This is a genomic window from Bacteroides caecimuris (assembly GCF_001688725.2).
Taxonomy (GTDB): Bacteria; Bacteroidota; Bacteroidia; order Bacteroidales; family Bacteroidaceae; genus Bacteroides; species Bacteroides caecimuris.
Genome location: NZ_CP015401.2, coordinates 461,371 through 692,056 on the forward strand (window position 1 = coordinate 461,371; position 230,686 = coordinate 692,056).

Annotated in this window: 156 protein-coding genes, 2 tRNA genes and 8 pseudogenes (2 of these 166 running past the window's edge); 80 read left to right on the forward strand and 86 right to left on the reverse strand. The window is 42.5% G+C overall.

Translation table 11 applies throughout. The features are described 5' to 3' along the window. The 4 genes in view from A4V03_RS01735 to A4V03_RS01750 are tightly spaced (at most 54 nt apart) and all read left to right on the forward strand, a layout consistent with a single transcriptional unit that may run on beyond the window. Window positions 1-82, forward strand: the final stretch of a protein-coding gene (locus A4V03_RS01735) for a GH92 family glycosyl hydrolase (protein WP_065537716.1). The gene continues 2,261 nt to the left of window position 1, outside the view; the window shows 82 of its 2,343 coding nt (coding positions 2,262-2,343); the start codon falls outside the window, past its left edge; it ends in the stop codon at window positions 80-82. Between the two features lie 13 nt (window positions 83-95). Beyond that, window positions 96-890 carry a basic secretory family protein gene (locus tag A4V03_RS01740; protein ID WP_004313054.1) on the forward strand — a complete coding sequence of 265 codons (795 nt, stop codon included), beginning with the start codon at window positions 96-98 and terminating at the stop codon, window positions 888-890. A 10-nt stretch (window positions 891-900) separates the two neighbouring features. Beyond that, on the forward strand, window positions 901-4,158 hold the full coding sequence (locus A4V03_RS01745) for a GH92 family glycosyl hydrolase (protein ID WP_084081194.1): 3,258 nt from the start codon (window positions 901-903) through the stop codon (window positions 4,156-4,158). Window positions 4,159-4,212: 54 nt separating this feature from the next. Continuing rightward, entirely contained in the window at window positions 4,213-6,159 is a 1,947-nt protein-coding gene (locus A4V03_RS01750) for a glycoside hydrolase family 97 protein (protein ID WP_065537717.1), read from the forward strand. Window positions 6,160-6,691: 532 nt separating this feature from the next. On the opposite strand, the gene A4V03_RS01755 is transcribed toward A4V03_RS01750, so the two are convergent. The 3 genes from A4V03_RS01755 to A4V03_RS01765 form a co-directional block, all read right to left on the reverse strand. Beyond that, the gene (locus tag A4V03_RS01755; protein ID WP_024986865.1) at window positions 6,692-7,210 is read right to left on the reverse strand and encodes an NUDIX hydrolase; all 519 of its coding nucleotides are present in this window, start codon (window positions 7,208-7,210) and stop codon (window positions 6,692-6,694) included. A 54-nt stretch (window positions 7,211-7,264) separates the two neighbouring features. Continuing rightward, on the reverse strand, window positions 7,265-8,485 hold the full coding sequence (locus A4V03_RS01760; protein ID WP_065537718.1) for an S-adenosylmethionine:tRNA ribosyltransferase-isomerase: 1,221 nt from the start codon (window positions 8,483-8,485) through the stop codon (window positions 7,265-7,267). Window positions 8,486-8,541: 56 nt separating this feature from the next. Further along, window positions 8,542-8,616 (reverse strand) — tRNA-Pro (locus tag A4V03_RS01765). 521 nt (window positions 8,617-9,137) lie between these two features. Between A4V03_RS01765 and A4V03_RS01770 the strand changes: the two genes are divergently transcribed. The 6 genes from A4V03_RS01770 (at window position 9,138) to A4V03_RS01795 (ending at window position 14,845) form a co-directional block, all read left to right on the forward strand. After that, on the forward strand, window positions 9,138-10,382 hold the full coding sequence (locus tag A4V03_RS01770; RefSeq protein WP_008764213.1) for a site-specific integrase: 1,245 nt from the start codon (window positions 9,138-9,140) through the stop codon (window positions 10,380-10,382). 2 nt (window positions 10,383-10,384) lie between these two features. Then, window positions 10,385-11,176, forward strand: coding sequence for a helix-turn-helix domain-containing protein (locus A4V03_RS01775; RefSeq protein ID WP_065537719.1), 792 nt, complete (start codon window positions 10,385-10,387; stop codon window positions 11,174-11,176). 52 nt (window positions 11,177-11,228) lie between these two features. After that, entirely contained in the window at window positions 11,229-12,224 is a 996-nt protein-coding gene (locus tag A4V03_RS01780) for a phage/plasmid replication domain-containing protein (protein WP_065537720.1), read from the forward strand. An 884-nt stretch (window positions 12,225-13,108) separates the two neighbouring features. Continuing rightward, entirely contained in the window at window positions 13,109-13,558 is a 450-nt protein-coding gene (locus A4V03_RS01785; RefSeq protein ID WP_069108753.1) for a hypothetical protein, read from the forward strand. A gap of 640 nt (window positions 13,559-14,198) precedes the next feature. Next, window positions 14,199-14,519, forward strand: coding sequence for a type II toxin-antitoxin system RelE/ParE family toxin (locus A4V03_RS01790; protein ID WP_065537722.1), 321 nt, complete (start codon window positions 14,199-14,201; stop codon window positions 14,517-14,519). Between the two features lie 5 nt (window positions 14,520-14,524). Further along, window positions 14,525-14,845 (forward strand): HigA family addiction module antitoxin, encoded by a 321-nt coding sequence (locus tag A4V03_RS01795; protein WP_009131819.1) that lies wholly within the window; start codon window positions 14,525-14,527, stop codon window positions 14,843-14,845. 202 nt (window positions 14,846-15,047) lie between these two features. On the opposite strand, the gene aroB is transcribed toward A4V03_RS01795, so the two are convergent. After that, complete coding sequence (gene aroB / locus A4V03_RS01800; protein WP_065537723.1) at window positions 15,048-16,109, reverse strand: 3-dehydroquinate synthase; 1,062 nt, start codon at window positions 16,107-16,109, stop codon at window positions 15,048-15,050. An 81-nt stretch (window positions 16,110-16,190) separates the two neighbouring features. Between aroB and A4V03_RS01805 the strand changes: the two genes are divergently transcribed. From A4V03_RS01805 to cls, 3 genes are all read left to right on the forward strand, one after another. After that, window positions 16,191-16,595 carry a hypothetical protein gene (locus tag A4V03_RS01805; protein ID WP_065537724.1) on the forward strand — a complete coding sequence of 135 codons (405 nt, stop codon included), beginning with the start codon at window positions 16,191-16,193 and terminating at the stop codon, window positions 16,593-16,595. Between the two features lie 83 nt (window positions 16,596-16,678). After that, window positions 16,679-19,492 carry a TonB-dependent receptor gene (locus A4V03_RS01810; protein WP_065537725.1) on the forward strand — a complete coding sequence of 938 codons (2,814 nt, stop codon included), beginning with the start codon at window positions 16,679-16,681 and terminating at the stop codon, window positions 19,490-19,492. 130 nt (window positions 19,493-19,622) lie between these two features. Then, window positions 19,623-21,062 (forward strand): cardiolipin synthase, encoded by a 1,440-nt coding sequence (cls, locus tag A4V03_RS01815; protein WP_065537726.1) that lies wholly within the window; start codon window positions 19,623-19,625, stop codon window positions 21,060-21,062. 24 nt (window positions 21,063-21,086) lie between these two features. Here cls and A4V03_RS01820 read toward each other — a convergent pair whose 3' ends face one another. The 3 genes from A4V03_RS01820 to A4V03_RS01830 are packed head-to-tail and all read right to left on the reverse strand — an operon-like array spanning window position 21,087 to window position 23,067. Beyond that, a complete protein-coding gene (locus A4V03_RS01820) occupies window positions 21,087-21,620 on the reverse strand; it encodes an RsmD family RNA methyltransferase (protein ID WP_065537727.1) in 534 nt (177 codons plus the stop codon). Next, on the reverse strand, window positions 21,611-22,381 hold the full coding sequence (locus A4V03_RS01825; RefSeq protein ID WP_065537728.1) for a DUF3822 family protein: 771 nt from the start codon (window positions 22,379-22,381) through the stop codon (window positions 21,611-21,613). Before A4V03_RS01825 ends, A4V03_RS01820 begins: the two co-directional genes overlap by 10 nt. Further along, window positions 22,381-23,067 carry a hypothetical protein gene (locus A4V03_RS01830; RefSeq protein WP_065537729.1) on the reverse strand — a complete coding sequence of 229 codons (687 nt, stop codon included), beginning with the start codon at window positions 23,065-23,067 and terminating at the stop codon, window positions 22,381-22,383. The genes A4V03_RS01825 and A4V03_RS01830 overlap by 1 nt, the downstream gene beginning before the upstream one ends. Window positions 23,068-23,162: 95 nt before the next feature. On the opposite strand from A4V03_RS01830, the gene A4V03_RS01835 reads away from it, so the two are divergent. The 7 genes and pseudogenes from A4V03_RS01835 to A4V03_RS21750 all read left to right on the forward strand — a co-directional run. After that, complete coding sequence (locus tag A4V03_RS01835; RefSeq protein WP_065537730.1) at window positions 23,163-24,581, forward strand: ATP-dependent DNA helicase; 1,419 nt, start codon at window positions 23,163-23,165, stop codon at window positions 24,579-24,581. Between the two features lie 335 nt (window positions 24,582-24,916). After that, on the forward strand, window positions 24,917-25,360 hold the full coding sequence (locus A4V03_RS01845; protein ID WP_065537732.1) for a hypothetical protein: 444 nt from the start codon (window positions 24,917-24,919) through the stop codon (window positions 25,358-25,360). Next, window positions 25,344-25,691, forward strand: coding sequence for an IS66 family insertion sequence element accessory protein TnpB (tnpB, locus tag A4V03_RS01850; protein WP_065537733.1), 348 nt, complete (start codon window positions 25,344-25,346; stop codon window positions 25,689-25,691). Before A4V03_RS01845 ends, tnpB begins: the two co-directional genes overlap by 17 nt. An 86-nt stretch (window positions 25,692-25,777) precedes the next feature. Beyond that, on the forward strand, window positions 25,778-27,397 hold the full coding sequence (tnpC, locus tag A4V03_RS01855) for an IS66 family transposase (protein ID WP_065537734.1): 1,620 nt from the start codon (window positions 25,778-25,780) through the stop codon (window positions 27,395-27,397). Then, window positions 27,385-27,840, forward strand: a complete 456-nt coding sequence (locus tag A4V03_RS21210; protein ID WP_236588679.1) for a DUF4372 domain-containing protein — start codon at window positions 27,385-27,387, stop codon at window positions 27,838-27,840. Before tnpC ends, A4V03_RS21210 begins: the two co-directional genes overlap by 13 nt. Further along, a complete protein-coding gene (locus A4V03_RS21215; protein WP_236588678.1) occupies window positions 27,828-28,532 on the forward strand; it encodes an IS4 family transposase in 705 nt (234 codons plus the stop codon). Before A4V03_RS21210 ends, A4V03_RS21215 begins: the two co-directional genes overlap by 13 nt. Before the next feature lie 292 nt (window positions 28,533-28,824). Then, window positions 28,825-29,151 (forward strand): annotated as a pseudogene (locus tag A4V03_RS21750) (IS110 family transposase); the annotation flags it as partial. A gap of 433 nt (window positions 29,152-29,584) precedes the next feature. Here A4V03_RS21750 and alaS read toward each other — a convergent pair. From alaS to A4V03_RS01880, 3 genes are all read right to left on the reverse strand, one after another. Then, entirely contained in the window at window positions 29,585-32,203 is a 2,619-nt protein-coding gene (gene alaS / locus A4V03_RS01870) for an alanine--tRNA ligase (protein ID WP_065540236.1), read from the reverse strand. A gap of 715 nt (window positions 32,204-32,918) precedes the next feature. Then, window positions 32,919-34,070: an ISAs1 family transposase gene (locus A4V03_RS01875; protein ID WP_024988584.1), complete on the reverse strand. Its 1,152-nt coding sequence runs from the start codon at window positions 34,068-34,070 to the stop codon at window positions 32,919-32,921. 189 nt (window positions 34,071-34,259) lie between these two features. Beyond that, window positions 34,260-34,964, reverse strand: coding sequence for a hypothetical protein (locus A4V03_RS01880; protein WP_065537736.1), 705 nt, complete (start codon window positions 34,962-34,964; stop codon window positions 34,260-34,262). Between the two features lie 828 nt (window positions 34,965-35,792). On the opposite strand from A4V03_RS01880, the gene A4V03_RS01890 reads away from it, so the two are divergent. Both A4V03_RS01890 and A4V03_RS01895 read left to right on the forward strand, forming a co-directional pair. Further along, window positions 35,793-36,761 carry a M23 family metallopeptidase gene (locus A4V03_RS01890; protein WP_065537738.1) on the forward strand — a complete coding sequence of 323 codons (969 nt, stop codon included), beginning with the start codon at window positions 35,793-35,795 and terminating at the stop codon, window positions 36,759-36,761. A gap of 26 nt (window positions 36,762-36,787) precedes the next feature. Then, window positions 36,788-37,132, forward strand: a complete 345-nt coding sequence (locus A4V03_RS01895; protein ID WP_065537739.1) for a MerR family transcriptional regulator — start codon at window positions 36,788-36,790, stop codon at window positions 37,130-37,132. Between the two features lie 36 nt (window positions 37,133-37,168). Here the strand turns inward: A4V03_RS01895 and A4V03_RS01900 are convergent, their stop codons facing one another. The 5 genes from A4V03_RS01900 to A4V03_RS01920 form a co-directional block, all read right to left on the reverse strand. Next, the gene (locus A4V03_RS01900; RefSeq protein ID WP_065537740.1) at window positions 37,169-39,406 is read right to left on the reverse strand and encodes a RelA/SpoT family protein; all 2,238 of its coding nucleotides are present in this window, start codon (window positions 39,404-39,406) and stop codon (window positions 37,169-37,171) included. Window positions 39,407-39,478: 72 nt separating this feature from the next. Then, window positions 39,479-40,774: a lytic transglycosylase domain-containing protein gene (locus A4V03_RS01905; RefSeq protein ID WP_065537741.1), complete on the reverse strand. Its 1,296-nt coding sequence runs from the start codon at window positions 40,772-40,774 to the stop codon at window positions 39,479-39,481. Window positions 40,775-40,807: 33 nt separating this feature from the next. Next, the gene (locus A4V03_RS01910) at window positions 40,808-41,695 is read right to left on the reverse strand and encodes a DUF5683 domain-containing protein (RefSeq protein WP_065537742.1); all 888 of its coding nucleotides are present in this window, start codon (window positions 41,693-41,695) and stop codon (window positions 40,808-40,810) included. Then, window positions 41,696-42,586 (reverse strand): ParB/RepB/Spo0J family partition protein, encoded by an 891-nt coding sequence (locus tag A4V03_RS01915; RefSeq protein WP_004301392.1) that lies wholly within the window; start codon window positions 42,584-42,586, stop codon window positions 41,696-41,698. It lies immediately after the preceding gene. Between the two features lie 15 nt (window positions 42,587-42,601). Then, on the reverse strand, window positions 42,602-43,366 hold the full coding sequence (locus A4V03_RS01920) for a ParA family protein (protein WP_004310990.1): 765 nt from the start codon (window positions 43,364-43,366) through the stop codon (window positions 42,602-42,604). Window positions 43,367-43,720: 354 nt separating this feature from the next. Here A4V03_RS01920 and surE point away from each other — a divergent pair, with 354 nt between their 5' ends. The 3 genes from surE to A4V03_RS01935 all read left to right on the forward strand — a co-directional run bounded on the left by surE (window position 43,721) and on the right by A4V03_RS01935 (window position 46,610). Then, on the forward strand, window positions 43,721-44,488 hold the full coding sequence (gene surE / locus A4V03_RS01925; RefSeq protein ID WP_065537743.1) for a 5'/3'-nucleotidase SurE: 768 nt from the start codon (window positions 43,721-43,723) through the stop codon (window positions 44,486-44,488). 98 nt (window positions 44,489-44,586) lie between these two features. Continuing rightward, window positions 44,587-45,723 carry a lipid-A-disaccharide synthase gene (lpxB, locus tag A4V03_RS01930; protein WP_065537744.1) on the forward strand — a complete coding sequence of 379 codons (1,137 nt, stop codon included), beginning with the start codon at window positions 44,587-44,589 and terminating at the stop codon, window positions 45,721-45,723. 95 nt (window positions 45,724-45,818) lie between these two features. Further along, window positions 45,819-46,610: a NigD1/NigD2 family lipoprotein gene (locus A4V03_RS01935; RefSeq protein ID WP_065537745.1), complete on the forward strand. Its 792-nt coding sequence runs from the start codon at window positions 45,819-45,821 to the stop codon at window positions 46,608-46,610. Between the two features lie 119 nt (window positions 46,611-46,729). Here the strand turns inward: A4V03_RS01935 and A4V03_RS01940 are convergent, their stop codons facing one another. From A4V03_RS01940 to rsfS, 3 genes and pseudogenes are all read right to left on the reverse strand, one after another. After that, window positions 46,730-47,572, reverse strand: a complete 843-nt coding sequence (locus A4V03_RS01940; protein ID WP_065537746.1) for a phosphatidate cytidylyltransferase — start codon at window positions 47,570-47,572, stop codon at window positions 46,730-46,732. A 16-nt stretch (window positions 47,573-47,588) separates the two neighbouring features. Beyond that, a pseudogene (ftsH, locus tag A4V03_RS01945) lies at window positions 47,589-49,746 on the reverse strand (ATP-dependent zinc metalloprotease FtsH). Between the two features lie 9 nt (window positions 49,747-49,755). Continuing rightward, window positions 49,756-50,115, reverse strand: coding sequence for a ribosome silencing factor (rsfS, locus tag A4V03_RS01950; protein WP_065537747.1), 360 nt, complete (start codon window positions 50,113-50,115; stop codon window positions 49,756-49,758). Between the two features lie 264 nt (window positions 50,116-50,379). Here rsfS and A4V03_RS01955 point away from each other — a divergent pair. Beyond that, window positions 50,380-50,450 (forward strand) — tRNA-Gln (locus A4V03_RS01955). A 1,115-nt stretch (window positions 50,451-51,565) separates the two neighbouring features. Here A4V03_RS01955 and A4V03_RS01960 read toward each other — a convergent pair. From A4V03_RS01960 to rsmA, 3 genes are all read right to left on the reverse strand, one after another. After that, the gene (locus A4V03_RS01960) at window positions 51,566-53,419 is read right to left on the reverse strand and encodes a DUF349 domain-containing protein (RefSeq protein WP_065537748.1); all 1,854 of its coding nucleotides are present in this window, start codon (window positions 53,417-53,419) and stop codon (window positions 51,566-51,568) included. Window positions 53,420-53,504: 85 nt separating this feature from the next. Continuing rightward, window positions 53,505-54,845: a magnesium transporter gene (mgtE, locus tag A4V03_RS01965; RefSeq protein ID WP_065537749.1), complete on the reverse strand. Its 1,341-nt coding sequence runs from the start codon at window positions 54,843-54,845 to the stop codon at window positions 53,505-53,507. Window positions 54,846-54,913: 68 nt separating this feature from the next. After that, the gene (rsmA, locus tag A4V03_RS01970; protein WP_065537750.1) at window positions 54,914-55,714 is read right to left on the reverse strand and encodes a 16S rRNA (adenine(1518)-N(6)/adenine(1519)-N(6))-dimethyltransferase RsmA; all 801 of its coding nucleotides are present in this window, start codon (window positions 55,712-55,714) and stop codon (window positions 54,914-54,916) included. Window positions 55,715-55,830: 116 nt separating this feature from the next. Here rsmA and A4V03_RS01975 point away from each other — a divergent pair, with 116 nt between their 5' ends. Beyond that, window positions 55,831-56,817 (forward strand): lysylphosphatidylglycerol synthase transmembrane domain-containing protein, encoded by a 987-nt coding sequence (locus A4V03_RS01975; RefSeq protein ID WP_065537751.1) that lies wholly within the window; start codon window positions 55,831-55,833, stop codon window positions 56,815-56,817. Window positions 56,818-56,964: 147 nt separating this feature from the next. Next, on the forward strand, window positions 56,965-58,422 hold the full coding sequence (locus tag A4V03_RS01980; protein WP_065537752.1) for an aminoacyl-histidine dipeptidase: 1,458 nt from the start codon (window positions 56,965-56,967) through the stop codon (window positions 58,420-58,422). Between the two features lie 690 nt (window positions 58,423-59,112). Here the strand turns inward: A4V03_RS01980 and A4V03_RS01985 are convergent. Then, window positions 59,113-59,445, reverse strand: coding sequence for a hypothetical protein (locus A4V03_RS01985; protein WP_065537753.1), 333 nt, complete (start codon window positions 59,443-59,445; stop codon window positions 59,113-59,115). A gap of 650 nt (window positions 59,446-60,095) precedes the next feature. Between A4V03_RS01985 and A4V03_RS01990 the strand changes: the two genes are divergently transcribed. From A4V03_RS01990 to meaB, 3 genes are all read left to right on the forward strand, one after another. Continuing rightward, window positions 60,096-65,828, forward strand: a complete 5,733-nt coding sequence (locus A4V03_RS01990; protein WP_065537754.1) for an alpha-2-macroglobulin family protein — start codon at window positions 60,096-60,098, stop codon at window positions 65,826-65,828. Window positions 65,829-66,053: 225 nt separating this feature from the next. Next, a complete protein-coding gene (locus A4V03_RS01995) occupies window positions 66,054-67,121 on the forward strand; it encodes a DUF1573 domain-containing protein (RefSeq protein ID WP_065537755.1) in 1,068 nt (355 codons plus the stop codon). A gap of 13 nt (window positions 67,122-67,134) precedes the next feature. Next, entirely contained in the window at window positions 67,135-68,226 is a 1,092-nt protein-coding gene (gene meaB, locus A4V03_RS02000) for a methylmalonyl Co-A mutase-associated GTPase MeaB (protein WP_065537756.1), read from the forward strand. Here meaB and A4V03_RS02005 read toward each other — a convergent pair. After that, a complete protein-coding gene (locus A4V03_RS02005; protein WP_065540237.1) occupies window positions 68,205-69,137 on the reverse strand; it encodes a DMT family transporter in 933 nt (310 codons plus the stop codon). The genes meaB and A4V03_RS02005 overlap by 22 nt on opposite strands. Window positions 69,138-69,249: 112 nt before the next feature. Here A4V03_RS02005 and A4V03_RS02010 point away from each other — a divergent pair, with 112 nt between their 5' ends. The 4 genes and pseudogenes from A4V03_RS02010 to A4V03_RS21105 form a co-directional block, all read left to right on the forward strand. Continuing rightward, a complete protein-coding gene (locus A4V03_RS02010) occupies window positions 69,250-70,113 on the forward strand; it encodes an AAA family ATPase (RefSeq protein WP_065537757.1) in 864 nt (287 codons plus the stop codon). 22 nt (window positions 70,114-70,135) lie between these two features. Further along, window positions 70,136-71,164 carry a DUF4435 domain-containing protein gene (locus A4V03_RS02015; RefSeq protein WP_065537758.1) on the forward strand — a complete coding sequence of 343 codons (1,029 nt, stop codon included), beginning with the start codon at window positions 70,136-70,138 and terminating at the stop codon, window positions 71,162-71,164. A gap of 37 nt (window positions 71,165-71,201) precedes the next feature. Continuing rightward, complete coding sequence (locus tag A4V03_RS02020; protein WP_084081095.1) at window positions 71,202-72,542, forward strand: mechanosensitive ion channel family protein; 1,341 nt, start codon at window positions 71,202-71,204, stop codon at window positions 72,540-72,542. Between the two features lie 152 nt (window positions 72,543-72,694). Then, window positions 72,695-72,790, forward strand: a pseudogene (locus A4V03_RS21105) (AraC family transcriptional regulator); the annotation flags it as partial. A 159-nt stretch (window positions 72,791-72,949) separates the two neighbouring features. Here A4V03_RS21105 and A4V03_RS02025 read toward each other — a convergent pair. The 14 genes from A4V03_RS02025 to dxs form a co-directional block, all read right to left on the reverse strand. Beyond that, window positions 72,950-74,389, reverse strand: a complete 1,440-nt coding sequence (locus A4V03_RS02025; RefSeq protein WP_065537759.1) for an NADH-quinone oxidoreductase subunit N — start codon at window positions 74,387-74,389, stop codon at window positions 72,950-72,952. Window positions 74,390-74,426: 37 nt separating this feature from the next. After that, window positions 74,427-75,911: a complex I subunit 4 family protein gene (locus A4V03_RS02030; protein ID WP_065537760.1), complete on the reverse strand. Its 1,485-nt coding sequence runs from the start codon at window positions 75,909-75,911 to the stop codon at window positions 74,427-74,429. A 38-nt stretch (window positions 75,912-75,949) separates the two neighbouring features. Next, a complete protein-coding gene (gene nuoL, locus A4V03_RS02035; RefSeq protein WP_065537761.1) occupies window positions 75,950-77,899 on the reverse strand; it encodes an NADH-quinone oxidoreductase subunit L in 1,950 nt (649 codons plus the stop codon). A gap of 100 nt (window positions 77,900-77,999) precedes the next feature. Then, entirely contained in the window at window positions 78,000-78,308 is a 309-nt protein-coding gene (gene nuoK, locus A4V03_RS02040) for an NADH-quinone oxidoreductase subunit NuoK (RefSeq protein ID WP_004312109.1), read from the reverse strand. Window positions 78,309-78,345: 37 nt separating this feature from the next. Continuing rightward, entirely contained in the window at window positions 78,346-78,858 is a 513-nt protein-coding gene (locus tag A4V03_RS02045) for an NADH-quinone oxidoreductase subunit J family protein (protein WP_065537762.1), read from the reverse strand. A 2-nt stretch (window positions 78,859-78,860) separates the two neighbouring features. Further along, the gene (locus A4V03_RS02050; protein WP_065540239.1) at window positions 78,861-79,349 is read right to left on the reverse strand and encodes a 4Fe-4S binding protein; all 489 of its coding nucleotides are present in this window, start codon (window positions 79,347-79,349) and stop codon (window positions 78,861-78,863) included. Between the two features lie 12 nt (window positions 79,350-79,361). Continuing rightward, on the reverse strand, window positions 79,362-80,438 hold the full coding sequence (gene nuoH, locus A4V03_RS02055; RefSeq protein ID WP_065537763.1) for an NADH-quinone oxidoreductase subunit NuoH: 1,077 nt from the start codon (window positions 80,436-80,438) through the stop codon (window positions 79,362-79,364). Between the two features lie 20 nt (window positions 80,439-80,458). Then, a complete protein-coding gene (locus A4V03_RS02060; RefSeq protein WP_065537764.1) occupies window positions 80,459-82,051 on the reverse strand; it encodes an NADH-quinone oxidoreductase subunit D in 1,593 nt (530 codons plus the stop codon). Window positions 82,052-82,077: 26 nt separating this feature from the next. Next, complete coding sequence (locus tag A4V03_RS02065) at window positions 82,078-82,680, reverse strand: NADH-quinone oxidoreductase subunit B (protein WP_004301465.1); 603 nt, start codon at window positions 82,678-82,680, stop codon at window positions 82,078-82,080. Then, window positions 82,671-83,021 (reverse strand): NADH-quinone oxidoreductase subunit A, encoded by a 351-nt coding sequence (locus tag A4V03_RS02070; RefSeq protein ID WP_065537765.1) that lies wholly within the window; start codon window positions 83,019-83,021, stop codon window positions 82,671-82,673. The genes A4V03_RS02065 and A4V03_RS02070 overlap by 10 nt, the downstream gene beginning before the upstream one ends. 118 nt (window positions 83,022-83,139) lie before the next feature. Continuing rightward, window positions 83,140-83,517, reverse strand: a complete 378-nt coding sequence (locus A4V03_RS02075) for a hypothetical protein (RefSeq protein ID WP_065537766.1) — start codon at window positions 83,515-83,517, stop codon at window positions 83,140-83,142. Between the two features lie 670 nt (window positions 83,518-84,187). After that, window positions 84,188-85,639 carry a TrkH family potassium uptake protein gene (locus A4V03_RS02080; RefSeq protein WP_089280701.1) on the reverse strand — a complete coding sequence of 484 codons (1,452 nt, stop codon included), beginning with the start codon at window positions 85,637-85,639 and terminating at the stop codon, window positions 84,188-84,190. 20 nt (window positions 85,640-85,659) lie between these two features. After that, entirely contained in the window at window positions 85,660-87,000 is a 1,341-nt protein-coding gene (gene trkA / locus A4V03_RS02085) for a Trk system potassium transporter TrkA (protein WP_065537768.1), read from the reverse strand. 1 nt (window position 87,001) lies between these two features. Continuing rightward, the gene (gene dxs, locus A4V03_RS02090) at window positions 87,002-88,906 is read right to left on the reverse strand and encodes a 1-deoxy-D-xylulose-5-phosphate synthase (protein WP_065537769.1); all 1,905 of its coding nucleotides are present in this window, start codon (window positions 88,904-88,906) and stop codon (window positions 87,002-87,004) included. A gap of 167 nt (window positions 88,907-89,073) precedes the next feature. On the opposite strand from dxs, the gene A4V03_RS02100 reads away from it, so the two are divergent. The 5 genes from A4V03_RS02100 (at window position 89,074) to A4V03_RS02120 (ending at window position 97,297) form a co-directional block, all read left to right on the forward strand. Beyond that, a complete protein-coding gene (locus tag A4V03_RS02100) occupies window positions 89,074-90,093 on the forward strand; it encodes a GSCFA domain-containing protein (RefSeq protein ID WP_084081096.1) in 1,020 nt (339 codons plus the stop codon). After that, window positions 90,069-92,609, forward strand: coding sequence for a bifunctional UDP-N-acetylmuramoyl-tripeptide:D-alanyl-D-alanine ligase/alanine racemase (locus A4V03_RS02105; protein ID WP_065537771.1), 2,541 nt, complete (start codon window positions 90,069-90,071; stop codon window positions 92,607-92,609). Before A4V03_RS02100 ends, A4V03_RS02105 begins: the two co-directional genes overlap by 25 nt. A 157-nt stretch (window positions 92,610-92,766) precedes the next feature. Continuing rightward, entirely contained in the window at window positions 92,767-92,988 is a 222-nt protein-coding gene (gene tatA, locus A4V03_RS02110) for a twin-arginine translocase TatA/TatE family subunit (RefSeq protein ID WP_065537772.1), read from the forward strand. A gap of 18 nt (window positions 92,989-93,006) precedes the next feature. Beyond that, on the forward strand, window positions 93,007-93,843 hold the full coding sequence (gene tatC / locus A4V03_RS02115) for a twin-arginine translocase subunit TatC (RefSeq protein WP_065537773.1): 837 nt from the start codon (window positions 93,007-93,009) through the stop codon (window positions 93,841-93,843). Next, window positions 93,806-97,297 (forward strand): AAA domain-containing protein, encoded by a 3,492-nt coding sequence (locus A4V03_RS02120; protein WP_065540241.1) that lies wholly within the window; start codon window positions 93,806-93,808, stop codon window positions 97,295-97,297. The genes tatC and A4V03_RS02120 overlap by 38 nt, the downstream gene beginning before the upstream one ends. A gap of 400 nt (window positions 97,298-97,697) precedes the next feature. On the opposite strand, the gene A4V03_RS02125 is transcribed toward A4V03_RS02120, so the two are convergent. From A4V03_RS02125 to A4V03_RS02135, 3 genes are all read right to left on the reverse strand, one after another. Then, a complete protein-coding gene (locus tag A4V03_RS02125; protein ID WP_065537774.1) occupies window positions 97,698-99,215 on the reverse strand; it encodes an MFS transporter in 1,518 nt (505 codons plus the stop codon). A gap of 328 nt (window positions 99,216-99,543) precedes the next feature. Further along, a complete protein-coding gene (kduI, locus tag A4V03_RS02130; protein WP_065537775.1) occupies window positions 99,544-100,464 on the reverse strand; it encodes a 5-dehydro-4-deoxy-D-glucuronate isomerase in 921 nt (306 codons plus the stop codon). A 53-nt stretch (window positions 100,465-100,517) separates the two neighbouring features. Next, on the reverse strand, window positions 100,518-101,924 hold the full coding sequence (locus A4V03_RS02135) for a PTS galactitol transporter subunit IIC (RefSeq protein ID WP_065537776.1): 1,407 nt from the start codon (window positions 101,922-101,924) through the stop codon (window positions 100,518-100,520). Window positions 101,925-102,225: 301 nt separating this feature from the next. Between A4V03_RS02135 and A4V03_RS02140 the strand changes: the two genes are divergently transcribed. The 5 genes from A4V03_RS02140 (at window position 102,226) to A4V03_RS02160 (ending at window position 112,760) form a co-directional block, all read left to right on the forward strand. Beyond that, on the forward strand, window positions 102,226-103,425 hold the full coding sequence (locus tag A4V03_RS02140; RefSeq protein WP_065537777.1) for a glycoside hydrolase family 88/105 protein: 1,200 nt from the start codon (window positions 102,226-102,228) through the stop codon (window positions 103,423-103,425). Window positions 103,426-103,434: 9 nt separating this feature from the next. After that, window positions 103,435-104,406, forward strand: a complete 972-nt coding sequence (locus A4V03_RS02145) for a pectinesterase family protein (protein WP_065537778.1) — start codon at window positions 103,435-103,437, stop codon at window positions 104,404-104,406. A 336-nt stretch (window positions 104,407-104,742) separates the two neighbouring features. Continuing rightward, window positions 104,743-106,482 carry a pectinesterase family protein gene (locus tag A4V03_RS02150; protein WP_065537779.1) on the forward strand — a complete coding sequence of 580 codons (1,740 nt, stop codon included), beginning with the start codon at window positions 104,743-104,745 and terminating at the stop codon, window positions 106,480-106,482. Window positions 106,483-106,754: 272 nt separating this feature from the next. Continuing rightward, the gene (locus A4V03_RS02155) at window positions 106,755-108,095 is read left to right on the forward strand and encodes an ATP-binding protein (RefSeq protein WP_065537780.1); all 1,341 of its coding nucleotides are present in this window, start codon (window positions 106,755-106,757) and stop codon (window positions 108,093-108,095) included. A gap of 90 nt (window positions 108,096-108,185) precedes the next feature. Further along, entirely contained in the window at window positions 108,186-112,760 is a 4,575-nt protein-coding gene (locus A4V03_RS02160) for a hybrid sensor histidine kinase/response regulator transcription factor (RefSeq protein ID WP_065540242.1), read from the forward strand. A gap of 230 nt (window positions 112,761-112,990) precedes the next feature. Here A4V03_RS02160 and A4V03_RS02165 read toward each other — a convergent pair whose 3' ends face one another. Genes A4V03_RS02165 through A4V03_RS02175 form a run of 3 tightly spaced genes read right to left on the reverse strand, consistent with a single transcriptional unit; the run spans window position 112,991 to window position 119,867 of the window. Next, a complete protein-coding gene (locus A4V03_RS02165; protein WP_065540243.1) occupies window positions 112,991-114,586 on the reverse strand; it encodes a fibronectin type III domain-containing protein in 1,596 nt (531 codons plus the stop codon). Between the two features lie 18 nt (window positions 114,587-114,604). Then, window positions 114,605-116,632, reverse strand: a complete 2,028-nt coding sequence (locus A4V03_RS02170; RefSeq protein WP_065540244.1) for a RagB/SusD family nutrient uptake outer membrane protein — start codon at window positions 116,630-116,632, stop codon at window positions 114,605-114,607. A 13-nt stretch (window positions 116,633-116,645) separates the two neighbouring features. Continuing rightward, window positions 116,646-119,867, reverse strand: coding sequence for a SusC/RagA family TonB-linked outer membrane protein (locus A4V03_RS02175; RefSeq protein WP_084081097.1), 3,222 nt, complete (start codon window positions 119,865-119,867; stop codon window positions 116,646-116,648). Between the two features lie 311 nt (window positions 119,868-120,178). On the opposite strand from A4V03_RS02175, the gene A4V03_RS02180 reads away from it, so the two are divergent. The 7 genes from A4V03_RS02180 to nagB all read left to right on the forward strand — a co-directional run bounded on the left by A4V03_RS02180 (window position 120,179) and on the right by nagB (window position 128,767). Continuing rightward, window positions 120,179-121,819 carry a pectate lyase gene (locus A4V03_RS02180; RefSeq protein ID WP_065537782.1) on the forward strand — a complete coding sequence of 547 codons (1,641 nt, stop codon included), beginning with the start codon at window positions 120,179-120,181 and terminating at the stop codon, window positions 121,817-121,819. A gap of 47 nt (window positions 121,820-121,866) precedes the next feature. After that, complete coding sequence (locus A4V03_RS02185; RefSeq protein ID WP_065540245.1) at window positions 121,867-123,444, forward strand: pectate lyase family protein; 1,578 nt, start codon at window positions 121,867-121,869, stop codon at window positions 123,442-123,444. Between the two features lie 173 nt (window positions 123,445-123,617). After that, window positions 123,618-124,412, forward strand: a complete 795-nt coding sequence (locus A4V03_RS02190; protein WP_065537783.1) for a LiaF transmembrane domain-containing protein — start codon at window positions 123,618-123,620, stop codon at window positions 124,410-124,412. A 3-nt stretch (window positions 124,413-124,415) separates the two neighbouring features. Further along, the gene (locus A4V03_RS02195; RefSeq protein ID WP_065537784.1) at window positions 124,416-125,234 is read left to right on the forward strand and encodes a LytTR family DNA-binding domain-containing protein; all 819 of its coding nucleotides are present in this window, start codon (window positions 124,416-124,418) and stop codon (window positions 125,232-125,234) included. A 436-nt stretch (window positions 125,235-125,670) separates the two neighbouring features. Continuing rightward, window positions 125,671-126,651 (forward strand): TIGR01212 family radical SAM protein, encoded by a 981-nt coding sequence (locus A4V03_RS02200; RefSeq protein WP_201442227.1) that lies wholly within the window; start codon window positions 125,671-125,673, stop codon window positions 126,649-126,651. 55 nt (window positions 126,652-126,706) lie between these two features. Next, entirely contained in the window at window positions 126,707-127,903 is a 1,197-nt protein-coding gene (locus A4V03_RS02205) for an FprA family A-type flavoprotein (protein ID WP_065537785.1), read from the forward strand. Window positions 127,904-127,954: 51 nt separating this feature from the next. Then, complete coding sequence (gene nagB / locus A4V03_RS02210) at window positions 127,955-128,767, forward strand: glucosamine-6-phosphate deaminase (RefSeq protein WP_065537786.1); 813 nt, start codon at window positions 127,955-127,957, stop codon at window positions 128,765-128,767. Between the two features lie 93 nt (window positions 128,768-128,860). On the opposite strand, the gene A4V03_RS02215 is transcribed toward nagB, so the two are convergent. The 4 genes from A4V03_RS02215 to A4V03_RS02230 form a co-directional block, all read right to left on the reverse strand. After that, window positions 128,861-129,475 (reverse strand): L-threonylcarbamoyladenylate synthase, encoded by a 615-nt coding sequence (locus A4V03_RS02215; protein WP_065537787.1) that lies wholly within the window; start codon window positions 129,473-129,475, stop codon window positions 128,861-128,863. Between the two features lie 80 nt (window positions 129,476-129,555). Further along, window positions 129,556-132,078, reverse strand: a complete 2,523-nt coding sequence (locus A4V03_RS02220; RefSeq protein ID WP_065537788.1) for an AsmA family protein — start codon at window positions 132,076-132,078, stop codon at window positions 129,556-129,558. 83 nt (window positions 132,079-132,161) lie between these two features. Next, window positions 132,162-134,162 (reverse strand): AAA family ATPase, encoded by a 2,001-nt coding sequence (locus A4V03_RS02225; RefSeq protein ID WP_065540247.1) that lies wholly within the window; start codon window positions 134,160-134,162, stop codon window positions 132,162-132,164. Window positions 134,163-134,265: 103 nt separating this feature from the next. Then, window positions 134,266-135,051, reverse strand: coding sequence for a Cof-type HAD-IIB family hydrolase (locus A4V03_RS02230; protein WP_065537789.1), 786 nt, complete (start codon window positions 135,049-135,051; stop codon window positions 134,266-134,268). A gap of 68 nt (window positions 135,052-135,119) precedes the next feature. Between A4V03_RS02230 and A4V03_RS02235 the strand changes: the two genes are divergently transcribed. The 3 genes from A4V03_RS02235 (at window position 135,120) to A4V03_RS02245 (ending at window position 139,531) form a co-directional block, all read left to right on the forward strand. Beyond that, window positions 135,120-136,292, forward strand: coding sequence for a MalY/PatB family protein (locus tag A4V03_RS02235; protein ID WP_065537790.1), 1,173 nt, complete (start codon window positions 135,120-135,122; stop codon window positions 136,290-136,292). Window positions 136,293-136,515: 223 nt separating this feature from the next. Continuing rightward, window positions 136,516-138,267, forward strand: coding sequence for an AAA family ATPase (locus tag A4V03_RS02240; protein ID WP_024986425.1), 1,752 nt, complete (start codon window positions 136,516-136,518; stop codon window positions 138,265-138,267). A gap of 856 nt (window positions 138,268-139,123) precedes the next feature. Beyond that, on the forward strand, window positions 139,124-139,531 hold the full coding sequence (locus A4V03_RS02245; RefSeq protein ID WP_157447981.1) for a hypothetical protein: 408 nt from the start codon (window positions 139,124-139,126) through the stop codon (window positions 139,529-139,531). Between the two features lie 94 nt (window positions 139,532-139,625). Here A4V03_RS02245 and A4V03_RS02250 read toward each other — a convergent pair whose 3' ends face one another. Genes A4V03_RS02250 through A4V03_RS02275 form a run of 6 tightly spaced genes read right to left on the reverse strand, consistent with a single transcriptional unit; the run spans window position 139,626 to window position 150,091 of the window. Beyond that, complete coding sequence (locus A4V03_RS02250; protein WP_065537792.1) at window positions 139,626-142,391, reverse strand: alpha-L-rhamnosidase; 2,766 nt, start codon at window positions 142,389-142,391, stop codon at window positions 139,626-139,628. Next, window positions 142,391-143,794 (reverse strand): rhamnogalacturonidase, encoded by a 1,404-nt coding sequence (locus A4V03_RS02255; RefSeq protein ID WP_065537793.1) that lies wholly within the window; start codon window positions 143,792-143,794, stop codon window positions 142,391-142,393. The genes A4V03_RS02250 and A4V03_RS02255 overlap by 1 nt, the downstream gene beginning before the upstream one ends. Window positions 143,795-143,827: 33 nt before the next feature. After that, window positions 143,828-144,424 (reverse strand): DUF4450 domain-containing protein, encoded by a 597-nt coding sequence (locus tag A4V03_RS02260; RefSeq protein WP_065537794.1) that lies wholly within the window; start codon window positions 144,422-144,424, stop codon window positions 143,828-143,830. Beyond that, complete coding sequence (locus A4V03_RS02265) at window positions 144,375-145,898, reverse strand: glycoside hydrolase family 28 protein (protein WP_065537795.1); 1,524 nt, start codon at window positions 145,896-145,898, stop codon at window positions 144,375-144,377. Before A4V03_RS02265 ends, A4V03_RS02260 begins: the two co-directional genes overlap by 50 nt. A 21-nt stretch (window positions 145,899-145,919) precedes the next feature. Next, window positions 145,920-147,158, reverse strand: a complete 1,239-nt coding sequence (locus A4V03_RS02270; RefSeq protein WP_065537796.1) for a rhamnogalacturonan acetylesterase — start codon at window positions 147,156-147,158, stop codon at window positions 145,920-145,922. A 56-nt stretch (window positions 147,159-147,214) separates the two neighbouring features. After that, window positions 147,215-150,091 carry an exo-beta-1,4-galactosidase gene (locus tag A4V03_RS02275; RefSeq protein ID WP_065537797.1) on the reverse strand — a complete coding sequence of 959 codons (2,877 nt, stop codon included), beginning with the start codon at window positions 150,089-150,091 and terminating at the stop codon, window positions 147,215-147,217. Between the two features lie 288 nt (window positions 150,092-150,379). On the opposite strand from A4V03_RS02275, the pseudogene A4V03_RS21615 reads away from it, so the two are divergent. Beyond that, window positions 150,380-150,607 (forward strand): annotated as a pseudogene (locus A4V03_RS21615) (glycosyl hydrolase); the annotation flags it as partial. Between the two features lie 342 nt (window positions 150,608-150,949). Further along, window positions 150,950-153,283 (forward strand): beta-galactosidase, encoded by a 2,334-nt coding sequence (locus A4V03_RS02280; protein ID WP_317045370.1) that lies wholly within the window; start codon window positions 150,950-150,952, stop codon window positions 153,281-153,283. 678 nt (window positions 153,284-153,961) lie between these two features. On the opposite strand, the gene A4V03_RS02285 is transcribed toward A4V03_RS02280, so the two are convergent. The 3 genes from A4V03_RS02285 to A4V03_RS02295 form a co-directional block, all read right to left on the reverse strand. Then, window positions 153,962-156,046, reverse strand: a complete 2,085-nt coding sequence (locus A4V03_RS02285; RefSeq protein ID WP_024986431.1) for a RagB/SusD family nutrient uptake outer membrane protein — start codon at window positions 156,044-156,046, stop codon at window positions 153,962-153,964. A gap of 24 nt (window positions 156,047-156,070) precedes the next feature. Further along, on the reverse strand, window positions 156,071-159,202 hold the full coding sequence (locus A4V03_RS02290; RefSeq protein WP_065537799.1) for a SusC/RagA family TonB-linked outer membrane protein: 3,132 nt from the start codon (window positions 159,200-159,202) through the stop codon (window positions 156,071-156,073). Window positions 159,203-159,316: 114 nt separating this feature from the next. Continuing rightward, the gene (locus tag A4V03_RS02295) at window positions 159,317-160,495 is read right to left on the reverse strand and encodes a tyrosine-type recombinase/integrase (RefSeq protein WP_065537800.1); all 1,179 of its coding nucleotides are present in this window, start codon (window positions 160,493-160,495) and stop codon (window positions 159,317-159,319) included. A 398-nt stretch (window positions 160,496-160,893) separates the two neighbouring features. Here A4V03_RS02295 and A4V03_RS02300 point away from each other — a divergent pair, with 398 nt between their 5' ends. The 8 genes from A4V03_RS02300 to A4V03_RS02335 all read left to right on the forward strand — a co-directional run bounded on the left by A4V03_RS02300 (window position 160,894) and on the right by A4V03_RS02335 (window position 179,370). Further along, window positions 160,894-161,907: a fimbrillin family protein gene (locus A4V03_RS02300; protein ID WP_157447982.1), complete on the forward strand. Its 1,014-nt coding sequence runs from the start codon at window positions 160,894-160,896 to the stop codon at window positions 161,905-161,907. Between the two features lie 58 nt (window positions 161,908-161,965). Next, the gene (locus A4V03_RS02305; protein WP_024986434.1) at window positions 161,966-163,579 is read left to right on the forward strand and encodes a fimbrillin family protein; all 1,614 of its coding nucleotides are present in this window, start codon (window positions 161,966-161,968) and stop codon (window positions 163,577-163,579) included. Between the two features lie 57 nt (window positions 163,580-163,636). After that, the gene (locus A4V03_RS02310; RefSeq protein ID WP_024986435.1) at window positions 163,637-166,813 is read left to right on the forward strand and encodes a SusC/RagA family TonB-linked outer membrane protein; all 3,177 of its coding nucleotides are present in this window, start codon (window positions 163,637-163,639) and stop codon (window positions 166,811-166,813) included. A gap of 22 nt (window positions 166,814-166,835) precedes the next feature. Further along, window positions 166,836-168,854 carry a RagB/SusD family nutrient uptake outer membrane protein gene (locus A4V03_RS02315; RefSeq protein WP_065537801.1) on the forward strand — a complete coding sequence of 673 codons (2,019 nt, stop codon included), beginning with the start codon at window positions 166,836-166,838 and terminating at the stop codon, window positions 168,852-168,854. Between the two features lie 47 nt (window positions 168,855-168,901). Beyond that, window positions 168,902-171,946, forward strand: coding sequence for a SusC/RagA family TonB-linked outer membrane protein (locus tag A4V03_RS02320; protein WP_065537802.1), 3,045 nt, complete (start codon window positions 168,902-168,904; stop codon window positions 171,944-171,946). Window positions 171,947-171,967: 21 nt separating this feature from the next. Beyond that, on the forward strand, window positions 171,968-173,689 hold the full coding sequence (locus A4V03_RS02325) for a RagB/SusD family nutrient uptake outer membrane protein (RefSeq protein WP_065537803.1): 1,722 nt from the start codon (window positions 171,968-171,970) through the stop codon (window positions 173,687-173,689). 68 nt (window positions 173,690-173,757) lie between these two features. Further along, window positions 173,758-175,845: a rhamnogalacturonan lyase family protein gene (locus A4V03_RS02330; protein WP_065537804.1), complete on the forward strand. Its 2,088-nt coding sequence runs from the start codon at window positions 173,758-173,760 to the stop codon at window positions 175,843-175,845. Window positions 175,846-176,022: 177 nt separating this feature from the next. Further along, the gene (locus A4V03_RS02335; protein WP_065537805.1) at window positions 176,023-179,370 is read left to right on the forward strand and encodes an exo-rhamnogalacturonan lyase family protein; all 3,348 of its coding nucleotides are present in this window, start codon (window positions 176,023-176,025) and stop codon (window positions 179,368-179,370) included. Between the two features lie 322 nt (window positions 179,371-179,692). On the opposite strand, the gene A4V03_RS02345 is transcribed toward A4V03_RS02335, so the two are convergent. Continuing rightward, entirely contained in the window at window positions 179,693-181,327 is a 1,635-nt protein-coding gene (locus A4V03_RS02345; RefSeq protein ID WP_065537806.1) for a rhamnogalacturonan acetylesterase, read from the reverse strand. A gap of 129 nt (window positions 181,328-181,456) precedes the next feature. After that, window positions 181,457-182,596, reverse strand: coding sequence for a glycoside hydrolase family 88/105 protein (locus A4V03_RS02350; protein ID WP_065540250.1), 1,140 nt, complete (start codon window positions 182,594-182,596; stop codon window positions 181,457-181,459). Window positions 182,597-182,840: 244 nt separating this feature from the next. Here A4V03_RS02350 and A4V03_RS02355 point away from each other — a divergent pair, with 244 nt between their 5' ends. From A4V03_RS02355 to A4V03_RS02375, 4 genes are all read left to right on the forward strand, one after another. Then, window positions 182,841-184,682 carry a rhamnogalacturonan lyase gene (locus A4V03_RS02355; RefSeq protein ID WP_065537807.1) on the forward strand — a complete coding sequence of 614 codons (1,842 nt, stop codon included), beginning with the start codon at window positions 182,841-182,843 and terminating at the stop codon, window positions 184,680-184,682. Window positions 184,683-184,685: 3 nt separating this feature from the next. Further along, window positions 184,686-186,095 (forward strand): glycoside hydrolase family 88/105 protein, encoded by a 1,410-nt coding sequence (locus A4V03_RS02360; RefSeq protein WP_065537808.1) that lies wholly within the window; start codon window positions 184,686-184,688, stop codon window positions 186,093-186,095. A gap of 18 nt (window positions 186,096-186,113) precedes the next feature. After that, the gene (gene rhaM, locus A4V03_RS02365; protein ID WP_065537809.1) at window positions 186,114-186,428 is read left to right on the forward strand and encodes an L-rhamnose mutarotase; all 315 of its coding nucleotides are present in this window, start codon (window positions 186,114-186,116) and stop codon (window positions 186,426-186,428) included. 225 nt (window positions 186,429-186,653) lie between these two features. Continuing rightward, on the forward strand, window positions 186,654-190,934 hold the full coding sequence (locus tag A4V03_RS02375) for a hybrid sensor histidine kinase/response regulator transcription factor (protein ID WP_065537810.1): 4,281 nt from the start codon (window positions 186,654-186,656) through the stop codon (window positions 190,932-190,934). A 73-nt stretch (window positions 190,935-191,007) separates the two neighbouring features. Here the strand turns inward: A4V03_RS02375 and A4V03_RS02380 are convergent, their stop codons facing one another. Next, window positions 191,008-192,912 carry a rhamnogalacturonan lyase gene (locus A4V03_RS02380; protein ID WP_084081195.1) on the reverse strand — a complete coding sequence of 635 codons (1,905 nt, stop codon included), beginning with the start codon at window positions 192,910-192,912 and terminating at the stop codon, window positions 191,008-191,010. Between the two features lie 148 nt (window positions 192,913-193,060). Between A4V03_RS02380 and A4V03_RS02385 the strand changes: the two genes are divergently transcribed. The 4 genes from A4V03_RS02385 (at window position 193,061) to A4V03_RS21625 (ending at window position 197,497) form a co-directional block, all read left to right on the forward strand. After that, window positions 193,061-194,977, forward strand: coding sequence for a transglutaminase domain-containing protein (locus A4V03_RS02385; RefSeq protein ID WP_065537812.1), 1,917 nt, complete (start codon window positions 193,061-193,063; stop codon window positions 194,975-194,977). Between the two features lie 201 nt (window positions 194,978-195,178). Continuing rightward, window positions 195,179-196,069, forward strand: a complete 891-nt coding sequence (locus A4V03_RS02390; RefSeq protein WP_065537813.1) for an Rpn family recombination-promoting nuclease/putative transposase — start codon at window positions 195,179-195,181, stop codon at window positions 196,067-196,069. A gap of 392 nt (window positions 196,070-196,461) precedes the next feature. Continuing rightward, a complete protein-coding gene (locus A4V03_RS21620) occupies window positions 196,462-196,908 on the forward strand; it encodes an AAA family ATPase (protein WP_065537814.1) in 447 nt (148 codons plus the stop codon). After that, window positions 196,871-197,497: a PD-(D/E)XK nuclease domain-containing protein gene (locus tag A4V03_RS21625; RefSeq protein ID WP_394334761.1), complete on the forward strand. Its 627-nt coding sequence runs from the start codon at window positions 196,871-196,873 to the stop codon at window positions 197,495-197,497. The genes A4V03_RS21620 and A4V03_RS21625 overlap by 38 nt, the downstream gene beginning before the upstream one ends. Window positions 197,498-197,811: 314 nt before the next feature. On the opposite strand, the gene A4V03_RS02415 is transcribed toward A4V03_RS21625, so the two are convergent. Next, the gene (locus tag A4V03_RS02415; protein ID WP_065540252.1) at window positions 197,812-198,246 is read right to left on the reverse strand and encodes a DUF6078 family protein; all 435 of its coding nucleotides are present in this window, start codon (window positions 198,244-198,246) and stop codon (window positions 197,812-197,814) included. A gap of 422 nt (window positions 198,247-198,668) precedes the next feature. Here A4V03_RS02415 and A4V03_RS02420 point away from each other — a divergent pair. Both A4V03_RS02420 and A4V03_RS21630 read left to right on the forward strand, forming a co-directional pair. After that, window positions 198,669-200,476: pseudogene (locus A4V03_RS02420) on the forward strand (sensor histidine kinase); the annotation flags it as partial. 247 nt (window positions 200,477-200,723) lie between these two features. Beyond that, the gene (locus A4V03_RS21630; RefSeq protein WP_350311152.1) at window positions 200,724-200,870 is read left to right on the forward strand and encodes a DUF6043 family protein; all 147 of its coding nucleotides are present in this window, start codon (window positions 200,724-200,726) and stop codon (window positions 200,868-200,870) included. On the opposite strand, the gene A4V03_RS02425 is transcribed toward A4V03_RS21630, so the two are convergent. From A4V03_RS02425 to A4V03_RS02475, 11 genes and pseudogenes are all read right to left on the reverse strand, one after another. Further along, entirely contained in the window at window positions 200,809-201,183 is a 375-nt protein-coding gene (locus A4V03_RS02425) for a hypothetical protein (RefSeq protein ID WP_141243561.1), read from the reverse strand. The genes A4V03_RS21630 and A4V03_RS02425 overlap by 62 nt on opposite strands. A 46-nt stretch (window positions 201,184-201,229) precedes the next feature. After that, window positions 201,230-202,471, reverse strand: a complete 1,242-nt coding sequence (locus A4V03_RS02430; protein ID WP_317045368.1) for a PDDEXK nuclease domain-containing protein — start codon at window positions 202,469-202,471, stop codon at window positions 201,230-201,232. Further along, window positions 202,357-202,626, reverse strand: a pseudogene (locus tag A4V03_RS21510) (RteC domain-containing protein); the annotation flags it as partial. The pseudogene A4V03_RS21510 and the gene A4V03_RS02430, both read right to left, overlap by 115 nt. 31 nt (window positions 202,627-202,657) lie before the next feature. After that, a complete protein-coding gene (locus tag A4V03_RS02435; protein WP_065537817.1) occupies window positions 202,658-203,500 on the reverse strand; it encodes a helix-turn-helix domain-containing protein in 843 nt (280 codons plus the stop codon). 30 nt (window positions 203,501-203,530) lie between these two features. Continuing rightward, window positions 203,531-204,082: a hypothetical protein gene (locus tag A4V03_RS02440; RefSeq protein WP_004326093.1), complete on the reverse strand. Its 552-nt coding sequence runs from the start codon at window positions 204,080-204,082 to the stop codon at window positions 203,531-203,533. Between the two features lie 10 nt (window positions 204,083-204,092). Next, window positions 204,093-204,290, reverse strand: coding sequence for a hypothetical protein (locus tag A4V03_RS02445; RefSeq protein ID WP_065537818.1), 198 nt, complete (start codon window positions 204,288-204,290; stop codon window positions 204,093-204,095). A gap of 531 nt (window positions 204,291-204,821) precedes the next feature. After that, window positions 204,822-205,400 carry a hypothetical protein gene (locus A4V03_RS02455; protein WP_065537819.1) on the reverse strand — a complete coding sequence of 193 codons (579 nt, stop codon included), beginning with the start codon at window positions 205,398-205,400 and terminating at the stop codon, window positions 204,822-204,824. A gap of 61 nt (window positions 205,401-205,461) precedes the next feature. Then, complete coding sequence (locus A4V03_RS02460; protein WP_032581318.1) at window positions 205,462-206,118, reverse strand: hypothetical protein; 657 nt, start codon at window positions 206,116-206,118, stop codon at window positions 205,462-205,464. 76 nt (window positions 206,119-206,194) lie between these two features. Further along, a complete protein-coding gene (locus A4V03_RS02465; protein WP_065540254.1) occupies window positions 206,195-207,301 on the reverse strand; it encodes a tyrosine-type recombinase/integrase in 1,107 nt (368 codons plus the stop codon). 97 nt (window positions 207,302-207,398) lie between these two features. Then, window positions 207,399-208,013 carry a TetR/AcrR family transcriptional regulator gene (locus A4V03_RS02470; protein WP_065537820.1) on the reverse strand — a complete coding sequence of 205 codons (615 nt, stop codon included), beginning with the start codon at window positions 208,011-208,013 and terminating at the stop codon, window positions 207,399-207,401. A 308-nt stretch (window positions 208,014-208,321) separates the two neighbouring features. Further along, window positions 208,322-208,954, reverse strand: a pseudogene (locus A4V03_RS02475) (glycoside hydrolase family 88 protein); the annotation flags it as partial. Between the two features lie 264 nt (window positions 208,955-209,218). On the opposite strand from A4V03_RS02475, the gene A4V03_RS02480 reads away from it, so the two are divergent. Together A4V03_RS02480 and A4V03_RS02485 are read left to right on the forward strand one after the other, a co-directional pair. Next, the gene (locus tag A4V03_RS02480; RefSeq protein ID WP_065537821.1) at window positions 209,219-209,542 is read left to right on the forward strand and encodes a nucleotidyltransferase domain-containing protein; all 324 of its coding nucleotides are present in this window, start codon (window positions 209,219-209,221) and stop codon (window positions 209,540-209,542) included. Continuing rightward, a pseudogene (locus tag A4V03_RS02485) lies at window positions 209,539-209,940 on the forward strand (HEPN domain-containing protein). Before A4V03_RS02480 ends, A4V03_RS02485 begins: the two are co-directional and overlap by 4 nt. A gap of 23 nt (window positions 209,941-209,963) precedes the next feature. Here the strand turns inward: A4V03_RS02485 and A4V03_RS02490 are convergent. The 4 genes from A4V03_RS02490 to A4V03_RS02510 all read right to left on the reverse strand — a co-directional run bounded on the left by A4V03_RS02490 (window position 209,964) and on the right by A4V03_RS02510 (window position 215,706). After that, window positions 209,964-210,614 (reverse strand): HAD family hydrolase, encoded by a 651-nt coding sequence (locus A4V03_RS02490; RefSeq protein ID WP_065537822.1) that lies wholly within the window; start codon window positions 210,612-210,614, stop codon window positions 209,964-209,966. Between the two features lie 259 nt (window positions 210,615-210,873). Further along, window positions 210,874-212,550: a glycoside hydrolase family 43 protein gene (locus A4V03_RS02495; RefSeq protein ID WP_065537823.1), complete on the reverse strand. Its 1,677-nt coding sequence runs from the start codon at window positions 212,548-212,550 to the stop codon at window positions 210,874-210,876. A 141-nt stretch (window positions 212,551-212,691) separates the two neighbouring features. Then, on the reverse strand, window positions 212,692-213,933 hold the full coding sequence (locus A4V03_RS02500) for a DUF4861 domain-containing protein (protein WP_065537824.1): 1,242 nt from the start codon (window positions 213,931-213,933) through the stop codon (window positions 212,692-212,694). Window positions 213,934-214,086: 153 nt separating this feature from the next. Continuing rightward, window positions 214,087-215,706 (reverse strand): glycoside hydrolase family 28 protein, encoded by a 1,620-nt coding sequence (locus A4V03_RS02510; RefSeq protein WP_065537825.1) that lies wholly within the window; start codon window positions 215,704-215,706, stop codon window positions 214,087-214,089. 351 nt (window positions 215,707-216,057) lie between these two features. On the opposite strand from A4V03_RS02510, the gene A4V03_RS02515 reads away from it, so the two are divergent. From A4V03_RS02515 to A4V03_RS02525, 3 genes are all read left to right on the forward strand, one after another. Continuing rightward, window positions 216,058-216,915: an enoyl-ACP reductase FabI gene (locus A4V03_RS02515; RefSeq protein WP_065537826.1), complete on the forward strand. Its 858-nt coding sequence runs from the start codon at window positions 216,058-216,060 to the stop codon at window positions 216,913-216,915. A 6-nt stretch (window positions 216,916-216,921) separates the two neighbouring features. Continuing rightward, window positions 216,922-217,929: a gliding motility protein GldB-related protein gene (locus A4V03_RS02520; protein WP_065537827.1), complete on the forward strand. Its 1,008-nt coding sequence runs from the start codon at window positions 216,922-216,924 to the stop codon at window positions 217,927-217,929. Window positions 217,930-218,014: 85 nt separating this feature from the next. Continuing rightward, entirely contained in the window at window positions 218,015-218,719 is a 705-nt protein-coding gene (locus A4V03_RS02525; RefSeq protein WP_065537828.1) for an SAM-dependent methyltransferase, read from the forward strand. On the opposite strand, the gene A4V03_RS02530 is transcribed toward A4V03_RS02525, so the two are convergent. The 11 genes from A4V03_RS02530 to prfA form a co-directional block, all read right to left on the reverse strand. Then, the gene (locus tag A4V03_RS02530) at window positions 218,685-219,803 is read right to left on the reverse strand and encodes a hypothetical protein (RefSeq protein ID WP_065537829.1); all 1,119 of its coding nucleotides are present in this window, start codon (window positions 219,801-219,803) and stop codon (window positions 218,685-218,687) included. The two genes, A4V03_RS02525 and A4V03_RS02530, sit on opposite strands and share 35 nt — an antisense overlap. A 63-nt stretch (window positions 219,804-219,866) precedes the next feature. Beyond that, on the reverse strand, window positions 219,867-220,715 hold the full coding sequence (gene lipA, locus A4V03_RS02535; RefSeq protein WP_065537830.1) for a lipoyl synthase: 849 nt from the start codon (window positions 220,713-220,715) through the stop codon (window positions 219,867-219,869). Further along, complete coding sequence (locus tag A4V03_RS02540) at window positions 220,715-222,925, reverse strand: S9 family peptidase (RefSeq protein ID WP_065537831.1); 2,211 nt, start codon at window positions 222,923-222,925, stop codon at window positions 220,715-220,717. The genes lipA and A4V03_RS02540 overlap by 1 nt, the downstream gene beginning before the upstream one ends. Before the next feature lie 155 nt (window positions 222,926-223,080). Beyond that, window positions 223,081-223,983, reverse strand: coding sequence for a tRNA (adenosine(37)-N6)-dimethylallyltransferase MiaA (gene miaA, locus A4V03_RS02545; RefSeq protein ID WP_065537832.1), 903 nt, complete (start codon window positions 223,981-223,983; stop codon window positions 223,081-223,083). Between the two features lie 122 nt (window positions 223,984-224,105). Further along, complete coding sequence (locus tag A4V03_RS02550) at window positions 224,106-224,660, reverse strand: IS1096 element passenger TnpR family protein (RefSeq protein WP_065537833.1); 555 nt, start codon at window positions 224,658-224,660, stop codon at window positions 224,106-224,108. Window positions 224,661-224,681: 21 nt separating this feature from the next. Continuing rightward, window positions 224,682-225,449 (reverse strand): acyl-ACP--UDP-N-acetylglucosamine O-acyltransferase, encoded by a 768-nt coding sequence (gene lpxA / locus A4V03_RS02555; RefSeq protein WP_004301698.1) that lies wholly within the window; start codon window positions 225,447-225,449, stop codon window positions 224,682-224,684. Between the two features lie 18 nt (window positions 225,450-225,467). Continuing rightward, on the reverse strand, window positions 225,468-226,853 hold the full coding sequence (locus tag A4V03_RS02560; protein WP_065537834.1) for a bifunctional UDP-3-O-[3-hydroxymyristoyl] N-acetylglucosamine deacetylase/3-hydroxyacyl-ACP dehydratase: 1,386 nt from the start codon (window positions 226,851-226,853) through the stop codon (window positions 225,468-225,470). Between the two features lie 3 nt (window positions 226,854-226,856). Beyond that, a complete protein-coding gene (gene lpxD, locus A4V03_RS02565) occupies window positions 226,857-227,897 on the reverse strand; it encodes a UDP-3-O-(3-hydroxymyristoyl)glucosamine N-acyltransferase (RefSeq protein ID WP_065537835.1) in 1,041 nt (346 codons plus the stop codon). Window positions 227,898-227,979: 82 nt separating this feature from the next. Beyond that, a complete protein-coding gene (locus A4V03_RS02570; protein ID WP_065537836.1) occupies window positions 227,980-229,209 on the reverse strand; it encodes an HD domain-containing protein in 1,230 nt (409 codons plus the stop codon). Between the two features lie 31 nt (window positions 229,210-229,240). Beyond that, the gene (gene pyrF, locus A4V03_RS02575; protein ID WP_065537837.1) at window positions 229,241-230,065 is read right to left on the reverse strand and encodes an orotidine-5'-phosphate decarboxylase; all 825 of its coding nucleotides are present in this window, start codon (window positions 230,063-230,065) and stop codon (window positions 229,241-229,243) included. A 96-nt stretch (window positions 230,066-230,161) separates the two neighbouring features. After that, window positions 230,162-230,686: the 3' end of a peptide chain release factor 1 gene (gene prfA, locus A4V03_RS02580; protein ID WP_065537838.1), read on the reverse strand. Its footprint extends 588 nt past the window's final position; 525 of the gene's 1,113 nt are visible here — the last part of the coding sequence; the start codon falls outside the window, past its right edge; its stop codon occupies window positions 230,162-230,164.

Here is a 230,686-nt window from a genome sequence, read left to right on the forward strand (position 1 = left end):
GATGGGTGCGTCACCTAACAAACGCCGCGGATTATCACCGGAGGATAAACCTTATTCATTAACTAACGGAATCAATCAATAATCAATAAAGAAATATGAAAAAGATACATTTAATCTATGCTGCTTGCCTGCTGGTAGGTATGGGGGCTTGTGCTGCAAGTGTGCAAAAGCAGGTGAAGGATAATTTTGATGTATGGAAAGAGTACAATACAGGTGCTATATTGTTTGAGGATAAAGCACCGGAAACGTTGGGATCGGACATTTATCACCGGATTATTCCCGATGCTGAATCGTACATCAAGGAACAGGCACGTACTGTATTAGCTACTCTTTACAATTCTCCGGAAGATAGTATTCCCGCAGTGCACAAGATACATTATACTTTGGAAGATATCAACGGTATTTCTGCTAAAGGCGGTGGCAATGGTGATGTGACGATTTTCTACAGTACACGTCATATTGAAAAATCTTTTGCAGCGAATGATACGGCAAAGTTGTTTTTCGAAACGCGCGGGGTATTGTTGCATGAACTGACACATGCTTATCAGCTGGAACCGCAAGGAATCGGTTCTTATGGAACCAATCGTGTGTTCTGGGCATTTATTGAAGGTATGGCAGATGCTGTACGTGTGGCAAACGGTGGCTTCGATGGTCCTAATGCCCGTCCGAAAGGCGGGAACTATATGGACGGTTATCGTACGGCAGGTTATTTCTTTGTCTGGTTGCGTGATAACAAAGATCCTGAATTCCTGCGTAAGTTCAATCGCAGTACGTTGGAGGTGGTGCCTTGGTCGTTTGATGGTGCTATCAAACATATTTTAGGGAATGAATATAGTATTGACGAATTGTGGCATGAGTATCAGGTCGCTGTAGGTGATATACAAGCATAATAATGTAAATATGGTGAGTGTAATGGGTAAAAGAGGATTGTTTTTAGTATGGCTGTGCCTGGTGAGTATTTTGCCAGGCATGGCTCAAACCGAGAAACTGATTGATTATGTGAATCCATTTGTGGGAACAGATGGTTATGGTAATGTGTATCCGGGTGCGCAGATTCCTTTCGGAGGAATTCAGATGAGTCCGGACACGGATAGTAAATACTATGATGCGGCTTCCGGTTATAAATATAATCATTCCACCTTGTTGGGGTTCAGTCTGACTCATTTAAGCGGGACTGGTATACCTGATTTGGGAGACTTCTTGTTTATTCCCGGAACAGGAGAGATGAAACTGGATCCGGGGACACGTGAGGAGCCGGCAAAGGGATATCGCTCACGTTATTCTCATGAAAAGGAATGGGCATCACCTAATTATTATGCGGTGGAACTGTCTGATTATGGAGTAAAAGCTGAAATGACGTCAGGGGTGCGTAGCGGTATGTTCCGCTTCACCTATCCTCAATCGGATAAAGCTTTTATAATGATCGATATGAACCATACTTTATGGCAATCTTGTGAATGGGCGAATCTGCGCATGGAAAATGATTCTACCATCACCGGATATAAACTGGTGAAAGGCTGGGGACCGGAACGGCATATCTATTTCACGGCTACTTTCTCTAAAAAGTTGACCGGCTTGCGCTTTATGCAGAATAAGAAGCCGGTGATTTACAATACTTCCCGGTTTCGTAGCAGCTATGAGGCTTGGGGAAAGAATCTGATGGCTTGCATCTCTTTTGATACAAAAGCCGGAGAGGAAGTGATTGTAAAAACTGCTATTTCATCGGTCAGCACAAACGGGGCAAAGAACAATATAGCGGAACTTGCCGGACTCACTTTCGATGACCTGAAAGCTAAAGGAGAAGCACTATGGGAAAAAGAACTGGGAAAATATACCCTTACTGCCGACCGTAAAACGAAAAGAACATTCTATACGTCGGCTTACCATGCGGCTTTGCATCCGTTCATCTTTCAGGATGCAGACGGGCAGTTTCGAGGATTAGATAAAAATATAGAAAAAGCCGAAGGGTTTACCAACTATACGGTATTCTCTCTTTGGGACACCTACCGGGCTTTGCATCCCTGGTTCAATCTGGTTCAACAGGAAGTGAATGCCGATATTGCCAATTCCATGTTGGCTCATTATGATAAAAGTGTGGAGAAAATGCTTCCTATCTGGTCGTTTTATGGAAATGAGACTTGGTGTATGATTGGTTATCATGCCGTTTCCGTATTGGCTGACATGATTGTGAAGGGAGTGAAAGGATTCGATTACGAACGTGCGTATGAGGCTATGAAGACCACGGCGATGAATCCGAATTATGACTGTTTGCCGGAATATCGTATGATGGGATATGTGCCTTTCGATAAAGAGGCGGAGTCAGTATCTAAAACATTGGAATATGCGTATGATGATTATTGCATGGCACAGGCTGCCAAGGCTTTGGGTAAGGAGGATGATTATCGTTATTTCTTGAATCGTGCACTCTCTTATCAGACTTTGATTGATCCGGAAACGAAATATATGCGTGGCAAGGACAGTCAGGGAAACTGGCGTACACCGTTTACTCCGGTAGCTTATCAGGGCCCCGGATCTGTAAATGGATGGGGGGATATTACGGAAGGCTTTACTGTACAATATACCTGGTATGTACCACAAGATGTACAAGGATATATGAACGAAGCTGGCGAAGACTGGTTCCGCAATCGGTTGGATGAACTGTTCACGGTAGAGTTGCCGGATGACATACCGGGAGCACATGATATTCAAGGCCGTATCGGAGCCTATTGGCATGGAAATGAACCTTGCCATCATGTAGCGTATCTTTATAATTACTTGAAAGAACCTTGGAAATGTCAGAAGTGGGTCCGTACGATTGCTGACCGTTTCTATGGCGATACTCCGGATGCATTAAGTGGCAATGACGATTGCGGACAGATGTCGGCTTGGTATATGTTCAATTGCATTGGCTTTTACCCGGTGGCTCCTTCAAGCAATATGTATAATATCGGTTCTCCTTGCGTTGAGGCAATAACAGTTCGGATGAGTAACGGAAAAGCTATTGAAATGGTAGCAGATAATTGGTCACCGAAGAATGTGTATGTAAAGGAGTTGTATGTGAATGGCAAGAAGTATGACAAATCTTATTTGAAATATGAGGATATACGTGATGGCGTGAAACTACGTTTTGTCATGAGCAGTAAACCGAACTATAAGCGTGCGGTATCGGATGAAGCAGTAGCTCCTTCTTTGTCGTTGCCTGGAAAGACAATGAAATATCAGGCAACTCTTTCAGAGAAGAAAACGAGTGGCAATCCTGTTTTTAAAGGTTGGTATGCCGATCCCGAAGGAGTCGTGTTTGGAGATGAATATTGGATCTATCCTACGTATTCGGCACCTTATGATGAACAAACCTTTATGGATGCTTTTTCGTCTAAAGACTTGGTGAACTGGACAAAGCATCCGAAAGTCATATCAAAAGAGAATATCAGTTGGCTTCGTCGTGCTCTTTGGGCGCCAGCGGTGCTTGCGGCGAATGATAAGTATTATCTGTTTTTCGGAGCCAATGATATCCAAAATAATAATGAAGTGGGGGGAATTGGTGTCGCTACGTCAGATAATCCTGCCGGACCTTTTAAGGATGCTTTGGGCAAGCCGCTGATTGATAAGATTGTTCATGGCGCTCAACCTATCGATCAGTTTGTATTCAAGGATGATGACGGGCAATATTACATGTATTATGGTGGCTGGGGACATTGTAATATGGTGAAAATGGCTCCTGACTTGTTGAGTATTGTTCCTTTTGAGGACGGAACGATGTATAAGGAAGTCACTCCGGAAAACTATGTGGAAGGACCATTTATGTTGAAACGTAATGGAAAATATTATTTCATGTGGTCGGAAGGTGGCTGGGGACTCCCGAACTATAGTGTAGCATATTCCATTTCAGATTCCCCCTTTGGTCCGTTCAAAAGGGTTGGTAAAATCCTGGAACAGGATCTTTCGGTAGCTACCGGAGCAGGGCATCATTCGGTGATAAAAGGAGCCGGAGAAGATGAGTGGTATATTGTTTATCATCGTCGTCCGTTAGGTGAAACAGCGGCAAATAGTCGTGAAACTTGTATTGATCGAATGTATTTTGATGAAAACGGGTATATCAAACCTGTGAAAATGACTTTTGAAGGAGTATTACCCAGTCCGTTTGATCGTACGAAGTGATGTTTTTATTACATTTGCCACTGTAAAACGATGAATTAATTAAATATCTAAATCATGAGAAGATATATCCTGTTAGTTGTGTGTTTGTGCTTGGTTTCACTACTTCATGCGCAGAACCGGTTAGAGTTGGTTTCTCCCAATGGAGAACTGAAAGTGTCCTTGAATCTCTCGGATAAAATCTATTATAGTATAGATTATAACGGAGATGTATTGTTGAAAGACAATTCTCTTCTGTTGGTTCTGAAAAATCAAGTGTTGGGACAGAATCCTAAGTTGCGTCGTCAGAAGCAATGGAATATCGACGAGCAATTAACTCCTATTGTTCCTTTGAAATATTCGAAAGTCAGTAATCGTTATAATCAATTGCTACTGACCTTCAAAGACTATTCAGTAGAATTCCGTGCTTTTGACGATGGAGTTGCTTACCGGTTTATTACCTCACAGAAAGGGGATGTTGAAGTAATGAACGAAGAGTGTGCTATCAACTTCCCGTCGGATTATCTTCTTCACTTGCAACAACCGGGAAGTTTCCATACAGCTTATGAGGAACCTTACACACATGTTCAAAGTAATGCGTGGAAGCCTGAAGAACGGATAGCTGTTTTGCCGGTATTGGTTGACACACAAAAAGACTATAAAATATTAATCAGCGAGTCGGATCTGGCTGATTATCCATGTATGTTTCTCAAAGGAACGGGCACGAACGGAGCAATCTCTGTTTTTCCTAAAGCTCCGCTTGCGTTTGCCGAGAACAGTGATCGTAGCGTGAAGATTACTCAAGAAGCTGATTACATTGCGAAAACAAAAGGTACGAGAAATTATCCTTGGCGTTACTTTGTGATAAGTAAAAATGATAAGCAGTTGCTTGAGAACACAATGACTTATAAACTGGCTAAAAAGAATCAACTCCAGGATGTTTCATGGATTAAGCCGGGACAGGTGAGCTGGGAATGGTGGAATGACGCTTCTCCTTACGGACCGGATGTGAATTTTGTTTCCGGTTATAACTTGGATACTTATAAGTATTACATTGATTTTGCTTCTAAATTTGGTATTCCATATATCATTATGGATGAAGGCTGGGCTAAAAGTACGCGTGATCCTTATACGCCTAATCCTAAAGTTGACTTGCACGAGTTGATTCGTTATGGCAAGGAAAAAAATGTAGGGATTGTGCTTTGGCTGACGTGGTTGACGGTAGAAAACAATTTTGATCTTTTCAAGACTTTCAAGGAATGGGGAGTAAAAGGACTTAAGATTGATTTCATGGACAGAAGTGACCAGTGGATGGTCAACTTTTACGAACGGGTAGCCCGAGAAGCAGCCAAGCATCATTTGTTTGTCGATTTTCATGGATCTTTCAAACCGGCCGGACTGGAATATAAATATCCGAATGTGTTGTCTTACGAAGGAGTGCGTGGCATGGAACAAATGGGCGGTTGTTATCCGGATAATAGTCTGTATTTGCCGTTTATGCGCAATGCTGTCGGTCCGATGGATTATACTCCCGGAGCGATGATTAGTATGCAGCCTAATGTGTATCGGTCGGAACGTCCTAATGCTGCAAGTATCGGAACACGTGCTTATCAGTTGGCACTCTTTGTGGTTTTTGAGAGTGGTTTGCAGATGTTGGCGGATAATCCTACTCTTTATTATCGTAATGAAGATTGTACCCGTTTCATCACACAAGTTCCCGTAACGTGGGACGAGACTGTGGCACTGGAAGCTAAAGCAGGTGAATATGTCATTGTAGCAAAACGGAAAGGAGATAAGTGGTTTATAGGAGGAATGGCTAATAATGGTAAAAAGGAACGTGAGTTTACCATAAAGTTAGATTTCTTGAATAAAGATCGCTCTTATCAAATGACCTCTTTTGAGGATGGTATCAACGCAGGACGTCAGGCGATGGATTATCGTTGCAAGTCATCCCAGGTGAAAGCCGGAGAGCAGCTAACTATAAAGATGGTTAGAAATGGCGGCTTTGCAGCTGTCATTGAGTAACAGAATATTTAATTTATAATGTTCCTCCCTCTCTTTCAAATTTAAATTTAACAGCGTCTCCCAGAGAAGATTTTTGAATTTCATTTCTCATATTCTCATTCGTTAGATGTAAATGACAGAAAACTAATAGGATAGATTATGAGAAATGATTTTTGAAACAGCATTTCTCATAGTTTCTCCGTAAAAAAGCTCGGATTTGATCCTGTTTCTCATACTTGTTGCATTCATTTCTCATAGTGTATCGGAAATAGTAATGAATCAATGAAACTATGCAATCTTCGTTTACTTCTGTTACATCTTTCATTTGTCCCATATATTGTGGGAAAGTATTCCCTCATATTATGGGAATTTATTCCCGCAAAATGTGGGAATACTTTCCCTACTAATAGGGAATCTTTTCCCTGTTAACTGGGAATACTTCTCTTGTTAATAGGGAAACTTTGCCTCACTGTACTTCTTTGGTATTAGTTGTGTACTTCCCTAATTTATAAGAAAGTCTGCTATTTGAAAAGATTATTACTTGGATAGATTATTACTTGGGCAGAGAAGGAATAAGAGAGGCTTTTTTCAGCTCTTCTTCGAAGTTGGGAGTGAAGATTCCTTTACCCAGATTTTCTTTTATTTCTTCGATCTTCCAAAATCGTCCATCGTCCAGTTCGTCGCTGGGGTGGATTTCTTCCTCATAAACGGTTTTGTGGACAAAAACAAGCTCTTTTTCACGGCTGGATTCAAAAACATAACTGGTGAGAAGCTCGGGGGTGAAGTCTGTGATGCCTAATTCTTCACGGACTTCTCTCTTTAGGGCGATTTCTACACTTTCGCCCAAATCAATATGTCCGCCCACAGCCGTATCCCATTTTCCTGGTTGAATGTCTTTCCATTCGGGACGTTTCTGTAAGTAGATGTCTCCTTGGGCATTGAATACGTGAAGGTGAACCACCGGATGAAGCAGTTTGCTACCACTGTGACATTCTCCGCGAGTGGCGGCTCCGGTGATATTTCCTTGTTCGTCTACGATAGGGAACATTTCCTGGTTATTATCGCTTGGCATAGTGTCTTTTATATTGGGTAAAATTGGGTAAAATCTTTCGGAGAGGAGAATATTTTATGGTATTAATAAAGAAGAATCTCCATAACTTAAGAACCGGAAGTCATGCGCCAGTGCATAATCATAAATAGTGCGCCAATTCCCTTTTACAAAAGCTGAAACCAAAAGCAGCAAGGTACTTTGTGGCTGATGGAAATTAGTAACCATCGCTTTCACTATTTTATAATTGTATCCTGGTGCTATGATAATCTGTGTACTGGTGTGAAGGGTTTCCAAACCATTCCTGTCGAGATATCCTAATATCTTTTGCAGCGCAACAACGGGAGGAATCTGGTCGTACTTTTCATAAGGCTGCCATTGTTTGACACGCAGTTCTTCTTCCGTAGCGTATGGATTTTCAGCCAATGTGACTCCAATGTGATACAGACTTTCTAGAGTTCGTACAGAAGTAGTCCCTACTGCAATAGCACGACCGTCGTGGTCAATCAGTTTTTTGATGGTGCTCCGGTTGACCGATATATATTCCGTGTGCATCTCGTGACCTTCGATTTCTTCACTTTTTACAGGTTTGAATGTGCCTGCTCCTACATGTAGGGTTAATTCTTCAAGATCAATCCCTTTCTCTTGAAGTGCATCCAATACTCGTGGAGTGAAATGTAATCCCGCCGTGGGCGCAGCTACCGAACCTTTTATTTTAGAATAAACAGTCTGATAAGTCTCCTTGTCACTTTCTTCTGTATCCCGGTTTAAGTAAGGAGGAATAGGAAGTTCTCCGAATACTTCAAGGATATCGGCAAACGTCACTTCCGGATTATCCCATGCAAAATCTACCCAATGGCTGGTTCCTTTACATTCTCCTCGGGTAACGGTCAGGGTAATAGGGAATCCTTTGACGGTCATTTCGCGTTTCAACCGTCCGTCTTTCCATTTCTTCAGATTGCCGATCATACAAAGCCAGGCGGCATGTGCTGTCTGTTGGAAATTCAAGACATAATCGTTTGGCTGGATCGGCTCAAGACAAAACACTTCGATCAGTGCTCCCGTCTCTTTTCGAAAATGGAGGCGTGCCTGGATGACTTTCGTATTATTGAATATCATCAGGCTGTCTTGCGGCAGATATTCCGGCAAAGAAGTGAAAACATCTTCACTGACTTCTCCACGACGGTATATTAAGAGTTTGGACTGGTCGCGGGTAGGCAACGGGAATTTTGCAATACGTTCATCCGGAAGAGGATAATTGTATTCACTGATATGGATATGTCTAGTATCTTCTTTCATTGTTTTCAAAATAAAAAGAGGTTAGAACCCATTCGGTTTCTAACCTCTTTAACCAGTCGGGGTGACTGGATTCGAACCAGCGACCACACGCCCCCCAGACGCGTACTCTAACCGGGCTGAGCTACACCCCGAATTGCGGATGCAAAGGTAGTGCTTTATTTTAAATCTACAAATAAATCGTTGTAAAATATATATATGTGTCTGTTGCAAATGATTTATCTTGCTTATTATTAGTGTTATACATTCATACGGTCAAGTGCTATTTAGATAAGATTCTAAATAGCAATGAGGCAACTTCGGTGGTTGTTTTATATCCTATATAGTGCAAAATACATGCAAAAAGCCTCGTCTTATTGCAATAAAAAGCGTCTAATCATCCCGAAACCTTAATCGAACCTTAATCGAACCTTAATCGAAAAACAGGACGAACAATTGGGATGCAAATAGACTGCAAGGTTAATGTAGGTTAAAGTCTGTCCCAATTTCGCAATGTTTTAAGGAACCTTCCTTGTTGAGCCATTGCAATGATGTAGTTTTAATCATCGGAATTATCTATCTTTGCATTGAGCGAGAGTGAAGCTCTATACTTTATTCCTATGTAAAGTGTAAAATAATTTCGTCGGCCATATAACTTAAAAAGAAAAACAACAACATGGCAAGGACAAAAATCGTGCTTTTCAAAAGCAACATTAGAAGGGACGGAAGCTGCCCCGTCTGTTTAAGGGTGGCAAAAGAGGACAAAACAAAGTACATCGACTTGCAACTGTCGGCAACGAAAGGACAATGGGACGAATTGGCATCCCGATTTAAAAAAGACAAGCGTGTCAATCCTAACTACGAAAATTACAATGCGTTGCTGAACCGTTATGAAGTTCGAAAGGATGAAATCCTACAAAAGTTCATGGAGGAACGGGTAAACTGGACGCTTAACCAGTTCGAAGAGGAGTTTCTTGGTATGTCAAAGCAGGGTAAGGTTTATGACTACTTCATGCGACAGGTGGAAAACCTAAAAGCCACAAGGCATATCGGTAACGCAAAAGTCTATGAGCGTACTTTGCATATGCTGGCAAAGTATGATGACAAGATTGAGGAACGACTGTTTTCCGAGTTGGATGTAAAGTACATCAATCGGTTTAACCTTGAAATGGAAAAAGACGGCTGTTGCGGAAACACCCGTAAATACTACCTCAAAACATTAAGGGCGGTTATAAACAAGGCGATAAAAGAGCGTGAAGCCTCATCAAACACCTATCCTTTCGGTAAGGGTGGCTTTGAAATCGGTAAGCTGGCAGAGGAAACAGCCAAACGCTACCTTTCACCACATGATTTGGAGCTGATAAAAAACTCGCCTCAACAAAATCCTGTGTTGGAGTTGTCCCGTAGGGTGTTCCTGTTTTCCTATTTATGTTTCGGTATGAGTTTTATAGATGAAGCCATGCTGACTAAAAACAATATTGACACGTTTGGGACAGAGGAGCATATCGTTTATAAAAGACAAAAGACACAGAACGCTAAAAATGCAAAGCCTATAACAATACCTGTAACCCCTGCCATAAGAGAGCAGTTGGAATGGTTTAAGGCAAATACTGCTTTGACAGGCAACTATTTGCTGCCAATAATAACAAGGGATTATGAGGGGGAACAACTGTATGACCATATCCGTAGTCGTTACAAACGTATAAATGACGGTTTAAAGCAATTAGGCAAGTTGCTCCGTATTCGTATGAACCTGACTACCTATGTCAGCCGTCATACAATGGCCATGACCTTACAAGGCAATGATGTCCCCCGTGAAATTATCAGCCAAGCGTTGGGGCATCGTAATCTTACAACGACAAACGTATATCTTGACAGTTTTTCAACAAGCGTATTAGACAGAGTAGCTAAAATCCTTTAATTATGAGTATGGCAATAAATATGCCTTTGGGCGGCTTGATAGACAAGTCGCTCAAAGGGGAAGCCCGTTTTGCGCATGAGGAATGGTTGCGCACCTATGTAAAAAGACTAACGAATGGTAATAAGACAAAGCTAAAACAGGCTTTAAATGAGGTGGATGAGGCTATAAACCAATGGCGGGACGGCTTCTTCATATCCACTTATGATGAAAAGTTATCAGCCGTCCGACAAGGCAAACTAAACATGGACAGCCAAGAGTTGGAAGATGTCTATAACGAGGAAACCTATTTGCAAAAAGAGGGTAAAACAGGTTTGGTTGCAGATTTCCTGTATAATTCCATAGCTCAATACGGCTTTATCAATGAACATCACCGTGATGCAATAGAGAGCGCATGGATGTTTCACGACATGGAGTTTTTACAACAGCAATGGGAGTATTACGCTTTGGTTCAAATAAGGTCGTTGCGGGCAGTTATTGTTTCCATGCTGGGAACAGTACCAACGATACCCGAAACCGAACCACAGAACGCCAAAAGAGAGCCAAAACGGATAGAAGATTATCCCGAAGTGTTTGATATTACACTTTGTTGTGAGCTTACGAACTATGCAAAGGACACTATTTACAAGTGGACCCGTACCCGTGAAATACCTTGTCATCGTTCCGGGACAAACGGGCGCAAACTCGTGTTCAAGCGTGACGAAATCGTAGCGTGGATGACTGCCCGAAAGCAGGAAACCAAGGACGAATTTATAAAACGAATGGAAAGCCAGTTAGCTGCACGGCTTCGTAAATAGTTAATATGCTTTATTATGTATAACTTTCTATATACATTCCAATCTCACAGCCATGTATGACAAAATCAAATTAATGCTATATGACCTGCCAACAGGGTACGACTGGCAAACAGTCCTGCAACGTACAGTTGTAAAGGACTATTTTGCCAATGGTACAGGTGGTAAGGGGTATTGGCTTGGACGTAGAGTCATAGCCACAGAAACGTATGTGTCATTCGAGGGCAGTCTTCCTAAATGTCTGTGGGGACATAATCTAAAGACCTTGTCATTACAACAAGTCAAGTGGCTTATAATGAAGTTGAGCAAGGACTTGGGTGTACCTATGTATAAGGCAGTGGTGGAGTCTGCGGAGTTTGCACATAACTTTAGTATGACAGAGCCTCCTATTATGTATATGCAGAAGTTGGACGCCATGAAGAAATTTAGACCTAATGAGTGGAATGGTACTAAGTACATAGAGGACGAAGAGGTGCGTTGCAAGTTTTATGATAAGATACAGGAGGCAAAGAAGAAGCGTGAGTTGCCTAAATATGGAAGAGAGAACTTGCCGAGAAACTTATTGAGGTACGAGGTGACATTTAGCACCAAAGGACTGAATAGGTTGTTTGGTAGGGATATAGTGGCAGAGGAGCTTTGGAGTAAACAGGTATTTTGGACGCTGGTTGCAGAGTGGTTTGGATATTATGAGGATATGGTGAAACTGCCTAATGACTGTTGGGATGTGGATTACCATATTTTTGAGAGCGCCAAAGACTTTGCCAAGTGGTGTATTTGTATAGCAAATGCCGACCAAAACCTGTCTTATTATGTGAAGCACGTCCTTTTTAAACTTCGGGCAAATCCGCAGCCATCCGACCGTGTCCTACATGGGCAAATACAAAAGAAAATCCAAGAAGCGTTGGAGTGGGGCAAAAAACATCTGACTCTCCCTAACCTGACCTTGGAACTGACAGGCAAAATAGAACAATATCTTGCCGGGCTGTTGGAGCAGTCGGCAGACGGTATGAGCGTCGCAGAGGAACGACGAATATTCAATACCGCCTGTTAGTCCTCTTTCTATTCAAATAAGGCTTGGTAATCATCATAGGGTGTAAACTCCACTTCCTAAGTTTACTCTTCGGGTGATTATCAAGCCTTATCTTTTAATAGAGGGGGCTATTGGTCGTGCACAGCCAAAAACTTATCAGATACAATAAAAGTGTTCGGTGGGGTGTAATAATGGCTTAAACGCTCTAATACGAGGTTGCTTAATTCTATGTGATAAGGTGGGTATGCTCGGTCGATAGAATGAATACAGGTTGTAAGTAAAGAGGATGTAACACTCTCAAATCTTCATTGTATGATGATAAACTTATGTAATGACAGGGTACAACATCATAGAGGGTTTGCAATGTGGAGGGCGAAAATGTCATATAGCACCTAAAAACGAGTGGAATGTAATCGAATGGTAAGGTCTGTTTGAGGTCGTGGGTATGATGATGAGGCTGTTTCGAGGCATCCATAAGAGATACGACATTTCAAAATGCAATAGTCTCATCGGAGTTCCCTCCCTAAAATCTTGTGAACTATCAATAAATGAGTAAATTTGTTCCACGACATCCCTAAAAACGTTTGTAGAACGTTGGATTTTAGTTATATTTGTCCCGCTAACAGGTTAACGACCTGTTGGTGACATATTAATTAAAGGAAGCGTTTAGCTTTATCCCGTTTTAGAAATTCTGGTAAAATTTCATGTGGTACGGGGATAGACGATACAAACGCTCATGCTAATCTTGTATATATCAGTGATATATATGGCTTGGCGTGGGGTGTCGTTTTATCTTGTACCACGGGTTTACCAGAGCCTCTAAAACAGATAATTCTAACAGCCTCACGCTATCTTTTTATATAAACCTTTCCTGTCGGGGCTGTGGGGAGCAAATCTACGATATTATGAAAAGAGTTTTATTAGTTTGGGTCTTGTTAGTTGTTTCCGTTACTTGTTTTTGTCAAGGAGGGGGTATTTTAGGATATAAAATGACTGATGTAAAATTCGGGAACAATTATTCGTCCACTACAAGCAAGGTTAATTTCGTAAATAAGGGGCAAGGAGTATATACTATTGACGGGATAAGCAGGGATGGGAAAGAGGATGTTTTTTCCGCAACATTGCAATATGTTGGGATGTTTGAGGGCGAGTATAAGTATAAAGGTATATTGGCATATAAATTAGAGCTATATTCAAATGTCGTTGTATATACACCTCATAAATTGAGCACATATACAACTGTTGGGAATGACCTTCCTTCTAAAAATATGATAGAGTTTTATATCTATGAAAAGAATGGGCTGGGTGATGTTAGTTTTAAAACAATATTCCAATTGACATTTCCACATTACTGATATATGTAGTAAGGCTTCTAACGGAGCGTCTAAGACATGGGTAGGGCGATAGCTGTCCTACCCTGTTTGTTATAATGGGTTTGTCTCTAATAGAGGCATTAACGAATACTTGTAAAATTTGCTATGCAATAATGCAAAATCCACATAGCAAAAGGCAATAATCGGATTAAATAAACCAAGTTTCCCGGAAACCTTATTCGTAGGGTATTCGCAGGTAAAAAATAAGGAGTTAAGTATTGTCTTAACTCCTTGATTTGTATGTTGTTATAAGTTTATTATCGGTAATCTTATTCAATTCCCCCAGACGCGTACTCTAACCGGGCTGAGCTACACCCCGAATTGCGGATGCAAAGGTAGTGCTTTATTTTAAATCTACAAATAAATCGTTGTAAAATATATATATGTATCTGTTGCAAGTGATTTATCTTGCTTATTATTAGTGTTATACATTCATACGGTCAAGTGCTATTTAGATAAGATTCTAAATAGCAATGAGGCAACTTCGGTGGTTGTTTTATATCCTATATAGTGCAAAATACATGCAAAAAGCCTCGTCTTATTACAATAGATAAGAAATAATTCGCTAATATTGCGAATTATACAATTATATGTTACCTTTGTATTATCAAAGAACAAATGCATGAATGTAGAATTTGAAAAAGAGTATTTGGTAGAACTTTACGAAAAAGGAAAGACCGATGATAAGAAACATCGATTTCAGCCTCAAATTATCAATGGCTATTTGAAGTGTGTTAAGGCTCTATTGAATGCTTCCCGAATGGAAGATTTATATCAATATAGAGCTTTGAACTATGAAAAGTTGAAAGGTGATAAAAAAGGGCTTTCCTCTTTGCGTATCAATGACCAATATAGGTTGGAATTTCGGGAAATTACCAATGCAGGCAATCAAACAGTTGTAGAAATATGTTCTTTGGTAGATATTACGAATCATTATAAATAGGAACTATGAGTATAACAGCGAACAATTTACAATCATTCCGTCCCTACCATCCGGGAGAACTGGTTAAGGAAGAATTGGAATGCAGAGGCATAAAACAAAAGGACTTTGCAAAGAAGTTTGGTTTGTCTTATTCCGCTTTAAATGAGACGTTGAATGCAAAACGACCAATAACCACTGAGTTTGCTTTGCTCTTAGAGGCGGCTTTAGGTATCAATGCCGATTTGCTGGTAAGAATGCAAACAGACTATAATATACAAGTGGCACGAAAGAATAATTCTTTGCTTGAAAAGTTGAATAATATAAAGAAGATAGCAGCCGTATTTTGAAGTGGATACACAAAGCGCACCTGTAAACTCTTCAATGCAACAATGTGTTGGTTGTTAATAGATTAACATAGAGTTTAAAATGGTATAATTATCTTGCACACATCTGCAACGGTATCTTACACGCTCTTATATCTCTATGTATCAATCGAATAAATACAAAGAGTGTAGGTGTGCAAAATAATTATATCATTTGTAGGATAGATTAAATTCCCATACATTCGCGATAGAAGTCGAGCATCTCGAAGATAGTGTCCTTATCGGCAGTCTGATTGATGCAAATGTCTCCGATATCTTTCAGTAAGGTGAAATTGATAGTACCTGAAGTATTCTTTTTATCATGCGTCATAAAGGCATACAATTGGTCATATTTTTTGCAGTCGAAGGTAAATACGCCATAATTCTCCTTGATAAACTGGATCGTTTGCCGCATTTTCTCTTTCGGGAAACCTACTTTGAGATGAGAAAGATACAGTTCGCACACAATTCCCCAAGCTACTGCATATCCATGTAATACAGGACGGTTTTCTGCCAGTGCCATACTTTCGAACGCATGTCCTACGGTGTGTCCCAAATTTAATGCTTTGCGGATTCCATGTTCGAGGGGATCCTGCTCTACGATGTCTTCTTTCACTTGTACCGATCGACCTACCAATTGTTTGAGAGCTGCATAATCAATACTAGAGGAATCGAATTTGAGCAATTCTGCCCAATGTGCCGTATTACTAATCAACCCATGCTTCAACATTTCAGCATATCCGGAGAAGAAATTGTGTGTGTCCAATGTGCGTAGGAATTCCGTTTCAATCAATACACTGTTTGCCGGAGCGAAAGCACCGATTTCATTTTTCAGTCCGTTGAAGTTGATTCCTGTTTTACCCCCCACTGATGCGTCCACCATAGCGAGCAGGGTGGTTGGTATATTGATATAGGAAATGCCCCGTTTGAATGTAGCTGCGGCAAAACCTCCTAGATCTGTCACCATCCCTCCTCCTAGATTGATAAGTAAAGAGTGGCGGGTAGCCCCTTGAGTGCTTAATGCCATCCAGACGGAAGCGAGTGTTTCCAGAGTTTTATGTACATCTTCTGCTCCGATACAGATTTCTACAGCATCTTTCAACAGACCCGATTCTTTTAGAGAGGGGAGACAAAGACGCTGGGTATGCTCGTCTGTGAGGACGAATAATTTGTCATGCGGACATAGCTCAATGGCACGACCGAGGCTCGTTTCCAAGCTTTCGCAGAGAATAACTTCTTGTTTACTCATGATTCTTTTTGCTTTTTTACTCTGCAAATGTATATAAAATATCTTTTTTTGCTTACTTTTGTCTCGTTAAAACGTTTAATCATGAAAGCATTATTACCTGTATATTGTCGTCCTTTAGGATATGTTGTCTTGTTGGTTGCTCTGTTCATCCCTTTTATTTTGGTGATGCAGGGAGTGGTGACTGATACTAATTTGCTGTTTTATAAAGAATGTACAAAGTTGTTGATGATGGCAGGATGCTTGTTAATAATCTTTGCATTAAGTAAGAATGAAAGCCGTGAAACGGAGCAAATCCGTAATTCGGCTGTTCGTAATGCCATCTTTTTGACATTCTTGTTCGTTTTTGGTGGTATGTTGTGGCGTGTTATGCAAGGAGATGTGATAAACGTCGATACTTCCTCTTTCCTGACTTTTCTGGTTTTTAATGTGCTTTGTCTGGAGTTTGGTCTGAAAAAAACGCTTGTTGATCGATTCTTTAAAAGATAATTTTCTTTTCAATTAAACCTTTTGCGATTCGATTTGTCAAAAAGGCATTGTTATTGCTACTAATATAATCGTAAATAAGGTAAATGAAAAGATTTTCAGCAGGGTTGGTGCTGATGTTGCTATGCACCTTCTCAATTTTTGCACAGAATAAGGTTATTACTGTTTCGGGACGTGTGGTGGAAGCCGACACAAAAGAGCCTGCAGCGCAGGCTACAGTTCAATTGTTATCATTACCCGATAGCGCTTATGCGGCAGGTATAGCCAGTAGTAACCAGGGATGGTTTACTCTCCCCAAAGTGAAAGCCGGAAAATATGTGTTGAAAGTTTCCTATATTGGATTCCGAACCAAGTTCGTGCCGGTACAATTATCTGCTAACACCACTGATAAAAAAATGGGAACCATTGCATTGGACCCGGATGCTGTCATGCTGAAGGAAGCGGTGATTACTGCCGAAGCACCTCCTGTAACTGTAAAAGCTGATACGACAGAATACTCTGCAGCTGCTTATCCTGTACCTGAAGGTTCAATGTTGGAAGAATTGGTAAAGAAGATTCCTGGTGCTGAAGTTAGTGATGAAGGTAAGATCACTATAAATGGAAAAGAAATCAAAAAGATTATGGTTGATGGTAAAGAGTTTTTCTCCGATGACCCTAAAGTCTCAATGAAAAATTTGCCTGCTAATATGATTGAAAAAGTAAAAGCCTATGATAAGAAAAGTGATATGGCGCGTATCACAGGAATTGATGATGGTGAGGAAGAACCTGTTTTGGATTTAACTGTGAAGAAAGGGATGAAGAAGGGATGGATTGGAAATTTGATTGCAGGCTATGGAAGTCAAGAACGATATGAAGGTGGGGTGATGATTAGCCGTTTTAAAGATGATTCCAGTATCTCTGTAATTGGTTCTGCTAATAATACCAATAATAAAGGTTTTTCAGAATTTGGTGATGCCGGACAGGGATTAGGAGGTGGAAATGCAGGTTCCGGTATTACAACGGCACAATCTTTGGGTATTAATTTTGCTAAAGACACAAAGAAATTTCAAATTGGAGGACATGTTCAGTATGGACATTCTGATAATGATGCCCGTCGTAAAACTTCTTCAGAAACATTCTTGGGCGAAACTTCTTCTTTTGCCCAGAGTGAAAACTATTCAAATCGTAATCGTCATGATTTTAAGGTTGATTTTCGTTTGGAATGGCGTCCTGATACATTGACTACAATAATTTTTCGTCCCAATGGTAGCTACTCACAGACGGAATCAAGTAATAGTTCTTGGTCAAAAACGGAAAATAATTTGCATAGCCCTGTTAATGAAAAGGAAGCTGCCTCTTCTTCTAAAAGTCATAATGCATCTTTTAATGGTACTTTGATGGCCTTTCGGAGGTTGAATAATAAAGGGCGAAATTTGTATTTAGGAGCACGTTTCGGCTATAGTGATAGCGAATCAGATTCTTATTCTAATTCAAGCACTGAGTTTTTTGAGTTGGATAGTATTTCTGACATTGCAAGATATACAGATCGTAATAGTGACAGCCGTAATTGGAGTATATCTGCTTCTTATACTGAACCTGTTTTTAAGAACCATTTCTTACAATTGCGTTATGAGTTTGCTCATCGTAAACAATTGTCACAGGCATTAGTATATGATAGCATTAATCGTTATCCATATCCGGAATACATGGAACGCGGATATGATAATGATTTAAGTACGCGTGTGGAAAATTTTTATGATACTCATACTGCAGATGTTTCTATGCGCGGTATTCACCCTAAAATGATGTATAGTGTTGGCGTTGGCTTAACTCCTCAAACATCTTTAAGCGAAACAACTATTGGTCCTAATTACAAAAAAAACTATCCCGAACAAAATGTGCTGAATTGGGCTCCTTCAATAATGTTCCGTTATATGTTTAATAAACAGCATATGTTAATGTTCCGTTATCGTGGACGGAGTAGCACTCCTAATATTGAAGATTTACAAGAGGTGATTGATATTACTGATCCAATGAATATGAGATATGGTAATCCAAACTTGAAGCCTTCATTCAACAATAGTTTCACGCTTGATTATAGGAAGTATGTGCCAGAAGCTATGCGTAGTTATTCTGTTAATTTATATTATACAAATACATTGAATTCTGTAGCTAATAAAATGACGTATGATCCTGAAACTGGTGCACGGGTTTATAAAAAGGAGAATGTAAATGGGAATTGGCAGGCGAGAGGATATTTTTCTTTTAATACTCCGTTGAAAAATAAGAAATTTACAATCTCATCTAATACAAATGCCAGATATAGTGATGCGGTAAGTTATACAAGCGTTGGAAATAATAAAAATTTAGATCAGGAGTTAAGTACTACGCATAATCTAGCTTTGGGCGAACGTTTTACGAGTAGTTACCGTAGTGAACTGTTTGATTTGTCTTTAAGCGGTTCGGTCAATTATAATTTGGTTCGAAATAGCAAGCAAGAAAATAGTAACCGCGAGACGTTTGATTATTATATAGGAGCTAATACGAATGTAAATCTTCCATGGCAGATATCTATTTCTACGGATGTAAACTGTCGGTTTAAGGATGGATACACAGGTGGATTAAATAATAATGAGGTGTTATGGAATGCCCAGATATCTAAGAATTTCTTGAAGAATAACTCTGGGACTATTCGTTTTAAAATTTATGATATCTTGAAGCAACAAACTAATTTATCCCGTTCTATTAGTGAAACAATGATGAGTGATACGGAATACAATACTTTGGGAAGTTATTTCATGGTACATTTTGTATATCGTTTTAATACTTTGGGTGGAAAAGCTGGTAATAGACATGGCTTTGGAGGAGACCCAAGAAGAGGACATGGTTTTGGTGGCGGTGGTAGACCCATGCGCTTTTAATCAATATAAAGTCTGGATGAACAGGAAGTCCTGACGGCAACGATTGATAGAGTTGTCACCAGGACTTCTTTGTTAATCCGATAATTTACTCTATATTTGTTGTTTAGTATCCGTATGAAAGGAGATTCCTATGATTGATTGGAACTATATACTCAGCCAAATAGCAACAGTGGCTTTTGATATTCTTTATTTCGGAGCCATTATCGGTACGATTGTCATTATCATTCTTGACAACCGTAATCCTGTTAAGACTATGGCATGGATACTCATATTGCTTTTCCTTCCTATTGTCGGACTTGTCTTTTATTTTTTCTTTGGGCGGAGTCAACGTCGCGAACGTATTATTGGGCAAAAAAGCTACAACCGCTTATTGAAGAAACCAATGGTCGAATATCTGGCGCAGGATTGCTCGGATGTTCCCTATGAATACTCTCGTCTTATTCCGCTTTTCCAGCAAACGAACCAAGCGTTTCCATTTGAGGGGAACCGTGTGGCAGTCTATACCGAAGGATATACCAAACTTCAATCATTATTGCGTGAACTGCAAAAAGCGAAGCAGCATATCCACATGGAATATTACATCTTTGAAGATGACGCTATCGGGCGTATGGTCAGGGATGTGCTGATAGAAAAGGCTTCTCACGGGGTTGAAGTACGGGTTATCTATGATGATGTAGGTTGCTGGCATGTGCCTAATCGTTTTTTTGAAGAAATGCGCAATGCCGGTATTGAAGTCAGGAGCTTTCTGAAAGTACGTTTTCCCTTATTTACCAGTAGGGTGAATTACCGTAACCATAGAAAGATTGTCGTTATTGACGGACGCGTGGGCTTCGTTGGAGGGATGAACTTGGCAGAACGTTATATGCGTGGCTTTTCTTGGGGTATTTGGCGCGATACGCATATCATGTTGGAAGGTAAGGCGGTGCATGGTTTACAGACGGCTTTTTTGCTTGATTGGTATTTTGTAGACCGTACGTTGATAACCGCTTCCCGTTATTTTCCGAAGGTTGACTCTTGCGGAAGTTCTTTAGTGCAAATTGTCACGAGTGAGCCTATCGGACCATGGAAAGAAATCATGCAGGGATTGACTGTTGCCATTACCAGTGCCAAAAAGTATTTCTATATGCAAACACCTTATTTTTTGCCTACGGAACAAATATTAGCGGCTATGCAAACAGCTGCATTGTCTGGGGTGGATATACGCCTGATGTTGCCGGAACGTGCCGATAACTGGATAACTCATCTTGGATCGCGTTCTTATTTGGCAGATGTGATGCAGGCAGGTGTTAAAGTCTATTTTTATAAGAAAGGTTTTCTACATTCTAAGCTGATGGTTTCAGATGATATGCTTTCCACTGTAGGGTCTACCAATGTTGACTTCCGTAGCTTTGAGCATAACTTTGAGGTGAATGCTTTTATATATGACGCAGAAACTGCCCTTGAAATGAAAGAAATATTTCTTCAGGACCAGCGCGAAAGTACACAGATCTTTTTGAAGAATTGGGTCAGACGTTCGTCGATGCAAAAAGCAGCGGAGTCTATCGTGCGTTTATTGGCTCCGCTACTTTAATAAGGATGAAATTGTATTTAGTTCTTATCTGAATAGTGAGAAGTTCACACTTCCATACACCCTTCTCTCAAGGAAATGTGGATTTTCTTCGAACTTATTCTCTTTTCCATGCTCCAGTACCAATAATCCTCCTTCTTTGAGAAGATTATTCTGAAAGATTAATTCGGGGATTGTTTCCAACTCTTTTAAAGCGTAGGGAGGATCGGCAAAAATGAAGTCGAACTGTTCGCGACTATTCTTGATAAACTTGAATACATCTCCGCGTATCGGCAGACATTTGTCTGTCTGCACTTCTTTCATGATTTTGCAGATGAATGAGTGATGTGCAGGGTCTTTCTCAATACTGATAACACGGTCGCATCCACGGGATACCAGTTCGATACTGATGCTTCCCGTCCCGGCAAACAGATCAAGAGCTGTTACTCCTTCTTCAAAATCGATATAGTTATTGAGTACATTAAACAGATTTTCTTTGGCGAAATCTGTTGTAGGGCGTGCTTTAAATGTCCGAGGCACGTCAAATCTTCTTCGTTTGTAAATACCGCTGATTACTCGCATGTTAATAAGGCTTGCATGTCAATATTAGTTGCAGGATTCATAACGAATACCTGTAGGATAAACTTTTTCAGTTCACTCATTAAAACATCTTTCTCAGGAAGTATTCCGGTTAGGTGTAACTCATCCCGTTCCTGATTAAACTCCAACTGTTTCCAGACGTATAATAAATAATAAATACGATCTTCTGTATGAGTACATTCAAAGGAATTGGCCAGAAGCAGATGTCCTCGTTCAAAGCAATAGATGTCAATGCCGTCTTTGCGTACAGAAACATACATCTTCTTACTGTTTCCTAATCTGCTTTTTGCAGAAAAATAATCAATGAATGAAGTGGATTGAGAATAGAAACGAGCTTCGGGATATTGCCCATTCAAAAAGGTTTGTGCGCTTTTATCTATGCCGAAGATGACAGCTACATTATTCTTTCTTAGGATATTATGGAGCACCGTTTCGTTTTCTCTTTTTTGATGATTATGATAAAACAGCAGTTCTGCCTGTTCCTCCTCAAACAAGTCTAATGGCGCGATTGTAAAACGCTTGCTTGCCATCATTATATTTACCTGTTTGTAAGGATGATTTAGGAAGTCCGATTCGTGAAAGACTGCCTTTAGATTGGCTGTAAGTGATAGAGATGTATCTATCTCTTTCTCTATTATTGAAAGCGAATCGTTATGAATCGGGTTATAGATAGAAAAAGAAAATCCATCCGTACTAAGACGGATGGATAAAGTATATTGTTTTGATTTAGTAAAATCAATCATTATTCCCAGTTACCAGCACCATTGTTTGGAGTATCGATAGAACCTACCATCAAACCGCTATATCTGCCTAGTTTAGAATCCAGGTCTTTCAGGTTGATGATTTCTTGTTTGTCAAGTCCGCCTAAGTATGTCTCGTATGGAGCTTTTACTTCGAACAAATATACTGGGGCACCAGATTTGGCAGTATCGTTTTTAACGTTCATTTCGAATTGAGCACCATTACCGTGAGGAATATATTTCATAGAATCTGCATTGAATCCTTTCGGATAAATAGTATCCAATACAGCTACCCACATAGTGTCACGTTTGAAGTTTTCAAGTCCCCATTTCTTAACTTCATCGTATCTGCCGGTTTTTTTCGCTTTTTGGATGATATCTACTGCTTTCTTTTCAGTCAATCCATCTTCCAACTGCTTATCTGTCAGCTGTCCGATTTTCATAACGAACGGCAATTTTTGATTTTTAACGAAATCAATCAATGTGTCTAATCTGGGGGCATACATTCCGCGATGTAGCATACGATACTCCTGCTGTGCTTTACGGATGTCAATCAGGCGGGCAATAACAGCTTTTTCCCTTTCCTTCTTTGCCTTTTCAAAATTGATAGGACCCATAATGCTGCTGTAGCAGATATAAACTAATGCGGCAGCACAGAGCACTAATACAATATTAAATACTGTTTTCATGATAAATTATGTTTTTAGTTGTTATATTCGCATCGCAAAAATAGAATAAATAAATTTAAATACGATAGTTCCTTGAACTTTTTTCTCGTACAAAAATGATAAATAACTATTTAGAAAGGCAAATTAAGGAAAATTTTCCTTACCAACCAACTTTAGAGCAGGAAATTGCTGTAAAATCTCTTTCAGAGTTTCTGCTGTCTACGCTGGCAGATGAAGTCTTTATCTTAAGAGGGTATGCTGGTACTGGTAAAACATCGTTGGTAGGGGCATTGGTGAAAACGATGGATCAGCTGCAGCAGAAGTCTGTATTGTTGGCTCCTACAGGGCGTGCGGCAAAAGTCTTTTCAGTGTATGCAGGACATCCGGCTTTTACCATTCATAAAAAAATATATAGACAACAATCTTTTTCTAATGAGCTTAGTAACTTTTCGATCAATGACAATTTAGCTACCAATACATTGTTTATTGTCGATGAGGCTTCCATGATTTCAAACGAAGGACTGTCGGGCAGTATGTTTGGAACAGGACGTTTATTGGATGATTTGGTGCAATTTGTGTATTCGGGGCAAGGTTGCCGGCTCTTGTTGATGGGAGATACCGCACAGCTTCCCCCGGTAGGTGAGGAGTTGAGTCCTGCGCTTTTTGCTGATGCATTGAAAGGTTATGGACTTGAAGTGCGTGAGATTGATCTTACCCAAGTGGTTCGGCAGGTACAAGAATCCGGAATATTGTGGAATGCCACGCAGTTGAGGCAACTGATAGCGGAGGATGATTGTTATTCTTTACCTAAAATAAAAATAACAGGTTTTCCTGATATAAAGATGATGCCGGGTACGGAATTGATTGATGCCATTACCAGTTGTTATGATCATGACGGCATGGATGAGACGATTGTGATTTGTCGTTCTAATAAACGCGCGAACCTATATAATAACGGAATACGTGCACAGATCCTTTGGCGGGAAGATGAACTGAATACAGGAGATATGTTGATGATAGCCAAAAATAATTATTATTGGACGGAGCAATATAAGGAAATGGACTTCATTGCCAATGGAGAAATTGCAGTCGTGCGTCGTGTTCGTAAGACACGGGAGATGTATGGTTTTCGCTTTGCGGAAGTGACTCTCAGATTTCCTGACCAGAATGATTTTGAATTGGATGCGAATCTATTATTGGATACCTTACGTTCGGACTCACCTGCATTGTCGAAAGAAGACAATGACCGATTGTTCTATACGGTACTTGAGGATTATATAGATATTCCAAACAAAAGAGACCGGATGAAAAAGATGAAAGCCGATCCACATTACAATGCTTTACAGGTGAAATATGCATACGCAATAACCTGTCATAAAGCGCAAGGCGGACAGTGGCAGAATGTATTTTTAGATCAGGGGTATATGACGGACGAGTATCTGACTCCCGATTATTTCCGGTGGTTGTATACCGCCTTCACTCGGGCGACGAAGACACTGTATTTGGTGAATTATCCGAAAGAGCAGATGGAATAGATGGTTGGAATATCAAACATGAAATCAGTTAGTTTGAAATCAACTGATTTCAAACTAACTGATTTCATACTTTATTCCACTAGTGGGCACTTTAAATTAAACATCGTTCTTTGAAATCTTTGATAATCGCATAGTTATGTATTTTTTTGGAGCGTGACGATTTGAATTGAAAAGTTGTTTTAGCTTTGCCCAAAAGCTCAAAACAATGAATCAAGGCAAATATATCTTCGCTCAACTTACAGATTTTCTTCCCCGTCGTGTCTTTGACGTAAGCGTCTCCGCGATGCCGTCTTGTTTTATTTGTCATTGTCTTCTACCTTTGCCCTCAAAAAAACATGGCTCCTCCCAATCTTTCTTATCCTTTGATTGTTGAAGACTACAAGCATCATCTTCGTAGTTTTCCTGATAGTTATCTGAGTTTTCAGTCTTTTTGTGAACCCTACAATGTCCGTGTTGCAAGTGTCCGTCAATGGATGCGTCGTCATGGCATTGATCTCAGCGTATTATACTATGAAGTCTTGTTGGAACGTTCCACCTCTGATCCCTCTTTTGAAATCCCCCAGACCTTTTACGGACGGCGTAAAACCTCCCGTCCGCCTGCTGAACAAGAGCCGGCTTCCGTGCAGGTTGTATCCTCCCCTGAAGTTTTAAAAGGCGTTTCCATTACATTTCCTGACGGCATGACAGTCAATATCCGACAAGCCCATGCCCCGGCATTGACCAAATTCATCGAATCCTATAACAAACTAAGTGCCCAAAGTTATGTTCAGTCTGAATGAATACATTAGTTACTACCTTTATCCACGCTATATTGATATGAATAAAGGAATCGAATGTCTTTCTGAATTAATCCGCTCACAGATGAATGCCAGCCCCTTAAGCGGAGACGCTTTCCTGTTTTTCGGCAAGAAAAAAGACATGGTCAAGGTACTTCGCTGGGATACCGATGGATTTATTTTATATCAAAAACGATTGGAAGAAGGCACTTTTGAATTACCCCGTTTTAAGCCTTCCCAAGGGCTGTGTAAGCTTGAATGGGAGATCTTTTTTATGATAATGAGAGGCATCTCGCCGCGTTCAGTACTTCTGAGAAAACGTTTTAAAATATAGTTTTCAACCGATTAATGCGTTGATATATAAATATTTAAGTATGAATATGATTTGTTTTACTAACATATTATCCGTATCTTTACACCATGAATTACAAACGGATAATAAGCTTGCTGGAGGAACAATTACGTTTTTCCAAAGAACAGAACAGGCAACTGGTTGAACAAAACAACCAGCTGCTTGCTCAGAACAAGCGTATGTCCGAACAGTTGTCTGCCCAGTCGGACAATGCCTTCCTTCTTACCCATCAGGTTGAAACTCTTACAGAAGCACTACAATCGCTTGAAAAAGCCTTTGCTGCAAAGGAATCGTCTATGCAGAAAATGCAGAAGACCAACCGGGCATTAAGCAAACTGGTAACTAAAAAATCAGAGAAAATAATCCCTGTTCCATCCGCTGACGAACCGGTAGGGAACCGAAAGAAAGAAGCCCCCTCTCCAAAGGAACGCGGCAACAACAATGCCCGGCGTAAGGAATACTTTGGCCTGGAGATACAAGAACATGATATCTATCCGTCCTGTCCCGGCTTCCAGCCCGAATTCGGGGAGTTTTTGAAGATAGTGGATTCCATCCGCTACGAATATATCCCTCCCCGTTTCATCAAACATATTAACCACCGGTATTATTACCGGTATTTGGGAAATATTATAGCCGGAAGTCTGCCTGCCACGCCGTTGCTGAACTCCAATTATGATGCCTCTTTCATTGCCGGTATCCTGCAATTACGTTATATCTATTCCATGCCCGTGGAAAGAATTATCAAACTCTTTGCCGAAAACGGTTTCGAAATGAACAAGTCTACCGCACACGGGCTGATCCGGAAAGCGGCACAGATGTTGGATGTCCTGCAGGAAGTTCTGCGCGATGCCGTCCACGAGGATGATTATCTGCATATGGATGAGACTTATCATACCATATTGGAAAAAGGAGCCCAGTCAAAGACCGGAAAGAATTCCTGCAAAGGATATATTTGGGCGGCTATGGCAAGCCATTTGAGACTGGTGCACTTCTTTTACGAAAACGGTTCACGGGCCAAGAAAGTACTCACCCGGTATCTTAAACCAGATTACCGGGGAGCTGTACAGTGTGACGGGTTGGGGGATTACAAAATATTGGAGACCGAAGAATACCCCAATGCGATCCGTCTGGCGTGTTTCCAACATTGCAAACGAAAGTTTCTGGATATAAAACAGAATAAGGACGCACAAAAAATTATAGAAATTATCAATAGGTTATATAGGAAAGAACATGAAATGCCACCTGAATATCCACCTGAACAAGCCTTGGAATACAGAAAGAAGCATGCGATCCCTATATTAAGCGAATTAAAAGATGAACTGTTGCAAATACAGGCGAAAAAGACAACCTTGCCAAAAAGTAATTTGAGCAAGGCGGTCAATTATACCCTGAATGAATATCCCGCATTGTGCAATTATGTGCTCAAACCCGAGTATGAACTGGATAACAACGAGATAGAAAGGTTAAACAGGTATATCAGTTTAAGTAGAAAGAACTCGCTATTCTGCGGAAGTCATCAAGGAGCAAAGAGAGCAGCGCTGATATATTCATTAGCGTGCTCATGCAGACTTAATGGGATAAACTCATTCGATTACTTCAAAGACATACTGAACAAATTTATTGAGATTAAACCAAACACTGACAAAAAGGTGATAAGGGAACTGTTACCGGATAAATGGAAGAAGTAACGACATCGCGGAGACGCTTACTCTTTGACCGCTTGGTAGAGAAGTATTCCGGGAATAAGAAAATCAGAACATTCACCTGTTGGAATCAGATGCAGTGCATGATTTTCGGACAACTGACCGCCCGAGACAGTATGCGTGACCTTATGCTCAGCCTCGAGGCACACAAGAACAAGTATTATCACTTGGGATTCGGTGCAATAGTTAGCCGTACCAATCTGGGGAAAGCAAACCGGAATAGAGATTATCGTATCTACGAAGAATTTGCTTATACCCTGATTGCGGAAGCCCGTAATAGCTACAACAAAAATGACTTTGAGGTGAAAGTTGACGGTAATGTTTATGCCTTTGATTCCTCCACCATAGACCTTTGTCTGAATGTTTTTGGTGGGCAGAATTTAGGAAATACAAAGGAGGCATCAAACTTCATACCTTGTATGATGTAAAAACTTCCATACCGACAGTCGTACTGGTAACCAATGCTAAAGTACATGACGTAAACATGCTGGATGAGTTGAGTTATGAAAAGGGAAGTTTCTATATCATGGATAAAGGATATGTTGACTTCACCCGTTTGCATAAGCTTCACACCTGTGGTGCTTACTTCGTTACACGTGCAAAGGATAATATGAGATTCCGTAGAATGTATTCCCGTGAAGTCGATAAAACAACCGGAATAAAATGTGACCAGATTGGAATGCTTGAAACGTATAAATCGCTCAAAGCATATTCAGACAAACTCAGGCGGGTTAAATACTACGATGAAGAACTGGACAGAGAATTTGTGTTCATCACCAACAACATGGAACTCTCAGCAGAGGAAATTGCTTTGCTATATAAGAACCGTTGGCAGGTGGAACTATTTTTCAAATGGATAAAGCAACACCTGAAAGTAAAATCTTTTTGGGGCACCACGATGAATGCAGTCAAGACACAAGTGTACTGTGCCATCATAACATACTGTCTGGTTGCCATTGTCGCTTACAAATTGAAAGTCAACCGTCCAATCTACGAAATTCTACAAATTTTGAGCTTTTCTCTACTGGATAAAACACCTGTAAGAGAGATACTTACCTATTGTGATTACAAAAATGTCAAAGAACTAAATTATAAACAATTGAAAATCAGCTGGGACTAAGTGCCCAGCAGTGACTTTATTCCTATATTTGATACAGTCCGAAGTTATTTATTTGACTGTAAACAGATTAAAAAGAATCCGCGTGAGGTGTGGGCAACGGATAAGAAATTAGTAAGCCTCTGTGGAACACCATGTTTATCACGCTTTCAAATAACTCTTTTACTGGACCTACAAAATTATATAGAAAAATCGATTTTTTCTACACCGGCACAATAAAAACCGAGGCCAACCCTGAAACTCTGCTTCATACTTCGTTTAATTGTTACGAATGTCCTATATTTAAGGAGTGTAACCACGCAATGATATAAGCAACAATAAAGTCAAAAGCAACAGGACGACGCATGGGAACCGATTCCTGCGTCAGATATTGATTGAAATATCCTGGGTCGCATCAAGAACCCGAAACTGCTTTTTCTCAAACTTCAGCTACGTGCAATGCACCCAACGCCATAAGAACAAGATGAAGATACAAGTAGCCATTGCCCGAAAGTTATTGGTTGCGGTATGGCACATGCTGACAAAAGACGAGGATTTTATAGATGTTTACCTCAAGCGGCTTGAAAAGCAGGCGGAATGGCAAAATGATCTTCAAGCATTAGAATCGTTATTGGTCGGATAGACCTTTCCGATATACCTCTATCGACAACATAATTACCTTTGTGCTGCCACATGAGCGCGTTTACAAAATTATTGTATCCATAGAGGGATTGGACACCGGCGTAGTCCTTTTAGGCTGAAGAGGAAAGTAACAAACTTTACTAGTTCAGACGACAAAATACTTGTCGTCTTAGGCGTTTTGTGGGAAAATTTACGGACTATAAGTATAATTAATTAGATACAAGTAAGTTACATGCGAATATAAGAGCGGGGGATTTTTCTTTTTAGAGGAAAGGTAGGAAAAAGTTATGATAATTGAGTTTATATCACGAATATTTTTGGCAGGAGACCGGTTGGTTGTAGATAGCGCGCGGGATTAGAAACAAAAAAACGTGCCTTAAAGTGCGGATGACTTTAAGGCACGGTTCTTGTATGGGATGTATGTTACTGCTTTCTTAGATACCTGCCAGTTCCAGTACTTTTTCAACTGCCGCCGATAGTCCGTCAGTATTTTTACCTCCTGCAGTAGCGAAGTGAGGTTGTCCACCGCCGCCACCTTGAATCAGCTTGGCAGCCTCTTTCACCAAGTTACCAGCTTTCAGGCCACCTGCAACCAAATTATCGCTAAGCATAACTGTCAGCATCGGTTTGCCGTTGTCTGTACTTCCGGCTACGAAGAATAAGTTTTCTGTGATTTCCCCCCGAAGTTGGAAAGCGATATTCTTCACTACTTCTGCCGGTAGCGGAGCACAGAATTTGATTACTTTGATACCGCGGATCTCTTGTACATTTTTCAGTAGTCTTTCCTTCAAAGCTGCTTCTTTCTCTTTCATGAAGTCTTCTACCTGCTTTTTCAACCCGGCATTTTCATCCAGATATTTATGGATGGCAATTCTTAAGTCAGGTGCATTATTGAAGAGAGCCTTCAAGTCGCTAAGTGTATCTTGTATCGTATCCAGCATTTCTTCCACGCGTGCTCCGGTATAAGCTTCAATACGGCGAACGCCGGCAGCAACAGAACTTTCGGAGATGATTTTCACCATACCGATATTTCCGGTTGCAGCTACGTGTGTACCACCGCAGAACTCGATAGAAGTACCGAACTGGATCACACGAACTCTGTCGCCATACTTTTCACCAAAGAGGGCGATAGCTCCCAATTCCTTAGCTTCCTCGATAGGAATATTGCGATATTCTTTCAATGGGATATTAGCGCGGATTCTTGCATTGACGATATGTTCTACTTTACGGATTTCTTCATCGGTCACTTTCTGGAAGTGAGAGAAGTCGAAACGCAATGAATCCGGTGTAACCAATGAACCTTTCTGTTCGATATGTTCTCCCAACACTTCACGCAAAGCAGCATCCAGCAAGTGGGTCGCTGAGTGATTAGCTGCGCAGGCGGCACGTTTGTCGGTATCCACACATGCCATCATCGGAGCTTCCGGATGTTCGGGCAGCTTTTTGGTAATATGTATCGGAAGATTATTCTCTTTCTTTGTATCGACCACTTCAATCGTCTCGAACTCGCTCACCAATACACCTGTATCACCTACCTGACCACCACTTTCTGCATAGAACGGAGTATAGTCGAGTACAATCTGATACAATGTCTGGTTCTTTTGTCTGATCTGACGGTAACGAAGGATAGAAGCCTCGTATTCAGTGTAATCGTAACCAACAAATTCAGTAGTCCCTTCTTTCAGTACAATCCAGTCACCTGTTTCGATGGCGGCGGCGTTGCGGGCACGCTGTTTCTGCTGCTGCATTTCTCCGTCGAACTCTTCGATGTTGACGGTCATTCCGTTTTCACGGAGAATCAGTTCGGTCAGGTCAAGCGGGAAGCCGAATGTATCATATAAGGTAAAGGCATCTTTACCGCTGATTTCAGTTTTTCTATTGGCTTTGGTATCTTCCATTGTCTTGTCCAATAGACGGATACCAGTTTCCAAAGTGCGGAGGAATGATTCTTCTTCTTCCTTGATTACTTTTTCAATCAGTGCCTTTTGTGCAATCAGTTCGGGATAAGCTTCTCCCATGTTGTCGATAAGCACGGGCAGCAGCTTGTACATAAATGCCTGTTTCTGTCCGAGGAAAGTATATCCGTAGCGAACGGCACGGCGAAGGATACGGCGGATTACGTAACCTGCTTTGGCGTTGGAAGGCAACTGGCCATCTGTGATTGAGAATGCAATGGTACGGATATGGTCGGCAATCACACGCATAGCGATATCTTGCTGCTTGTCTTTTCCGTATTCTGTACCCGACATCGCTGCAATAGCTTTCAGCATTGGCTGGAATACGTCTGTGTCGTAGTTGGATGTTTTGCCTTGCAATGCCATGCACAAGCGCTCGAATCCCATACCGGTATCAATAACCTTGGCAGGAAGCGGCTCAAGACTGCCGTCTGCTTTGCGGTTGTATTGCATGAACACGAGGTTCCAGATTTCAATTACCTGCGGGTGATCGTGGTTGACGAGGTCGCGGCCGGAGATTTTGGCACGTTCTTCAGCAGGACGGAGGTCGATATGGATTTCGGAACAAGGTCCGCAAGGTCCTGTATCACCCATTTCCCAGAAGTTGTCGTGTTTGTTGCCGTTGATGATGTGATCTTTCGGCAGGAACTGTTCCCAATAAGAAGCAGCTTCGTCGTCACGGCCCAATCCTTCTTCAGGACTTCCTTCAAATACGGTTGCATAGAGATGTTCCGGATTCAGTTTCAAGACTTCTACCAGATATTCCCACGCCCAGCTGATGGCTTCTTTCTTGAAGTAATCGCCGAACGACCAGTTACCAAGCATTTCGAACATGGTGTGGTGGTACGTATCGTGTCCTACTTCTTCCAGGTCATTATGCTTTCCGCTTACGCGCAAACATTTCTGAGAGTCGGCGACTCTTTGGTATTTCGCCGGATGGTTGCCCAAAATAATATCTTTAAACTGGTTCATACCCGCGTTGGTAAACATCAGGGTAGGGTCGTCTTTTATCACCATGGGAGCCGACGGAACGATGTGGTGTCCTTTCGACTCAAAGAAATTCTTGAATGAATTTCTGATCTCTTTTGCAGTCAACATATCTTCTATATATCTATCGTTGAGGTTAATATTCTCAAAAAAACTGTGCAAAGATAGCTTGTTTTTGCGATATGGCAAAAGTTTGTTTCAATATATTGTGCGAGGGGGCAATACGGATGTGTCTTCTAAAGTATCTCATTAATAACCAAATGTAATAACCGGTTTTAATGATACTTACCGATAACAAAGAGGAGCGAATGGCTATTTTTACTTCTCATTCGTTAATAATCCACTTCTGGTTCATTAATAGAAAACTTCTTTTCCATTAATAGTAAACTTCTTATTATCAGTATGTAAACTTGTTTTTTATTAATTGTAATCTATAATTGCAAGCTTTGATTATAAAAACAAAGGCTTTGATTCTATAAACGCAACTTGCAATTATACAATCAAAGCTTTCGTTTATAGTTTGCATCGAGTGAAAAGAAAGTTTCCTCCCTATCGGAAGGAAGTTTACACTTAATGGGCAGTAAGTTTTTCATTAATAGCCAGGAACGCAACTGTTAATACTTCTTCTGACAGCTACAGATGGACGCGATGAGAAGAGCTTGTTTAAAAAGGATTGAAATAAAAACTTAAGGAAGTAACCGTCTCTACAAATGCTCTATTTGAAGTGACCAAACTTATAATTAAAAAAAATGTGTCAGGCAGATGGGACGGAAACCGAGAGGCGATATCTGATGTTGGCACTCGGTTTCCTAACAGGGCAAACGCATTATATTTTTATCTTATTTAATAGTTTGAACAAATATTCATCATTCCATCCTGCGTTTTTTCTTTTGGCTGCTACACTGCCCTTTGTTTCATCTTGTTTGATGATATAAAGGGCTATCTTATTAATTAAAGAAAAATTTTGCGCAGCATTACCTACTTTCCTTCCTGCGTCTTCTCTAAACGATACGTCTAACTGCCAATGTAGCCTGTTTTCTATATCCCAATGCGATCTTATAGCCTCTGAAATTTCTTTCGGTTTTAGCCCTAGTGAAGTAATGTAATATCTTTTTTCTACGGAAAGTTTTTTAGTGGCTACCTCCAGTCTTTCGGTACTAATTCTTACGATGGACTTGACCCCCTCAAATTTATCTTTCAGCATTGATTCCATAATCTTTCCCGGGCTATAAACCAGACATTCACGAGTCTCAATTCTCCCATGAGAAACCTCCTCTGTGACATATTTTCCATAGTGTGAACGGTATACCGGCCGATCAATATCAACACCATCCATCTCGTCTAGCCATCGTTCCACATCCATTAACCTGTTTTTTTGATTGGCCTTTAATGCCAGAATATAGTCTGCATTATTTTCTATTATTACTTCGGCAATATCTGTTTGGCATGCAATAGCATCAATTGTCACTATGCAATCCTGCAAATCCAGAGATTTTATAAGAGAAGGAATAGCGGTGATTTCATTGCTTTTATCATCTACTTTTACCTGACCCATACTGATTCCATTGGAAACAGCCCAGGCACTAACCATATGAAGCTTGAATCCTTTTTTGCCAAAGGGATTGTCTTTGCTGCACTTACTTGCTCCACGAAGCATTTTACCGTCTATAGCAACAACCCCTTCATACTTACCACAAAGCTCAGATACCCAATCACGAAAGACCAATTCAAAATAACCGGGTTTGAGTAAACTGAAAAAACGATTGAAAGTGTCATGACTTGGGATCTTTACTAAATCAGGAAAACGACGTTTAAAGAAGTCAAACTTACAAATACCGAACCGTTCTATTTCATTCCAGCTTTCACTTCCACAGATTACAGCACACAAGGCTATATAAACGATGACTTCCAAAGAGTGTTCTTTTTTTCGGTCAATACGAGGATCTTCAAGTTGTTTACAAAGACTAATTAAGCTCATTTTAGGGTTTATTTTTGTTTAAATTCAATACAACAAAAATACAAATAAATAATTAATATACAAAATATTAATAGATTAATAATAAGACAAATAATAAAAATGAAATATAGATAATAGTTGACTAATTGATAGACAAAATATAATGCGTCTGCCCTGGGTTTCCTAATCAGTTTAATACTCATTTAATACTCACCGATGGAAGAGATAATAGGACAATCCCAGCTCCAAGGACGGAACAAACAGGTGTATGTTTTCTTTCGGACGTACGGGCGACCGGTCGACATAGCTGTTTCCTTGATGGAGTCCTTTCAACCGGGCGTATATGCCATCTACGGAGAGTCTGAGGGCTATGTTCGAGTCGAAGATGTATTCGTAAGCCAGACCGATGTTGCAACCGATGCCGGAAACTCTCGTCCGATAGTCCGTTTGTGACGGCTCTGCTTGTGGCATCAGGGTTCCTTTGGCCTGGTGACGGACGTAGCCCACTCCGGCATTAATGTAGCCCACTCCTCTTTCGAAGGCCGTCTGCCGTTTGAGGAAGGAGACTTGGGGTGCTACGTAATGGAAGGATGATGCTTCGTCCATATTTTCATACTTTTGCTTCTTACCCCGATAATGATAGTAGTATGCTCCGTATCCGAAGGCGCTGCGGGGAGAGAAGGTCATCAGTTGCAGGGAAGAGGTAAATCCGGCTCTGTCTTCATCTTTGGGTACATCCCACGAGCTGATACCGCCTCCACACATATCCGGCATCCCGAATCCTATTCCTGCATTGAATACATATACACGCTTGTATGATGGGACGTTGCTTTCCGAGTCTATGGTTTGTGCTGACAGCGTAGCGGTTGTCAGCAGGCAGCCCAATAGTAATATCAAATTTCTACTGAATTTCATAATAGTCTATATTTGTTTGGAAAATTTTTCCGCTTCCGCCCGCCCTGCGCGGAAGCGGAAAGTTGTTTCATTGTAGTTTTTGATTAATTAATTTCAATCCAATCCAATCTGTCTATGTATGTTTCTACAAATTGAAATTCGGTCCTACAAGTAAGAGCCACCTGTCTCATCAAATCATTCAATTGCTGGACAGTTGTACAATTTTGTAGTCTTGGTATGATTGCCAATAATTTCATTCTTTGTAGACTGCTCATTTCATATAAAAAAAATAATGGTAGCTCAAATAACAAATACTTCATTGCTTTCATAGCTTTTAATTTTTTGTTGATTATAAACGGTTGTGCAACCTGCGTTAAGATCTCGGTATAAATGTATATAAAAAAAATGAAAGAACAAAGAAAAACAGTTTTGCATTTAATATTATTCGTATATACTCTATAAAAGTAACGTCAGTTTGATATACATCTATGCTGTTACGGTTCTTCTCTTTTAGAGAGGTTGCTCTCTCCCGATTCATAAAATGCTTTGCAGCATAAAAAAAGCTCCGGCTTTCACAAATCCCAACTTTGCCATGTCAGAAAATTATAGTAACTTAGTCTGGAAAGAATGTCGCAATGGAATGTGTAGATAGGATAAATGTTTTATTTTAGTTGCTTTCTTTTCTTAAATAATTGGTTGTTATGGCTAGAAGATGTATTTTTGTAGTGGTTGAAATGAGATGTTGGTCACAAAATTTAATAATTGATTGTATAATTGTTTGATAGTCAGTGAAAAGTGAATTGCTTTTATTGCTTTAGCCGTATTAACAAGCGAAATATTTCCAAAAAGATGCGCAAAGTATACTATATCTATAATCCACAGACCCAGACTTATGATCGAATTTACCCTACCGTACGGCAGCGTGCGCTTAGTATCCTGCGTCGGCTTTTCTATGGAATGGGGTTGGGAGCAGGTTGCTTTATTGTATTGCTTTTGATTTTTGGTTCTCCGTCAGAGAAGGAATTAAGAATTGAAAACAGCCGTCTTTTGGCACAGTACAATGTGCTTTCCCGGCGTTTGGACGACGCTATGGGGGTGCTTCAGGATATTCAGCAACGTGATGATAATCTGTATCGGGTGATTTTACAGGCAGATCCTGTTTCTCCGGCTATTCGTCAGGCAGGTTATGGCGGGACGAACCGTTACGAAGAACTGATGGATTTGGCGAATGCCAAGTTGGTGGTGAATACGACTCAAAAGTTGGATGTGCTTTCCAAAAGGCTTTATATCCAGTCGAAATCTTTCGATGATGTGATTGATATGTGTAAGAACCACGATGAAATGCTGAAATGTATTCCGGCCATACAGCCTATTTCGAATAAAGATCTTCGTCAGACAGCATCCGGTTATGGTACACGTATCGACCCTATTTATGGTACGACAAAGTTTCATGCAGGCATGGATTTCTCTGCTCATTCGGGAACGGATGTATATGCTACCGGCAACGGAACAGTGGTAAAAGTGGGATGGGAAACCGGATACGGTAATACCATCGAAATAGATCATGGTTTCGGGTATCTCACTCGGTATGCTCACTTGCAGGGATTTAATACGAAAGTTGGAAAGAAAGTGGTACGTGGTGAGATTATCGGAAAAGTGGGTAGTACAGGAAAAAGTACCGGTCCGCATTTGCATTATGAAGTGTACGTGAAAGGGAAAGTAGTGAATCCGGTCAATTATTATTTCATGGATTTGAGTGCCGAAGATTATGAGAGGATGATTCAGTTGGCAGCCAATCATGGTAAAGTGTTTGATTAAAATCTTAAAACAGGAGTAGGAGTGTTATGCTTAATACCGACAAAGAATTGAAATTATATTATTCGATAGGAGAGGTTGCAGACATGTTCGGAGTCAATCCGTCATTGCTCCGTTTTTGGGAAAAGGAATTTCCGCAAATTTCTCCTAAGACAGCGGGAAGAGGAATACGTCAGTATCGCAAAGAAGACGTAGAAACGATCGGTCTTATCTATCATTTGGTAAAAGAAAAAGGTATGACACTTCCCGGTGCCCGGCAACGTTTGAAGGATAATAAAGAAGCTACGGTTCGTAATTACGAGATTGTAAATAAGCTGAAAACGATAAAAGAAGAGCTTTTGGCTATTAAACGCGAATTGGATGGACGGGAGTAGAATAACGTTGATCGATAACGAATGTGTTGATCAACATTATTCTTCTACGCGGCTCACCTGTTTGATATTCTGTATTTTCTTCAGATTGTTACAGATGGTTTTCACATCATCTACATCATGTACCCATAACTGAATTTTTCCCTCAAAGATACCATCCACCGTTTCGATGGTCAGCTTACGGATATTTACATTGAGCTGTCTGGAGATGACTTGAGTGACTTCATTCAAAAGTCCCATGCTGTCTATACCTTTTATATATATATATACCAGGAAAGATAGTTCTTTGTGCGTATCCCATTCTGTCGCTAATATACGGTTGCCATAACTGCTCTTAAGTTTGGCAGCAACAGGGCATTGACGTTTGTGGATAATGATCCGGTCGTTTTCATCCATATATCCCAATACGTCATCACCGGGAATAGGATGGCAACATTCCGCCATGATATATTTTTTCTGCAAGCTTTCTTCCGTCAGCTTGAGCACTTGCTTCGGATTGATTTTTTCTTTTTCTTGCGGCTTTTCTTCTTGCTTCTCTTTACTGTTGCCGAAAGAGAAAGTCAGATATTTCTTCCAGTTACTGGTTTGCTTTTCTTTCAGTTCATTCTTATCCGCTTCTCCCAAGACGATTGCTTTACTGCCAATGGCAGCCAGCAGTTCTTCTTCATTCTTGGCATTATGCAGTTTGCGCAGCTTCTCAATAACAGCTTCTTCAGGGCGGATTTCCTCTTTTTTCAAAAACTCGTTAAGGATTTCTTCGCCTATCTTTTGGTTTGCTTTACGCTCTTTGCGGAGGATGGATGCTATCTTGGCACGGGCACGCGCAGTGGTTGCAAAAACTTCCCATTGCGGTTGTACGCGTTGTGATTTTGAGGTCAGGATTTCAACCTGGTCACCACTTTGCAATTTATGGCTTAATGGAACTAATTTGTGGTTGACTTTGGCACCAATACAATGGCTGCCGATATCCGTATGCAGGGAAAACGCGAAGTCGAGAGCCGTAGAATTCTGCGGCATAGTCTTCAGCTCACCTTTTGGGGTGAACACAAATATTTCAGAAGCAAATAAATTGAGTTTGATGGTATCCAGAAAATCTATGGCATCCGGTTGCGGATCATCCAATATTTCCTTAATGGTTTTCAACCATTTTTCCAACTCTCCTTCATCTTCGCTGCCTCCTCCTTCTTTGTATTTCCAGTGAGCGGCGAAACCTTGTTCGGCAACGTCATTCATTCGTTCGCTACGAATCTGGACTTCAATCCATTGTCCGTTATTACCCATCAGGGTGACATGCAATGCCTGATAACCATTTGCTTTAGGATGGCTCACCCAGTCGCGCAGACGGTCCGGATGAGGCTTGTATATCTTGGAGATGGAAACGTAAATGTCGAAACAGTCGTTGAGTTCTTCTTCTATGTTATGTGGCTCGAAGATGATACGGACAGCTAGTAGATCAAATATTTCTTCAAAAGGAACATGCTTGGTCTGCATCTTGTTCCAGATAGAATAGATTGATTTTACGCGGGCAAGTATCCGGTATTTTAATCCCATCTTATCCAACTGTGTACGGATAGGAGCAGTGAAGTCGTTGAAAACTTTGTCGCGTTCGGCGGCTGTGGCATTCAACTTCTCTTCTATTTCTGCATATTCTTCGGGGTGTTCATATTTGAAACTTAGATTCTCAAGTTCTGTTTTTATTTTGTAGAGACCCAGGCGGTTAGCAAGTGGTGCATAGATGTAAAGCGTTTCGCCTGCAATCTTATATTGCTTGTTGGGCAACATGGAACCGAGGGTACGCATGTTGTGCAAACGGTCGGCTATCTTGATAAGGATTACCCGGATATCGTTCGACATGGTGAGCAGCAACTTCTTGAAGTTCTCTGCTTGTGCTGAAGCACGGTCACCGAAAATTCCGCCAGATATTTTGGTCAGTCCGTCTACAATTTGGGCAATCTTTGGACCAAAGATATTTTCAATGTCTTCTACTGTGTAATCAGTGTCTTCTACTACATCATGCAACAAGGCCGCACATATAGAAGTTGAACCCAGGCCGATCTCATTACATACAATACTGGCAACGGCAATCGGGTGCATAATGTAAGGTTCGCCCGAACGACGTTTGATACCTTTATGCGCCTGATTGGCGAAGTTGAAAGCTTTCGTAATGATTTCAACTTTTTTGCGATGTTTAGTGTTGAGATAATCATTCAGTAGTTCGTGGAACGCCTGGTTGATCATTTTTTCATCACTTATTTCTTTTGGGGGCAGATTATCCATAATTGTTATCCTTTCACTTGCTTAGTTCTGCAAAAATAAGCAAATTTCCGAACGATGCAAGCAGGAAGCAGTTTATTTGTATATTTTCAATCGTTTTCCTGCTGCAATTTTGGTGTTGGACATTCCATTCCACCTTTGTATATCCTTAACTGTGACGCCATACTTTCCGGCGATGGTTGACAAAGTGTCTCCACTTTTTATTGTGTAGTAGGTCGGTTTGCCTTTACCGGCAACAGCTGCTGTCGTTTTACGGGTTGAGGGGGTAATTTCCTTTACTGCAACGGTTTTCCGGTTGCGGAACAATTCGTCGGCGCGATGTACATAGATTGTATCTTGCTTATCTATAAAGTTACTGATAGCATCGATGGGGAGTCTTAAAGTATAAGGCTTGCTGTCACCCGGAATCATTTGCTTCTTATATTGCGGATTCAAACTCTTGATTTGATCCAAAGGTACGTTGCAAAGATCAGCAATCTGTTCGAAGTGCAGATTCTTGTTCACTTGTACTGTGTCGGTACTTGCCGGGATATTTGTTTCCATCGGACAAATATTATGGTCACAATAGTAAGTCATCACATAATTAGCGGCGATAAAGGCAGGTACGTAACCACGTGTTTCTTTAGGCAGGTAATTATAAATTTTCCAGTAATCCGTTTCGCCATTGGCACGGCGGATTGCCTTGTTGATAGTGCCGGGGCCACAGTTATAAGCAGCAATCACAAGATTCCAGTCTCCATAAATGTCATACATTTCTTTGAGATAGCGTGCGGCAGCCCAAGTTGCTTTAATCGGGTCGCGGCGTTCATCCACCAGGCTGTTTGATTCCAAGCCATAGATCTTACCTGTACTGATCATAAATTGCCACAGACCGGAAGCGCCTGCGCGTGACACGGCAGAGGGGTTCAGGGCAGATTCGATAATCGGGAGATATCTAAGTTCCAGTGGAAGCCCGTATGCATCCAATGCTTCTTCAAAAATCGGCATATAGAAGTTGCAGGCACTTAACATGAAAGAAACCTGATTGCGCAAGCGTCCTGCATACATGTCGATGAATTTGCGGATAATATCATTATAAGGCATTTCCATGATAGCCGGAATGCGTGACAAGCGGTCGATATAGACAGAGTCGCTGAATAAAGGATTGATTTCAGCTGTACTGCAATCCTTACCTAAGTCAATATAATTTTTGGCTTTCCAGTCGTTCAACAGACTGTCAAGTGGATATGTCATACTTTTAGGCAGGTCGATGCTTTCTTTGCGTTCAGTTCCATTTTCACGAATCACTACATCTACACTTTGCGCTTTTACCTGCGACGTTGCCACTAGTAAAAGAAAAATAATCGAACGATAGTTAACTAATTTCTTCATGCTTCAATAATAAGATCAATCTAAATAGTGTTTTTAAAATCGTAATACGCATTGCAGACCAACCGACTTATTTTTTAAACTGTTGGAGCGGAACTGGTTGTTATTGTCGATAACAGCTGGTTCTACTTTCATACTCAAGTCGGGGGTTATATCGAAGTTAGACAACTCTGCATCTACATAAGCGTCGATGATAGAGATCAGATAAACTCCGATAAAAGCAAATATACTAAGGTCCCGATAACGGCGGAACATATCTTTTCTTCGTTTTAATGTGTTTTTAAGCTGCTCCTCATTATAAGTGGAGTTCGGGGGCAACAAATCTTCGTAACTTTTCGTATTCGGATTGCTGTCCATAATGTCCAGGTAGGCTTGCGAATAGTCTTTGTACATCTTGCCGTTCCAACTTAAGGCGTAAGCACAACCTGCAAATCCTCCATATATAATAGGTAATTTCCAGTATTTACGGTTGTAAATCTGTCCTCCACCGGGGAATACGACGGCAAGCCACGTTGCTTTGGTCGGATTCGGGATAAATATTTTCTTGTTAATATCTTGAGCAGGTGGTGGCACAGTGTCGGTTTTTACAACAATGGGGGCAGGTTGCTCTATCTTTTTTAGTTCTTTCTTGTTGGCTGCATCCAAGCTGTCTGCTATCTGTATTTTAGCAGCTGACAAACTGTCGATGGCCGGAAGCTCTTTGGATGGTATGATCCGGATAGAATCTTTCTTCACCGAGTCTTGTACGGCTGGCTCACGATGTCTTCGTGCACGGGCTTTCGGCGCTTCACGCTGTATGATTGTTGTATCTTTCCGTGCCGGAGTAACAGTGGATTGTGCATACACATCAATCCCTGCCACTTGTAAAAAACAGAGAAGCAGGGTGCTGACTAGTAACTGATATTTCTTACTTTTTCTTGTCATTTACTTCTTTAGCGTATCGAAGATTTCCATGATACGTTCCAGTTCCTCCTCGTTACCGAAAGGAATACTGATCTTTCCTTTTCCCTTTTCAGAGCAGGTGAGTTGTACCTTGGTGTTGAAGAAACCGGAGAGTTGTTGCTTCAATAAGTTGAATTCTTCAGGAAGTTTGCCACGTTTGGGTGTTATTTTCCGTGTGCCGCTTTTCACAGCTTCTCCTTCACTTAATGATTTAACAATTTCTTCTACTTTGCGGACTGAATATCCGTGTTCTTGTATTTCTTCGAATATTTTAACTTGTAGTTTAGGGTCACCTAATGAAATCAGTGCACGGGCATGTCCCATGTCCAACTGCTTGTTTTGCAGGGCCATCTGTATCGGAGCCGGCAATTTTAGCAAGCGCAGATAGTTAGCAATCGTCGTTCTTTTCTTTCCGATACGTTCGCTAAGACGTTCCTGTGTCAGTTCGTACTGATCGAGCAGATGTTGGTAGGCAAGTGCGATTTCTACGGCATTCAGGTCTTCACGCTGGATATTTTCAATCAGCGCCATTTCCATCATGTTTTCGTCGTCGGCGGTGCGTATATAAGCAGGGATTGTTTTCAATCCTGCTCTTTGTGATGCACGATAACGACGCTCTCCCGCGATGATCTGATACTCATCGTCCGAGAGTTTGCGTAAGGTGATAGGTTGGATGATACCGATTTCCGCAATGGAATCAGCCAGTTCCTGTAATGCTGTTTCGTCAAACTCACGGCGGGGCTGGTTGGGATTGACAGTAATCTTTGCCAGCTCTATTTCATTAATGGAAGAAGACCCTTCGGTTTTCACATCATCCATTGAGAGCAAGGCGTCGAGACCACGTCCTAATGCATTTCTTTTTTGTGTTGCCATATCTTCTTCTTTCTTTTATTTATTTCGGTTGATAATTTCTTTAGCAAGGGCCAGGTGATTTTTGGCACCGGTAGATTCCGCATCGTAAAGGATGGTCGGGACACCGTAGCTGGGAGCCTCGCTCAATTTCACATTTCGTTGAATAACGGTGTTGAATACCAGTTCCTGGAAATGACGTTTCACTTCGTCGTAAATCTGATTAGCCTGACGCAGACGAGAGTCATACATTGTCAGTAAGAAACCTTCGATTTCTAAAGCCGGATTCAGTTTCGACTTGATGATTTTGATGGTATTCAATAATTTGCTGATACCTTCAAGAGCGAAATATTCAGCTTGAACGGGGATAATCACGGAGTCGGCTGCCGTCAGGGCATTAATCGTGATCAGTCCTAATGAAGGCGAACAGTCTATCAGGATATAGTCATATTCTTTCTTCAAAGGCGTGAGTACTTCTTTTAGTATCTTTTCTCGGTTTGGGAGGTTCAGCATTTCAATCTCTGCTCCTACAAGATTGATGTGCGAAGAGATTACTTTCAAAGAATCAATCTCCGTGTCAAGGATAGCGTCCTGTACATTGGCTCTATCAATAATACATTCATAGATAGTGCATTCCGACTGCTTGATGTCTACTCCCAGACCGGAAGAGGCATTAGCTTGCGGGTCGGCATCTATCACGAGTACCTTCTTCTCTAGTGTAGCAAGTGAAGCTGCGAGATTAATCGTAGTCGTTGTCTTTCCTACACCGCCTTTTTGATTGGCCAAAGCAATAATTTTTCCCATATTCTCTAAATTTATTGGCAGCGAAATAAGTGATAAATCCTTAGAGCGCCTACGAAAAAAGAGAAACTTTGCAATTTCTGTTGATAAGTCGCCTGTTTTGTTAATAACTGTCGGACGAAACGGTTACAAAATTTCGACAGGTTCATCATCTGCCTTTTTCTTTATGAGCTTGCAAATATACATATTTATATTGGATATTTATTTCTTTTTTTGCTCGCTTGCAGAAGATTAAGATTTGTAAACGGGTAGGAGTGGGGTGAAAGAGACTTTTCGATTTGATGTGGAGAGGTGTTTGGCGATACGGCTTCTTTTTGTTACTTTTGTGCGAATATAAAAAAGGAAAGGATTGAATATATGGAAAAAGAGAAGCCGTTGATACTTGTTTCGAATGACGATGGCGTGATGGCTAAAGGTATTCATGAACTAGTGAAATTTCTTCGCCCTTTGGGTGAGATTATAGTGATGGCACCTGATGCTCCGCGTTCCGGTAGTGGGTGTGCGCTGACGGTGACGCAGCCAGTTCATTACCAGTTGGTAAAGAAAGAAGTAGGCTTGACTGTTTATAAATGTTCGGGAACACCGACCGATTGCATCAAATTGGCACGAAACACAGTGCTCGACCGGACTCCGGATCTGGTAGTCGGTGGTATCAATCATGGAGATAACTCTGCCACTAACGTGCATTACTCCGGTACGATGGGAGTGGTGTTTGAGGGCTGTTTGAATGGAATTCCTTCTATTGGCTTCTCCTTGTGCAATCATGCACCCGATGCTGATTTTGAGGCTGCCGGTCCTTATATCCGCAGTATCGCTGCTATGATCTTAGAAAAAGGACTTCCTCCTTTAACTTGCCTGAATGTTAACTTCCCCGATACAGCCGATATAAAAGGAGTGAAAATCTGTGAACAGGCGAAAGGGTGTTGGACGAATGAATGGGCTGCCTGCCCTCGCCTGAATGATCCTAACTATTTCTGGCTGACCGGTGAATTTACCGATCATGAACCTGAAAACGAGAAGAACGACCATTGGGCTTTGGCAAATGGCTATGTTGCTATCACCCCGACTACGGTTGACGTGACAGCTTATCACTTTATGGACGAACTTAATAAATGGTTTAATTAATTGAGATTTGAAAGTTGAAAAGGAAAGCATGGCACTCTGTTAGTCGTGTACCTTTGTAACTCATAACTTTCAATTCTCGATCTTCAATTTTCAATTCTATGAAGTATTATCTGATTGTCGGCGAAGCTTCCGGTGACTTGCACGCTTCTCATCTGATGGCTGCCTTAAAGGCAGAAGACCCGCAGGCTGATTTCCGTTTTTTCGGAGGTGACTTGATGGCGGCTGTCGGAGGAACGATGGTGAAGCATTATAAGGAGTTGGCGTACATGGGTTTTATCCCTGTATTACTCCATTTGCGCACTATCTTTGCAAATATGAAGCGTTGCAAAGAAGACATTGTTTCTTGGGAGCCGGACGTTGTTATTCTGGTAGATTATCCGGGGTTCAATCTTGATATTGCCAAGTTTGTCCATGCAAAGACACAGATACCGGTTTACTATTATATTTCTCCGAAGATATGGGCGTGGAAAGAATACCGCATCAAGAATATAAAACGAGATGTAGCTGAGCTTTTCTCCATCCTTCCTTTTGAAGTGGAATTCTTTGAAGGAAAGCATCAATACCCCATTCACTATGTAGGAAACCCTACCGTGGATGAGGTGGCGGCCTATCAGGCAGCTCATCCGAAAAATAAGGAGTACTTTATTGCAGAGAATCAATTGGAAGATAAGCCGATTATCGCTCTTCTTGCCGGTAGCCGGAAACAGGAAATCAAAGATAATTTGCCGGATATGTTGAAGGCTGCTTCCGCTTTTCCTGATTTTCAGCTTGTCTTGGCAGGGGCACCTGCCATTGCTCCCGAGTATTATAAACAATATGTAGGAGAAGCGAAAGTGAAAATCATTTTCGATCAGACTTATCGACTGTTGCAACATGCAGATGTAGCTTTAGTTACTTCGGGTACAGCTACGCTTGAAACGGCGTTGTTTCGTGTTCCTCAAGTGGTTTGTTATCACACACCGATCGGAAAAGTGATTTCTTTTTTGCGGCGTCATATCTTGACAGTGAAATTTATTTCATTGGTTAATTTGATTGCCGACCGTGAAGTGGTAAAGGAACTGGTAGCGGATACGATGACCGTGAAGAATATGCAGAACGAATTGAAAAATATCATTGAAAATGAATCATATAGAAATGAAATGCTTTCGGGATATGAATATGTAGCCGAACGGTTAGGACCTGCCGGTGCTCCCCGTCACGCAGCCCGTGAAATGCTGCGTTTGTTGAAAAAATAACTTTCTTTTTCTGAATAAACGTAAAGCCGATGCAGTAAATGCACGGCTTTTTTATTTATAGAGCGGAAGACTAAAATCAAAGAAAGGAAAAAGATATGAAAAAAATTAAGTGGCTTTTAGGAATCTTATTATTGGCATTAGTGCCAATGTTACAATCATGTGATGATGATGGCTATTCTATTGGAGATTTCAGCTGGGACTGGGCGACTGTTCGTGCAACCGGTGGAGGAGGGTATTATTTGGAAGGTGATAATTGGGGTGTGATTGATCCGGTTGCTACTTCTATCCCTTGGTTTAAACCAGTGGACGGTGAACGTGTTGTGGCTTTTTTTAATCCTTTGTATGACATGGAAGGAGGAAAAGGAGTGCAGGTGAAGATGGAAGGGATACAGGAACTGTTGACAAAACCAGTGGAAGATATGTCGACAGAGGAAGAAGCGGAAGAATTCGGAAATGATCCTATTCTGATTTATCAGGGTGATATGTGGTTGGGAGGAAAGTTTCTGAACATAATTTTCCGCCAAGAGCTGCCTCGTTCGGAGAAGCATCGTATTAGTCTTGTGCAAAATAAGATGGAGCTGGGAGAGTCAGGTGAACCTTCAGAACCGGGAACATTCAATATGGATAAAGATGGTTACATACATTTGGAGCTGCGTTATAATACGTATGAGGATGTGACTGACTATTGGGGATGGGGACGAGTTTCTTATAATCTGGAAAAATTCTTCCCTACACCGAAAGATTCCTGGGTAGCACCCAAAGGTTTTAAGGTGACAATAAATTCAAGAGAACATGGAGAAGGAAGAGTGATTGTGCTTGATCTGGATCACCCGGTTGGTGTACCGGAAGCAGCGAAGGATGCTCATTCCACTTCTTCGATCCGATAACTTAACTATGATATACTGTGTGTGAACAAAAGAGGCTGTCTGAAAAGTTAGACAGCCTCTTTTGATTTTGTTGTAGCCTTATTTATTGTAGCTCTAATAGATTGAGAAAGAATCCTCCGTTAGAACCATGTTAATGCATATAGATAAACGACTGCTGCCGGTATAGCCATCAGAGAGCTGTCAAAACGGTCGAGCATTCCACCGTGTCCCGGAAGAATAGTTCCCGAATCTTTAACGTGCAACTGGCGTTTCAATAACGACTCCGTCAAGTCGCCCCATGTACCGAATATAACAACCACCAGTGCCAGTCCTGCCCATTCAATTATTGACATAAATGGGAAGTAATGAGCGAGTATAAAAGATACTCCGATTGCTACCACTCCGCCGCCGATAAAACCTTCCCATGATTTCTTGGGAGAAATGCGTTCGAACAACCGGTGCTTACCGATTAATGAACCGATGCAATAGGCTCCTGTGTCATTCAACCAAAGGAAAATAAAGATGGATAGCGGTAGGATAGGATTGTAACTTACACTGCTGTATTCCGGATCGTTATGAAAAGCCAATACATTCAGCAAAGCAAAAGGCAGACCGATATAAAGTTGGCTAAGCATAGAATAGGCCCAGTTAAGTACCGGGTTTTCTTTTTTCAGATACAACTCGCTAATCATCATGTAAAGCAATAAAAGCACATACGGGATGAATATTTTCGAATCGGCCGCATCAATGCAGAATCCCATGACTGCAAGGAACAAGTAAGCTCCACCGAGCATATTAATGGTCTTGTTTATTTTCACTCCTTCTGCACGCATATTCACCAGCTGCCCAAACTCATAAATGGTCAGTGAGCTGATAGCAGTGAATAGAATTCCAAAGCTGAATGCGTCGTAAAGGATGCACCCCACCAAGATGGCAACGAAGAGTGCACCTGTAATAGCTCGTTTTATGAAATTGTTAATCAAAATCTATTCGTTTTAATTAGTTGGACCCGTTAGTTTGTTCTTCTCCATCAGACTTACCTTCTACGCAAATTTTGCCTTCCATAGTAATCTTTTTTACCTTTTGCGGTAGCTTTGGTCTCTATGGGTGCTTGTTTTTCCTTTACGGTATTTTCAGCTTCCTCTTCTTTGATTTCTTTTTCTTCTTCTTTCAACCTCTGAGCAAGTTCTTGTTCAGCTTTAGCGGCATCCTGGCTTTCTTTAGCGGCCATGATTTCTTCTGAGCGGGAAGCCCAGGGGCGTTTACCGAAGATACGTTCAACGTCTTCTGCGAAGATTACTTCTTTGTCAATCAGTAATTGCGTCAGTTCATTATGTCCTTCTTTATTCTCTGACAGAATTCTCTTAGCGCGTTCGTACTGCTCGTTCACCATTCTCTTGACTTCTTCGTCAATCAATTCGGCGGTTTTTTCGCTGTATGGGCGGTTGAAAGAATATTCTTCGTTATTGTAATAGCATAAGTTCGGCAGTTTGTCGCTCATACCTAAATAAGCAATCATGCCGTATGCTTGCTTAGTCACCCTTTCCAAGTCGTTCATGGCGCCTGTTGAGATACGGCCGAGGAATAAATCTTCAGCGGCGCGTCCTCCTAAAGTGGCACACATTTCGTCCAGCATCTGCTCTTTGGTAGTGATTTGACGTTCTTCCGGCAGATACCAGGCAGCTCCCAATGCACGTCCGCGAGGAACGATCGTAACCTTAATCAATGGGTTGGCATATTCCAACAGCCAGGAGATAGAGGCGTGTCCTGCTTCATGCAAAGCGATGGAGCGTCTTTCAGCTTCCGTTGTAATTTTGGTTTTCTTTTCCAAACCACCGATGATACGGTCTACCGCATCCAGGAAGTCCTGTTTGCTTACGAATTTCTTTCCGTGGCGGGCAGCGATCAGTGCAGCCTCGTTGCAGACATTGGCAATATCCGCACCCGAGAATCCCGGAGTCTGGCGTGCCAGCAAGTCTACGTCTACGCTATCGTCTATTTTAATCGGGCGCAAATGTACTCCAAACACTTCTTTACGTTCGTTCAGGTCGGGCAGGTCCACGTGTATCTGACGGTCAAAACGTCCTGCGCGGAGCAGTGCCTTGTCGAGTACATCTACACGGTTGGTAGCAGCAAGGATAATTACACCGCTGTTGGAACCGAAACCGTCCATTTCTGTCAGCAACTGATTCAATGTGTTTTCGCGTTCATCATTTCCTCCCATTGCAGGGTTTTTGCCGCGAGCACGTCCTACGGCATCAATCTCATCAATAAAGACGATGCAGGGAGCCTTTTCCTTTGCCTGCTTGAACAAGTCGCGGACACGGGAGGCACCTACACCCACGAACATTTCCACGAAGTCGGAACCAGCCAATGAGAAGAAAGGCACATTCGCTTCGCCGGCCACCGCTTTGGCAAGCAATGTCTTACCGGTTCCCGGAGGGCCTACCAGCAGTGCTCCCTTGGGTATCTTACCTCCCAGATCCGTATATTTCTGCGGTTCTTTCAAGAACTCTACAATTTCTTCCACTTCTTGTTTGGCTTCTGCCAGACCTGCTACATCCTTAAATGTAACCTTGATGGCTCCGCCTTTTTCAAAAAGCTGGGCTTTGGATTTTCCTACATTAAATACACCACCGGGACCACCACTACCGCCTCCACTCATACGGCGCATAAAGAATATCCATAATGCGACCAGCAAGACAAGCGGGAGTATCTGAATCAGAATTGAAGGGAAAATATCCGATTTGGGCGGATAGTCAGATGAACCGTCAAAATGACCGGCTTCCTTTTCTGCCTGCAAAAATTCTTCCAGCTTATCGGTGGATGGTGTTCTACTTGTAATGACAGGATTGCGTCCTACTTTGGTAGAGTCTGCTCCAAAAACAGCCCCTATGGCAGTCGGTTTGAGGAAAGCTTCGATAGACTTGTCTTCATAACCCAATACTTTGCTGATATAACCCTTTCTTACGTAATCCTGAAACTCGCTGTAAGTCACCGTTTGGTTTCCAATTCCCTTTGAATCACTGCCCCACCAGAGGCCGAGAAGCATAAGGGCAATAATCATATACATCCAGTTCAGGTTGAACTTCGGCATATTAACCTTATTGTTAGGTTTATTGCTATTATTGTTATTATTGCTATTATTATTGTCCATAATCATTAATTAGTCTAAATCGGGGATTAGAGTAAGTTTGGCATCTGCCCAAAGATGCTCAAGGTTGTAAAAATCTCTTGTTTCCGGCAAAAAAACATGCACTAATACATCAGAATAGTCCATAGCTACCCATTCTGCATTCCGTAGTCCGTCAATAGCCGATGGTTTGCTGTCCGCTCCTTTGCGTGTAAATTCCTTGATCGAATCTACTATTGCATTCACTTGACTGGGAGAATTTCCCTGACAGATAACGAAATATTTACAGATGGTATCTTCTATGCTGGTTAAATCGGCAACGACTATCTTTTTACCTTTTTTCTCTTGAATTCCTTCTTTTATTTTTTCAATTAATACTTTAGTATCGTTCATTCCTGTAATTGGGATTAATAATTCATGTTCTTTATTTGTCTATAACAAAAAAAGGTGACCCTTTGTTTCTGATAATAAACGTGATATTTTTGACAAATATACGTTGATTTATTGGATACAAGAAAGTTATCCCTCAATTTTTGTGTTTTTTAGTGGAGATACTTTTGTTTGGAAAGCTTATTTGGACATTTTTGCAAAAAAAACATCGAATTTGTTTTGAATTCCCAAAATATTTGTATCTTTGCACCCGCAAACGAAAATCATTGGGCTATGGTGTAATGGTAACACTACAGATTCTGGTCCTGTCATTCCTGGTTCGAATCCAGGTAGCCCAACAAAATATCAGCTTTTTACTGACAAAAACCCGCTAAAAATGCAATTTTAGCGGGTTTTTTGTGCTTTGACAAATACCATCCGAAAAAAATGGGGGCAGTAGAAATTTACCGACTCCCCCGTTATCGGTGTAGGGCAACCTTCTAGAAGGAGGAGAAGCTATGCAGAGCGCTTGCGCGAGACTTGAATTAGCATAACATATCCGCAGGGTTTTCTAACATACCCGCAGGGTTTTCAGACTGACCTGTTTGTTTCCATCCGATGCCGTTCTTGGTTAAATGGGCTCAACCGCGCTGTAATTATGCTTCAATGCAGTCAACAATCACCGGCGGGAGAAAGTTTTCCGACAGGCGCCCCGTTCTGTTAACGGATGCAAACGCAATAAAAGAGAGTTTGTCCGCATTTTGAAAAACGCAACAAGCTATCTATTGATTTACATTATTTAATGATTAAGTATCAAATTCCGCTTTATCCTCGCTTTATGAAGCATTCATTTTCGTTTCTTCACGGATATTAAGTAAATATTTATTCAATTTTAGAACGAAGAGGGAACGAAGGTGAAACGAAGGTGATACGAAGGTGATACGGAGAAGTGACGAAAAAGCAGCGGAAAAGCAAGGAAAAGACAAAAAATCAGAATCTTCGGGAAGGCTCCGGAAGGAGCTTGTTTTTTCATTTTTTTATCAGTTTGTTAACCAAGATTAAGCGTCCGGAGTGAACCGCCGAATGGAGAATCTTGGGTACGGATGTTTCAGAACCAGCACAAATACCATGCAAAACTATGAAGCAATGCTGTTTGGATGATGCAAACTGACAGTGTGAATTCGGGCTATACCCGCAGGGGTTTCAGACTGCTCCGGAATATACCCTTGTTTGAATAGGCTGAAACAGTTCATTTCCGTGCAGACATGAATAAATTATTGTGATATAGACCGTCTTGAAGCACATTGCCCAGACTTCCAAACTGTCCCCGATTTTTTAGACTGATCCGAATAAATCCTTAAGTTGGAGCAATCTTAAACTGCCTGTCGTTTTGTTTAGTGGAAAAGAAAAACAGGTTTTATAGCTCAAGTGAGTATAAAACCTGTTTTTAATGTTTCTAAATCGAGCAGAATTCTTATTCTTCTGCTTTTATTGATTCGTCGATAACTTTGATCTTTTGTAATGCCAGTTCCAGGTCTGCTTTCAACTTATCCACCTTGCGGTTCAATTCAGTCAACAAGCTGCTGCCTTTCTTAGAAGTAGAGGTCAGGAAGCCCAGATTGTTCTCATAAGTCTGAAGCTCATTCTTCATATTCTCATAAGTACGTACCAGTTTTTCGCGTTCTTTGTACAGCGATTGTGTGCCGCTTCCTTGGATATTGCTGATATTCGAGCGGAAGTTGCTTAACTTCTTGTTGGAAGCATCGATGTTGAAGCGGTCGAATAGCTGATCGATGATTCCGTGATACTGGTTGTACAACTTATCTTTTTCTTTGAACGGCACATGACCGATAGCGTTCCACTCTTTCATTAAATCCCGAACCAAGTCATTTGCTTCTTCGATATCCATGTTTTCGTCAATGGCAGACAGCTTTTCAATCAACGCTTTCTTCTTTTCCATATTCTCTGTTTCTACGGAGCGTTGTGAAGAAGTAGCTTTGTTCTTTTGTTCGAAGAAGTAGTCGCAAGCTGTGATGAACCGTTTCCAGATAGCATCCGAGTGTTTCTTGGCAACCGGTCCGATGGTCTTCCATTCTTTTTGAAGTTTGGTCAGTGCATCGGTGGTTGCTTTCCAGTCTGTACTATCTTTCAAAGCTTCCGCTTTTTCGCAAAGTGCTTTCTTCTTGTCCAGATTCTCGTTCATTCCTTCTTTCAGGCGCTTGAAGAATTCTCCTTTCTTCTTGAAGAAATCATCGCAGGCATGGCGGAAGCGCTCGAAGATCTTCACATTCATCTTTTGGGGAGCAAAACCGATGGTTTTCCATTTGTTTTGCAGGGCGATCACTTCCTGGGTTTTGTTTTCCCAGGCAGAGAATGTTTTCAGTTCATCATACTCAATCGCTTCTACGATTTCGCAGATGACGGTTTTTTGATCTAAATTATGCTGTTCGGCTTCTTTCAATGATTCGAAGTGTTGCTGATGGCGGCGGTTGACAGCGGTAGAAGCTACTTTGAACCGGTTCCAGATTTCATCACGCAGTTCTTTGGCTACCGGACCTGTGTCGCGGAACTCCTGGTGCAACTTCTGAAGTTGGTGGAAAGCGGAAACAACATCTTCCTCGTCAGCCAACTTTTCGGCAGCTTCGCAGAGGTGCGTTTTGATTTCCAGATTCTTTTTGAAGTCATATTCGCGGAATTCGTTGTTCAGTTTCAATAAATCGTAGAACTTCTCTACGTATAATTGATAGTTTTTCCAAAGTTCATTCACTTTACCTTGCGGCACCAGTTTCGTATCATTCCATTGCTGTTGCAGCTTCTTGAACTCTGTATAAGATTTGTTGGCGTCATCTCCGGATTCCACCAATTCTTTCAGTTCTTCAATAATGGAAAGTTTCACTTGCAGGTTTTCTTCCTTTTGGCGTTCCAGTTCGGCAGCCTGTTTGCTGCGTTTTTCCTTGATAATCCCCATCAGGCGTTTGAATTCTTGTTCTGTGGGGTCCTCTTCGGCAACAAAATCTTCCATGTTTCCACCGTTGTCTGTAAACTGTACCTTAGCAGCTTCCAACTCGGCATTATGTAACTTGTAGAATGATTGTTTCAGATTGTCAATTTCCTGCTTGTTCGCATTTTCAGCGTCTTGAGCAAGCTCTTTGAGGAGGTTTAGCACATCTTCCTTAGTGGCAGGCTTAGAGGCTGCTTCAGGTTGAATTTCGGCAGTAACATCTTCAGTCGGAGTCTCTGTAATAGCTTCAGAAACCTCAACTGTTTTTTTTTCTTCTTCTAATTCCCCTTGGTTCAAGGGTTGATTAGTGTCATGAGCGTCCATCATTGTATATTAGTTTTGGGTCACAAATTAATGAAATAAAACAATTACTTCATACTGTTTTGCTTATTTTTTTTTGTTTATCGTGTTTTTATGACAATAAAACGGTTATTCCCATGTACAACATCATTCCAATGATGTCATTTGTAATGGATATAAACGGACCTGTTGCAATGGCTGGATCGATTTTGAACTTCTCCAGTGTCATCGGTACCAGTGTTCCGAAAATAGAAGCGAACATTACCACGGCAAACAGGCTGATGGATACGGAATAGGTGACCGTAGCCGTTGCGCCGAACCGGATAAAGTTGTAGGTATATACTAATAAGGAGATAATAGTGGCATTAATTAAAGCGACTATGGACTCTTTTGCTATTTGCCTGAATGTATTTTTAGCATCCAGCGAGCTGTTTGCCAAACCCTGCACAACGATTGCTGAAGATTGTGTTCCGACATTTCCTCCCGTACCGCCGATCAGCGGGATGTATAGCGCCATTTCGGGATGAGTGGCGAAGGTGGCGTCGAAATTGCCCAATATCATAGAGTTGCCGATTCCGCCGATCATACCGATTAATAACCAGGGGAGACGGGCAGTGGTCTGCCTCAATACATTATCGTCTGTTTCCACGTCCTGCGAAAGACCGGATGCCAACTGATAGTCACGTTCCGACTGTTCACGAACTTCATCCATGACGTCGTCGACGGTGATTTGTCCCACAAGTCGCCCGATACTGTCGACGACGGGGATAGCTACCAAGTCATACTTCTCAATCGCCTGTACTACTTCGTCAATGGGAGTATCTACATGCACCGAAATCGGATCTTTCTGCATCACGTGTTTCACTTTCGATACAGAAGGGGAAGTAATCATCTTTTTGAGCGGGAAGATACCTCGCAGACGTTCGTCGTCGTCGATGACATATACGTAATAGATTTCGTCCAGCTCTTCCGCCTGTTGCCGCATTTCTTTCAGACATTCGGGCATACTCCAGTTCTCGTTGACGAGTACCATTTCCGTACCCATCAAACCACCGGCGGTATTTTCGTCGTATTTCAACAGGTCGACGATGTCTCCTGCCTGTTCAATATCCTCGATGTGCGAAAGGATCTCTTCTTGCTTGTCTTCATCGAGCTCACGCATCAGGTCTACGGCATCATCCGTATCCATGTAGTCGACGAAGCGTTTGGCGATTGTTTCCGAAGGAAGCATTTCGAGCAACTCTTTACGAGCGTCTTCGTCCATTTCGACAAGCACGTCGGCGGCAATTTCGTTATCTAGCAGGCGATAGACGAATTTTGCTTCTTCCGGATTCAGGTCATTACACAATTCGGCGATGTCGGCCGGATGGAGGTCGATGAGAAGACCTTTTACCTTGTCGGCGTCTTTTTGCTCAATAAGGTGTTTAACGTTGTCAATGTATTCCTCGTTCATCGTTGTCAATTACAAATTACGAATTACAAATTACAAAATCCAGTTCTCTGCTCACTGTTGCCCGCTGATTATTGGGCGTTGCCGGCTGTCTTTAGCGCTTCTTCCACTTTGTTGGTCAGATCAATAAATTCTGCTACCGATAGTTGTTCCGGGCGTTTATTGAATAATATGTCCTCCGTGAGTGGACAATCTTTGCCTAAAATAGGTTTGATGGAGTTGCGCAATGTTTTCCGTCGCTGGTTGAAGGTCGTTTTCACTACTTGCTTGAATAGTTTTTCGTCGCATCCCAGCTCCTTGGTTTCGTTGCGTGTCATGCGGATAACAGCGCTTTTCACTTTGGGAGGCGGATTGAACACATGTTCGCTGACAGTGAACAAGTATTCCACTTTATACCATGCCTGTATCAATACGCTAAGGATACCGTATGTCTTGCTGCCCGGTCCGGCTGCAATACGTTCGGCTACCTCTTTTTGAATCATTCCCGTGCAACAGGGGATGATATCTTTATTGTCCAGCATCTTGAAAAAGATTTGGCTGGAAATATTATACGGGTAATTACCAGTCAGTACGAAAGGATTCCCGTCGAACAACCGGTGAAGATTCATTTTCAAGAAGTCATCCTCGATGATGTGGTCTTCCAATGACGGATAGGCCTCACGAAGATAAGCAACCGACTCATAGTCAACTTCTACGACCTTTACCAACCGGTCTTTCTTTACCAAAAATTGAGTCAATACTCCCATGCCCGGTCCTACCTCCAAAATAGGCAGTTCGGGGAAGGTGTCGACGGTATCGGCAATATCTTGCGCAACTTTCAGATCTTTCAGAAAGTGTTGTCCGAGAAACTTTTTAGGCTTTACTAATTTCATTTACCAACTAAATAATTACTTTTGCAGCTGACAAAGGTAACTCTTTTAAATGAAGAACGTACCACTATTTATTAAAAAATGAATGATGTGTCGGCGAAGCTAATGAAGAATTAAGGATGAAGAAACTATTAAAAAAGGCGTTGCAACTGATATTACCGATTGTTTTAGGCGGCTTTATCTTATTCTGGGTATATCGCGACTTTGATTTTACAAAAGCGGGCGATGTATTATTACACGGTACCAATTGGTGGTGGATGCTCTTCTCGTTGTTGTTCGGAGTGCTTGCACAAGTCTTTCGTGGCTGGCGGTGGCGGCAGACGTTGGAGCCGCTGGACGCTTTTCCGAAGAGAAGCGATTGTGTGAATGCTATCTTCATTTCCTACGCTGCCAGTCTGGTGGTTCCCCGGATCGGGGAAGTGAGCCGTTGCGGGGTATTGGCTAAATATGATCATGTCTCGTTTGCCAAGTCGTTGGGAACAGTTGTTACGGAGCGGCTGGTCGATACGTTGACTATTCTCCTCATCACAGGCGTCACTGTATTGCTCCAATTACCGATATTCGTCACTTTCCTTCAGCAAACCGGGACGAAAATTCCTTCATTAGTCCATCTTTTGACTTCGGTGTGGTTTTATATCATCCTGTTTTGTTTTATTGGTGTGGTGATACTTCTTTATTATTTAAGAAAAACGTTGTTCTTCTACGAACGGGTGAAAGGATTTGTATTGAATATATGGGAAGGAATTATGTCTTTAAAAGGCGTGCGCAACATACCTCTCTTTATTTTTTATACACTGGCTATTTGGGCTTGTTACTTTCTCCATTTCTATTTTACATTCTACAGCTTTGCCTTTACGGCACATTTGGGTATCCTTGCGGCATTGGTCATGTTTGTTGGCGGCACGTTTGCCGTGATTGTGCCTACCCCTAACGGAGCGGGACCCTGGCATTTTGCCATCATTTCTATGATGATGCTTTATGGAGTAAACGTGACGGATGCCGGAATATTTGCCCTGATTGTACACGGTATTCAAACCTTTTTGGTTGTTTTATTGGGTGTGTACGGCTTGGCTGCTCTGCCGTTTACTAATAGACATAGGAAATGATGTTTTTCCAAAAGAAAATCCTTGGGTGATATGCGAATGTTGTCTTTGAAATGAATGTTTTTGTTAACGTTCTTTGCTATCTGAAAACTTTTCCATAACTTGGCACTGTTTAATTATCAGATTTAAAATAGTTTTAAAATATTTATTATGAGTACCATTCTTTCTTTAGCTCCACAGAACGTGTGGAAGCATTTTTATTCGTTGACACAGATTCCCCGTCCGTCAGGACACATGGAAAAGATTACAGCATTTCTTTTAGGTTTCGGAAAAGAGCTGGGGCTGGAGTCTTTTGTAGATGAAGCAGGTAATGTGATTATCCGTAAACCCGCCACTCCGGGTATGGAAAACCGGAAAGGTGTGATTCTCCAGGCGCACATGGATATGGTTCCGCAGAAGAACAACGATACTGTACACGATTTTGAAAAAGATCCGATTGAAACTTATATAGACGGTGACTGGGTAAAAGCAAAAGGCACTACTTTGGGTGCCGACAACGGATTGGGTGTAGCTGCTATTATGGCAGTGTTGGAAGCAAAAGACCTGAAACACGGTCCTTTGGAAGCTCTTATCACGAAAGACGAAGAAACCGGCATGTACGGTGCATTCGGCTTGAAGCCGGGTACACTGAACGGAGAGATACTGTTAAATCTGGACTCGGAAGATGAAGGCGAATTGTATATTGGCTGTGCCGGAGGTATGGATGTAACTGCAACTTTGGAATATAAAGAAGTAGCTCCTGATGAAGGAGATATCGCAGTGAAAGTTACATTGAAAGGATTGCGTGGCGGACATTCGGGATTGGAAATCAATGAAGGACGTGCCAATGCCAATAAATTGCTGGTTCGTTTCGTTCGTGAAGCGGTTGCCGGTTATGAAGCTCGTTTGGCTAGCTGGGAAGGTGGTAATATGCGTAATGCTATCCCACGTGAAGCACATGCGGTTATTACTATTCCGGCTGAAAATGAAGAAGAACTGCTGGGCTTGGTGAAATACTGCGAAGACCTGTTCAATGAAGAGTATTCGACTATTGAAACTCCGATCAGCTTTACGGCTGAACGTGTGGAACTTCCTGCGGGGCAAGTGCCTGAAGAGATTCAGGACAATCTGATTGATGCCATCTTTGCTTGCCAGAACGGTGTGACACGTATGATTCCTACTGTTCCAGATACGGTAGAGACTTCTTCCAACCTTGCTATTATAACGATTGGTGAAGGAAAGGCAGCCGTTAAAATTCTGGCTCGCAGTTCAAGCGATAGCATGAAGGAATATCTGACCACCAGCCTGGAGTCTTGTTTCTCTATGGCAGGAATGAAAGTAGAGATGACAGGAGGCTATTCCGGTTGGCAGCCCGATGTGAATTCTCCGATTCTGCACGCGATGAAATCATCTTATAAGCAACAGTTTGGAGTAGAACCCGCAGTGAAGGTTATTCATGCAGGTTTGGAATGTGGTATTATTGGTGCCATTATTCCGGGGCTGGATATGATTTCTTTTGGCCCGACTTTGCGCTCACCGCACTCACCGGACGAAAGAGCGTTGATTCCTACTGTGCAGAAGTTCTACGACTTCCTGGTGGCTACTTTAGAACAAACTCCACTGAAATAAGCGTATTCTTTGTTATATAAATATTCTCCTATTATATAATAGGTATTTATAGCGAAGGCACGGATGAAATCTCATCCGTGCCTTTTTGTTATATTGGTTGCAACATATATTGCTGTTTTTCCTTATAGCAAATAAATTAATTGATGCAAGTCAATAAATGTGCTATAAAACATGAATTTCTCTCTTTTTTTGGATCAATGTATAAACAAAGGCCGTATTTTTGTGTTATAAAACATGTAATTAAGAGGATAACAAAATGAAAAGTTTAAAAAGATTGTTTAGAAAGATCGGCGAAGCCGATGTACATGTTTGGGGATATTCAACAATTAATGCTAAGCCAAACAAGTAAGTTTTATTTTTTTAGTTTTCAGGAATTAGTAATTTAAAGTTTTAAAGATTATGGTAAAGAAAATGAGTTCTTTAGTTAGAAAAATCCTTAGTGAAGTAGGTCGTAATGAAATGCTTTCATGGGGGTACAGAATTGAGAAATGAGAAAGAGTACATTAACTAGGTTTAGAGTGGGGATACGTTATTAAAGACGATATCCCCACTTTTTTTAGAAAGTTCGACATAAGCTTGTACTATTCCTATTCTCCTCCTTCCGGAAGGTTGCTCTCCCCCGATAACGGAGGAGTCGGAGGGGGTGAGTCCCCGTAGGGGGAGGTGGTAGGTAAATACATAAGCCTGTCATCAATAAGATAGGAAGAACTTCGTTTCTCCTACCACTCCGTCCTTCGGACTTACGTTACAGTAATATCGTTTCAGTCCATTTGAATTCAGCTTTTGCAATTCTCTCCCATAGAAGTTTTTTTTCATTTTTGCCCTCATGCCCTCATATTTCTTCTCAATCCCTTTATTTATGGTGCTTTCCGCTGTGAGAGCAAGTGTGATAGCAGAGTGAGGGCAGACGTTTGCCCTCACTCTCTCCGAATTTCCTTTTTGATTCAATCCGTTGATTGATACTGATATATGTGCTTTTTGCGCATCAGCAGGCACTTCTCTGTTTTTGGGGTTCTTCTTCAAATCTGGTGATAAGTTTTTCTCCGCTCATTCAGTCAGTGCCTATATTTTCTTATGAAAGTAAGTAAAAAGAGATAATTATTAACTTGGGAATAAAGAGATAAGGAATTTGCCACCAAATTTGACGAAGAACCGTATTTTTGATTTTCATTTCTCATAGTGTTCTTGCCGGTCAATCTGTAACAAGAATAAAGAAACAAGTAGTCAACCATTACCAAAGAAGTACAAGTTCCGATTGTCCCACATATTGTGGGAAAGTATTCCCTCATATTATGGGAATTTGTTCCCACAAAATGAGGGAATCTTTTCCCAAGCAATAGGGAATCTTTTCCCACAATATGTGGGACAATCGGAATCTGTACTTCTTTCACCGGGAAAAAGGGGAGAAATAAGAAATAAATCAGTCTGATCCATCTATGAAACAAGGATTCAGACCTATTCAAAAAAGATGGATTGTAGAAAGAACATTTTCATAGATGAATTACAATAGAAGACTCTGCCGAAACTATGAGCTAACGTCTATACGATACAGTATAAGGTTGCTAGCTTGATAATAGCTTTTTTTAAGCTAAAAAGTACAAATCTTTAAACTTTATTTCTTTACTTTGTTATCTATAGAGTGAGACTTATAGTGTACTTAAACTAGAAAGATTATGAAAGTAAAGCAGATTTGTATGATGGTGCTACTATGGTTGGGAGTGATTCCCGCGGTGCAGGCACAAACTTTCGACAAATTATGGAAAGAAGTGGAGCAAGCAGAGAAAAAGAGCTTGCCAAAGAAAGTGATCAAACTGACTGATGAGATTTATCAAAAAGGGGAAAAAGAGAAAAACTCTCCGCAGATGCTCAAAGCATACACGTGTCGGATGAAATACCGGGAAATATTGAATCCTGATAGTCTTTATGCCGGTCTGAAAGGACTGGAACAGTGGGTGAAACAAACCGACCAACCAATGGACCGTGCTATTTTGCACTCTCTGATAGCCGGAATTTATGCAAATTATGCTGCCAACAATCAGTGGCAACTTCGCCAACGGACGGAAATCGTAGGCCAGATGCCTTCCGCGGATATACGCGAGTGGACCGCCAATATGTTTGTAGAGAAAGTGCGGACAAATGTGAAAGAAGCCTTGGCTGACTCTGTATTACTACTCAAAACTTCTTCACGCGATTATATCCCTTTCGTAGAATTGGGGAAAACGAGTGAATATTATCATCACGATTTCTATCATTTATTAGCTTCCCGTGGAATTGATGCTCTGTTGCAAGTGGAAAAACTAAGTGGCGGGTATGCTGAAACGAACGCTGTAAATCCGGTGAAACAGGATATAATAGCTATTTATGAGAATATGCTTTCTGCTTATAAAGCAGCCGGATTGAAAGAAGGTTATGTGTTGACCGCACTTAACTATATGGAATGGAGACGGGGAGCGGAACGATATATCCGTCCTCTCCAAGCAAAGGGAGCGGCTTCGATATTGACGGATGACACTTACCTGAAAGCATTGAATACATTGAAAAGTAAATATGCTTCGGAACCGATATGTGCTGAAGTGTACCTGGCACAAGCCCGTTATGCTATTGAAAAGCAACAGCAGGTTAATGCATTGCAGCTTTGCGATGAGGCGATTCGTCTTTATCCGGAGTATGACAGAATCAATGCTCTGAAAAATCTTCGGGAAGAGATATTGGCTCCTTATTTGAATGTCTATGCAGCAGATCAGGCTTTCCCGAACGAAGAGATAGAACTGAGAGCCTCACATAAGAATCTGGATGGCTTCACCGTCCGGATTTATCAGGCGAAGAAACTGATAAAAGAACAACATTACTCTGTAATTCGCCCGGAAGATTACCGGACACAGGACACGGTATTTACGTTCAAAGCTCCTGAACTGGGAGCTTACATAATGCGTATCATACCGGATATTCGTGCAAAGAGAGACAGTGAAAGCAAGTTCGACGTAACACGTTTCAAGGTGTTGACTTGTCGTTTGCCGGAAAAACAATATCAGGTGGTGACGCTGGACGGACAGACGGGACATCCTATTTCGAATGCGAAAGTTACGATGTATAGTAACGATGAAAAAGTATTGCAGGAGTTTACGACGGACAAAGATGGCAAGGTAGTATTTCCCTGGAAATCTGAATACCGCTATTTGAAAGCCTCCAAGGGTATGGATACGGCGATGCCGAAACAAGGTATCTATGCAGGAAGTTACGGATATTACGGTGACGAAGATAAAGTGGCGGAAAATATGACTTTATTGACTGACCGTTCTTTGTATCGTCCCGGACAAACGGTGTATGTGAAAGGAATTGCCTATTCTCAAAAATCAGATACGGCGAATGTACTCCCGAACAAGGAATATACGGTGACTTTATTGGATGCGAATAATCAGGAAGTGGGGCAGAAGTCGGTACGTACCAATGAGTTCGGTTCGTTTGCCACTGATTTTGCGTTGCCTTCAGCTTGCCTGAACGGAATGTTCTCGTTGAAGGCAGGAAGAGGTCGTACAAGTATCCGCGTGGAAGATTATAAACGTCCGACATTTGACATTACTTTTGAAAAGCAACAGGGAAGTTACAAGTTGGGAGATGAAGTGCAGGTGAAAGGCAAGATAGAATCTTATAGCGGTGTATTGCTTCAGGATCTTCCGGTGAAATATAAAGTGATGCGTTCTACATACAGCCTTTGGCGGTTTGCGGAATCGGTACAGATTGCTTCCGGTGAAGTGACGGCCAATGAGAACGGAGAATTTACGATCCCGGTCCGCCTGCAGGAAAGTGACTCTTATAAGAATGATGATAAAGTATATTATCGCTATTCCATTGAAGCTATTGTTACCAATGTGGCGGGTGAAACACAATCTTCTACGGATGTCATTTCGGCCGGAAACCGTTCGTTGGTTTTGCAGGTAGAATTGCATGATAAGACTTGTAAGGATAAACCATTCGACACGATGTTTAACGTGCAGAACCTGAATGGGCACCCTGTGGAAGTGAAAGGAAATTATTATTTATATCCTGCCAAAGACCAGGATTTCAAACAACTGGAAGAGAAACCGGTTTTAACGGGAACTTTTACTTCTAACGAAGAAATAACGCTCGATTGGAAGAATCTTCCTTCGGGACCATATATGTTGAAAGCATCGGTGAAAGATAATCAGGGCAAGGAAGTAACTGCTGATACTAACACGATTCTTTTCTCCATTGAGGACAAACGTCCGCCTGTAGAAACGACGGTTTGGTTCTATGGAGAGAATATGGAATTTGATGCGACTCATCCGGCTGTATTCTGCTTCGGTACGTCGAAAAAGGATGCCTATGTGATGATGAATGTATTCTCTGGTGATAAACTGCTGGAAAGTAAGACGTTGAACTTGTCTGATACGATTGTTCGCTTCGAATATCCATATCAGGAGAGTTATGGTGACGGTGTATTTGTGAATTTCTGTATGGTACGAGATGGACAGGTTTATCAGGAACATGCCCGACTGACCAGACGTGTGCCGGATAAGACATTGACTATGAAGTGGGAAGTATTCCGCGATAAGTTGCGTCCCGGGCAGAAGGAAGAATGGAAACTGACGATTAAAACGCCGCAAGGACAAGCCGCTAATGCGGAGATGCTGGCAACGATGTATGATGCTTCATTGGACAAGATATGGAACCGTCAGCAGAATTTCCAAGTCTTCTATAGTCAGATTGTTCCGTATTCTAATTGGATGAGCGGATATTCCGGCAATAATTCATTTAATTACTGGTGGAATACGAAAAGCCTTAAAGTGCCGGGATTGGCGTATGATCGTTTTGTGATGCAGCCAGGGTATGGTGTCGGAATTGCTTTAGAAGGAAAATTGGCCGGAGTGATGGTGAGAGGATATGGATCAACAAGAAAGACGACGTTGACAGGCAGTGTTTCGGCGATGGATGTTAGTGCGCCAAAGATGAAATCGGCTATGGCTGCTGATGCCGTGAATAATGTGGAGTCTCAATCGGAATTAGTATCGATGGAAGAAAAAGCGGATGAATCGTCTGACGGCGAAACACTTCCCGAAGCTCCTGCCGACTTGCGTACGAATCTTGCAGAAACGGCCTTCTTCTACCCGCAACTTCGCACCAATGAACAGGGGGAAATCTCGTTCTCTTTCACGATGCCCGAAAGTCTGACGCGTTGGAACTTCCGTGGATATTCTCATACGAAAGGGATGCTGATGGGAACATTGGACGGTGAAGCTACCACGAGCAAAGAGTTTATGCTGACTCCTAATCTTCCCCGCTTTGTACGTGTGGGAGATAAGACTTCTCTTACAGCTTCTATCTCTAATATGACTGGTAAGCCGCAAGCCGGAACAGTAACTCTGATTCTTTTCGATCCGATGACGGAGAAAGTAATCAGTACACAAAAACAGAAATTCAGCCTTGTTGCCGGAAAGACGATGGGCGTGAGCTTCCAGTTTACCGTCAGTGATAAATACGAAATATTGGGATGCCGGATGATAGCCGACAGCGGTACTTTCAGCGATGGAGAACAACAGTTGCTTCCGGTGCTTAGCAATAAGGAGCATTTGGTAGAGACACTTCCAATGCCTGTACGTGGAGAAGAAACCCGTACTTTCTCACTCGCCCGTCTGTTCAACCAACAAAGTAAAACGGCAACCGACCGTAAACTGACTGTCGAGTTTACAGGAAATCCGGCCTGGTATGCTATTCAGGCATTGCCTTCTTTGAGTCTTCCTACAAGCAATAATGCGATCTCCTGGGCTACGGCATATTATGCAAATACCTTGGCTTCGTTCATTATGAACAGTCAGCCGAAGATCAAAGCAGTGTTTGAAAGTTGGAAATTGCAGGGAGGTACGAAAGAAACCTTCTTGAGCAATCTGCAAAAGAATCAGGAAGTGAAGAACATCATTCTGTCCGAATCTCCTTGGGTGCTCGAAGCGCAAACGGAAGAGCAACAGAAAGAACGTATCGCCACTTTGTTTGACTTGAACAATATCCGTAGTAATAATATCGCGGCTTTGACTCGATTGCAGGAGTTGCAGAACGCAAACGGTGCATGGTCGTGGTATAAAGGAATGACCGGCAGCCGATATGTTACTGCCTATATCGCCGAACTGAATGCCCGTCTGGCTATGTTGACAGGTGAGAAATTAACAGGTACAGCTCTCTCTTTGCAACAAAATGCTTTCACTTACCTTCATCAATCAGCTTTAGATGAATATAAGGAAATCTTGAAAGCACAGAAAGAAGGAGTGAAGTTTACAGGTGTTTCGGGCAGTATTCTGCAATATTTGTATCTCATCGCTATTTCCGGAGAGCAGGTGCCTGCGGCCAATAAAGCTGCTTATACCTATTATCTTTCTAAGGTAGGAGAACTGCTTACTTCTCCTTCAATGGATACGAAAGCGATTGCCGCTATTGTACTGGATAAAGCCGGACGCAAGAAAGAAGCACAGGAATTTGTCGCTTCTCTGAAAGAATTCCTGACCAAGACGGATGAACAGGGAATGTTCTTTGCTTTCAACGAGAATCCGTATACATGGGGCGGAATGCAGATGCAGGCTTACGTAGATGTGATGGAAGCATTGGAGGCGATAGGCGGTAACAGTGATACCGTGGAAGAAATGAAACTTTGGCTGTTGAAGCAAAAGCAAACACAACAATGGAACTCTCCGGTAGCTACTGCCGACGCGGTATTTGCGTTGTTGATGAAAGGTGCTAACTTGCTTGACAATCAGGGAGATGTACGAATTGTAATTGCTAATGAAGTGCTGGAAACGGTTGCTCCAAGTAAAACAACAGTTCCCGGATTGGGATATATCAAACGTTCTTTCACACAGAAGAGCGTGGTGGATGCCCGTAAGATTGAAGTGGAAAAGAGAAATCCGGGTATCGCTTGGGGAGCTGTGTATGCAGAATTTGAATCCCCCATCAATGATGTGAAACAACAGGGTGGTGAGTTGAATGTAGAGAAACAATTGTATGTGGAACGTATGGTAAATAACGCCCCTCAATTACAACCTATAACAGCGAAGACAGTTCTTAAGGTAGGTGATAAAGTCGTTTCCCGTTTGAGCATCCGTGTAGACCGTTCGATGGACTTTGTGCAGTTGAAAGATCAGCGGGGAGCTTGCTTCGAACCGATCGGCAGCATTTCCGGTTATCGTTGGAACAACGGACTGGGCTATTACGTAGACGTCAAAGATGCATCGACCAATTTCTTCTTCGATCATTTAGGAAAAGGAGTATATGTATTGGAATATAGTTACCGTGTCAGCCGTGCAGGAATTTACGAAACAGGTCTGGCAACCATGCAATGTGCATACGCACCTGAATATGCTTCACATTCTGCTTCGATAACGGTAGACATTAAAGAATAACGCAAGATATTTGCAAAAGAAATATCCAGGCACGCATTACGCCTATTTTACGGTTTCAGTTTATCTAATGAACCGTGTAATCCGCGTAATCCGTGCCTGAATCTATTTGATACCTCTTGACGGAGAGAATAATCCTCTTTCGTCAATCTGTGTTAATCTGTGTAATCTGTGGTGAAAAACTCATCTAAAACCCCTACATTTGTGCACCAAAATAAAAAATATCGCATGAAACGTAGTTTACTATCTATATTCTCTTTACTTACTGTCGCTTTGGCAGCCGTTGCCCAACCTCGTATCTCTTCGAACAAAGAGACACATAACTTCGGACAAATTGAGTGGAAACGTCCGGTGACAGTGAAATATACCATCACTAACACGGGAAACCAGCCATTGGTACTGACCAACGTTACCACCTCTTGTGCCTGTGCTGTGGCCGACTGGACTAAAGAACCGATTGCCCCGGGAGGTAAAGGAGTAGTAAAAGCTTCTTTTGATGCAAAAGCGTTAGGACATTTTGAAAAGTCGATAGGAATATATAGCAATGCCAGTCCGAGCTTGGTTTATCTGAAGTTCACCGGTGAAGTAGTGCAGGAAATAAAAGATTATACAAAGATACTTCCTTATACAATTGGAAATATTCGTTTGGATCGTGATGAATTTGCTTTCTCTGATGTCTATCGCGGACAGCAACCTTCATTGACCTTTGATATCGCCAATCTTTCCGATCGTCCTTACGAACCGGTGTTGATGCATCTGCCTCCTTACCTGAAAATGGAAGCGGAACCCAAAGTCTTGTTGAAAGGCAAGAAAGGAACTATCAAACTGACGCTGGATGCGAGCCAGCTAAAAGATTACGGATTGACACAAACTTCTGTCTACCTTTCCCGTTTCTCCGGTGATAAGGTGAGCGAAGATAATGAAATACCGGTTTCGGCTATTCTTCTTCCCGACTTCTCACGTATGACGGAAAAAGATTCTCTGAACGCTCCTGCCATGCACATTTCGGAAACGGATATTGATCTTAGTATCCCGTTGATAAAGAAGGATAAGGTAAGCCATGAGATATTGATAGCCAATTCCGGAAAGGCTCCGTTAGTTATTAGTAAGTTGCAGGTATTCAATTCGTCAGTAGGGGTGAGCCTGAAGAAGGCGGTCCTTCCTCCGGATGGAATGACAAAGCTCAAAGTAACTATTCGTAAGCGTGACGTAGGTAATAAGAAGCATCATTTACGTATCCTGATGATAACGAATGATCCGTTACGTCCGAAAGTCGAAATCAATATCAAACGCTAAATCCCCTATGATTATGGAACATCCTGAAAATAGTGAAGAATATAAGGGACTTGTTGTCAATAAAGGCATTGAACAACCCTCATCTGTGAATCCCTACTTAAAGCGGAAACCGAAGAAACGCCAACTTTCAGTAGCAGAGTTTGTAGAAGGTATCATGAAAGGTGATGTCACTATATTGAGTCAGGCTGTGACATTGGTGGAAAGCGTAAAGCCTGAACATCAGGCTGTCTCACAGGAAATCATAGAGAAGTGTCTGCCATTTTCCGGTAATTCGATCCGGATTGGTATCAGCGGCGTTCCCGGTGCGGGAAAGAGTACATCCATAGATGTATTCGGTCTGCACGTGCTCGAAAAGGGGGGCAAACTGGCGGTATTGGCCATCGACCCTAGCAGTGAGCGTAGTAAAGGCAGTATCTTGGGGGACAAAACCCGTATGGAGCAGCTTTCCGTACATCCTAAATCGTTCATCCGCCCTAGTCCGTCAGCCGGTTCTTTGGGAGGAGTGGCACGCAAAACACGTGAAACGATCATTCTTTGTGAAGCTGCCGGATTCGATAAGATTTTTGTGGAAACAGTAGGAGTGGGACAGAGCGAAACGGCTGTTCACTCAATGGTTGATTTCTTCCTGTTGATTCAGTTGTCCGGTACGGGCGATGAACTGCAAGGGATTAAGCGTGGTATTATGGAGATGGCGGATGGTATCGTTATCAATAAGGCGGATGGAGATAATCTGGAACGTGCCAAGTTAGCTGCCACCCAATTTCGTAATGCATTGCATCTGTTTCCTGCACCTGAATCCGGATGGATTCCCAAAGTGCTGACTTACTCCGGTTTTTATAACTTGGGAGTAAAGGAGATATGGGATATGATTGATGAATATATTGACTTCGTGAAGGGTAACGGTTATTTTGAATATCGCCGTAACGCACAAAGTAAATATTGGATGTATGAAAGCATCAATGAACAACTTCGCGATAGTTTCTATCATAACCCGAAGATTGAAGCGATGATTTTAGAGAAAGAACAGCAGGTGTTGAAAGGTAACCTGACTTCATTTGTAGCCGCAAGAAGCTTGCTCGATACTTATTTTGAGGATTTGAAATGAGACTTTTCTGCTTTTTCAAGATCAGCTCTCGATTTACTTTGAGTCACAATATATACTCCTAGGAATACGAGCGCGATAGCTATCCCTTTCTCCCAGCCAAAACTTCCGATACCCATCGTGATTGCCGCAATGGTAGCCACGATCGGTTGCATATAATTGTACATGCTGACTACCGTAGGACGGAGCAGTCTCTGCGCAGTCATAATACAGAGATATGCGAGGAAACTACCTCCTAATACGACATACAATACCTCTATGATAGCAATTGTGGAAACAGAAGTCCATTGAATCGTAGAAATATCATAATAGGAGAACGGAATGTAACACATCGACGCATATATGAACATCCATTTATTAATCGTTACTGCCGAATATCGTTGAGACAATCCCTTGAATACAGTCAGGTATATGGAGAAGCTGATTTGCGCAACGAGACAAAGCAAGTCGCCAATCAGGCTTCCATTTCCGTTGCTTCCTGCCTGGCTACTCATAATGAGAATAAGTGCTCCCATCGCACCTACAAAAATCCCCAGTACTTTCTTATTGGTAATAGGTTCTTTCAAGTAAATGGCTGCTACAACCATTGTTACAATAGGTAGAGTGGTAGTTACGATAGAAGCATCAATAGGAGAAGTCATAGAAAGCCCGAAGATAAACACTCCTTGATTGAATACTAGCGCAAACAGTGAAGCAAAGAAGATTTTTAGCATATCCTGATGGTTCACATGTTCCTGTTTGCAAAACATGGAAAGGATCCAGAAAGCAGCGGCTGCCCCCACCATGCGGAATGTAGTGACAGATATCGGAGAAAATTCTTGAAGAGCCGACTTGCCGATGGGAGACATTAATCCCCACATAACGTTTGCCGTAAGTGCAAACAAATGACCATACAGGTTCTTACTTTTGTCCATGTTACTACTGTTTATTTCTGATATCATTAACAATCAAATAGAGAAAACGGTTGCAAAGGTAGTCTTTTATCGTATGATTTGTTTATATTTGCCTTGATTAAACTTGAATATTATGGAACAACAAGCTAATTATATCCGTCGTATCGAGATACACGGACTATGGGAACGCTTTAATATAGGATGGGATTTGCGTCCCGATGTGAACATTCTCTCCGGCATCAATGGAGTGGGGAAGACTACCATTTTGAACCGTTCGGTGGGATACCTCGAAGAACTTTCCGGTGAAATGAAAAGTGACGAGAAGAACGGAGTACGTCTCTTTTTCGACAATCCCCAGGCAACCTATATTCCTTATGACGTCATCCGGAGCTACGACCGTCCCCTGATTATGGGTGACTTCACAGCCCGCATGGCAGACAAGAATGTAAAGTCCGAACTGGACTGGCAACTTTACCTGTTGCAACGCCGTTACCTCGATTATCAGGTCAACATTGGTAATAAGATGATTGAAATGCTTTCCAGCATTGATGAAGAAGAACGTCGTAAGGCAGCTACATTATCTGTAGCCAAGCGTCGTTTTCAGGATATGATTGACGAACTGTTCAGCTATACACGCAAAAAGATAGACAGGAAACGGAACGATATCGCTTTCTATCAGGATGGCGAACTATTATTTCCTTATAAACTGTCGTCCGGTGAAAAGCAAATGCTGGTTATCCTGCTGACCGTACTTGTGCAGGACAACAGCCATTGTGTATTGTTTATGGATGAGCCGGAAGCCTCCCTTCATATCGAATGGCAGCAGAAACTGATTGCCATGATACGTGAACTGAATCCGAATGTGCAGATTATCCTGACTACCCATTCGCCTGCCGTCATTATGGAAGGCTGGCTGGATGCCGTGACAGAAGTAAGCGATATATCTACCACTGTAGGGTACAAGCTTGACAAGGATTCTCCCAACTGTAATTTGTAATTCGTAACCTGTAATAAAATAAATGGCAACTTCACTACGAGATAATCTGACTTCTTCTTATTTCAATGCCGCCCATAAGCTTTATCCGAAGAAAGCCCGCCGACGTATCATCGCTTACGTAGAAAGCTATGACGATATCGCTTTCTGGCGCACATTGCTTGAAGAGTTTGAAGACGACGAACACTATTTCCAAGTGATGCTTCCTTCGGCCACCTCCCTGGCAAAAGGAAAAAAGATGGTGCTCATGAACACGCTGAATACAGCCGAATTGGGGAGAAGTCTGATTGCCTGTGTGGACAGTGACTACGATTTCCTGTTGCAGGGAGCTACCAATACCTCCCGTAAAATCAACCGGAACAGGTATATTTTTCAGACTTATACCTACGCCATTGAAAACTATCATTGTTTTGCCGAAAGCCTTCACGAAGTATGTGTGCAGGCTACGCTGAATGACCATTCCATTTTAGATTTCAACTTCTATCTGAAGAAGTACTCCGAAATTGTATATCCGCTTTTTCTCTGGAATGTATGGTTCTATCGTCAACGGGATACTTACACCTTTCCCATGTACGATTTCCATACCTATACTTCTTTGCGCGAGATTAATCTCCGGCATCCGGAAAAGAGCTTGGAATCTCTTCAACAACGGGTTAATCAGAAGTTGGCAGAGTTGAAAAGGAAATTCCCCCATAACATTAATCAGGTGAATGGATTGCGAACTGAATTTAAGGAACTGGGCTTGGTGCCGGAGACTACTTACTTGTATATGCAAGGACACCATGTGATGGATAATGTGGTAATGAAACTACTGATTCCGGTCTGTACCGTGCTGCGCCGTGAACGGGAACAGGAAATCAAGCGACTCGCCGAACACAATGAGCAATTCAGAAACGAACTGACTTGTTATCAGAACAGCCAGGTGAACGTAGAAATCATGCTCAAGAAGAATGTAGCCTACAAAAGACTCTTTCATTATGATTGGTTACGGCAGGATATCAGTGAATATTTGGAAGAAGGAAAGAATAAAGAAGAAAAGAAGCAGAAATCATAAATAAAAGAAAAACTAAAAAAGAGAGAGACGATTGCTTATGAAAGAAGTGAAGGAAGTGGTTGATACAGTGAGTGTAGCATTGGCAAACGGGCAACCTGAAGAGGTCGGTAATGTAGTGATGCAAGAAGTGAATCATGCTTTGCTCTCGATGGGAGTGGATGAAGCTATGGCTGATAAGATTGATAATATTATCATCTTATTGTTTATTATTGGGATAGCACTACTTGCCAATCTGATTTGTCGCAAGATTATTCTGCGCACTGTGGCTAAATTGGTGAAACAGACGAAAGCAACTTGGGATGATATTGTATTTAATGATAAAGTAATGGTGAACATCAGTAGGATGGTGGCGCCTGTATTGATTTATATATCTATTCCTATTGCCTTTCCCGAACATGCAGACTCTGCTTTGCTTGATTTTCTTCGAAGACTTTGCATGGTTTATATCCTTGCTGTCTTTCTTCGCTTCGTTAGTGCTTTGTTTACGGCTGTGTATCTGGTATATAGCGCGCGTGAACAATATAAAGACAAACCTTTGAAGGGACTTTTGCAGACAGCACAAGTCATTCTTTTCTTTATAGGAGCTATTGTCATTATCAGTATTCTGATAAAGCAGAGTCCGGTGGTATTGCTGACCGGATTGGGAGCTTCTGCTGCCGTTCTGATGTTGGTTTTCAAAGATAGTATTATGGGATTTGTCTCCGGTATCCAGCTTTCTGCCAATAATATGCTGAAGGTAGGCGATTGGATCACGATGCCGAAATACGGTGCGGACGGTACAGTGATAGAAGTAACATTGAATACCGTAAAAGTACGTAACTTCGACAATACCATCACCACTATTCCTCCTTACCTGTTGATTAGTGATTCTTTCCAAAACTGGCAGGGAATGCAGGAATCCGGCGGACGTCGTGTGAAACGTTCCATCAATATAGATATGACTAGTGTTCAATTCTGTACGCCGGAAATGTTGGCAAAATACCGGAAGATACAACTGTTGAAAGACTATGTGGATGAAACGGAAAAGGTAGTGGAAGAATATAATAAGAAACATCATATCGACAACTCTGTGTTAGTGAATGGACGTCGGCAAACAAACCTGGGAGTTTTCCGCGCCTATCTGACCAACTATTTGAAAAATCTCCCTACCGTCAATCAAGACCTGACCTGTATGGTACGTCAGCTTCAGCCTACCGAAACCGGTATCCCACTGGAACTTTATTTCTTTTCTGCCAATAAAGTGTGGGTTGCCTACGAAGGTATACAGGCAGATGTTTTCGATCATGTGCTTGCCATTATTCCTGAATTCGATTTGCGTGTCTTCCAGAATCCGTCCGGGTCGGATCTCCGGCGGATAGGAGTAAAGATAGAAAACTAACCAAACGATAAAACGCTTATAAATTTGTTATTACTATGGCTACACCGTTATCCAACCGGATCATCCTATGCGGTCATTAAATTTAACGTCAGTTCGATATAAGTTCTCCCGCATGGCTTCCCCTCCTTCGGGAAAATTTATATCGAACTGACGTTAAGTTTATGACGATCCTGTATGAACTCTTTCTCTTTGAGGAAGAGGCATATACCTTGTCGAGTTCATCTTTTGCCAAGATAGACATTCTGTCTTACAATGATACAAAATATGCAAACAGACAACGAGCGATACAGAATCTTCCTTCCTCATTAATAAAAGCGACTTTTGTATAGAAGAAACGGTCTTGGTTTTGATGTCGATTGATACTGACATGAAACCAAGACCGTTTCTTTGGTGAAAAGGTAGTCCGTTTAAATTCCGAACGACAGTTTATCGATGGATTGATATACGATACTTGCAATACCCAGTCCGATGATACCCAGTGTGCAGAGTGCTAGTCCCCATTTCGTGCAACGGTCGCTGCGGAAAGTAGGAATCGGGTTGTCGGAAGGGGTGATGTACATTGCTTTTACAATCAATAGATAGTAATACAAAGAAATCACAGTATTTGCCAATGCAATGAATACCAACAAGTGGAAACCTGCATCGAAAGTAGCCATGAAGATAAAGAATTTAGAGAAGAATCCGGCAAACGGAGGGATGCCTGCCAATGAGAACAGAGACAGAGTCATCAAGAGAGCGATTTTGGGGTTCGTTTTATAAAGTCCTGCGTAATCTTCGAGCGTGAATTTCTGACTGCGTAGTGCCACAATAGTAATTACGGCAAATACTCCGAGGTTGGCGACAGCGTAGACTAATACGTAATATATCAAAGCTGTCATGCCTTGTGCCGTACCACCGATAACGCCTAACATAATATATCCCGCTTGCGAAATACTGGAGAACGCCATCAAACGTTTCAGGTTTTGCTGACGGACAGCAAATATATTGGCAATAGTGATAGAAGCGATGATTACCCAATAAAGTACTTCCTGCCAGTCATTGATCATTGGGGCGAATACTTTGATAAGGACGACCAATAATACAAATGCTGCCGATCCTTTTGATATAACACTCAAATAAGCGGTAACTGTACTCGGAGCGCCTTCGTAAACGTCTGCTGTCCATAAGTGGAACGGAACCAGTGATAACTTGAATGCCATTCCTGTGAAGAAGAATACAAATGCCATGATTTGTAACGGATTTCCGTCGATATGGGCAGGGAGGTCATCGAAATAAAGAGTTCCGGCAGAACCATAAATCATTGACAGACCGAATAACAGCAATGCACTGGAGAAAAGAGCTGTCAGAATGTATTTGGCACCTGCTTCGGCAGAGTTGTGACGGTATTTATCGAAGGCAATCAATGCTGCCATCGGAATAGAAGCTGTTTCGAGCCCGATGAAGAACATCAGGAAATGTCCGGCGGAAATCATGAGATACATACCAAACAAGGTAGAGAGTGTAAGCACATAGAATTCTCCTTGTTTGAATGAAGTATCTTCTCTTTTCATCCATTCGTGCGCCATTAGGAAAACAATCAGTGTACCGACGTTCAGGATCGATTTAACAATTGTGTGCATCGGTACATAGTGATACATGCCACCAAAGGCATCGGCAGCAGTTTCTGGAATCAAGTTGATAGCTGTATGGATAGCCATCAGAATAACGGGCAGCATGGTGTTCAGGCGTGCATTCCCACTATTTTTGTGTGCATCCGGACTCATGAAGAGGTCAGCTAGAAATAGCAGCAGTAAGACAGCTATGAGCGACAGCTCTTCTCGCATATATAGAAATTGTGAATAATCCATCTTGTATATTTATGAATTAAGAATGATGATTTATGAGTTAGGGGATTAGTTGTGAGACAACCGGTAATACGCTTTCACCAATCATGTGGCTAACCCAGAATGGAGCCATACCTAGTCCGGCAACACAAACGATGAGGCAGATAACGGCTACACGTTCGTCCCACGTTGCATCGGTCAGTTCGAGGTGATGTTTGTTGGTGCAGGTTCCGTATAGGATCTTACCTACCAGGCGCAGGATATAGACTGCGGTAATCACAATCGAAGAGCAGGCGATGATGGTCAGTGTGCGGTGAAATAAGTCGTTGTTCTGGAAAGAGCCGACGAAGATAGTCATTTCAGCAATGAAACCGCTTAATCCCGGCAGACCGAGGTTGGCAAGACCGGCAATTACATAACATACGCTAAGGAACGGCATAATCTTCATCAGACCGGCAAGCTCGCGAATGTCACGTGTATGTGTACGTCCATATATCATACCGATCAGAGCAAAGAACAAGGCTGTCATTAATCCGTGTGAAAGCATTTGAAGGATTGCTCCTGTTGCTGCTGTCTGATTTAGCATCAGAATGGCGAAAAGAACCAGTCCGCAGTGAGATACGGATGAATAAGCATTGATATATTTCAAGTCGGTCTGTACACAAGCGGAGAAGGCTCCGTAGACTACAGAGATGCCTGTCAGTATCAGGAATATCCAGGAAAGTTCGTTGGCTGCTTCCGGCATCAGATACATGGCGATACGGAAGCATCCGTAACCTCCCAGTTTCATCAATACTCCGGCATGAAGCATGGATACGGCAGTCGGGGCGGAAGCGTGACCGTCAGGACTCCATGTGTGGAATGGGAAAAGGGCGCCCAATACACCGAAGCCGAGGAAAGTCAGCGGGAACCAGATGCATTGCTGTGCAAAAGGTATGTTGTGCAACTGTGCAATTTCGAGAAGGTTCATGGTGGTTGCTCCCGAGCCGAAATAGATTCCGAGAATACCGATCAATAGGAAAGCGGAACCGCCCATCAGCATAAGAGTCAGTTTCATGGCTGCATATTCTTTACGTCCTGATCCCCATACACCAATCAGGAGGTACATCGGTATCAACGCAATTTCATAGAACATGAACATGGTGAACAAATCGACGGATATAAAGAATCCGAATACTCCCATAGACAACAGGGTGAACCAGAGGAAATATTCTTTCGTCAGCGGTTGCAGGCGCCAGGAAGCGAATGTACCGGTAAATACGATGACAGCAGACAATAACAACATGGCTACCGAAATTCCGTCAACACCTACTGAATAAGATATGTGAAGCGGGGCATACCAAAGCGTGTCTGCACGGAAAAGCATTTCTGCCGTGTTTCCAGCGCTACGTTCTCCCAGATAGAGGAATGTAAGTACGACGGAAGCAATCAGAAGTGCCGATGCGCCAGTAACCATAACCCCCCGGATGGCTTTGATTCCTCGTGCTGCCCAGAGTCCGGCAAGCATCAATAAGGGGATAAGTACGAATATGGATAAGAAATTCATCTTTATGATTTACTATTTAAAGATTTACTATTTACTATTTAGAGAATCAGCAGTAGGATAAGTGCCAGTGCACCGCAAAGGAACACATACGTATATTGTTGTACCTGACCGCTCTGCAAACCACGAATCTCGTCGCTTGTTGTATTGGTGGCCCATGCCAGGAAGTCAAAGAAGCCATCCACTACATGACGGTCGAACCATGCGATAGGAGTAGAGATGCAGCGGAAGATAATCTTATGCGTAATAAACTGGTAGATATCATCAATGTAGAAGCGATTATAGGCTGCCTTGTGCATACCTTTGAATCGTTTTGCCAACGAATCGGCAACAGGCTGTTTGGCATTCTTGTACATCCATGTAGCGATTGCAATCGAAATAATCGCAATAACAACGCTCGTAATAGCTACTGACGGATCGAGATGGATAGAATAAGATTCACCATTCGAACTGATGAAGTGTCCGAAAGGAATAAATCCTGCCCCACAAGTTACAACTGCCAGGAACATTAACGGGAAAGTCATAGCCAGCGGACTTTCGTGTGGGTGGCAAGGGCGACAAGGGCGGCAAGGTGCCGCTTCCAAGTTTCCGTGCGGCGTGTTATGTTCCGAATGGGAACTTGCCCGGGGCGGCTCGCTCCCCCAGAAAATACCGTAGTAGAGGCGGAACATATAGAAAGCTGTCATTGCGGCGATGACTGTCATCACCCATCCCATTACAGGGCTGTATTGGAAACAAGCAGCCAGAATTTCATCTTTCGAGAAGAAGCCCGAGAACGGAGGAATACCGGCAATAGCCAGACAAGCAATCAGGAATGTCCAGTGAGTGATCGGCATATATTTGCGTAAACCTCCCATAGCGGACATTTCATTAGAATGTACAGCATGAATGATGCTACCTGCACCGAGGAAGAGCAATGCCTTAAACATGGCATGTGTGAAAAGGTGGAACATGGAAGCCATGTAGCCCAAACCTCCTTCGTGCGGATTCATGGAAGTACAAACACCCAAGGCTACCATCATGAAACCAATCTGTGAAATGGTAGAGAAAGCCAATACGCGTTTGATGTCTGATTGCACGCAAGCCACACTTGCTGCATAGAATGCAGTGATTGCACCTACCCAAGCAACCATGTGCAGCGTATTCGGTGCGTATGCAATGAAAAGTGGGAACATACGTGCCACCAGATATACACCGGCAACTACCATGGTAGCCGCATGAATCAATGCGCTGACCGGAGTAGGACCTTCCATGGCGTCCGGCAACCAGATATGCAACGGGAACATGGCACTTTTACCGGCACCACCGACAAACATCAGTCCGAGAGCCAACGGAAGCATAGAAGCTCCACCGCTTATCAAGGATACCGTATCCGGAGTGAATCCGAATGTACCACCGTAATATCCGTAAATCAGGATACCGATCAGGAAGCCCAAGTCAGCAAAGCGAGTAACAATAAACGCCTTCTTGGAAGCAGCGATGGCAGCTGGTTTTGTATAATAAAAACCGATTAGCAGGTAAGAACTTACCCCCACCAGCTCCCAAAAAAGGTACATCTGGAAGATGTTGGTTGCAACGACCAATCCCAGCATAGACATGGTAAACAGGGATAGGAAAGCGTAATAGCGTTGAAAACCGACTTCTCCTTTCATGTAACCGAAAGAGTAGATATGTACCATCAGTGACACTGTAGAGATGACGATCAACATCATTACCGATATAGGATCGAGCAGGATGCCCAAATCGAAGTGTAAGGTCTCTGTAAAAGGAAGCCACGTGAAATTATAAGGCATCAGTGTGGCGAATGTTCCGTCTTCCAGTCGTGGAGCGGAGAAATACTGGATAGCTGTGACATAGGATAGCACTGCTACTGCTCCCAATATCAGCGTACCGATTGTACCCGCTGTCCGGTGGGACATCCATTTACCTCCGATTCCCAATATGAGAAAGGAGAAGAAAGGAAGAAGGAGTATTAGAATTGTTAGTTCCATACAGTTTTATTTAATTACTTGAGTTATTATTAATTCTTGGTCTTATAGCTTATCATCACTATATCCGGACCTTTTGTTTGGTTTCATGGTGTGAAACAAATCACCACTTCAGCTCATCCAGGTTGCGCACTTGAATGCTTCGAAGATTACGATAAATGTTAATCATGATGGCGATAGCTATTGCAGTTTCCGCAGCCGAGATGGCGATGGAAAAGAGTGCAAAGAAATAACCCTCCATTCCCCCCGGAAAAAGGAATCGATTGAATACGGCGAAGTTGATGTCCGTAGCATTCAGCATTAACTCTACAGAAATCAGGATAGCCAGTGTATTTCGGCGGGTAAAGAATCCATAGATTCCTGCAAACATCATGATGGTAGAAACTACCAGGTAATATTCCATGTGTATCATATTCGAACTCTATTTTGATAGTTAATACTTAAAATTCCTATCTCTTACGTGCAATCATGATGCCACCGATGATGCACGCCAGCAATAATATGCTGACAGCTTCGAAAGGCAATACATAGCCGTATTTGTCACTACTTAATAAAGCATTCCCGATAGCATGAATGTTAATTTCTAGCGGAGCCAGATTAGCTGTCTGCATGAAATTATGCTTCAACGTGATAAACAAGATAATTGCTAAACCGGCAATCATCGTGGAAAGGCCTGCCAAGAGCCTACTTCGTTTCGCTTTCTCGGCCCGGTCGCCTTCTCCGCTGGTCAGCAAGATGGAGAATACATAAAGAACGACGATACCACCGGCATAAACCATGATCTGAACGGAACCCAGAAAGGTGTAACCCAGCAAAAAATAGATGCCTGCCGTGCCGAAGAGCACGAAGAGCAGGTAGGTGGCTGAGCGTACGATACGTTGGGTAGTCACTGTCATGATGGACATAGCAATGATAAATGCTGCCAAAAAGTAGAATACTACTGTTTCAAGTGTTGATCCCATATCTAAACTTCTTTTTTCTTTTCTATTACTTTACTACCGTCGTGGTTCAACTTCAGGACAAGTTTCGTCCGGTCGAAGACTGCATGTTCGAAGTTCTGGTCGAACGTGATGGCATCGTGCGGACAAGCATTGACACAGAGCTGGCAGAACATACAGGCCCCCAAATCATATTCATAGGTTGCCAGGATTTTCTTTTTCTTTCCATCTGCTGTTTCGACGGTTTCGCTGGTCACTTTGATTGTATCGTTCGGACAAGCCATTTGGCACAGTCCGCAAGCTACACAGCGATGTTCATTATTCTCATTGTGGGGCATATTCAGCGTACCACGGAAACGGTCGAACATTTTCAGCTCTTTCCGGTTTTCGGGATATTGCTCGGTCACTTTCTTACGGAAGTATACCTTGATGCTGGTTTTCATACCCGTTGCCAGTGTACTGATGCCATGCACCAGACCACCTAAGTACGTATATTTTTTATCTTTATATTCCATAATTTTCATTTATCAAAAGTGGAAGCCGAAAGCTACGCAGCATGCCATTAATAATAGATTTACCATAGAAATTGGAACCAGATATTTCCATTCCAGATTCAAGATCTGGTCGATACGCAAGCGTGGAAAAGTCCATTTGATCCACATCAGAAGGAATACCACAAAGAATGCTTTGGCGAAGAACCAGATAAAGCCCGGAATATAATCCATCACAGTGTTAAATCCATCCAAACCAACAATGTGCAGCGGCATCCATCCTCCCAGGAAGATAGTGGCGGCAACACTGGCTACGATAAACAGATTCAAGTATTCTGCCAGATAGAAGAAACCGAAACCCATACCGGAGTATTCAGTATGATAGCCGGCGGTCAGCTCACTTTCCGCTTCGGGAAGGTCGAACGGACCGCGGTTACATTCTGCATTTCCGGCAATCAGATAGATGATGAAAGCAATGACCGCAGGAATATGTCCCTTGAAGATGAACCAACCATCAGCTTGTCCTTCTACGATTTCAGAAAATTGCATGGTTCCTGTCAGCACTACCATTGTCATGATACTCATACCAACCGAAAGTTCGTAACTGATAATTTGCGCACCACTTCGCATGGCACCGATCAAAGAGAATTTGTTGTTACTGCCCCAACCTGCCAGCAAGATACCGACAACTCCAATGCTGGAAGCTGCCAACAGGAAGAACACGCCCACATTAAAGTCCAGAATCGCCGCACCTTTATTAAAAGGAATACAAGCGAAAGTCAGGAATGAAGCGATAATCACCATGAATGGAGCAAGATTATAAAGGAAATGGTCGGCACCCTTCGGCATGAAGATTTCTTTGGTCAGCATTTTGAGCACGTCGCAGACCACTTGGATAGAACCCCATTTACCAACACGGTTCGGACCAAGGCGACACTGGAAGAAACCGCAAACCTTACGCTCCATGTAGATCAATATGATAGCCAGGATGGCATACAGTGCTACGAGGCACACGCCGACAGCTACACATTCTATAAAGATGGCTAATCCCTCCGGCATAAGGGAGAGCAGTAGCTCATGTATCCAGTTTGTTACTATACTAAAGTCGAACATATATTTTTAATAATTAAGTATTATCTGTCAATATCCGGAACGACATAATCTATTGTTCCGCCAATAGCAATTAAGTCGGCAATCTTTGTTCCCCGGCAAATGGTGTCAATTGCAGCAACAAGCGGCAATCCCGTAGCACGGTAGTGCAGGCGGTAAGGCGTTTTGTCACCCTGACTTTCCAGGAAGACACCAAATTCACCACGGCTTCCTTCTACTGCTGCATAGTAACTGCCTTCCGGAACACGAATGATAGGTTTCATCTTCTCCTGATAAGGTCCCTCGGGAATGTTGTCTATTAATTGCTCGATGATGTTCAGACTTTCCATGATTTCATCCATACGCACCAGGTAACGGGCGAAGCAGTCGCCTTCCGTATAAACGATTTCTTTGAAATCGACTTTGTCATATACACCGTATGGCATCCGTTTACGTACGTCACACGCCCATCCTGATGCACGGCCTGTACCTCCGGTACAACCGAAAGAGATGGCATCTTCACGGCTTAACACACCGACTCCTTTCATACGGCTCTGTGCGATGATGTTACCCGTGAATATATCGTGATATTCGTGGATGATTCCTCTCATATAAGGAATGAATTCTTTTACTCGTTTGACGAAGTTAGGATGAAGATCAGCCTGTACACCGCCAATCGTGTTGTAGTTCATAATCAGACGTCTGCCGCAAGTTTCTTCAAAGATATCGAGAATTTTCTCGCGGTCACGGAATCCATAGAAGAATGCTGTCAACGCTCCTAAATCCATAGCAAGACAAGAGTAGAACAGCAAGTGAGAGTCGATACGTTGCAACTCGTCCATTATGGTACGGATGTACTGCACTCGTTCGCTGACTTCAATACCCATGGCTTTTTCAATACACATGCACAATGCATGGCGGTTCTGATGCGCGCCCAAATAGTCCAGACGGTCTGTCAAAGCCAATGTTTGAGGGTAAGTGAGGCTTTCATTCATTTTCTCGATGCCTCGGTGGATATACCCGCAGTTCGCATCAATCTTACGAATAATTTCACCTTCCAGAGAAACACGGAAGCGCATCACGCCATGCGTGGCAGGGTGTTGCGGACCGATGTTGACTACATATTCTTCTTCGCCGAACAGTTTCGTCTCTTTGTTCTTGATAGTTCCGTCCGGGTTCAGTTCTATTTCTTGAGTCGTATCAAACGTCTCTTCATTGGTCATGCACAGTGGGTTATCCTTTTCCGGATCGTTATCTTTACGCATTGGATAACCGATCCAATCGTTACGCAGGTAGAGCCGGCGCATATCAGGGTGACCGACAAAGGTGATGCCATAAAAATCAAAAACTTCACGTTCGTAGAAGTCGGCTATCTTCCAGATGTCGCTGACAGACGGTATTTCCGGTAGCTCGCGGTTGGTTGTCGCTGTTTTCAGTGCTATCCGTTCGCCTGTAATGGTAGATTCCAGATGGTAGACTACGCCTAAGCCGCGGAGTTTTTCCGGAGCGTCTTTCTCATCGGCTACTCCCCAGTCCATACCGGTGAGGCTTTCGAGAAAGTCCATCTGTTTTTCATTTCGCAAGCGCAGCATCTCGTCGTGTAACGCTGCAGGAGCTATAAATTGTATTTCTTGCATAAATCCTTAAATTGCAGAATGTAGAATCATTCTTCATTTTTTAAATAATCCGGTTTCTTCTCTTTTCTGTTTACTCCACCAAAGAATTTTTCTATTTTCACTTTGCGTTGCAATTGCATCATGCCATAATAGAAAGCTTCAGGACGTGGCGGGCATCCGGGAATATATACATCTACCGGAAGAATCTTGTCCACCCCGTTTACTACGTGATAGGACTTCTTGAAAGGACCTCCGCTGACAGCGCATCCGCCTACGGCAACCACATACTTCGGATCGGGCATCTGGTCATAAAGTCGTTTCAGTACCGGAGCCATTTTATTGGTGATTGTTCCGCATACCATAATCATATCAGCCTGACGGGGGCTGGCACGTGCTACTTCAAACCCAAAGCGGGCCATGTCATAACGCGCGGCACCCAGTGCCATAAATTCGATACCACAACAACTGGTTGCAAAGGTAAGCGGCCACAGTGAATTGCTGCGCCCCCAGTTGATAAAGTCGTCAAGCACTCCGAGGGCAACATTGGCTCCTCCTGCATTAAGTTCCTTGACCAACTTTTCCAATGATTCATTGTCGATAAACTCATCATACGGAATAGATTTTATTTTTGGCTTTTTGGTTATTTCCATTCCAAAGCTCCTTTCCTCCAGGCATAAGCGAGGCCTAGAACTAAAATGATAAAGAAGAAGATAACACTAATAAGTCCCTGTGGTCCCATGTCACGCATAACTACCGCCCACGGAAACAGAAAAGCTGTTTCGACATCGAACATAAGGAATAGGATGGCAAACAAGTAGTAGCCTACACGGAATTGCATCCATGATTTACCACGTGTCGGTATACCACATTCATAAGCCTCAAACTTTTGCAGGTTGTATGAACGGGGAGAGATAGCACGCGAGAGGGCTATTACTACACCGACAAAAGCAAGCGCTGTCAGTAAAACAACAACTAAAAATGTAAAATTCATAATTCAATAGCTGTTTAGATTGAATATTATATAGAAATAAGCAATTAGTCTATTCGCCCTACGGAGAATAAAACCAACTGTAATAAATGACGAGTAAAAGAGTCGACTGTACTATAGGCTAAATGACAATCTTTCTCAACCCATATATATAATAGGAGATAGGATCGTAATAATATGTAGGAGAATGGGACGAGACAGGGTAAGGTGGACTTTGATGTTTGTAATGGTCGCAGAAATAAGCGATTAACAAAAACATGCTTTTATCTGTCGGAACATGTGCGACGTCTGTATGACTCATATCACAGGTTTGCGTCGTATAAAGATTATAAAGACGTTCCAAAGCATCCTGAATCGGACGATCTTGTGATACATAGCATTTCTCTTGCCGATAAGTCGGGGAGGAAACTTTGCACGCATCTTCCATTGCTTCGTTAGTTGCGCAACGGATGAGCAAAGCCAACACTAAAAGTAGTCCGATTTTTAAGTTTTGTTTCATCTATCTCTTTTAACGGCTGCAAATATAGAACTAATATTTATACTTTTTGCAAAGTCGGTATGGCAAAAAAGCTTTTTTTAACTCCATATCTTTTAGATTCGTTTTTAGTTAATATGGTTTCAACAATATCATTTTATTAGAATAAAAAACAGTCTTCAGCCTTCAGTTCTTTAAAACAACTCCATTTTATCGGTGGTTTTAGCTCTCCCACTCCCCCAAATAGGGATCAGTCTAAAAAACGGGATGACAGTTTGGAAGTTTGTACAATGTGTTTCAAAGCAGCCTATATCACCATAGTTTATTCATTTCCAATATTAAGAATCAGCCTTCTTATGACTGATAGACTACCGTCTTATCGTATACTTTATTTCTATTGATTAATCGCCGACTGAGGTTGTCCACCTGGCTGACTATAGTCGGCTAGGTGGACAACTCCAGTCGGCTAAGTAGACAACTCCAGTCGGCTTCTTAGATGCAAGCTGTTCAATTGGCTAAGATTGACAATGCCGATGCGAAGGTTACAGGCTGTAAAAATGCAAACTGTAGGGATTGTGAAGGGCGTGAAGGGCGTGAAGAAAAGACTTTTCTTAATTTGTTCACAGAAAACACCTATCAAACAGATGATTACCATCTGTGAAGGATGTGAAGGAGAAGTTTAATGAGAATTCTTTTAATTCTTTTTCCAGAAATCGGAAGTGAAAAGTAGTAATACTGTAAACAACTCCAAACGTCCCAAGAGCATTAAAAAAGAAAGCAACCATTTGGCGGCATCAGGCAATTGACTCCATGAAAAAGCCGGGCCGCATGTACCGAGTCCCGGTCCCATATTACCCATACTTGAGATTACGGTTCCGATTGATTCCAGAAAACCGACTCCCAGCCCCATCATGATAAGTATGCTGATGATAGCGATGACTGCATATAAAAAAGTAAAGGCCAATACGGTAGACTGGATGGAAGGAGAAATAACCTGTTTGTTAACTCGCACCGGGAGCACGGCATTAGGGTGAAGGATATGCTTGAATTCGTTTTTCACAACCTGAAACAGGATAACCATACGAATACATTTGATACCTCCTGTTGTACTGCCAGCACAGGCTCCGATGATCATCACTATTACAAGACATCCCCAAAGGATAGAAGGCCAAAGCATATAATCGGCTGTGGCAAATCCCGTAGACGTTTGCAAGGAAATCACTTGGAAAAGAGATTTACGGAACGCTTCTTCTATCTCCATAGAAGAAGTCTGATGAAGCCAGACTGCAATAAATATAGTAAAGAAAGAAACACACCTGAAATAGAATTTTAGCTCTGCATCATGAATGAACTTCTTTATTTTTCCATTGAACATCAACAGTAATAGTGTGAAGTTGATGCCCGAAAGAAACATGAAAATAGAGATTACATAATCTATATAGGGTGAGTGATAATATTCGATACTTGCTTGTTTGGTAGAAAATCCGCCGGTACTGGTTGTCGTGAAAGCATGGCATATACTGTCAAACACACTCATACCTCCAAATACTAATAAGACAATTAATGTCCCTGTCATTCCGGCATAAATACCCCAAATCCATTTGGCAGTGATACCAATACGGGGATGCACTTTGTCATGAGTAGGACCGCTGGCTTCTGCTGCAAACACCTGAATCCCACCCATACCGAAAATCGGCAGAACGGCAATGGTGAAGAATACAATACCCAAACCGCCTATCCATTGCGTCATAGCCCGCCAAAAAAGTATTCCATGAGGCATTGACTCTATGTTATTCAAGATGGTGGCACCCGTACTGCTGAACCCGGACATCGTTTCAAAAAATGCATCCGTAACACTTGGGATATACCCTCCTATATAATAAGGTAACATTCCGAAAAGGGAAAAGGTGACCCATGCTACACTGACTATGACATATCCATCACGGCGATTCAGGGATTTCACTGCGTCTTTCCCGATGGAGAGCAACAGAATACTGATGCTAGTGGTAATAGCCGATGAAACCAGAAAACTCTGCAAGTCATTCTCCTTATAAAAAAGAGAAACACCTCCACAACATAATAGCATAACTGTTTCTATCAGAAGCAGAAAACCCAGAATCCGGAATATCATCTTCGAGTTAATCATATACAAGTATTTGTTGATACTTAGTGAAAGAACTTCTCAATCTTTTTAATCATCATGCTTAAGCAGAATACGACTACATGGTCGCCGGGGCGGATTTGCGTATCACCTGTCACCAGGATACCTTCTCCGTTACGGATCATTCCTCCGATGGTGGTACCTTTGGGAAGTCCCAGGTCTTTAATCAGGTGTTTGGTTATTTTAGCTCCTTCCGGTACGGTGAATTCTGCAACGTCTGCATTGGCAAAAGTCAAGCATTTCACATTAGACACGTCGGCATCCAGCATCATTTGGTAGATATGGCTGGCAGCAATCATTTTTTTATTGATAACCGTGCCGATGTCAAGGCTCTCTGCCATACCGATATAGTCGATGTTCTCCACTTCTGCCACCGTCTTTTCTACTCCCATACGTTTGGCGGCGAGACAGGCAAGGATATTCGTTTCCGAGTTGTCGGTCAAGGCTACAAATGCTTCGGTATTCTTTAGCCCTTCTTCGATAAGCAGGTCCATGTCGCGACCGTCTCCGTTGATAATCATTGTTTTGTCATCCAGTAGCTCTGTCAGACGGTTGCAACGGTTCAGGTCATTATCCACTATTTTTACCTGCATATAGTCCGGCACATATTGTGCGGTACGGACTGCGATACGGCTACCTCCCATAATCATTACATTGCGTACGTCGGCATAGTCTTCTTTGCCGGCTATCTTACGTATATAAGGAATGTACTTGCGGGTAGTGGTGAAATAAACAATATCATGCAATTTAATAACATCATCTCCGCGAGGGATAATCGTTTCCGTTCCGCGTTTGATAGCCACTACATGGTAAGGAATGTTGGGACCGCCCAGCTGGTGCAACGGTATATTCAGGATTTCAGCCTTTTCGCGCATCTTCGTACCAATCAGAACCAGCGAACCTCCACAGAATTCCCACCATTGGCGTACCCAGCTCATGCGCATGGAAGATACGATTTCTTTAGCAGCCAGCATTTCCGGGTAAATCAGCGAATCTACTCCCAGCTTCTGGAAAAACTCTTTATTTTTGGGTAGAAGATATTCATAGTTGTCGATACGCGCCACTGTCTTTTTGGCTCCCAGGTTGGTGGCAAGCATACAGGCAGTCATGTTGCGGCTTTCGTCCGGTGTGACTGCGATGAACAGGTCGGCTTCTTTGACGCCAACTTCTTTCAATCCGGAGATGGAAGAAGGAGAAGCGGCAACAGTCAGCAAGTCAAAGTTGGCGCTAAGAGCACTTAGTTTCTCTTCGTCATCATCCATCAAGATAATATCTTGCTTTTCGCGCGATAACAGTTTGGCCAAATGGGTGCCTACGTTGCCGGCACCGGCAATAATAATCTTCATGTCAATTGATAAATTCTTTTATTTTAGTCAGAATCCCTTCTTCATCCATGCCGCACAGTTGGTACAGTTCGGCAACTGCCCCATGTTCTACAAATATATTAGGGATACCGATACGCTTCACGGTCGGTTTGTATTCGTTGTCTGCCATAAATTCGAGGACAGCGCTACCCATACCGCCTTTGATAATTCCGTCTTCGATGGTCAGGATACGTTGGAATTTACGTCCTGCCTCATGCAACAGCTCTTCATCCAGCGGTTTCAGGAATCGTAAATCGTAATGGGCGATAGACAGACCTAAAGCTGCTTCTGCCCGGGTGATGGCACGGGCGGCTACATTTCCTATCGGTCCGATAGTAATCACTGCCAGGTCGCTACCCTCTTTCAGTTTCCGTCCTTTTCCTACCGGGATCTCTTCTAGCGGACATTTCCAGTCTACCAGTACGCCGCGTCCACGGGGGTAGCGGATCACGAACGGTCCCTTGTCCGGCAGTTGTGCCGTATACATCAGGCGACGTAATTCATGTTCGTCCATCGGGGAGCTGATAGTCAGATTAGGGATCGGGCGTAAACATGCCATATCAAAAGCTCCATGATGAGTGGGACCGTCTTCGCCAACCAGTCCGGCGCGGTCGAGACATAATACAACTGGAAGATTTTGAATCGCTACGTCGTGGATGATATTATCATGCGCCCGTTGCATAAAAGAAGAATAGATATTGCAGAACGGTTGCAGTCCGTCTTTTGCCATCCCTCCGGAGAAGGTAACCGCATGTCCTTCGGCAATGCCGACATCGAAAGCGCGTTTCGGCATTTTCTCCATCAGTATATTCATCGAACAGCCGCTGGGCATGGCGGGAGTGACACCGACAATCTTCGGGTTGGCTTCGGCAAGTTCCACCAGTGTATTTCCGAATACGTCCTGGAAAAGCGGGGGCATTCCTTCGGTGTTGGCAATGAAACGTTCGCCGGTGACGGGATCGAATTTGCCGGGAGCATGCCATTCGGTAGCATGTTTCTCTGCCGGGGCGAATCCTTTTCCTTTGACGGTATGCAGATGCAGAATTTTAGGTCCTTGTAAATCTTTGATATCATGTAATACTCTTGCCAGGTTCTTTACATCGTGTCCGTCTATCGGGCCGAAGTAGCGGATATTCATTCCTTCGAAAATATTCTGTTGCTGCGCGGCTATTGATTTCAGGCTGTTTCCGAAACGGATGAGTGCTTTGCGGCGTTCTTCGTTGAGGATGCCAAGCTTGAACAGCATGCGCGAGAGCTTGAAACGTAGCTGATTATAGCGGTTGGAAGTCGTTAGGTTGAAAAGATACTGCTTCATGCCTCCTACGCTGCGGTCGATTGCCATATCATTGTCATTCAGGATAATGAGCAGGTTGTTCGACGTGGCAGATGCGTTGTTCAGTCCTTCAAAAGCCAGTCCGCCACTCATTGAACCGTCGCCGATAATGGCTACTACATGACGTTGCGTGTCTCCTTTCCGGGCGGCTGCGACAGCCATACCGAGAGCGGCAGAAATAGAATTGGAAGCATGTCCGCACGTGAAAGTATCATATTCACTTTCTTCCGGAGATGGGAAAGGGCGGATTCCACCGAGTTTCCTGTTTGTAGAAAATGCTTCACGGCGTCCTGTCAGAATTTTATGGCCGTATGCCTGATGTCCCACGTCCCATACAATACGGTCGTATGGTGTATTGTAGACGTAGTGTAGGGCTACGGTCAGCTCCACGGTTCCCAGGCTGGCGGCGAAATGTCCGGGGTTGCAGCAAAGTTCTTTAATAATGTCTTGCCTTAGTTCACCACATACTTCCGGCAGTTGCTCTACGGTTAGTTTACGTAGGTCTTCGGGGTAATTGATGGAGTTTAACAAGTTATATGTTTGTCCACTATTCATGATTCTAGGAAATTTAGTGCAAAAATACGAAAAGAAAGTATATTCGACCTCCTTTTTTAGTGAAAAACTTATCCGGTATAAAGACGTATCTGTTTTTCTATGCTTGCTAAGATTATTGAATCGTGAGGAAAAAGAGGGCGGAAATGGTTTTTTGATTACTTTTGCACATGAAACGTAATGAAATGATGGAAAATTGTATGAACTTTCAAACATCTGTAGAATTACCTGCCGGGATGCCGTCGGTCAGTCATGCAGATCATATTCTTCTGATGGGGTCCTGTTTTGCGGAAAATATCGGGCGACAATTAATGGATGCCGGATTTCAACTGGACCTGAATCCTTTTGGTATTCTTTATAATCCTTTATCTGTCTCATCTGCTTTGAGGGAGATTATAAGAAATAAGGAATACAACAAACAAGATCTGTTTGCCTACAAAGATTTATGGCATAGCCCGATGCATCATGGCTCTTTTTCTGCTTTTACGCCCGAAGAGACATTGCATACCGTAAATTCACGTCTTCACCATGCTCATAAAAAACTGCCGGAATTGAACTGGCTGATGGTGACAATGGGAACTGCTTACGTTTATAAACAAAAGGAGAGTGGACAAGTGGTAGCTAATTGCCATCAATTGCCGGAGAGTCATTTTTTGCGTTACCGGCTGTCTGTTGAAGAAATTGTAGAAGATTATACAGCACTCATTACCGAAATGTCAGCCCTGAATCCGGATCTGAAATGGCTGTTTACAGTCAGCCCGATCCGTCATATACGCGACGGGATGCACGCCAACCAGTTAAGCAAATCGACTCTGCTGCTTGCCATCGACCAATTGCAACAACTGTTCCCGGAGCGAGTGTTCTATTTCCCCTCTTATGAAATCATATTGGACGAATTACGTGATTATCGTTTCTATGCCGACGACATGCTGCATCCGTCTCCTCTGGCGATTCGTTACCTGTGGGAACGCTTCTCCGAAACCTTCTTTTCTCTTGAAACAAAGCAGGTTATCGTAGCTGTGCAAGACATCCGCCGAGACTTGGCGCACAAACCCTTTCATCCCGAGTCAGAAGCGTATCAACGCTTTTTAGGACAAATAGTGTTAAAAATAGAACGACTTATCGGAAAATACCCGTACTTAGATTTTCAAAAAGAAACAGAACTATGTCATATACGATTGAATCCATAGCCGAAAGTATCGGTGCCCGCCGTGTGGGCAAACATAAAGCGAATATTGATTGGTTGCTAACAGACAGCCGCTCTTTGAGTTTTCCGGAAGAAACTCTTTTTTTTGCTTTAACTACCAAACGAAATAGCGGAGCCCGTTATATCCCCGAACTATACGATCGGGGCGTACGTAATTTTGTAATTACGGAAGAAGACTTTAAATTAATTGAGAATGGAGAATTGCAAATAGAGAAATCGGAGCAGCATGATAGTGCGCAGCCCACTCTCAATTCTCAACTCTCAACTCTCAATTTCCTCATCGTTCCCAATCCTCTGAAAGCTTTGCAGAAGCTTGCCGAAACACACCGTGATGAATTTAAAATTCCTGTGATCGGTATCACCGGCAGTAATGGAAAAACCATTGTGAAAGAGTGGTTGCATCAGTTACTTAGCCCGGATCGTTGTATCGTTCGTTCTCCACGCAGTTATAATTCGCAGATCGGAGTTCCCCTTTCTGTGTGGCAACTTTCTGAAGAAGCCGAACTGGGTATTTTTGAAGCCGGCATTTCCGAGATGGGAGAGATGGGAGCTTTGAAACGAATGATTAAGCCTACCATTGGTATTCTGACCAATATCGGTGGTGCCCATCAGGAAAACTTCTTCTCTTTGCAGGAGAAATGCATGGAAAAGCTGACGCTTTTTAAAGACTGTGATGTCGTGATTTATAACGGTGATAACGAGTTAATTAGTAATTGTGTCGCAAAATCAATGTTGACGGCGCGTGAGATTGCCTGGAGCCTTACCGACATCGAACGTCCGTTGTATATCAGCCGTGTGACCAAGAAAGAAGATCATACCGTTATATCTTATCGTTATCTGGAGATGGATAATACTTTCTGTATTCCTTTTATCGATGACGCTTCCATTGAAAATGCACTGAATTGTCTGGCAGCTTGTCTTTACCTGATGACACCTGCCGACCAGATAACCGAGCGGATGGCTCGTCTCGAACCGATTGCCATGCGTCTGGAGGTGAAAGAGGGAAAGAATAACTGTGTACTGATTAATGATAGCTATAATTCAGACTTGGCATCATTGGATATTGCTCTCGATTTCCTTGTACGCCGCTCAGAAAAGAAAGGCTTGAAACGGACGCTTATCCTGTCGGATATACTGGAAACCGGACAAAGTACCGCTACGCTTTATCGGCGTGTGGCACAATTGGTGCAGAGTAAAGGTATTAATAAACTGATTGGAGTAGGGCAGGAGATATCTTCTTGTTCCGCTCGTTTTGATGATGATCTCGAACGCTACTTCTTCCCTAATACAGAAGCACTTCTTGCATCCAATATACTCAAATCGCTTCATTCGGAAGTGATCTTGGTGAAAGGTTCCCGCGTGTTCAACTTTGATCTGTTATCCGAAGCACTCGAATTGAAGGTACATGAAACCATTCTCGAAGTAAATCTCGGAGCGATGGTAGACAACTTGAACCATTACCGTTCTATGCTTCGCCATCCGGAAACAAAGATGATCTGTATGGTGAAAGCATCAGCTTACGGAGCTGGTTCGTATGAAATAGCCAAGAGTTTGCAGGAACATCATGTCGATTATCTGGCCGTAGCTGTCGCTGACGAAGGTTCCGAACTCCGCAAGGCTGGCATTACCGCTTCGATTATCATTATGGACCCGGAACTTACCGCATTCAAAACCATGTTTGATTATAAACTGGAACCGGAAGTCTATAATTTCCATCTGCTTGACGCACTTATCAAAGCTGCGGAGAAAGAAGGAATCACCAACTTCCCCATTCATGTGAAACTTGATACAGGTATGCACCGTTTGGGTTTTGCGGTGGAGGATATTCCATTGCTTATCCGTCGACTGAAGAATCAGAGTGCAGTGATTCCCCGTTCGGTATTCTCTCATTTTGTAGGAAGTGATTCGTCGCAGTTCGACGCTTTCACCCGTGGACAGATTGAATTGTTCGAGAAAGGTTCGCAAGAATTGCAGGCTGCTTTCTCTCATAAGATTCTCCGTCATATCTGCAATACGGCAGGAATCGAGCGTTTTCCCGAAGCACAGTACGATATGGTGCGCTTGGGAATCGGACTTTATGGAGTCAGCCCGATAGACAATTCGATCATACATAATGTAAGTACGCTCAAGACCACCATCCTTCAGATCCGGGATGTTCCTCAAGAAGATACGGTAGGATATAGTCGGATGGGGCATTTGGTACGTCCTTCCCGCATTGCAGCTATTCCTATCGGTTATGCGGATGGACTGAACCGCCACTTGGGACGCGGCAACGCCTATTGCCTAGTGAACGGAAAGAAAGCTCCTTATGTGGGGAATATCTGTATGGACGTTTGTATGATTGATGTGACGGATATTGATTGTCGGGAAGGCGATCAGGCTATTATTTTCGGTGATGATCTGCCGATTACGGTGTTGTCCGATAAGCTGGATACGATTCCTTATGAAGTGTTGACAAGCATATCGACACGGGTGAAACGGGTATATTATCAGGATTAATTCACCACAGATTGCACGGATTCACACAGATTGAAGAGGATTTATAGTAGAAATAAATCGAAAGATAAGCTATAAATCTGTGTGAATCCGTGTAATCTGTGGTGAAAATGACTATATTTGCAGCAACTATTAAAAACCTCTTATATCAAATAAACTTATGACAAACTTATTATTGTTAGGCTTAATGCCCAGTGGTTCCGAATGGATTATTATCGCTTTGGTTATTCTTCTTCTTTTTGGTGGAAAGAAAATTCCTGAACTGATGCGCGGATTAGGCAAAGGTGTAAAGAGCTTCAAAGACGGTGTGAACGAAGCGAAAGAAGAAATAAACAAGGCAAAAGACGAGTTGGACAAACCTGTAGATCCTTCTAAAAACTAAAAAGAGCACAACATACGGATGGCAGAAATGACCTTTTGGGATCATTTGGACGAACTGCGTAAGGTGCTTTTTCGGGTAGTGGGAGTTTGGCTTGTATTAGCGATAGGCTATTTTATCGCCATGCCCTATCTCTTCGACCATGTGATACTTGCGCCTTGCCATAATGATTTCATATTCTACGATTTATTACGGCATATCGGCAAAACATTTGATTTGACCGATGATTTCTTCACACAACAATTTTATGTGAAGTTGGTCAACATCAATTTGGCCGCTCCTTTCTTTATCCACATGTCGACGGCATTTTGGTTGTCGGTGGTGACGGCTATGCCTTATATCTTTTTTGAAATATGGCGTTTCATCAATCCCGCCCTTTATCCGAATGAGAGAAAGGGCGTGCGTAAAGCGTTGACTGTCGGGACAGTGATGTTCTTCATCGGTGTACTGTTGGGCTACTTTATGGTTTATCCGCTGACTCTCCGTTTCCTTTCTACCTATCAGTTGAGCTCGGAAGTGGAAAATATCCTGTCGCTCAATTCTTATATCGACAATTTTATGATGCTGATTCTCTGCATGGGATTGGCTTTTGAACTTCCATTGGTTACATGGTTGCTTTCTTTATTGGGAGTGGTCAACAAATCTTTCTTGCGGGAATACCGCCGTCATGCGGTTGTCATCATAGTGATAGCTGCCGCTATTATTACTCCGACGGGAGACCCGTTCACCTTGAGTGTTGTTGCTATTCCGCTTTATCTGTTGTACGAGATGAGTATTTTGATGATAAAGGACAAGAAGAAAACAGAAGAGGAAGTTGAAGATGAAGCTGGAGATGAAGTTGCCCTGTCCGAAGAGTGAAGCGGTAGAATCTTATGAAATTCTTTTAGCAGTTTGCCGGGCGAAAGATGCTTATCTTGCCGTAGGATATAAGCAAATGCGCGACTTGCTGGAGCGTATTTGTCGCGCGCAAATGCAAAACGAAAGTTTACAGATGACCGACCTTTCCGCACGAATCAGCTTCGTGGCGGCTAAGGTTGGTCTTTCTGTTGCAGAGCAGAACCGGCTGCATACTTTCCGGCTCACTTCGAATGCTATCTTAAACCGCCAGCAGGAGCCCAACCGGAAACAACTCTTGCGCGATGCGAAAACATTAGCTTTCTTTATTCGTAAACTTCTGGAAGAGGATATTCCCTTGGAGCTATACCGCCTGCTTCCGCGTTCGGACGCCACCTATCTGGTTGCGCCTCCTGCCCGCGAACGGGTGCAGCGGATGCGTGTCTGCTTCCAGTATGCCGATGAGCAATATTTGTATGTGACTCCCCTGGATGAAGTCTCGGAGAAACCATATTTAGTTCGTTATAATATCCCTCAAATCAATGAAGAGTTTGCAGAGACGTGCAAACTGCTTTGGCGTCATGCCCAGGTCAATTTATTGGATGTTGCAGTGGATGAGGCGGGAATCCTGACTCCTTCTTTCATTGTACTCGAACCGGATTATTTACTTGATATCAGTTCTTTGGCAGAGTGTTTCCGTGATTACGGGCATCATCCGGCCAATTATTTTCTTTCCCGCCTTCAACCGATCGAAAATGCCCGCCCTCTGTTACTGGGAAATATAGCCAATCTTTTCCTGGACGAATGGATTCATGCGAAGAGTGAAGACATAGATTATCGTACCTGTATGCAGAAAGCCTTCCGGCGTTATCCTATTGAGCTGGCTGCCTGTTCCGATTTGCGCGACAAAGAGAAAGAACGCCAATTCTTTGAGGACTGCAAACTGCACTTCGATCATATTCGTGAAACGGTTAATGATACCTTTTATGCAGCCGGTTATAAACTGGACAAGACGGATGCCGTGCTCGAACCGTCTTATATCTGTGAAGCACTCGGACTTCAGGGACGTCTCGATTATATGCAGCGGGATATGTCTTCTTTCATAGAAATGAAATCCGGCAAGGCGGATGAATATGCTATCCGGGGCAAGGTAGAGCCGAAGGAGAACAATAAAGTACAGATGTTACTTTATCAAGCAGTCTTGCAATATTCGATGGGAATGGATCATCGGAAAGTGAAAGCCTATTTGCTTTATACCCGTTATCCGCTTCTTTATCCCTCCCGTCCTTCGTGGGCGATGGTGCGTCGGGTGATTGACTTGCGTAACCGCATTGTGGCCGATGAATATGGCGTCCAATTGCGAAATAGCCTGGAATATACGGCACAAAAACTGGAAGAAATCAATGCCTCCACCTTGAATGAACGGGGATTGAAAGGACGTTTTTGGGAAACATATCTGCGTCCCTCTATTGATAACTTTCAATCGAAACTGAAAGCTCTTTCTCCACTGGAAAAGAATTACTTCTATGCGGTGTACAACTTCATTACAAAGGAACTTTATACTTCAAAATCTGGTGATGTGGATTATGAAGGACGTACCGGGGCAGCTTCTTTATGGCTTTCTACATTAGCGGAGAAATGCGAGGCAGGAGAAATCATTTATGATTTGAAAATAAAGGAGAATCATGCGGCCGATGAACATAAAGCCGGACTTACTTTTTCTTTCTTTAAAAAGGAAAAGGCTGGGAAAACTTTGTTGAATGACTCTGGCGTAAATGACATTACCGGAGATAAAGCTATTGGAAATGATATTACCGGAAATGAAGCCTCTGCAAGTAAGACTGTCAGAAGTGAAGCTCTTGAAACAGAGACTTTTCTTCCTAATTTTCGTCAAGGAGACGCCATAATCCTTTATGAACGTAACCGCGATACAGATAACGTCACCAATAAAATGGTTTTCAAAGGCAATATCGAATACCTGACAGAAAGCGAAATAGGTATCCGCTTGCGTGCTACCCAGCAGAATCCATCCGTACTTCCTGCCGAAAGTCTTTATGCGATAGAACATGATACAATGGATACAACATTCCGCTCGATGTATCAAGGGTTGTATGCTTATCTTTCTGCAAGGAAGGAGCGGCGTGACTTATTGTTGTCACAGCGTCCTCCACGGTTTGATGAATCATTGGATTCCATGATTTCCCGTTCGGAAGACGATTTTACGCGAGTTGCCCTGAAAGCAAAAGCCGCGCAGGATTATTTCCTTCTTATCGGACCTCCGGGAACAGGCAAAACTTCATGTGCCCTGAAGAAAATGGTAGAGACTTTTCATGCAGATAAAGATGCGCAGATTCTTTTGCTTTCATACACCAACCGGGCTGTCGATGAGATATGCAAGTCGCTGGCTTCCATTGCTCCAGCAGTTGATTTTATTCGTGTAGGAAGTGAATTGTCATGTGATGAAGCCTACCGCAGGCATCTGATTGAAAATGAATTATCCTCTTGTAACCGTCGTTCGGAGGTGTACGAACGTATCCGGAATTGTCGGATTATTGTGGGAACAGTAGCGGCTATTTCCGGCAAACCGGAACTGTTCCGTCTGAAACATTTTGATGTAGCCATTATTGATGAAGCTACCCAAATATTGGAACCGCAGTTGTTAGGCATCCTCTGTGCACGTGGAGAAGACGGAAAAGATGCAATAGATAAGTTTGTCTTGATCGGAGATCATAAACAACTGCCTGCTGTGGTACAGCAAAATACGGAGCAATCGGCCATTTATGATGAATCTTTACTGTCTATCGGGTTGACCAATCTGAAAGATTCCTTGTTTGAACGCCTCTACCGGAACTGTACTGCAACGGTTCATCGTTCCTACGATATGCTGTGCCGTCAAGGGCGAATGCATCCGGAAGTTGCTTTGTTTGCCAATCGTGCCTTTTATGGAGGGCGTCTGATTCCTGTCGGCCTACCTCACCAAATAGAATCATCCGATGCCATCTGTCGCTTGGCTTTTTATCCCTCTGTGCCGGAGAAGGTGGGAGCATCTGCAAAGATCAACTATTCGGAGGCACGTATTGTTGCCGGCTTAGCTGTTCGCATTTATGAAGATCATCAGACAGATTTTGACGAAGCCCGTACTTTAGGGATCATTACTCCTTACCGGAGTCAGATAGCATTGATAAAAAAAGAAATAGAATCATTAGGTATTCCGGTGCTGAATCGAATTCTGGTTGACACAGTAGAACGGTTTCAGGGAAGCGAGCGTGATGTAATAATCTATTCCTTCTGTGTCAACTACCCTTACCAATTAAAATTTCTATCCAATTTGGCGGAAGAAGAGGGTGTTTTGATCGATCGAAAACTGAATGTTGCCTTGACTCGTGCAAGAAAACAAATGTTTATCACAGGAGTTCCCGAACTACTCGAACGCAATCCGCTCTATGAAAGTTTATTAAAATTAATAGAAGGCTCCTGAAAAATTGCATCATTTTTGCAGATGTTAGTTTTTATTCTCTCTTTATGTAATTCATTAACACCTCTATATTGAACAAACGCCTATATTTGCAACACGTTTTTTTCATAGAGATTTAGATTTAAGGTTAGAAGAATTGTGGAAGTCGTGAGACTTCCCTTTTTTTCACCTTAACGTTTACTATACTTCATTATAGGAATGCAGAGACACTGTTTCTAGTGTTTTGGTTAAAAAATTTGCAGGAGGATGATGCAGGATAAGTAAACCTAAAAAGCCTTCTTCGTGAGAAGAGGCTTTTTTATTTTTTCATTTTTCATTTTTTTGAATAATTGGTTAAAACAAAAGAGTAACTCGGCGACGAGTTACTCTTTTGTTTTTAACGATTCTATGTGTTCGGATAGATTTACTCTAATACGATAGGTTTGTATTTCGGAACTAATGCCTTCATGATAACCCAACCCAACAGATAAGCTACTGCACATACGCAGAAGATAACGAAATATCCGGCTGGTTTACCTTCGAATCCCATGAATGTCATGGCTGGGTGTACGAATTGTGCTCCTTGTTCGAGTAACTCTTTCGTCATTTCCACCTCTTTGCCGTCGATCATCGTTGTTCCGGAAGCATATACGAACAAGTTACCTGCCACTTTCTGAAGAATCATAGAGCCTACGCCTCCTGCCATACCACCTATACCGGTGATACTTGCAATAGCTGTTCTTGGGAACATATCGCCTACGGTAGAGAATATATTGGCCGACCAGGATTGATGAGCAGCTCCACCAATACCGATTAAGATAACTGGGAACCATGGAGAAACAGTACCTAACGGTTGTGCTAACAGTACAACCAGCGGGAAGAAGGCGAAGATTAGCATCGCTTTCATACGGGCTGCATACGGATTCATACCTGTTCTGTTGATGAAGATAGTAGGTAGTTTACCACCATAGATAGATAACATAGTCACTGCATAAAGCGTAAAGATCAACGCCATACCCAGCGGGTCGGAGGTTTTGATACCGAATTGTGTATTCAGATAAGACGGAGTCCAGAAAAGGAAGAACCACCATACGCCGTCAGTCATGAACTTACCGAAGACGAAGGCCCATGTTTGTTTGTAGCTGAAACATTGCCAGAACTTCATTCTCTTTTCATCTTTCTCGTCTGTCATTGGAGCACTGCCTGCTTCGCGATTATCTTGCTCGATGTAATCAAGCTCTGCCTGATTGACATGTTTGCTTTTCGACGGGGCATCGTACATAAATATCCAGAAGCCCATCCAAATAAAGCCAAGTCCACCAATTACGATAAATGCCATTTCCCAACCGAACATTTTTGCCAGAATAGGAATGGAAAGAGGAGCGATCAATGCTCCGATAGATGCACCGGCATTAAAGATAGAAGTAGCATAAGCACGGTCTTTTTTAGGGAAGTACTCTGCGGTTACTTTAATAGCAGCAGGGAAGTTACCGGCTTCTCCTAAAGCGAGGATACAGCGGGCGGCGAGGAAGCAGTACATACTGATAGTAGCAATAGTCACTACCACGTCTCCTGTGGCACCGGCCAGTTCTGCTGCACTATGAAGTCCAACTTGTGCTTCTGTAACAATACCACAAACGGCATGAAGACAAGCACCTGCCGACCAGACACCGATAGCCCATAAAAATCCTTTTTTAGTTCCCATCCAGTCGACAAAACGACCGGCAAACAGCATACATATAGCGTATACAATGGAGAAAACAGAAGTAATAGTACCGTAGTGAGATTCGTCCCAGTGGAATTCCGGTTTGATAAATTCATCCCACGTCAATGAGAGAACCTGACGGTCGAGATAGTTAACTGTAGTAGCAAAAAATAGCATAGCACAGATGGTCCATCTGTAGTTGGTCATCTTTTCGCCTGTTTTTTGAAATGCATTCATGATAATGGATTTAAATAGATTTTGTTTCGTTGACAAAGGTCGGTATTTCGACTGAATTTTATTTGTAAAATTTGGTCAAAATCATGTATTATTCGTTGCATTATATATGCTATTTGTTTCAAAGGGTATAAAAATGTCTCATAGCATTATCATTTACAACGTTGGGGGTAATACAGAAAGAAAATAAGCGTATTTATAAATCAAGAGCAAATGAGTCTAATCTTTTAGACGCAGATGACGCGGATAATGCGAATCCTTATTTTTTGATCCGTGCTATCCGCGTTATCTGCGTCTGAAAAATTATATGTCATACAGGAATACGCAACGGTTAGCGCATTTCTGTATATTTGATCTTGTCCATGTCTCCGTAATCGAGGTTTTCACCTGCCATACCCCATATAAACATGTAGTTGCTTGTTCCGGCAGCAGCGTGGATAGACCATTCCGGTGACATGATAGCTTGTTCGTTCTGCATCCATACGACGCGTTCTTCTTGAGGTTCGCCCATGAAGTGACAGATAGCATTTCCTTCCGGTACATTGAAGTAGAAGTATGCTTCTACACGACGAGAGTGAGTGTGTGCCGGCATGGTGTTCCATACGCTACCCGGTTTCAGTTCAGTCAATCCCATTTGCAGTTGGCAAGGACCTTCTTCAAGTACATTGTTCACAATCAACTGGTTGATAACGCGGTCGTTGCTTTCTTCCAATTTTCCGGCAGCAAATGAGTTTGCTTTCAGAGAACCTTTACGTCCGTCGATAGTAATCAATTGAGTCTTGTATTCCTTGTGGGCAGTAGCCGAGTTGATGTAGAATTTGGCAGGATTGCTGGAATCTTTGCTTTTGAAAGTCACTTTCTGCTTGCCTCTACCTACGTACAGAGCATCTTTGAATTTCAGCGTATATTCTTTACCGTCTACGGTTACGATACCTTCGCCACCAATGTTGATGACACCTAGTTCGCGGCGTTCGAGGAAGAATTTAGATTTCAGCGGGTCGATTGTTTCAAGTACCAATTCTTTTGTTGCAGGTACTGCGCCACCGAAGATCAGACGATCGTACATAGAATAAGTAACGTTGATTTCGTTCGGAATCATTACTTTTTCCATCAGGAAGCTACTACGCAAGCGCTTAGTGTCATACGTTTTCACGTCTTGCGGGCTGCAAGCCACTTGCATCTTGTAATTCACCTGGGCGGAGGCAGACATTGCTGCGATACCCAACATCATTGCAATTGCTAATTTTTTCATTTTTCGAGTTTTTTATTATATACTACTTATTATCAGTTAAAGTCTTCTTCGACTTATTCCTTATTACTGTTTAATGTGTTCTTTGCGTCGTTTCTGGTCATGCGGATACGGTTGTAGATAGCCATTCCGAGTGCCAGTGCCACGAGGATAGCAGGGCCGATAATCTTCAGACTATAAGTCAGGTGGAAGATACCCCAACAGAAGAGACTGGAAGCAAAGTCGAGTGCTCCACCTTCGAAACCGGCGGGGATATTCACTGTCGGGTCGCCTGTTGCTTCGTATACATCTTTAGCAGCCAGTGTGAAGAAGCCTGCCAGTCCTGTTACGAAATACAAACCTACAATCAATGCCACCAGACCGATAATAAATGATTTCACTACGTTACCTTTTGTGATAGGCAGAATCATCGGGAACAGGTAGAACATACCTGCCAGAGAAGCCAGCGGTAAGAAACGGTTGCCCGGAAGGATAACAGCCAGAAAGATTGTGACAGGAATCAACAGCAGAGATACTACCAAGGTAGTCGGGTGACCGATAACCAATGCAGGGCTCATACCGATGCTCAGTCCTGTGTTACTCTTATATTTTTTAGCGATCAGTTCGCGGGTAGCGTCAGAGATCGGTTTCAAACCTTCGATAAAGAGGCTGGTGATACGTGGAATTAATTCCATCACCGCACCCATCTTGATACCCAGTCCTAATATACTTGGGATACTGTCTACTACTTCTTTCCAGCTTCCGCAGCCTAATGCACCGATACCGCAACCGATTACGATACCCAAGAACAACGGTTCACCCATCAATCCGAATTTATTTTTCATGCCTTCAGAATCGATATTCAGTTTGTCGAATCCCGGAATTTTATCCAATAGTTTATTGATTACAATAGCAAACGGAACAAAACTTTGGCAGAACGGTTGAGGAATAGAGATACCGTCCATTTTATCATAGAACTTCTGGAAGGCAGGAGCAGTCATATCAGCCATTACCAGCGTAATGATGTAGCAGATGATGGCAGCGAAGAATCCCCAATAGATATTGTCGGAAGCAAAGTAGACGATAGCACCGATAAATGCGAAGTGCCAATAGTTCCAAAGGTCGATATTGACGGTACGGGTTGTTTTGGTAAGCAACATTAATAAATTGACTCCCAAGCAAACAGGGATAATGAAAGCACCGACTGAAGTGTTGTAAGCTACCGCCGCAGCAGAAGGCCAACCCATGTCGAAAATTCCCAATTCCAATCCGTAGATTTCAACCATTTTACTTAATGCCGGACCCAGGCTGCTGGTGAGCAATGCCGTCACTACTGATAAACCAACGAAACCGACACCAACCAACAAACCGCTCTTCAGCGCTTTGGGAAGTTTAATACCGATACATACTCCTAAAATCGTGAAAATGATTGGCATCATTACTGCCGCTCCAAGACCGATAATGTACTTAAATACTTCTTCCATTCTGTTCTATTTTTTCTCTGTTTTAATGATAAATTACCTGTGTTTCCCCAGAGGGTATTAGTTGTAAACCGTGCCAAAAGTAAGACCTTTTTTGCTTTCTTCCAAAACGAAACTCTTAATTTATGAGATATTGCATCAAAAATGGACATTTTTGACGTTTGCGTGCACAAAATTAGTCGTTTCCGTGCACGAAAAACAAAAAATGCACCTACTTGACTAAAAAATCCCACTGGGTTTGGAGGAAAAACACTACTTTCGTACCGTGAAAAAAGACTATGTTGAATCCTTAAAATAACAAACCATGAGACGAACTCCTTTTTATAATTTTTTTATAGTGGTTTTATTGGTTGCAATGACCGCTTCCGTATCGGCACAACAGGTAGACAGCAAGCTTCCCTGGTCTGTGCGACTGACTGAATCGGAAATGATCCGTTACCCCGAATCCTGGCAGCTCGACTTTCAGCCGAAACTGAAGTGGGATTATTGCCACGGACTTGAACTGGGAGCTATGCTTGATGTGTACGACACTTATGGCGACAAGAAAATTCGCGATTACGCCATCGCGTATGCGGATACAATGGTGCACGAGGACGGAAGCATTACCGCTTATAAATTAACCGATTATAGCCTCGACCGCATCAACTCCGGAAAAATCCTTTTCCGTATCTATGAGCAAACCAAGAATCCTAAATATAAGAAAGCGCTCGATCTGCTTTATAGCCAGTTTGAAGGACAACCGCGCAATGAGGACGGGGGCTTTTGGCATAAAAAGATTTATCCCCACCAAATGTGGCTGGACGGAATTTACATGGGAGCTCCTTTCTATGCAGAATATGCATTCCGCAATAATCTTCCGCAGGACTATGCAGATGTAATCAACCAGTTTGTCACTTGTGCCCGTCATACATACGATCCTAAAAATGGTCTTTATCGTCATGCGTGCGATGTAAGCCGCACCGAACGTTGGGCGGATCAGGTGACCGGACAGTCGAAACATACATGGGGACGTGCGATGGGATGGTATGCGATGGCATTGGTGGATGTGCTCGAATTTATTCCGCAGCATGAAGCCGGAAGAGATTCCCTGCTTGATATATTGAATAATGTAGCTGTGCAGGTGAAGAAACTTCAGGATCCGAAGACCGGAGGATGGTATCAGGTGATGGACCGGAGTGGTGATAAGGGTAATTACGTAGAATCTTCTTGTTCCGCTATGTTTATTTATTCGCTCTTTAAGGCGGTTCGTTTGGGATATATTGAGAAGTCTTATCTGGATGTGGCATTAAAAGGCTACAAAGGATTTCTGGATAATTTTATCGAAGTGGACAAGAACGGATTGGTAACCATCACCAAGGCTTGTGCAGTGGCAGGATTGGGAGGAAAGGTATATCGTTCCGGCGATTATGACTATTATATTAATGAAACTATCCGCAATAACGATCCTAAAGCTGTAGGACCATTTATTATGGCTAGCTTGGAATACGAACGTTTACAAAAGTAATTTCCGACAATGAAAAGGACTATTTTTAAAGGAATGATGTGTTTGCTTCTACTGGGTGTGGGAGCAACATCTGTTTATGCACAACAACAGCAACGCAAAGACACATTAGTCGTGGCACGCGACGGGACAAGGGAGTATCGTAACATTCAGGAAGCCGTGGAAGCTGTCCGCGCTTTTATGGATTATACGGTGACGATCTATATCAAGAACGGTATATACAAAGAAAAACTGGTCATTCCTTCCTGGGTAAAGAATGTGCAATTAGTGGGCGAAAGCGCAGAAAAAACGATTATCACTTATGATGACCATGCCAATATCAATAAGATGGGTACTTTCCGCACCTATACGGTCAAAGTGGAAGGGAGTGACATCACTTTCAAAGACCTGACGATTGAAAATAATGCGGCTCCACTGGGACAAGCGGTAGCTCTTCACACCGAAGGTAATAGACTGATGTTTGTCAACTGTCGTTTCCTGGGAAATCAGGATACTATTTACACAGGTACCGAAGGAGCCCGTCTCTTATTCACGAATTGCTATATCGAGGGAACTACCGATTTTATTTTTGGTCCTTCCACCGCTCTATTCGAATATTGTGAACTGCATAGTAAACGTGATTCGTATATCACTGCCGCTTCCACTCCTCAAAGTGAAGAGTTTGGTTATGTTTTCAAAAACTGTAAGTTGACGGCCGCTCCGGGAGTGAAAAAAGTATATTTGGGTCGTCCGTGGCGTCCTTATGCGGCAACGGTCTTTATCAATTGTGAGTTTGGTAATCATATTCGTCCCGAAGGATGGCACAATTGGAGGAATCCGGAGAACGAAAAGACAGCCCGTTATGCCGAATTTGGAAATACAGGCGAAGGTGCAGGTGCATCGAGACGTGTGGCATGGGGGAAACAACTCACAAAAAAGGAAGCATTGAGGTACACGCCGGAGAATATCTTTAAAGAAAGCAGCAACTGGTATCCTTATAAGTAGAAACATTAGCGCTTCTGATAGCTTCTACGCTACGAAATATTTGTTTCTGACCTTGAAACCATTAGCTTCATCGCTTGGAATTGTTGTTCCCATTACTTGAAACTTGAGTTTCTTCAGCGTGAAACTAAAGTTTCTAACGCTTGAAACTAATAGTTTCGTATAGCGAAACACTTTGTTCCGATAAGGATAAGCAAACTTAGATACGAGAGAAATGTAGCTTCCGGTAGCTTTTGGAAACAAAGAAGGTTGGGAAGCGGTGAATAGGGCGTTTGATGGATGCCGGTGATAGGTGAAAGAGAAAAATGATTTTTTGTTATAGAGTGTAGTATAAAGAAAATGAAAGAAAATAGAAGTAAATTAGTACTGTTGTTGGCAGTTGCCTTTGTTCTCTGCTCTGCATTTCGCGCGGACAAACCTGTCGTAACTATCTTTATGATAGGCGATTCGACTATGGCTAACAAGAAGTTGGATGGCGGAAATCCCGAACGTGGCTGGGGAATGGTACTTCCCGGATTTTTCTCCGAAGACATAAAGATTGACAATCATGCTGCCAACGGACGCAGTTCCAAGAGTTTTATCTCCGAAGGGCGTTGGGCAAAAGTCATCTCCAAAGTGAAGAAAGGCGATTATGTCTTTATTCAGTTCGGACATAATGATGAAAAAGCGGATTCTATCCGCCACACCGAACCGGGAACTACTTTCGATGACAATCTCCGCCGTTATGTAAACGAAACCCGTGCGAAAGGCGGCATCCCCGTATTGTTCAATTCCATTGTCCGCCGTAACTTCGTACAACCGAAGGATGCTTCCATCACTAAGGATATCCGCCGGACACCGGGGGAAAAGGAACAACCGAAAGAAGGAACCGTTTTGTTCGATACGCATGGAGCTTATTTGGATTCCCCCCGCAATGTAGCGAAAGAACTCGGAGTTGTATTTGTTGATATGAACAAAATCACTCACGACTTGGTGCAAGAGCTTGGACCTGTAGAATCGAAAAAGCTTTTTATGTTTGTCGCCCCCAATCAGATTCCCGCTTTTCCGAAAGGTCGTGAAGACAATACCCACTTGAATGTCTATGGAGCGCGAACCATCGCAGGCCTGGCAGTAGATGCCATCGGCAAGGAAATTCCCGAACTGGCGGAGTATATCCGTCATTACGATTATGTGGTAGCCCAAGACGGTAGCGGTGATTTCTTTACCGTGCAGGAAGCTATCAATGCTGTCCCCGATTTTCGCAAAGACGTCCGTACCACTATCCTGATTCGTAAAGGAACTTATAAAGAGAAACTCATCATCCCCGAATCCAAGATTAATATCTCCCTGATTGGAGAAAACGGTGCGGTACTGACTTATGACGGTTTTGCAAACAAGAAAAATGTATTCGGCGAGAACATGGGAACTTCCGGTTCGTCCAGCTGTTACATCTATGCCCCCGATTTTTATGCGGAGAATATCACATTCGAGAACTCATCAGGTCCCGTAGGACAAGCAGTTGCCTGCTTTGTGTCTGCCGATCGTGTCTATTTTAAGAATTGTCGTTTTCTAGGTTTCCAGGACACCCTCTATACATACAGCAAGCAAAGCCGCCAATATTACGAAGACTGCTACATCGAAGGAACGGTTGATTTTATCTTCGGTTGGTCTACGGCTGTTTTCAACCGTTGCCACATTCATAGCAAACGGGATGGTTATGTCACCGCTCCCTCTACTGATAAAGGAAAAAAATATGGCTATGTATTCTATGATTGCAAACTGACTGCGGAACCGGAAGCCACAAAAGTGTATCTGTCCCGTCCTTGGCGTCCGTATGCACAAGCTGTATTCATCCGTTGCGAACTGGGGAAACACATTTTTCCCATTGGCTGGAACAACTGGGGCAAGAAGGAAAACGAGAAAACTGTCTTTTATGCCGAATATGAAAGTCGGGGCGAAGGAGCCCATCCGAAAGCGCGCGCTGGTTTTTCCCAACAATTGAAGAATCTGAAAGGATATGAGATAAATGCAGTTTTGGCAGGAGAAGACGGATGGAATCCGATAGAGAACGGAAATAAACTGATAATGGTAAAGCGTTGAAAATATACTTTTGAAAATTGATGGGAATGTCTACTATCTCAAAAGAGAAAGTAATAAAAAGTGCAGTATTGACTATTTTTAAAAATAGCATTAACTAAAGATTATTTTTAGTGTTTACTGTATTGAACTGGTACAAAGTTGGTGTAATATACCTCTGCAATGAAACAAAAACTAAGTGAATTTACCCCTGCAATGAAACAAAAAAATGGTGAATTCACCCCTATAATGAAACAAATTTGTATATTTGTAACTGTAAATAAGCAAATTACGATATGTTTGAACGAAGGATACAGAAGCAGTTGCATGAGTGGGCAGAGAAAAATAATAGAAAACCTCTGATATTGAGAGGAGCCCGCCAAGTAGGGAAGACCACTATTGTTGAGCAGTTTGGCAAAGAATTTGATAATTTCCTGTCTTTAAACCTTGAAAAGAAAGAGGCAAAGGATTTGTTTGAGTCTACTGATGATGTAAAGATGTTGCTGCCTTTATTGTTTTTGTATGATAATAAGCCGCAGAGACCGGGACGAACCCTGCTTTTTATCGACGAGATACAGTCGTCGCCACAAGCTGTTGCATTGTTGCGGTACTTTTACGAGGAATTGCCGGAGTTGTATGTTATTGCAGCAGGTTCTCTTCTGGAAAATATGTTGGACAAACATGTCTCGTTGCCTGTAGGACGGGTGGAGTATATGGCTTTGCATCCGTGTTCCTTTATTGAGTTTCTTCAGGCAATAGGAGAGGGACGGTTTGTAGATTGGATTTTGGAAGCACGTTTGCCGGAGGCTTTCCATCAACAATTAATGCTACTTTTTAATAGTTATGCACTGATAGGCGGGATGCCCGAAATTGTAGCGAGGTATGCTGCCAACCGGGATGTTGTATCTTTGTCCGATACTTACAATCAACTGCTAAATGCCTACAAGAATGATGTGGAAAAGTATGCGGAGACAAACACGCAAGCTGCGGTGATTCGTTACATACTGGATGAAGGTTGGGGATATGCAGGGCAAGCTGTCACTTTAGGAGGATTTGCACAGTCCGCTTACAAAGCCCGTGAAACGGGCGAAGCTTTCCGTACTCTGGAAAAAGCATTGTTGCTGGAGTTAGTATATCCTACCACTCATACGATAATGCCAGCTACCACAGATTTGAAACGCGCTCCTAAATTGATCTGGCTGGATACAGGACTAGTAAATTATGCGGCTGAAATACAAAAAGAATATCTTCTCAGTAAAGATTTGACAGATACATGGAGAGGTATGGCTGCCGAACAAATCGTTGCGCAGGAATTAAAAGCTCTTTCCAACGAAGTAGGTAAGAAGCAAAAGTTTTGGGTACGTGCTAAAAGGGGAAGTTCTGCTGAAGTGGACTTTGTATACATATATGGCGGGAAAATCATTCCAATTGAAGTGAAAAACGGACACAATGCCCACTTAAAATCCATTCATCAGTTTATGAATGAAACGGAGCATGATTTGGCAGTTCGAATCTGGTCGAGAAATTATGCTATAGACCAAGTTACTACTAATGAGGGAAAACATTTCAAACTTATTAACCTTCCTTTTTACATGATAGCCGCATTGCCGAATATTTTAAAAAAAATAGAGACATAAGTCATGTTGGCCCGATTCTGTTAAATAGCCGCTAAAGATTGCATGAAACTACAAGTATTTTTCTATCTTTACGGCACAGAACCGAGTGATATGATGAAGAAAACCTTAATTTCAATAATTCTTTTGTTAGCTATTGCGTTCTCAACATACGCGCAACAGCACTGTTTTTTCACCCACTATTCTACTGAAGATGGATTATCCCAAAATACGGTGATGAACATCTTACAGGATCACAAAGACAACCTTTGGTTTGCCACCTGGGATGGTATCAACCGTTTCAACGGTTATACCTTTAAAACATACAAGGCCCGTCAGAGAAACTATATCAGTCTGACCAATAACCGCGTAGACCGTATGTATGAAGATCGTTACGGCTTTCTGTGGTTGCTGACCTATGACAACCGTGTCCATCGTTTTGACCCGAAGACTGAGACTTTCGAGCAAGTGCCTGCTGCCGGAGAAGAGGGGAGTGCTTTCAATGTGCATACCATTGAAGTGATGCCCAACGGAACCGTCTGGCTGCTAACGGAAAACGACGGAGCCATCCGTATCTTGACGCATCCGGATGAGAATAATCGCTTGACATGGGATATTTATTCCAGCAAGACGGAACTGTTTCCTTCTTTACATGTATTCAAAGTTCATCAGGATAAAGCCGGCAATGACTGGTTGCTGACGGATAACGGTCTCGGGATAATCCGTCCCGGAAAGAAAGAACCGAATTCTTATTTTACAGAAACAAAAGGAAAGTTTGGCGGAATGAATCAGGCTTTCTATGCTGTGCAGGAACGTGATAAGGATATTTGCTTCGCCTCGGATCATGGTCGCATCTGGTCTTATCAGAAAGAAAGCGGAGAATTTACGTTGATCGAGCTTCCCACAAAAGGACAGATCACCTCCATTCATCCCATTGCACCGGACGTATCCGTTATTACTACCGATTCGGATGGTTTCTTTACCTACAATCTGCGAACAAAAACAAACGTACATTACTCGTTCCTGACTTGTAAGGCGTTACCCGCAAAGCCGATCCTTTCTGCATACGTAGACCGTTCTTCAGAAGTGTGGTTCGAACAGGAAGAACCGGGCGTTGTTGCTCATTTTAATCCCTCGACCGGAGTGGTGACCCGTGAACAAATTCCAATAGAATACAGCAATCCCGAACGTTCCCGTCCGGCTTTTCATATTCATGAAGACGTAAACGGTTATCTGTGGGTACATCCTTACGGAGGAGGTTTTTCTTACTTCGATCCTCAAAAGAAATGCTTGGTTCCTTTCTATAACGGACTGGGTAGCCGTGACTGGCGTTTCTCCAATAAGATTCATTCAGCCTTTTCCGACAAACAAGGTAATCTGTGGCTTTGTACCCACTCTAAAGGATTGGAGAAAGTGACTTATCGAAATGTACCTTTTACGATGATAATCCCTATGCCTCATGAACACGAATCGTTGCATAATGAGGTGCGTGCCCTGTGTGAAGATAAACTGGGAAATTTGTGGGTTGGCTTGAAAGACGGTATACTTCGTATATATGATGCCGACAAAACATATAAAGGCTATCTTACCGAAAACGGCACCATTTCTGCCACCGGTACTCCCATGCCGGGCACCGTTTATCATGTTATTCAGGACTCAAAAGGAATCATCTGGATTGCGACCAAAGGAGACGGTCTTGTTCGTGCCGAGCCGACTTCTTCCAACGGAATGTCTTATAAGCTGACCCGTTATCTTCATCGTGAAGATGATATGTACAGTTTGAGCGATAATAATGTATATTGCATCTATGAAGATCATTATGGGCGTATCTGGCTGGCAACTTTTGCCGGAGGTATCAATTATATTACGAAGAATGAAGCAGGAAAGACATTGTTTATCAATCACCGGAACAACCTGAAAGGTTATCCCATTGATCCTTGTTACAAAGCTCGTTTCATCACTTCCGATAACAACGGACGCTTGTGGGTAGGAACAACTACGGGGGCCGTTGCTTTTGATGAGAACTTTAAGAAACCGGAGGATGTGAAGTTCTATCATTTCTCCCGTATGCCGAATGATACGCAAAGTTTGAGTAATAATGATGTCCATTGGATTATCTCCACCAAGAAAAAGGAACTTTATCTGGCTACTTTCGGCGGCGGACTCAACAAACTGGTATCTATCAGTAAGAACGGTCACGGAGAATTCAAGTCATATTGCGTATTGGATGGTCTTCCTTCCGATGTCCTGCTTTCCATCCGCGAAGATAGTAAGCAGAATTTATGGATTAGTACGGAGAATGGAATTTGTAAGTTCATTCCCTCTGAAGAACGTTTTGAAAGTTATGACGAGCGTAGTATCACTTTCCCTGTACGTTTTAGTGAAGCCGCTTCGGCATTAACTGCTAAAGGAAGTATGCTTTTCGGTGCCAGCGGCGGAGTCTTTATATTTAATCCTGACTCTATTCGTAAGAGCAGCTATATCCCGCCTATCGTATTCTCCAAACTGACAGTGGCTAATGAGGACATTACCCCCGGCGGCAACTCATTGTTGAAAGTGGATATTGACGACGCTGATAAATTGGTACTTTCGCATAAAGAGAATATTTTCTCCGTTCATTTCGCGGCACTCGATTATACCAATCCGCAAAATATACAGTATGCTTATATTCTCGACGGATTTGAAAAACAGTGGACCTTTGCCGACAAACAGCGTAGCGTGACTTATACGAATCTTCCGAAAGGAGAGTATGTACTTCGTGTCCGTTCTACCAATAGCGATGGTGTGTGGGTGGATAACGAACGTATCTTGGATATTGTCATTCTGCCTTCTTTCTGGGAAACGCCGATAGCATACGTGCTTTATATACTTTTTATTCTGATTATTATTCTTGTGGCCGTTTATATCCTGTTCACCATTTACCGGTTGAAGCATGAAGTGTCGGTCGAACAGCAGATTTCGGATATAAAACTGCGCTTCTTTACGAATATATCCCATGAGTTGCGTACTCCGCTTACGCTGATAGCAGGTCCGGTAGAGCAGGTCTTGAAGAATGATAAATTGCCGGCTGATGCCCGCGAACAGTTGGTGGTGGTTGAACGGAACACCAGCCGTATGCTTCGTCTTGTCAATCAGATATTGGACTTCCGTAAGATTCAGAACAAGAAGATGAAGATGCAGGTACAGCGTGTGGACATCGTTCCTTTCGTGCGCAAGGTGATGGATAATTTTGAGGCTGTGGCCGAAGAGCACCGGATTGATTTCCTGTTTCAGACGGAAAAGGAGCATCTTTATCTTTGGGTGGACGCCGATAAGCTGGAAAAGATTGTATTCAATCTGCTTTCCAATGCATTTAAATATACGCCGAATGGCAAGATGATAACGATGTTTATCCGTGAAGATGAGAATACAGTTTCTATCGGTGTACAAGACCAGGGAATTGGTATCGCGGAAAACAAAAAGAAGTCACTGTTTGTCCGTTTTGAGAATCTGGTAGATAAGAATCTTTTCAATCAGGCTAGTACAGGTATCGGACTTTCATTGGTGAAAGAGCTTGTGGAGATGCACAAGGCTACTATCTCCGTGGATAGTCGTTTGGGAGAAGGAAGTTGTTTCAAAGTCGATTTCCTGAAAGGGAAAGAACATTATGATAAGGAAACCGAGTTTATTCTGGAAGATGCGGATGCTCCGGTAAGGATGGGGCAGGTAGTGGATATAGCCAACTCTTCCATTCAGTCTGAAACGCTGATACCCGATGATTCGGAGAAAATTGAAGCCGTTTATGAGGAAGATGCTGCGAAAGAAGAAAACTCCAAAGAACTGATGTTATTAGTCGAAGATAATCAGGAGTTACGTGAATTCTTGCGTAGTATATTTTCTCCGATGTACCGGGTAGTGGAAGCCGCCGATGGTAGGGAAGGAGCGAATAAAGCATTGAAGTATCTTCCGGATATTATTATCAGTGACGTGATGATGCCCGAGAAAGACGGTATCGAAATGACGCGTGAACTACGTGCGGATATGACAACCAGCCATATACCTATTATCCTGCTTACTGCCAAAACTACGATTGAAAGTAAACTGGAAGGATTGGAATATGGTGCGGATGATTATATCACAAAACCTTTCAGTGCTACCTATCTGCAAGCCCGTGTGGAAAATCTGTTGATGCAGCGTAAGAAACTGCAAAGTTTCTATCGGGATAGCTTGATGCATATCAATATGTCCGTTACTTCCGGTGAATTAGTTGCGTTGACAAAGGCTATGGCTGAAGAGGAAAGAAAGATAGTGCCGGAGCGAGAAGAAGAGCAAACGCAACTACAGTCACAACAGCAACCGACTATTCCTGATATGTCTCCAAATGACCGTAAATTTATGGATAAACTGGTGGAATTGATGGAGCAGAACATGGATAATGGAGACCTTGTAGTGGATGATTTGGTACGTGAATTGGCTGTCAGTCGTTCCGTGTTCTTCAAGAAGCTGAAGACATTGACAGGACTGGCACCTATTGAGTTTATCAAAGAAATACGCATCAAGCGTGCTACGCAACTGATTGAAACCGGAGAGTTTAATATGACGCAGATTTCATATATGGTCGGAATCAACGACCCGCGTTATTTTAGCAAATGTTTTAAGGCGCAGGTGGGTATGACACCGACTGAGTATAAGGAAAAAATAGGTCGGTAATACGTAGTAACAATCTCTTTGTTTATTCTATTTTTAGGAAATAAATGATTTAAGAGACTATTCCTATGGACTTCTCAATTCATATATTCCAAACTCAAAGTGTATTTTATATGCTTTGTTTGTAAACGTTCATTTGCTTGGGAGTATATATTAAAAAAGTAGGGCGAGTGTATATATTCAAATATACATTCGCCCTATCTTTTTTATATGTTTTTTATGTAAAACCTATATTATTCACTGAACCATTGTGGGTCACCTGCACGGTTCTTGAATAAAGCGTCTTTAATTTTGAAATTACCGTTTTCAGGATCTTCAAAGAGTTCGGCAGATGTTTTGCTATATTCGGTGCACATCGCTTGTGCCTCACTGTGCCATGCGCAATCGGTGGTATACCAGTTGTCGGAAGTTTCTTTAACGATACTCTTTACGCTACATAGTTTGTTTTTGGCATCGCTGCTACCACAGTTGGCGAATAAGCATTTTGTGATTCTGATATCGTGTAGTTCCACTTTGTTTGCATCAATGAAGTGTTTTCCACTTTTTTGATCACAAGCATAGAATGTACATTGATCGATATTGAATGTGATAGGATGCATTGTATTTTGTGCTGTGAGTGTAAATGTTGGTCCATCGGTGGCGGCTACATCATTAAATGTACATTTACTTATATGAATGGAATTCAGATTTCCCGTCATGTCTTTAATGTTGATGACACCATACGAACCAATTTCACTGAAGGTAGTATTAGTAAACTCTATACGATTGATGGAGCATCCCACACCGCCGCCTTGCACACGCAATATACCACGAGTTTTGGATACCTTGCATTTATCGAAGGAAATGTTTACATCCGTTGTCATGGCATCTTGGTTAATCATGTAATCGCTGCCTTTGCCATTGTTGTAGAGGTTCATGTTATAAAACTTGATAGAAGTCGTGTTTTCTGTGGCTGTCACTTCTTTGGGCTTGAAGTTAGGCTGTGCTCCACCGGAGGCACCCCAGAAGATAATTGCATTTACCGATGCGGGAATACTAAGTTTTTCCGTACGTTCGAAAGTGCTTCCAGCAGGGAAGACGAGCACTACATCTCCTTGTTGTTCGGCAAGAACTGCATCAATGTCATCGCCCTCTTTCAGGTTGGCTATGGTGTATCCTTCCGGAAAGTCTTCTGTCGTTTCAAATTTACAGTTTCCTCTCAACTTCTGATTGTTATAGATAGAAACTTTGTAAGTGGTGGCAGCTTTGAGTCCTGTCAACGTAGCTTGACCTGCATTCTTCTCGTTGGCGGTGATGTCGCGGCGTGTCTCCTCTTCGGTAGATTCGATGAGGAAGTGGGTAACGTCCACTCCTGCAGTCCAGTGGATGGTGGCGTTCTTGCTGGTCACGTTGCTGCTACTTTCGATAATTTGTTCGCTCTTCGTGGTGAAAGTGCCATCCTCCAAAGTGCACCATTTAGACGGTTGGGCAGATTCGGAACAGGAACGCAGACGCAAGTAATACGTCGTTTGCTCTTCTAGTCCTGTGATACTGTAAGGGCTGCTTGTAATGCCTTTGTCTTCTCCGTAGATGATAGAGCCTTCTTGCAGTTCGTCATTTGTAAATTCGTTTTTATTTACCTCTATGATATAGTAGTCGGTGTTGGGAGTTGCGTTCCAAATAACCTCTGCTTCGAATGTTTGGGGAGTAACCGCAAGATTGTTGCTGCGGAATAAGCGGTTGTATCGTTCGTCCGAACTCCAGTCATTACTTTTGTCGCAAGACGAAAATGAAATAACTGTTAAGCAAATGATGCTTAATAGCGTGTGTATATTTGTACTAATTTTCATAATAATCGTTTTTATCAATTAGAATCCGTATGAATTGGCTAATGTTCCGTTTGATTCTGAAATCGTTTTACTACCTAGTGGAATCAAATGCCTGTTTTTTACGGTCTTGTTCAGACCTGTGCTAACATAGTCTGTTAATCCCGAAAGGTTGGAGTCGTTGGAGGTGCTTCCGTCCTCTTTGAACACTTCTTGCTTTGTAGTTGCGTCTTTCTCTATCTTTCCATTTGGGAAGGTTCCCCAGCCCGGAACGTATTTCCAATTGGGATCTGCGGCATTCTTTATAGCATTCTTGACATCCAATTCGTTATTGATTTCGCTGACAAAGGAGGGATATTCATACCAGCAAATACTACTCATGTCGATGGAATATTCATCATCGGCTTTCATCTTATAGAAGATGTATTTGGGAGCTATGGTAGTGAGTTGGCGGTAGTCTTCTTTGAATTGGTCGATCTTCTTGGAGAGTAATCCCCAACGAATCAAGTCATATTTGCGGACACATTCTCCGGCAAATTCCCATGCGCGTTCATCCACGATGGCGTTGAAAAAATCGTCACCTGATGAGATAGCAGCTACATACGCTTGTGCATTGGCTTTGTTGTCGAACGCACGGCTGTGAACTTCTGTCAGTGCGGTACGGGCTGTCATGGCAGTTCCCCCCAATGGATTGGCTGCATCAGCTCCATACAGTTCGTTCATAACTTCAGCATACATTAATAGTATGTCGGAATAACGCATTGCAATCCAGTTGATGCCATATCCGATTTTTGCATCGCTCGCACGGACAGCATTCAGCCATTCGTCGTTCATTTTGCGGATGTCCCATTTTGCTACATAGATACCGAATGGGGCGTTTTTTTGCATATTCTCTTTGATGTGCCCGTTTTCTTCTTTGAGTTCATAAGTGGCACATGTGATGTCACGACGCAGGTCAGAGTGGTCGAACGACCAGAAGAACGGAGCGGTTAATTTCACTTTTCCGCTTGAGTTTCCTTTAGCACCGTAGTAGCTGCTTACACCGCTGATTCTCACGCCAATGGTATATCCCATTTCTCCGGATTTATTCAGACCGTGTGCTACTTCGTATAGGTTTTCTTTATAAGTATTGTCCAATTTCCGCTGGTTTACTTGGAACCATTGGTCTGCATACGAAGGATTTAACTTGTGTACACCGCTTCCAATAACAGCTGTCAGATGTTTCAGTGCACGTTCATACAACAGTTTTCTTTCTGCTTCTCCCGGACGTTGGGTAGGGTATGTACCGTCAGAGCCGGCAAGTGTCTCGTAGCCGGGTTTGGAGGATTCGCGGATACTGTAGCCGGCTTTGGCAAGGGCGATGCGGGCGAACAAGCCGTGAGCAAAACCTGCAGTGGCATGTTCGGTCGTATAGCCGGATTCGCCTGCCCAGGGGAGATAGTTTGCAGCTTCTTCCAAGTCGCTCAGCAATTGTTCCATAATATCGTCTCGGTCGCTTTTGGCTACATATAAATTGGAACCGTCTACCTTGGTCGTTTCGAATTTCATTGGCAGGTCTCCATAGTTTTTTACAAGGTCAAAATAGACCATGGCACGGATGGTGAGTGCCTCACCCAAGAAATTAGCCATCTTGTTGCGTGCCGGATTTCCTTCTTGGAACAACTCGCTGGAACGGATTCCTTCTACGACAAGATTGGCGTCCTCAATAATGGCGAAACAGTTTTTCCAATTGTCATCCAGTTTTGACCAGGAACCGCTGATGCTTTCTCCATTGTAATTACCTAAAGCGCGTTCACTGGATTCGGTGAAAGAAGCCGGTTTGTTAACGTCGGCATCTACTAGTTCAATATCTGTATTGAATCCGAAATTCAGAGGGATGCGGGCACCATAAGTGTGGTCGAGGGTAAGCCCTGCATATACTTTGTTCAAACTTTGTTCTGTAAAAGTAAGCGAGTTGAAAACCATGTCGCCTTTGATTTCGGAAGGAGAGCTTTGATCTAAGAAATCGCTGCAAGAGGTGATGCTCAGTAACCCCATTCCTCCAATGATGTATTTTATAATTGATTTCATATATGTATCTGTTTTAGAATGTAACATTTATACCACCTACAAATGAACGGCTTTTAGGATAGGCTGAATAGTCTATGCCCGGAGTCATAGGTGTTTTGCGACAAGTGTCTACTTCCGGGTCGGCACCGGAATATTTAGTGAAGCAGTAGAGGTTGTATCCTGTAAAGTAGATACGCACATTCTGCATTTGTAGTTTTTGTACGAAAACTTTCGGCAATGTGTAACCGATGGAAATATTGTTGACACGCAGGAAGGCACCGTCTTCTACAGCCCAGTCCAAAAGTGGAATCTGTGTGATGGAAGCAGGGTTGAATATGCTGGCACCGGCATTTATTTCATTTAGACGGTTGATAGCATAGTCGCTTCCAAATTCGTTGATATAGCTTTTGGAAGTCATGTCCATTCCGTTGGCAGGGTCAATCCAAGTGTAACGTTTGCTAAGGTTGAATTCATTGTTCAGATTCCAATCTTTTTTTGTGTCACTATAGAATCCGGAAGCAAGTTTGGTAGCGTTGATAATTTTGTTTCCCAATGAATAGTTAAAGAATGCATTTAAATCAAAGCTCTTATATCGTGCATTGATACCGAAACCGCCGGTTATTTTCGGGATTGTATTTCCAAGGCGTTCTTTCTCGATTTTACCATCTGCATTTGCTTTCAGTTTGGGTGATCCAGGACCGAAATTATTGACTTTCATACCCGATTCCGTCGGATTGACACGTCCTTCCTTAAGTTTCCATCCATTATCCCAAGTAAAGTCTTCTGTAGTATAGAAACCATCTAGTTTATAACCGTATACTTCACCTAGTCTTCCACCTTCTTCAATTAGGAAATCATCGATACCAGCGATGAGACTGCCACCCCAGCCACTGCTTTGCCAGATTTTATTTGTAGGCAGTTTGTCAATTTTAGCTTGATTATAAGAAATGTTGAAGTTGAAATTCAGACCGAAATCTTTTTGGTCGACAAGGATAGCGTCTAAAGCAAGCTCAATACCTTTGTTGGAGGTTTGACCGAAATTCTGATATTGGAACTCATAACCAGCTCCTTTGGGGAGGGTAGTTTGCATCAACAAATCTTTGGTCGTGTTCCAGTATGCATCTAAGCTACCAGAAAGGCGTCCGTTCCAGAAGCCGAAATCCAAACCTATATTACGAGTGAGCGTTGTTTCCCATTTCAAGTTCGGGTTGGACAAGTTTTTACCTCTTTGCAGAACCACGCTGCTTGTATTGTTGAAATAGATATGTTTGTCTCCCGAACCTGCTAGTGAGTAAGTTGTTTCTAGCGACCCGGAGGGAATCCGATTGTTTCCTGCCGTACCGATGCTTAAACGAAGTTTTAAGTTGGAAAGCCATTCTTGGGAGTTTTTCATGAAAGCTTCGTCGGATATACGCCATGCTAAAGCCAATGAAGGGAAGTATCCCCATTGATTGCCGGAGGCAAATTTGCTGGAGCCGTCTGCACGCATGGTGAAGGTCATCAGGTATTTATCGTTAATGGTGTAGTTGATACGTCCGAAAAAAGAGAGCAAGTTGTCTTTGATGCCAATGTATGTATCTGTGGGAAGTGCCTGACCTTGTCCCATATTAGCAAGTACTTCTTTTATTGACATGTTTTTAGGGAAACCTACAGATGTCATTGTTGTTTTGTGGTCGTAGCTGCTGGATACTTCATGACCTAACATGACATTCATTCTGTGGTTCAAATTGAACATTTTATCGTTATTATATGTAACAGTATTGGCGTTTCTCCAGTTCTTGTTGATAAGTTTGGTTAATAACGCTTGGGGCATTCCCGGATTTCCGTATTTACTGTTGTTTGTAGCTTCCACTCCCCATACTTGGTCAGTATTATTGTATTTCCATCCATATCCGAATTCGCTTCTGAATTTAAGTCCTTTTACGGGTTCCCAGTTCACTCCGGCATTGTAGTTTTGTTGGAAGCGGCTAACGCGTTTGTAAGTCGCGTTCAATATCTCGATAGGCGTATAACGTGCGTTATTAACGTTTTCATCATCGTCACTGCCGCCACTGATTAATTTTTCAACAGGAGCAAATACTACAGAGCGTGCATTTACAGAAGTGGTTGCACTTGATTGATTGTCATCTGCACCGCTTCCGGTTCCTTTTACTTTTTGATAGGATAAACGGGCATTGAAGTCAAATGTTAGCCATTTGTTGATTTTTGTATTTATTTTAGCATTGATGTTGTCTTTGGCAAAACCTGAGTTCAACATGATACTTTTTTCGTCGTTACGTGAATAACTGATATTGAATTTGGTATCTTTGTTTCCACCACTGACACTAATATTGTATTGTTGTTGATTACCGGTGCGACCAAATATTTCTCCTTGATAGTCGGTGTCTGTGTATGATTTATAAATCTCCAGATCGTCAAAGGTGCCATAATTAAAACTTTTTTGGTCTAATTCTTGTTGCCACATCACAAACTCATACGGATTGAGCACATCGACCATCTTGGTCACTTTGCGCAAACCGTAAGATGCACCGAAGTTTACCTGCACCTTACCTTCCTGACCAGATTTAGTAGTAATGATGATAACACCATTTGCACCACGGGCACCATAAATAGCAGTAGAAGAAGCATCTTTCAATACATCTACCGATTGAATATCTGTTGGAGCAATATCAGAGATACTTGATACGGGAAATCCGTCTACAATATAAAGCGGTGAATTGTCTTGAGATAGAGAACCGCCACCACGTACGCGGATTTTTACGTCTGCATCGGGAGAACCTTCAGTCGTTGTGATAGATACACCGGCCATTTTTCCCTGTAATGCTTCTGATGCAGAAGATACCGGAATGGCAGCTATCTGTTTGGCACTAACGGAAGATACGGAACCAGTCAAATCTTTTTTTGCAACGGTTCCGTAACCAATTACCACAACTTCGTCTAATGCTTGTGTGTCATCGGAAAGAGTGACATTAATTTGACTTTGTCCTTTTACAGCAATATCCTGAGTTTTCATTCCGATATAAGAAATTGTAAGGATTGCTTTTGAAGGAACCTTGATAGAATAGTTACCATCTAAATCGGTAATTGTACCATTGGTAGTATTCCCTTTTTCTACTACAGAAGCTCCAATGATCGGTTCCCCTGTTGTGTCTTTCACATTACCTTTTACGGTAATTGTCTGCGCTGATACGCCAAGCGATATCGCTGCAAATAGCATTAGCAGCCAACTGCGCATGTTTTTCACTTTGTTAGACATTCTTTGCATGTTTATTAATTAATGGTTGTTGTTTTTAATTCCGTACTTATATTTAGAGTTAATTCCTCGGTACAAAAGTATATGAATGTGAATATAGCTATGTGCAATATTTGTTTTTGACCTAGTATTTTTTGTTTTTTAATAGCCGACAGGCATTTTTAGAATAGTGTTGAAACAAAAAATGCACATGATAACTTGAAAAGGCCTTGTTTTATCATTTTCAATGATTTGGAAAAACAAAATTTGAACAAGACTTTTCTTTATCCTACCTACTTTTGCTCTCATTAATCAAATAATTAATCTAATAATGTATGAAAATGGATATAATTCCAAGTAAATGGTGTTTAGCCATTTTATTTGCTTTTGGAATCCTGGCGTGTACTGATGGTGGTGACGCAAATGAATTGCCTAAAGAACCTGAAGGGACTGGAGAAACTCAAGATGAAAAGATACCAGCTTTTCCTGGGGCAGAAGGACATGGACGCTACACAACCGGTGGGCGTGGTGGCGATGTATATATTGTTACTTCATTGGAGGACAAATTACAGAACGGAACTTTGCGTTATGGTATTGAGAAACTAAGCGGAAAACGTACAATTGTTTTCCAGGTATCCGGAACTATTCATTTAAACGGTGATTTAAAGATTAAGAATGGAGATTTGACCATTGCAGGACAGACGGCTCCGGGGGATGGTATTTGTTTGGCTGGTTATCCGGTTTTCTTGGAAGCAGACAATGTTATTGTCCGTTTTATGCGTTTTCGAATGGGAAATAAAGAAGATGTCAGTGCAGACGGAGCCGACGCCTTTGGCGGTCGGTATCATAAGAATATAGTGATTGATCATTGTTCTATGAGTTGGTGTACTGACGAATGTGTTTCTTTCTATCAAAATGAGAATTTTACACTGCAATGGTGTCTTATTTCTGAAAGTCTGCGTTTAGGCGGGCATACAAAAGGTCCTCATGGTTATGGTGGGATATGGGGAGGGATGAAAGCTTCTTTTCACCATAATCTATTGGCACATCATGACAGCCGTAATCCTCGTCTAGGTCCTGGAGTTAATTCGACCAAAGAGAATGAAATTGTTGATATGCGTAATAATGTCATTTATAACTGGTGTGGAAACTCTTGTTATGGTGGAGAAGCCATGCATGTAAATATTGTGAATAATTTTTATAAGCCGGGGCCTGCCACTCCTACTGGTACTTCTAAACGTGGACGTATTATTGCCATTGACAAAAAAGTGAGTGATTCGGATAAGAAATCATATCCGGCCATTTTTGACACTTGGGGAGATTTCTTTATCCAAGGAAATGTGGTGGATGATGGGCAAATGAATGGTGCGGCTGATTACGATCGTTGTATGAAGGCTACAAAGGATAACTGGGAGTACGGAGTTTATAATCAGTTTGATAAAAAGTATGGAACGTTGGATGAAGGTATAAAAAAAGCTCTTAGACGTACCACTCCTGTAGAAACAGGTACTGTTACCACTCATGATGCCCGTACGGCTTTTGAGCGTGTTATGGATTATGCAGGTTGTTCTTTGCACAGGGATAGAGTGGATGAACGTATTGTTCAGGAGACTCGTACCGGGACTGCGAACTATCAAGGAATGAACGAGCACAATGGTCAGGGAGTTGTTGAAGGTATTGATTGGAAAAGCGTGGGGTATCCAAAGAAAGGTATCATTGATAGTCAGGATGATGTGATTCCTGTTGGAGAATCTTCAGCATGGCCTGAATTGGTACAAGGTGTTATTCTGAAGGATTCGGATAATGATGGTATGCCTGATGAATGGGAAAAAAAGTATGGTTTGAATCCGAATGATGCTTCTGACCGAAATGGTAAAACAGTAGATGAGGAAGGAATATATACAAATCTGGAGATGTATATGAATAGCTTGGTACAAAAGATTGTTGAGGAACAGAATAAAGGAGGAATACAATAAATAAGCTTGGTGTATTTTTGTATTATTCCATAAATAAAAATATGAATATGAATTTGATCTTTCGTTGTTTAACCGTTTTATTAACTCTGATCGGAAATGAGGCTGCTTTTGCCTCTTCTGGTATTGGTAACACTCTTGATTTTGGAGAGTTGGCTGCTTTTCCCGGAGCAGAAGGATATGGACGTATGACTACAGGCGGACGTGGAGGTGAAGTGTATATTGTTACTTCTTTAGTAGATGATGGGATGCCTGGCACTTTACGTTATGGTATAGAAAAGTTGGATGGTCCTCGTACTATCATTTTTCAAGTGTCCGGTACAATATTTCTGCATAAAGACCTAAAAATACGGAAAGGGAATTTGACTATTGCGGGACAAACTGCACCGGGAAACGGTATTTGCATAGCGGGTTATCCGGTGACAAATTATGCTAGTAATGTAATTCTCCGTTTTTTACGTTTCCGTATGGGTAATAAAGAATGTGTGCATCCTGACGGTGCAGATGCTTTAGGAGGAAAAGGGGCAAGGAATGTGATTATAGACCATTGCTCTATCAGCTGGTGTACAGATGAATGTGCCTCTTTTTATGAAAATGATGATTTTACTATGCAGTGGTGCATTATTTCTGAAAGTCTTAGATTAGGTGGACATACCAAAGGTCCTCATGGATATGGAGGAATTTGGGGAGGCGAACACTCTTCTTATCACCATAATCTATTAGCCCATCATGATAGCCGGAATCCCCGTTTCGGATTAGGAGCTAAGGTACGTAAGAATGGAGAATGTGATGGTGATTATGTAGATTTTCGCAATAATGTGATCTATAATTGGGGTATGAACAGTTCGTATGGTGGTGAAAGGATGAATATTAATATAGTGAACAATTATTATAAACCAGGTCCTGCAACGGTGACAGGTTCTAAACGTGGACGGATTTTTGCTATAGATGCAACAGAAAATAGGAATGGGGGATATCTGTGGGGAAAGTATTATATCGATGGTAACGTTGTAGATGGAGGGGTAGATGATAAAAACAACCAAAAGGCTACAGCTAATAATTGGGAATATGGAGTTTACAATCAATTTTCGAATAATTATAAGAAAGTGGTTACGCAAAAAACTAAAGACTCGATTCGATTGGACAAACCTCACGAATTTGCATCGGTAACGACACATTCTGCTTTCAATGCTTATAAACAAGTGTTGGATTATGCGGGGTGTTCATTGCATCGAGATGATGTGGATGCACGTATTGTGAAGGAAACACGTACGAGAACAGCTGGATATAAAGGTTTGAATGTTCATAATGGAGAAGGAGGTATTTGGAAAAGTGAAGGATATCCGAAACCAGGATTGATAGATAGTCAGGATGATTTGCTCTCGTTAAATACTTCGGAAAATGTTTCCGCATGGCCAGTTCTTTTACAGAGAAGTGCCTTGATTGATTCTGATAATGATGGTATGCCTGATGCATGGGAGAGAAAATTCGGATTAAATCCTCATGATGCTTCTGATGGCAATGGAAAAACGATAGATAAATATGGCCAGTATACAAATCTGGAAATGTATATGAATAGTTTGGTGCATGACATTATTGAAAAACAAAATAGCGGTGGAAAGAAGTAATCTGCAAACTTCGTATTAAGAATTATCTTTATCAGGTAAGATACTTTATAGTCAGTTTCACCGGTTCTTATCCGGCATTCATCGGAATTTATACTGGAAATCAACAGAAAAGGCTGTAGAAGCAGTGGGAAATGATGTATCTTTGAACCATTAATCAATTAGTAATAGAGACAATGGAAGAGAAACAAAAATTTCCCACTGCTACAGGCTTTTCCGGTAAAATACTGATAGCTTCGCTTTTTATCCTTTCCGGGATTCTGCTGTTTGCCCGTAATATGGGATGGGTTACATCTGAAGTCTTCGATATGATCGTATCCTGGCATTCATTCCTTATTATATTAGGTATATATTCTATGATTCGCCGCCATTTCATCGGTGGAATCATCTTTTTGCTGATAGGTGTGTATTTTTTGATTGGAGGGCTTTCATGGTTGCCAGAAAATTCGCAGGCAATGGTATGGCCTATCGCTCTGATCACAGCAGGTGTCTTATTTTTTTTAAAATCCGGCAAGAATAGGCGGGGGCATTGGGCGCATCATCATGCCATGCAACATCGTCAGAAATGGATGAAGATGCATCAGGGACAATCCGGCATGAATTTTGAAAGTGAGCAACAGCAGGCAGAGTCAGTAGATGGTTTTCTACGTGCTGAGAATGTTTGGGGAGCTGCCCGTCACGTGGTACTTGACGAATTGTTTAAAGGAGCTGTCATTCGCACATCCTTTGGAGGAACAACGATTGATTTGCGGCATACTCATATTGCACCCGGAGAAACATACATAGATTTGGATTGCAGTTGGGGAGGAGTTGAGATATATGTCCCTTCTGACTGGAAAGTCGTGTTTAAATGCAATGCTTTCTTTGGAGGATGTGATGATAAACGTTGGCAGAATGGAAATATAAATAAGGAGAGTGTGTTAGTAATTCGGGGAACACTTTCTTTCGGAGGCTTGGAGGTTAAAGGCTAGCGTATGAAAGCACATCCGATTATAGAATCTCCTTTTCGTTGGATTCCGATGCTGGTGCTGGCATTGATTCTGGTTGCATTCCAGGTAACTTTGGTTTGTGGATACACCGGAAACGATTATCTTCCCGCTTTGGTAGATGGAATAGCAACGATTGGTTGGCTGGTGGCTATCGCCTATCTGGCATGGTTTGTGGTCGGTCTTGTCTCGTTGTTCCAGACGGATGTAATTATGATTATCGTTGGAAGTCTGCTTTGGCTGGCAGGAAGTTTTATGGTCTGTGATATAATGGTGAGAATTGTAGGAGTGTCCTATGTTCCTTTTGCGCAGACAATCCCTTTCCGGTTATTGTTCGGATTACCGGTTTTAATTGCCATTACTCTATGGTACCGCTTGATAGTCACAAAAGAAGAAGTACAAAACCTGGAAATGGAAAAAGAACTGGCGGTACATCAGGTGAATGTGGCTGAACAGCAGGAAGAATCACCCATGGAATGGATAGATCGTATTACAGTGAAAGACGGTTCCCGGATTCATTTGGTGAAGGCAGACGAATTGATCTACATACAAGCGTGTGGAGATTATGTGATGCTGATAACCCCCACAGGCGAATACCTGAAAGAGCAGACCATGAAGTATTTTGAAACTCATCTCTCTCCAGATACATTTGTTCGGGTGCATCGTTCTACGATTGTGAATGTTACGCAGATTTCCCGGGTCGAGCTTTTTGGAAAAGAAACCTATCAGTTACTATTGAAGAATGGGGTGAAACTTCGGGTTAGCCTTTCCGGCTACCGGTTGCTGAAAGAACGGTTGGGGATATAAAATCTGTTTATTCTGATTTTGTAATATACTCTCACTACAGCCCTGTTATAAATGTTTCACCTAGCAGAACGGTTGGGCAATAATATTGGTCTCTCTTCTTTGTTTTGGAAAAGTGAAATAAATAATATTCGTTAAAAAATCCTCTTTATAATCTTATTCAGAATATAAAGAGGATAATTTTATTGACAAGAGTTGCATGGGGTATGGTGAGATGAAATCATAATTGGGGAATAATTGCACAAGACTTTCACAAGTATCCTCCTGCCAATGCCTAAAATCAGGACAAAGCTAATTAAATAATTTTTTTAATAGCAATGTTTATTAATTTATCTTATGGAAATTATGAAATTTTTAATGTATTGAAGATATTTTGTGTCAACTTGCCATAACTCGATGATTTTGCTTATGTTTGTAGGTAAAATAAAAAAAGAAGTGAATGAATATGTCTACACAGTTATTATATAATGATTTTCCTACTTTTCTGCGGAAATATTTTCCTTACAAGGTGCAAAAGATTTCATTGAATGCAGGTTTCACTTGTCCTAATCGTGACGGAACAAAAGGATGGGGCGGATGTACATATTGCAATAACCAAACTTTTAATCCGGATTACTGCCGGACAGAGAAGTCTATCACTACCCAATTGGAAGAAGGTAAATGCTTTTTTGCTCATAAATATCCGGAAATGAAATATTTGGCCTACTTTCAGGCTTATACCAATACGTATGCCGAACTGGAAGGCTTGAAGCGTAAATATGAAGAAGCGTTGACGGTAGACGGGGTGGTCGGACTGGTGATAGGTACACGCCCCGATTGTATGCCGGAGAGTTTGTTGCGTTACTTGGAAGAATTGAACAAACATACTTTTCTTATGGTTGAATATGGGATCGAGAGCACTTGTGACGAAACCTTAAAACGCATAAACCGGGGGCATACTTATGCCGATACGGTGGAAGCCGTCCGGCGGACAGCCGCCTGTGGTATCTTGACAGGCGGACATATCATCCTCGGACTTCCGGGAGAAACGCATGATACGATGGTGGCACAAGCGGAAATACTTTCCGACCTGCCTTTAGCTACCCTCAAGATCCATCAGTTACAATTGATTCGTGGTACACGAATGGCACATGAGTATGATGAAGCTCCTGATGGTTTTCATTTGTTTAACAAGGTGGAGGAATACATTGATCTGGTGATTGATTATGTAGAACATCTCCGTCCCGATATAGTTGTGGAGCGTTTTGTTTCCCAATCTCCTAAAGATTTATTAATAGCTCCGGACTGGGGATTGAGAAATTATGAATTTGTAGCGCGTTTACAAAAAAGAATGAAAGAAAGAGGTGCTTATCAAGGTAAGAAGTATAGGGATTCGGAAAAAAGGATTATTTTTGCAGACGATAAACTTACCACTGAATAAATAGCTGTTTGAGCGGAATATAGATGGTGGAAGAAATATTAAATGGATTTGAAGAATGGAACATAAAACAAGAATTAAAGGAAATGTCCACTATGTGGGAGTGAATGACCGTAACAAGCACAGATTTGAAGGGATGTGGCCATTACCCTATGGAGTTTCATATAACTCTTATCTGATTGATGATGAGATGGTGGCATTGGTGGATACGGTAGATATTTGTTATTTTGAAGTCTACTTGCGTAAGATCAAGCAAGTGATTGGAGAACGTCCCATTAATTATTTGATTATAAACCACATGGAACCGGATCATTCGGGATCTATCCGACTGATTAAGCAACATTATCCGGAAATTATTATCGTGGGTAACAAGCAGACATTCGGTATGATTGAAGGGTTCTACGGTGTAACCGGCGAACAGTATCTGGTAAAGGAAGGTGATTTCTTAGCTTTGGGACATCATAAACTGCGTTTTTATATGACTCCGATGGTGCATTGGCCGGAAACGATGATGACTTTTGATGAAACGGATGGCGTTCTTTTCTCCGGCGACGGATTCGGATGCTTTGGCACTGTAGATGGCGGATTCCTGGATACGCGGATCAATGTGGATAAGTATTGGGGGGAAATGGTTCGTTACTACTCTAACATCGTAGGCAAATACGGAAGCCCCGTGCAAAAAGCTTTGCAAAAATTGGGAGGACTACCTATTTCTGCTATTTGCTCTACACATGGACCGGTATGGACAGAGAATATTGCCAAGGTAGTTGGTATCTATGACCGTTTGAGTCGTTATGATGCCGACGAAGGTGTTGTTATTGCTTATGGAAGCATGTATGGAAATACGGAGCAAATGGCGGAAGCTATTGCTGAAGAGCTTTCGGCACAGGGTGTTAAGAACATCGTCATGCATAATGTGACAAAGAGTCATCCTTCTTATATTATAGCGGATATTTTCCGTTACAAGGGATTGATTATCGGTTCTCCTACGTATAGCAATCAGATATTCCCGGAAGTGGAAGCGCTGCTCTCAAAGATTTTGTTGCGTGAGGTGAAGGGACGCTATTTGGGTTATTTCGGTTCTTTCACATGGGCAGGTGCTGCTGTGAAGCGTCTGGCAGAGTTTGCGGAAAAGGGCAAATTCGAATTGGTCGGTGATCCGGTGGAGATGAAACAGGCAATGAAGGACCTGACTTATACTCAATGTGAAAACCTGGCACGTGCCATGGCAGATCGTTTGAAGAAAGATCGTTAAAACTGTGAATGAGATAATAATTTATTAACTAACCTATAAAACAATCGACTTATGAGACTTATTATTCAGCCGGACTATCAGTCCGTATCTCTGTGGGCTGCACATTATGTTGCTGCTAAAATAAAAGCTGCCAATCCAACCCCCGAAAAACCATTTGTATTGGGCTGCCCCACCGGATCTTCTCCTCTGGGTATGTATAAAGCTTTGATCGACCTGAATAAGAAAGGAATCGTTTCTTTCCAGAATGTGGTAACATTCAACATGGATGAATATGTTGGATTGCCGAAAGAACACCCGGAAAGCTATTATTCTTTCATGTGGAATAACTTTTTCGGTCATATCGACATCAAACCGGAGAATACGAATATTCTGAATGGTAATGCTCCGGATTTGGATGCAGAGTGTGCACGTTATGAAGACAAGATCAAGTCATACGGTGGCATTGACTTGTTCATGGGCGGTATCGGTCCTGACGGACATATTGCGTTCAACGAACCGGGATCTTCATTGACTTCACGCACTCGTCAGAAAACATTGACGATGGATACCATCATTGCTAACTCCCGTTTCTTCGATAATGACATCAACAAAGTTCCTAAGACTTCTTTGACAGTGGGAGTGGGTACTGTGCTTTCTGCAAAGGAAGTGATGATTATTGTAAACGGTCATAACAAAGCTCGTGCTTTGTATCATGCAGTAGAAGGTGCTATCACGCAGATGTGGACAATCAGTGCATTGCAAATGCATGAAAAAGGTATTATTGTTTGTGATGATGCTGCTACGGTGGAATTGAAAGTAGGTACTTACCGTTACTTCAAAGATATCGAGTCTGCTCATTTAGATCCGGAATCTTTGATTAAGTAAGCATAAAAATGATTTTATAAAAAGAGAATGGGCTGCATCAGTGTTGAATTGATTGCAGCCCATTTTGTATGTTAGAGATAGCTGTCAGCGGAATTAATTCTCTTCCAGCCAGCCTTTTCCCTGTCGGACGATTTCCAGTTCGTTATCCGTGCATTTCACTACCGTTGAAGGTTCTATACCTCCGATACCGCCGTCAATGACCAGATCAACGATGTCGCCGAACTTTTCATCTATAAGCTCGGGATCAGTCATATATTCCAAGTCCTCGTGCTCTTCGTGGGGCAGTGTGGTGGTCATAATGGGAGCGTCCAGCAGGCGTGCGATTTCACGGATGATGTTGTTGTCCGGCATACGGATACCTACTTCTTTCCGGTTGCGGAAGATTTTCGGTAACCGGTTGGTTCCGTTCAAAATAAAGGTAAATGGTCCCGGAAGGTTATGCTTCATCAGTTTGAATACGTTATTGTCTACTTTCGCATATTCGCTGATACTACTTAAGTCATAACAGATGATAGACAGATTGTTTTTTCGAGGGTCTATCTCTTTAATCCGGCAGATCCGTTCTATGGCACGTTCCTTCAGACCATGACAGCCGATGGCGTACATCGTATCGGTAGGATAGATGATAAGTCCGCCATCATTCAGGATATCGATGATTCGTTGTAAATCCTGCGGGTTATTGTTTTTATCATATAGTTTCAGTAGCATATTAAAAGCTTCATCCCTTCCCTCTCGCAAAGGAGAAGGAGGAGGGACGAGTGGGTTAAATGGTTATTGTCTTCTCTTTTTTATTTGAGTTTCTTTTTCAAGAAATCCAGTGCCTTTTCCGCAGCTTTCTCTGTGACTTTCTGTTTGATTGAGTCTTTGTTGGCGGTAGCGGCAGAGTCCAGTCCAAGTTTCTGTCCGAGTTTGCTGATTGCTTCATCGGCTACGGCTTCGACAGCTTGGTTGGCCATGCTTTTAGTATCTACGCTGACTTTCGGAGAGGTGAACGAACCTCCGATTTTCAAGTCAAGAGTCATTAACTTAGAGATATTGCCTACGGATGCGGGCAGTTTCATTTTACCGGAATAGTCGATGGTTTGATCGAGTCCTGTGCTGCCGGAAAGATTCAGTGTGTAGTCTCCCATCTTGATATCAAACGGTTTGGTTTCTACGCGGCCGTCTTTGATGGTGAAATCCAATGTCATGTCTTTCACTTTCATGTCTTTCAGACTGGGTTGCTTCACGGCATCGGCTATCTGATCGATTGCTTTTACTCCGCTTAAACTAAGGTCGCGGGTGGAAAGGCTACCGTCACCCTGCATCGTATTCAGTACGGGGCTCATGGTTGCATCCAAATCTGTCAGGACATTGATGCTTCCGGAGAAATTACCTTTCAGGTTTTCGAAGATAGGAGCCATTTTCTGCACCATATCCAGTTCTTTGTAAGCTTGTGCGAAACCGATATTGGAGAGCTTGAATCCGGCTTTCAGTTCCGGTTTCTTCACGTTCGCGGTCGAATAATATCCGTTCATCACTACATTACCACCCATGGTGTTCATGGAAAGGTTTTTCATATCCACTTTGCCATCTTTTACAACAAGTTTGCCATTCATATTATTGAAAGACATCTTGTCGAATAACACTTGTTTCAGGTTAGCGTCCATTTGAAAGTCGATGTTATGGGGAACTTCAACAATACTTGTGGCGGCTGTAGCTACAGAGTCGGTGGACGCAGCTTCTGATGTGGAGGCTTCATCGGCAAAAGCAGTGATGAAGTCGTTCAGATTAAAGTAGTTGGAACGAATATTCAGGTTTCCTTTCAATGTGCTACCTTTCAATACATAACCGATGTAGTTTTCAAACCGGCTGTCGGCAGTAATATCGTTCTTTCCGACGTTGACGGTTGTTTCACTCAACTGGAGGTATTTCGGAGTGAAGGTGAAGAGAGACTTTTTAATCTCTACATCCGGCATATCTTTCATTTTGAGTTTCATGCCCGTCAGTCCGATAGTACCCGAAGCTTGTATACGTTCGTATTCTTCTTTTTCGATAGATGAGAGGCGTCCCGACATTTGCATATCGGCATCAATGGTGCCGTTCAACTCCATCTCTCCAAGCGGGTAGACTTGTTTGATCATGCCTAAGTTGAGCACTCCTTTCGCTTCTGCTTTAAAATCCGGATCACTGATCGGTGTTCTCACTGTAGCAGTCAGGCTAAACGGATTTCCGGCAAGGCGGAAACTGAACGGATGGATGTTGACCGTAGTCAGGTCTATATTTCCTCCGGGATTTTGAACGTTGGCACTGATGTTGATTTGATCTACTCCTGCCGGTAAAGCCGGATAGCGGAACATGGCATTCTTGACTTGCATGTCAATATTGAATGCCGGAACGGTGTCTCCTTGCAGGATACCTTTGGCCGTTGCGGTAAGCGTTGCAGTTCCGTCTGTTTTCAGGCTGGAGAATTCTGTGGCGTAAATGGCGGGAATCAATGACAAAATTTCCTTGAAGCCTATATCATTCGTGTTAAGTTTCAAGTCCATGTCGATAGCCGGGTCTTTCAAGGCTACCCAACCGTCGATTCCTGCCTGGATGGCGTTGAGGCGGATAGTGTTGTCTTTCAATGTGTATTTGTTGTTGGCAAGGTCGGCGTCTACGTCCATCTTAGCGGAGATATTGGCATTTGTCAGGAAAGGGATTCCATTCATCTTGTAGGTGAGTGATTTGGTTTCCGCTTCCAGTTTCAGGGTGGTACGTTCGCTTCCTAAGTCTCCGGCACAAATAGCGTTGAAGTCGCGGATATCAGCATACATCTTTCCTTGTTGATCGTCATAAATCAGATTCATGTTTTTGATAACAAAGCGTTGCAGCTTGACTTTGAAAGGAGAAGTTTCTTCTTCTGCAGGTGTTTCGACTGTTGCTATTGTATCCGGTTTCATGATATCCCAGTTGGCATGTCCGTCCGGCAAGACAATGGCATGTAACTTCGTGTCTTCGATAAATATTTTAGAAATATCGTAACCGCTATCTCCGAAAAGGGAGAATAAGTTGACTGCGGCGGTAACTTCTCCGGCCTGTACAAGGGTGTCATTGGCAAATTCACCCGTACCTTTCAACCAGAAATCTTCGAGAGTGACAGAAGCCTGTGGAAAATTGCGGAACAGACTAATGTTAAGGTTCTTAAAGTCAAATTGTGCGTTAAGCATCTTGTTGCCTTCTGTTTTTACAATGTTGGCTATCTTTCCTTGGAAGGCAAAAGGAAGAAGAAACATCAGAATGATAATTACTCCTACGGTGATAGCTGCGATTTTCAAACCTTTTTTCATTTACTTCTATTTTAAGAGTTTGGGATATAATGAAGAGCAAAACTAATAAAACTTTTTGATAATAAGAGATAAAAGAGAATTTTTTAGGGATTCTTCTTTTTCTTCAGTGCCTCTGCAATTCTCCATTGTAACGCAGCTTCCACTTCTTTTCCGGCTTTTAACAGAGCATCTCCAAAAAGTTCATGCGCGCCGGCATGCTCCGGTTTCAGGCTTGTCGCTTTATCCAGGTCGGCGATGGCGCCTTCTGTATTTTCTGTTTTTAGTCGGAGTTTCCCCCGGTTGTAGACAGCTTTGAAGTTTGCCGGATGAAGATTTACAGCCGTATTGAAGCAGTTCTCCGCGTCAAAGTACTCTTTGCTGTTGAAGAGCGTGATACCTTTTCGTATCCAGGCATCTATGTAGTTCGGGTCGAGGCTGAGTGCCTTGTCATAGTTGGCAAGGGCGGCACGTGCGTCGTGTGCCTGAGTGATACACTCGTTTCCCATTAACAGATACTCGTGTGCGTATTGGCGCAGACGTTCCTGCTGTTCTTTCATCTGTTCCTTGAGTTTTTTGTTCTGTTCTTTCAGTGTATTGATAATGCCGAGTTTACGGCGGATCAAACGACGGGGAACAGGTTTCTCAATATCGTAGCGGGAATGGATGGCACGGAAAAACTGTTCCAGACACTCTTCCATATCCCCTTTGTCGAAGGCACGTGCGGCTGCGGCATATTGCACATCGGCTTGTGCCTGTTTCAGTGCCTTGTCGATGGCTTGGCGGTTGTTGAAGCGTCCGGCAAAGTTTACAATCTCTGGACGGATGAAAACATCTGCCCTGTTAATCGGTTTCTTGAGCTGGATGCCGTCCAGTGAGGTACAACGGCTAAGTGCTACGTATGCTTGTCCTCCGGCAAATACACCGCCGGTGAAGTCGATGACTACCCGGCTGAAAGTCAGTCCCTGACTTTTATGAACAGTGATGGCCCATGCTAACCGGATGGGGTATTGAGTGAAGCTGCCTAATACTTCTTCTTCTATTTCTTTTGTTTTTTCGTTATAGTGGTAGCGGATATTTCGCCATGATTCCAGTTTTACGTCACATTCTTTTCCATCGTCGGTGATGACGTAGATGGTTTCTTCTTCCTCGTCAATTCCGGCAATGACACCAATCGTACCATTTACCCAACGACGGTCGAAATCATTCTTGATAAAGATAATCTGTGCACCGGGCTTTAGTACAAGCTCTTGTGAAGTAGGCAGACTACTTTCGGGAAAGTCTCCTTCGATAACCCCTTCAAAAGTAATCGGTTCTCCCGGAAGTTCGGTCAGTTTCTTTTCATTGATTGAATCTACCGTATCCCTTCGGGTAGCAAGCGTGATGTACATATCCGCTTCCGATTCTTCAATCAGGCTTCCGTAGCGGGTGTTAAGTAGTTGCAGGTCTGCAGCTCCGACTGTATTGGTGCGGATATGGTCAAGGACATTGACGAATACAGGGTCTGTCTGTCGATATACTTTTTGAAGTTCGATAGAGACGAGGTCTATTTGTCCGAACACTCTGGCAGAGAAAAAGTAGGGAGTGGGATAGAATCGGTTCAATATTTCCCGCTCATCGTTCTTCACGACAGGTTCCAATTGGAAGACATCGCCTACCAATAACAACTGTTTTCCACCGAAAGGTTCACGCAAGTTATGGGAATATACGCGCAAAATACGGTCGATGGCATCAATAATATCCGCCCGTACCATAGAGATTTCGTCGATAATGACCAGTTCTATCTGTTCCAGCAACTTACGATGTGGCTTGGTGTATTTGAAGAACTCATGAATACGGCTACGTTGGAGGCTTAAATTAGGATCATCCGGCAATAGCGGATAGAAAGGTAGTTTAAAGAAACTGTGCATGGTGCTTCCCCCGGCATTGATGGCGGCAATACCCGTCGGAGCAAGTACGACATGCTTTTTCTTGGTATGCTCGCAGACATAACGCAGGAATGTAGATTTTCCCGTACCGGCTTTTCCTGTCAGAAAGACCGACTGGCGGGTATATTGAATCAGATTCAGTGCATCCTGAAACTCAGCGTTGTTAGTGTCTACGCTCATCATATAATAATATGCAAATTTGTTGATGTGCTAATTGCCAATACGTTGTGTCATGAAATCGCGGGATAATAGTTTTGGGCGCATTGGTAAATCGGCACATTAATTAAATGATTCCGAAATGTTTCATCGCTTTGCTGATTCCGTCCTCGTCAATGGGAGCCGTAACGTAATCGGCAGCGGCTTTCACGTCTTCCTTAGCCTGTCCCATAGCAACTCCGATGGCTGCATGGCGAAGCATACTGATGTCGTTTCCACCGTCTCCGAATGACATCGTTTCTTCCAGTTTAATATCGAAGTAACGGATGATTTCATCCATCCCTTTCTGCTTGGTGTCTCCTTTGGCCGTAATATCTGCAAAGGCAGGATACCAGCGTCCGATTTCGCAGGTAGGGATGGACGGGCAGATTTCTTTTTCTTCTTCCTCCGTGATAAAAGGAGTCATCTGTATAATTTCCTTGCTTGTTGCCTCTTCAAAAGATATAGTAGGAATGACATCCACATGCAGAAAATCATAGAATATCTTTTTCACCATATCATCAGGTTGGCAGACAGAAATATGATGTTCTTCTACGAAAATGCAGGGAACACCTTTCTTCTCGCAAAAAGCTGCCATTGCTTTCACTTCTTCCTGTGGTATGGCACTTTTGTAAATCACCTGTTCACCGACAAAGCAATAGGCTCCGTTCATCGTTATATATCCATCGATAAGATTCCGGTCCTGCAATTCGGAAAGATTGTTGATAATGGTTTTCGGGCGTCCGGTAGCGATAAATATCTTCATTCCTTTAGCGTGGGCGGCTTCCAGTGCCTCAATGGTAGAAGTCGGGATGCGGTGAGTTTCAAAACTGACCAGCGTTCCGTCTATATCAAAAAATAGTGCTTTCGTCATAAATTCCTTTTTGAATTGAGTACAAATGTACTACTTTTGTCTCACATAACATAAAAACATCATGCAGTATGAACTATAATTTTGATGAAATAATAAACCGTAACGGTACAGATTCCGTAAAATGGGACGGAGTGGAAAGCCGTTGGGGACGCAACGACTTGATTCCGATGTGGGTAGCTGATATGGATTTCCGTACGGCTCCTTTTGTAATAGAAGCTCTGAGGAAACGCCTGGAGCATGAAGTGCTTGGATATACGTTTGCTTGCAAAGAATGGTCGGAGTCTATTGTCAATTGGGTGAAAGAGCGTCATGGCTGGACGATTCGTGAAGAGATGCTGACATTCACTCCCGGTATTGTCCGCGGATTGGCTTTCGTTATTCAATGTTTTACGCAAAAAGGTGATAAAGTAATGGTCATGCCTCCTGTTTATCATCCTTTCTTTTTGGTAACACAGAAGAATGAGCGTGAAGTCGTATTCAGTTCGTTAGTGCTGAAAGACGGACAATATTATATTAATTTTGACCGTTTCCGCCAAGATATTCAGGGCTGCAAACTGCTTATTTTAAGTAATCCCCATAACCCGGGGGGACGCGTATGGACAAAAGAGGAACTTTCTCAAATAGCTGATATCTGTTATGAAAGCGGTACTCTGGTGATCTCGGACGAGATTCATGCCGACTTGACCTTACCACCTTATAAACATCCTACTTTTGCTTTAATCTCGGAAAAGGCACGGATGAATTCGCTCGTCTTTATGTCTCCGAGCAAAGCATTCAATATGCCGGGGCTGGCGAGTTCTTATGCAATCATTGAAAATGACGAACTTCGTCACCGTTTCCAGACATATATGGAAGCCAGTGAATTCAATGAAGGGCATCTGTTTGCGTATCTTAGTGTGGCGGCTGCTTACAGTCATGGTACTGAATGGCTTGAACAAGTACTTGCTTATATCAAGGAAAATGTAGACTTCACCGAAAACTATCTGAAAGAGCATATTCCTACTATCAAGATGATTCGTCCGCAAGCTTCCTACCTTATCTTTTTGGATTGCCGTGAATTAGGACTAAATCAGGAAGAACTGAACCGCCTTTTCATAGAAGATGCTCATTTGGCATTGAACGATGGAGCAACATTTGGCAAGGAAGGCGAAGGCTTCATGCGGTTGAATATTGCTTGTCCGCGTGCTACGTTGGAATGTGCGTTGAAGCAGTTGGAGCAGGCAGTAATAAGTTTAGAGTAACCCTTTGGAATGGGATTATTACATTGGAATGATTCTCATTGAAATGAGTAATGATTTTCAATGAGGGTGTCTGGTGAATAAAAACAAATCATGTGAGGAATAATCCTTCCCTTTGTGAAAGAGTATCCCAAAAAGGAAGTGCTTTTGTTTGTGAGAATGGCAGAAAGAGATTATCTTTGTTTCTGTCATTTACAGAGTACTCATTTCTTTAAAGCATAAAGTAATGGAAAAATATTTATTTCCGGATAGAAAGCGCATTCCCTATGGTATGATGAACTTCGCATTAATTCGTCGTGAAGACTATTATTATGTCGACAAAACCCATTTCATACCTCTGATAGAACAGGCAGACCGTTTCTTTTTCTTCATCCGCCCCCGACGTTTCGGCAAAAGCCTGACGCTGAATGTGCTACAACATTATTATGATGTGCGTACTAAAGACAAATTCGATGAACTCTTCGGAGACTTATATATAGGTAAGTATCCCACGCGTGACCGTAATAGTTATCTGGTGCTTTATCTCAATTTCTCCGGAATTGTCGGTGAACTGAGTAACTACCGTGAAGGACTGGATGCACATTGCCAAATCTGTTTTGATTATTTCTGCGAAGTCTATGCCGACCTTCTGCCGCAAGGTATCAAAGAAAGGCTGGATGAAAAGGATGGGGCAGTCAATCAGCTCGACTTTCTTTATCATGAGTGTGAGCGTGCCGGTCGAGATATTTATCTGTTTATTGATGAGTACGACCATTTCACCAACGCCATACTTGCCGACCCCGAAAGCTTGCACCGCTATACCAATGAAACACATGGCGAAGGTTATCTCCGCGCTTTCTTCAACAAGATAAAAGCAGGTACTTATTCCAGTATCAAGCGTTGTTTCATAACGGGCGTCAGCCCTGTAACAATGGATGATTTGACTAGTGGGTTCAATATCGGTACTAATTATTCGCTTACATCCGAATTTAACGAAATGATGGGGTTCACTGAAGAGGAAGTGCGCGAAATGCTGACTTACTATTCAACAAACAGTCCTTTCAAGCATACTGTAGATGAACTGATAGGAATAATGAAACCGTGGTATGACAACTATTGTTTTGCGCAGGAATGTTACGGTGATACCACGATGTATAACTCTAATATGGTACTCTATTTTGTTAAGAACTATATTATGAGTGGTAGGGCGCCACGGGATATGGTAGAAGATAATATCCGTATCGATTATGAAAAATTGCGTATGCTTATCCGTAAGGACAAGGAGTTTGCACATGATGCTTCTGTCGTCCAGACTTTAGTAAGTCAAGGCTATATCACAGGAGAATTGAAGAAAGGTTTCCCTGCTGTCAGCATCACCAATCCGGACAACTTTGTGAGTTTGCTCTATTATTTCGGTATGCTCACTATCAGCGGAATACATAAAGGAAAGACCAAGCTGACCATCCCTAACCAAGTGGTTCAGGAACAACTCTATACCTATCTGCTGAATACATACAATGACGCAGATCTAAGTTTCAGCAGTTATGAGAAGAACGAACTTGCCAGTCGACTTGCTTACGATGGCGAATGGAAAGCCTATTTCGGCTACATTGCCGACTGCCTGAAACGTTACGCTTCCCAACGTGACAAACAGAAAGGTGAATTTTTCGTCCATGGCTTCACCCTTGCCATGACAGCGCAGAACCGCTTTTACCGTCCTATCTCCGAGCAAGATACGCAAGCAGGCTATGTTGATATATTCCTATGTCCCTTGTTGGATATCTATTCCGACATGACGCATAGTTATATTATAGAATTGAAGTATGCAAAATACAAGGACTCTGAAAGCCGTGTGGATGAATTGCGGCAGGAAGCTATCGAACAAGCTAACCGCTATGCAGAAACGGAGACTGTGAAACGAGCTGTTGGCACTACGAAATTGCACAAGATTGTGGTAGTGTATAAAGGGATGGATATGCCGGTATGTGAAGAAGTGTAAGGCAATACTAGAAACGATTTCGCAAAATCATTTCTCATATTCTCATAAAGAATCGCATTTGGCTGATAATTAGATGTATAGACTATGAGAATTAAAATGTTTACATACATTTCTCATAGTTTATAGCTATAAAATGCCTTTAAAGAAGGTATTTCTCATACTCTATTTCGTATTTCTCATGCTGCATATTATGCTTGTCTTTGTTTCAAGAAACTAATATGTAGAAGGCAATATAACCGTAGTTTGTATGTTAAGTCGGTAGATAACATATCTTTCGCAACTGGTATTATTGTTTTTTCCTGCCTTTATCGGTATTATTCCACTCTAGTGAACAGACCGTTGCACTTGAGTGAATAGACTTGTGCACTAGAGTGCATAAGCCTGTTTACTAGAGTGAAACGATAGAGATGTCTTATTGAAAATCTATTGATTATAGTAGTATAATCTTTGATTGCCAGCTAGTTATAATGAAAATGAACGGTGGCTTTATTACAGTTCATTAAGCGTTAATGATTAGACTATGATGACATGTGATAATAAAGCCAAATGGACAGAACCAATCTTTCCTACTTCTTGTTTCTTATTTGCGGCAAGGGTAGTTATTATTATATATTATATAGGTATGTAAATATCTGAAATATTTTTCAGTTTCAACATAAAACAGACTGTCGTCACTTTTAATATTATTTTTGCCGCTCAAATTTTAAAAAGCTGTACGCAGTAAAAGAGAAGTCGGTAAGTTAAACCGGGAGCTCAGACAGATACAGGGTGATTTGGACAACTATATCGCAACACTGGAAGCGCGCCGGAAGCCTTACACCGTTTCGGACATCGTTATGAGGTCACACCTGCGCACATGGCACAGAGAGCTGATCTTGGAAAGGCGCGGCTGCACGCAGATGGGACAGGTGTGGGACATCCCCTTGTCCGCTACGAAACGCTACCTCAGGTTCACGGCCCAAAAGTACGCCCCCGCCATCAAGAGGCTGAAAGAGGGCGGACTCTCTACGGCAGCGGTTGCCGCCGAATTCGGGCTGAACCCGGAAACTTTCCGCAAGTACCTGCACGAGCACGAGCCGGAACTGTCCGCCACGCTCGGTATGACCAGGCTGGAGAATGGGAGGACAGCGCTGCGCCGCAGCACGGAGAAATATGCCGAGGCTGTGCGGCTGAGGAAGACGCACACAGCTATGGGTGGAGATACAACAACCCGGACAGACTAAAAAGTATACAGAAGATTGCACTACATACCGTAATGTACTAAATAAGGCATGAGGCTGTCTGAAAAGTCGGTTTTAGACAGCCTCATGAAACTTTACTTTCTATGTGTAGCAGAAATCAAATAAGGGGATAGATACTTACTCTTGTATAAAATCTACCGGAATCAACCGTACTTCACTATTCAAACCGGAAGGCATAGGAGCCCAATGTCCATAATCAGCCGGACGATATCTTAAATCTACAATATTGATTTCCTTGAATTTGCGCCACTGCACTCCCTGTCTGTCCAATTCTGCAATCCGATTCGCAGGGAGGTTAGTGACTTCTATCTCGATGTGGTTTTTTCCAGGTTTCAGGAATTGTCCTACCTTAAGCTGATAAGGCACTGCCCATACACAGCCTGCTTCCTGTCCGTTGATTCGGACACGGGCACTTTCGCGTACGTCTCCCAAGTCAAGAATCCAGTTGTCAGCTTTCAGAGCCGGCAACTCAATATCCAAAGAATACACGCCGGTTCCCATATTTGTTTGGGCTGCCGGATGATCTATGTTTGTCCATGAACATGGACGGTCTATATCAAATGTACCCTGAATCTCCGGTTTACTTTCAGCAAAGTGCAATTTCCAGCCATGGTCCAGGCGAAGACTAAAGGGTTGTTCTTTTACATACTTCCACGGCTTGGATGCTTGTAAAGGTTGTCGGTATGTTTGCAGGATGATAGACTCGCCCGATTTTAATTGCAGATAGACTTGTGTCTTCCCGTCTACCTGACGCACTTTCGCTTCTCCGCATTCTCCGGTCATGGGGTTAAAGAGAGCGGCTGTTTTGGCATTTGTACCTAAAGTAATCCAGCCATCTACTCCTTTGTTCTGCAGTGAAGAGATGAAGTAATGATGTCCTGTGTCATTGACTCTCCGAATGGTCTGTAACCCGAATTTTGTTTTCATTTCTTCCGCAGGGATATGGCAACAGGCCAATGTACGTGCATAATCCGTTCCGGTGATAATCTTACCTTTCCCAATCGGGGTGACGGTTGTTTCTGAAAACGATACGGCAGGCAGATTCTTCAAAGTCTGTTGATAACTTTTCCGTTTCTGTTCCAACTGACCATATCCCGGTACATCCGTCGGATAGTTTTCGAGGAATACAATGGTAGCTCCTTGCTTGGCCAGTTCATAAAGATGTGCCAGCACATCACTCGGCATCAAGTGCGCGGCAGGCACTACTAATGCTTTATAACCCGTTCCGCCCGATGTAACCAACTGTCCGTCCTTGAAACGGGTGCTGCGGATGAAGTTGTCAGAGATATAATCCCCGTCATATCCGCTGTTATTAATACGATGGATAGCATTGATAAATTTGGGAGCGAGTTTATCCATGTGGTGGATGGTGAACAGTAACAATCGTCCCGGTTGCTCGTTCCACATGTCATAGACCGGAAGATAAATCAGGAAATCATTATCCGGTCGTCCCATTTGCAGAAAACTCTGACAACGGGTGATATAATTGAAGAACGAAGGAGCGTCACGCCAAATACTGTTCGTCGGGCTCATATTGATAGAAGCATAGAACAGCCATCCGGGCCATTCGGCTTCTTTCGGAGAGTAAGGCGTCCCGTGGAAGAACATATGATTGACACCGGAAACGAACATCAAATCCATATCCGGTTTGCATTGCGACAGGGAAGTGCGGAAATGCTCCGTCAGCCAGGTGAATGTCTCCGAAGAAGTATACGTTTTTCCTGCAATATGAGCTGCTGAGGAGGCATATTTCAGCATAGACAGGTCCGAATCATTCTTCTTGGTCAGCGAATCCTGACGCAATCCTTCGATATGGAACTGCGACAGTCCGAAGCCTTCACATTCGGGAATATCTACGGCTGCGTAAATATCAATCAGATTGCCGGGCGAACCATGTGCCTGATTACGGGTGATACTACCGTTTTTGTGTGCCCAGTCTGTCCATTGACAGGTGAAGTTTTCCAATAACAAGTCGGAAATCGTCTCCCGGTAATCGGACACGATACGTCTGCTGACTTCCGGACGGCTTTCATCCAGAAATTCAGGGAAATGCTCTTCCAGCTTATATCCCCGTCTGCGAGCGAACTGTTCCAGAAAATCATCCGTCCAGTCTGCTTGATAAACCTCGTATGAATCGTTGAAGAAAGTATGCGGATAGCTTGTCTTGCTACTCTTGAATGCACGGTCAAAGCGGGAAAGATAGTTCTTGACAGCTTTCTTTGACAGGTGGTTCATCACATATCCTTCTCCTCCCGGAGCTGCCCGTTTCACTTTCTGCCGTGTCTTTCCGATGTAAAGAACGATCACTTTCCATTTGCCGACAGGTGCTTTCCATTGCAGCTTGTCTTTTTTTACGTGAGCAGTCAGGTTGATACATTTGCCTTTCTCATCGTATGCCATCACCCGGCTTAATACGGAATATGGCTGTTGTTTAGGGTCAGTCACGTTGATATCTTGTTCAATCTCTTTGCCGCCCTCTATTTCGTATGTCTGGAAGATAGCCTTGGTAGCCGCCTCTTCGATACTGACTTCAGGTCCGCCAAAAGGCCATCCGGTTCCGGTATTCATATCAATCTCCATACCCGTACGTTTTCCTTCCGCTTGTGTATGTTTAAGTATTTCCATCCAGCGGGGAGAAAGAAACTGAATTTCATTCGCGTCATTGCCTTGTACGCCATAGATAGGAGTAATTTCTACCGCTCCCATACCGGCACGTGCGTATTCTTCCAGATTATATGTCAGGTTCTTTTCGTCTACGGCACTTCCCAGCCACCACCATCTGGCGCCGGGACGTGCTTCCATCGGAGTGTCCGGCCATTGTTGTGCTTGCATTACTCCACCTGTGGCGAGCAGGCAAAGAACTATCCATTGTCTTTTATTCATTATTCTTTCGGTGTGTTATAGTATTCTATGTTTTCTGCGTCATCAGTTACAAAAAGCGGTCGTCCGTCCGGTTGTTCAAAATGGAAGCGGATACCGTCGAAAGTGATGTTCCGTGCATGGCGGACGTAAAATCCTTTGGCGGGAATAGTGCCGAACATCCAGGGTTCGGGATATACTTTCTCCTGTTCGGGCGGAACACGTTTGCCGTCTTCTTCGCTATATCCTCCTTTATAATAGAGGTGGATATTACGGAAAGTGACGTCCTCAATACATGCACCCGGCACTCCGCTGATGATGGAGGCATAACGGCTGTCGGCATTCCAAACGTTGATGTCGCTGATAAGGATACGTTTCATGGTGCCTACAGGCGTACCTTCGGGGCTACGCATACGTGTGCCTAACCGGAGAAAGATAGGAGCGTTGACAATATTCCTCATCGTTATATTGTTGATAACAATATCTTCCAGATGTCCTCCGTCTACCGTTTCCAATGCCAGCCCCCTGCAATGTTCAAAGATACAATTCGTAATCGCAATATTGCGGAAGCCTCCGCTGCTTTCTGTTCCCAGTTTGATGCGTCCGGTGCGGTAACCATGATCGGGGGCTTGCGGTTCATCCAGTTGCCAGGTGCCATCCAATACACTTCCTTTATCATAACCGCTTACATAACAATCACTGATCGTCACATTTTCCGTATCCTGGAAACGTCCTAAACCGTAGGATGCTTTCAATACAATGGCATCATCCCAGGGCGAGTTCACCGTGCATTGGCTGATACGTACATTCCGGCAACAATCAATATCGAATCCATCCCGGTTTGTATCTACTTTCAGATTCAGAATAGTCAGATGATCTACTCCTGTGGCAAGCAGGGCGAAATGTCCGCAATGCAACATGGATAAATCTTTCAGAGTCACATTTCTACACTCCTTCAGGCTGATAGCCTTGTTGCCTACACCCGGCAGACGGCTTTCTTCGCGGGTCAGCCCTTTACCGTAGATAAGTCCGGGCCCACTGATCGTTATGTTCTCCAGCCCGATTCCCCAAATTAAGGAATTCTTCCAGTGGCTGTGTCCGAAATCCTGATATTTGTTATGTTCATTCGGTTCGGCACTATCATATCCTTCTTCTTTTCCGGGAAAGGCGGCAAGAATACATGTACCTTGCTCCAGATACAAATGAATGTTACTTTTTAACCGGATAGAATAACAGGCATATTCTCCGGCTGGTAAGTAAACCGTACCTCCTCCGGCTTTTGCAGCTGCTTCAATTGCACGATTAATAGCAGGAGAATCGATGGTTTTTCCATCCGCTTTGGCTCCAAAGTCCTTAACGTTATAGATTGCTGCCTGCATATACAGGCAACCGGCGAGTAGGCTGAGTAGTAGATATATTCTTTTCATCTTTGTATGGATTTAAGCTAAATGGAGATACTACTAGTTACCATTTTTACTATGTTTAGATTCATCAATCTTTGCAAAAAGATCCGGCAACATAAAATAATTATAATCTGCTTGTGCATTTTGCTCGTAGAAACAGAAATAAAGTTTACTGTTTGCTGCGAGCGGGCAGCGCCCTACGAGGACCGGACGATCTGTTCGTTTCCCCGATTCGTAAAGCAAGAGGGGAGTCTTGTCCTGGCGGCCGTTACTCAAACGGATATCTTCAGTGGGAGTGACTGCCTGCAAGGTGCGGAGTTTCATACTTTCACCATAATAGCAGGTGAAGGCTTGCCCTTCTACACTGAACACGTTTATATCCATGTCCGGCTGACAGTCTCCGAAACTCCAGAATAAGTTGTCTGCCTGCTGCAAGGAGGTGACTGCTACTTCGAGAATAAAGCCGCGGCTATCGGGCAGGGCTTTCCATTGGAAATGGATCCCTTCTACTTTTTCTTTAGGCTTCAGCCAGTGACTTTCATTCCCCTCCGATATTCCCAGCCGGAAAGTACCGGCAGGCGGAGTCAGGGATTGTGCCTGCGCATCAATGAGCAAGATTCCCAGCAGTACGGTGGTCAGGAGTTGTTTCAGCATAGTTGAAGTGGATATTACTTTGTTCATTTTCCTTTAGTTCAATAGCTTTTTTGTCTTTCATATCCAATGTTATTTCAGACAAATTGAAGTTTTTTGTATAGCAGATTTTCCCCGGTTTATGGGTCTGCGCTTCGATGGCATAAAGATAGAAATTTTCCAGACGCAACGAGTCATTCCAGCCGGAAGCAGAGATAAATTCATCTACATTTTCTGCTTTGATCTTCGATACATACACATTGCGGAAGTGCGGATAACCTTTTTCGGGTGGTGTTACCGGAGTCAGCATAACTCTCCAATGTTCCGGAATATCTTTCCCTTCATACTCTTTAGGTAATACACTGTAACTATAACTGGGATTCCAGTTCAGATCCGCAGCCAGTACGTGGCGGACTTTTTCTGCTTTTACATCGGTCATATAGATATTTTCGACCGTTCCTCCACGGTTCATGGCACTCTTTAACCGTAGTACAGCCGAGGTGCCTACTGCTTGAAGGTTATATCCCAATATATTTCGTATGCTGCCGGAGGTTTCGCTGCCACAGGTGATGAGACCTGCACCTTTGCGGGCTATACAGTTGCGTATTACTATATTCTTCGTGGGGAGATTGACACGCAAACCGTCTGCGTCGCGTCCCGATTTGATACAAATATTATCATCATTGCAATCGACGTCGCAGTTTTCAATCAGAATATTAGTGGACGAGTCGATGTCGATACCATCCGTACTGGGGCCGTGTCCTCCCAAGTTATTATTGATGACCAGTCCGTCTATGGTGCAGTTATTGGAATAAAGAACTTGGCATCCCCAAAAGCCTGTCCGCATCAGGGTGAATCCTTTAAGAGTAACGTCCGAACTGCGTTCCACGAGAATACCCCGTACACGTTTACAGTCGTAATCCACAATCCAACGCAACCCTTTCTTTTCATATTCTTTCCGCATTTCCCAGTATTTATCCCAGAATACTTTGCCCCGACAATCCAGCGTTCCCTCTCCACTGACGGCAGCGTTCTTTTCGTTGACAATGTTGATCACTGCTGACGGCCATGTCATTTCAATACCTGCAATTCGTGAGCGGAATTCGGGATAATGATGAATGTGAGGACTAGCCAGTAGAGTCACTCCTTTATCCAGTTGCAGGTTGACACCGCTTTTTACAAACAATGCCCCTGTCTGATAATATCCCGGTTGCAGGATGACCGTGCCTCCACCGGAGACGGAGCAACTGTCGATTGCTTTCTGGATAGCCTCCGTGCTGAGCACTGTGCTGTCTGCTACTGCGCCAAAAGAATTGGCGGATAAAATAAGACTGTTTCCGGGCATTTGCCGGCTTCCTACACTGTCAGCCCATGACAAATCCGGTTGTTGCGGTACTTGCCCCCATTCGAAGCTGTTACTTCCTGCTTGTTTGGCTGGAGTACATGCTATAAAAAACGACCCCGCAACGAGTAGGGGAAGGATGTTTTTACTTTTCATATAGGTCAATATTGGGATTCTTTAATTTCCGTCCGGTTTCTCTATTTCTGTGAAAGGTGATTCGTTCCAATGGAATGTATTCACGTCATCCGGGTGTGCCGGGTCGTATGCCGGATCTATTTTCAAGTGTTTGGCTAACTCGGGTACGGCTTTCTTCATACCTTCAATCACACACTGGGCTATCTGGTAAGCGCCATAAGGGTTAAAGTGGGTATTGTCTTCAAAAGCCTTGGTCTGTCCGGGATAAGTCCCTGCCGGATAGTGTACGAAGGCGCGTTTGGATGTTTCCGTGCCTAACGCTTCATATAATGTCCGAGTCATTTCGTTGAGGTCAATCAAAGGTATATTTTCTTTGGCGGCCAGCCAACGCATAGCTTCCGGATAATCTTCGTGTGTGTCGCGGATATGTCCGGTCGCGTCAAAGCTCCGGCGTTGGGTGGGAGTAACCAGTACGGGATATACTCCACGTGCCCGTGCTTCGTCGATGAATGTTTTCAGGCTGGTCATAAAAGAGTAGTAAGCTCCTTTTCCAGGACCTTTCTGCTTCTGATCGTTATGTCCGAACTCCATGAAGAGATAATCGCCTTTCTTCATCTGGCTCAATGCTTTTTTCAAACGTCCTGCTCCTATAAAAGTATTGGCCGATTCACCGGATTCCGCATAATTGGCAATGCAAACATCTGTTCCGAAGAAATGAGGAATCATTTGTCCCCAGCTAGCCCAAGGCTCATTGTCCTGATCGACTACCGTACTGTTTCCGCACAGAAAAACAGTGATAACCGACGGATCGGCAGGTTCGATACGGATACTTTGACACACAGGTGCATCTCCATTAAATTCCAATGTCAGTTTATCATCCCAGTTCAGTTTCGCTTTCTCACGGGGCTTGATTCGTACATATTCTTTTTCGGAAATACGAGGGTTACGCTTATTGATGATAAATGTTTCGTCTATGAATTGTCCTTTTTTAGTTGGCAGGTTTTCAACAAACAGCCGGCGTGACTCACCTCTTATGGTGGTCACTCCTGCCTGTTTTTTATTTCCCAGGCGTACGGTAACTTTGTAATTTCCGTCCGGAACACGGACAGAGAAGAAGAAAGGTGATTTGCTCCCTTTCTCGGGCGTGGCGGTGAGATCGTATCCGTATCCCGTCTCCTTGCTATATCGGGGGGCGTCCGACAGTTGGTAGGTTCGGACTTCTTCTTGGGCATTGACGGTCATTGCAGTCAAGAGTAGTAAGCCTATGATAGTGGTTTTCATTATAAGTAATATGAATGTATATTAATTTATGTAATCCGTGCCTGATAATTTCCTTTTTAGTTAATTTTCGGTTTGAGCTCGTCCGGTGAATCTTTGGTATAAGATTTCACATCTCCTGCTACTTTGGTGAACAATGCTTGTATCACTTCCGGGGTAATAGTTGCTGACGGGCGGAAAGCATCCGAATTCATATAATCCAGGATTGCTTTGTGCATTTGTCGGGCAACGATTCGTTTCTCCGGTTGAGAAGTGATATCCATACTGGTCATCATCAGTTTACCGTTCAATACGTTTGCTTCAAACAACATTCCGATTTTCCGGCTGATGAACCAAGTATCGATGCTTTGAACGGTTGGCTGGAATTCTGCCGGGAAGTCGGTAAATTGCATCACCTGGGCTTTATTCAATAATTCCCACCATTGCAGGTTACTATGAAATTCCGTAGGAAATTCACGGAAAAGAGGATGATATTCATTCAGGAAAATACCGGTTGTGTGCGGCGGGCGCATTTTGAACCAGGAAGTATTCCAGAATACCGGAGTAAAGTATTGTTTGACTTCTTTGCCGTATTGAATCTTTCCAGCTGCCGTAATCAAAACGTTGCCGCCTTCCTGCAATACCGATAAAGCTTTGGCATCCAGTGTATCCGTGGTATATACCTCACCCTGTGTCAGTTCCACTTGTGCAGGATATACCCAAAAATCCCAGTCATTGATGGCATCGCTGCCTTCAATACATACTTCCAGATTTAGTTTCTGCGGAGTATCGATCCCCTTCAGGCTCATATCCACACTACCTAGTGCACAAAGGTTTCCAATAGGAATCGTTTGTGTGCCGACAGCTCCTTTGGCATACACCTTTCCGAACTTGTCTTTGATGGTATAGCTGGTTTTTGCTCCTTGCAGAGGGGCTGCACCAAAGTGGGAAACTTCGATGTCGGCATGGAATGTTTCATCATTGGTATATACAAACTTCGGAATACGGGCTAAGGGCACAGTCGGGCTGCAAAAACGTCTGAATTGTTCTGCGTTGATATATCCTTTCTCTTCAAAAAATACATCCAGTACGCCGACCAATGCCGTTCCCTGACCCGAATAATCGTTGAGAGCCAGCAATTGGAAACCTGCATAATCGGGAGTGCGCAATGTTTTTTCAATCTCATGCTTATAACAAAGTGCCTGCAGTTTGCCCGACGCCATCATAAAATCATAACTTTGGCTTCCCATGTGGTTATCATTCAGAATATCCCTGAATATCTCAAAGTTCTTCGCCTTGTTGACTCCGGTATATTTGCGGATTTCGTTAAAGTTCGGGAATACGCACCATTGACCTGTTTCATGTGATACATACGGTTGTTTCACGGTGTCTATCCTCGCACGATAATCCGATTTACTTTCCGGTCGTGCACCTGCCCAACTCAAACCGCGTGCTCCGGCTTTCACATGGTATTCATTGTGAGGTTGCCATTGCCAGCTGTTTCCAACAGAAGCTCCCGTATATACACGACGTGGATCTGTCGCTTTCCAATAATCGACAAACTTGCTCACCCATGCCACCCAGCGTCCGGAAGGTTCGTTACCACAAGCCAGCATACAGTAAGATGCATAATTTCCGTATTCTTTAGTCAGGGCAATTGTTTCGTCCATCAGATATTTGTCGATTGGCTGTCCGTTACCCAGTCTTGGTCCGTGATTCGGCCAACTCGGACCTTCCGGTTGCAGATAGAAACCGACCAGATCGGCTGCGATAAAAGCAGCTTCCGGTGGGCAGAAAGAATGAAAACGCATGTGATTCAAACCATAGTTGCGGCAAATGCGGAACACCCGCTTCCAGGAAGCTACATCCATCGGGGCATAACCGGTCAATGGGAAATCACAGTTTTCCACTGTGCCGCGAAGCATTGTTTTGCGACCATTGACGTAGAACCATTTTCCTTCTATCTTGAAATCGCGCATTCCAAATTGTACCTGTTTGATGTCGGCCTGTTTACCGTTGGTCAGTTTTGCTGTCAGTTTATACAGTGCTGGATTGAACTCATCCCATGTGAGGAAATTTTTTCCCATAGGAAGCTCCATCTCTATCGCATTGTCTCCCGGACGGATACGGAAGCTTTGCTGAACAGGAGCTACTTTGTGTTGAGTGTCCGCATTGAAACTTTCGGCAGAAAGTGTAATATCTCCTTTGGTGGAAGAGGCAGACTGTATGTTCATGCGTACCAGTGCTTTCTGATTGCGTAAATCAGGGTATATCTGGATGTCTTCAAAATGAACTTTAGGAGTGGCCTGTAATTCAATTCGTCCTACAATTCCGTTCCAGTTACCTTGGGTCTGGTCGGTGATGCTGTGAGAGTCGGGACCTACATTGATTTCTTTGATGCGGTTGTCGATGCGGATAGTAATCAGGCAGGTTTTGCCGGGAGTAACAGCCGAAGTCAGATCATACACATGAGGAACACAAAGACTGTTCTGCATACCGAGCTTCTGTTGATTGACCCATACGGTCGTTTCGATGTGCGGGCGTTCCAGGAAAAGAGTGATTCTTTCTCCTCTCCAGTTGGAAGGTATTGTAACTTTCTTTTGATACCAGGCTACCCCTACGTGATGTTTGTCGGGAGTCAGGAAAAAGGGAAGTTTCACTTGCCCTTCTATTCTATATTTCTCCATGTATGGATTGAAATAGTAAGAGCTGTCGTACAAGCTTCCGGTCCACCGGGTGCGGGCGGTTACTTCATCTCCTTTCAGCTTTTCGGGCATGGAGCCGGGGAGATTAATCTGATCATCAAGGCTTTTTTTAAACCATTGTTCCTTGGTGCCGATATCTTCCCGGTCTATCTGGAAATTCCATTTGCCGGATAAACTGAAAGAATGATTTTGCCCCGTTGCGGTCAGTATAGAGGCAAATACGATGGCAATACTTACTAAAAGTTGTTTCATGATATATAGAATTGATATGTTTTTCATCTCTATTATAAAATCTGCCGCTAAAGTAGAGCTTTTTAAGGGTTTAGTAAATAGAAAGATGTACAGATACATAGAATATTGTATCAAAATGCACTTATGGGGCGGGTGGTGTACAAAACTACATGGATTTGAAATATTATCCATGCTCTTTATTTTTGAGGAGGTTGGGAGATACCTTATCTTTGCGGGGTAAACTTTTTAATCTTAAAAGGAAACATGAAAAAAATAGTTGTTTGGATGGCTCTAAGTCTTTGCTCGGTAATGACAATCTTTGCCGGTGAGACTGCTTATCTCTTTTCTTATTTCATCAATGGCAGTAAAGATGGATTGCATTTAGCTTATAGTTATGACGGGTTGAACTGGATGCCTTTGAATGGCGGACGCTCTTATCTGACACCTTCCGTCGGTAAAGATAAATTAATGCGTGACCCGAGTATTTGCCAGGCTCCGGACGGAACTTTCCACATGGTCTGGACTTCCAGTTGGACCGATCGGATTATCGGTTATGCTTCTTCCCGTGATTTGATTCATTGGAGTGAACAACAGGCTATTCCGGTGATGATGCACGAGCCGACTGCCCATAATTGTTGGGCACCTGAACTCTTTTATGACGAGCCTTCGCAAACTTACTATATCTTTTGGGCAACTACCATCCCCGGTCGTCACAAGGAAATACCTACCAGCGAAAGCGAGAAGGGATTGAACCATCGTATTTATTATGTGACAACAAAGGATTTCCGCACTTTCTCAAAGACAAAGATGTTCTTCAACCCTGATTTCAGTGTGATTGACGCTGCTATTGTGAAAGATCCGAAGGTGGGAGACCTGATAATGATAGTCAAGAATGAGAACTCCAATCCGCCGGAAAAGAATTTGCGCGTTACGCGTACAAAAAAGATAGAAAAAGGATTCCCGACCAAAGTATCGGCGCCTATTACAGGAAAGTATTGGGCGGAAGGACCTGCTCCTCTTTTTGTCGGTGATACGCTTTATGTTTACTTCGATAAATACCGTGACCATCGTTATGGTGCCGTTCGCTCTTTAGATCATGGCGAGACATGGGAAGATGTGTCCGACCAAGTCTCTTTCCCGCGAGGCATTCGTCATGGAACGGCATTTGCGGTAGACGCTTCCGTAGTGGAAGCATTGAAAGAGAATTCCTGGTTTAATGACAAAGATCTGACACGGACAGGCGTCTACTATTATCCTGAACACTGGAATGAAAGCCAGTGGGAACGTGACTTCAAGAAAATGCATGACTTGGGATTTGAATTTACTCATTTTGCCGAATTTGCGTGGGCGCAACTGGAGCCGGAAGAAGGACGCTATGATTTTACCTGGCTCGACAGAGCCGTAGCGTTAGCTGCCAAATATGATTTGAAAGTGATAATGTGTACGTCTACTGCCACTCCTCCTGTATGGATGAGCCGGAAATATCCTGAAATTCTGTTGAAGAATGAAGATGGAACGGTGCTTGATCACGGAGCCCGTCAGCATGCTTCATTTGCTTCTCCTTTTTACAGAGAGTTATCTTATAAGATGATTGAAAAACTGGCGCAGCACTATGGTAACGATCCTCGTGTTATCGGATGGCAACTTGATAACGAACCTGCCGTACAGTTTGACTATAATCCGAAAGCGGAACTTGCTTTTCGTGATTTTCTTCGTTCCAAATATAATAATGACATTCAACTTTTAAATAATGCATGGGGAACTGCTTTTTGGAGTGAGGCTTATTCTTCTTTTGATGAAATAACGCTTCCCAAACGTGCACAGATGTTTATGAACCATCATCAGATTTTGGATTACCGTCGTTTTGCTGCAACGCAAACCAATGATTTTCTGAATGAGCAATGCCTGCTAATCAAGAAATATGCAAAGAACCAATGGGTAACAACCAATTATATACCGAACTATGATGAAGGACATATTGGTGGTAGTCCTGCGTTGGATTTCCAAAGTTATACCCGTTACATGGTATATGGAGATAATGAGGGAATCGGTCGTCGGGGCTATCGTGTTGGTAATCCGTTGCGTATTGCTTGGGCGAATGATTTTTTCCGTCCGATACAGGGAACGTATGGTGTAATGGAACTGCAACCGGGACAAGTGAACTGGGGCAGTATCAATCCCCAGCCCCTTCCGGGAGCTGTCCGCTTGTGGTTGTGGAGTGTCTTTGCCGGCGGAAGTGATTTTATCTGTACCTACCGCTATCGTCAACCGCTCTATGGGACAGAACAATATCATTATGGAATAGTGGGAACAGACGGAGTGACTGTTACCCCCGGTGGAAAAGAGTATGAAACTTTTATAAAAGAGATTCGTGAACTTCGTAAGCATTATGCTCCCCGTGAGGCGAAGCCTGCTGATTACCTGGCACGTCGTACAGCTATTCTTTTCAATCCTGAAAACTCTTGGAGCATTGAGCGACAGAAACAAAACCGGACTTGGGATACTTTTGCGCATATTGAAAAGTATTACCGTGCCTTAAAATCATTCGGAGCCCCCGTCGATTTTATTTCAGAAGCCAAGAACTTATCCGATTACCCGGTCGTTATCGCCCCGGCCTATCAATTAGCTGATAAAGAACTGGTAGACAAATGGACTGCTTATGTGAAGAATGGCGGAAATCTCGTCCTGACCTGTCGAACGGCACAGAAAGACCGTTATGGTCGTCTGCCGGAAGCCCCTTTCGGCTCTATGATTACCCCACTGACCGGAAACGAAATGAATTTCTATGACTTGCTTCTTCCCGAAGATCCCGGCACTGTTGTTATGAACGGAAAAGAGTATGCCTGGAATACATGGGGAGAAATCCTGAATCCCCCGACCGATGCACAAGTATGGGCGACATATACCAATGAATTTTACGAAGGAAGCCCCGCTGTGACTTTCCGTAAATTGGGAAAAGGAACGATTACTTATGTAGGAGTGGACAGCCACAACGGTGTGTTGGAAAAAGATATATTGAAAAAACTATATGCACAGCTAAATATCCCGGTAATGGATTTGCCTTATGGCGTGACAATGGAATACCGCAATGGCTTTGGAATTGTTCTGAACTATTCAGACCGGCCTTATACTTTCGATTTGCCGAAAGGCAGTAAAGTATTGATAGGAACCCCGGAAATTCCTACGGCAGGCGTATTGGTCTTTTCAATATAAATATAGAATAGCATCTAATTCTAATCTATAAGATTATTGCCATTCATCGCTTTCACCTGATTCTTGAAATGCCGATGAATAAGGCTATAGCGGGTGAAAGCGAGGGGTGAAATCAGGTGAAACAGAACATTATCGGTTTCACCTTGTCTTTTCAAAATATCCTTTGAGCTAAAACCAATATCATTATAGCTAATCCGGATATCATTATAGCTAATGAAAATATGCTTATAGCAAATCCATTGTCAGGTATTAATAGATGAACTGTCAGATGTTAATAGCCTAGTCGTCAGGTGTTAACACCTTGGCTCTCATCTATTAATACTTGAAATGGTACATCTATATACTCACCGTATTGCATCTATATACTCATCACGGTGGTTATATATGTCCATCACGATGGCTCTATATGTCCAGCAATCGGTATAAATAAATTCAAAAGGTGAAAGCGATAATGGAAGCCTTCACCTGTTTTTCCCCTACGCTTTCACCCGCTATCTCCTTATTCATCGATGTTTCAGCTATAAGGTGAAACTGGTGGAACTTATCTTACGAAGATTCTATTTGTAGGGTGCTATTGTTTTTATTAGAAATCAACAAAAGAATTGCCACTTATACTTCTTGATTATAAAGTCTTATTCAAGAAGCATAAGTGGCAATATCGACAATATCTATTTAAGATTAATATCCGGGATTCTGCATTGCTTTCTTTTCCTCATTGTTTAATGCAGAACCATTTGAATTGGTGATACCGTCTAAGAACGCCTGTGGAATTGGACGATAATAATGTTTGCTTGGATTGAATTCGCCAATCCCCCGAGTAGCACCGTCGTTGAATTTATGCCAGCGGGCATCCAATGTTTTGGTACGGGCCAAGTCTTCCCAACGTTGCAATTCACCACAAAGTTCGCGGGTACGTTCGTTTAATAAGAAACACATCATCTTTTCGGCATTGGACGTACAACCTAATTCATTATAAATAGGAGTGTCAACTGTAGAATTATAAACGTCTGCCACGCTATTCAGTTTCATTGCAGATTTGGTTGAAGCCGTAGTTTCTGCACCTTCCATATTATTGGATTCATAGTATGTGTTTTTGTCCCAATAGATGGCACCTTCGTCAGAGTGACCGCCACCTTTTCCTGAACAGAAAGGATTGTTCTTATAGGATTGTCCACCGTCTACGTTCTTGCTGCGGTCTTCATTGTCAGCATAGCCGGCACGGTTGCGTAACTTATTAATCCATTCGATTGCTTTGTCATAATTGGCTTCACCTTTGCGGATATAAGCCTCGGCAACCATTAACACATCATCTGCCGAACGGGCAATGATAGCGTCACGAGTACCAAATTGTGAAGCGATGGAAACACGGTAACCGTCACGGAATTTAGACAAAGCGACCGAACGCTTGTGCGGGATAATATTGTAATAGTTGCCGGTCTTTTCATTTTCATTTAGGTTCCAGCTATGGGATTGTCCTTTGAAATAACGTACATAAGTATATGTGTTACACATCTTTCCGTCTTTCAATACTGTATATGCCGGAGCGTTAGGATATGCTTCATATCGGTTGTCACCCGGATTGTTGACGATGTATTTTAGACCTAGCTCACCGCCTTTGAAACGTTTTTCACCTTTGTTGACACCTGCCGGAGCGTATGGCATATCTTCGTCTGTCCATTCCGGGGCACTTTTGGTTTCGTTGGCTCCATAACAAGTGATGAATGATTTCCAGAAACGGGAGTCGTTGACACGGTCGAACACTTGCATGGTATATTCTGTAGCACTGACATACGAGAACTCACGTCCGCCGGAAATGTCACGTTTACAACCACTGAGGTCTTGATATACAGACGGATAATAAAGATGCATTTGGTTTCCAAAACGTCCCCATGTTGCTTCGTCATTGGAGAATTGGGCAGCCAGGATTACTTCGCTGACTTTTTCGTTTGCACCGTTCGGCTGCTGGTAATCCCATAATTCCACATAGTCATCGCACAGTGGATGTGCGGCTACCACTTCTGAACCATACTGGATAACTGCGTCCAAATCGGAAGATACATAATTCCCGTTCCAACTGCTATACAATTCGGAAGCACGGAACAGATGTGCTTTTGCCAGGAAATGGGCGGCTGCGTATTTATTGATACGTCCGACAGATTCTCCTTGTTTCGGCAGCAATCGGTATGCTTCTCCAAAGTCGGATATTACCTGAGTGTATATTTCCTCTTCCGAGTTACGTGTGAAGTAAGTTTCCGCACTTGTAGAAGGTTCCAGTTTCAAGGGTACGCCACCGAATTGTTTCACCAGTTCGAAATAGGCATAAGCTCTGAGGAAATAGGCTTCTCCCAAACGGGTGTTATAGGTAGGCGAACTTGTATTGTAATACTGCGGCAAGTTCTGGAGAAGTATATTGGCGGGTTCAACCAATCCGTAATAGTTGTCCCATATCGGTTGGTTAGCAGCAGTTTCTGAAGAATTCAAGTCCTGGCTGTAATGATTCCATGCCGGTATCACATTGTTGGCATCGGTAAATTCGTCCACTCCCATGTTATAACATTGGATTCCCCAGATATAATTGAATTTGAATTTCAACTTTTGATAAGCTCCGGTCACTAATTCATCAAGTCCTTCCTGTGTCTTGAAACGGTCGGTACTATATTGGGTCTTTAATTCTTCGTCAAGGAATGATTCGCTGCACGAAGTGAACGAACCGCTCATAACGCTGGTTAGTATAGCTGCGAATAATACTTTATTTATTTTCATAATGTTCTTACTTTTAATTGTTTATTAGAATCCGATATTGACACCAATGACAAAACTCTTTAAGGTAGTGGGTGAACCGAACGTTTTGGTATTGTTGTCATAGTTCACTAAGTCGGTATCCAGAAAATCACATGCCTTATAGATATTGAATGGATTCATTGCCTGAACATATAATTTCAGGTTATTGATACCCAGTTTGCCCAATTGTTGCGGAGTAAAGTTGTAACCTAATGAAATGTTACGCACTTTGATATACGAACCGTCCTGGTAATTCATGGCACTGTTGTAAGTGTCTGCTCCTTCACCGTTAGAGCCCGGTGAGTAGTATCTTGCATTTTCATTTGTTCCTGCTACCCAGTAATCAACCTTGCGTTGCATATAGCGGCCGTCAAGTGTGACAGCACCTTGAGGTACGGTGAATCCCCAGCGTGACAGAATGAAGAAAGATAGTTCAAAGTTCTTGTAATTGAAGGTATTGCTCCAACCGCCTGTCCAGCGAGGACGTACATAACCTACCACCTTTTTATCGTCATTAGCATCTATCGTATCGTCATTATTCAAATCTTTCACTTTGATTTGTCCCGGTTTACGTCCGTATTTGGCAGCTTCTGCGGCTTCTTCCGTTTTCCAAATACCGTCATATACCCAGTCATAATAAACACCGATTTCTTCTCCTACAAACCATTTGTTGTTTACATCTTCCGTTCTGCCGTTAGATAGCTGGTCAATCCGGTTTCTATCCATAGACCATGTCAGGGTTGTACTCCATGAGAAATCTTTCAGTTGTACCGGAATTGCGTTTATTTGCAGGTCGATACCCCAACCGGATGTCTTACCTACATTCGAATAAGTGGAAACGTAACCGGTCAATGAAGGAATAGTCATTTCCAACAGCAAATCGTTCGTCTTGGTCTTGTATGCGTCAATGCTACCGGTGAGACGGTTGTTAAAGAATCCATAATCAACACCGACATTGTATTGGGTCGTTCTTTCCCAGCCTAAAGTAGAGTTCGCCATTTTAGCCGGTGTTTTCTGTGATGGATCCGAAGGCACATAACCTAATGAAGAATCATTTTGTCCCCAGTTGTAATATAGGCCGGTGATTGCTCCTTTAGTAGCATAGGCTTGGATAGCTGCATTACCTGTGACACCGACACCTAAACGGAGTTTCAACTGATTAAGCCAGCTGACATCTTTCAAGAAATCTTCCTGGTCCATTCTCCATGCAAGGGCAACAGAAGGGAAGCTCGCCCATTTGTGTCCTTCGGCCAACTGAGAAGCACCGTCCCAACGCATAGATGCTGTTAATAAGTACTTGTCTTTATAACCATAGTTCAAACGAATCATATAAGATGCCATTTGAGTCTCTGTCAGACCGGTACCAAAAGCTTTCAGTGTACCGGCAGAACTCATATTATACCACAACTCATCTGCCGACGCAACATTGGTAGCTCTCATATCTCCCATTTCGTAATGGTAAGCCGATGCGGATTGCATCAATGTCAACCCTAGATTATGCTGGCCTAATGTCTTGTTGTAATAGATCAGGTTATCTAATGTCCATGCACGTTTCTGTTCGTTTTTATATTGTGCGCCGTTGTTTCCGTCGCCATTGATACCGTCGGCTGCGTTGGCAATTCCCAATGTATAGAACTGAAATTCAGGACCGAACTGGATACGGTAGGACAAGCCTTCCAACGGTTTCCATATTTTGCCGAAGTCAATTTGTGAGTACATGCTGGCTGATGCACGGAAGGTACGGCGCTGATTGGTGTTATAATCCAGTTCACGAATAGGATTGATGATATTGACATCACCATTCGGATTGCGGATGTATTCATTGTTTTCATCATAAGGCATTGTCCATGGAAGCATGCTTCTCAATGCGCTGTAGAAATCACCGGAACCGGTTACGGATTTAGAGAAGCTATAGCCGTAGTCCTGGGTAGAGTAGGAAGCGTTGATGGAAGTTCCCATTTTGAACCATTCTACCGGGTTTGAGTCAAATGAAGTTTTTAAGGTATAACGTTCATAAGCCTGACCGGGTTGTGTACCTTTCTGATCCATATAGCCGAATGAAGCATAACCTTGGAACTTATCCGAACCGCCGGATGCGCTTAATGTATGTTCATGGGTAATTCCGGTTTGCTTGCCGTGGGAAGCCCAGTCGTAAGAACCTACTTTTGAAGGGTCGTAATTACCGTTTGACCATGCCTGGTCGATATTTTTCCAAGAAGCGGCTACACTGCCGAAGGCTGCTTTGTCAGCTTCGTATGTCGGAGCGGCGGATGCATAGGAGCCGGCATTATACTTAGCTATACGGGCATAGTCCAGCCATTCGGATGCAGACATCATTTCTGTTACGTCATGCAATGTTTCAAAGGTGACAGTACCGGAATAGTTTAAGGTAACTTTTCCTTGTTTCCCTTTTTTAGTAGTGACAAGGATGACACCGTTGGCACCACGCGAACCATAGATAGCCGTAGCCGAAGCATCTTTCAGAATATCAATAGCTTCAATATCGGAAGGGTTGATATTCTCAATACCGCCGTTTTGAATAACCATGCCGTCAACAACATACAACGGCCCTTGTTCGGCATTGATAGAGCGTTGCCCGCGAATATTGATATTTCCTACTTCACCGGGGCGTTGACTGGAAGTGATGTCCACACCTGCTGTTTTTCCTTGCATTCCTTCCAAGGCATTCTTTACAGGCATTGCTTTCAGTTCTTTTTCTCCAACCCGCGCCATAGCACCGGTCACATCGCTTTTTTTCTGAACGCCATAGCCCACAACTACTACTTCATCCAACGTTTCCGAATCTTCTTGAAGCGTAATCTTGAAATTGGTATTTCCTGCGACAGAAATTTCTTGTTTCTTATATCCTATATAAGTAACTGTTATCATACCTTTAGCTGGTACATTAGAGAGGGTAAATTTACCATTCAAATCTGTTATAGTACCATTGGTTGTGCCATTGACCAATACACTGGCACCGATAACTGGTTCTCCTGTAAAGTCAATAACTGTACCTGTGACCGTTTTATTCTGGGCATAGGTTCCAACTATTAAAAGGGAGAACAAAGTGAAGAAAAATAGCCGTCGGATAGTATCCTTACAGGCGTACAGGTGATTACCTTTTTTGTTGCTTTTCATACTTTAATTGTTAAGTTAAACAAATGTTAGATTCATGATTTGAAGTGAAATCACTGTATATAAGGAAAATATGAAATCGAAAAAGTTATTTTCAGGCAACAATGAGGTAACCTTTTACAATAGCTGGTCTAATATCTCCCTAAATACTTTATCAGCATGTTCCTGCATGATTTTAATATAGTTGAATATAGGACGATTGTTTTTCATACTGTGCCCTATGCAATACTCAATCTTTTCAATCTGGATTCCTAAATTATATCCGTGTTGTGCAAAGGTTTTTCGGGCGGAATAATAGGTAACTTTCTTCTTTATTCCCGAGAGTATTGAGAGTTTGCCTATATGACGGAAAATCAAACTGTATATCTGTTTATAAGATGAATACTTCCCGAATTTCAGATAACCATCTTTTGTCAGATACTTATCTATAATTACTTTAGCTTCAGGTTGCAGAGTAAATACGGTTTCATTCTCTCCTTTTTTACTATTACGTGTTTTATGACGTATATAGCGCATATAGTCTTTATCCTTAAAATTATATGCCAATAAGTCTCTCAAGTTAATACCACCTAAATAATAGGTAAGCATAAAAATATCTCTTACTATCAACAAGGAAGGTTTAAAAAGATGCACATCTCGCATTCTTTTTAGTTCATCTATTGATAAATCGAGTTCCCGCACATTGCTTGTAGGCATCTTAAAAAGAATGAAAGGATGGATAGAGTAAGTTACATAATTCATTTTTGTAGCATAATTCAATATTACCTTTATCAAGGTCAGGTATATTCTGACGGTAGTATCTGCCAAATTCTCTCCGTGAAGAACATTTGCAAATTCTTGTATATGGAGAGGAGTTAACTGAATTAAAGGAAAATCCCCTTTCATATACTTAATGAATCTTTCTGAAGCTATCTTATAAAGTTTATAAGATTTTTCTCGTTCTTCTCCTTTCATGAAATCCATATACTCCTTTGCGACAGATTGAAAAGTTATTCCTTTTTTCTTCTGTTCGTAGTTAATAATACGTATCAGTTCAGTGCATGAGATTGCAGGTAAATAACTGATTGATGTAACGATTTCCTCATACTCGTTTATCAGTTTTCGTAAACAAGCATTCATATTCGCAGCATTCTCATGTCTGACAACTCTACCATTCTTTATCTGACTGGCAGAATCCAAAATAAACTGAGTAGATATATATCTAGTCTGCGAATGATGTGCTACTGCGATCCTTATTCGATGTCTACCATTTGATAATTTTTTAGTCGGAACAATTACAATTGAAAAATTCGCCATATCATTTTTAGGTTTATAAATTACTATTTCCCATACAATAAAATAGAAACATAAAGGCTCATAACCATCAGCCGTAGATTAAAAATCCGGCTTGTAGCATGGAATATCGTGCAAAAGACGGTATTTTCCATGCATTTGTACGATTCTGCATTGTTATATTTTAATTTAGTCTTTATGTTTGCAACACTTTTTCACAGCTATAATTGTGAAAAAGCATTTAATAAAAAGAGAATCTAACATTTGTTTAACTTAACAAGATATTACTATGCGTATGAAAAACAACAAATCAATCTTGTATTCTTTACTTGCTGACGAGGAAAGAATATGTTTGCTATCCATCCAATCTTGTCATGATTTTACTAATCAACAATCATATGTTTAACTTTAAAAAACATGGTATGAGAAAAAACTATGTAACGGCTGCTGTTGCTCTGTTGCTTTTGGCAGGGTGTAGTAACGATATTAAAGAAACAGATATCAAATTTGCCGGTGAACCCGGAGCAAAAGTTTCTTTTAGTGCAGTAATTAATAATCACGAAGCTAATGAACTTGTAACAAGAGCTACGGAAACAAACTGGGAGTTAAAAGACTCGGTAGGTATTACTTGTGGAACCAATCAGGTGAACATTAATTATTTATACGAAGGGGATAGCCGCTTTGCAGCCAAAGGTGGTGTGGCTGAGGATATTTGGGTACTGGGTTCTGATGAATATGATGTAGTGGCGTATGCGCCATTTATGGGAAAATCCGGAGAGGAGCAACCTGCGGTAGCTGTCTCTACAACCAGCGAATTTCAAGCAACGGCAAAAGACCGTGCGAAAATTGACTTTCTGTTCGCAAAGTCTAAAGCTACTTCACAGAATCCAAATGTGAAATTAGCATTCAATCATATCATGAGTCGCATTAAATTGGAATTCCAAGCAGGCGAAGGAGTGGAATTGAATGATATCACGTGCTATCTTATCGGATTGAAAAACACGGGAACTTTCAATCCCAATACAGGAGAAACAACGGTAAGCGAAGAACCTGTTTCATTAAAAGATGATATTGTGTGGGATAAAATAGGAGCAGAAGACAATTATACGATACAAGCTATATTGTTGCCACAGAAAGTTCAAGGAAAGGTTACCATCCAAGCACGTATGAACGGTTATCTTTATGAAGCCGAATTTGCGAACCTGACCGAATTGAAACCGGGATATTCTTACAATTATATTATCAAGGCAAACAAATATACCGATAATAAGTATGTGTTGAATATTACGGAGGAAACACAAATCCTAGGATGGACCAATCAGGACAACGATCCGATTACTTCTGATCCGGGAATGGCTAATACAGGAACTGAGATAACAAATCCTGATTGGAATATTACGGAAGAAACAATTACTTCCAAGCCTGTCGGAAAATAATCGGTTATACCATATTTATATATAGACAAAAACAGCTAAGAATAAAAATAGGAAATTTATGAAAGTAAATAATTATATATCAATGCTTTTCCTTGCCGGTGCCGCTATGATTGCCTCTTGTTCTCAAAATGAAGAACTGGGTGGAGATAATCCGGACGCTTTGCAAGGATTTCAAATCAGTGTGTCTGACAAAGGTTTCGCGGATATGGATAAAGGTGAAACACGTGCCGTTGAATCGGGTTATGCTACCAGATTCTCAAACGGAGATGCTATCGGTGTGTTTGCCGTCAAAGGAGATGTGGTGGTAGAAGCAATCAGAAACCGACAGTTCACCATGGAAGATGGTGTTTGGGTATTGTCTGATGGAGGGGATGACATTGAGTATAAAGGTTCGGAATTTGAAAGAATGAAATTCTATGCATATTATCCATATAATAAGAATGTGATTTTTGATCCGACCGCAGTGACAAATCCTTTTGAAGAATACATCAAAAAATGGACGATTGGAGCGGATCAGGGAGAAGGAAACTATACGAAGTATGACCTGATGACAAGTACAGGTACTGTGAAAGGCGACCGTTTGAAAGGTCAGATTGCTTTTGACATGAAACATGAAATGGCACTTGCGGTGGTGAAAATGCCTAAGTTGACATACAGCTTTACCAATGGTGGTATAGATGATTATTTGATGCCGATAGCAGCCGGTTCGTTCACCTTGAATAATGCTGCTGCAACTCCTTATTATCAGGCAACAACCGATACATACCGTTTCTTGGTCAATCCTAACAAGGAATTCTTGGTGAAAGGTACTTATACCGGAGTAAACGAGATGGAATATGAAGCGAAAGGTACTCTTGAATCGGGCACGGCAAAGATGTATACTATAGAAGATAAAAGTAAGATTAATCATACGTTGCAGGTAGGAGACTATTTCTGTGCGGATGGTAAGATTGTTTCTGTGGATACAGATGAGAGCAATTTGCCAGACAATGTGATTGGTATTGTATGTTATGTGGGAAACCCTGAACCGAGTGTAACTCATTCCGATCTTTATACCGCAGAAGTTGATGCCTTGCGTCGTGATTTTCCTTCTTGTACGCATGGAGTTGTATTATCTCTAAAAAATTCATTGGTGGAAGAAACCGATCTGCATATGTTCCATACAGGTAAAGCAGGTACTTATTCCGACTGGTTTACTAATGACGAAGAATGGGCAGGTAAGTTTGTGATTTCTAATACCGAAAAAGATGCGAATAAGAATGATGCTCATTTGGTTTTCCCTGCATTGATGGGATATAATAATACACAGTTGCTTACCATGTGTTATGAAGGAAAAGGAAGTCCTTCTACTTGCGACTGGGCTTATCGGCATATCATGGCTTACCGTGAGACAGTGGCTGTTCCTTCAGGAGTGACTCCTTGGTATTTGCCTTCTATCATGTGTTGGGAGCGGGTAGCAAGTAATATGAGCGCTATTAATGCATGTCTCAAAAATGTGAATGGCGATGCCATGACTTCTGTTGATAATGGAACGAATAGTGGACATTATTGGAGTAGTACACAACGCTCTGCTGCCAACCAATGGACACATGGCATGGGAGGCGGAAGATACCATATTATTTGCGAACGTGGATCGCGTGCCGGTTATTTCCGTATGATGCTTGCATTCTAACTAAAAACGATGCATAGAACTTCGTTAACTATATTTATATCATGAACATATACATATATGAATAAGATAAACTTTATAAAAGGGACCACTTTGCCTGTCGCTTTGTTCTTCACAATGGCAACTTTTGCACCTGCATGGGGATTGCAGCCTGTTTCGGCAGCTGTTGAGACTGTGCAGCAGCAAAACTCCATAAAAGGAACAGTCGTTGACAGCCAGGGAGAGCCTATAATTGGGGCAAGTGTGCTTGCGGAAGGGACAACCAACGGTACGATTACCGACATTGACGGTGTGTTCAGAATAAATGTACGCCCCGGGACAAAACTGAAAATATCTTTTATCGGTTATACTGATAAGACTGTGGTGGCGAAGAATGATATCAAAGTCATTCTGGTGGAAGACGTGACTGCGCTTGAAGAAGTGGAAGTCGTAGCGTATGGTACGCAGAAGAAAGTGACCATGACCGGTGCTATTGCCAGTGTGAAAGGAGAGGAACTGACCCGTGTGTCGGTAGGTTCTGTTTCCAATGTATTAGGAGGTCAGATGACCGGTTTGACCACCGTGCAATATTCCGGTGAGCCGGGAGCGGATGCCGCTGAAATTTTGATTCGCGGTAAAGCTACTTGGGAGAACGCTTCGCCATTGATTCAAGTGGATGGTGTGGACCGTGAAAGTATGAACGATATCGACCCGAATGAGATTGAATCTATCTCCATCTTAAAAGATGCTTCGGCAACCGCTGTATTTGGTATCCGTGGAGCCAATGGGGTCATTCTGATTACGACTAAGCGAGGAAAAGAAGGAAAGGCGAAAATTTCATTTACAACTTCTGCTTCCGTGCTGATGCCTACCAAGATGGTGGAACAGGCTAGCTCTTATGATTATGCCCGATTCCATAATCAGATGATGACCGGTGATAAAAAATCTCCTATGTTCAGCGATGCTGTGATTCAGAAGTTTAAGGATGGTTCCGACCCGATTCGTTTTCCTGACATACAATGGGCGGATTATATAATGAAAAGCGCTACGCTTCAGAGCCAGCATAATCTGAATATTTCGGGAGGAACGGACAGGGTGCGTTATTTCATTTCTGCGGGTGCGTATACACAAGGAGGACTTTTTAGTGAGTTCAATCTTCCATATAATTTAAGTTATCAATATCGTCGGTTTAATTATCGTACGAATCTGGATATGGATGTCACTAAAACCACTACTTTATCATTAAATATCAGTGGTAATGTGAATAATTCGGATCAGCCGCGTACCAGTCAGGGATCTTCCGGTCTGATCAAGAATATGTATTATGCCACTCCTTTTTCCAGTCCCGGAATCATAGATGGGAAATTGGTAAATGCAACCAGTGAGATTTTCTCCGATGGATTGCAGCTGCCTTTTACCGGAACTACGGGAATGGGATATTATGGTAATGGATTTAACCAGTCTAATAATAATGCACTGAATGTGGATGTTGTTTTGAACCAAAAACTGGATTTTCTGACTAAAGGGCTTTCTTTTAAAGCAAAAGGTTCTTATAACAGTTCTTTTACTGTCAATAAAATAGGTTCGGGAGGGTCTGTAGCCACGTATACTCCCGTATTGATGGAAGATGGAAGTATTGCCTATCGTAAGTTTGGCGAGAATACGGATGTGAAGTATTCATATTCTACAGGCAAGAAACGTGATTGGTATATGGAAGCCAGCTTTAATTATAACCGGACTTTTGGAGATCATACAGTGACAGCTCTGTTGCTGTATAATCAACAGAAGGAATATTATCCCAAAGAGTATCCTGATATTCCTCGTGGATATGTCGGAGTGGTAGGACGTGCCACGTATGACTGGAAGAGCCGTTATATGGCTGAGTTTAATGTGGGTTATAACGGATCTGAGAACTTTGCGCCCGATTTGCGTTTCTCTTATTTCCCGGCAGGTTCAATCGGTTGGGTGATGAGTGAGGAGGATTTCTTCCGTCCGTTGAAGTCGGTGGTGAGTTTCTTAAAGCTTCGTGCCAGTATTGGATTGGTGGGTAATGATAAAATTGGAGGTTCCCGATTCATGTATATTCCTGACCCATATAATGTGGGATTGAGTGACTTGGCAAACCGTGTGACAACAAATTCTTCTGCAAATGCTTGGGGATATGCGTTTGGTGTAGATTACGGTACGGTTGCTTTGGGAGCACGTGAAGTGGCGAAGAACAATCCTTCTGTGACATGGGAGAAAGCATTAAAACAGAATTATGGTATTGATGCCAATTTCTTTGACGACCGCTTGAAAACGACTTTCGAGTACTATAAAGAACGTCGTAATGACATTCTTTTGCGAGATGGAACTGCTCCGGGAATGCTTGGATTTATTGCTCCGTTCGCTAATTTAGGAAGCGTGGACAGTTGGGGATGGGAACTTTCTTTCAAGTGGAACGATAAGATTGGTGAGAATTTCCGTTATTGGGCAGGTATTAACTTGTCTTACAACCAAAATAAGATTCTGGAAAAGAAAGAAGCTCCGCAAAACAACCTGTATCAATATCAAAAAGGTCATCGCATCGGTTCTCGTAGCCAATTTGTTTTCTGGCGTTTCTATGATGAAAATACTCCGGCATTGTATGAACAGACATTCAACCGCCCGTTCCCGACACACGAAAATATTCTTCAAAATGGAGATGCGGTATATGTTGACTTGAACGGTGACCGGAAGATTGATGCGAACGATGCAAGTTATGACTATGGTTTTACGGATGATCCGGAATATATGGCAGGTCTTAACTTGGGATTTAGTTGGAAGAATCTGGAGGTAAGTACTCAATGGACAGGTGCATGGAATGTGAGCCGTATGATTTCAGATGTGTTCCGTCAGCCCTTCTATTCGACTTCAAATAGAGAGCAAGGAGGATTGTTGGCCTACCATCTAGATCATACATGGACACCGGAAAATCCTTCGCAATCTTCCGAATATCCGAGAGCTACGATTGAGAATTCGACGAATAACTATGCTACTTCTACACTTTATGAGAAAGATGCGAAGTATTTGCGTCTGAAAACGCTTCAAGTAGCATATAACTTCCATTTTCCGTTGATGAAAAAACTTGGGCTGAATACCTGTCAGTTGTCATTCGCTGGATATAATCTGTGGACAATTACTCCTTATTTATGGGGAGATCCGGAAGCAAGAGCTACCAATGCTCCTTCTTATCCATTGTCCAAGACTTATACATTGAGTTTGAAATTAGGATTCTAAAAACAGCAAAAGGAAAGATATAATGAAATTACAAAATAAATGGTTCATCGGTTTGATGGTGGGAACGGCAGTTTCTCTGGTTTCCACCTCATGTGTGGACGAAATCAAATTCGGAAATTCTTTTTTGGAGAAGGCTCCGGGAGGAAATGTTACGATTGATACGGTATTTAATAATGCCGAATATGCACGTCAGTTTTTGAATACCTGTTATAGTAGGCAGTATTATGGTCTGCCTTATAATACGGATAGCAATGGTAATATTCCGGATTCTTCCAGCCCTTATGTAGGGAAAAAAGATGCGTTGACTGATTGTTGGGCGCTTTATTTCAGTGACGCAACGGTGTATAAGCAGTATTATGGAGGAACTCTCAACGCTAATTACGACATACGTGGCAACATATTTCCATATACCCGTGAAATGGTGTGGGAAGTGGTACGTTGGTGCTGGCTTTTTATGGAGAATATAGACCGGGTGCCGGGGATGGATGAAACTGAAAAAGCGAGATTGGTAGCGGAAGCTAAATGTTTGATAGCTGCACGCTATTTTGATATGTTCCGTCATTATGGTGGTCTTCCATTATTATATGCTTCGTTTTCCGGAACGGAGGCGGGGTATGAAATACCTCGTTCCACTGTAGAAGAAACGGTGAAATACATGATTAAGATGTTGGATGAGGCTATCAATTCCAATGCTTTGGAATGGGCTTATAGCGACGCAGACCTTACCAGTAAAGCAGGGCATTGGACCAAAGCTGGTGCTATGGCCTTGAAATGTAAAATCTGGCAGTTCGCAGCTTCTCCATTATTTAACGCTGACCAGGGATATGCAGGAGGAAGCTCGGAAGCCGAACAACAACATTTGGTGTGGTATGGCGAGTATCGGCCGGAGTTATGGGACAATTGCTTGAAAGCTTGTGAAGATTTCTTCAAGGAATTGGATAGCAAAGGAGGATACGATTTGAATAAAGCGTCTGTAGAGACACCGGAGCAGTATCGACAAGCATATCGTATGGGATATGTCCGTCAAGGCAGCAGGGAAATATTACACTCTGTCCGTACCAATATGTCAGATGCTTTTAACTCCTCTACCTATATGTGGCATTCTTGGGCAGATCCGTCAAAAGCGCTTTGTCGTACCGAGTACCCGCCTACACAGGAATATGTAGAGATGTTCTCATGGGCCGACGGTACGCCTTTCGACTGGGATAAGACAGTAGAAGAAGGTAAATTGGATGAAATGTTCCTGACGGGAACATTTAAGGCAGGTGAACAAATGTTGTCCGATATTGTGTTGACTCGTGATCCTCGCTTGTATGAGCATTGTATGGTGAACGGATTGCCGAAAATGCTGGATTGGAGTGCAGGAACAATGTCCGGATTGCCATACGAACTGTGGGTAGGCGGATATGACGAAGGAGAGAATGCTAAACTTCAATCGGGTAATTATGCGACGGGTTATAAAAATATGAAATATTATCTGGGAACTGAATATCAACGTCAGTATACACAATGGGTTTATCTCCGCTTGTCCGATATTTATCTGACTTATGCAGAAGCCTTGCTTCAAGCAAAGAACGATCATCGCGGAGCTATTGACCAGATTAATATTGTACGTGCTCGTGTAGGATTGAAGAAGGATTTGGCAGATTGTGTGACGGATAAAGATTTGCTTTCCGACAAAGATGCTCTGCTGGAAGAATTGTTGTGCGAACGTGTTCGGGAACTGGGGCTGGAAGACAGCCGTTATTTTGATCTTGTTCGTTATAAACGTGCCGACCGTTTTGAAAAGCCTTTGCATGGTTTGCTGGCATATCGTTTGGATGAGGCAGGCAATCGTATGGAGGGGAATACGAAATGGAATGAAGGAGATAAGAACAAAGGAGCGTTGCAACCGATCCGTTTTGACTATCAAAGATTTGAATTATCTAAGCCGATGCGTCGTTGGTGGACACATGGATTTGAACCTAAATGGTATCTTTCTCCATTCCCACAGACCGAAATTAACAAAGGGTACGGATTGATTCAGAATCCGGGTTGGTAATGTGAGACAACGAAACAGATTAGAACAATAGTTGAATATTGATTTATATGAGAAAAAATAAGATTCTGATATTGGCTTTGCTGGTCTGCTTGGGCATTCCGGTAGGAGCACAGAACACAGACAGCAACATTACAGGTATTGTTGTTGATAAATCGGGAAAACCGGTCTATGGAGCGTCTGTCAATGTGGAAGGTGGCGCGGCAGAGATGCGGGTTGAAACCGATAAGGATGGAAAATTTGAGATTGCAGTCGAAAAGGGACAACGTCTGAATGTTGTTTCTGTTGACAATGGCTCTGCTACAGTTGTTGTAAAGAAGGATGGACCGATGACAATCGTGATGGGGTATGCGGCACATACTGTGGATGTGGGAGCTAACCGGACATTCAATCGTCATGAATCTACGGCAGCTGTTGCTACGGCTGATAACGAAGAACTTGTCAAACGTTCTTCCCAGAATATATCCAATGCGTTGTTTGGTTACGGCTTGGGACTTGCCACCTTGCAAAATGCCACCAGTACCGGTTTGACGGCAAATCCTACCTTTTATGTACGGGGGTTGCAGAGTTTGTCGAGCAGTACACCTTTAGTGTTGGTAGACGGTTTGGAACGGGATATGAGTTTGGTTAGTCCGGAGGAAGTGGAATCCGTGTCTGTCCTGAAAGATGCCGCAGCCGTGGCGTTGTATGGATATAAGGGAGTAAACGGTGCTATCTTGGTTACTACGAAACGTGGTAAATATAACACGAGAGAAATTACATTTACGTATGACCATATCGTAAACACACAATCTCGCCGTCCGGAGTTTGCAGATGCCGCCACTTATGCGTTGGCGGTAAATGAAGCGCGTGGGTATGAAAAATTAAGTCCTCGTTATGCAGATGCCGAAATTGCGGCTTTCCGCAGAGAACCCGGAAGTCTTCAACATTTGTACCCTTATTTATATCCGAATGTGAATTGGGTGGATGAAACATTCAAAGACCGGGGAGTCTCTAATAAGTATACGATTGAGTTTCGTGGTGGAGGTGCCAAATTCCGTTATTATACCATGGCGAATTTATTGACGGATAAAGGTTTTGTGAAAGAGGCAAACATGAATGAAGGTTATTCTACACAGAATATGTATTCGCGTGCCAATTTACGCACGAATCTGGATATAGACTTGACGGCTACTACTAAGTTGAAACTGAATCTTCTCGGTACTTTGTCCGAATCCAGAATGCCTGGAGCAACAGCTAACTTATGGGATATGATTTATTCGATTCCTGCTGCCGCTTTTCCTGTTCGTGCGGAAAATGGCAGTTGGGGAGGCAGTACGACTTGGGCAGGTACCTTGAATCCTGTAGCGCAATCGCAGGGAACAGCTTATTCAAAGGGACACTCCCGTAGCTTGTTTGCAGATCTTACGTTGTCGCAAGATTTGTCCGGCTTGTTGAAGGGACTGGGAGCCAATTTCCGTTTGGCTTATGATAATTATTCCAATATTCTGGAAGATCATAGTAAGACATACACTTATGCTGGTTATTCTACTAATTGGACTAATAATGGACCGTTTTACACAACTATTTCCGGAGGTGAGGATAGTGAAATGGGAAAAGATGCAGGCATTAACAACTGGGCACGTCAGTTTAACTTTGCCGGGAGCATTGATTACAACCGTTCATTCAGGAAATGGGATGTTTATTCACAACTGAAATGGGATTACGAATATCGTGATTCGTATGGACTGAATACGACGATCTATCGTCAGAATGTGTCATGGTTTAATCATGTTGGATTCAACAACCGGTATTATGTAGATTTGGCATTGGTCGGATCGGCCTCCAGCTTGTTGGCACCGGGACATAAGTGGGCTTTTTCTCCTACAATCTCTGCCGCTTGGGTGCTTTCGGAAGAGAAATGGCTGAAAGAAGTATCATGGGTGAATTTCCTGAAGTTACGGGCGTCGTTTGGTGTGATAAATGCCGATTATCTGCCAATAGACGGTAAGGATACTGTATATGATTATTGGGATCAGATTTATACGACTACCGGTACGCAGTATAAGTTCAACAGTAGTTACGACTCCGAATTTGGAAGTACGATTATCGGTCGTCTGGCAACCATTAATTCCACTCACGAAAAAGCTTATAAATACAATGCAGGTATAGATGCTACCCTGTTCGGTGGTTTGGATTTGACAGCAGAAGGTTATTATCAGCGCCGGAAAGACATTTGGGTATCTTCCGAAGGAAAATATACAGATGTGTTGGGTATGGATGCTCCGTTCGAGAATGCCGGAATTGTGGATAGCTACGGTATGGAAATCGGGCTTAATTACACCAAACGTTGGGGAGATATGCTGTTTAACGTGGGTGGTAATTTTGCTTGGAACAAGAATGAAATTAAAGAGCAATTGGAAGAACCGCGTGTGTATGATAATCTGATAGAGACCGGTCATAGGCTGAACCAAGTGTACGGTATGATAGCCGAAGGATTCTTCAAAGACGAAGATGACATAAAGAACAGTCTTCCACACAAGTTTAACACAGTTGTCCCTGGAGATGTAAAGTATAAGGATGTAAATAACGATGGTGTCATAGATGCTAATGATAAGACAGCGATAGGTTATAGTACGGCGGCACCGGAAATTTATTATTCTTTCCATTTGGGAGCCGAATGGAAGGGGCTTGGAGTAGATGTTATGTTCCAGGGAACGGGCAATTATTCTGCTGTGTTGAATACCAAGAGTATGTTCTGGCCGTTGATAAACAATACGACGATTTCTAATCATTATTATGAGAATCGTTGGACGCCGGAGAACTTGAATGCTAAATATCCCCGTTTGAGCTCTCAGAGCAATGCCAATAATTACCAGACCAATACGGTTTGGTTGGCAGACCGTTCTTTCTTGAAGTTGCGTAATGCGGAGGTGTATTACAAGTTCCCGAAAGAACTGATGAAGAAGACAAAAGTGTTGGGAAGTGCCAAGTTGTATGTGAGAGGGATAGACTTGTTCTGTGCTGACCATATTGACGTGGCGGACCCCGAATGTTATGGTGCAGCGACTCCGCTGAATAAGAGTGTGGTGGTCGGCGTTACGATTGGTTTTTAATGATAAAAACAAAGCGAAAGAATGAAACTGAAAAACATTATCTACGGAATGATGTGTGCAATCACACTCGGTTCCTGCTCAGATAAAATGGAATATCATGAGTACAATAATTATGATGAGGATTTTGTGAAGCTCAACTTCGGTAATGTGGGAGGGCTGATAACAAATATCTATTTGGCCATGGATGTGGACTTTGGAAATTATAGCGGAGCAATTTTGGGTTCTGCTACGGATGAGTCTGAATATGCTTATTCAGGAAACCAGATAGAAGATTTCTACAATGGTTCTTGGAGTCCGTCGAATGCCAAAGGCAGTATGTGGACATCTTGTTATGAAGGAATAGCCAATTGCAATCTGTATTTGGAGAAGTTTACCGGACTCACATTTCCCGAACTTGCTTTGAATAGTGATTATGCCCAGCAAATGTTCCGATATAACAATTACCAGTATGAGGTGCGTTTTCTTCGTGCGTATTTTTATTTTAATTTGGTGCGGCAATATGGAGATGTACCTTTCAGCGACCATGTGATGACAGCGGAAGAATCGAATACGTTGTCACGCAGACCGGCTCAGGAAATCTTTGATTATATTATATCAGAATGTGACGATATCAAGGATAAGATTGTGGTTGATTATAGCAAACTGGGAGATATGGCATTGCCTAGCAGTCCGGCAGAAACGGGGCGTGCTAATCGTAAGACTGTGTTGGCGTTGAAGGCTCGTGCAGCTTTGTATGCTGCAAGTCCTTTATTCAATCCTTCCGATGATAAAGCACTTTGGTATCGTGCAGCTAAAGCAAATAAAGAATTATTGGATGATAATGACGGGTTTGCGACCAAACCGAAGTTGCTGGTAAGTGATTATGACATGCTTTGGAGTAAGGATAGCTATAATGATGCTACTAGTGAATTAATTTTCTGTCGTCGTGCCACTACTACCACCAATTCGTTCGAAGGATACAATTTCCCGATAGGATTGGAAAATTGCAAAGGTGGCAACTGTCCGACGCAGACTCTGGTGGATGCTTATGAGATGCAGGCAACCGGTTTGCGTCCGGATGAAATGGAGGATTACGATCCTACGAAACCTTATTACGAAGGTCGCGATAAAAGGTTTGGGCTGACTATTGCCAAGAATGGAGATGAAAAGTGGCCAAACTGGAATACTGTTCCTCTGCAAACCTATCAGGGTGGGTTAAATGCGGAACCGTTGAGTGGCGGTACTCCGACAGGTTATTATTTGAAAAAGTATTGTCAGACGGCAGTAGACTTGCGTGCCGGTACAGCTTCAAAGACCTATCATTCATGGATTACATTCCGTTTTGGAGAGTTTTATTTGAATTATGCGGAAGCTGTATATAAATATCTAGGCGGTCCGGATGAGACGGATAGCGAGTTTACGACTTCGGCAGTGGATGCCATTAAGATTGTCCGTACTCGTGCTGAAATGCCGGGCTTTCCAACCAATATGACTAACGATGCTTTCTGGAAAAAATATCAGAATGAACGTATGGTTGAATTAGCATTTGAGGGGCATCGTTTCTGGGATGTGCGTCGTTGGAAAGAGGCTGACAAGCATTTCAAAAACATTGTTGAAATGAAAATCACCAAAAATGGTGATGGTACTTATACTTATGAACGTAAGACAAAGAATAGAATATGGGATGATAAGATGTATTTCTTTCCTATTCCACAGAGCGAACGTTCTAAGAATCCGAATTTGGAACAAAATCCGGGATGGTAAATCCCGGATGTTCGAAAAGAACGGAAGAGGAGTTTTTGAATGTATTATTAAACTAAAGAATTGGAAATATGAAAAAATATAATCTGTTGGTATGGGCTTTTTGTCTGTTGATGGCAGGAGCTTGTTCAGATGATGAGCCGGTGGTTCCACCAGTGGTGGAGGAAGAACTTCCGCCTTTGCCGCCGGTTGAAGTGGTTACAGGCAATCGGGCAATGTGGGTGAGTTATGATCCCATTTGGGAAAAGGACGTTAATGCGACAACAGGCATTTCATCTGCGTTGATTAGTTGGCGGTTATTAAAGACAGATCCGGCAAATGTGGCTTTTGACATTTATAAGTCGGAAGATGGCGGAGCTGAAGTGAAATTGAACGAGGCTCCTATAACGAATGCAACTTCATGGTCTGATGAGAATATTGATAAGGATAAGTCCAATACCTATCGTGTTACGTTGGCCAACCAAACGGAGACTCTTTGCGAGTACACTTTTACATCAGATATGGCAAGGAAGTTCTATCGTGAAATCCGACTGAATGTGAATGTACCTGACGCTTCTTTGACTTATTCACCGGATGACATTCAGGTAGGTGATTTGGATGGTGACGGTGAGTTGGAGATTGTGGTGAAGAGAGAACCGTACGATGGCGCGAATCAAGGGGAATGGAAGAATGGGACGACTTTGTTGGAAGCTTATAGAATGGATGGTACGTTTTTATGGCAAATAGATATGGGCATTAATATCCGTTCCGGTTCTCACTATACTTCATACATTTTGTACGACTTTGACGGAGACGGCCGGTGTGAGATTGCCTTCCGTTCGTCGGAGGGTACGAAGTTTGGTGATGGCAAAACGATTCTTGGTGCAAATGGATTCGTGAACGACTATCGTTGTCGTGAGGAAGGTGGTAAGGGATGGTATTCCGGTGCTGCTTTACCCACTATTTGCGGGCTGGTGTTGGAAGGACCTGAATATGTATCTATCTGTAGAGGATTGGATGGACGTGAAATTACTCGTATAGATAATATCCCCAGAGGAGGTGAGGGCTCTAAAAGAAGCCGTGCTAAATATTGGATAGATTATTGGGGAGATGATTATGGCAACCGTATGGACCGTTTCTTTATCGGTGTTGCCTATCTTGATGGCATCCCGGATGAGGCAACCGGTGTAAGAAAGAGTAATCCAAGTTTGATTATCAGTCGTGGTATTTATAAGAATTGGCAGGTATGGGCGCTCGATTTGAAAGGCAATAAATTGGAAACACGTTGGAAGTTTGATACAGCCGAGCATTCAGCCGAATGGCTGGCAATGTGTTCACATGCTTTCCGTGTGGCAGATTTGGATGGAGATGGTAAGGACGAAATCTTATACGGTTCGGCGGCTATTGATGATGATGGCGGTGAACTATGGTGTTCGGGCAATGGACACGGTGACATTCTGCATGTTGGTAAATTTATCCAAGATCGTCCGGGGTTGCAGATTGTGGCTTCGTTTGAAGAACAGGAAACGTATGCGAATATGGGACACGGATATGGATGCCAGGTGATTGATGCCAAAGACGGATCGTTGATAAATGGACATGCACCCGGAATGAATGGTGATGTCGGACGTTGCATTGTGGCGGATGTCGATCCGGACAGTCCGGGATTTGAGTATTGGTCGTCCGTTCAGTCCGGTATGTATTCTTGTAGCACAGGGCAGGTAGTCAATACGAATTATCCGACAGGTATAGGTGGCGGTGTATGTTATAACGTAGCTATTTATTGGTCGGGAGAAGGAACACGCGAGATGTTTGACCGTGCGTTGGTATTGAGTTATAAGAATAATTCATTATTAAATCGTCAGCGTTTGGTGAATTTCAGTGTCGGTTATGGCAGTAATCAAGGAAATCATGCTTCGAAATACAATCCTTGTTATTATGGCGACTTCTTGGGAGATTATCGTGAAGAGGTGATTATGGGGGCAGAAGATGGTAAATCCATTTATATCTTTTCTACCAATCATCCTACTACTCATCGTCTTCCGCATCTGATGACAGACCATACATACGATATGTCGCAAGCTATGCAGAACATGGGATATAATCAGGGAACTAACCTTGGTTATTATGTAGGTGCCGAAACCTTGAAGTCATCCGAAACGGAAGAACCGAAAGAATAAGAAAAGTCTTATTCTATTTTAGTATAAGTTTATAAAGAAAGAACAAGCCGGTTACAGTATCGGGTTGTTCTTTCTTTTCATATTTGAACGAATCACCATATATATGGATAATATTCTATTTCTTAATTGATCGGCTCTCCCTACTTTTGTAAGGTGAGATAGCAAATATATGTATATATGAAAAAACTCTTTATCCTTTTGTTCCTCTTCATTACTTTAGGAACAAACGCACAAAACAATAAAGTTTCCGGCCTCAACGCCCGTCAGTTTCATAAATATTGGAAGGTAGAGTCGGAATCACCGGATTATAAAGTGACATTTCAGGGTGATACCGCTGAAATACTGTCTCCTAAAGGTCTTACCTTATGGAGGAAAGAAAAGATGAGCGGACGGGTAACCATTGAATATGATGCATGTGTAGTTGTAGAAAAAGAAGGAGACCGTTTGAGTGACCTGAATTGCTTTTGGATGGCTTCGGACCCAAAACATCCTGATAATATATGGAAACGTGAGAAGTGGCGTAGCGGAATCTTTCTGAATTGTTATTCTTTGCAACTCTATTACATGGGATATGGTGGAAATTATAACTCTACTACACGCTTCCGTCGTTATGACGGCAATGAAGCAGGAATCACAGATCCCAAAGTACGCCCTGCCATACTGAAAGAATATACAGATACCGAACATTTGCTAAAAGCGAATCACTGGTATCACATTAAGATAACAAATGAAAATAATAGAGTTAGTTATTACATAGACGGCAAGAGACTGGTGGACTTCCGCGATGCCGAACCTCTGACAGAAGGATGGTTCGGCTTTCGCACCACCTTATCCCGTACCCGTATTACAAACTTCCGCTACGAATGTTTGCCATCCCAAACGTCTACTGTTCCTTTACATTGGATCGGCAATACGCCTGAACAAGACAAAGCTGTAAGTTTCGGAGTTCCTTTTGATGAAGGCTACCTATTTCCTGAAACTTCATTGCGACTAAAAACAGATAGAAATCAAGAGATTCCGGTAGATACTTGGCCATTGGCTTACTGGCCGGATGGTTCCGTGAAATGGAGCGGAGTTGCCGGAGTCATTCCTGCCGGAACAGAAAGACTGACATTAGAAAAAGCCCCCCGGAAAGCAAAAACTATCAATAAACAGCCTAATGCTTCTATTGCAATCACTGAAACGCCTGAAAATATTCAAATTGAAACAGGGCTAATTTCCGTATTTATTCCCCGACGCGGAGATTCCCTGATTGATAGCCTGTTATATAAAGGAACTAAAGTAGGAGAAAAAGCGCGTCTGATTTGTAATACTCAAAGCGAGCCGATTCAAGAAAATACATCTCAAATATCTTTTACTCATTACATAGGGGAAATAAAATCAGTAACCATAGAACGTCTGGGCGCTGTACGGGCACTTGTAAAGTTGGAAGGGATACATCGGAATAGGAAGAATAACCGTGAGTGGCTTCCTTTTGTGGTACGTCTTTATTTTTATGGTGGCAGTGAACAGATCAAAATGGTACATAGTTTCGTCTATGACGGAGATCAGGAGAAAGATTTCATTCGTAGTTTGGGTATCCGTTTCGACGTTCCTATGCGTGAAGCTCTGTATAATCGTCATATTGCTTTCTCGTGTGCAGATGGAGGAGTGTGGAGCGAGCCGGTACAACCATTGGTAGGGCGTCGCATACTCACTTTAAATAAGGCAGATAATTTAAATAAGACAGATAATAAGAAAAACAGTAATAAAAAGAAGGATGCACAACAGAAGCCAACAGATGAATCCTCCCTGCAAGAGCAGCAAATGGAAGGCAAACGTATTCCGCCTTATGAATCTTTCGATGAAAAGAACCGCTCTCTGCTCGATAACTGGGCTTCATGGAATGATTACCGTCTGTCTCAACTCACTGCCGATGCTTTCTCCATTCGTAAACGTGCCAATAACGATAATCCCTGGATAGGAACCTTTTCCGGCACACGTAGCGATGGATATACTTTTGTCGGAGATATTACCGGAGGATTAGGACTTTGTATGCATGACTTTTGGCAGTCTTATCCCTCTTCTATTGAAATCTCAGACGCACGAACCCCGGTAGCTACCCTTACCGCCTGGTTGTGGAGCCCGGAGTCCGAGCCTATGGATTTGCGGCATTATGATCGTATAGCTCATGACCTGAATGCCAGCTATGAAGATGTTCAGGAAGGCATGAGCACGCCATACGGTATTGCCCGTACCACTACGTTTACACTGATCCCACAAAGTGGTTATACCGGGAAAAAGGCTTTTGCTGATTATGCCAAACAGTTTTCTAGCCCTAGTCTGTTAATGCCAACCCCGAATTATCTTCATGCCCGCCAAGCTTTCGGGATATGGAGTCTCCCTGACCGTACCACTCCATTCCGTACTCGTGTAGAAGACCGCTTGGATGCTTATATTGACTTCTATCAGAAAGCAATCGAACAAAACAAGTGGTACGGTTTCTGGAATTATGGTGATGTAATGCACGCTTATGACCCCGTTCGTCATACCTGGCGTTACGATGTCGGAGGATTTGCCTGGGACAATACGGAACTGGCTTCTAATATGTGGCTATGGTATAATTTCCTGCGTACCGGGCGTATGGATATCTGGCGTATGGCAGAAGCTATGACGCGTCATACGGGTGAAGTGGATGTCTACCATATCGGCCCCAATGCCGGATTAGGCAGTCGGCATAATGTAAGTCATTGGGGATGCGGAGCAAAAGAAGCGCGAATCAGCCAGGCCGCCTGGAACCGTTTCTACTATTACCTTACTACGGACGAACGTTGCGGTGATTTAATGACTGAAGTGAAGGATGCCGACCACAAACTCTATGAACTGGACCCTATGCGCCTGGCCCAACCTCGCAGTGAATATCCTTGTACTGCTCCCGCTCGTTTGCGTATCGGTCCCGACTGGCTGGCTTATGCCGGTAATTGGATGACAGAATGGGAGCGCACAGGTAACACTGCTTATCGTGATAAAATAAAAGCCGGAATGAAAAGCATTGCCGCCCTGCCTAACCGCCTTTTTACCGGTCCCAAAGCTCTAGGATTTGATCCGTCAACAGGGATTATCACAACCGAATGTGACCCCAAACTGGAAACAACCAACCATTTAATGACGATTATGGGCGGATTTGAGATAGCCAATGAAATGATGCGTATGATTGATATACCCGAATGGAAAGACGCCTGGCTTGACCATGCTGCACGTTACAAGAAGAAAGCATGGGAACTTAGCCATAGCCGTTTTCGTGTTTCCCGCCTGATGGCTTACGCAGCTTATCACTTGCGTAATACCCAAATGGCTGAAGAAGCCTGGAAAGATTTGTTTACCCGGTTGGAACATACACCTGCACCGCCTTTCCGCATCACTACCATACTTCCGCCGGAAGTACCGTCTCCATTAGATGAATGTACGAGCATCAGCACGAATGATGCCGCTCTTTGGAGTCTGGATGCTATTTATATGCAGGAGGTTATTCCAATAGATAACTGAACAAGTGTAAAGTAGCACTAGTTGCCTCCCAATCTATTAATAGCAAAGTTCTTCCGCATTAAGGGTAAACTTCCTTTCCCTTACTACCAAACTTGCAATTAACTTATTGCAAACTATAAACGCAAGTTCCGTTTTTATAAATGCAAGCTTTGTTTTTATAATCAAAGGCTTCATTTATAAAAACGGAACTTGCGTTTATAGTTTACTCTTAGGCAAACAAAACTTTAGGATTAACCCAATAGAAGTTTGCAAAGGGGTAAGAGCAACTTTTCTATTAATAGATTGAGTGATAAGTAGCGTAGCCTTCCTTATATTATGCTGCTTACTTCAAATATTCCTTCAACGGACAATCTGTCTTTTTCAGCCCTTCCGCAATACTTTTCGCGTTCATGTGCGCTCCTTTCAGAGAAGTATGTGTATGGTCGTGGTTGTAGTAAGTCGCAGCTTTCTTCACACCCTTCTTTTCAAGTTTATCAGCACTGATTTTGTTCAGGTCGATAAAGTAAGCTCCGGTGGCTTCGGCAGCTTCGCGTGTCCACTTGCCAAAAGACTCAGTGTTGCGTTCTATCTTTCCGTCTTTCCATTTGTTGCGTGGTGTATGACTTAGAACGATGGGAATGGCACCTTTCTCCTGAACATCCATGATGAACTTCCGAAGATACCAGCCAAACGTATAAATTACCTGATACTTACCAGTCTTTTCCATTAGAAATACTTTGCTTTCTTCACCGGAACCACGTAATTCGGCACGGGCCTTTCCTGCATTAATATCTCCTGCATCATTATGCCCGAACTGAATGAGGACGAAATCCCCCGGTTGCAAAGCATTGTATACCTTGTCCCAGCGACCTTCATCGAGGAAAGTACGTGCACTACGTCCTGCCATCGCACGATTTTCTACAGAAATTTTATTTAGATTGAACTCGTCGGCAATTACGCTTCCCCAACCCCACATACCGTTTTTGTCTTTATCTTCATTTCGGACCGTACTGTCTCCGATAGTAAACAATACCGGACGTCCCTCTTTCCGACTGGAACCTGTCACTGTATCTTTCTCAACAGGCTTCAGATAATTGGCCAATTCCAGCCCTTCATATGCACGTATTCCGTCGGCAGCGGATTCTGCATTTACCTTAGCACCGAAAGCACTGGTGTGGATACGGTCGATATAAAACATATATTTCACCTTATTCTTGCCGAACTTTTCAAATTTGCGGGCAGTGATATCATTCAAATCAATAAAAGGAACATGCTGTTCTTCTGCCACCTGCTTTGCCCACAATCCGAAAGTTTTGTTGACACGTGTGATGATGGTGCTGTCTTTATCTTCCCAAGCATTGCGGGGAGTAAGCGAGAATAGGATAGGATGAGCACCTTTGGCTTTTACATCCTGAATGAAACGACGCATATATTCCCCGTAGGTATATACGGTTTCTTTCACTCCGGTTTCTTTGATTGTCACGTTCAGCGTGTCGTTGCCAATTCCGGGAATGGAAGCACGGGCACGTCCGCTGTCGTATGGGCCGTTGTCATTGTGCCCCAATTCGATGATAACCCAGTCTCCCGGGCGGACTCCTTTGATTACATCCGGCCATAAACGGTTATAGAAAGTACGGCTACTGGTTCCGCCCAACGCATGATTCTCTACCGTAATCCGGTTAGAGTCGAAATAATCAGCTGCATAATAGCCCCAGCCCCATTGTCCGTTATTGCCGTTTCCTAAGGTTCCGGTACGCATGGTAGAGTTACCTACCAAGAACAGAACAGGGTTGTCACCTTTCCGGCTCGAACCGGCTTCCGGTCGCGAGGTACGTGCTTTGTTCAGGCTGTCCAGCGTGTTGTCAATTACCAGATTGACATCTGCCATAGGAGCGGAAACTTTATTTTGTGCTTGCAGTTGCAAACTGAATGTAATGGCTGTCAGCCAACATATATACGGGAATAATTTGTTTTTCATGAATCTGTTTTTTTTTGAAATCCCTCACCGACCGGTGTCTAAACAGTCAGTGAGGGAACTAGCTACTAACTAACCTCTAACTAAACCTAATGAATGATTATCTTTAAACCTAATGAAAAACTGTCTATGTTATTTTAATTTATAAACTTCTGTTCCGGCAAGTAGGAAACAACCGACTCCGTAGTCTTCAAAGTCGGGCACACTCTTATAAGTAACCGGCTGTCCGTCTTTAGGCTCTTTGCCTGTTCCCTGCACATATCCCAAGAATCCGTTCGGATGTACGGCATCTTTCACCATAGCGTTCCATGCTTTTAAAAGGACGGGAAGATATTCTTTACGGTCGAGCAGTCCGTTGCGCACTCCCCAAGCCATACCGTATACAAACAGTGCTGTCCCGGAAGTCTCTTTACCTCCGAAGTTCGTCGGATCATGAAGACTCACATTCCAGAAACCATCTTCACGCTGACATTTTTTGAGTGCCTTGCTCATAGCGAGAAAATCATTTATATAATCTTGGCGATGTGTTTCATTGGCAGGGATTTCATTCAATACCCGTACAAGAGCTGCATATACCCAGCCATTTCCACGACTCCAGTAGCAATCCTCTCCATTCGGTTCTTTGTAAGGAGGATCAAAATCATGATCGCGCCACCATAGGCAATCTTTAGGATTATACATTCCGGCTTCTCCGTGCACGTTACGAGTGTAAGAATACATATCCCACATCTTATCGTAGTATTTCTGTTCACCGGTCATTTTTCCAAACTTTGCGTAGATTGGCATTGCCATCTGGATAGCGTCAATCCACCACCAATCGTTCACCTGCGGAGTGTTGACTACCATATCGATACTTGCTTTTATATTCCGGATCATATTCGGATCGGACGGACATATATTATATAAGTCAATATAAGTTTGTCCGCAACAGTGGTCGTCTGCGTTACGGGTGGTATTGCCGTTTCTCATTCCCCATTTGTGAAAATCAGCCCAATCGTAGGCATACTTATAATAATCTTCACGAGGATAAATGCCATACAGAGCCATTAATCCTTCATAATATACGCCTCTCGTCCATATATTGCTTGGACGAACTCTGCCATAGAAAGAAGGCAATGTGTAGTCGGCATACTTTTTCATAAAGTAGTCGTTTACTTTTACGATAGTCTCTAAAGTCTCTTTTTGTGCAAGTAACTCTTGTGCCATGACCGGCTTTCCTGTCATAAGACAAAGAAGAGTTGCTGTAAAGAATGAGAGTAGTGATTTCTTCATGGTGAAATAATTCTGTTTTATTAATTGGGTGTTCATTCTAATTTTCATTGGCAAAGATAAGGGACGTACTTTTCTTTTTCAATGGATTTTCGTTCAGATATATTCATTTTTGTTCACCAGGTAGTTATAATGCGGTTTAAAAGTGGGGTATATGATGATTTCTACATAGATTTGTACAATATTCTATTTTATAAGTAGGCTGTGCCGCCTACTTTTGTGTTGTAAATTAATTAACGATAAAACTATGAAATGCATAAGTGCTTTTTTAAGTTTGTGTATGATAGCTGCTTTTGTAGTGGCGCAGCCGAACTATGACTTTTCGAAATTGAAACGCGAACATTTAGGACGCGGGGTAATTGCCATCAGAGAGAATCCTTCTACCGTTGTCGTGTCTTGGCGTTATCTGTCCTCCGATCCGATGGACGAATCTTTTGATGTTTATAGAAACGGCAGAAAGTTAAACAAGCGCCCGATAAGGAATGCGACTTTCTTTCAAGATACATATAAAGGTAAGGAAGCCGTGCTTTATACCGTCAAAACTGTCAAATCGAAAAGGGAAAGCAGTTATCAGTTACCGTCCGATGCTCCGGCTGGTTATCTGAACATCCCGCTGAATCGTCCTGAAAACGGAACGACTCCCTCCGGACAAAGTTATTCTTATGCTCCTAATGATGTCAGCATTGGCGATGTGGACGGTGACGGGGAATATGAGATTATCTTGAAATGGGATCCGTCGAACGCACACGATAATTCGCATGACGGTTACACCGGAGAGGTCTACCTCGACTGTTATAAATTGAAAGGAAAACATTTGTGGCGCATCAATCTGGGACGTAATATACGTGCCGGTGCACACTACACTCAGTTTATGGTGTTTGACCTCGATGGCGATGGTAAAGCGGAAGTAGTAATGAAAACCGCCGACGGAACAGTGGACGGAAAAGGTAAAGTGATTGGAGATGCGCAAGCTGACTATCGGAATGAACAGGGACGTATTTTGACCGGACCGGAATATCTGACTGTCTTCAACGGACTGACAGGAGAAGCGATGCAAACAATTGATTACGTACCGGAAAGAGGAAACCTGATGGATTGGGGAGACAATTGTGGTAATCGTAGTGACCGCTTTTTGGCTTGCGTTGCCTATCTCGACGGTATCCATCCTAGTGTTGTGATGTGTCGTGGATATTATACCCGTACAGTATTGGCAGCATACGACTGGAATGGAAAGGAACTGAAAGAACGCTGGATTTTCGATAGTAACCACCTTGGTTGTGAAGACTATGCCGGACAAGGTAATCATAACCTTCGGGTAGGTGACGTAGATGGTGACAGATGCGATGAGATTATCTACGGCTCGTGTGCCATCGACCATAACGGCAAAGGATTGTACACAACGAAGATGGGACATGGAGACGCGATTCATCTGACTCATTTCGATCCTTCCCGCAAAGGGTTGCAAGTATGGGACTGTCACGAAAACAAGCGTGACGGAAGTACATACAGAGATGCGGCAACCGGAGAAATACTTTTCCAGATAAAAGATAGTACAGATGTCGGGCGTTGCATGGCGGCTGATATTGACCCGACCCATCCGGGCGTTGAAATGTGGTCTCTTGCTTCCGGAGGAATAAGAAATATAAAAGGAGAAGTGGTGAAAGCCGATGTCAGAGGATTGTCATGTAATATGGCTGTCTGGTGGGACGGTGATTTACTGCGCGAACTGCTGGATAGAAATATAATCAGCAAATATAATTGGAAGAAAGGAGTATGTGAGCGTATAGCCATTTTCGAAGGAGCTCTTTCCAACAACGGAACGAAGGCAACACCTTGTCTGCAAGGAGATATTGTAGGCGACTGGCGGGAAGAAGTACTGTTGCGCACAGCCGATAATACCGCTTTGCGGCTTTATGTCTCTACCATTCTCACTGATTACCGCTTCCACACCTTTTTGGAGGATCCTGTTTATCGCATCAGTATCGCTACCCAGAACGTAGCCTACAACCAGCCGACACAACTGGGATTCTACTTTGGACCGGATTTGCAGGGAACCCTATTCAGAGGATGTAAAATACCTAAAAAATAAAATATGAATATTCGTATCATAACCATTGCTTCGTTGCTGATAGCTTTGCCTGTCAGCGCACAGAAAAAGAAAACTGTAGTGAATGACTCAAACACGCCTTTGCATTTATTGCAACCTGCTTATCAGGGCACGTATGGTGATTTGACACCGGAACAGGTAAAGAAAGAGGTAGACCGTGTGTTTGCTTATATAGATAAGGAGACTCCCGCCCGTGTGGTAGACAAGAATACGGGTAAAGTGATTACCAACTATACAACGATGGGAGAGGAGGCACAACTGGAGCGTGGAGCTTTCCGTTTGGCAAGTTATGAATGGGGAGTGACCTACTCTGCCTTGATAGCGGCATCCGAAGCTACGGGCGATACACGCTATATGGATTATGTACAGAATCGTTTTCGTTTTCTGGCCGAAGTAGCACCGCATTTCAAGCGTGTTTATAAAGAAAAGGGGACAACGGACCCGCAATTGCTTCAAATCCTCACTCCGCACGCACTGGATGATGCGGGAGCCGTATGCGCAGCGATGGTGAAAGTCCGTTTGAAAGATCCCTCGCTTCCTGTGGATGAACTGATACGTAATTATTTTGATTTCATCATTAATAAAGAGTATCGTTTGGCAGATGGAACTTTTGCACGTAACCGTCCGCAACATAACACTCTTTGGCTGGATGATATGTTTATGGGTATTCCGGCAGTAGCACAAATGAGTTATTATGACAAGGAGCAAAAAGATAAATATCTGGCAGAAGCAGTGAGACAATTCCTGCAATTTGCCGACCGTATGTTTATCCCCGAAAAAGGACTGTATCGTCACGGATGGGTGGAAAGCAGTAGCGATCATCCTGCTTTTTGTTGGGCGCGCGCCAACGGTTGGGCTATGTTGACGGCTTGCGAACTGCTCGACGTTCTACCGGAAGACTATCCTCAACGTGCGAAAGTGATGGATTATTTCCGGGCTCATGTACGTGGAGTGACAGCCTTGCAAAGCGGAGAAGGACTTTGGCACCAATTGCTCGACCGGAATGATTCTTACCTGGAAACTTCCGCTACTGCAATATATGTATACTGTCTGGCACACGCCATCAATAAAGGATGGATTGACGCCATTGCTTACGGACCGGTTGCTCATCTGGGATGGCATGCCGTAGCCGGCAAGATAAATGCGGAGGGGCAAGTGGAAGGAACCTGTGTCGGTACGGGAATGGCTTTCGACCCCGCTTTTTACTATTACCGTCCGGTTAATGTATATGCGGCACATGGTTACGGACCGGTTCTTTGGGCAGGTGCGGAAATGATTCGCCTGTTGAAAAATCAATATCCGCAGATGAATGACAGTGCCGTTCAATACTACCAGGTGAAACAAAAGACGACAGCACCTATTTTTGCTATCGACACGGAAGAAAAGAAAGATTAACTTTAATAGATTGAAACTATGAAACGAGAAGCATTTAAAATGTATTTGAAACCCGGATGTGAAGCCGAATATGAAAAAAGACATGCTGCCATCTGGCCCGAATTGAAAGCACTGCTTTCACAGAATGGAGTGTCGGACTATTCGATTTATTGGGATAAGGAAACAAATATCCTGTTTGCTTTCCAAAAAACGGAAGGAGAAGCAGGTTCGCAGGATTTAGGCAATACGGAAATCGTACAGAAATGGTGGGACTATATGGCGGATATTATGGAAGTGAATCCGGACAACTCACCAGTATCCATTCCTTTGCCGGAAGTGTTCCACATGGATTGAGTTTTCAGTAATTCTATCAGTCTGTAATTATTTAGACGCGGATTACACGAATGACACAGATTTAAGAATAAAAAATCCGCGTCATTCGTGTAATCCGCGTCTAAATAATGGTAGTGATTGCTCTTTAGCATATCCGCTTCCTACTATTTAATGGAGTGTTTCTTTTATTATCTCAACTATCTTGATTATTTTTGTCCAACATTTATTATTAATCTTGGAATCTTTATGACGCAAAGACACCTTTTAGTTTTCACTTTCCTTGTTAGCTTTGTACTGAATGCCTATAGTGCAATAGAGCTTCGTTCTACACAAATGAGAACTAGTGACGGTCTTCCCAACAACTCTATCCGATACATCTATCAGGATAGCAAAGGCTTTTTGTGGCTGGCTACCTTGAACGGATTAAGTCGTTATGATGGCAACTCTTTCCTGACCTTTCGTCCGGAAGCCGGAGATAAAGTGTCTTTGGCCGACAACCGGATTTACGATCTCACAGAAGATAAAGATGGTTTTTTATGGATTTCCACTACACCTGAACTATATAGCTGCTATGATTTGCAACGTGCCCGTTTTGTTGATTACACGGGTTGCGGCGAGTTAAGGCAGAATTACTCTACTGTATTTGTTACAGCCAACGGAGACGTATGGTTATCGCATCAAGGCAATGGTTGCCGACGTATGGTGCATCAGAAAAACGGAGAAATGACATCCACCGTATTCAGGACAGAACGTGGAAACCTGCCGGACAACCGGGTGAAATTCGTGAATGAAGATGCCAGCGGACGTATCTGGATAGGCACTCAATGCGGACTGGTTTCTGTCTCCAACGGACAATATCGGATAGAAGACCGGTTGATTCATTTCACTTCTTCTCTGGCTTATAAGGATGACATGTATTTCCTTACGGCAGATGGAGACATTTATTGTTACCATTCGGCTACGCAGAAGATGAAAAAGCTGGCTGCCCTTTCAACCGTTGCAGGGCAGACGTCACCTACCGGAAATTTCTTGTTGAAAGATAAATGGATGATTCTGACTACGACCGGAGTATATACATATAATTTTACGACTGGAGAAGTAGCCGCTGATCCTCGTCTGAATATTAAAAAGGGCGAACTGATTCGCGACAACCACGGAGACTATTGGATATACAATCATACAGGACGCCTCACCTACGTGGTTGCCGCAACCGGTGAAAGTAAAGATTTCCAGTTGATCCCTCAAGATAAGATCAGCTACATCGACTTCGAACGTTATCATATCGTACATGATTCCCGCGGAATCATCTGGATTTCTACCTATGGGAATGGGCTTTTTGCTTATAACACAGCCGAAGATAAACTGGAACATTTCGTTGCCAACATCAACGATCAAAGTCATATCAGTTCGGATTTCCTGCAATATGTCATGGAAGATCGTGCCGGTGGCATCTGGGTAGCTTCGGAATATTCGGGCTTATCCCGCATTTCAGTGTTGAATGAAGGAACTTCCCGCATCTATCCCGAGTCCCGTGAACTGTTCGACCGTTCGAATACCATCCGTATGTTGACCAAGATGTCTAATGGCGATATTTGTGTAGGTACGCGTAAAGGCGGACTTTATACCTTTGACGCGAATCTTCAGTCGAAAATGACAAATCAATATTTCCATTCCAATATTTATGCAATCGCTGAAGATCGTCAGGGACGGATGTGGACAGGAACCCGTGGTAATGGATTGAGGGTGGGAGATACATGGTATTATAATACTCCGTCCGACCCGACTTCATTGTCGGATAATAACGTTTTTGCTATTTATCGCGATCGCAAAGACCGTATGTGGGTGGGTACATTCGGCGGAGGGCTCGAATTGGCTGAACCTACTTCTGACGGGAAATATAAATTCCGGCATTTCTTCCAGCAAACGTTCGGAATGAGGATGGTGCGTGTGATAGAAGAAGATGAAAGCGGAATGGTATGGGTAGGCACCGGTGAGGGGATTTGTATCTTTCATCCGGACTCACTGATTGCAGATGGTGATAATTATCATCTCTTCAGTTATACAAACGGAAAATTTTGCAGTAATGAAATCAAATGTATCTATCGTGATACGAAAGGACGTATGTGGATTGGTACTTCCGGTTCGGGACTGAACCTCTGTACGCCGCAGGACGACTATCGTTCATTGAAATATGAGCATTACGGAACTTCCGAAGGGTTGGTCAACGATGTGATCCAGTCTGTTTTGGGAGATAGAAAAGGAAACCTTTGGGTAGCGACTGAATATGGAATTTCCAAGTTCACCCCGTCCACCCGTTCTTTTGAGAACTATTTCTTTTCTTCCTATACTTTAGGTAATGTGTATAGCGAGAATAGTGCCTGTATGCGTGAAGACGGGAAACTGCTTTTTGGTACAAACTATGGATTAATTGTGATTGACCCTGAAAAGATACAAGATAGTGAAACGTTTTCTCCGGTTGTTTTCACTGATTTGTACGTCAATGGGACCCAGATGAATCCGCAGATGGAGGATTCTCCTTTAAAACAGTCTCTTGCTTATTCGGATGAAATTACGCTGAAATATTTTCAAAACTCATTCCTGATAGATTTCTCTACTTTCGACTATTCGGATAGCGGACATACGAAATATATGTATTGGCTGGAAAACTATGACCAGGGATGGAGTGCTCCTTCTCCACTGAATTTCGCTTCCTTTAAGTACCTGAATCCGGGGACCTACATACTTCATGTCAAGTCCAGCAATGGATCGGGTATATGGAACGACAGTGAAACTACACTGAAGATTGTAATCGTCCCGCCGTTTTGGAAGACTACTTGGGCAATGTTGTGCTATGTGCTGTTATTGATGGTAGCCTTGTATTTTGCCTTCCGCATCGTCCGGAACTTTAATGGTTTGCGTAACCGCATTAACGTAGAAAAGCAACTGACTGAATATAAGTTGGTCTTTTTCACCAATATTTCTCATGAATTCCGTACTCCGCTTACCCTAATCCAGGGAGCTTTGGAGAAAATCCAGCGTGTCACGGATATTCCGCGCGAATTGATATATCCTCTGAAAACAATGGATAAGAGTACGCAACGTATGTTGAGGCTCATCAACCAGTTATTGGAATTCAGAAAGATGCAGAATAATAAACTGGCGCTTTCTTTAGAGGAAACAGATGTCATCTCTTTCCTTTATGAAATATTCTTGAGCTTCGGCGACGTGGCGGAACAGAAGAATATGAACTTCCGTTTCTTGCCTTCGGTGCCATCTTATAAGATGTTTATTGATAAAGGTAATTTGGATAAGGTGACTTATAACCTGCTTTCAAATGCATTTAAATATACTCCTTCCAACGGAACGATTATTCTTTCGGTGAATGTGGACGAAGGGAAACAAACATTGCAGATTCAGGTTTCGGATACGGGAGTAGGGATTCCTAAAGAGAAACAGAACGAATTGTTCAAGCGGTTTATGCAGAGTAATTTCTCCGGTGACAGTATTGGGGTCGGCCTGCATTTGAGTCATGAACTGGTGCAGGTGCATAAAGGTACGATTGAGTATAAAGACAATGAAGGTGGCGGTTCTGTATTTACCGTATGTATTCCGACAGATAAGACGGTGTATTCGGAGAAAGATTTCCTTGTTCCGGGCAACGTATTGTTGAAAGAGGCAGACGGTCACGCACATCATTTGTTACAGCTTTCGGAAGAGCTTCCAGACCCGGAAAAGATGGCTGCTCCTTTGAATAAACGGAAAGTGCTGATTATTGAAGATGATAATGATATTCGTGAGTTTCTACGGGAAGAAATCGGCGCATACTTTGAAGTGGAAGTGGCTGCCGATGGCACGTCCGGATTTGAAAAGGCCCGTACGTATGATGCTGATTTGATTATCTGTGATGTTCTGATGCCGGGTATGACCGGATTTGAAGTGACCAGGAAACTAAAAACAGATTTTGATACGAGTCATATTCCCATTATTCTTCTGACCGCGTTGAACTCACCGGAAAAGCATCTGGAAGGAATTGAGGCAGGTGCGGATGCATACATCGCCAAACCATTCAGCGTTAAACTGTTGTTGGCGCGTGTATTCCGTTTGATCGAACAGCGTGATAAATTGCGTGAGAAGTTCTCCAACGAACCGGGTATTGTGCGTTCGGCTATGTGTACTACCGACCGGGATAAAGAATTTGCAGACCGATTGGCTGCCATTCTCGAACAAAATCTTGCCCGCCCGGAATTTTCTATTGACGAGTTTGCGCAGCTTATGAAGTTGGGACGAACCGTCTTTTATCGGAAATTACGCGGCGTAACAGGATATTCGCCTAATGAATATTTGCGTGTGGTGCGAATGAAGAAAGCGGCGGAGTTGTTGCTGTCAGAAGATAATCTGACGGTTGCGGAAGTCTCTTACAAGGTAGGCATCAGTGATCCTTTTTATTTCAGCAAATGCTTTAAAGCACAGTTTGGGGTAGCACCATCGGTTTATCAGCGTGGTGTGAATAATGAGATTGAGAGTTGATTAGCAAAATCCCCTTGTGTCTCTCAAAACATTGATACAAGGGGATTTTGTTGCAGATAATCAGATTTTGATTTTATTTGGCGAATTGATATCCTCTAAAAGTACCTTTCATCTTTATAAGGTCCGGTCCGAAATAGAATCCCGGTTGTGTTGGCTGGTTATAGCCTACATTTTGGGTAGCGATACTGATTCTGTATATCGGTTCTTCAAGGAAGGTGTGGAATCTGTATTCGGTCGGGATAGTTGATACGTAGAGTCGGAGAGAAGCGTTGTCCTCGGAGCGTACGAGTACTTCTTCCCGCCAGTCGCCTATAATGTCACCTTGTAGACAAGGATTCGATTTCGTTCCATTGTTGAAAAGAGTTCCTGTGAATTTGACAAGCGGAACAAACTTTTTATTTTCCCAGTCGTATTTAATAATCATGTTTCTATCCAGTAGTTCGCGCAATAGGTCTCCATCCCACCAGACAGCCATATTGGTCGGCATTTTTCTCATTTTAGGGGCTATGATTTCTCCTTTTACGTTTCGAATTCCTTGTGAATCTCCTGACCACATTTCCACACCCGGATGAGTCGGGTCAATGTCGGCGGCCATACAACGTCCTACATCTGTATTGCTTTTTAGCTGCAACAACACTTCTCCCGTTGCAGCATCTCTATAAGTGGAGCCGTCACGTTTGTTTTCGTGGCAGTCCCACACTTGCAGACCTTTTCGTGAAGGGTCAAAATGTGTCAGGTGGATGGCGTCTCCATGTCCCATTCGGGTAGAGTAGAGTCCTTTGCCGTTGTGATCGATAGCACAGGAACCGTAAATGATTTCGTCGCATCCATCATCATCCACATCGCCTACACGCAGATTGTGGTTTCCTTGTCCGGCGTACTGCTCGCATCCGGGATGGTTGCTGTCGAATACCCAACGGTTCTTCAGTTCTTTTCCGTTCCAGTCGAAGGCAGCCAGAACAGTACGCGTGTAGTAGCCTCGACACATAACGACACTTGGGTGTACTCCGTCAAGGTAGGCTACACAAGCCAGGAAGCGATCACTTCGGTTACCTTTTGCGTCTCCCCAGTCGGCAACGTTGCCGCGGGCGGGGATATAGTCAATGGTATGTAAGGCTTCACCGGTGTCTCCTGAAAAAACAGTCAGATATTCTTTGCCTTTCAGAATACGTCCTTGCTTCATCATTTGATTCCTGCTTGGGTCAAAGGTACCGGCTTCTCGATAGTCTGCATCGGCATTTCCAATTACTTTTCCTTTTCCGTCCACTGTTCCGTCGGCAGTCCGCATCACTACTTCCGCTTTGTCGTCGCCATCCAGATCGTATACCATGAATTGAGTATAATGAGCTCCTGCACGTATATTTTTACCCAGGTTGATACGCCATAGTTGTTCTCCGTTTATTCGGTAACAGTCGATGTATACTTCGCCTGTATAGCCTTCGTGTGCATTGTCGTGTGAATTGCTGGGATCCCATTTGAGGATAATTTCGTATTCACCGTCACCGTCTACGTCACCGATGGAAGCATCATTGGGACTGTACGTGTAGGTATCACCTGCTGGAGTTACTCCGTCTGCCGGTTTTTGCAAGGGAATTTCCAGATAGCCGAGAGGCGCGTTTCCCGGAAGTGTGTATGTACCGTCAATGTGATGCGTCTCCTTTCCTTTTAGAACAGGACGCACTTCGTAAACAGCCGTTTTCTGACTGTTGTTCTTATCACGGAACAGGGTGCTGACTGTGATGGGAGTGTCTGTCAGTTTCTTTCCGTCTCTGTACACATTGAAACCGGTCTGTATCGGATCGGAAGAAAGATACCTCCACGAAACGATTACTTCTGAAGGGTTTTCGCGAATGGCAACTACGCCGCGGTTTAGTTTCTCCCGTTGTAACTTTGAGTAGTTATAACCAGGTTGTGCTGTCATTGTTGCAACAGGCAGTAACATGAATATGCACGATAGATAAATTGCAATTCTTCTCATATTTATTTTATCGGTTTGGACCTTATTATATTTATTCACTCGCAAAATTACTCCTTTTTAAAATGTATGAAATGGAGAAATGTACAAAGAGTATATATAATTGTGCACCCTTTAAAATTAATCTTTCAGTTGATGTAAAATTCGATGTATGTATGTAAGTTTTTTGCTTCTCGGCGTTACTGTTATTTGCTGGGGAGTGTATTTCTACTCTGGAAATAGGATTATCACACGGAAAGTTTTAGCACATTATCAAAATGATTCATTGAAATTAGCGGCAGCAACATTCTTGTTGGATAATATAGATGACAAATTTGCTTATTGTAAAGAGGATATTGAACGTTATGACACGATTTTTGCACTTTATGATGAATTAAATAAAAAAGGAGAAAATTCATCAGAACCAGAACTGGCAAAAAAATGTTGGCATACCTTAATTCAAACTTATGGGAGAATGAAACCTTCACTATTTGAACGTGAATATGATAGGAAAACTTTATCTGCATCTTTTTTAATAGATAATATTGATGTGGCTTTTGAAGCATGGCAAACAGCCCCTAATTTTATCACGCGTGATTTTAATCTATTCTGCAGATACGTGTTGCCTTATCGGGTTGGCAATGAGCCAATAGAGCCGGAGCGAAGAAAACAATTCGAGGAATTGCGTTCTCTAAGAGATTCTATGTTTGACGAAAGTCGGATTATAAAAGATTTATATCACGAATTTGTCAAAGTACGTAAATACCAAAATAGTAAGCAAATGTGGAATTATGCGATATCTTTAACTAAATCTCAATTAGAAAAAACTCGTAGAGGATCATGTCGTCATTTTTGTGAGTATTATGTGGCAGCTTTACGTGCTTGTGGCATTCCTGCAACAATAGATTATGTTAATTGTTGGGGGAACAGAGCTGGTGGACATGAATGGGTGGCAGTTCTAAAGGATAGTGGAGCATTTCTTGCTTTTGACGCATTAGATCGAAAGAAAATGAAATTGGCTTATAAACCAGCAAAAATTTATCGGCAAACTTTTGAAACACAGGCTATTGATGGGAATGCGAGAAAATATGTTCCTGACTATATGCTAAATCCAAATCGCATGGATGTCTCACATCTTTATTTTAATACCTATGATGTGGAGATAAAGGGCAGTGATATGAAACAATATAAGAACTATCCATATGGGGTTATTTGTGTGTTTGATAATAAGAAATGGGTACCTGTTGATTTTGGTAAGGTGACTGATGGGGTATTTCATTTTCAAAATATGATAGGCGATGTATGTTATATGGCTGGTTTTTATGTTAATGGAACTTTTATTTCGGCTACAGAGCCGTTTGTTCTAACCAAAAGTGGTGAAGTAAAATTGATTCAATGTTACACAAAAAATCATGTAGATATGCGGTTGGTTCGTAAATACCCGAAATTCACACGCATTTCTTCTTTTAGGAAAGGACTATTGGGCTCTAAAATAGAAGTATCAGATGATAGAGAATTCTCTTCAGGCAGGACTTTAATAACAATTGATGAATTAGGGAATGAAGATTTTTTTGATTCAACCGTAACAGTGAATAGACCATACAGGTATGTGCGATTAGTTTTTGATGAACAGAAAGAAGGTAATTTGGCTGAAATAGAATTTTATGGGAAGAAGAGAGGGACAAATGTTGAAGTTCTATTGACAGGTGGATTTAGCGGAGAACCAATAAAGCAAACTAAAACAAATTGGACGATGGCTTTGGATCGGAGTTTCGATACTTATTTTAAGAAGAATAAGGGAGAAAAAGGTAATATTTGTTTAGATTTAGGAAAGGATAATTCATATGAGATAACGCGCGTAAGATATGTTCCTCAAACAGATTCTAACTTTATAGTTCCGGGAAATCAATATCGTTTGGAATATTGGGACAATTCTTCTTGGAGATTTTTTGGAGAACAGATTGCTACCGATTTCAGTTTAAATTTTTCAAATGTACCTGCTGACCGATTATATATTTTACATAATCTAACCAATGGTGTAGAGGAGAGAATTTTTACTTATGAAGATGCTAAACAAGTGTGGTGGTAAGCTTTATCTGTTATTAAAAATGAATGTTTCTTGCGAATTTATTACCGATTTTATTAAATCATTACGTTTAGAATGATCTTTCTTTAAAAAAACATATTTAAATGCGTATACATTGGCTGTGTATACGCATTTCATTTTCATTCAATATTTTGTGCAATAGTTTTCTTTTCGTATCTTTGTTCTATTCAAAAACTTTAAGCCATGGCAGATAAATTGCTAAAAGACAAATATATTAATCCATACACCGATTTTGGTTTCAAGGTGCTTTTCGGTACGGAGATGAACAAGGAGTTGCTTCTTAGCTTTGTAAATAGTCTCTTTAAGGGTAAGGAAATCATTCGTGATCTGACTTATCTCAATACGGAGCATTTGGGCAATTCCGAGGTTGACAGGCGCGCAGTTTTCGATGTATATTGTGAGAATGAACAAGGTGAGAAAATCCTTATTGAGATGCAGCGCGGAGAACAACAGTTCTTCAAGGACAGAAGTTTGTACTATTCTACATTCCCTATCCGGGAACAGGGTGAGAAGGGCGAATGGGATTACCATTTGAAAGCGGTTTATGTGATCGGTGTCCTGAACTTCACCTTTGACCACAAAGATGAGGGCTATTTTCACCATGAGGTTCAGTTGATGGATATTCATACGAAGGAAGTTTTCTATGAGAAACTTACTTTTGTCTATTTAGAGATGCCCAAATTCAATAAAAGGGAGGAAGAACTTGATGGCATGTTTGAGAAATGGCTTTTTGTATTACGTAACCTTTCCCGTCTGATGGAACGTCCCAAAGCATTACAGGAAAGGATATTTACCAAGTTGTTCGATGCTGCTGAAATCGCTAAATTTACTAAAGAGCAATATGAGGCTTATGAGGACAGCTTGAAGGTTTACCGGGATTGGCAGAGTACCATTGCCACTGCTGAACACAAAGGTGAGGAAAAGGGAATGGAGAAAGGCCTAAAGCAGGGGCGTGCTGAAGGTCGTGCTGAAGAAAGGATAGAGAATGCTCGTAATTTTAAAAAATTAGGGGTAGCAACTGATATCATCTCGCAAGCCACCGGGTTGTCTGCCGAGGAAATAGGCTCTCTTTAACTATAGTCATATTTAATGCGTGTGTTATGTTGAATTTTGTTCAGTATAGCACACGTTTTTATTTATCAGATCAAAATTTTACTCAATAATAGAAACTTTCATACCAACAGTACTATTGAACCGCATATACATTGACCGTGTATACGCATTTGTATACGGTTGAAATTTGTATTTCAATTTATAAATGTCGTCCTTTGTAACAACAAGAGCAATAAACTTTTAATAGATAAATATTCGTATAGTCGATTGGGACGGTAACGCTAATGTATCGGGCACCTCATCGTCTTCCACGCCATAAAGAAAGGGGTAGTCTTGACTTTTTCTTATACCACTGGCGTATAAATTGAGATTTATGCCTAAATTTGTCTGTAGAAACCTAAAAGTAAGTCATCATGAAAGCAATTCCCTATGGCATCTCCGATTTTCCGCGCATCCGTCGCGAGGATTATTACTATGTGGACAAGACCCGATACATCGAATTGATGGAGCGCCAACCGCCCTATCTTTTCCTCATCCGTCCGCGCCGCTTCGGCAAGTCCTTGTTTCTCGCCATGCTTGAGACATACTATAGCATCGACTATGCCGACTGCTTCGACGAGCTTTTCGGCAGCCTGTACCTCGGTCAACACCCCACCGGACGGCAGAATAAATATATGGTGCTCCGCTTCAACTTTTCCGAAATCAAGGCCAGACCTGAAGACTTGGAACAGAGTTTCAGTGAATATTGCTGCATGATGATGAAGGACTTCATCCTGAAATATGAACACTTGCTGGGGCATAGAATTTGGGAGGTGGTCAGACGTGACGAGACAGACCCCGGACAGATGCTATCAGGGTGACACGGTGTTGCGCATCCCCAACCTGACGGTGCGCGAGCAGCTGTATACCTACCTGACGGAAGCCTACCAACAGGCAGACCTGTTTGAAATAGACTTCTCCGTATTGTCCTCACTGGTGAAGGGAATGGCCTACCGTGGCGAGTGGGAGCCGGTTTTCCGCTTTTTTGCTCAGGAGCTGGAACGGCAAAGTGCCATCCGTGAATTTATCGACGGCGAGGCGCACGTCAAGGGATTTCTGTTGGCTTACTTAGGATTGACGCAGGGCTACATCCTTCTTTCCGAATACGAATCTTCCAAAGGTTATGCGGACTTCTACATGATGCCCGATCTGGTACGCCAGCCAGACATAGTCTACAGCTATATCGTGGAGGTGAAGTATGCCCACCGTGACACCTCCGATGCCGACATCGCCTTGCTGAAACGTGATGCGGCAGAACAGTTGCGCCGCTATGCCGACGATGGTAAGGTGGCTCGCACGAAAGGGAATACCCAGCTTGGATTGATTACGCTGGTGTTCAAGGGATGGGAATTAGTGGCACTAGAGAAGCTGGCGTCTAGAGCGGATTGCGAAAATGAATCAGAAGCCTAAATGTAGCGTCTGATTTTTTTTAAAATATTTATGTTTGAACATTTGGATGGGCATCTGCAGATGCTTCTTATTATAAGGAGAATATGACGCATGTGTAACCTTCAGATCTTCGCTTGCCTGTTGATCTTTATTTGTGCTAAAAGTTTCACTGGTTTCATCGTCGTGAAACTTTATTTCCATCGCGATGAAACTTTATTTTCATTGCGATGAAACTTTTTTCCCATTCCTATGGAACTTTTTTTTCATTGTTATGAAGCTTTTATTCAATTCCTATGAAATATTTTCGAAGTACCTTTCCCGTCACAATTTGTGGCTTACCAATCATAATCTTCAATGTATTCGTCGAAGTTAATCTTTGTCTTGATGCCGTGTTCCAGGAAAACGTTTGCGATTTGTTTCTGTTCTGATGGATGAAGTCGACGTTGTTTGTTGCGAATACGGTAGTACATGCTTTTCCCCATTAAAGATTTAAGGCTGTTTTGTATGGCCATAGCTTTTTTGTGCGGAACGTTGTCTAATATATGGCTGATGCCAAGTGCAAAGGTCGTGAGAGTGTATGCACTGAAATAGGAACATTCCTTCTCATTTCCCGCTACATGGTTGATGTTGATCGTTTCGTAGTGAGGAACACTTTGGGGCACAATCATCGCAGCCTGAAAACGGAGGCATTTGTTGCGGCGCGGGCATTTGGTGTGGTTGCAAAACAGATACATTTTAGGTATATCATCGTATGTAAGTGGCTTATTCATTGTTTTTATCATATTCAACTTTTATATCAGACGAATTTGATACAAATATAAGGATTTATCTTGAAATACAGAATTTGCTCCACTTGTTCTTATTTTTTTAGATGACAACCTTTTTAGAATAAAGACATTCCACCTGCAAACTCCTTATTTATCGAAGAAACAGAGAAAAGTGAAGGAGATGGAAGAATTGACCATGTTATAGAGAAAAGCATTGAATTGTTCAAAACCGTACCGATTATGAACCAATGCAAATCATTGGTCAGTATATGGAAAAAATGACATATATATGGACAATAATCCTCATTTCGAAATAGTCTGCTATGTTTTTTGTATTCGTTGTTCCTTTTGGTTAGTTTTGCTTGTATAAATCTTAAAAAAAAACTATGAAAAGATGTATCTTTGTAACCAGCAATCACAATAACCCCAACCATTATATGAAATATATAGATTATGAGCGCTATCATGTGGTGCGTGATGACCGGGGGATTGTGTGGATTTCAACTTATGGAAACGGACTTTTCACCTACGATATTCAGGAGGACCGGTTGGAACACTTTGTTTCGGAAGGAAAGAATGTGGGACCTATCGGTTCAGATTTCCTGCTATGCTTGATGAAAGACAGAACGGGAGGGATATGGGTAAGCTCCGAATATTCCGGTTTGTCTCATATTTCCATTTCAAATAAAGGCATTACACATGTCTATCCGGAATCACCGGATGTCTTTGACCGTTCGAATACAATCCGGTTACTGACTAAAATGTCGAATGGAGATATATGGGCAGGAACCCGTAGAGGAGGATTGTATAATTATGATTCTCATCTGAAAACCAAGATAGATAATCATTATTTGCCCTATAATATTTATGCCATCTCAGAAGATAGTCGAGGGAATATATGGATGGGAACCCGGGGCGACGGACTAAAAATAGGAGATACGTGGTATAAACGGGATCCCTCTAATCTCTTTGCCTTGTCTCATTCTAATATTTATTCCATTCTTCGTGATAAGAAAAATCGTATGTGGGTGGGAACATTTCCAACAACCATTCTTTCGAGAATTATTTCTTCTCATCTTATACATTAGGAAATGTGTATAGCGAGAACAGTGCGTGTATGGGGGCAGACGGTAAACTGATTTTTGGAACAAACTACGGATTGACGATTATTGACCCGAAGAAGATTCCAACAGAGAGATTGCTTTCTCCTATTGTTATCACAGGATTGTCCGTTAATGGAATTCAGGTGAAGCCTAATATGCCGGATTCTCCTTTGCAAGAATCTTTAGCTTATTCGGATAAAATTACATTGAAATATTTCCAGAATTCTTTTATGCTTGATTTTTCTACTCTCGATTATTCGGATAATGGACAAATCAAGTATATGTATTGGCTGGAAAACTATGACAAGGGATGGAATGTTCCGTCTTCGTTAAGTTTTGCTACTTATAAATATCTGGAGCCGGGCACTTACATCTTCCATGTGAAATATTGTGATGGTGCCGGTATTTGGAATGATACCGAAACAACCTTGGAGATTGTTATCGTGCCTCCGTTTTGGAAAACAAATTGGGCTATGCTCGGATATTTCATCCTGATGTTGATAGCTTTGTACTTTACATATCGTATCATCCTTAATTTCAATAGGTTGCGCAACCGCATCAATGTTGAAAAACAACTGACAGAGTATAAACTGGTATTTTTCACCAATATCTCTCATGAATTCCGTACTCCGCTTACATTGATCCAAGGAGCATTGGAAAAAATGTACCGGACGGATGATATTCCACAAGCTTTATTGCATCCGTTGAAGGTCATGGATAAAAGTACACAGCGCATGTTGAGGCTGATAAATCAGTTGCTGGAGTTCAGAAAAATGCAGAATAATAAGTTGGCTCTTTCTCTACAGGAAACTGATGTTGTTGCTTTCCTGTACGAAATATATTTAAGTTTCAGTGACGTAGCAGAACAGAAGAAGATGGATTTCCGCTTTTTATCGTCTGTGCCATCCTATAAAATGTTTATTGATAAAGGCAATTTGGATAAGGTGGTGTATAATTTACTTTCAAATGCTTTTAAGTATACTCCTTCGGGTGGGACAATTCTGTTTTCTGTGAATGTGGATGAGGTGAAGAAGTGTTTATACATTCAAGTAGCGGATACCGGAGTAGGTATTCCTAAAGAAAAGCAGGGAGAATTGTTTAAACGTTTCATGCAAAGTAGCTTCTCCGGGGTCACTTAATCAAAACTCAATCACTTATATATCAAGCGGTTGAGTTTTTTCGTTATAGGCATTTTGTCCACAAATTGTCCACCAAACTGAATCCTATGCGTCGGCGACATTCATTTTCTATCTTTTTGAATGTCGTTGGACTATGCTGAATGTCTGCGACATTCAACCGCGCGAACAAGTGAACGCTATTGGATGTTTTAAGAATCGTGAGTTAATGTTGACTCCCGTTAAAATTCAGTTATAGCCAATGAGCGCCGACACAACCCCACCTCCACGACATAAAGAGCTACTCGACGAGTGGATTTCCAAGAACTACGAAGAATACTGCGACTTTACCGACATGATGCACTCCGCTGACGGCGTAGGCAAGCGTTTGCATTGCCGAATTTTTTAGGCAACCAAACGTGCTTATAGCCCATCTCTTCTATATTATTGAGGGCTATAATTGTATTTACAACAGCAGTATCAGAATAAACATAAAAATCTCTATATGATAATACTTCTTCTATCTCTTTTGCCTTTTGGTAATCATCATATTGGGGAAATGCCGGAAAATTAGCCTCCGAAAATGGGACTATCTCATATATTCCCACTTCATATTTAACATCATCTTTTGTTTGCGGTGATGCTTGTGTCTTTCCACATGCAACACATGTCCATGCTGCAAATATGAACAAAATATGGATTGCAATTCGATTACTTTTCATGTCTTGATTGATAATAAAATGCGGATAATGCAGGAAATGCAAGGGCTTAATCTTGATTCTTGCCCGTTTGCAGGGCAAATATCTCTTTCTGACGCTCAATTTCTGCGGTTAATTCTTCCCTTGTCGGGAGGTATGTCAGATATTTGGCTGCATAGAGTTGCTTGCTGTCTTTGAGGATTGAATACCGTGCCAAATCCTTACTCGTTTCCGAGCAAAGGAGTAAGCCGATTGTAGGATTATCACCTTCCGAACATTTCAACTCATCGTACATTCGGATATACATATCCATCTGCCCGATGTCCTCATGCGTGATTCGCGATGTCTTTAAGTCTATTAGCAGGAAACATTTAAGGATATAGTTGTAGAATACGAGGTCTATATAATATTCGCCTATGTCGGTTTTTATTCTCTGCTGACGGGCAACAAAGGCATAGCCTTTGCCAAGTTCAAGGATGAATTTTTGCAGGTGGTCGATAATCGCGGATTCAAGATTAGTTTCCGAATACGCCGCATCTTGCGAAAAACCCAAGAACTCTGCCACAACCGGATTCCGCAGAAATTTATGCCGGTCTTTCTGATAATCTGCGGTAAGCCGTTGCATCTCATCAATGACTTCACCACGTTTTGATTCCGGTGTCTGAAGCAGACGATGATAATATTGAGAGCCGATGTTGCGGTCAAGGGTACGGTAGCTCCAATTTTCGGTAGATGCTTCTCTCAGATACCAATCTCGCTCATCCTCGTTTTTAACACGCATAAGACGCTCATAATGCATCCATGAAAGGTTATTCGGCATAGGATAGACACACTCCTTGCCTGATATGGTTGTCGGAGATTCAGCAAGCAATGGTTGCTGATTCAAAAAGCAGTTCTTAAATTCAGCAAGCAGTGGTTGCTGAATTTGTAATCCTCTGAAAGAAAGGTAGAACTTCCTATAATTACGGAGGGTGGTAGCTGAATAACCTTTGCCATATTCTGCCGTCAACGCCTCTGATGCAAGCTCTATGATTCGTTTACCATATTCAGCGCGCTCCCGACCATGCTGCTCCTGTTCGATGATTCTTTTTCCAACAAGCCAGTTGGCCGCGACTTGAAAGAGGTCAGCGGCCTGATATGCCTTTTGTTTGGCGGTATATACTATCGCCTTTATATCGCTGATGAATTGAGCGTCATCAGCGTTGATTTCAGTTCCTTGAAGAAGTGTATTTCCTCTTCCGTGCTGGCGAACGGGTAGGAGATTATAAAGTTTTTGAGTTCGCCCAGTATCTCTTGCAGGTAGTCCACGCACAGGCGGCAGAGCGTCAGCGTGTCCGCTGCGGTGTCCTCGTATTCCTGTATCTGCCATTCCACTTTTTGAAGCAGTCCGGCGAAGTATGTTTCCAACGGTATCTTATGTTCCATAACCTTGTGCTTATCTTTTATGAAGCACAAAGTTACGGGCATAAAAAATCTGTTTTATTCTTGATTTTTCACATTACGTTCTTGTAACTGTGCATTTTCTTGTTTCCTGCGCTTTTCTGCGTATCTCACCCGGTGTGTTCAGCAAGTAAGCCTTGCAGAAGTCGTTCAGGTTCGATGTCGATGCGAACCCGGTGGTGAACGCCACTTCCGTAAGCGTGAGGTTGGTGTTCTTCAGGTAGTGTTCCACGTCCTTTGCACGCTCCTTTATCACCCATTCCTTAGCCGTGTACCCGGTCATTTTCTTTACCTTCCGTCGGAACGAGCCGTATTCCATGCCGCATTTGTCCGCCAGTTGCTCGGCATCATAGACCATGTAGCCTTTCAGACGCACCATTTCGGTGAATGTCTGCCTGCCCAGCTCCGGCAGCATCCGTTCGGCGTGGCGCAGTTCCTTTTCCGTCACCAGCAGGCGGTTGTCCCTTACCGGGTTTCTCCGTAGCAGGTGGAAAGTGTGGCATACCGTGTTGTACACGTTGCAGAGGTACTGCCGTCCCGGTCGCATCCAGTGGAGCGCATCGCAGTAGGCGGTCAGTTCGGGTATCTCGTCCCGCTTGCGGTGCTGTTCCGCCAGTTCGTCCAGTATGGCGTAATGGGTGGTGGACATACCCAGCAGGATAATGATTGCCTTGTAGTCCTTGTATGCCGCCAGTGTCGGCGTTTCCGGCAGGCTTTTGAGCGTGTCGCACACGTGGGCGCACAGCCGCCCGTCCTTGCTGAACGGTTCAAGTTCCAAATAGTTGTCCATTTTCCGGCTGTTGTGCAGCAGCCATGTTACCTTTTCGTCCAGTTCCTTGCAGGACGCTTCCAACTCCGCTTCGGGAGCAGGAAGCAATAATGATGTAATCCGTTGTTCCATATCTGAATAAATTGATTTGTTTTCTGTACGTTACCCGGTAGCCCATAGCCAAAACTTTTGGATTAGCCGCCAAACCACGTGATAAAGGAACATGGCGGCAAGCATAAGAAAACCTGCCCGCAGGAAATATTCTTCAATGCGCTGCCAAACGCTCGTTTTTCGTTCGGGCATCAGTATGTCCGCCACTTCCTCAAAGGTCTTGCAGGCGAAAATCGCTTGCCGGAACTCGTCTGCGCTGTTCCAGCATTCTTCCTTGAACCACCGTGTCTTGGGGTATCGTTCCGCTACCAGTTCTTGCAGTTTCCGTAACGGGAACGGTTCGGGGTTGTCCCCGTACTCGTATTCAATGGAAATCACACGTCCCTGCATCCTGATACAATATCCGAATATCCCTTGCCACTTCACTTTGTGCGCCCCCTTTTCAACATATTTCGTCCCGGTTGCATCCACTACAATGTAGTTCTTCCGCTTCTTCAACAACTCGGTATTGGTCGTTGTGTACAGTTCTTCCTTGCGAAACACGTATATCATGTTGCCTTTGGGGGCAAAGCTGAATATCGGGTATTTAAGTCGGGCTTTCATTGTAAATAGTCTATTGTTTTATAAAAGCAAAATAAAGCAGGGTAACACCTACCACAACCCCGAAAAAGATACAACCTGTAATAATGAAAGCCCAATCGGGGTAATGGAAATCAAGTTCTTCATAAGGAATGGCAGTTTTCTTTATACATCTGTTCCATACCCATATCAGAACTTTCCCAAATCTCTTTGCTGTGATAAGGCTACTCATATTGTTAATGGCTTGACAAGAAACTGCGTTCAGGGGTTGTCGTTCTTTGTTAATATTATTGTTGTCCTAATTAGAAAAAATATTTCTTTAAGTAAATAGCATTGTAGTTGAACATGAAAATAATTCCAATTGTCAATAAGATAAAGAAAACATTTTTTCTTTGTGTTTTAAATTCTTTATAAAGCATCCTGTCTTTTCTTGCATTTATTGTATTGTCAAAAAGGAGGTTGTTTATAAGAAATGTAATTAATATGAATATCAAATGGGAAAAGGGATGCGCAATATATCCAATTAATTCAAAGTCGAAGAAATTATTTATAAAGCATCCCAACACTGTAAATAACATATATATAACTAAGGAAAAAAATCCAATGGAATATATTTTGTTATCTTCAGCGTTTTTACTGAAATGGTCATAAATGAAATAAATTGTGTAATACCAATACTTATACCAATTCATCGTTTTTTCTCATTTAATATTAATGGTTCAGCAAGGAACGGCTTGCCGTTATCCTGCGTTGTTAGCTGTATCTATTTTAGAAAATCCAAATCAAAATAATATTGATTGTCATTCTTCGGATTTATGTAAATCGTTGTCATTCCATAGTGTTGCAATAGCATTTCCAATGAAACTTTTTCCTTCAAGATTGCATCACTGCGAAATGTTTTTGTCTTTCCATTGTATTTGGTTGTGTACGTTACGGTGTATATTGTAGTGGACACGATTTGTTCACTATGATAAATGTCAGGGAATAAATAGCCACTGACACCATTCCAAAATTGGATTTCCCATGTATGGAATATCCGAAAGATAGGCTCTTGCATCCTTAATTTCTTGGTATTCCATTTCTGTGTAGTGACTTTACATTGGTTTAAATCAACAAATAATTGTATTCCATACCTTTTTATTTGTTTTGTAGCCTGTTTTACTCTATATTTATAAATAGTATCACCAATAAGTCCGGAATTTAACCAAACAACCAATAAGATAGCTCCTGATATTCCAATAGCATACCATTTTGCAGCAAAGCAAATGCCCACACCGAATACATAAATCCAAATAAAAATAAATCCAAGTATTCTCAATATTTTATTCTCATAGATTTTCATGTCATATAATTACATCTAATGGTTTGGTGAGGAACAGCGTTTAGCTGTTATCTCGACCTTGTTATAAGCTAAATTTTTCGGTTATTATATTCTTTATCATTTTAGCATCTGTGCTATTCAGCGTATAAATGCTGCATAGTTTACTAAGAGCTTGCTGAATCTCGGCATCCGTTATCCCTAAGTTGAACATTATACCTAAAGGAAGAAACCAAGAATTAGGAACTTGCTCGTCCTCAATCTTCATCTTTGGGATATGGCTTTCTGCATCATTTTCACAACTTAATACACACCCTCTGTCTTCTTCTTGTAGATTTCCGGTAGCATCTAATTCGGCACAATAGAAACGCTTTTCTTGGCTACTCTCATAATAGCCATAAGCGTAACGATATTCCCATAAATCTATAGAGAAGTAATAGATACCACATTTTGCCGAAAGCCTTTTACCCAATATTTCGTAAATATATCGCAAACATTTTCCTTCAACGATATAATATCCGTTAATGAATGACGAAATCAATATCTTATCAACCCTCGGTAAAAGGTCATTAAGATAATTGTCTGCATTTTCATAAGTAGTACAAAGTATAGGGTTGTTATACCATTGTTCATTTTCAGACAAAAGGGTTAGCCCCAATATGTCTGCAATATCTTTTCTAACGGATGCAGGTATTAGGAGCCAATCAGCACAGCTAAAATGTTCTTGTACTTGTTCGTTCATAATTTGGTGTATATTGCTTATAATGCGTTAATAACCACACCTCATGGTGTAGTTCCTAATCTCTAATAACTGCACCTCACGAATTATCCAGTGTATCAAGAGGATTAGGGATTTTTGCTTTATGGGCACTTGACACATGAAGATAAATGGTTGTGGTCTTGATGTCGTTGTGTCCCAGCAATTCCTGTATCGTGTGCAGGTCTGTTCCCTGTTCCAGCAAGTGTGTGGCAAAGGAGTGGCGCAGCATGTGTACGTGTACACGGTGTTTGATGCCTGCACGATGTGCGGCTTCTTTCAGCACTTTCACCAATGCACTTGCCGAATATTGCTCTCCGGGTGTTTCGCCCTCAAACAACCATTTTTGTGGGCGATATTCCCGGAAGTAGTGCCGTAGTTCTTCCAGCAACTTGGGTGAAAGGAGCGAATAACGGCATTTCTTCCCCTTGCCCATAATGCGAACCGACATTGTTTCACTGTTGATGTCCTGCGGGGTCAGGTTAAGCAATTCGCTTCTTCTAAGTCCGGCAGAGTAAACCAACGAAATCATGCAGTGATGCTTGATGTTGGAAATTTGTGCAAGGATGCGCTTAATTTCATTCTTGCTCAACACTTCGGGCAGGCTCTTGTACTCTTTGGCACGGGTGATACCGCCGTAGTATTGCCGTTTGCCGCCTTTCACCTGTTCGTAATAGAACTTGATAGCATTGATGCGCATATTCTGTTGCGACACCGAGATTTTCTTCTCGTTCACAAGATAGAGTATGTACTTGTTGATGTCCGGCACTTTCAGGCGGTCGATGTTCCGTCCCTTGTGATATTCCATGAAGTCGCTGAAATAGGCACGGTATGTTTTGACGGTCGAGGGGCTGTAACGCTTCTGTTCCAGCAGTTCGAGGTAGCCTTTCGGCAGTGTGTATTCCCTTTTAGGTTTGGGATGCCGCACGTAAACCCGGCTGTAATCAATATAGGCGTGGGGCGAATAGCGGTCGTAGAAATCCGGCAGGCTGAAAGCGGCTGATGCCATGTATGCAGAGCCGTTGCCAGCCATTTCCATACCCGTGTCTTGGGCGAGCAGTTGGGTTACAGCCTGACTGTTCGCATATTCTATCCGTATGTAGTCTGCACCGTCCCTTGTTTCTTTGTGTAGCACGATGCTTCCTCTTTGTTTCTGAACCTTATCCATGTCGCTGAATTTTGCTTCATGCTCCAAAGATAAAACAAAAACGCCACATTTTGAACATACGTTCAAAAATAATAGAAGTTAAAAAAACAAAACTGTATCAGGCTTTAAGCAGCGAATAGATATAGCGAAAGTTTTCTGCCAGTTCGTCCACGTTTAGACCGTTCAGAAATGCTTGTTCGTATGACAGTCCTAAAAACATTTGCCGGAACATGGTAGCCGTTTTCTTCACGTCCGTGTCGTTTCTGATTTCCCCGCTGTTTTTTGCTTTTTGTATGACTTTCTCCCATAGGTCATAGTCTTGTCGGTAGATTTTCTCAATTTTCTGCCTGATGCCCGGATAGTACATACGCACTTGTGACAGGAAATGAAAGTAGTAGAAGTTAGGGCTACAATCATGCGGGCTGCTATTATCGTCAATCAGTTCAACAATCCTTTTCATGGAAGCGGCTACCCCCGCCACGTATTGCCCGATGAACTTCTCCAACGTATCGGCAGGAGCGGCAAACTTGTTTCCCGGTTCGTGCATTTTTAGCACGTATTTGTCTGCCACAGCCATGAATAAATCCAGCTTGTGCGGAAAATAATAAACGATGCCCGTTTTTGTCACTCCGCAGGCTTTGGCAAGCGTGATGATGCTTGCTTTCTCGTAGTTCATCCTGACAAATACTCCGAACGCTTTATCTATTACTTCTTCACGGTTAGTTATTATCATACACGTTTGTTTTTAATCGGTTACGAAGATACGGATTTTGTTTTAACCATTTGTACCCCAGTGCTTTTTTTTAGTGCAAGGTGCAAGTATATATTTATATATATAGCTTGCACCTTGCACTAACCCAAAAATATTTATTATCAGATATTTGCGAGTTTCAAAAGAATGCCGTATCTTTGAACCCGAAAGTTAGGCAGACAAACAGCGGTCAAAGTTGGACAGGCTTAACGGTTGAAAATCGTTACTGTTTCGTTACCTATTTGAAATTTTGAAAGCAAAGTAGCTGAAATATAAGCGGTTAGAGTCATAGGTTCAAAACTATGGTCTCTCCACCACAAACCTTCTTTGACATTGAACATTCCGTTCTCTCCGTGTTTATTACGGGTATATTCGTACATATCCCACATCTTGTCGAAGTACTTTTGTGCGCCTGTAAGTTTTCCCATTTTGGCAAATATAGGCATCCCCATCTGGATAGCATCTATCCACCACCAGTCGTTTACTTGTGGAGTGTTGACCAGCATATCCATATTGGCTTTCGTTTTCCGTATTTTCTCAGGATCGGGGCAAATGTTGTATAAATCGAGATAGATTTGGCTGGCGCAGTAATTATCTGCATTACGGGTAGTTGTCCCACGGTGGAAGCCCCATTGGTGGTAATCCGCCCATTCTTTGGCATAGCGATAATATTCGTCTGCGGGATAGATGGAGTAGAGTGCCATTAGGCCTTCGTAATATACACTTCGTGTCCAGATATTACTGGGGCGAACTACTTTTTTCACAAAAGAAGGAGTGCGATAATCGGCATATTTTTTCATGAAATAGTCGTTCACCTGAAGGGTTACTTTGAGAATTTCTTTTTTATCGGGAGCTGTTTGTGCTTTTATATTCCCGTAACTCAATATTACTCCTGCAAAAAATAGTATAAGATGCTTTTTCATTTTATAATAAATTAGATTACTATTGTTCTTGGATTGAGGCACACAAAGATGAGCCTTTCTTTACCTGTTGCAAAGAAAATGCATTGTAAGGAAAGTGATATTGAAATTTGTACGGAAAATATGTAATATTAGATTTTATTCTTTATTTATATTAGTCATGGATAAGAACTAAACATGAATTATTAGCAAGAGCGATTTTCTTGTAGGTCATATTGTTATATTGATATTTATTGTATATTTGTAGAAGAGTAAAGGGAGACGAATATGAAAAGTCATGCAAATAAAATATTAGAGTCTATTAAGCAGGCATTGACAGAGCATTTACCAAAAGGTGGCAAGGCTTTGTTGTTTGGTTCTCAAGCGCGTGGGGATGCACGGATTGATTCTGATTGGGATATTTTGATTATCTTAGATAAAGAAAAATTGGAGCCTGAAGATTATGATAAGGTAAGCTTTCCCTTAACTATGTTGGGATGGGACTTGGGAGCGCGGATTAATCCGATTATGTATACGATGAAAGAATGGGCTGCAAGTTGTATTACGCCATTTTATAAAAATGTAGAGCAGGAAGGAATTGAATTAGTATGAAATTGACAGATGAAGAACGTAATTCTTTGGTGATATTACAGCTGGAGGAAGCTAAAGTATTTTTGAAACAAGCAGATGAAATGTTTGATATGAAGTATTGGGATATTGCTTCCAATGGATATTATTATGCTTGTTTTCATGCTGTTCAGGCTTTATTAATACAAAATGGATGATCATGTAAAACCCATGATGGGTTGATAGCTTGCTTTGGCTTGAATTTTATAAAAACAGGCAAAATTAGTGCACGTTTGGGAAGCTTTTTGGCGCGTATGGAACAATTACGGCAAAAAGGGGATTATAATTGCATTTATTCAATATCAGAGGATGAAATCAGCACGATAAAAGCTCCGGCAAGAGAACTTATTGAGACTATTGAAGTTTTACTTGCCGAATCATAATTATTCTTATAAGAATATCATCATTAAAGAACCATTTTTTTTATTTCTTCGGCAGTATCTGTTATATATGCCGGGTTAAATTCCTCCAGTTCCGTACGTGGACGGAATCCCCATGTCACTCCGCAGGCAGTTACACCGGCATTGGCTGCTGTTTGCATATCTACACCGGAATCGCCTACATAAAGAACATCTTCTTTTTGTACATTGGCAAGTTTTAATATATCAAAAACGATTGTTGGATCAGGCTTGACATTGACTCCTTCCCGTTGACCGAAAACGGCAGTGAAATGAATTTCCGGAAAGTAGTGGGCAACGAGCTTTTCGGTAGCGGCCTGATATTTGTTGGAAGCTACGGCAATCTGAATACTTGCGGATTGCAGATAAGATAATAACGCTGGAATGCCCGGATAAGGTCGGCTATCATCTGCATTGTGAATATTGTAATAAGGAACGAACTCATTGCGTACACGAAGTACATTTTCTTCCGTCTTTTCACCTTCGGGCAATGCGCGTTCAAAGAGTTTATTGATGCCATTGCCTACCATGAAGTTGTATTTTTCTACTTCATGAGTGGGGTATCCTAATTTATTTAAAGCATAATTGGTGCTGTGGGCAAGGTCGGCGATGGTATTCAGCAATGTTCCATCCAGGTCAAATATAACTAGTTTCTTCATTCTTACTCTATCTGATTGTTCTCCTTTAATCTCTTTTACCGATACAAAAATAGGTAAAAAAGATAAGATAAAGAAATCCTTTCCTACTTGCCGGGTTTTATCTTCTCCTTTGGAAAGAATTGTTTCTTGTCACGGAACTTTTAGTTTCTCAGCTTGAAACAATTAGTTCCACACCAAGAAACCAATGGTTTCACTGTATGGAACTAACAGTTTCAAGGCATGAAACTAGAAGTTTCAAACTAGGGAACTAAATTTGAAACTATTTCTTAGTAATCCGGAACCAGTCTACATCTGCCCATCCTCCGTCGTTAGTAACGATAGCGGGACGTGTGCAGAACATACCGACCTTAGCACCGATCCATTGTCCTTCTCTTGCCTGGAAAGGATTGCCTAGTGGGTGATACTTCTTTCCGTCGAGGCTGTAGCTGAAGTTGCACATCACAATGAGATCATGTCCGCCTTCGCTACCCTTGATTTTCTTGCCATCACAACTGAAACGAACTTTCAGGTAAACCGTATTTTGAGAAAGATCGACAGAAGCATTTGCTTGTTCCGGTTTTCCTTTATCCGCTCTTTTACATTCAACTTGAGATAGCACTAGTCCTTTATCTGTATTTTCCAGAATGATTCCGGCATAATCTCTGCCCATAACAACAAGTCCGGTGCGTTCACCTTTAAGTTTAGGATTAGGGCTGAACGTAAGTTTCATTGTTGCGGTGAAATTATCAGAAGGAGTTTTCTGCAAGAGCAGATTGGTTACATCCCACAAATTTTTATATTCTTTTAAAACCGGATAAGAATATAACCTCACATAACTCTTGTCGCCTGCGTAATAGGCCCATTTCTCATTGATGTTAGCGTGCCATTGCCATTGTGGAGAAAGTGTATATCCGTCGAATTCGTCACTTTCCTGCGGAGTGCAGATAGGATATGTTTGACCTACATTCGGCTTCTTGTAAGTCAAGACAGGTTCGCCGCAACCGTCACCGTCTTTATCGATACCGATCACAGGCCAGTCGTTTACCCATTTCATCGGCTGAAGATGCATGATACGTCCGTAAGCGCCGACATCCTGAAAGTGGAGGAACCAGTCTTCTCCGGTAGGAGTATCCACCCATGCACCCTGATGAGGACCGTTGACTGGAGAGTTACCTTGCGCAAGGACTGTTTTCCATTCGTAAGGACCGTAGATGTTTTTAGAACGTAGAACGACCTGCCAGCCTGTCGGTACGCCGCCTGCTGGATGGAAGATATAATAATAGTCGTTTCTCTTATACATTTTAGGACCTTCGCAAGTTTGATGTGCTTCGTGACCGTCAAAGATAATACGAGAAGGAGTGATCGCTGCATTTGCTTCCGCATTCAGTTCGCAGATAGCGATTACACTTTTCAGTCCGGCACGGCTTCCTGCGTATGCGTGTACCATATATACTTTCCCGTCTTCATCCCAAAACGGGCAAGTGTCAATGATACCTTTTCCCGCTTTCACCAAGACTGGTTCGCTCCACGGACCTTTCGGATCTTTGGCTTTCACCATAAAAGCACCCTGATCAGGATCTCCCCAAAAGATATAGAACTCACCGTTGTGATGACGGATAGCCGGAGCCCAGACACGATTTCCGTGTTCCGGTCGTTCCGGAGTTTCGATAGGAGGGAGGGCATTGGGAACTGCGGCACCGATGATTGTCCAGTTGACTAAATCTTTGGAATGAAGGATTTGCAATCCCGGCAAGCAGTTGAAACTGGATGAAGTCATATAGAAGTCATCCCCTACGCGACAAGCGTCCGGATCGGAGTAGTCGGCATAAAGCACCGGATTTTTGTATTTACCGTTTCCGAGGTCGGAAACCCATACTTCAGATACATAGTTCTTCTGTGCTACTGCGGTGAAAACCGTTAATAAGCAAAAGGCTAAAGTCTGTGTCAATCGTTTCATGTTATAGATAGATTATTTATAGATATAATTTGATGGCAAAGGTAAATAAAAAGACTCTGCACAAGGAGGAATATTTGTGCAGAGTCATAGAAAAATTGGTAGATACCTCGTAATTTTTGTTTAGTTGTATTTGTTTCTACCCTATTTATTGGTACGGTTATCTTTTATTTTCACTGTCACCGGATGAGCCAGCTCTTCTTTCCATTCGCGGAGATGAGCAAACCATGCTTCCGGTGTTTTATATCCGAATGTCTCTTTCATCGAAGTGAAAGTCGTGTGATACTGGAAATATTTATTTCCTGGAGCGGTAATGGTATAAAGGAAATTGGCTTTATCCTTTTCTTCCGATTTCACATAACGTTGAGGGATACAAGTGCCCAGCCCTACAGTTTCTTTGGCATATTTCACAGTGTCGTTGACCGGCCAGTCTGTTCCCCAACTTCCTACGAGCCCTTTATGATCGGAGAAAGACTTGGAAGTGCCTACGATGTTTTGCACACCTGTGCAGAAAACTTCTTTATTGAGCGGTTCGTCAAAGAATGTTTCGATATGAAGATCGCGGTGTCCGGCATAAAGCGTGTAGCGTGTCATCATATCCAGTTCCTGATCCTGATATTTCCATCCGGTCACTTCAATTTCTGCAATCACCCGCACCGGTCCATAAGAGATGATACGTTCTGTGCGGGTGTCTACCGGAGTGATATGCGTCGCTTTTTGTCCGTCCCAACCTTTCAGTGCGCCCGGTCCGCAGCTGTCGAACACACGAAGTACGTCATCTCCGAATCCTTTAGCTAACTGTTCATCCGTCGGGTAGAACTGCGATTCTTTGATCTCCAGTCCTTTGTTGAACTTGCCGTAAATATCCGGTGTCTGTTTCTCATTGAAATAAAGACGATAGCCCACCAACTCCGATTCCAGAACCGGACCATGCGGACGTACCATGCTGTATATATTGCTGGTGCCGGGAACGGTGATAGCCTGTACCCGTTGATGTTTACCTTTCCGGTGGTCTACTATAAACATATCGGCATAAACCCTTTCCGGATAAGTTTTCGTGCTTTTCTCCGAAGAGAGTGTAACCTGGAATGTTTTTCTACCGTGAGCAGGGAGGTCGGTCACAAAGGCTAGTTCGTCCATCTTGCGGTCTCTGTTTAAATCATCCAGTTGCGATGGTATTTCCTTTGTTCCTTCCATGACAACAGCGGATTTTACTTTGAAGCCGGCGTGCAACTCATGCAGGTTGATAACAACCGGAGCATCCGCTTTGGCCTGATTCCAGTTGTTTTGTACTTCAACTGTGATGGTTTTCTCCAGTTTCTGCGCCTGGGCAGACAAACTGAAAACTCCTAAAAGGAAAGTAAAAATAAAAAGATTCTTCTTCATGATTTTCTAAGGCTGAAATTATACGTCGTATTTCTCCTTGCAAAAGTAACAGAAAAAAATAGCAGACTGTCTATCTTTTGAAAAGATTATAGTCTGCTATTTGAGCTTTTTACTCTATATAATGATATTGTGGTTTTCTTTTTGCAGTGAACTTTATTTGAGGCTTAAAATTTCTTCTTTCGCTCCCAATTCTTCATAAACCTTTCCGTCTACGGTCAGATTCTTAGCATTTTTGGCTTTTAATATATGGTTACCTTTAGACGATTCTACATATACATTTTCCAAAGTAACTCCGTCAACTTGGCTGATAACAACACCGTCTGTAGCTTTTGTTATCACGACATTCTTAACGGTAATATTGCTGATCGGCATTTCTGGCAAACCATTGAAGAACATGGCACGTCCCGAACCTCTGCAAACAATATTAGAGATATGAATATTGCGGAAAGCAGGTGTTTTTTCCGTTACCGGAGGAATACTTGTCTTCATGCGGTTCAGCAAATCCTCTTCCGATTCTTCGCCGGCACCTTTTCCACCGTAGAATAGGTCGAACAACAACGGTTCGTTCGGAATGTTAATCATGTTGATATTATTAATGTAGATGTTTTCTACCACACCGCCACGTCCGCGAGTGCTCTTGAAGCGCAAACCTACGTCTGTGCCCATAAATGTACAGTCTTCTACATAGATGTTCTTCACACCACCCGACATTTCACTACCTACTACGAATCCGCCGTGTCCGTGCAGTACCGTATTATTTTTAACGATAACGTTCTGGCAAGGTTCACCGCGACGGCGGCCGTCTTCATCTTTACCGGATTTGATACAGATAGCATCATCTCCCGCATCGAATATACTATTAATAATGAGCGCGTTCTTGCAAGATTCCAGGTCGATAGCGTCACCATTTTGGGAATACCACGGATTGATGACCATGATATTGTTGACTGTAAAATCCTCGCAAGACAATGGATGCAGACACCAGCTTGGTGAGTTTTTGAAAGTAACACCTTCCAACAGTACTTTCTTGCTTTTGACGATGCTTAACAACACCGGGCGCAACCACGGACGGATTTCAGCCCATTCTTCGTCTGTATTGATACCTTCGGGTACATTGAAATCTTTACAAGCCATTGCACCTTTCAGAGAACCGGCCGTGGGGTACCATATCTCTTGTTTTTCATCAAGAACCCCTCCTGAGTTTACCAGTTTTTTCCATTGTGAAGCAGTCAGTTTACCTTTTTTTACCGGACGCCAGCAGTCGCCGTTTCCGTCAAATGTGCCATATCCTGTGATAGCGATGTTCTCTGCATTGCGTGCGGAAATAGGCGATTGGCAACGACGCGTTTCCAACCCTTCAAAAGAAGTGGCAATGATAGGATATGCCTCAAAATCACTGGTGAAGAGCACCAAAGCATTTTGTTCCGTATATAAATTCACGTTGCTCAACAGTTCGATAGGTCCTGTCAACCAGATGCCTTCCGGGATAATCACTTTACCCCCTCCGCGTTGATTCACCTCTTTAATAGCATCGTTGATTGCTTGGGTATTCAGAAACAGACCATCGCCTTTGGCTCCGAATTTCTCAATGCTTACCTCATAAGCAGGAAAAACCGGTTGCTGTACTTTGGGCATTTCAAAAGGTAGATTCTGGTAGAGAGCGTCACTGATGGAGCTCTCTTTTATGGCAATCTTGCTTTGTTTACATCCCGATGAGATAAACGGTAAACAGGATATGACCATCCAGAAGAGTCTTTTTGTCAATGTGTTCATTTAGTAACTTATTTCTATATGGTTATACATCTATTGTTTTTCTTGGTAGTTGGGTGATGATTAATGAGGGCGATTTCATAATTCTTATGTCCTTCCGCAGGCGATCTGTCGCAGGCAGCCTGCAGGAGAGGAATAAGACCAATTCATGTTAACCTAATTCTAACCTTAAATAAATATTATGAAAAAACCTCTTAATTATCGATCGCAAAGATAGGTGGCAAACCCCAAGAGGATGTGGACTAATTGATAGAATACGTGTATTTTTTGTCATTTCTGTCTATTATTTGCACACTTCTCGTGTTTTTATGCAGAAAGTTCCTATCTTTGCACAAAATTTAACTATTAAAAGATATGAGTTATAACTTGTTGAAAGGAAAAAGAGGTATTATCTTCGGTGCTTTGAACGATCAGTCTATTGCCTGGAAAGTGGCAGAGCGTGCCGTAGAAGAAGGTGCAACTATTACATTATCAAATACTCCGATGGCCATCCGTATGGGAGAAGTCGACGCTTTGGCACAGAAATTAAATTGCCAGGTGATTCCGGCAGATGCCACCAGCGTAGAAGATTTGCAAAATGTCTTCAAAACCTCCATGGATATATTGGGTGGACAAATTGATTTTGTACTCCACTCTATCGGTATGTCTCCTAACGTACGCAAGAAACGTACTTATGATGATCTTGACTATGGAATGTTGGATAAGACATTGGATATTTCAGCTGTTTCATTCCACAAAATGATTCAGTCCGCCAAGAAATTGAATGCTATTGCTGATTACGGTTCTATCGTTGCTTTGAGCTACGTGGCTGCGCAGCGTACTTTCTATGGTTACAATGATATGGCAGATGCAAAGGCATTGTTGGAATCCATTGCACGTAGCTTTGGTTACATCTACGGACGCGAACATAGTGTACGCGTGAACACTATCTCGCAGTCTCCTACATTTACTACTGCAGGTTCGGGTGTGAAAGGTATGGATAAACTGTTTGATTTCTCCAACCGTATGTCTCCGCTCGGGAATGCTACAGCTGACGAATGTGCTGATTATTGCATCGTGATGTTCTCCGATCTTACCCGTAAGGTGACTATGCAGAACTTATTCCATGACGGTGGATTCTCCAGCGTAGGTATGAGTCTTCGTGCCATGGCTACTTATGAGAAGGGGCTCGAAGAGTATATGGACGAAAGTGGTAACATCATTTACGGATAAAAGATTATGAAACTACGGATCTCTCTTCTTAATTTATTAATTGGTATGCTTTTCGCCTCCTGTGGGATAAGCACGGGAAAAGGTACGGAGCAGAAGGAAGAAGGGATTTCTGTTCTAAGATATGATAAGCTGTTGAGCGAATACGTTCGCTCCAACAGCTTTTCTGCTATGCAGAAGTTGACGATGGACTACCGTATGCCGACGAAAATTCTGATTGAGGATGTGTTGTCTATCGGCACGGTAAAAGATGATACTATTTCGCAACGTCTGCAGAAATTCTATTCGGATACGACTTTAGTCCGTTTGCTTAGCGATGTGGAAGCAAAGTACCCTAATCTGGATGAGGTGGAAAAAGGACTTAACAAAGGATTCCGGAAACTGAAGAAGGAAGTGCCTGATACGAAGGTGCCGTTTATCTATTCGCAAGTGTCTGCCTTCAACGAATCTATTGTTTTGGTGGATTCTTTATTAGGGATCAGTCTTGATAAATATATGGGGGAAGATTATCCTCTCTATAAGCGTTTCTATTACGATTATCAATGTCGTTCGATGCGTCCGGAACGGATTGTGCCGGATTGTTTTGCTTTTTATCTTTTGAGCCGTTACGGAATGGATTATCATGAGGGTACTTGTCTGATTGACTTGATGATGCACTCCGGAAAAATCAATTACGTCGTGCAGAATCTGTTAGGATATAGTGATATCGGTGAAGCGATGGGATATTCCAAGGGGGAAAGCGACTGGTGTAAGGAGAATGAAAAGGAGATATGGAATTATATCTGTACCAACGATCATCTGCATGCACGTGACCCGATGGTGATCCGCTATTATATGAAACCTGCTCCGGCTGTCGATATGTTGGGTGCTCAAGCTCCGGCATTGATCGGAACATGGGTGGGTGCAAGAATCATCGCTTCTTATATGAAAAAGCATAAGGACATGAAACTGAAAGATCTCCTGGAATTTACAGATTATCAAGAGATGTTAAGTGAATCCAACTATTTGGCTTCCTGAGCTGTTACATTTCTCAATGTTTAATTAGCTTTGCTCAAAACCTTATTTGATTTTTAAAGTATAGTCTTAATTCTCAATTAAAAAAGTGGAAACTGCCCTCTATTTGTTGCCCGTGACGTTAGGTGATACGTCTATTGAAAAGGTATTGCCTTCTTATAATAAGGAGATTATCTCCGGTATCCGGTATTTTATAGTCGAAGATGTTCGTTCTGCCCGGCGTTTCCTGAAAAAGGTGGACCGGGAGATTGATATTGATGCATTGACATTTTACCCGTTGAACAAGCATACTTCTCCTGATGATATTTCCGGTTATCTGCAACCTTTAGTAGGTGGTGCTTCAATGGGGGTGATCTCCGAAGCAGGTTGTCCGGCAGTAGCTGACCCAGGAGCTGATGTAGTTGCTATCGCACAGCGTAAAAAGTTGAAGGTGGTTCCTTTGGTTGGACCTTCTTCCATTATTCTTTCTGTGATGGCTTCCGGCTTTAACGGGCAGAGTTTTGCGTTTCATGGCTATCTGCCGATTGAATCGGGAGAGCGTGCCAAAAAACTAAAAGCACTGGAACAGCGTGTGTACGCTGAAAATCAAACGCAACTTTTCATTGAGACGCCTTACCGGAATCATAAGATGATAGAGGATATTTTGTTGAATTGCCGTCCTCAAACAAAGCTTTGTATCGCTGCCAATATTACTTGTGAAGGAGAGTATATACAGACACGTACAGTGAAGGAGTGGAAAGGACACGTGCCTGATTTATCTAAGATTCCTTGTATTTTTCTCTTATATAAATAACGCCTTTCAGGTGTTCATATTCATCTTCGAAGCAGCTGCTGAAGAAACCTTTTCCTAAGTTTTCCTCTATCTGTTTGAAACTCCACAGTTTACTGTTTTTAAAGCGGGGGTTACAAAGGATGGAATCATCTTTAATATCAACAATGAATAGATAGACAAGACGATTGGTCACTTCATTCTCGAAGTGATAAACGATGTTGAATTCAGGTTTGATACCTTTTTCATGAGGGAAAGCATGGTTGATTAAACGAGTGGCGCCTGCTTCCAAAGATTCTCCGAAGCGGAGATAGCATTCCATGGGAATATCTACTTTTCCTCTATCCAGAATGGCGGTTGATGACCTGTCGCAAAGGAATAACATCCCGTGAGTGGATATGGCAATTCTTATCACCGGATTGATATATGCGTTTTTGTAATTAGCAGCTTCTATTGCAGGTGTTTTTCCGATTACATCTCCTTTGGTGTTTACAATAGGAACGTATTCCGTATGAGACATTAAGTGATTGAAGAAACGGATGGCAATCTGATTGAATAGAATGCTCATTAGAAAGACGGTAGGGGGCAACACCTTATAAAGTACAAAGATACTTGTTTTGCTCAACGGGTCTTGAAAAACGATGGTAATGCTAATTATAATAAAGTGCAATATACCGAAGAGCAAAGCGATACGTGCGGATACAACGGCTGCTTCTGCGCCTTGCGCATATAAACGTTTGTTGCAAGAACCTGTCTGTTTTAAAAAATGGTTGATAAACCTTTTATTATGCATATAAAGGCTCAACATTGGAATGAGAATACTGACTTCAAGCGTAAGTGGAAGTGCGCCGGGAGGAACATAATCGCCGGGAATAAGGGCTGCCAAGGATAATAGTGCCAGCACTCCGGTTGCTATATAGAGGATAAAATTAGGAATTAACATTCCCTTGCGTCGATAAGAAAGGTATATACCTACAATACCTATGCTTGTACCGATGTAAATAGCCGTGTCTTGCGTTATAAGTTCACACAACAAAATGGAAATAATAACGGGGATAAAACCCAGCGACATGTTAAATGCGGAAGAAAGTGTTCCTTTATGAGCCATCTCTATACTTATGTTTATTTGTCGGTTCTATCAACAAAACAAATAGGGGATATGTTTTGTTTGCTAACGAATATGTTTCTCTGCGTGGTAGGAGGAACGAACAAGGGGAGCACTCTCTACGATGTTGAATCCTTTCTCTAAACCTACAATTTTATATTTCGCAAATTGTTGCGGAGTGATGTATGCTGCAACGGGATAATGTCGGTGACTCGGTTGAAGATATTGGCCTATGGTAAGAATCTGGCAACCGGCTGCTAATAGATCATCCATCAACGTTTCAACTTCTTCCGGGGTCTCACCCAGCCCGACCATAATACCGCTTTTAGACTTGATTCCCTTCTCAGAAATGTGTCTGATAACTTGTAGGCTTGTATCATAATTTGCCGCACTGCGCACTAGCGGACTAATGCGGCGTACGGTTTCCATATTGTGTGAAATAATGTCGGGACGGGCTTCGATTACCCAATCTACCAACTCCATCCTGCCTTGGAAATCAGGAATGAGCACTTCGATTGTTGTTTGTGGATTCAGCCGTTTTATTTCCTGAATGGTATGTGCCCAATGTGCTGCTCCCAAATCCGGTAGATCATCCCTGTCTACGGAAGTGATGACAGCGTGATCCAGTTTCATCAGTGCGATGGATTCTGCTACATGGGTAGGTTCGTTTGCATCTAGCGGGTGCGGGCGCCCGGTTTGTGTGTTGCAGAATTTGCAACTGCGCGTGCAGATGTCACCGCCAATCATAAAGGTAGCAGTTCCTTTTCCCCAACATTCTCCCATATTAGGGCAACGCCCACTGCTGCATATAGTATGCAAACAGTGGGAGTCGACAATCCGTTTGGTTTCGGTGTATCGTTCGTTGGCACCGATATTAATTTTGAGCCATTCGGGCTTACGTACTCTGTCCGTCATTATAAGTTATTCAAGAAAAAGTTGGTCAACCGTGTGTATAGGTGTTGGCGGGTATTGCCACCATATATTCCATGATTACGGTTTGTATACACTTGCATATCAAATTGTTTTCCAAGTTGAACCAATTGTTCGGCATATTCCGCACAATTTTGGAAGTGCACATTATCGTCTGCCATGCCATGCACCAACAACAAGTTTCCATGCAGTTTGTCAGCGCGGGTGAAAGCTGATGATTCCTTATAGCCTTCTGCGTTCTCTTTCGGAGTACGCATGAAGCGTTCTGTGTAGATAGTATCATAGAAACGCCAGTCGGTGGGTGCAGCCACTGCTACTCCTGCTTTGAATACGGGGGTTCCTTCGCTCATACTCATGAGAGTCATGTAGCCGCCGTAGCTCCAGCCCCAGATACCGATGCGATTTTTATCCACGTATGGTTGTTTGCCGAGATACAAGGCTGTTTCTACTTGATCTTTGGCTTCTTTGACTCCGATTTTAAGATAAGTACATTTCTCGAAAGCCTCTCCACGACCTCCTGTGCCGCGACCGTCTACACATACTACGATATAACCGAGGCTTGCCATGTATGTCTCCCAACTGATTTCCCAGGTATCCAATACCTGTTGAGAGCCCGGACCGCTATATTGATACATCAGTACCGGATATTTTTGGGATGCGGAGAAATTAACCGGTTTCATCATCCAACCGTTCAACTTCACGCCATCTGTGGTTTGGAAAGTAAAAAACTCTTTTTGTGGCATTACATATCCGGACAATGTTTGTTTCAATTTGTCATTGGTAATAAGTGTTTTGAGTATTTTGCCCGAATTATCATTCAGTGTAACCGTCATCGGAGTATTCAAGTTGGAGAACTTGTTCATGTAATACTTCATCGATTTGCTGAAGAGCGGTGTATTGGTTCCTACCTGTTGGGATAGTTTAATCTTTTTGCCCTTCTTGTCTGTTTTATAGACAGCTTTGCGCAGAGGGCTTTCTTCATTGCTGGTGTAATAGAAAGAACCGTCTTCTTCATCATATCCCAGAAAATCTTTCACCTCAAATTTACCGTTAGTAACCTTTTTAATCAGATTACCTCCCATACTGTACCAATAGAGGTGGCTGTAACCGTCACGTTCGCTAAGCAGGCTGAAATATTCCGGATAGAACTGGATGTTATCGAAAATCTTCTCTTTGATGTAATAAGGAGACTCATCGCGAAGTATTAGTTTGCAAAGTGTGGAACGAGGATCGGCAAAGTAAAGATCAAAACGGTCTTGATGGCGGTTCAATGTCATGATAGCCAATTTGTTGGCATCCTTTGTGAAGCGTATACGCGGAATGTATCCGTCTGCATCCAACGGAAGTTTCATTGTACGGGTGACATGTGATTTGATGTCATACGTACGTACCTCTACTTTCGAATTCGGATATCCGGCTTTCGGATACTTGTATGTATATTCGCCCGGATAATCTTTTAAAGCATCAATGTGGGGTGCCTGTCCGGCAAATACCGGGAAAGAGTAGGAGGGAACTTCCGACTCGTCGAAACGGATAAAAGCAATCAGCGTATTGTCGGCGCTGAATTCCAAAGCACGGTTGAAGCCGAATTCTTCTTCATACACCCAGTCAGGAATACCGTTGATTACAGCATTCTGTTTGCCATCTTCTGTGACCTGGCTTTCGCTATTGCCATAAAGCAGCTTAACAAGAAATATGTTATTGTTGCGGACAAATGCAATCATGGTACCGTCCGGAGAGAAGACGGGGACCTGTTGAGGTCCACCGTCAGACAGCCGTTCAATAATGTTGTTTGTCGTAACACCCTTGTCATTTCGTTTCAAAGGGTAAATGTAATGTACAGCTGTGTATGAATGCCTGTAAATAGGTGTTGTTTTGGTAGCAATCAGCAATTTCTGACCGTCGGGCGAGAATTGGTAACTGTCGAAGTTCTTGAAGTCACATTCGCGTGTAGTATTTACATCGAAAATTACTTCTACTTTCTCGCCTGTCTTGAAAGAGTATTTAATGATTTGCGTGCCGTCAGCGTTCATCTGTGTGTAGTGTTCGCCATCAGGCATAGGGATTACTCCCTGAATATTTTCCGGGCGGAAACGTCCGGAGGTAATATCTTTTAAATCGAGTGCCTTTTGTCCTTGTGCCATTCCGGTCAGACAGAGAAGGCAGAGTAATAAAGTGATGCTGATCTTTTTCATCTGCGTTTATAATCGGTTTTGGTTTTAATTCGTACTTGCAAAAGTAACAATAAACTTAGATTCAACAAAGCTTGACCGATTTTTATATAGATTTGATAAGGATTATTGGGTGAGATTCAATATCTTTGTGAAAAGGACTTTAAACATTATCTTAATTATAATTGTAAAGATTGACGGAGGTACGCTAGTATCTCCGTTTCTTGTTCCGGGTGGAACCATTTTATTTCTTCATCTCTTTTGAACCAGGTCATCTGTTTACGCGAATAAATGCGGGAGTTTTGCTTGATTTTGTCTATAGCAAAGGAGAGTTCCCATTCTCCGTCCAGATATTTGAACAGTTCTTTATAGCCTACTGTATTGAGTGAATTGAGGTGACGATAGGGAAGTACGGAGCGTACTTCTTCCAATAATCCTTCCTCCATCATCTGGTCTACCCGACGGTTGATACGGTCATAAAGTTCTTCCCGATCACGAGTCAGGCCGATTTTCAGAATATGGAAAGGGCGCTGTTTTTTTTGTTGGGTGCGAAAAGAAGTATAAGTGCGTCCGGTCATATAGCAAATCTCTAACGCATGAATCACCCGCTTGGGATTCTTCAGATCTACCATCCGGTAATATTCCGGATCTAACAGGCGAAGTTCTGCGCAGAGTTGTCCAAGGCCTTCCTCTTCATACTTTTGTAGCATGAGTTGACGGGTTTCCGCATCAACGGTAGGAATATCGTCAATTCCCTTACAGATAGCGTCTACGTACATCATTGAGCCACCAGTGAGAATCACGACTTCGTGTTGCGTGAATAATTTCTCCAGAATCTCCAGTGCCTCTGTTTCGTATTGGGCAGCGCTGTAATAGTCTGTGAGGTGGAGCGTGCCGACCAGTTGATGGGGGACACGTTTGAGTTGGTCGGGAGTAGGAGCTGCCGTGCCTATTTTTAATTCGGCATAAAGCTGCCTCGAATCGGCAGATACAATGCTTGTCTGAAATGTTTCTGCCAAGCGCAGGCTCAACTCCGTTTTCCCCACACCTGTAGGACCTATAAGAACAATGAGAGTAGGCATAGATTTTTAAGTATTTAAGTATAGAAGTATTAAGTATTAAAGCGTACGGGACTAAAAAAATATTAGGTATTAACTGCCTGATACTACATAGCAATTAATACCTAATACTTGATACTTAATACTTAATATTTTTCTTCTTCGTATGGGTTGCTAGTGCCACCACCTATGTCAAATCCTTCCTGATCGAAGTCTTCCATGTCGAAGTCCTGATCCCCATAGAAGTTTTCATCCAGATCAAGAGAACTTCCGGTAGCAGCCATTTCCTCAAAGTCTACGGTTTGTTTGGGAGCCTCTCCTGATTTTTTGGTACATTTGGCACCATTCATATCTTTTCCGGTGATAATTTCTGATAGTTCGATGAAGAAACAACGTTCTGTCATGTAATCGAATACATACAACAGTTTTTGTTTTTCATCTTCTACCAGTTCGCTGATAGTAGTTTCTTTCATTACCCAGCTATCCATTTCCGGATTGTCGTCCATTTCTTCCAAGGTTACTTCTTTTTCTTTTTCCCAATCATCATCGCAAATAAAGAAAGAAGTCATCTGGTCGTTTGCGTACCCTGCTGATTTCAGTATTGCTTCATGGAAGTCATAAAAAGTTGCTTCCGGATCAATTTGTATTTCTCTGACAAAATCGTCAACTTCATCAGATATGATAGTAAATCTGTATATCATAATATGACTATTTTGAACTGTTTATTTAATAATACCACGTTCTGAATTACGGATAAAATTGACTATATAGTCAATTTCCGGACTCTTTTCGAATTCATCTTCTATTTTCTTCAATGCTTCTGTCGTGTTCAAACCACTTTGGTAGATGATACGATATGCATTGTGAATATTTTCGATCACTTCATTGGAGAAGCCACGACGGCGCAAGCCGATGATGTTGATTCCGCTGAAAGCAATCGGTTCGCGCCCTGCAATAATGTAAGGAGGAATATCTTTACTGAAACGGCATCCCCCCTGAATCATTACATGGCTGCCTACATGACAGAATTGGTGCATTAATACATTGGCACTGACAATCGCGTTATCATCAATGACAATCTCACCTGCCATTTTGGTAGAGTTGCCGATGATACATCCGTTACCAACCAATGCGTCGTGTGCTACGTGTACACCTTCCATCAATAAATTGTTATTTCCCACAATCGTGCGCCCTTTAGCTGCCGTACCACGGTTGATTGTTACATTTTCACGGATCAGATTATTATCTCCGATTTCGGCTGTCGATTCTTCACCGCGAAACTTAAGGTCTTGCGGAATGGCTCCGATAACGGCACCCGGAAAAATCGTGTTTCCGTTACCGATACGTGAACCGTATAAAATATTGGCATTAGCCATAATTTTATTGTTGTCGCCGATAACTACGTTCTTATCTATAAAAACAAAAGGCGCAATTTCTACATTTTCCCCAATCTTAGCTTCGGGATGGATATACGCTAAAGGACTTATCATGCTTTTAAATATCAATTATTACTTATTTTTTACTATTTGTGCCATGAACTCTGCTTCGCAAACAACTTTCTCGCCGACAAACGCGTATCCTTTCATGGTAGAAACACCGCGGCGGATAGGTGCAAGCAGTTCTACACGGAAGATGATTGTATCTCCCGGCACTACTTTCTGACGGAATTTCACTCCGTCTATTTTCATGAAATAGGTAGAATAACGTTCTGGTTCATCGACAGAATTCAAGACGAGCAAGCCTCCGACTTGTGCCATTGCTTCCACTTGAAGTACTCCCGGCATAACGGGTTCCTGTGGAAAATGTCCCTGGAAGAAAGGTTCGTTGGCTGTGATGTTTTTAATACCTACAATGTAGTTGGCACCTATTTCAATTACTTTGTCCACCAGTTGGAAAGGATAGCGGTGCGGCAACAATTCGCGGATACGGTTTACATCCATTATCGGTTCACGGTTGCAGTCGTAACTTGGTGCCTGTATTTCGTGCAGGCGGATTTCTTTCCGCATCTGACGGGCAAATTTATTGTTTATGGTGTGTCCCGGACGAGTAGCGATGATACGACCTTTAATCGGTTTTCCAATTAGAGCGAGGTCACCGATGACATCAAGCAGTTTGTGGCGGGCACATTCATTGGGCCAAACCAACGGTTTGTGATTGATATAGCCTAACTGATCGGCATCCATGTGAGGTACTCCCATCACATCAGCCAACTTGTCGAAGCTTTCTTGTGACATTTTACGTTCGTAGATTACGATTGCATTGTCCAAGTCACCGCCTTTAATTAATCCGGCAGAGAGCAACGGCTCTATTTCGCGAACAAAGACGAAAGTACGGCTGGCAGCCACTTCGTCTTTGAATTTATGCATATCTTCAAGGGTAGCAAACTGATTCGGGATAATAGTCGAATCGTAAGAAACCAGTACATTCAGACTGAAATTCTCGTCAGGTAGTACAATGATAGAAGAGCCAGTTGTTTCATCCCGGAACTCAATTTTAGACTTGATAATATAAAAGTCTTTGACGGCATTTTGTTCTACTGTTCCTACACGTTCTATTTCTTGTACGTAATATTGTGCACTACCATCTAAAATAGGAAATTCCGGTCCGTTAACTTGGATCAGGCAGTTATCAATGCCCAATGCGTAAAGGGCTGCCATACCATGTTCAATGGTGCTTACTTTGACTCCATTTTTCGACAAAACAGTACCACGAGTGGTTTCTGTTACATTGTCGGCTACTGCGTCGATAGTTGGTTGTCCTTCTACGTCAATGCGTTGGATTTTATATCCGTGATTGTCCGGAGCTGGATTGAATGTTACAGTGAGATCAAGTCCAGTGTGAAGACCTTTCCCGCTCAGTGAAAAGCTATCTTTCAGCGTTTTTTGTTTCAGCATTGGTTACTTATTTAATAGTTGTTTTAATTCTTCTACTTCTTTGCGCAGGTTATGCAGTTCTTTCTGCATATCCGGCAGGTTTCTTTGTACAATGGATGATTTGAAATATTGTTTCAGTTCCATAGGAGGGGTTCCGATAAGTTGGCTACCGGACTTGATGTTTCCCGGCACACCTGATTGTGCACCTAAACTTACTTTGTCTCCTATTTTAGAATGTCCTGCAATACCTACCTGGCCACCGATCATACACCACTCACCCACTTTGGTAGAACCGGCAATTCCGGCTTGCGCAGCCATAACGGTATGTGAACCTATTTCATCATTGTGTGCTATTTGTATCAGGTTGTCCAACTTGACACCGCTGTGTACTACCGTAGCTCCCATTGTTGCACGGTCTACACACGTATTAGCACCTATATCTACTTTATCTTCCAGAACAACAATTCCGATTTGCGGAATCTTATCGTATCCGTTCGGAGTGGGAGCAAAACCAAATCCGTCAGCTCCGATCACTGCACCCGAATGAAGGATACATTCATTACCTATGCGGCAATCATGATAAACATTAACATTGGAGTAAAGCAGGCAATTGTTGCCTATCTTCACGCCGTCTCCAACGAAAGTGTGCGGGTAAATTAGAGTATTATCTCCGATCACGGCATTTTCACCGATATAAGCAAAAGCACCGATGTATACGTTTTCGCCAATTTTGGCGCTGGGAGCAACGAAAGCTAATGAATCTATCCCTTGTTTCTTGGGCTTGCTCATCTCATAAAGATTAAGCAGTTTAGCCAAACTTTCGTATGCATTGTCTACTTTGATAAGAGTCGTTTTGATTTCGTGTTCGGGAATGAAGTCTTTATTAACCAAGACAATGCTTGATTGTGTCTCGTAGATATAAGGTGTATATTTGGGATTTGACAGGAAAGAAATTGCTCCGGGCATTCCCTCTTCAATTTTAGCGAATGTGTGTACCGTAGCGTTTTCGTCTCCAATGATTTCCCCTTGGATAAATGCTGCAATTTGCTTAGCCGAGAACTCCATGTCTTTTATTTAAAATTTAATTAGTTCACAAATAACGGATTTTTTTTTCAGATTTCCGTGTTATTGCATGAATATTTTATACTTATCTGTGTAATCTCTGATAGCAGAGATAGTATTTCTTTACCTTTTTGGACAATAATGAGATGTTCAGCATGTCCGATGCTTCGGCAATATTTTTAATAGTGCCGTCTTTGTAGATAATATCAATACTGTCATCTGCCGGGTCATACATATTCTTTTCGATGCTGGGGGTAGAGACAAAATAGTTCGCTTCGGAAAGGGTTATGCCTAGTTGCTGGCTGATGTGCAAAGTTAATTCTTTTTTTCTGTCCTCACTAATAGGTTCCGACGAAATTTCCACTTTAAAGATATTTCGGTTTATCATTCCCGTGCTTAAAGTGGAAAGTACCTTATCTGTGTGGGTGCTCCACACTTTCAAGGCTGTCCATATATCATTGTCGTCCAGCTGGATAAAATTCTCCAGACAGTCGGGATTGTTATAGAATTCCGTAGGATTGATATCATTGTAAAGGAAAAAACGCAATGCGGGTGATGCAAACAGTTCCACTCCTTGTGAAGCCAGTTCTTTGGCACGCAATAGGGTACTAATCAGCATCTTTTCGTATGCAACGGACGTCTTATGCAGGTATACTTGCCAGTACATCAGGCGACGTGCCGTGAGGAAATTCTCGATAGAATAGATTCCTTTGGATTCGACTACCAGTCGGTCATCCGCTACATCAAGCATTTTGATAATTCGGGCGGAGCCGATGTTACCTTCCGTTACGCCTGTATAAAAGCTGTCGCGGCGAAGATAATCAAGCCGGTCCATATCCAACTGACCGCTTACAAGTTGATGCAGAAAGCGTTTCGGGTATTCGTCTTTAAAGATTTGGATGGTAAGACTCAGCTGACCGTTCATCTCTTTGTTCATCCGTTCCATCAGCATAAGAGAAATCTCTTCGTGTGAGACTCCTTTTACAATCGTGTCTTCCAGTACATGCGAGAAAGGACCGTGTCCTATATCATGCAACAGGATGGCAGCCTGCACGGCTTCCGCTTCACTATCAAAGATAAAATTGCCTTTGGAAGCCAGTTGGGTGATAGCTTCACTCATCAGGTGAAAAGCACCTAAGGAGTGTTGGAAGCGGGTGTGTTGTGCACCGGGGTACACAACAGATGATAATCCTACTTGCTTGATGCGGGTAAGACGCTGCAAAAGGGGATGCCGTACTATATCGTACAGTAACCCCTTTGGAATATTGATGAACCCGAATACGGGGTCGTTAATTATCTTTCTTTCGTAAGGCATTCGTTTTCTTTAGAGATCCTTTTTTCCCTTTTCAGAGAATTGCTTTGAGTTGTTCAGCCATTTGAGCCTGCACTTCTTGTGCGGCGGTGCGGGCAGCTTCTGCAAATTTCTCTGTTTTATCGACGTAGATAATACCACGTGACGAATTAACAATTAATCCGCATGTACTGTTCATACCATATTTGCAAACTTCTTCGAGTGAACCGCCTTGTGCTCCCACACCTGGTACGAGAAGGAAATGGTTTGGGACAATCTTGCGGATGTCCTCAAAAGCACGTCCTTGAGTAGCACCTACTACATACATCATGCGGTCATCGCCGGCCCATTCCTGTGATTTGCGTAATACTTTCTCGAACAGACGTTCGCCGTTTATATCTTCTGTCAATTGGAAGTCATGAGAGCCTTTGTTGGAAGTCAATGCCAACAGGATCACCCATTTACCTTCGTAAGTAAGGAATGGAGTAACGCTGTCTTCACCCATGTACGGAGCTACTGTTACAGAGTCGATATCCAGTTCTTCAAAGAATGTGCGGGCATACATTGCAGAAGTATTTCCGATGTCACCACGCTTTGCGTCAGCGATGATGAATTGATCCGGATAGTTATCTTTGATATATTTTACTGTCTTTTCAAATGCGATCCATCCTTTTACACCCATGCTTTCATAGAAAGCCAGATTAGGTTTGTAGGCGATACACAAATCTGCTGTCGCGTCAATGATTGCTTTGTTGAACGCGAAGATCGGATCTTCTTCTTTCAACAGATGTTCCGGGATTTTCTTGATATCAGTATCAAGTCCTACACAAAGGAATGATTTTTTGCGCTTTATGTTTTCAAATAATTGTTGCTTATCCATCTTGTTATTTACTATTTTGCAATTTACTATTTACTATTTTAAGAAACCGTTCTCAACTCTCAACTCTCAACTCTCAATTCTCAACTCTCCACTTCTCTAAAGTTCGCTTTCTTTCAGGCGTTCTGCATTTTCCGCTACGATCAGATGGTCGATACAATCCTGGATATCTCCGTCCATGAAGGCTGCCAGATTATAAATTGTATAGTTGATGCGATGGTCGGTGATACGTCCCTGAGGATAATTGTAAGTCCGTATTTTTGCCGAACGGTCTCCGGTAGATACCATTGTCTTACGTTTAGAGGCAATGTCATCGATATATTTCTGATGTTCTTTGTCGTAGATAAACGTACGGAGACGTGCCAAGGCGCGCTCTTTGTTTTTCGGCTGGTCGCGTGTCTCGGTACATTCGATAAGGATTTCTTCAGCAATGCCTGTGTTCGGGTTCTTCCAGATATAGCGTAGACGTACTCCGGATTCTACCTTGTTTACATTCTGTCCGCCGGCACCGCCACTTCGGAAAGTGTCCCATTTGATTTCTCCTTCGTTGATGACTACATCGAATTCTTCTGCTTCAGGAAGCACAGCCACTGATGCGGCTGAAGTGTGAACACGTCCTTGTGT

What these genes read in the sequence shown, in the direction of transcription:
- A4V03_RS01740 (WP_004313054.1), top strand. Translation starts at nt 96, where the DNA reads ATGAAAAAGATACATTTAATCTATGCTGCTTGCCTGCTGGTAGGTATG.
- A4V03_RS01745 (WP_084081194.1), top strand. Translation starts at nt 901, where the DNA reads ATGGTGAGTGTAATGGGTAAAAGAGGATTGTTTTTAGTATGGCTGTGC.
- A4V03_RS01750 (WP_065537717.1), top strand. Translation starts at nt 4,213, where the DNA reads ATGAGAAGATATATCCTGTTAGTTGTGTGTTTGTGCTTGGTTTCACTA.
- A4V03_RS01755 (WP_024986865.1), bottom strand. Translation starts at nt 7,210, where the DNA reads ATGCCAAGCGATAATAACCAGGAAATGTTCCCTATCGTAGACGAACAA.
- A4V03_RS01760 (WP_065537718.1), bottom strand. Translation starts at nt 8,485, where the DNA reads ATGAAAGAAGATACTAGACATATCCATATCAGTGAATACAATTATCCT.
- A4V03_RS01770 (WP_008764213.1), top strand. Translation starts at nt 9,138, where the DNA reads ATGGCAAGGACAAAAATCGTGCTTTTCAAAAGCAACATTAGAAGGGAC.
- A4V03_RS01775 (WP_065537719.1), top strand. Translation starts at nt 10,385, where the DNA reads ATGAGTATGGCAATAAATATGCCTTTGGGCGGCTTGATAGACAAGTCG.
- A4V03_RS01780 (WP_065537720.1), top strand. Translation starts at nt 11,229, where the DNA reads ATGTATGACAAAATCAAATTAATGCTATATGACCTGCCAACAGGGTAC.
- A4V03_RS01785 (WP_069108753.1), top strand. Translation starts at nt 13,109, where the DNA reads ATGAAAAGAGTTTTATTAGTTTGGGTCTTGTTAGTTGTTTCCGTTACT.
- A4V03_RS01790 (WP_065537722.1), top strand. Translation starts at nt 14,199, where the DNA reads ATGAATGTAGAATTTGAAAAAGAGTATTTGGTAGAACTTTACGAAAAA.
- A4V03_RS01795 (WP_009131819.1), top strand. Translation starts at nt 14,525, where the DNA reads ATGAGTATAACAGCGAACAATTTACAATCATTCCGTCCCTACCATCCG.
- aroB (WP_065537723.1), bottom strand. Translation starts at nt 16,109, where the DNA reads ATGAGTAAACAAGAAGTTATTCTCTGCGAAAGCTTGGAAACGAGCCTC.
- A4V03_RS01805 (WP_065537724.1), top strand. Translation starts at nt 16,191, where the DNA reads ATGAAAGCATTATTACCTGTATATTGTCGTCCTTTAGGATATGTTGTC.
- A4V03_RS01810 (WP_065537725.1), top strand. Translation starts at nt 16,679, where the DNA reads ATGAAAAGATTTTCAGCAGGGTTGGTGCTGATGTTGCTATGCACCTTC.
- cls (WP_065537726.1), top strand. Translation starts at nt 19,623, where the DNA reads ATGATTGATTGGAACTATATACTCAGCCAAATAGCAACAGTGGCTTTT.
- A4V03_RS01820 (WP_065537727.1), bottom strand. Translation starts at nt 21,620, where the DNA reads ATGCGAGTAATCAGCGGTATTTACAAACGAAGAAGATTTGACGTGCCT.
- A4V03_RS01825 (WP_065537728.1), bottom strand. Translation starts at nt 22,381, where the DNA reads ATGATTGATTTTACTAAATCAAAACAATATACTTTATCCATCCGTCTT.
- A4V03_RS01830 (WP_065537729.1), bottom strand. Translation starts at nt 23,067, where the DNA reads ATGAAAACAGTATTTAATATTGTATTAGTGCTCTGTGCTGCCGCATTA.
- A4V03_RS01835 (WP_065537730.1), top strand. Translation starts at nt 23,163, where the DNA reads ATGATAAATAACTATTTAGAAAGGCAAATTAAGGAAAATTTTCCTTAC.
- A4V03_RS01845 (WP_065537732.1), top strand. Translation starts at nt 24,917, where the DNA reads ATGGCTCCTCCCAATCTTTCTTATCCTTTGATTGTTGAAGACTACAAG.
- tnpB (WP_065537733.1), top strand. Translation starts at nt 25,344, where the DNA reads ATGTTCAGTCTGAATGAATACATTAGTTACTACCTTTATCCACGCTAT.
- tnpC (WP_065537734.1), top strand. Translation starts at nt 25,778, where the DNA reads ATGAATTACAAACGGATAATAAGCTTGCTGGAGGAACAATTACGTTTT.
- A4V03_RS21210 (WP_236588679.1), top strand. Translation starts at nt 27,385, where the DNA reads ATGGAAGAAGTAACGACATCGCGGAGACGCTTACTCTTTGACCGCTTG.
- alaS (WP_065540236.1), bottom strand. Translation starts at nt 32,203, where the DNA reads ATGTTGACTGCAAAAGAGATCAGAAATTCATTCAAGAATTTCTTTGAG.
- A4V03_RS01875 (WP_024988584.1), bottom strand. Translation starts at nt 34,070, where the DNA reads ATGAGCTTAATTAGTCTTTGTAAACAACTTGAAGATCCTCGTATTGAC.
- A4V03_RS01880 (WP_065537736.1), bottom strand. Translation starts at nt 34,964, where the DNA reads ATGAAATTCAGTAGAAATTTGATATTACTATTGGGCTGCCTGCTGACA.
- A4V03_RS01890 (WP_065537738.1), top strand. Translation starts at nt 35,793, where the DNA reads ATGCGCAAAGTATACTATATCTATAATCCACAGACCCAGACTTATGAT.
- A4V03_RS01895 (WP_065537739.1), top strand. Translation starts at nt 36,788, where the DNA reads ATGCTTAATACCGACAAAGAATTGAAATTATATTATTCGATAGGAGAG.
- A4V03_RS01900 (WP_065537740.1), bottom strand. Translation starts at nt 39,406, where the DNA reads ATGGATAATCTGCCCCCAAAAGAAATAAGTGATGAAAAAATGATCAAC.
- A4V03_RS01905 (WP_065537741.1), bottom strand. Translation starts at nt 40,774, where the DNA reads ATGAAGAAATTAGTTAACTATCGTTCGATTATTTTTCTTTTACTAGTG.
- A4V03_RS01910 (WP_065537742.1), bottom strand. Translation starts at nt 41,695, where the DNA reads ATGACAAGAAAAAGTAAGAAATATCAGTTACTAGTCAGCACCCTGCTT.
- A4V03_RS01915 (WP_004301392.1), bottom strand. Translation starts at nt 42,586, where the DNA reads ATGGCAACACAAAAAAGAAATGCATTAGGACGTGGTCTCGACGCCTTG.
- A4V03_RS01920 (WP_004310990.1), bottom strand. Translation starts at nt 43,366, where the DNA reads ATGGGAAAAATTATTGCTTTGGCCAATCAAAAAGGCGGTGTAGGAAAG.
- surE (WP_065537743.1), top strand. Translation starts at nt 43,721, where the DNA reads ATGGAAAAAGAGAAGCCGTTGATACTTGTTTCGAATGACGATGGCGTG.
- lpxB (WP_065537744.1), top strand. Translation starts at nt 44,587, where the DNA reads ATGAAGTATTATCTGATTGTCGGCGAAGCTTCCGGTGACTTGCACGCT.
- A4V03_RS01935 (WP_065537745.1), top strand. Translation starts at nt 45,819, where the DNA reads ATGAAAAAAATTAAGTGGCTTTTAGGAATCTTATTATTGGCATTAGTG.
- rsfS (WP_065537747.1), bottom strand. Translation starts at nt 50,115, where the DNA reads ATGAACGATACTAAAGTATTAATTGAAAAAATAAAAGAAGGAATTCAA.
- A4V03_RS01960 (WP_065537748.1), bottom strand. Translation starts at nt 53,419, where the DNA reads ATGATGGACGCTCATGACACTAATCAACCCTTGAACCAAGGGGAATTA.
- mgtE (WP_065537749.1), bottom strand. Translation starts at nt 54,845, where the DNA reads ATGAACGAGGAATACATTGACAACGTTAAACACCTTATTGAGCAAAAA.
- rsmA (WP_065537750.1), bottom strand. Translation starts at nt 55,714, where the DNA reads ATGAAATTAGTAAAGCCTAAAAAGTTTCTCGGACAACACTTTCTGAAA.
- A4V03_RS01975 (WP_065537751.1), top strand. Translation starts at nt 55,831, where the DNA reads ATGAAGAAACTATTAAAAAAGGCGTTGCAACTGATATTACCGATTGTT.
- A4V03_RS01980 (WP_065537752.1), top strand. Translation starts at nt 56,965, where the DNA reads ATGAGTACCATTCTTTCTTTAGCTCCACAGAACGTGTGGAAGCATTTT.
- A4V03_RS01990 (WP_065537754.1), top strand. Translation starts at nt 60,096, where the DNA reads ATGAAAGTAAAGCAGATTTGTATGATGGTGCTACTATGGTTGGGAGTG.
- A4V03_RS01995 (WP_065537755.1), top strand. Translation starts at nt 66,054, where the DNA reads ATGAAACGTAGTTTACTATCTATATTCTCTTTACTTACTGTCGCTTTG.
- meaB (WP_065537756.1), top strand. Translation starts at nt 67,135, where the DNA reads ATGGAACATCCTGAAAATAGTGAAGAATATAAGGGACTTGTTGTCAAT.
- A4V03_RS02005 (WP_065540237.1), bottom strand. Translation starts at nt 69,137, where the DNA reads ATGGACAAAAGTAAGAACCTGTATGGTCATTTGTTTGCACTTACGGCA.
- A4V03_RS02010 (WP_065537757.1), top strand. Translation starts at nt 69,250, where the DNA reads ATGGAACAACAAGCTAATTATATCCGTCGTATCGAGATACACGGACTA.
- A4V03_RS02015 (WP_065537758.1), top strand. Translation starts at nt 70,136, where the DNA reads ATGGCAACTTCACTACGAGATAATCTGACTTCTTCTTATTTCAATGCC.
- A4V03_RS02020 (WP_084081095.1), top strand. Translation starts at nt 71,202, where the DNA reads ATGAAAGAAGTGAAGGAAGTGGTTGATACAGTGAGTGTAGCATTGGCA.
- A4V03_RS02025 (WP_065537759.1), bottom strand. Translation starts at nt 74,389, where the DNA reads ATGGATTATTCACAATTTCTATATATGCGAGAAGAGCTGTCGCTCATA.
- A4V03_RS02030 (WP_065537760.1), bottom strand. Translation starts at nt 75,911, where the DNA reads ATGAATTTCTTATCCATATTCGTACTTATCCCCTTATTGATGCTTGCC.
- nuoL (WP_065537761.1), bottom strand. Translation starts at nt 77,899, where the DNA reads ATGGAACTAACAATTCTAATACTCCTTCTTCCTTTCTTCTCCTTTCTC.
- nuoK (WP_004312109.1), bottom strand. Translation starts at nt 78,308, where the DNA reads ATGATACACATGGAATATTACCTGGTAGTTTCTACCATCATGATGTTT.
- A4V03_RS02045 (WP_065537762.1), bottom strand. Translation starts at nt 78,858, where the DNA reads ATGGGATCAACACTTGAAACAGTAGTATTCTACTTTTTGGCAGCATTT.
- A4V03_RS02050 (WP_065540239.1), bottom strand. Translation starts at nt 79,349, where the DNA reads ATGGAATATAAAGATAAAAAATATACGTACTTAGGTGGTCTGGTGCAT.
- nuoH (WP_065537763.1), bottom strand. Translation starts at nt 80,438, where the DNA reads ATGTTCGACTTTAGTATAGTAACAAACTGGATACATGAGCTACTGCTC.
- A4V03_RS02060 (WP_065537764.1), bottom strand. Translation starts at nt 82,051, where the DNA reads ATGCAAGAAATACAATTTATAGCTCCTGCAGCGTTACACGACGAGATG.
- A4V03_RS02065 (WP_004301465.1), bottom strand. Translation starts at nt 82,680, where the DNA reads ATGGAAATAACCAAAAAGCCAAAAATAAAATCTATTCCGTATGATGAG.
- A4V03_RS02070 (WP_065537765.1), bottom strand. Translation starts at nt 83,021, where the DNA reads ATGAATTTTACATTTTTAGTTGTTGTTTTACTGACAGCGCTTGCTTTT.
- A4V03_RS02075 (WP_065537766.1), bottom strand. Translation starts at nt 83,517, where the DNA reads ATGAAACAAAACTTAAAAATCGGACTACTTTTAGTGTTGGCTTTGCTC.
- A4V03_RS02080 (WP_089280701.1), bottom strand. Translation starts at nt 85,639, where the DNA reads ATGATTAACTCGAAGATGATATTCCGGATTCTGGGTTTTCTGCTTCTG.
- trkA (WP_065537768.1), bottom strand. Translation starts at nt 87,000, where the DNA reads ATGAAGATTATTATTGCCGGTGCCGGCAACGTAGGCACCCATTTGGCC.
- dxs (WP_065537769.1), bottom strand. Translation starts at nt 88,906, where the DNA reads ATGAATAGTGGACAAACATATAACTTGTTAAACTCCATCAATTACCCC.
- A4V03_RS02100 (WP_084081096.1), top strand. Translation starts at nt 89,074, where the DNA reads ATGAAACGTAATGAAATGATGGAAAATTGTATGAACTTTCAAACATCT.
- A4V03_RS02105 (WP_065537771.1), top strand. Translation starts at nt 90,069, where the DNA reads ATGTCATATACGATTGAATCCATAGCCGAAAGTATCGGTGCCCGCCGT.
- tatA (WP_065537772.1), top strand. Translation starts at nt 92,767, where the DNA reads ATGACAAACTTATTATTGTTAGGCTTAATGCCCAGTGGTTCCGAATGG.
- tatC (WP_065537773.1), top strand. Translation starts at nt 93,007, where the DNA reads ATGGCAGAAATGACCTTTTGGGATCATTTGGACGAACTGCGTAAGGTG.
- A4V03_RS02120 (WP_065540241.1), top strand. Translation starts at nt 93,806, where the DNA reads ATGAAGCTGGAGATGAAGTTGCCCTGTCCGAAGAGTGAAGCGGTAGAA.
- A4V03_RS02125 (WP_065537774.1), bottom strand. Translation starts at nt 99,215, where the DNA reads ATGAATGCATTTCAAAAAACAGGCGAAAAGATGACCAACTACAGATGG.
- kduI (WP_065537775.1), bottom strand. Translation starts at nt 100,464, where the DNA reads ATGAAAAAATTAGCAATTGCAATGATGTTGGGTATCGCAGCAATGTCT.
- A4V03_RS02135 (WP_065537776.1), bottom strand. Translation starts at nt 101,924, where the DNA reads ATGGAAGAAGTATTTAAGTACATTATCGGTCTTGGAGCGGCAGTAATG.
- A4V03_RS02140 (WP_065537777.1), top strand. Translation starts at nt 102,226, where the DNA reads ATGAGACGAACTCCTTTTTATAATTTTTTTATAGTGGTTTTATTGGTT.
- A4V03_RS02145 (WP_065537778.1), top strand. Translation starts at nt 103,435, where the DNA reads ATGAAAAGGACTATTTTTAAAGGAATGATGTGTTTGCTTCTACTGGGT.
- A4V03_RS02150 (WP_065537779.1), top strand. Translation starts at nt 104,743, where the DNA reads ATGAAAGAAAATAGAAGTAAATTAGTACTGTTGTTGGCAGTTGCCTTT.
- A4V03_RS02155 (WP_065537780.1), top strand. Translation starts at nt 106,755, where the DNA reads ATGTTTGAACGAAGGATACAGAAGCAGTTGCATGAGTGGGCAGAGAAA.
- A4V03_RS02160 (WP_065540242.1), top strand. Translation starts at nt 108,186, where the DNA reads ATGATGAAGAAAACCTTAATTTCAATAATTCTTTTGTTAGCTATTGCG.
- A4V03_RS02165 (WP_065540243.1), bottom strand. Translation starts at nt 114,586, where the DNA reads ATGAAAATTAGTACAAATATACACACGCTATTAAGCATCATTTGCTTA.
- A4V03_RS02170 (WP_065540244.1), bottom strand. Translation starts at nt 116,632, where the DNA reads ATGAAATCAATTATAAAATACATCATTGGAGGAATGGGGTTACTGAGC.
- A4V03_RS02175 (WP_084081097.1), bottom strand. Translation starts at nt 119,867, where the DNA reads ATGTCTAACAAAGTGAAAAACATGCGCAGTTGGCTGCTAATGCTATTT.
- A4V03_RS02180 (WP_065537782.1), top strand. Translation starts at nt 120,179, where the DNA reads ATGAAAATGGATATAATTCCAAGTAAATGGTGTTTAGCCATTTTATTT.
- A4V03_RS02185 (WP_065540245.1), top strand. Translation starts at nt 121,867, where the DNA reads ATGAATTTGATCTTTCGTTGTTTAACCGTTTTATTAACTCTGATCGGA.
- A4V03_RS02190 (WP_065537783.1), top strand. Translation starts at nt 123,618, where the DNA reads ATGGAAGAGAAACAAAAATTTCCCACTGCTACAGGCTTTTCCGGTAAA.
- A4V03_RS02195 (WP_065537784.1), top strand. Translation starts at nt 124,416, where the DNA reads ATGAAAGCACATCCGATTATAGAATCTCCTTTTCGTTGGATTCCGATG.
- A4V03_RS02200 (WP_201442227.1), top strand. Translation starts at nt 125,671, where the DNA reads ATGAATATGTCTACACAGTTATTATATAATGATTTTCCTACTTTTCTG.
- A4V03_RS02205 (WP_065537785.1), top strand. Translation starts at nt 126,707, where the DNA reads ATGGAACATAAAACAAGAATTAAAGGAAATGTCCACTATGTGGGAGTG.
- nagB (WP_065537786.1), top strand. Translation starts at nt 127,955, where the DNA reads ATGAGACTTATTATTCAGCCGGACTATCAGTCCGTATCTCTGTGGGCT.
- A4V03_RS02215 (WP_065537787.1), bottom strand. Translation starts at nt 129,475, where the DNA reads ATGCTACTGAAACTATATGATAAAAACAATAACCCGCAGGATTTACAA.
- A4V03_RS02220 (WP_065537788.1), bottom strand. Translation starts at nt 132,078, where the DNA reads ATGAAAAAAGGTTTGAAAATCGCAGCTATCACCGTAGGAGTAATTATC.
- A4V03_RS02225 (WP_065540247.1), bottom strand. Translation starts at nt 134,162, where the DNA reads ATGAGCGTAGACACTAACAACGCTGAGTTTCAGGATGCACTGAATCTG.
- A4V03_RS02230 (WP_065537789.1), bottom strand. Translation starts at nt 135,051, where the DNA reads ATGACGAAAGCACTATTTTTTGATATAGACGGAACGCTGGTCAGTTTT.
- A4V03_RS02235 (WP_065537790.1), top strand. Translation starts at nt 135,120, where the DNA reads ATGAACTATAATTTTGATGAAATAATAAACCGTAACGGTACAGATTCC.
- A4V03_RS02240 (WP_024986425.1), top strand. Translation starts at nt 136,516, where the DNA reads ATGGAAAAATATTTATTTCCGGATAGAAAGCGCATTCCCTATGGTATG.
- A4V03_RS02245 (WP_157447981.1), top strand. Translation starts at nt 139,124, where the DNA reads ATGGCACAGAGAGCTGATCTTGGAAAGGCGCGGCTGCACGCAGATGGG.
- A4V03_RS02250 (WP_065537792.1), bottom strand. Translation starts at nt 142,391, where the DNA reads ATGAATAAAAGACAATGGATAGTTCTTTGCCTGCTCGCCACAGGTGGA.
- A4V03_RS02255 (WP_065537793.1), bottom strand. Translation starts at nt 143,794, where the DNA reads ATGAAAAGAATATATCTACTACTCAGCCTACTCGCCGGTTGCCTGTAT.
- A4V03_RS02260 (WP_065537794.1), bottom strand. Translation starts at nt 144,424, where the DNA reads ATGCTGAAACAACTCCTGACCACCGTACTGCTGGGAATCTTGCTCATT.
- A4V03_RS02265 (WP_065537795.1), bottom strand. Translation starts at nt 145,898, where the DNA reads ATGAAAAGTAAAAACATCCTTCCCCTACTCGTTGCGGGGTCGTTTTTT.
- A4V03_RS02270 (WP_065537796.1), bottom strand. Translation starts at nt 147,158, where the DNA reads ATGAAAACCACTATCATAGGCTTACTACTCTTGACTGCAATGACCGTC.
- A4V03_RS02275 (WP_065537797.1), bottom strand. Translation starts at nt 150,091, where the DNA reads ATGAAACAACTTTTAGTAAGTATTGCCATCGTATTTGCCTCTATACTG.
- A4V03_RS02280 (WP_317045370.1), top strand. Translation starts at nt 150,950, where the DNA reads ATGATAGTCAAGAATGAGAACTCCAATCCGCCGGAAAAGAATTTGCGC.
- A4V03_RS02285 (WP_024986431.1), bottom strand. Translation starts at nt 156,046, where the DNA reads ATGAAAATAAATAAAGTATTATTCGCAGCTATACTAACCAGCGTTATG.
- A4V03_RS02290 (WP_065537799.1), bottom strand. Translation starts at nt 159,202, where the DNA reads ATGAAAAGCAACAAAAAAGGTAATCACCTGTACGCCTGTAAGGATACT.
- A4V03_RS02295 (WP_065537800.1), bottom strand. Translation starts at nt 160,495, where the DNA reads ATGGCGAATTTTTCAATTGTAATTGTTCCGACTAAAAAATTATCAAAT.
- A4V03_RS02300 (WP_157447982.1), top strand. Translation starts at nt 160,894, where the DNA reads ATGAGAAAAAACTATGTAACGGCTGCTGTTGCTCTGTTGCTTTTGGCA.
- A4V03_RS02305 (WP_024986434.1), top strand. Translation starts at nt 161,966, where the DNA reads ATGAAAGTAAATAATTATATATCAATGCTTTTCCTTGCCGGTGCCGCT.
- A4V03_RS02310 (WP_024986435.1), top strand. Translation starts at nt 163,637, where the DNA reads ATGAATAAGATAAACTTTATAAAAGGGACCACTTTGCCTGTCGCTTTG.
- A4V03_RS02315 (WP_065537801.1), top strand. Translation starts at nt 166,836, where the DNA reads ATGAAATTACAAAATAAATGGTTCATCGGTTTGATGGTGGGAACGGCA.
- A4V03_RS02320 (WP_065537802.1), top strand. Translation starts at nt 168,902, where the DNA reads ATGAGAAAAAATAAGATTCTGATATTGGCTTTGCTGGTCTGCTTGGGC.
- A4V03_RS02325 (WP_065537803.1), top strand. Translation starts at nt 171,968, where the DNA reads ATGAAACTGAAAAACATTATCTACGGAATGATGTGTGCAATCACACTC.
- A4V03_RS02330 (WP_065537804.1), top strand. Translation starts at nt 173,758, where the DNA reads ATGAAAAAATATAATCTGTTGGTATGGGCTTTTTGTCTGTTGATGGCA.
- A4V03_RS02335 (WP_065537805.1), top strand. Translation starts at nt 176,023, where the DNA reads ATGAAAAAACTCTTTATCCTTTTGTTCCTCTTCATTACTTTAGGAACA.
- A4V03_RS02345 (WP_065537806.1), bottom strand. Translation starts at nt 181,327, where the DNA reads ATGAAAAACAAATTATTCCCGTATATATGTTGGCTGACAGCCATTACA.
- A4V03_RS02350 (WP_065540250.1), bottom strand. Translation starts at nt 182,596, where the DNA reads ATGAAGAAATCACTACTCTCATTCTTTACAGCAACTCTTCTTTGTCTT.
- A4V03_RS02355 (WP_065537807.1), top strand. Translation starts at nt 182,841, where the DNA reads ATGAAATGCATAAGTGCTTTTTTAAGTTTGTGTATGATAGCTGCTTTT.
- A4V03_RS02360 (WP_065537808.1), top strand. Translation starts at nt 184,686, where the DNA reads ATGAATATTCGTATCATAACCATTGCTTCGTTGCTGATAGCTTTGCCT.
- rhaM (WP_065537809.1), top strand. Translation starts at nt 186,114, where the DNA reads ATGAAACGAGAAGCATTTAAAATGTATTTGAAACCCGGATGTGAAGCC.
- A4V03_RS02375 (WP_065537810.1), top strand. Translation starts at nt 186,654, where the DNA reads ATGACGCAAAGACACCTTTTAGTTTTCACTTTCCTTGTTAGCTTTGTA.
- A4V03_RS02380 (WP_084081195.1), bottom strand. Translation starts at nt 192,912, where the DNA reads ATGAGAAGAATTGCAATTTATCTATCGTGCATATTCATGTTACTGCCT.
- A4V03_RS02385 (WP_065537812.1), top strand. Translation starts at nt 193,061, where the DNA reads ATGTATGTAAGTTTTTTGCTTCTCGGCGTTACTGTTATTTGCTGGGGA.
- A4V03_RS02390 (WP_065537813.1), top strand. Translation starts at nt 195,179, where the DNA reads ATGGCAGATAAATTGCTAAAAGACAAATATATTAATCCATACACCGAT.
- A4V03_RS21620 (WP_065537814.1), top strand. Translation starts at nt 196,462, where the DNA reads ATGAAAGCAATTCCCTATGGCATCTCCGATTTTCCGCGCATCCGTCGC.
- A4V03_RS02415 (WP_065540252.1), bottom strand. Translation starts at nt 198,246, where the DNA reads ATGAATAAGCCACTTACATACGATGATATACCTAAAATGTATCTGTTT.
- A4V03_RS21630 (WP_350311152.1), top strand. Translation starts at nt 200,724, where the DNA reads ATGAGCGCCGACACAACCCCACCTCCACGACATAAAGAGCTACTCGAC.
- A4V03_RS02425 (WP_141243561.1), bottom strand. Translation starts at nt 201,183, where the DNA reads ATGAAAAGTAATCGAATTGCAATCCATATTTTGTTCATATTTGCAGCA.
- A4V03_RS02435 (WP_065537817.1), bottom strand. Translation starts at nt 203,500, where the DNA reads ATGGAACAACGGATTACATCATTATTGCTTCCTGCTCCCGAAGCGGAG.
- A4V03_RS02440 (WP_004326093.1), bottom strand. Translation starts at nt 204,082, where the DNA reads ATGAAAGCCCGACTTAAATACCCGATATTCAGCTTTGCCCCCAAAGGC.
- A4V03_RS02445 (WP_065537818.1), bottom strand. Translation starts at nt 204,290, where the DNA reads ATGAGTAGCCTTATCACAGCAAAGAGATTTGGGAAAGTTCTGATATGG.
- A4V03_RS02455 (WP_065537819.1), bottom strand. Translation starts at nt 205,400, where the DNA reads ATGAAAATCTATGAGAATAAAATATTGAGAATACTTGGATTTATTTTT.
- A4V03_RS02460 (WP_032581318.1), bottom strand. Translation starts at nt 206,118, where the DNA reads ATGAACGAACAAGTACAAGAACATTTTAGCTGTGCTGATTGGCTCCTA.
- A4V03_RS02465 (WP_065540254.1), bottom strand. Translation starts at nt 207,301, where the DNA reads ATGGATAAGGTTCAGAAACAAAGAGGAAGCATCGTGCTACACAAAGAA.
- A4V03_RS02470 (WP_065537820.1), bottom strand. Translation starts at nt 208,013, where the DNA reads ATGATAATAACTAACCGTGAAGAAGTAATAGATAAAGCGTTCGGAGTA.
- A4V03_RS02480 (WP_065537821.1), top strand. Translation starts at nt 209,219, where the DNA reads ATGAAAAGTCATGCAAATAAAATATTAGAGTCTATTAAGCAGGCATTG.
- A4V03_RS02490 (WP_065537822.1), bottom strand. Translation starts at nt 210,614, where the DNA reads ATGAAGAAACTAGTTATATTTGACCTGGATGGAACATTGCTGAATACC.
- A4V03_RS02495 (WP_065537823.1), bottom strand. Translation starts at nt 212,550, where the DNA reads ATGAAACGATTGACACAGACTTTAGCCTTTTGCTTATTAACGGTTTTC.
- A4V03_RS02500 (WP_065537824.1), bottom strand. Translation starts at nt 213,933, where the DNA reads ATGAAGAAGAATCTTTTTATTTTTACTTTCCTTTTAGGAGTTTTCAGT.
- A4V03_RS02510 (WP_065537825.1), bottom strand. Translation starts at nt 215,706, where the DNA reads ATGAACACATTGACAAAAAGACTCTTCTGGATGGTCATATCCTGTTTA.
- A4V03_RS02515 (WP_065537826.1), top strand. Translation starts at nt 216,058, where the DNA reads ATGAGTTATAACTTGTTGAAAGGAAAAAGAGGTATTATCTTCGGTGCT.
- A4V03_RS02520 (WP_065537827.1), top strand. Translation starts at nt 216,922, where the DNA reads ATGAAACTACGGATCTCTCTTCTTAATTTATTAATTGGTATGCTTTTC.
- A4V03_RS02530 (WP_065537829.1), bottom strand. Translation starts at nt 219,803, where the DNA reads ATGGCTCATAAAGGAACACTTTCTTCCGCATTTAACATGTCGCTGGGT.
- lipA (WP_065537830.1), bottom strand. Translation starts at nt 220,715, where the DNA reads ATGACGGACAGAGTACGTAAGCCCGAATGGCTCAAAATTAATATCGGT.
- A4V03_RS02540 (WP_065537831.1), bottom strand. Translation starts at nt 222,925, where the DNA reads ATGAAAAAGATCAGCATCACTTTATTACTCTGCCTTCTCTGTCTGACC.
- miaA (WP_065537832.1), bottom strand. Translation starts at nt 223,983, where the DNA reads ATGCCTACTCTCATTGTTCTTATAGGTCCTACAGGTGTGGGGAAAACG.
- A4V03_RS02550 (WP_065537833.1), bottom strand. Translation starts at nt 224,660, where the DNA reads ATGATATACAGATTTACTATCATATCTGATGAAGTTGACGATTTTGTC.
- lpxA (WP_004301698.1), bottom strand. Translation starts at nt 225,449, where the DNA reads ATGATAAGTCCTTTAGCGTATATCCATCCCGAAGCTAAGATTGGGGAA.
- A4V03_RS02560 (WP_065537834.1), bottom strand. Translation starts at nt 226,853, where the DNA reads ATGCTGAAACAAAAAACGCTGAAAGATAGCTTTTCACTGAGCGGGAAA.
- lpxD (WP_065537835.1), bottom strand. Translation starts at nt 227,897, where the DNA reads ATGGAGTTCTCGGCTAAGCAAATTGCAGCATTTATCCAAGGGGAAATC.
- A4V03_RS02570 (WP_065537836.1), bottom strand. Translation starts at nt 229,209, where the DNA reads ATGCCTTACGAAAGAAAGATAATTAACGACCCCGTATTCGGGTTCATC.
- pyrF (WP_065537837.1), bottom strand. Translation starts at nt 230,065, where the DNA reads ATGGATAAGCAACAATTATTTGAAAACATAAAGCGCAAAAAATCATTC.